The 228,153-nt window shown below is 67.4% G+C and carries 204 protein-coding genes and 4 pseudogenes (1 of these 208 only partly in view); 110 read left to right on the top strand and 98 right to left on the bottom strand.

The window, feature by feature from the left end:
- Together ACFWAY_RS06535 and ACFWAY_RS06530 are read left to right on the top strand one after the other, a co-directional pair.
- A protein-coding gene (locus ACFWAY_RS06535; RefSeq protein ID WP_378510187.1) for a thiolase family protein crosses the window boundary here: on the top strand, positions 1 to 1,013 show its 3' portion. The gene continues 169 nt to the left of window position 1, outside the view; only the last 1,013 of its 1,182 coding nucleotides appear in the window; its start codon lies beyond the left edge, outside the window; its stop codon occupies positions 1,011 to 1,013.
- Between the two features lie 15 nt (positions 1,014 to 1,028).
- Positions 1,029 to 2,174, top strand: coding sequence for an acyl-CoA dehydrogenase family protein (locus ACFWAY_RS06530; protein WP_378510186.1), 1,146 nt, complete (start codon positions 1,029 to 1,031; stop codon positions 2,172 to 2,174).
- On the opposite strand, the gene ACFWAY_RS06525 is transcribed toward ACFWAY_RS06530, so the two are convergent.
- Together ACFWAY_RS06525 and ACFWAY_RS06520 are read right to left on the bottom strand one after the other, a co-directional pair.
- Positions 2,155 to 3,636, bottom strand: a complete 1,482-nt coding sequence (locus ACFWAY_RS06525; protein WP_378510185.1) for a flavin-containing monooxygenase — start codon at positions 3,634 to 3,636, stop codon at positions 2,155 to 2,157. The genes ACFWAY_RS06530 and ACFWAY_RS06525 overlap by 20 nt on opposite strands.
- Positions 3,633 to 4,568: a patatin-like phospholipase family protein gene (locus ACFWAY_RS06520; protein WP_378510184.1), complete on the bottom strand. Its 936-nt coding sequence runs from the start codon at positions 4,566 to 4,568 to the stop codon at positions 3,633 to 3,635. Before ACFWAY_RS06520 ends, ACFWAY_RS06525 begins: the two co-directional genes overlap by 4 nt.
- A gap of 82 nt (positions 4,569 to 4,650) precedes the next feature.
- Here ACFWAY_RS06520 and ACFWAY_RS06515 point away from each other — a divergent pair, with 82 nt between their 5' ends.
- Positions 4,651 to 5,256, top strand: coding sequence for a TetR/AcrR family transcriptional regulator (locus ACFWAY_RS06515; RefSeq protein ID WP_378510226.1), 606 nt, complete (start codon positions 4,651 to 4,653; stop codon positions 5,254 to 5,256).
- A gap of 5 nt (positions 5,257 to 5,261) precedes the next feature.
- On the opposite strand, the gene ACFWAY_RS06510 is transcribed toward ACFWAY_RS06515, so the two are convergent.
- The 3 genes from ACFWAY_RS06510 to ACFWAY_RS06500 all read right to left on the bottom strand — a co-directional run bounded on the left by ACFWAY_RS06510 (position 5,262) and on the right by ACFWAY_RS06500 (position 8,820).
- Entirely contained in the window at positions 5,262 to 6,284 is a 1,023-nt protein-coding gene (locus ACFWAY_RS06510) for a magnesium transporter CorA family protein (RefSeq protein WP_378458918.1), read from the bottom strand.
- Positions 6,285 to 6,322: 38 nt separating this feature from the next.
- Positions 6,323 to 7,522, bottom strand: a complete 1,200-nt coding sequence (locus ACFWAY_RS06505) for an FAD-dependent monooxygenase (RefSeq protein WP_378510183.1) — start codon at positions 7,520 to 7,522, stop codon at positions 6,323 to 6,325.
- A gap of 68 nt (positions 7,523 to 7,590) precedes the next feature.
- Positions 7,591 to 8,820, bottom strand: coding sequence for an MFS transporter (locus tag ACFWAY_RS06500; RefSeq protein ID WP_378510182.1), 1,230 nt, complete (start codon positions 8,818 to 8,820; stop codon positions 7,591 to 7,593).
- Between the two features lie 48 nt (positions 8,821 to 8,868).
- Here ACFWAY_RS06500 and ACFWAY_RS06495 point away from each other — a divergent pair, with 48 nt between their 5' ends.
- The 4 genes from ACFWAY_RS06495 (at position 8,869) to ACFWAY_RS06480 (ending at position 12,378) form a co-directional block, all read left to right on the top strand.
- Positions 8,869 to 9,675: an IclR family transcriptional regulator gene (locus ACFWAY_RS06495; RefSeq protein ID WP_378510181.1), complete on the top strand. Its 807-nt coding sequence runs from the start codon at positions 8,869 to 8,871 to the stop codon at positions 9,673 to 9,675.
- A 63-nt stretch (positions 9,676 to 9,738) separates the two neighbouring features.
- Entirely contained in the window at positions 9,739 to 10,818 is a 1,080-nt protein-coding gene (locus ACFWAY_RS06490) for a cupin domain-containing protein (protein ID WP_378510180.1), read from the top strand.
- A gap of 7 nt (positions 10,819 to 10,825) precedes the next feature.
- Entirely contained in the window at positions 10,826 to 11,653 is an 828-nt protein-coding gene (locus ACFWAY_RS06485; RefSeq protein WP_378510179.1) for a fumarylacetoacetate hydrolase family protein, read from the top strand.
- A gap of 5 nt (positions 11,654 to 11,658) precedes the next feature.
- Entirely contained in the window at positions 11,659 to 12,378 is a 720-nt protein-coding gene (locus tag ACFWAY_RS06480) for a maleylpyruvate isomerase family mycothiol-dependent enzyme (protein ID WP_378510178.1), read from the top strand.
- Positions 12,379 to 12,390: 12 nt separating this feature from the next.
- Here ACFWAY_RS06480 and ACFWAY_RS06475 read toward each other — a convergent pair whose 3' ends face one another.
- Positions 12,391 to 13,083, bottom strand: a complete 693-nt coding sequence (locus ACFWAY_RS06475) for an SDR family NAD(P)-dependent oxidoreductase (RefSeq protein ID WP_378510177.1) — start codon at positions 13,081 to 13,083, stop codon at positions 12,391 to 12,393.
- Positions 13,084 to 13,217: 134 nt separating this feature from the next.
- Between ACFWAY_RS06475 and ACFWAY_RS06470 the strand changes: the two genes are divergently transcribed.
- From ACFWAY_RS06470 to ACFWAY_RS06410, 13 genes and pseudogenes are all read left to right on the top strand, one after another.
- Complete coding sequence (locus tag ACFWAY_RS06470) at positions 13,218 to 14,111, top strand: LysR family transcriptional regulator (RefSeq protein ID WP_378458511.1); 894 nt, start codon at positions 13,218 to 13,220, stop codon at positions 14,109 to 14,111.
- Between the two features lie 153 nt (positions 14,112 to 14,264).
- Positions 14,265 to 16,481 carry a shikimate dehydrogenase gene (locus ACFWAY_RS06465; RefSeq protein WP_378510176.1) on the top strand — a complete coding sequence of 739 codons (2,217 nt, stop codon included), beginning with the start codon at positions 14,265 to 14,267 and terminating at the stop codon, positions 16,479 to 16,481.
- Positions 16,478 to 18,427 (top strand): FAD-dependent oxidoreductase, encoded by a 1,950-nt coding sequence (locus ACFWAY_RS06460; protein ID WP_378510175.1) that lies wholly within the window; start codon positions 16,478 to 16,480, stop codon positions 18,425 to 18,427. Before ACFWAY_RS06465 ends, ACFWAY_RS06460 begins: the two co-directional genes overlap by 4 nt.
- A complete protein-coding gene (locus ACFWAY_RS06455; protein WP_378510174.1) occupies positions 18,427 to 19,221 on the top strand; it encodes an aldo/keto reductase in 795 nt (264 codons plus the stop codon). Before ACFWAY_RS06460 ends, ACFWAY_RS06455 begins: the two co-directional genes overlap by 1 nt.
- Positions 19,221 to 20,312: a Gfo/Idh/MocA family protein gene (locus ACFWAY_RS06450; protein WP_378510173.1), complete on the top strand. Its 1,092-nt coding sequence runs from the start codon at positions 19,221 to 19,223 to the stop codon at positions 20,310 to 20,312. Before ACFWAY_RS06455 ends, ACFWAY_RS06450 begins: the two co-directional genes overlap by 1 nt.
- Complete coding sequence (locus ACFWAY_RS06445; RefSeq protein WP_378458506.1) at positions 20,309 to 22,033, top strand: FAD-dependent oxidoreductase; 1,725 nt, start codon at positions 20,309 to 20,311, stop codon at positions 22,031 to 22,033. The genes ACFWAY_RS06450 and ACFWAY_RS06445 overlap by 4 nt, the downstream gene beginning before the upstream one ends.
- Positions 22,030 to 22,857: a sugar phosphate isomerase/epimerase family protein gene (locus tag ACFWAY_RS06440; RefSeq protein WP_378458505.1), complete on the top strand. Its 828-nt coding sequence runs from the start codon at positions 22,030 to 22,032 to the stop codon at positions 22,855 to 22,857. Before ACFWAY_RS06445 ends, ACFWAY_RS06440 begins: the two co-directional genes overlap by 4 nt.
- 23 nt (positions 22,858 to 22,880) lie before the next feature.
- Positions 22,881 to 23,792: a LysR substrate-binding domain-containing protein gene (locus ACFWAY_RS06435; RefSeq protein ID WP_378458504.1), complete on the top strand. Its 912-nt coding sequence runs from the start codon at positions 22,881 to 22,883 to the stop codon at positions 23,790 to 23,792.
- A 135-nt stretch (positions 23,793 to 23,927) separates the two neighbouring features.
- Positions 23,928 to 25,241, top strand: a complete 1,314-nt coding sequence (locus ACFWAY_RS06430) for an MFS transporter (protein WP_378458503.1) — start codon at positions 23,928 to 23,930, stop codon at positions 25,239 to 25,241.
- Position 25,242: 1 nt separating this feature from the next.
- Positions 25,243 to 27,189, top strand: coding sequence for an FAD-dependent monooxygenase (locus ACFWAY_RS06425; protein ID WP_378510172.1), 1,947 nt, complete (start codon positions 25,243 to 25,245; stop codon positions 27,187 to 27,189).
- Between the two features lie 9 nt (positions 27,190 to 27,198).
- Positions 27,199 to 28,932: a dihydroxyacetone kinase subunit DhaL gene (gene dhaL / locus ACFWAY_RS06420; RefSeq protein WP_378510171.1), complete on the top strand. Its 1,734-nt coding sequence runs from the start codon at positions 27,199 to 27,201 to the stop codon at positions 28,930 to 28,932.
- Between the two features lie 124 nt (positions 28,933 to 29,056).
- On the top strand, positions 29,057 to 29,854 hold the full coding sequence (locus ACFWAY_RS06415) for a hypothetical protein (RefSeq protein ID WP_378458500.1): 798 nt from the start codon (positions 29,057 to 29,059) through the stop codon (positions 29,852 to 29,854).
- Between the two features lie 107 nt (positions 29,855 to 29,961).
- Positions 29,962 to 34,326, top strand: a pseudogene (locus tag ACFWAY_RS06410) (HAD-IC family P-type ATPase); the annotation flags it as partial.
- A gap of 53 nt (positions 34,327 to 34,379) precedes the next feature.
- Here the strand turns inward: ACFWAY_RS06410 and ACFWAY_RS06405 are convergent.
- Positions 34,380 to 34,529 carry an Rv1535 domain-containing protein gene (locus ACFWAY_RS06405; protein WP_378458514.1) on the bottom strand — a complete coding sequence of 50 codons (150 nt, stop codon included), beginning with the start codon at positions 34,527 to 34,529 and terminating at the stop codon, positions 34,380 to 34,382.
- A gap of 63 nt (positions 34,530 to 34,592) precedes the next feature.
- On the opposite strand from ACFWAY_RS06405, the gene ACFWAY_RS06400 reads away from it, so the two are divergent.
- Positions 34,593 to 34,865 (top strand): hypothetical protein, encoded by a 273-nt coding sequence (locus ACFWAY_RS06400; RefSeq protein ID WP_378458499.1) that lies wholly within the window; start codon positions 34,593 to 34,595, stop codon positions 34,863 to 34,865.
- Between the two features lie 14 nt (positions 34,866 to 34,879).
- Here ACFWAY_RS06400 and ACFWAY_RS06395 read toward each other — a convergent pair whose 3' ends face one another.
- Together ACFWAY_RS06395 and ACFWAY_RS06390 are read right to left on the bottom strand one after the other, a co-directional pair.
- Positions 34,880 to 35,383 carry a hypothetical protein gene (locus ACFWAY_RS06395; RefSeq protein WP_378458498.1) on the bottom strand — a complete coding sequence of 168 codons (504 nt, stop codon included), beginning with the start codon at positions 35,381 to 35,383 and terminating at the stop codon, positions 34,880 to 34,882.
- Between the two features lie 113 nt (positions 35,384 to 35,496).
- Complete coding sequence (locus ACFWAY_RS06390; RefSeq protein ID WP_005563493.1) at positions 35,497 to 35,766, bottom strand: ANTAR domain-containing protein; 270 nt, start codon at positions 35,764 to 35,766, stop codon at positions 35,497 to 35,499.
- Between the two features lie 135 nt (positions 35,767 to 35,901).
- On the opposite strand from ACFWAY_RS06390, the gene ACFWAY_RS06385 reads away from it, so the two are divergent.
- Entirely contained in the window at positions 35,902 to 36,999 is a 1,098-nt protein-coding gene (locus tag ACFWAY_RS06385) for a GIY-YIG nuclease family protein (RefSeq protein WP_378458497.1), read from the top strand.
- Positions 37,000 to 37,036: 37 nt separating this feature from the next.
- Here the strand turns inward: ACFWAY_RS06385 and ACFWAY_RS06380 are convergent, their stop codons facing one another.
- Complete coding sequence (locus ACFWAY_RS06380) at positions 37,037 to 37,939, bottom strand: MSMEG_6728 family protein (RefSeq protein WP_378510170.1); 903 nt, start codon at positions 37,937 to 37,939, stop codon at positions 37,037 to 37,039.
- Between the two features lie 163 nt (positions 37,940 to 38,102).
- Here ACFWAY_RS06380 and recC point away from each other — a divergent pair, with 163 nt between their 5' ends.
- The 3 genes from recC to recD are packed head-to-tail and all read left to right on the top strand — an operon-like array spanning position 38,103 to position 46,536.
- The gene (gene recC, locus ACFWAY_RS06375; RefSeq protein WP_378510169.1) at positions 38,103 to 41,363 is read left to right on the top strand and encodes an exodeoxyribonuclease V subunit gamma; all 3,261 of its coding nucleotides are present in this window, start codon (positions 38,103 to 38,105) and stop codon (positions 41,361 to 41,363) included.
- Positions 41,321 to 44,671, top strand: a complete 3,351-nt coding sequence (locus tag ACFWAY_RS06370) for a UvrD-helicase domain-containing protein (RefSeq protein ID WP_378510168.1) — start codon at positions 41,321 to 41,323, stop codon at positions 44,669 to 44,671. Before recC ends, ACFWAY_RS06370 begins: the two co-directional genes overlap by 43 nt.
- Positions 44,668 to 46,536, top strand: coding sequence for an exodeoxyribonuclease V subunit alpha (gene recD, locus ACFWAY_RS06365; protein WP_378510167.1), 1,869 nt, complete (start codon positions 44,668 to 44,670; stop codon positions 46,534 to 46,536). The genes ACFWAY_RS06370 and recD overlap by 4 nt, the downstream gene beginning before the upstream one ends.
- Here the strand turns inward: recD and ACFWAY_RS06360 are convergent.
- The 14 genes from ACFWAY_RS06360 to glyA all read right to left on the bottom strand — a co-directional run bounded on the left by ACFWAY_RS06360 (position 46,454) and on the right by glyA (position 59,666).
- Positions 46,454 to 46,984 (bottom strand): hypothetical protein, encoded by a 531-nt coding sequence (locus ACFWAY_RS06360; RefSeq protein ID WP_378510166.1) that lies wholly within the window; start codon positions 46,982 to 46,984, stop codon positions 46,454 to 46,456. The two genes, recD and ACFWAY_RS06360, sit on opposite strands and share 83 nt — an antisense overlap.
- A gap of 19 nt (positions 46,985 to 47,003) precedes the next feature.
- Positions 47,004 to 47,495, bottom strand: coding sequence for a DUF4188 domain-containing protein (locus ACFWAY_RS06355; protein WP_378510165.1), 492 nt, complete (start codon positions 47,493 to 47,495; stop codon positions 47,004 to 47,006).
- A gap of 130 nt (positions 47,496 to 47,625) precedes the next feature.
- A complete protein-coding gene (locus ACFWAY_RS06350; protein ID WP_378453726.1) occupies positions 47,626 to 48,120 on the bottom strand; it encodes a pentapeptide repeat-containing protein in 495 nt (164 codons plus the stop codon).
- 213 nt (positions 48,121 to 48,333) lie between these two features.
- Positions 48,334 to 48,726, bottom strand: coding sequence for an excalibur calcium-binding domain-containing protein (locus tag ACFWAY_RS06345; protein WP_378453725.1), 393 nt, complete (start codon positions 48,724 to 48,726; stop codon positions 48,334 to 48,336).
- A gap of 289 nt (positions 48,727 to 49,015) precedes the next feature.
- Positions 49,016 to 49,744, bottom strand: coding sequence for a hypothetical protein (locus ACFWAY_RS06340; protein ID WP_378453724.1), 729 nt, complete (start codon positions 49,742 to 49,744; stop codon positions 49,016 to 49,018).
- A gap of 1 nt (position 49,745) precedes the next feature.
- Positions 49,746 to 51,128, bottom strand: coding sequence for an L-serine ammonia-lyase (locus tag ACFWAY_RS06335; RefSeq protein WP_378510164.1), 1,383 nt, complete (start codon positions 51,126 to 51,128; stop codon positions 49,746 to 49,748).
- Positions 51,129 to 51,132: 4 nt separating this feature from the next.
- Positions 51,133 to 51,546: a glycine cleavage system protein H gene (locus ACFWAY_RS06330; protein ID WP_378510163.1), complete on the bottom strand. Its 414-nt coding sequence runs from the start codon at positions 51,544 to 51,546 to the stop codon at positions 51,133 to 51,135.
- Between the two features lie 152 nt (positions 51,547 to 51,698).
- Positions 51,699 to 52,376 (bottom strand): aminotransferase class IV, encoded by a 678-nt coding sequence (locus ACFWAY_RS06325; protein ID WP_378510162.1) that lies wholly within the window; start codon positions 52,374 to 52,376, stop codon positions 51,699 to 51,701.
- A gap of 29 nt (positions 52,377 to 52,405) precedes the next feature.
- Positions 52,406 to 53,272, bottom strand: coding sequence for a dihydropteroate synthase (gene folP / locus ACFWAY_RS06320; protein ID WP_378510161.1), 867 nt, complete (start codon positions 53,270 to 53,272; stop codon positions 52,406 to 52,408).
- Between the two features lie 74 nt (positions 53,273 to 53,346).
- Positions 53,347 to 53,940: a sarcosine oxidase subunit gamma gene (locus ACFWAY_RS06315; protein ID WP_378510160.1), complete on the bottom strand. Its 594-nt coding sequence runs from the start codon at positions 53,938 to 53,940 to the stop codon at positions 53,347 to 53,349.
- Positions 53,933 to 56,797, bottom strand: coding sequence for a 2Fe-2S iron-sulfur cluster-binding protein (locus ACFWAY_RS06310; protein ID WP_378510159.1), 2,865 nt, complete (start codon positions 56,795 to 56,797; stop codon positions 53,933 to 53,935). Before ACFWAY_RS06310 ends, ACFWAY_RS06315 begins: the two co-directional genes overlap by 8 nt.
- Positions 56,794 to 57,072 (bottom strand): sarcosine oxidase subunit delta, encoded by a 279-nt coding sequence (locus ACFWAY_RS06305; RefSeq protein ID WP_005252386.1) that lies wholly within the window; start codon positions 57,070 to 57,072, stop codon positions 56,794 to 56,796. The genes ACFWAY_RS06310 and ACFWAY_RS06305 overlap by 4 nt, the downstream gene beginning before the upstream one ends.
- 33 nt (positions 57,073 to 57,105) lie before the next feature.
- A complete protein-coding gene (locus tag ACFWAY_RS06300) occupies positions 57,106 to 58,341 on the bottom strand; it encodes a sarcosine oxidase subunit beta family protein (RefSeq protein ID WP_378453717.1) in 1,236 nt (411 codons plus the stop codon).
- A complete protein-coding gene (glyA, locus tag ACFWAY_RS06295; protein ID WP_378453716.1) occupies positions 58,341 to 59,666 on the bottom strand; it encodes a serine hydroxymethyltransferase in 1,326 nt (441 codons plus the stop codon). The genes ACFWAY_RS06300 and glyA overlap by 1 nt, the downstream gene beginning before the upstream one ends.
- A gap of 114 nt (positions 59,667 to 59,780) precedes the next feature.
- On the opposite strand from glyA, the gene ACFWAY_RS06290 reads away from it, so the two are divergent.
- Positions 59,781 to 60,452, top strand: coding sequence for a GntR family transcriptional regulator (locus tag ACFWAY_RS06290; protein ID WP_378510158.1), 672 nt, complete (start codon positions 59,781 to 59,783; stop codon positions 60,450 to 60,452).
- 69 nt (positions 60,453 to 60,521) lie between these two features.
- On the opposite strand, the gene purU is transcribed toward ACFWAY_RS06290, so the two are convergent.
- From purU to ACFWAY_RS06270, 4 genes are all read right to left on the bottom strand, one after another.
- The gene (gene purU, locus ACFWAY_RS06285) at positions 60,522 to 61,370 is read right to left on the bottom strand and encodes a formyltetrahydrofolate deformylase (protein ID WP_378510157.1); all 849 of its coding nucleotides are present in this window, start codon (positions 61,368 to 61,370) and stop codon (positions 60,522 to 60,524) included.
- Positions 61,371 to 61,482: 112 nt separating this feature from the next.
- Positions 61,483 to 62,376, bottom strand: coding sequence for a bifunctional 5,10-methylenetetrahydrofolate dehydrogenase/5,10-methenyltetrahydrofolate cyclohydrolase (locus ACFWAY_RS06280; RefSeq protein ID WP_378510156.1), 894 nt, complete (start codon positions 62,374 to 62,376; stop codon positions 61,483 to 61,485).
- Positions 62,373 to 62,999: a cyclodeaminase/cyclohydrolase family protein gene (locus ACFWAY_RS06275; protein WP_378510155.1), complete on the bottom strand. Its 627-nt coding sequence runs from the start codon at positions 62,997 to 62,999 to the stop codon at positions 62,373 to 62,375. The genes ACFWAY_RS06280 and ACFWAY_RS06275 overlap by 4 nt, the downstream gene beginning before the upstream one ends.
- Entirely contained in the window at positions 62,996 to 65,458 is a 2,463-nt protein-coding gene (locus tag ACFWAY_RS06270; protein ID WP_378510154.1) for an FAD-dependent oxidoreductase, read from the bottom strand. Before ACFWAY_RS06270 ends, ACFWAY_RS06275 begins: the two co-directional genes overlap by 4 nt.
- A 339-nt stretch (positions 65,459 to 65,797) precedes the next feature.
- Here ACFWAY_RS06270 and ACFWAY_RS06265 point away from each other — a divergent pair, with 339 nt between their 5' ends.
- On the top strand, positions 65,798 to 66,598 hold the full coding sequence (locus ACFWAY_RS06265) for an IclR family transcriptional regulator (RefSeq protein WP_105413452.1): 801 nt from the start codon (positions 65,798 to 65,800) through the stop codon (positions 66,596 to 66,598).
- Positions 66,599 to 66,606: 8 nt separating this feature from the next.
- On the opposite strand, the gene ACFWAY_RS06260 is transcribed toward ACFWAY_RS06265, so the two are convergent.
- Together ACFWAY_RS06260 and ACFWAY_RS06255 are read right to left on the bottom strand one after the other, a co-directional pair.
- Positions 66,607 to 67,785: an NAD(P)/FAD-dependent oxidoreductase gene (locus ACFWAY_RS06260; RefSeq protein WP_378510153.1), complete on the bottom strand. Its 1,179-nt coding sequence runs from the start codon at positions 67,783 to 67,785 to the stop codon at positions 66,607 to 66,609.
- Positions 67,782 to 68,126, bottom strand: coding sequence for a bifunctional 3-phenylpropionate/cinnamic acid dioxygenase ferredoxin subunit (locus tag ACFWAY_RS06255; RefSeq protein WP_378453709.1), 345 nt, complete (start codon positions 68,124 to 68,126; stop codon positions 67,782 to 67,784). Before ACFWAY_RS06255 ends, ACFWAY_RS06260 begins: the two co-directional genes overlap by 4 nt.
- 198 nt (positions 68,127 to 68,324) lie before the next feature.
- Here ACFWAY_RS06255 and ACFWAY_RS06250 point away from each other — a divergent pair, with 198 nt between their 5' ends.
- From ACFWAY_RS06250 to ACFWAY_RS06225, 6 genes are all read left to right on the top strand, one after another.
- Positions 68,325 to 69,137, top strand: coding sequence for an IclR family transcriptional regulator (locus ACFWAY_RS06250; protein WP_378453708.1), 813 nt, complete (start codon positions 68,325 to 68,327; stop codon positions 69,135 to 69,137).
- 383 nt (positions 69,138 to 69,520) lie between these two features.
- Positions 69,521 to 70,687, top strand: a complete 1,167-nt coding sequence (locus ACFWAY_RS06245) for an aromatic ring-hydroxylating dioxygenase subunit alpha (protein WP_378510152.1) — start codon at positions 69,521 to 69,523, stop codon at positions 70,685 to 70,687.
- Positions 70,684 to 72,336: a BCCT family transporter gene (locus ACFWAY_RS06240; protein ID WP_378453706.1), complete on the top strand. Its 1,653-nt coding sequence runs from the start codon at positions 70,684 to 70,686 to the stop codon at positions 72,334 to 72,336. The genes ACFWAY_RS06245 and ACFWAY_RS06240 overlap by 4 nt, the downstream gene beginning before the upstream one ends.
- The gene (locus ACFWAY_RS06235) at positions 72,333 to 73,853 is read left to right on the top strand and encodes an aldehyde dehydrogenase family protein (RefSeq protein WP_378453705.1); all 1,521 of its coding nucleotides are present in this window, start codon (positions 72,333 to 72,335) and stop codon (positions 73,851 to 73,853) included. The genes ACFWAY_RS06240 and ACFWAY_RS06235 overlap by 4 nt, the downstream gene beginning before the upstream one ends.
- 57 nt (positions 73,854 to 73,910) lie before the next feature.
- Positions 73,911 to 75,479, top strand: a complete 1,569-nt coding sequence (locus ACFWAY_RS06230; protein ID WP_378510151.1) for an APC family permease — start codon at positions 73,911 to 73,913, stop codon at positions 75,477 to 75,479.
- Positions 75,476 to 77,098, top strand: coding sequence for a GMC family oxidoreductase (locus ACFWAY_RS06225; protein ID WP_378510150.1), 1,623 nt, complete (start codon positions 75,476 to 75,478; stop codon positions 77,096 to 77,098). The genes ACFWAY_RS06230 and ACFWAY_RS06225 overlap by 4 nt, the downstream gene beginning before the upstream one ends.
- Here the strand turns inward: ACFWAY_RS06225 and ACFWAY_RS06220 are convergent.
- The 4 genes from ACFWAY_RS06220 to ACFWAY_RS06205 all read right to left on the bottom strand — a co-directional run bounded on the left by ACFWAY_RS06220 (position 77,007) and on the right by ACFWAY_RS06205 (position 80,895).
- Positions 77,007 to 78,182, bottom strand: a complete 1,176-nt coding sequence (locus tag ACFWAY_RS06220; protein ID WP_378510149.1) for an alpha/beta hydrolase family protein — start codon at positions 78,180 to 78,182, stop codon at positions 77,007 to 77,009. The genes ACFWAY_RS06225 and ACFWAY_RS06220 overlap by 92 nt on opposite strands.
- Positions 78,183 to 78,561: 379 nt before the next feature.
- On the bottom strand, positions 78,562 to 79,185 hold the full coding sequence (locus ACFWAY_RS06215; RefSeq protein WP_378510225.1) for a 3-oxoacid CoA-transferase subunit B: 624 nt from the start codon (positions 79,183 to 79,185) through the stop codon (positions 78,562 to 78,564).
- Complete coding sequence (locus ACFWAY_RS06210) at positions 79,182 to 79,970, bottom strand: CoA transferase subunit A (protein WP_378510148.1); 789 nt, start codon at positions 79,968 to 79,970, stop codon at positions 79,182 to 79,184. The genes ACFWAY_RS06215 and ACFWAY_RS06210 overlap by 4 nt, the downstream gene beginning before the upstream one ends.
- Positions 79,963 to 80,895, bottom strand: coding sequence for a LysR family transcriptional regulator (locus ACFWAY_RS06205; RefSeq protein ID WP_378510147.1), 933 nt, complete (start codon positions 80,893 to 80,895; stop codon positions 79,963 to 79,965). The genes ACFWAY_RS06210 and ACFWAY_RS06205 overlap by 8 nt, the downstream gene beginning before the upstream one ends.
- 304 nt (positions 80,896 to 81,199) lie before the next feature.
- Here ACFWAY_RS06205 and ACFWAY_RS06200 point away from each other — a divergent pair, with 304 nt between their 5' ends.
- The 11 genes from ACFWAY_RS06200 to ACFWAY_RS06150 all read left to right on the top strand — a co-directional run bounded on the left by ACFWAY_RS06200 (position 81,200) and on the right by ACFWAY_RS06150 (position 92,336).
- Positions 81,200 to 82,243, top strand: a complete 1,044-nt coding sequence (locus ACFWAY_RS06200; RefSeq protein ID WP_378510146.1) for a hypothetical protein — start codon at positions 81,200 to 81,202, stop codon at positions 82,241 to 82,243.
- A gap of 14 nt (positions 82,244 to 82,257) precedes the next feature.
- Positions 82,258 to 82,860, top strand: coding sequence for a hypothetical protein (locus ACFWAY_RS06195; protein WP_378510145.1), 603 nt, complete (start codon positions 82,258 to 82,260; stop codon positions 82,858 to 82,860).
- Positions 82,857 to 83,111, top strand: coding sequence for a NifU family protein (locus tag ACFWAY_RS06190; RefSeq protein ID WP_378510144.1), 255 nt, complete (start codon positions 82,857 to 82,859; stop codon positions 83,109 to 83,111). The genes ACFWAY_RS06195 and ACFWAY_RS06190 overlap by 4 nt, the downstream gene beginning before the upstream one ends.
- Before the next feature lie 141 nt (positions 83,112 to 83,252).
- Positions 83,253 to 84,464 (top strand): acyl-CoA dehydrogenase family protein, encoded by a 1,212-nt coding sequence (locus ACFWAY_RS06185; protein ID WP_378510143.1) that lies wholly within the window; start codon positions 83,253 to 83,255, stop codon positions 84,462 to 84,464.
- Positions 84,465 to 84,477: 13 nt separating this feature from the next.
- Positions 84,478 to 85,428: a thioredoxin-disulfide reductase gene (trxB, locus tag ACFWAY_RS06180; RefSeq protein WP_378510142.1), complete on the top strand. Its 951-nt coding sequence runs from the start codon at positions 84,478 to 84,480 to the stop codon at positions 85,426 to 85,428.
- Positions 85,429 to 85,578: 150 nt separating this feature from the next.
- On the top strand, positions 85,579 to 85,935 hold the full coding sequence (gene trxA, locus ACFWAY_RS06175; protein ID WP_378510141.1) for a thioredoxin: 357 nt from the start codon (positions 85,579 to 85,581) through the stop codon (positions 85,933 to 85,935).
- Between the two features lie 807 nt (positions 85,936 to 86,742).
- On the top strand, positions 86,743 to 88,251 hold the full coding sequence (locus ACFWAY_RS06170; RefSeq protein WP_378510140.1) for a cation:dicarboxylate symporter family transporter: 1,509 nt from the start codon (positions 86,743 to 86,745) through the stop codon (positions 88,249 to 88,251).
- A gap of 151 nt (positions 88,252 to 88,402) precedes the next feature.
- A complete protein-coding gene (locus ACFWAY_RS06165) occupies positions 88,403 to 89,236 on the top strand; it encodes an NmrA/HSCARG family protein (RefSeq protein WP_378510139.1) in 834 nt (277 codons plus the stop codon).
- Between the two features lie 166 nt (positions 89,237 to 89,402).
- Positions 89,403 to 90,257 (top strand): tryptophan 2,3-dioxygenase, encoded by an 855-nt coding sequence (locus ACFWAY_RS06160; protein WP_378510138.1) that lies wholly within the window; start codon positions 89,403 to 89,405, stop codon positions 90,255 to 90,257.
- Positions 90,254 to 91,489 carry a kynureninase gene (locus ACFWAY_RS06155; protein WP_378510137.1) on the top strand — a complete coding sequence of 412 codons (1,236 nt, stop codon included), beginning with the start codon at positions 90,254 to 90,256 and terminating at the stop codon, positions 91,487 to 91,489. The genes ACFWAY_RS06160 and ACFWAY_RS06155 overlap by 4 nt, the downstream gene beginning before the upstream one ends.
- Positions 91,473 to 92,336 carry a PaaX family transcriptional regulator C-terminal domain-containing protein gene (locus tag ACFWAY_RS06150; protein WP_378510136.1) on the top strand — a complete coding sequence of 288 codons (864 nt, stop codon included), beginning with the start codon at positions 91,473 to 91,475 and terminating at the stop codon, positions 92,334 to 92,336. Before ACFWAY_RS06155 ends, ACFWAY_RS06150 begins: the two co-directional genes overlap by 17 nt.
- A gap of 4 nt (positions 92,337 to 92,340) precedes the next feature.
- Here ACFWAY_RS06150 and ACFWAY_RS06145 read toward each other — a convergent pair whose 3' ends face one another.
- The 10 genes from ACFWAY_RS06145 to ACFWAY_RS06100 all read right to left on the bottom strand — a co-directional run bounded on the left by ACFWAY_RS06145 (position 92,341) and on the right by ACFWAY_RS06100 (position 108,215).
- Positions 92,341 to 92,790 (bottom strand): flavodoxin domain-containing protein, encoded by a 450-nt coding sequence (locus tag ACFWAY_RS06145; RefSeq protein ID WP_378510135.1) that lies wholly within the window; start codon positions 92,788 to 92,790, stop codon positions 92,341 to 92,343.
- A 34-nt stretch (positions 92,791 to 92,824) separates the two neighbouring features.
- The gene (locus ACFWAY_RS06140; protein ID WP_378510134.1) at positions 92,825 to 94,594 is read right to left on the bottom strand and encodes a sulfite reductase subunit alpha; all 1,770 of its coding nucleotides are present in this window, start codon (positions 94,592 to 94,594) and stop codon (positions 92,825 to 92,827) included.
- Positions 94,591 to 100,083 (bottom strand): glutamate synthase-related protein, encoded by a 5,493-nt coding sequence (locus tag ACFWAY_RS06135; RefSeq protein ID WP_378510133.1) that lies wholly within the window; start codon positions 100,081 to 100,083, stop codon positions 94,591 to 94,593. Before ACFWAY_RS06135 ends, ACFWAY_RS06140 begins: the two co-directional genes overlap by 4 nt.
- A gap of 378 nt (positions 100,084 to 100,461) precedes the next feature.
- Positions 100,462 to 100,857 carry a nitroreductase/quinone reductase family protein gene (locus ACFWAY_RS06130; RefSeq protein WP_378453683.1) on the bottom strand — a complete coding sequence of 132 codons (396 nt, stop codon included), beginning with the start codon at positions 100,855 to 100,857 and terminating at the stop codon, positions 100,462 to 100,464.
- A 44-nt stretch (positions 100,858 to 100,901) separates the two neighbouring features.
- Positions 100,902 to 102,281 (bottom strand): dicarboxylate/amino acid:cation symporter, encoded by a 1,380-nt coding sequence (locus ACFWAY_RS06125; RefSeq protein WP_378453682.1) that lies wholly within the window; start codon positions 102,279 to 102,281, stop codon positions 100,902 to 100,904.
- Positions 102,282 to 102,472: 191 nt separating this feature from the next.
- Entirely contained in the window at positions 102,473 to 103,459 is a 987-nt protein-coding gene (locus tag ACFWAY_RS06120; RefSeq protein WP_378510132.1) for an isopenicillin N synthase family dioxygenase, read from the bottom strand.
- A 31-nt stretch (positions 103,460 to 103,490) separates the two neighbouring features.
- A complete protein-coding gene (locus tag ACFWAY_RS06115) occupies positions 103,491 to 103,979 on the bottom strand; it encodes a GNAT family N-acetyltransferase (protein ID WP_378510131.1) in 489 nt (162 codons plus the stop codon).
- Positions 103,980 to 104,188: 209 nt separating this feature from the next.
- Positions 104,189 to 105,685 carry an aldehyde dehydrogenase gene (locus tag ACFWAY_RS06110; RefSeq protein WP_378510130.1) on the bottom strand — a complete coding sequence of 499 codons (1,497 nt, stop codon included), beginning with the start codon at positions 105,683 to 105,685 and terminating at the stop codon, positions 104,189 to 104,191.
- 35 nt (positions 105,686 to 105,720) lie between these two features.
- Positions 105,721 to 106,086, bottom strand: a complete 366-nt coding sequence (locus ACFWAY_RS06105) for a cupin domain-containing protein (protein WP_378453678.1) — start codon at positions 106,084 to 106,086, stop codon at positions 105,721 to 105,723.
- An 11-nt stretch (positions 106,087 to 106,097) separates the two neighbouring features.
- On the bottom strand, positions 106,098 to 108,215 hold the full coding sequence (locus ACFWAY_RS06100; RefSeq protein WP_378453677.1) for an FAD-dependent oxidoreductase: 2,118 nt from the start codon (positions 108,213 to 108,215) through the stop codon (positions 106,098 to 106,100).
- Positions 108,216 to 108,445: 230 nt separating this feature from the next.
- Here ACFWAY_RS06100 and ACFWAY_RS06095 point away from each other — a divergent pair, with 230 nt between their 5' ends.
- Together ACFWAY_RS06095 and ACFWAY_RS06090 are read left to right on the top strand one after the other, a co-directional pair.
- A complete protein-coding gene (locus tag ACFWAY_RS06095; protein ID WP_378453676.1) occupies positions 108,446 to 109,987 on the top strand; it encodes an APC family permease in 1,542 nt (513 codons plus the stop codon).
- A gap of 86 nt (positions 109,988 to 110,073) precedes the next feature.
- Positions 110,074 to 111,000: a LysR family transcriptional regulator gene (locus ACFWAY_RS06090; RefSeq protein WP_061044390.1), complete on the top strand. Its 927-nt coding sequence runs from the start codon at positions 110,074 to 110,076 to the stop codon at positions 110,998 to 111,000.
- Here the strand turns inward: ACFWAY_RS06090 and ACFWAY_RS06085 are convergent.
- On the bottom strand, positions 110,997 to 112,205 hold the full coding sequence (locus ACFWAY_RS06085) for an enhanced intracellular survival protein Eis (protein ID WP_378453675.1): 1,209 nt from the start codon (positions 112,203 to 112,205) through the stop codon (positions 110,997 to 110,999). The genes ACFWAY_RS06090 and ACFWAY_RS06085 overlap by 4 nt on opposite strands.
- 119 nt (positions 112,206 to 112,324) lie before the next feature.
- On the opposite strand from ACFWAY_RS06085, the gene ACFWAY_RS06080 reads away from it, so the two are divergent.
- Positions 112,325 to 113,002 (top strand): hypothetical protein, encoded by a 678-nt coding sequence (locus ACFWAY_RS06080; RefSeq protein ID WP_378510129.1) that lies wholly within the window; start codon positions 112,325 to 112,327, stop codon positions 113,000 to 113,002.
- Here the strand turns inward: ACFWAY_RS06080 and ACFWAY_RS06075 are convergent.
- Entirely contained in the window at positions 112,960 to 113,865 is a 906-nt protein-coding gene (locus tag ACFWAY_RS06075; RefSeq protein WP_378453673.1) for a dienelactone hydrolase family protein, read from the bottom strand. The genes ACFWAY_RS06080 and ACFWAY_RS06075 overlap by 43 nt on opposite strands.
- Positions 113,866 to 114,058: 193 nt before the next feature.
- Here ACFWAY_RS06075 and ACFWAY_RS06070 point away from each other — a divergent pair, with 193 nt between their 5' ends.
- Genes ACFWAY_RS06070 through ACFWAY_RS06050 form a run of 5 tightly spaced genes read left to right on the top strand, consistent with a single transcriptional unit; the run spans position 114,059 to position 118,365 of the window.
- Positions 114,059 to 114,679 (top strand): flavin reductase family protein, encoded by a 621-nt coding sequence (locus ACFWAY_RS06070; RefSeq protein WP_378453672.1) that lies wholly within the window; start codon positions 114,059 to 114,061, stop codon positions 114,677 to 114,679.
- Positions 114,676 to 116,136, top strand: coding sequence for a 4-hydroxyphenylacetate 3-hydroxylase family protein (locus tag ACFWAY_RS06065; protein ID WP_378510128.1), 1,461 nt, complete (start codon positions 114,676 to 114,678; stop codon positions 116,134 to 116,136). The genes ACFWAY_RS06070 and ACFWAY_RS06065 overlap by 4 nt, the downstream gene beginning before the upstream one ends.
- Entirely contained in the window at positions 116,133 to 116,546 is a 414-nt protein-coding gene (locus ACFWAY_RS06060; RefSeq protein WP_005254012.1) for a RidA family protein, read from the top strand. The genes ACFWAY_RS06065 and ACFWAY_RS06060 overlap by 4 nt, the downstream gene beginning before the upstream one ends.
- Positions 116,543 to 117,214 carry a DUF1028 domain-containing protein gene (locus ACFWAY_RS06055; RefSeq protein WP_378453670.1) on the top strand — a complete coding sequence of 224 codons (672 nt, stop codon included), beginning with the start codon at positions 116,543 to 116,545 and terminating at the stop codon, positions 117,212 to 117,214. The genes ACFWAY_RS06060 and ACFWAY_RS06055 overlap by 4 nt, the downstream gene beginning before the upstream one ends.
- On the top strand, positions 117,211 to 118,365 hold the full coding sequence (locus tag ACFWAY_RS06050; protein WP_378453669.1) for a M20 family metallopeptidase: 1,155 nt from the start codon (positions 117,211 to 117,213) through the stop codon (positions 118,363 to 118,365). The genes ACFWAY_RS06055 and ACFWAY_RS06050 overlap by 4 nt, the downstream gene beginning before the upstream one ends.
- Here the strand turns inward: ACFWAY_RS06050 and ACFWAY_RS06045 are convergent.
- Together ACFWAY_RS06045 and ACFWAY_RS06040 are read right to left on the bottom strand one after the other, a co-directional pair.
- Positions 118,362 to 118,769, bottom strand: coding sequence for a VOC family protein (locus tag ACFWAY_RS06045; RefSeq protein ID WP_378510127.1), 408 nt, complete (start codon positions 118,767 to 118,769; stop codon positions 118,362 to 118,364). The genes ACFWAY_RS06050 and ACFWAY_RS06045 overlap by 4 nt on opposite strands.
- Positions 118,770 to 118,969: 200 nt before the next feature.
- Positions 118,970 to 120,259 (bottom strand): purine-cytosine permease family protein, encoded by a 1,290-nt coding sequence (locus ACFWAY_RS06040; RefSeq protein ID WP_378510224.1) that lies wholly within the window; start codon positions 120,257 to 120,259, stop codon positions 118,970 to 118,972.
- A gap of 275 nt (positions 120,260 to 120,534) precedes the next feature.
- Between ACFWAY_RS06040 and ACFWAY_RS06035 the strand changes: the two genes are divergently transcribed.
- Positions 120,535 to 121,278, top strand: a complete 744-nt coding sequence (locus ACFWAY_RS06035) for a DUF429 domain-containing protein (protein ID WP_378510126.1) — start codon at positions 120,535 to 120,537, stop codon at positions 121,276 to 121,278.
- Positions 121,279 to 121,390: 112 nt separating this feature from the next.
- Positions 121,391 to 121,846, top strand: a complete 456-nt coding sequence (locus tag ACFWAY_RS06030; protein ID WP_005254018.1) for a tellurite resistance TerB family protein — start codon at positions 121,391 to 121,393, stop codon at positions 121,844 to 121,846.
- Between the two features lie 42 nt (positions 121,847 to 121,888).
- Here the strand turns inward: ACFWAY_RS06030 and ACFWAY_RS06025 are convergent, their stop codons facing one another.
- On the bottom strand, positions 121,889 to 125,161 hold the full coding sequence (locus ACFWAY_RS06025; RefSeq protein WP_378510223.1) for an arabinosyltransferase domain-containing protein: 3,273 nt from the start codon (positions 125,159 to 125,161) through the stop codon (positions 121,889 to 121,891).
- A gap of 392 nt (positions 125,162 to 125,553) precedes the next feature.
- Positions 125,554 to 126,201 carry a DUF4232 domain-containing protein gene (locus ACFWAY_RS06020; protein WP_378510125.1) on the bottom strand — a complete coding sequence of 216 codons (648 nt, stop codon included), beginning with the start codon at positions 126,199 to 126,201 and terminating at the stop codon, positions 125,554 to 125,556.
- Between the two features lie 165 nt (positions 126,202 to 126,366).
- On the opposite strand from ACFWAY_RS06020, the gene ACFWAY_RS06015 reads away from it, so the two are divergent.
- Both ACFWAY_RS06015 and ACFWAY_RS06010 read left to right on the top strand, forming a co-directional pair.
- The gene (locus ACFWAY_RS06015; protein WP_378510124.1) at positions 126,367 to 127,791 is read left to right on the top strand and encodes an aldehyde dehydrogenase family protein; all 1,425 of its coding nucleotides are present in this window, start codon (positions 126,367 to 126,369) and stop codon (positions 127,789 to 127,791) included.
- Positions 127,792 to 127,958: 167 nt separating this feature from the next.
- Complete coding sequence (locus ACFWAY_RS06010; RefSeq protein ID WP_378510123.1) at positions 127,959 to 128,756, top strand: SDR family NAD(P)-dependent oxidoreductase; 798 nt, start codon at positions 127,959 to 127,961, stop codon at positions 128,754 to 128,756.
- Here ACFWAY_RS06010 and ACFWAY_RS06005 read toward each other — a convergent pair.
- The 3 genes from ACFWAY_RS06005 to ACFWAY_RS05995 all read right to left on the bottom strand — a co-directional run bounded on the left by ACFWAY_RS06005 (position 128,750) and on the right by ACFWAY_RS05995 (position 132,680).
- Positions 128,750 to 130,132 carry a flavin monoamine oxidase family protein gene (locus ACFWAY_RS06005; protein WP_378510122.1) on the bottom strand — a complete coding sequence of 461 codons (1,383 nt, stop codon included), beginning with the start codon at positions 130,130 to 130,132 and terminating at the stop codon, positions 128,750 to 128,752. The genes ACFWAY_RS06010 and ACFWAY_RS06005 overlap by 7 nt on opposite strands.
- 177 nt (positions 130,133 to 130,309) lie before the next feature.
- The gene (locus tag ACFWAY_RS06000; RefSeq protein ID WP_378510121.1) at positions 130,310 to 131,380 is read right to left on the bottom strand and encodes an LLM class flavin-dependent oxidoreductase; all 1,071 of its coding nucleotides are present in this window, start codon (positions 131,378 to 131,380) and stop codon (positions 130,310 to 130,312) included.
- A 1-nt stretch (position 131,381) separates the two neighbouring features.
- Positions 131,382 to 132,680: an O-acetylhomoserine aminocarboxypropyltransferase/cysteine synthase family protein gene (locus tag ACFWAY_RS05995; RefSeq protein ID WP_378453660.1), complete on the bottom strand. Its 1,299-nt coding sequence runs from the start codon at positions 132,678 to 132,680 to the stop codon at positions 131,382 to 131,384.
- A 191-nt stretch (positions 132,681 to 132,871) separates the two neighbouring features.
- Between ACFWAY_RS05995 and ACFWAY_RS05990 the strand changes: the two genes are divergently transcribed.
- The 8 genes from ACFWAY_RS05990 (at position 132,872) to ACFWAY_RS05955 (ending at position 141,650) form a co-directional block, all read left to right on the top strand.
- A complete protein-coding gene (locus tag ACFWAY_RS05990) occupies positions 132,872 to 133,570 on the top strand; it encodes an alpha/beta hydrolase (RefSeq protein ID WP_378453659.1) in 699 nt (232 codons plus the stop codon).
- 53 nt (positions 133,571 to 133,623) lie between these two features.
- Positions 133,624 to 134,988 carry an aminotransferase class I/II-fold pyridoxal phosphate-dependent enzyme gene (locus ACFWAY_RS05985; protein WP_378510120.1) on the top strand — a complete coding sequence of 455 codons (1,365 nt, stop codon included), beginning with the start codon at positions 133,624 to 133,626 and terminating at the stop codon, positions 134,986 to 134,988.
- A gap of 150 nt (positions 134,989 to 135,138) precedes the next feature.
- Entirely contained in the window at positions 135,139 to 136,530 is a 1,392-nt protein-coding gene (locus tag ACFWAY_RS05980; RefSeq protein ID WP_378510119.1) for an LLM class flavin-dependent oxidoreductase, read from the top strand.
- Positions 136,531 to 136,564: 34 nt separating this feature from the next.
- Positions 136,565 to 138,088, top strand: coding sequence for an ABC transporter substrate-binding protein (locus tag ACFWAY_RS05975; protein ID WP_378510118.1), 1,524 nt, complete (start codon positions 136,565 to 136,567; stop codon positions 138,086 to 138,088).
- On the top strand, positions 138,085 to 139,110 hold the full coding sequence (locus ACFWAY_RS05970) for an ABC transporter permease (RefSeq protein WP_378510117.1): 1,026 nt from the start codon (positions 138,085 to 138,087) through the stop codon (positions 139,108 to 139,110). The genes ACFWAY_RS05975 and ACFWAY_RS05970 overlap by 4 nt, the downstream gene beginning before the upstream one ends.
- 6 nt (positions 139,111 to 139,116) lie before the next feature.
- A complete protein-coding gene (locus ACFWAY_RS05965) occupies positions 139,117 to 139,974 on the top strand; it encodes an ABC transporter permease (RefSeq protein WP_378510116.1) in 858 nt (285 codons plus the stop codon).
- The gene (locus ACFWAY_RS05960; protein ID WP_378510115.1) at positions 139,964 to 140,830 is read left to right on the top strand and encodes an ABC transporter ATP-binding protein; all 867 of its coding nucleotides are present in this window, start codon (positions 139,964 to 139,966) and stop codon (positions 140,828 to 140,830) included. Before ACFWAY_RS05965 ends, ACFWAY_RS05960 begins: the two co-directional genes overlap by 11 nt.
- The gene (locus tag ACFWAY_RS05955; RefSeq protein WP_378510114.1) at positions 140,823 to 141,650 is read left to right on the top strand and encodes an ABC transporter ATP-binding protein; all 828 of its coding nucleotides are present in this window, start codon (positions 140,823 to 140,825) and stop codon (positions 141,648 to 141,650) included. Before ACFWAY_RS05960 ends, ACFWAY_RS05955 begins: the two co-directional genes overlap by 8 nt.
- Positions 141,651 to 141,689: 39 nt before the next feature.
- Here ACFWAY_RS05955 and ACFWAY_RS05950 read toward each other — a convergent pair whose 3' ends face one another.
- The 3 genes from ACFWAY_RS05950 to ACFWAY_RS05940 are packed head-to-tail and all read right to left on the bottom strand — an operon-like array spanning position 141,690 to position 144,244.
- Positions 141,690 to 142,352 carry a methionine ABC transporter permease gene (locus ACFWAY_RS05950; RefSeq protein ID WP_095870357.1) on the bottom strand — a complete coding sequence of 221 codons (663 nt, stop codon included), beginning with the start codon at positions 142,350 to 142,352 and terminating at the stop codon, positions 141,690 to 141,692.
- Positions 142,349 to 143,371, bottom strand: coding sequence for a methionine ABC transporter ATP-binding protein (locus ACFWAY_RS05945; protein WP_378510113.1), 1,023 nt, complete (start codon positions 143,369 to 143,371; stop codon positions 142,349 to 142,351). The genes ACFWAY_RS05950 and ACFWAY_RS05945 overlap by 4 nt, the downstream gene beginning before the upstream one ends.
- A complete protein-coding gene (locus tag ACFWAY_RS05940; protein ID WP_378510112.1) occupies positions 143,372 to 144,244 on the bottom strand; it encodes a MetQ/NlpA family ABC transporter substrate-binding protein in 873 nt (290 codons plus the stop codon).
- 199 nt (positions 144,245 to 144,443) lie between these two features.
- Between ACFWAY_RS05940 and ACFWAY_RS05935 the strand changes: the two genes are divergently transcribed.
- From ACFWAY_RS05935 to ACFWAY_RS05920, 4 genes are all read left to right on the top strand, one after another.
- The gene (locus ACFWAY_RS05935) at positions 144,444 to 144,953 is read left to right on the top strand and encodes an NADPH-dependent FMN reductase (RefSeq protein WP_378510111.1); all 510 of its coding nucleotides are present in this window, start codon (positions 144,444 to 144,446) and stop codon (positions 144,951 to 144,953) included.
- Positions 144,950 to 145,450 (top strand): flavin reductase family protein, encoded by a 501-nt coding sequence (locus ACFWAY_RS05930; RefSeq protein ID WP_378510110.1) that lies wholly within the window; start codon positions 144,950 to 144,952, stop codon positions 145,448 to 145,450. Before ACFWAY_RS05935 ends, ACFWAY_RS05930 begins: the two co-directional genes overlap by 4 nt.
- A gap of 11 nt (positions 145,451 to 145,461) precedes the next feature.
- Complete coding sequence (locus ACFWAY_RS05925; protein WP_378510109.1) at positions 145,462 to 146,199, top strand: GNAT family N-acetyltransferase; 738 nt, start codon at positions 145,462 to 145,464, stop codon at positions 146,197 to 146,199.
- A gap of 138 nt (positions 146,200 to 146,337) precedes the next feature.
- Positions 146,338 to 146,847, top strand: coding sequence for an SRPBCC domain-containing protein (locus tag ACFWAY_RS05920; RefSeq protein ID WP_378510108.1), 510 nt, complete (start codon positions 146,338 to 146,340; stop codon positions 146,845 to 146,847).
- Between the two features lie 2 nt (positions 146,848 to 146,849).
- Here the strand turns inward: ACFWAY_RS05920 and ACFWAY_RS05915 are convergent, their stop codons facing one another.
- On the bottom strand, positions 146,850 to 147,767 hold the full coding sequence (locus ACFWAY_RS05915; protein WP_378453646.1) for an alpha/beta hydrolase: 918 nt from the start codon (positions 147,765 to 147,767) through the stop codon (positions 146,850 to 146,852).
- 369 nt (positions 147,768 to 148,136) lie between these two features.
- Between ACFWAY_RS05915 and ACFWAY_RS05910 the strand changes: the two genes are divergently transcribed.
- Positions 148,137 to 148,340, top strand: a complete 204-nt coding sequence (locus ACFWAY_RS05910; RefSeq protein ID WP_009476254.1) for a cold-shock protein — start codon at positions 148,137 to 148,139, stop codon at positions 148,338 to 148,340.
- Positions 148,341 to 148,475: 135 nt separating this feature from the next.
- Here ACFWAY_RS05910 and ACFWAY_RS05905 read toward each other — a convergent pair whose 3' ends face one another.
- On the bottom strand, positions 148,476 to 149,000 hold the full coding sequence (locus ACFWAY_RS05905) for a YceI family protein (protein WP_378510107.1): 525 nt from the start codon (positions 148,998 to 149,000) through the stop codon (positions 148,476 to 148,478).
- Positions 149,001 to 149,280: 280 nt separating this feature from the next.
- Between ACFWAY_RS05905 and ACFWAY_RS05900 the strand changes: the two genes are divergently transcribed.
- From ACFWAY_RS05900 to ACFWAY_RS05885, 4 genes are all read left to right on the top strand, one after another.
- The gene (locus tag ACFWAY_RS05900) at positions 149,281 to 149,907 is read left to right on the top strand and encodes a class I SAM-dependent methyltransferase (RefSeq protein WP_378510106.1); all 627 of its coding nucleotides are present in this window, start codon (positions 149,281 to 149,283) and stop codon (positions 149,905 to 149,907) included.
- A gap of 144 nt (positions 149,908 to 150,051) precedes the next feature.
- Complete coding sequence (locus ACFWAY_RS05895; protein ID WP_378453643.1) at positions 150,052 to 150,387, top strand: YciI family protein; 336 nt, start codon at positions 150,052 to 150,054, stop codon at positions 150,385 to 150,387.
- Positions 150,384 to 151,604, top strand: a complete 1,221-nt coding sequence (locus tag ACFWAY_RS05890; protein WP_378510105.1) for an RNA polymerase sigma factor — start codon at positions 150,384 to 150,386, stop codon at positions 151,602 to 151,604. Before ACFWAY_RS05895 ends, ACFWAY_RS05890 begins: the two co-directional genes overlap by 4 nt.
- Before the next feature lie 94 nt (positions 151,605 to 151,698).
- Positions 151,699 to 152,445 (top strand): DUF899 family protein, encoded by a 747-nt coding sequence (locus tag ACFWAY_RS05885; protein WP_378510104.1) that lies wholly within the window; start codon positions 151,699 to 151,701, stop codon positions 152,443 to 152,445.
- Between the two features lie 43 nt (positions 152,446 to 152,488).
- On the opposite strand, the gene map is transcribed toward ACFWAY_RS05885, so the two are convergent.
- Positions 152,489 to 153,277 carry a type I methionyl aminopeptidase gene (map, locus tag ACFWAY_RS05880; protein ID WP_378510103.1) on the bottom strand — a complete coding sequence of 263 codons (789 nt, stop codon included), beginning with the start codon at positions 153,275 to 153,277 and terminating at the stop codon, positions 152,489 to 152,491.
- A gap of 96 nt (positions 153,278 to 153,373) precedes the next feature.
- Between map and ACFWAY_RS05875 the strand changes: the two genes are divergently transcribed.
- The gene (locus ACFWAY_RS05875) at positions 153,374 to 153,640 is read left to right on the top strand and encodes a helix-turn-helix domain-containing protein (RefSeq protein ID WP_378510102.1); all 267 of its coding nucleotides are present in this window, start codon (positions 153,374 to 153,376) and stop codon (positions 153,638 to 153,640) included.
- 72 nt (positions 153,641 to 153,712) lie between these two features.
- Here ACFWAY_RS05875 and ACFWAY_RS05870 read toward each other — a convergent pair whose 3' ends face one another.
- Entirely contained in the window at positions 153,713 to 154,627 is a 915-nt protein-coding gene (locus tag ACFWAY_RS05870) for an NADP-dependent oxidoreductase (RefSeq protein ID WP_378510101.1), read from the bottom strand.
- A gap of 114 nt (positions 154,628 to 154,741) precedes the next feature.
- Here ACFWAY_RS05870 and ACFWAY_RS05865 point away from each other — a divergent pair, with 114 nt between their 5' ends.
- Positions 154,742 to 155,182 (top strand): winged helix-turn-helix transcriptional regulator, encoded by a 441-nt coding sequence (locus ACFWAY_RS05865; protein WP_378510100.1) that lies wholly within the window; start codon positions 154,742 to 154,744, stop codon positions 155,180 to 155,182.
- Between the two features lie 10 nt (positions 155,183 to 155,192).
- Here the strand turns inward: ACFWAY_RS05865 and ACFWAY_RS05860 are convergent, their stop codons facing one another.
- The 6 genes from ACFWAY_RS05860 to ACFWAY_RS05835 all read right to left on the bottom strand — a co-directional run bounded on the left by ACFWAY_RS05860 (position 155,193) and on the right by ACFWAY_RS05835 (position 160,647).
- Positions 155,193 to 156,467 (bottom strand): LLM class flavin-dependent oxidoreductase, encoded by a 1,275-nt coding sequence (locus ACFWAY_RS05860; RefSeq protein WP_378510099.1) that lies wholly within the window; start codon positions 156,465 to 156,467, stop codon positions 155,193 to 155,195.
- Positions 156,467 to 157,393 carry a MetQ/NlpA family ABC transporter substrate-binding protein gene (locus ACFWAY_RS05855; protein ID WP_378453635.1) on the bottom strand — a complete coding sequence of 309 codons (927 nt, stop codon included), beginning with the start codon at positions 157,391 to 157,393 and terminating at the stop codon, positions 156,467 to 156,469. Before ACFWAY_RS05855 ends, ACFWAY_RS05860 begins: the two co-directional genes overlap by 1 nt.
- Before the next feature lie 39 nt (positions 157,394 to 157,432).
- A complete protein-coding gene (locus tag ACFWAY_RS05850; RefSeq protein WP_378510098.1) occupies positions 157,433 to 158,125 on the bottom strand; it encodes a methionine ABC transporter permease in 693 nt (230 codons plus the stop codon).
- Positions 158,122 to 159,138 (bottom strand): methionine ABC transporter ATP-binding protein, encoded by a 1,017-nt coding sequence (locus tag ACFWAY_RS05845; RefSeq protein ID WP_378453633.1) that lies wholly within the window; start codon positions 159,136 to 159,138, stop codon positions 158,122 to 158,124. The genes ACFWAY_RS05850 and ACFWAY_RS05845 overlap by 4 nt, the downstream gene beginning before the upstream one ends.
- Before the next feature lie 146 nt (positions 159,139 to 159,284).
- Positions 159,285 to 160,211 carry an LLM class flavin-dependent oxidoreductase gene (locus ACFWAY_RS05840; RefSeq protein ID WP_378453632.1) on the bottom strand — a complete coding sequence of 309 codons (927 nt, stop codon included), beginning with the start codon at positions 160,209 to 160,211 and terminating at the stop codon, positions 159,285 to 159,287.
- 43 nt (positions 160,212 to 160,254) lie between these two features.
- Positions 160,255 to 160,647: a DUF3592 domain-containing protein gene (locus tag ACFWAY_RS05835; RefSeq protein ID WP_378453631.1), complete on the bottom strand. Its 393-nt coding sequence runs from the start codon at positions 160,645 to 160,647 to the stop codon at positions 160,255 to 160,257.
- Positions 160,648 to 160,851: 204 nt separating this feature from the next.
- Here ACFWAY_RS05835 and ACFWAY_RS05830 point away from each other — a divergent pair, with 204 nt between their 5' ends.
- The 8 genes from ACFWAY_RS05830 to ACFWAY_RS05795 all read left to right on the top strand — a co-directional run bounded on the left by ACFWAY_RS05830 (position 160,852) and on the right by ACFWAY_RS05795 (position 169,623).
- Complete coding sequence (locus tag ACFWAY_RS05830) at positions 160,852 to 162,039, top strand: ABC transporter substrate-binding protein (protein WP_378510097.1); 1,188 nt, start codon at positions 160,852 to 160,854, stop codon at positions 162,037 to 162,039.
- Positions 162,040 to 162,159: 120 nt separating this feature from the next.
- Positions 162,160 to 163,092 (top strand): LLM class flavin-dependent oxidoreductase, encoded by a 933-nt coding sequence (locus ACFWAY_RS05825; protein WP_378453628.1) that lies wholly within the window; start codon positions 162,160 to 162,162, stop codon positions 163,090 to 163,092.
- A 28-nt stretch (positions 163,093 to 163,120) separates the two neighbouring features.
- A complete protein-coding gene (locus ACFWAY_RS05820; protein WP_378453627.1) occupies positions 163,121 to 164,350 on the top strand; it encodes an acyl-CoA dehydrogenase family protein in 1,230 nt (409 codons plus the stop codon).
- Positions 164,351 to 164,366: 16 nt separating this feature from the next.
- Complete coding sequence (locus ACFWAY_RS05815; RefSeq protein WP_378510096.1) at positions 164,367 to 165,662, top strand: LLM class flavin-dependent oxidoreductase; 1,296 nt, start codon at positions 164,367 to 164,369, stop codon at positions 165,660 to 165,662.
- Positions 165,663 to 165,689: 27 nt separating this feature from the next.
- Complete coding sequence (locus ACFWAY_RS05810) at positions 165,690 to 166,421, top strand: IclR family transcriptional regulator (RefSeq protein ID WP_378510095.1); 732 nt, start codon at positions 165,690 to 165,692, stop codon at positions 166,419 to 166,421.
- A 113-nt stretch (positions 166,422 to 166,534) separates the two neighbouring features.
- The gene (locus ACFWAY_RS05805; RefSeq protein WP_378510094.1) at positions 166,535 to 167,491 is read left to right on the top strand and encodes a TauD/TfdA dioxygenase family protein; all 957 of its coding nucleotides are present in this window, start codon (positions 166,535 to 166,537) and stop codon (positions 167,489 to 167,491) included.
- A gap of 80 nt (positions 167,492 to 167,571) precedes the next feature.
- Entirely contained in the window at positions 167,572 to 168,513 is a 942-nt protein-coding gene (locus ACFWAY_RS05800) for a TauD/TfdA dioxygenase family protein (RefSeq protein ID WP_378510093.1), read from the top strand.
- A gap of 15 nt (positions 168,514 to 168,528) precedes the next feature.
- The gene (locus tag ACFWAY_RS05795) at positions 168,529 to 169,623 is read left to right on the top strand and encodes an ABC transporter substrate-binding protein (RefSeq protein ID WP_378510092.1); all 1,095 of its coding nucleotides are present in this window, start codon (positions 168,529 to 168,531) and stop codon (positions 169,621 to 169,623) included.
- 48 nt (positions 169,624 to 169,671) lie between these two features.
- Here ACFWAY_RS05795 and ACFWAY_RS05790 read toward each other — a convergent pair whose 3' ends face one another.
- Positions 169,672 to 170,493 (bottom strand): alpha/beta fold hydrolase, encoded by an 822-nt coding sequence (locus ACFWAY_RS05790; RefSeq protein ID WP_378510091.1) that lies wholly within the window; start codon positions 170,491 to 170,493, stop codon positions 169,672 to 169,674.
- Positions 170,494 to 170,744: 251 nt separating this feature from the next.
- On the opposite strand from ACFWAY_RS05790, the gene ACFWAY_RS05785 reads away from it, so the two are divergent.
- A complete protein-coding gene (locus ACFWAY_RS05785; protein ID WP_378453620.1) occupies positions 170,745 to 171,341 on the top strand; it encodes a C40 family peptidase in 597 nt (198 codons plus the stop codon).
- A gap of 70 nt (positions 171,342 to 171,411) precedes the next feature.
- Here the strand turns inward: ACFWAY_RS05785 and ACFWAY_RS05780 are convergent, their stop codons facing one another.
- Together ACFWAY_RS05780 and ACFWAY_RS05775 are read right to left on the bottom strand one after the other, a co-directional pair.
- Complete coding sequence (locus ACFWAY_RS05780; RefSeq protein WP_378510090.1) at positions 171,412 to 173,001, bottom strand: GMC family oxidoreductase; 1,590 nt, start codon at positions 172,999 to 173,001, stop codon at positions 171,412 to 171,414.
- 47 nt (positions 173,002 to 173,048) lie between these two features.
- Positions 173,049 to 174,794: an aldehyde dehydrogenase family protein gene (locus ACFWAY_RS05775; RefSeq protein ID WP_378510089.1), complete on the bottom strand. Its 1,746-nt coding sequence runs from the start codon at positions 174,792 to 174,794 to the stop codon at positions 173,049 to 173,051.
- A gap of 197 nt (positions 174,795 to 174,991) precedes the next feature.
- On the opposite strand from ACFWAY_RS05775, the gene ACFWAY_RS05770 reads away from it, so the two are divergent.
- The gene (locus ACFWAY_RS05770; RefSeq protein ID WP_378453617.1) at positions 174,992 to 176,173 is read left to right on the top strand and encodes a PucR family transcriptional regulator; all 1,182 of its coding nucleotides are present in this window, start codon (positions 174,992 to 174,994) and stop codon (positions 176,171 to 176,173) included.
- 15 nt (positions 176,174 to 176,188) lie between these two features.
- Here ACFWAY_RS05770 and ACFWAY_RS05765 read toward each other — a convergent pair whose 3' ends face one another.
- Genes ACFWAY_RS05765 through ACFWAY_RS05750 form a run of 4 tightly spaced genes read right to left on the bottom strand, consistent with a single transcriptional unit; the run spans position 176,189 to position 181,750 of the window.
- The gene (locus ACFWAY_RS05765; protein WP_378510088.1) at positions 176,189 to 177,385 is read right to left on the bottom strand and encodes an acetyl-CoA C-acetyltransferase; all 1,197 of its coding nucleotides are present in this window, start codon (positions 177,383 to 177,385) and stop codon (positions 176,189 to 176,191) included.
- Positions 177,382 to 178,176 (bottom strand): enoyl-CoA hydratase/isomerase family protein, encoded by a 795-nt coding sequence (locus ACFWAY_RS05760; protein WP_378510087.1) that lies wholly within the window; start codon positions 178,174 to 178,176, stop codon positions 177,382 to 177,384. The genes ACFWAY_RS05765 and ACFWAY_RS05760 overlap by 4 nt, the downstream gene beginning before the upstream one ends.
- Positions 178,169 to 179,560: an MFS transporter gene (locus ACFWAY_RS05755; protein WP_378453615.1), complete on the bottom strand. Its 1,392-nt coding sequence runs from the start codon at positions 179,558 to 179,560 to the stop codon at positions 178,169 to 178,171. Before ACFWAY_RS05755 ends, ACFWAY_RS05760 begins: the two co-directional genes overlap by 8 nt.
- Before the next feature lie 57 nt (positions 179,561 to 179,617).
- Positions 179,618 to 181,750, bottom strand: coding sequence for an acetate--CoA ligase family protein (locus tag ACFWAY_RS05750; protein WP_378510086.1), 2,133 nt, complete (start codon positions 181,748 to 181,750; stop codon positions 179,618 to 179,620).
- Between the two features lie 131 nt (positions 181,751 to 181,881).
- Here ACFWAY_RS05750 and ACFWAY_RS05745 point away from each other — a divergent pair, with 131 nt between their 5' ends.
- The 3 genes from ACFWAY_RS05745 to ACFWAY_RS05735 all read left to right on the top strand — a co-directional run bounded on the left by ACFWAY_RS05745 (position 181,882) and on the right by ACFWAY_RS05735 (position 186,123).
- The gene (locus tag ACFWAY_RS05745) at positions 181,882 to 182,772 is read left to right on the top strand and encodes a LysR substrate-binding domain-containing protein (RefSeq protein ID WP_378453613.1); all 891 of its coding nucleotides are present in this window, start codon (positions 181,882 to 181,884) and stop codon (positions 182,770 to 182,772) included.
- A gap of 106 nt (positions 182,773 to 182,878) precedes the next feature.
- A complete protein-coding gene (locus ACFWAY_RS05740; RefSeq protein ID WP_378510085.1) occupies positions 182,879 to 184,822 on the top strand; it encodes an acyl-CoA thioesterase/BAAT N-terminal domain-containing protein in 1,944 nt (647 codons plus the stop codon).
- Entirely contained in the window at positions 184,822 to 186,123 is a 1,302-nt protein-coding gene (locus ACFWAY_RS05735) for a glutamine synthetase (RefSeq protein WP_378510084.1), read from the top strand. Before ACFWAY_RS05740 ends, ACFWAY_RS05735 begins: the two co-directional genes overlap by 1 nt.
- On the opposite strand, the gene ACFWAY_RS05730 is transcribed toward ACFWAY_RS05735, so the two are convergent.
- Entirely contained in the window at positions 186,124 to 187,344 is a 1,221-nt protein-coding gene (locus ACFWAY_RS05730) for a fatty acid desaturase family protein (RefSeq protein ID WP_378453610.1), read from the bottom strand.
- 173 nt (positions 187,345 to 187,517) lie between these two features.
- On the opposite strand from ACFWAY_RS05730, the gene ACFWAY_RS05725 reads away from it, so the two are divergent.
- The 6 genes from ACFWAY_RS05725 (at position 187,518) to ACFWAY_RS05700 (ending at position 192,362) form a co-directional block, all read left to right on the top strand.
- Entirely contained in the window at positions 187,518 to 187,943 is a 426-nt protein-coding gene (locus tag ACFWAY_RS05725) for a hypothetical protein (RefSeq protein WP_378510083.1), read from the top strand.
- Positions 187,940 to 190,288 carry a WXG100 family type VII secretion target gene (locus ACFWAY_RS05720; protein ID WP_378510082.1) on the top strand — a complete coding sequence of 783 codons (2,349 nt, stop codon included), beginning with the start codon at positions 187,940 to 187,942 and terminating at the stop codon, positions 190,286 to 190,288. The genes ACFWAY_RS05725 and ACFWAY_RS05720 overlap by 4 nt, the downstream gene beginning before the upstream one ends.
- A gap of 239 nt (positions 190,289 to 190,527) precedes the next feature.
- The gene (locus tag ACFWAY_RS05715) at positions 190,528 to 191,043 is read left to right on the top strand and encodes a hypothetical protein (RefSeq protein WP_378510081.1); all 516 of its coding nucleotides are present in this window, start codon (positions 190,528 to 190,530) and stop codon (positions 191,041 to 191,043) included.
- Between the two features lie 100 nt (positions 191,044 to 191,143).
- Positions 191,144 to 191,623 (top strand): MaoC/PaaZ C-terminal domain-containing protein, encoded by a 480-nt coding sequence (locus ACFWAY_RS05710; RefSeq protein ID WP_378510080.1) that lies wholly within the window; start codon positions 191,144 to 191,146, stop codon positions 191,621 to 191,623.
- Positions 191,624 to 191,709: 86 nt separating this feature from the next.
- Complete coding sequence (locus ACFWAY_RS05705; protein WP_378510079.1) at positions 191,710 to 192,033, top strand: hypothetical protein; 324 nt, start codon at positions 191,710 to 191,712, stop codon at positions 192,031 to 192,033.
- A gap of 92 nt (positions 192,034 to 192,125) precedes the next feature.
- Positions 192,126 to 192,362: a hypothetical protein gene (locus ACFWAY_RS05700; RefSeq protein ID WP_378510078.1), complete on the top strand. Its 237-nt coding sequence runs from the start codon at positions 192,126 to 192,128 to the stop codon at positions 192,360 to 192,362.
- Positions 192,363 to 192,415: 53 nt separating this feature from the next.
- On the opposite strand, the gene ACFWAY_RS05695 is transcribed toward ACFWAY_RS05700, so the two are convergent.
- Both ACFWAY_RS05695 and tnpA read right to left on the bottom strand, forming a co-directional pair.
- Positions 192,416 to 192,778 carry a VOC family protein gene (locus ACFWAY_RS05695; RefSeq protein ID WP_378510077.1) on the bottom strand — a complete coding sequence of 121 codons (363 nt, stop codon included), beginning with the start codon at positions 192,776 to 192,778 and terminating at the stop codon, positions 192,416 to 192,418.
- Positions 192,779 to 192,850: 72 nt separating this feature from the next.
- Complete coding sequence (gene tnpA / locus ACFWAY_RS05690) at positions 192,851 to 193,297, bottom strand: IS200/IS605 family transposase (RefSeq protein ID WP_378510076.1); 447 nt, start codon at positions 193,295 to 193,297, stop codon at positions 192,851 to 192,853.
- A 22-nt stretch (positions 193,298 to 193,319) separates the two neighbouring features.
- On the opposite strand from tnpA, the gene ACFWAY_RS05685 reads away from it, so the two are divergent.
- The 4 genes from ACFWAY_RS05685 to ACFWAY_RS05670 all read left to right on the top strand — a co-directional run bounded on the left by ACFWAY_RS05685 (position 193,320) and on the right by ACFWAY_RS05670 (position 197,354).
- Positions 193,320 to 194,468: an RNA-guided endonuclease InsQ/TnpB family protein gene (locus ACFWAY_RS05685; protein ID WP_378510075.1), complete on the top strand. Its 1,149-nt coding sequence runs from the start codon at positions 193,320 to 193,322 to the stop codon at positions 194,466 to 194,468.
- A gap of 321 nt (positions 194,469 to 194,789) precedes the next feature.
- Positions 194,790 to 195,722, top strand: coding sequence for an arabinofuranosidase (locus ACFWAY_RS05680; protein ID WP_378510222.1), 933 nt, complete (start codon positions 194,790 to 194,792; stop codon positions 195,720 to 195,722).
- A 455-nt stretch (positions 195,723 to 196,177) separates the two neighbouring features.
- Positions 196,178 to 196,879: an alpha/beta fold hydrolase gene (locus ACFWAY_RS05675; RefSeq protein WP_378510074.1), complete on the top strand. Its 702-nt coding sequence runs from the start codon at positions 196,178 to 196,180 to the stop codon at positions 196,877 to 196,879.
- A 34-nt stretch (positions 196,880 to 196,913) separates the two neighbouring features.
- Positions 196,914 to 197,354, top strand: coding sequence for an SRPBCC family protein (locus tag ACFWAY_RS05670; protein WP_378458561.1), 441 nt, complete (start codon positions 196,914 to 196,916; stop codon positions 197,352 to 197,354).
- A 30-nt stretch (positions 197,355 to 197,384) separates the two neighbouring features.
- Here ACFWAY_RS05670 and ACFWAY_RS05665 read toward each other — a convergent pair whose 3' ends face one another.
- The gene (locus ACFWAY_RS05665; RefSeq protein WP_378510073.1) at positions 197,385 to 199,061 is read right to left on the bottom strand and encodes a plasmid pRiA4b ORF-3 family protein; all 1,677 of its coding nucleotides are present in this window, start codon (positions 199,059 to 199,061) and stop codon (positions 197,385 to 197,387) included.
- A 208-nt stretch (positions 199,062 to 199,269) separates the two neighbouring features.
- On the opposite strand from ACFWAY_RS05665, the gene nhaA reads away from it, so the two are divergent.
- Positions 199,270 to 201,138, top strand: coding sequence for a Na+/H+ antiporter NhaA (gene nhaA, locus ACFWAY_RS05660; RefSeq protein ID WP_378510072.1), 1,869 nt, complete (start codon positions 199,270 to 199,272; stop codon positions 201,136 to 201,138).
- Here the strand turns inward: nhaA and ACFWAY_RS05655 are convergent, their stop codons facing one another.
- Positions 201,139 to 201,486 carry a GNAT family N-acetyltransferase gene (locus ACFWAY_RS05655; RefSeq protein WP_378510071.1) on the bottom strand — a complete coding sequence of 116 codons (348 nt, stop codon included), beginning with the start codon at positions 201,484 to 201,486 and terminating at the stop codon, positions 201,139 to 201,141.
- A gap of 110 nt (positions 201,487 to 201,596) precedes the next feature.
- Between ACFWAY_RS05655 and ACFWAY_RS05650 the strand changes: the two genes are divergently transcribed.
- Both ACFWAY_RS05650 and ACFWAY_RS05645 read left to right on the top strand, forming a co-directional pair.
- Positions 201,597 to 202,505, top strand: a complete 909-nt coding sequence (locus ACFWAY_RS05650; RefSeq protein ID WP_378510070.1) for an LLM class flavin-dependent oxidoreductase — start codon at positions 201,597 to 201,599, stop codon at positions 202,503 to 202,505.
- The gene (locus ACFWAY_RS05645) at positions 202,502 to 202,855 is read left to right on the top strand and encodes a hypothetical protein (protein ID WP_378510069.1); all 354 of its coding nucleotides are present in this window, start codon (positions 202,502 to 202,504) and stop codon (positions 202,853 to 202,855) included. The genes ACFWAY_RS05650 and ACFWAY_RS05645 overlap by 4 nt, the downstream gene beginning before the upstream one ends.
- Position 202,856: 1 nt before the next feature.
- Here ACFWAY_RS05645 and ACFWAY_RS05640 read toward each other — a convergent pair whose 3' ends face one another.
- Positions 202,857 to 204,029, bottom strand: coding sequence for a serine/threonine-protein kinase (locus ACFWAY_RS05640; RefSeq protein WP_378510068.1), 1,173 nt, complete (start codon positions 204,027 to 204,029; stop codon positions 202,857 to 202,859).
- Between the two features lie 61 nt (positions 204,030 to 204,090).
- Between ACFWAY_RS05640 and ACFWAY_RS05635 the strand changes: the two genes are divergently transcribed.
- From ACFWAY_RS05635 to ACFWAY_RS05625, 3 genes are all read left to right on the top strand, one after another.
- Entirely contained in the window at positions 204,091 to 205,488 is a 1,398-nt protein-coding gene (locus tag ACFWAY_RS05635) for a plasmid pRiA4b ORF-3 family protein (RefSeq protein WP_378510067.1), read from the top strand.
- 303 nt (positions 205,489 to 205,791) lie between these two features.
- Positions 205,792 to 206,244 carry a hypothetical protein gene (locus ACFWAY_RS05630; RefSeq protein ID WP_378458553.1) on the top strand — a complete coding sequence of 151 codons (453 nt, stop codon included), beginning with the start codon at positions 205,792 to 205,794 and terminating at the stop codon, positions 206,242 to 206,244.
- Positions 206,245 to 206,309: 65 nt separating this feature from the next.
- A complete protein-coding gene (locus ACFWAY_RS05625; RefSeq protein WP_378510066.1) occupies positions 206,310 to 207,353 on the top strand; it encodes a DNA polymerase IV in 1,044 nt (347 codons plus the stop codon).
- Between the two features lie 42 nt (positions 207,354 to 207,395).
- On the opposite strand, the gene ACFWAY_RS05620 is transcribed toward ACFWAY_RS05625, so the two are convergent.
- Positions 207,396 to 207,770 carry a type VII secretion target gene (locus ACFWAY_RS05620; protein ID WP_378510065.1) on the bottom strand — a complete coding sequence of 125 codons (375 nt, stop codon included), beginning with the start codon at positions 207,768 to 207,770 and terminating at the stop codon, positions 207,396 to 207,398.
- 53 nt (positions 207,771 to 207,823) lie between these two features.
- On the opposite strand from ACFWAY_RS05620, the gene ACFWAY_RS05615 reads away from it, so the two are divergent.
- On the top strand, positions 207,824 to 208,366 hold the full coding sequence (locus ACFWAY_RS05615; protein WP_378510064.1) for a hypothetical protein: 543 nt from the start codon (positions 207,824 to 207,826) through the stop codon (positions 208,364 to 208,366).
- A 57-nt stretch (positions 208,367 to 208,423) separates the two neighbouring features.
- Here ACFWAY_RS05615 and ACFWAY_RS05610 read toward each other — a convergent pair whose 3' ends face one another.
- Complete coding sequence (locus ACFWAY_RS05610) at positions 208,424 to 209,422, bottom strand: MBL fold metallo-hydrolase (RefSeq protein WP_378510063.1); 999 nt, start codon at positions 209,420 to 209,422, stop codon at positions 208,424 to 208,426.
- 298 nt (positions 209,423 to 209,720) lie between these two features.
- Here ACFWAY_RS05610 and ACFWAY_RS05605 point away from each other — a divergent pair, with 298 nt between their 5' ends.
- Positions 209,721 to 210,536: a glycine-rich protein gene (locus tag ACFWAY_RS05605; RefSeq protein WP_378510062.1), complete on the top strand. Its 816-nt coding sequence runs from the start codon at positions 209,721 to 209,723 to the stop codon at positions 210,534 to 210,536.
- A 98-nt stretch (positions 210,537 to 210,634) separates the two neighbouring features.
- Here the strand turns inward: ACFWAY_RS05605 and ACFWAY_RS05600 are convergent, their stop codons facing one another.
- The gene (locus ACFWAY_RS05600) at positions 210,635 to 211,096 is read right to left on the bottom strand and encodes a CarD family transcriptional regulator (protein ID WP_378458548.1); all 462 of its coding nucleotides are present in this window, start codon (positions 211,094 to 211,096) and stop codon (positions 210,635 to 210,637) included.
- 157 nt (positions 211,097 to 211,253) lie between these two features.
- Here ACFWAY_RS05600 and ACFWAY_RS05595 point away from each other — a divergent pair, with 157 nt between their 5' ends.
- Positions 211,254 to 211,886, top strand: coding sequence for a TetR family transcriptional regulator (locus tag ACFWAY_RS05595; protein ID WP_378510061.1), 633 nt, complete (start codon positions 211,254 to 211,256; stop codon positions 211,884 to 211,886).
- Between the two features lie 7 nt (positions 211,887 to 211,893).
- Here ACFWAY_RS05595 and ACFWAY_RS05590 read toward each other — a convergent pair whose 3' ends face one another.
- The 14 genes and pseudogenes from ACFWAY_RS05590 to ACFWAY_RS05525 form a co-directional block, all read right to left on the bottom strand.
- Positions 211,894 to 212,316, bottom strand: coding sequence for a secondary thiamine-phosphate synthase enzyme YjbQ (locus tag ACFWAY_RS05590; protein WP_378510060.1), 423 nt, complete (start codon positions 212,314 to 212,316; stop codon positions 211,894 to 211,896).
- A 128-nt stretch (positions 212,317 to 212,444) separates the two neighbouring features.
- Positions 212,445 to 212,768: pseudogene (locus tag ACFWAY_RS05585) on the bottom strand (transposase); the annotation flags it as partial.
- A 249-nt stretch (positions 212,769 to 213,017) separates the two neighbouring features.
- Positions 213,018 to 215,420 carry a hypothetical protein gene (locus ACFWAY_RS05580; protein WP_378510059.1) on the bottom strand — a complete coding sequence of 801 codons (2,403 nt, stop codon included), beginning with the start codon at positions 215,418 to 215,420 and terminating at the stop codon, positions 213,018 to 213,020.
- Entirely contained in the window at positions 215,417 to 215,752 is a 336-nt protein-coding gene (locus ACFWAY_RS05575) for a helix-turn-helix transcriptional regulator (RefSeq protein ID WP_181450437.1), read from the bottom strand. The genes ACFWAY_RS05580 and ACFWAY_RS05575 overlap by 4 nt, the downstream gene beginning before the upstream one ends.
- Positions 215,752 to 216,768: a tyrosine-type recombinase/integrase gene (locus tag ACFWAY_RS05570; RefSeq protein WP_378510221.1), complete on the bottom strand. Its 1,017-nt coding sequence runs from the start codon at positions 216,766 to 216,768 to the stop codon at positions 215,752 to 215,754. The genes ACFWAY_RS05575 and ACFWAY_RS05570 overlap by 1 nt, the downstream gene beginning before the upstream one ends.
- A gap of 212 nt (positions 216,769 to 216,980) precedes the next feature.
- A complete protein-coding gene (locus tag ACFWAY_RS05565; RefSeq protein WP_378510058.1) occupies positions 216,981 to 217,952 on the bottom strand; it encodes a tyrosine-type recombinase/integrase in 972 nt (323 codons plus the stop codon).
- Positions 217,949 to 218,905, bottom strand: coding sequence for a tyrosine-type recombinase/integrase (locus tag ACFWAY_RS05560; RefSeq protein WP_378510057.1), 957 nt, complete (start codon positions 218,903 to 218,905; stop codon positions 217,949 to 217,951). Before ACFWAY_RS05560 ends, ACFWAY_RS05565 begins: the two co-directional genes overlap by 4 nt.
- Complete coding sequence (locus tag ACFWAY_RS05555; RefSeq protein ID WP_378510056.1) at positions 218,902 to 220,110, bottom strand: tyrosine-type recombinase/integrase; 1,209 nt, start codon at positions 220,108 to 220,110, stop codon at positions 218,902 to 218,904. Before ACFWAY_RS05555 ends, ACFWAY_RS05560 begins: the two co-directional genes overlap by 4 nt.
- Before the next feature lie 138 nt (positions 220,111 to 220,248).
- Positions 220,249 to 221,183, bottom strand: a pseudogene (locus tag ACFWAY_RS05550) (IS3 family transposase); the annotation flags it as partial.
- Between the two features lie 73 nt (positions 221,184 to 221,256).
- Positions 221,257 to 221,553 (bottom strand): hypothetical protein, encoded by a 297-nt coding sequence (locus ACFWAY_RS05545; RefSeq protein WP_378510055.1) that lies wholly within the window; start codon positions 221,551 to 221,553, stop codon positions 221,257 to 221,259.
- The gene (locus ACFWAY_RS05540) at positions 221,550 to 221,894 is read right to left on the bottom strand and encodes a hypothetical protein (protein ID WP_378510054.1); all 345 of its coding nucleotides are present in this window, start codon (positions 221,892 to 221,894) and stop codon (positions 221,550 to 221,552) included. The genes ACFWAY_RS05545 and ACFWAY_RS05540 overlap by 4 nt, the downstream gene beginning before the upstream one ends.
- A 22-nt stretch (positions 221,895 to 221,916) precedes the next feature.
- Positions 221,917 to 223,272: a hypothetical protein gene (locus ACFWAY_RS05535; RefSeq protein ID WP_378510053.1), complete on the bottom strand. Its 1,356-nt coding sequence runs from the start codon at positions 223,270 to 223,272 to the stop codon at positions 221,917 to 221,919.
- 484 nt (positions 223,273 to 223,756) lie between these two features.
- Positions 223,757 to 224,446 carry a tellurium resistance protein gene (locus ACFWAY_RS05530; RefSeq protein WP_378510052.1) on the bottom strand — a complete coding sequence of 230 codons (690 nt, stop codon included), beginning with the start codon at positions 224,444 to 224,446 and terminating at the stop codon, positions 223,757 to 223,759.
- 114 nt (positions 224,447 to 224,560) lie between these two features.
- Complete coding sequence (locus ACFWAY_RS05525) at positions 224,561 to 224,980, bottom strand: CoA-binding protein (protein ID WP_378510051.1); 420 nt, start codon at positions 224,978 to 224,980, stop codon at positions 224,561 to 224,563.
- A gap of 588 nt (positions 224,981 to 225,568) precedes the next feature.
- Here ACFWAY_RS05525 and ACFWAY_RS05520 point away from each other — a divergent pair.
- Together ACFWAY_RS05520 and ACFWAY_RS05515 are read left to right on the top strand one after the other, a co-directional pair.
- Positions 225,569 to 225,850: a type II toxin-antitoxin system RelE/ParE family toxin gene (locus ACFWAY_RS05520; protein WP_378458540.1), complete on the top strand. Its 282-nt coding sequence runs from the start codon at positions 225,569 to 225,571 to the stop codon at positions 225,848 to 225,850.
- Between the two features lie 57 nt (positions 225,851 to 225,907).
- Complete coding sequence (locus ACFWAY_RS05515; protein ID WP_378510050.1) at positions 225,908 to 226,201, top strand: HigA family addiction module antitoxin; 294 nt, start codon at positions 225,908 to 225,910, stop codon at positions 226,199 to 226,201.
- Between the two features lie 556 nt (positions 226,202 to 226,757).
- Here ACFWAY_RS05515 and ACFWAY_RS05510 read toward each other — a convergent pair.
- Positions 226,758 to 227,063: a hypothetical protein gene (locus ACFWAY_RS05510; protein ID WP_378510049.1), complete on the bottom strand. Its 306-nt coding sequence runs from the start codon at positions 227,061 to 227,063 to the stop codon at positions 226,758 to 226,760.
- Here ACFWAY_RS05510 and ACFWAY_RS05505 point away from each other — a divergent pair.
- Complete coding sequence (locus ACFWAY_RS05505) at positions 227,062 to 227,265, top strand: calcium-binding protein (protein WP_378510048.1); 204 nt, start codon at positions 227,062 to 227,064, stop codon at positions 227,263 to 227,265. The two genes, ACFWAY_RS05510 and ACFWAY_RS05505, sit on opposite strands and share 2 nt — an antisense overlap.
- Before the next feature lie 504 nt (positions 227,266 to 227,769).
- Here the strand turns inward: ACFWAY_RS05505 and ACFWAY_RS05500 are convergent.
- Positions 227,770 to 228,153, bottom strand: a pseudogene (locus tag ACFWAY_RS05500) (ISAzo13 family transposase); the annotation flags it as partial.

The following is a 228,153-nucleotide window of genomic DNA, read 5'->3' as shown; positions in this document are numbered from 1 at the left end:
GCTGCATCGGTCAGGTCGGACCGGACGCCTACAACGCCCGCCGCGTCGCCCTCGCCGCCGGACTTCCCGAGAAGACCCCGGCGTACACCGTCAACCGGCTGTGCGGGTCCGGTCTGCAGGCGGTGTGGTCGGCGGCGCAGCAGATGCGCTGGAGTGGGGTGAACTTCGCCCTCGCCGGCGGCGACGAGAGCATGTCGCGGATGCCGTTCTACGACTTCTCCGCCCGCTCCGGCTACAAGCTCGGCGACCGCACGCTCGTGGACGGCACGGTCGCGATCCTGACCGACCCGTTCGGCGGGGTGCACATGGGCCGCACCGCCGAGGCCGTCGCCCGCAAGTACGACGTGAGCCGCAGGCAGCAGGACGAGTTCGCCGTCGAATCCCAGCGCCGCGCCGCCTCCGAGGCCGCGCGGGCGGCGTTCGCCGAGGAGATCACCCCGGTGCAGATCGAGGGCCGCCGCCCGAAGACGATCGAGGTCGACGAGCACCCCAAGCCCGACACCACCCTCGAGACCCTGGCGAAGCTGCGGCCGGCGTTCGAGGAGGGCGGGTCGGTGACCGCGGGCAACGCGTCCGGGATCAACGACGGCGCCGCGGCCCTGGTCCTGGCCACCGAGTCCGCCGCGCAGGAGAGGGGCCTGACCGGGCTGGTCACGCTCGAGGCGGTCGCGACGGCGGCGATGGACCCGGCCCTGATGGGGTACGCCCCCGTGCTGGCGTTGGCGAACCTGTTCGAGCAGACCGGCACCACCCCCGGCGACATCGACGTGATCGAGCTGAACGAGGCGTTCGCGTCGCAGGCGGTTGCGGTGATCCGGGACGCGAAGCTGAACCCGGACAAGACCAACCCGTACGGCGGTGCGATCGCGCTGGGTCACCCGGTCGGGGCGACCGGTGCGATCCTGAGCCTGCGCCTGGCGAAGGACCTCGTGCGCCGCGACCTCGAACTCGGCATCGTCACCATGTGCATCGGCGGCGGCCAGGCCCTCGCCGCCCTCTTCCGGCGCATCTAGAAACCAGGGCAGACGATGAAGAAGCACATCCCGTCGTGGCACGACGACGAGGTGAAGGCCCTGTCGGAGCTTGCGGTCGGGTTCTTCGAACGCGAGGTGGTCGCGCACAACGAGAAGTGGGACGCCCAGCACCGCATCGACCGTGCGGTGTGGCTCGCGGCGGGCAAGCTGGGGTTGCTGTGCTGCTCGATCCCGGAGGAGTACGGCGGCGGTGGGGGCACGTTCGCGCACGACCTCGCCGTGTTCGAGGCCCAGGGCTACGCCGGTGATCTCGCGTTCGGCATCTCGGTGCACTCCGGCATCGTCGCGCACTACGTCCTCGAGTACGGTACCGAGGAGCAGAAGAAGACTTGGCTGCCGGGAATGGCGAGCGGGGAGATCCTGGGCGCCATCGGCATGACCGAGCCCGGCGCCGGGTCGGATCTCAAGGCGATCAAGACGACCGCGATCCGGGACGGTGACGATTACATCGTCAACGGGTCGAAGACGTTCATCACCAACGGTGCGTCGGCGGATGTGATCGTGCTGGCGGTGAAGACCGACCCGAAGGCCGGTGCCAAGGGGGTGGCGCTGCTGATCGTCGATCTGCGGGACTGCCCGGGGTTCGTCGTCGGGCGGGTGTTGGACAAGGTCGGTCAGCACGGCGCCGACACGTCGGAGTTGTCGTTCACGGACGTGCGGGTGCCGGTGTCGAATCTGCTGGGGGCGGAGGGGCAGGGTTTCGGGCAGCTGATGGCGCAGTTGGTGCAGGAGCGGCTGATCATCGGTGCGCAGGCGTCCGGGGCGATGACTCGTGCGGTCGAGGACACGGTCGCGTACACGAGGTCGCGGCAGGCGTTCGGGCACAGTCTGTTCGAGTTCCAGAACACGGCGTTCGAGCTCGCCGAGTGTCAGACCATCGCCCGCACGTGTGCGGTGTTCCTGGATCATTGCATCGAGGCGCATCTGCGCGGTGAACTGGACCCGTCCGAGGCGGCGATGGTCAAGTACTGGCTCACCGAGCAGCAGTGCGCGGTGATCGACCGGTGTGTGCAGTTGCACGGTGGGTACGGGTACATGCGTGAGTACCTGATCGCCCGGATGTACGAGGACGCCCGCGTCCAGAAGATCTACGCGGGCGCCAACGAGGTGATGAAGGGAATCATCGCGAAGTCGCTGTAGCCGACGCCGGCTCGTGCGACACGTCGTACGCCGATTCGTCGAACCGGCCGAGTCGTTGCCGCATGCGGTCGGTCGACCACGGCCAGTTGAAGCTGTTGCGGCCGTTGACGTCGAGGAAGTAGCTCTGGCAGCCACCAGCGTTGTAGACGGTGGTGGCCAGAGCTTCCTGGACCTGAGCGTTGAACGCGTCCTGCACTTCCCGGCGTGGTTCCATCCTGGTCCACCCGTTGCTCCGGGCCGAGGTGACGGCCTGGATCAGGTATTCGAGTTGCGCCTCGAGGATCATGAAGGCCGACGTGTGGCCGGTGCCCAGCGCGGGTCCGAGGAGGACGAACGCGTTGGGGAATCCCGCGACGGTGGTGCCGAGGTAGGCCTGCGGGCTGCCCTTCCAGTGATCGTCGAGGCTGCGGCCGTCGCCGTCGAACACCTTGGAACCGATGGGCATGTCGAGAATGTGGAAGCCGGTGCCGAAGATGATGGCGTCCACTTCCCGTTCGGCGCCGTCGCTGCCGACGACGACGTTTCCGCGCACCGACTGCACGGCGTTGGCGTGCACCTCGACGTTGGGGCGGGTGAGCGCGGGGTAGTAGGTGTTGGACAGCAGCAGTCGCTTGCAGCCGAGCGTGTAGTCGGGGGTCAATGCCGTGCGCAGCCTCGGATCCCGTACCTGCGCCCGGAGTTGTGCCTTGCCGACTTGCTGGATCACCCGCAGGATCCACGGGTGCCGGAAACCGAGTCCGAGCGACTCCATGATCGCGTACTCGGCGCGGCGCAGTGCGCGGATCGCGCCCGGTATGCGGCGCAGGATCGCGCGCTCGACACCGGGCAGGGCGTGATCCGGTTTCGGCAGCACCCACTGCGCGGTGCGCTGGTAGAGATGCAGCGTCTCGACCTTCGGCTGGATCGCTGGGACGAATTGCACCGCGGATGCACCGGTTCCGACGACGGCGACGCGTTTGCCGGTGAGGTCGTAGGTGTGATTCCAGCGGGAGGAATGGAACACCTCGCCGGTGAAGGTGTCGAGGCCGGGTATGTCGGGAACGAGGGGTTCGTGCCACGGTCCGGCGGCGGCGATGACGGCGTTTGCGGTGAACGTGCCGGCAGTCGTGTCCACCGTCCACCGCCTGCTCTGCTCGCCCCACTGGGCGCGCTGCATCTCGGTGCCGAACTTCACGTGTCCGGGCACCCCGTGTTCGGTGGCGGTGCGCTCGATGTACCGGCGGATCTCCTCCTGTCCGGCGAACAACCGCGACCACTCCCGGTTGGGTGCGAACGAGTAGGAGTACAGGGCCGAGGGGACGTCGCACGCGCAGCCCGGGTAGGTGTTGTCGCGCCAGGTCCCGCCCAGCGCGTCGCCCTTCTCGAGAACCGCGAAGTTGTCGATTCCGCTCTGCTTCAGTCGAATTGCGGCTCCGATGCCGGAGATCCCGGCACCGACGATCAGAATGTCGTAATGCTTCATGCGCGTACTCCGTTCGCAAGCTGAGCGCGGGTGGTGACGAGGGAATGTTCGAGTGTGGCGAGCCGGCGCCGGCCGTCCATGAAGTTCGGACCCATGACGGCGAGGTCCTCGGCGGTCGCGTCGAGCCGTATCACCCGGGTGCCGGCCGCCTCCAGCTTCGCGATCTCGGCGTCCAGCCCGGAACTCATCCAGTTCCGCAGCATCAGACGTTCGACGCGGGCCGCCCCACGGCCGGCGATGCGGCCCGTCGACGCCATCGGTGCCAGCACGACCACCTCGTCGAGTTCGAGGGGCAGCACCAGGTCGGCGGATGCTGTGGACGCCGCGCCGCCGTCGACGAACCGGCGGCCGCCGACGCGGACCGGCGGGAACCAGCCGGGGATCGCCCACGACGCCCGCAGCGCTTCGGACAAGGTGGCGGTCGGTGCACCGGGTGAGCCGAACGCGACGCGCTCTCCCGTGTCGTAGTCCATGCCGACCAGCCACGTCGCCGGGTGGCGGACCCAGCCGGAGTCGCAGGTGAACTGCCCTGCGAGCCGGTCGAGCCAGGCCGCATCGCCGCGGCCGTGGGGGAGGAGTCCGCTCGCGGCGGTCACGGGTGGGAGCCCCCGGCGCAACAAGCCGGGCGAACCGAGGCCCGGCCTGGGGAGCGGCGGGAACCGTCCCGGTGCGGCGGCGAGGTGTCCGTCGAGCGCCGGATGGGTGGGCCCACCGAGCTGCATCGCGAGCAGTTCGTCGACGCCCGCCCCGCCACCCAGCATGGTGACGATTTCGGCGCCCGCGGACGTGCCCACGAGCACGTCGGCGTCGCGTGGGTCCCAGCCCAGGGCGTCGCTCACGGCGATCATGGCCGCCACGGTCCAGGCCGCGCCGAGCGTGCCGCCGCAACCGATCACCAGTCCGCGGCTGAGTTGTATGTCACTCGAAGTCATATCTAGAAGCTAGCAGAAACCAGATACCGGCGGTATATGAAAAGTAGAATATTCTCGCAGGGGCTTCGGAGAAAGGGTGAGCATGGCGCGATTGACCAGGTCGGAGAGTCAGGCGCGCACGAGGGCGCATCTCGTCGCGACTGCACGCGACCTCTTCCTGGCCGACGGGTACGCGGCCACGTCGCTCGAGAAAGTGGCCGACGAGGCCGGCTATTCCAAGGGTGCGGTGTACTCCAATTTCAAGAACAAGAAGGAACTGTGCCTCGAGGTGCTGGGGCTCATCCACGCCACCAAGGGGCAGGAGATCGCCGAGGCGCTCGGCGGCGGCGACACGATGGAGGAGCGACTCGAGGCGTTCCAGGCCTGGGCGGAGAAGACGCTCGGCGACGTCGGGTGGACCATGCTCGAGTTCGAACTGATCGTGCTGTCCCGTCACGATCCCGAACTCCGCGACGCACTCACAGCCACTCTCGGGGTCGCGCGGGAGATCACTGTGACACTGCTGAAGTCGTTCACCGACTCACTCGGGGTCGTCCTGCCGGTGCCCGCGGAGGATGCGGCGAGCAGCATCCTCAGTCTCGGTGTCGGCCTGGGTATTCAGCGCGCCATCGATCCCACCATTTCCGCTCGGGTGGTCACCGACAATCTGCGGGTGCTGCTTGCGGTGTCGCAGCCGAGTGAACTCTAGATCCGTCAGAGCCAGTCGCGTCGGCGGAACAAGATGTAGAGCAGGCTGGCCGACGTCACGATCACGATGGTGCTGACGATCATCCCCGACAGCTGCCCGACTCCGGGAAACAAGACGTTCTGACCGAACCACCCGGTCACCGCGGTGGGAACGGCGATGATGGCCGCCCATCCGGTGAGTTTCTTCATGACGGTGTTGAGCCGGGCATCCTGGAGCGACAGATTCGTCTCGAAGACGGTTACCACCATGTCGCGCAACGACTCCGTCCACTCGGCGGCGCGCGTCACGTGGTCGTAGAGATCGGTGTACAAGCTGTCGAGAACCGGCGACTTGTCGCGTTCGGATTCGGCCCGCCCGCGCATGACGGCGCCCACCACCTCCCGCATCGGCAACACGACGCGACGCAGTTGCACCAGTTCCTTCCGCAGCCGGTACGTGCGCTGCTGAATCTCCCGGGTCCGCGCGGACTCGTCGAACAAGCCCTCCTCGAGCGCTTCGATCGCGTCGTCGATCGTCTCGATCGTCTCGAATTGCCCGTCCACGATGGCGTCGAGCAGTCCGTGCAGGAGCGCGAGTGCACCGGATCCCGGTGTGAGCAGTGCAGGGTCCTCCTCCCAGCGCTCCACCACCTGGGACATGTCGAAACGATCGTCCCGCCGCACCGTGATGATCCCGTTCGGCAGCACGAACGCGGAGACGCGGCTGAGCCGAAGCCGTGAATCGAGGACGCCGAGAGTGCTGACGTCGTCGTTCTCGAACCAGGTGGCGTACGCGGTCACGAACGCGTGGCCTGCATAGCGCGTCGCCTTCGGCCGCTCACCGCGGGCGACGGCATCCTCGATGGCGTTCGGATCGAGCGACCACTCGGCCGCCAGCTCCGTCAGGCACTCGTGGTCGGGGTCGCACAGGTCGACCCACACGAGCGCGTTCTCGTCCTTCACCTGTTCGGACACGTCGGCAATCGGAAAATCCTTGCCCACGCATTGTCCGTCGCGCCACACACGGGTCTGCACCAGGTTGAGGGTCACGCTCCCAGTCTGCCGAACCCTTCCGGCAGGGGAAGCGGTTATGACGCGCGATCGGACGAATACCCCCACAGCCAGTCGGTGTACTTGTAGCTCGACGTGTCGCGGGTGCGGAACAGTTCGTTGCGCGCGATGCGGGCGGTGCCGTCGAGGTGCCACAGCTCGCCCCACATGCGGCCGGTGGTGAGGATGCGGTTGCAGCGCGGTGCGCGTTCGGTGTTGACCTCCTTCAGGATCTGCGGCCACGCGGAGTTCCCGCCCGCGGAGAAGTCTTCGGCGGCATAGTCGGCGAGGCACTTCGCGTCCTCGATCGCCATCACGGCTCCCGACGCCAGGTACTGCAGCGGCGGGTGCGCTGCGTCTCCGAGCAGGATCATCCGGCCGTCCACCCAGTTCTCGATCGGCTCGCGGTCGTACATCGGCCACCAGCGGTCCTTCCACAGGTAGTCGATCCCGCGGCGGACGTTCTCGTGGCAGTGCGCGTAGGCCTGCTCGAGTTCTTCGGGCCCACCCCAGTTCTCGATCCCATTCTTGAAACCGGGCGATTCGAACACCGCGACCTGGTTGAGCATTTCGCCGCCGCGCAGCGGGTACTGGATGAAGTGGCACTGCGGTCCGATGTAGCCGACCACGTCCTCGATGTCCTCGTCGAGTTCCACGTCCTGGTACGCGGTGGTGCCCCGGTAGGCGGCGTAGCCGGAGGACACGGGTTCGTCGTCCGAGATCTTCCCCCGCAGACGCGATTTGAGGCCGTCCATGCCCAGCGCGATGTCCGCCTCGTGGGTGCGGCCGTCGTCGGTGGTGACGATCACCTTGTCACCGTCGGTGATCACGTCGGTGACGGTGATACCTGTGTGCAGTTCGGCGCCCGCAGCCCGTGCGGCATCGACGAGTGTCGCGTGCAGGTCGCTGCGATGGGTCACGAAGTACGGTCCGCCGTACCGGGCCCGGAACTCGGAGCCGAGGTCGATCTTCGTGAGCACCTCCGCGGTGATCGCGTCGCGGAACACGATGTTCTTCGGCAGGAAGGCCCGGGAGAGAACGTCGTCGAGCACGCCCCAGGAGTCGAGGATGCGGGCGCCGTGCGGCCCGACCTGCAGTCCGGCGCCGACCTCACCGAATTCGGAGGCGCGTTCGAACAAGGTGACGTGCGCGCCCTTCCGCGCGAGGGCGAGGGCGTTGGCTGCGCCGCCGATCCCGCCTCCGGCGATGATGATGCGTGCGTCCTGCAGGTTCGACATGACAGTTCCTTTGTTTCGAGCGTTCGGGCCACGTGAGTGGCATTGCGTGGCGGGGCACACGGCGGCACTCACGTGGTGGAGGGGAAGCGTCGCCAGATCACGGTGAGCAGCAGTGCGGCGACGAGTGCGCTGACGCCGAAGAGGATGAAGTTGGAATCCGCGCCGAGTCCGGCGGCCAGGAGCCAGCCGCCGATCTGCGGTGCCGCGACGGCTCCGACACGGCCCACGCCGAGCGCCCAGCCGAGGGCTGTGCCCCGCAGATAATCGGGGTAGTAGGACGCGACCGCCGCGATGATGAGGCACTGGGTTCCGTGTGTCCCGACGCCGGCGAGCACGAAGATGACGTAGACCAGCCCCACCGGTGGGGCGGTGAGCAACGTCAGCAGCGCGAGACCTGCGAGGAGCGCGGCGACGATGCTCGTGGGGATCGTGCCGAACCGGACGCCGCCCCACGCGGTGACGAACGAGCCCGCGACGGCGCCGAGGTTGAGCGCGAGGGCGAACGTGAGCGCGCTGCCGAGATCGGTGCCCTCGCCCTGCATGAGTTTGGGCAGCCACGTGCCGAGGCCGTACCAGGCGAGCAGGGTGACCACCGTGGCGAGCGCGAACATGATGCTGACGGACCGGAGCCGGGTACCGAGCAGTGCGCTGAAGCCCGTTGCCGGCCGCACCTCCGTCGACGTCACGGCGGCGGTCTGGTCGGGCAGCGTCTTCCACGCGATCGGCACCAGCAGGATCAGCGGGACGAGCGCGAAGGCGAACATCGGCTGCCAACCCCAGTTCGGGATGACGGGGATGCCGAGCAGCGCCGCGATCGAACCACCGATGGGAACTCCGGACATCATCATCGTGGCCACCGCGGCGCGCCACTTCGCGGGGATCAGTTCTGCGGCAAGCGCATTGGAGGTGGGAACGAGGCCGCCCAGGCCGAGTCCCGCGATCAGGCGCAACGCGCCGAACATGACGGGTCCGGTCGCCAGTGCACAGAGCGCGGTGAACACGGACAGGATGATGGCGCATCCGATCACCGCACGCTTGCGTCCCACGATGTCGGAGAGGCGTCCCGCGAGCACGGCGCCGATCATCATTCCCAGAAACGCGAGGCTGCCGAGAGTGCCGGCGGTCGCGGCGCTGATGCCCCACTCCTTCTGCAAGCTCGGGATGACGTTGCCGTAGACGATGAGGTCGTAGCCGTCGAAGACTACGAATAGCCAGCAGACGACGACGGCGATCGTGGCGTTGCGGTCCAGTCCGACGCGGTTCATCGGCGGCGCCGCAGTGGTGGCAGTGAGGGGCATGAATCGAGGGTGATGCGGCGCACAGCTCGCGTGCAATAAAGTTCTGCTGTGCAGAAGAAGCGAACGATCGAAAAGCCGGCGTACATGTTGGAGTCCGTCGACAACGCGTTGCGCCTGCTGCAGATGCTGCGCGACGTGGGCGGACTGAGACTCAAGGACGCTGCTGTGGAACTCGGCATCGCGCCGTCCACGGCGCACCGGCTGCTGGCGATGCTGGTGTACCGGGGGTTCGCCGTTCAGGACGAGAGACGCATGTACCACCCCGGGTCGGCGATGGGCGCAGGCCCGGCCCAGCGCGGGTGGACGCGTGAGTTCAACGACCTGTGCCGGCCTCACATGGAAGCCCTCGCGATCCTGTGCGGCGAGACCGTCAACCTCGTGATCCGCGTCGGCACCCAGGCGCGCTTCCTGTCGTCTGCCGAGTCGACGGGAATGTTGCGCGTCGGTGACCGTCAGGGGCAGGTGCTCGACGCGGAATTGACTGCGGGAGGACGCATTCTGCTGGCTGAGCTGCCGAGGGAGACTCTCGAACAGCTGTACCTGCGGCCCGCGGATCTGGCCGACGACGAACGAGAGTGGGGCGACCGCCGCCTGTCGCCCGACGACTTCGAGCGGTTCCGGCGGGAACTGTCCGCCGCCCGCGCCGTCGGGTTCGCCCTCAACGTGCAGCAGACCGAGGAGGGTGTCGCGGCGTTCGGCGTCGCGATCCGGAACCGGGCCCGCACGGCGGTCGGGGCGCTGACGGTGGCCGTGCCGATCACGCGGTTCCGTCAGCACTCGCAGGGACCGCTGGTGTCGCAGATCAAGAACGCGATCCGCGAACTCGAGGTGGATATCGCCGACCTCGAGTCCTGACACTAATTCTGCACAGAAGAATTCTGTATCGGCCGCGGCGTCGACTCTCTTAGCGTCGACGCCATGACCGCTACCGAACCGCACGTCGACGACGATCCGGAGCTGAAGCAGCTCTACCAAGATTTCGAGGGCGAACACCTGAATCCGTTGTGGACCCAGCTCGGTGATCTGATGCCGATGACGCCGACGTCGCGGGCGGTGCCGTTCGTGTGGAAGTGGTCGACGCTGTATCCGCTGGCGCAGCGGGCCGGGGACCTGGTGCCGGTCGGCCGGGGCGGGGAGCGGCGGGCGATCGCCCTGGCCAACCCCGGGTTGGGTGGGGTGCCGTATGTGACGCCGACGCTGTGGGCGGCCATCCAGTATCTGGGCCCGAAGGAGGTGGCCCCCGAGCACCGGCACGCGCAGAACGCCTTCCGGTTCGTCGTCGAGGGGGAGGGGGTGTGGACGGTCGTCAACGGGGATCCGGTGGCGATGCGGCGCGGCGACTTCCTGTTGACCCCGGGCTGGCATTTCCACGGTCACCACAACGAAACCGATCAGCCGATGGCCTGGATCGACGGCCTGGACATCCCGTTCGTGCACTACACCGACACCGGGTTCTTCGAATTCGGGTCCGAGAACGTCACCGACGACTCCACCCCGGAGGTGTCCCGGTCGGAACGGTTGTGGGCGCATCCGGGGCTGCGACCGCTGGTCGGGTTGGACGCGAAAACCAGTTCGCCGATCGCCGCGTACCGGTGGGAGCACACCGACGCCGCGCTGCGCGAGCAGCTGCAACTCGAGGACGAGGGTTACGCGGCGACCACCGAACCCGGTCATGCCGCGGTCCGCTACACCAACCCGACCACCGGCGGCGACGTGATGCCCACCATCCGGGCCGAGTTCCACCGCCTCCGCGCCGGTGCCCGCACCCGGCCCCGCCGCGACGTCGGGTCCACCGTCTACCAGGTGTTCGACGGTTCCGGCCGGTTCGTCCTCGGCGGCCGGCCCCGTGAGGTCGGTAAGGGCGACATGATCGTCGTCCCGTCCTGGACGGAGTGGTCGATCGAGGCAGACACCGAGTTCGACCTGTTCGCGTTCTCCGACGCCCCGATCGTCGAGCGCCTGCACTTTGATCGCACGTACATCTCCGAAGGAGCCTGACAATCCCATGAAGCTTGCCACCCTGCGCCGCAACGGTGCCACCGTCGCCGTCCGCGTCGACTCCGACACCACCGCCACCGTCATCGACGGGTACCCGGACCTGTCCGCGCTATTGAACAACCCGGACTGGAAGACGGTCGCGGCGAACGCGTCCGGCGCCATAATTGATCTCGACGGGGTGGATTACGCCCCGGTGGTCCCGAACCCGGGGAAGATCATCTGCGTCGGCCTGAACTACGCCAACCACATTCAGGAGATGGGCCGGGACCTGCCGGAGTACCCGACCCTGTTCGCGAAATTCAAGGAGGCCCTGACCGGCCCGTACGACGACGTGATCGTCCCGTCGTATGCCGCGGCGCAGCTGGATTGGGAGGGGGAGTTGGCGTTCGTCGTCGGCAGGCAGGCGTACCAGGTGCCGGAGGCCGACGCCGAGCAGTACATCGCCGGGTATTCGGTGATGAACGATTACACGATGCGCGATTACCAGTACCGGACGCTGCAGTGGGATCAGGGCAAGACGTTCGAGAAGACCAGCGGCTTCGGGCCGTTCCTGACCACCACCGACTCGTACACCTTCGGCGGCACCCTGGTCACCACACTCGAGGGGCAGGTGGTGCAGTCCACCACCACCGACGATCTGGTGTTCACCCCGGCCAGGCTGGTGGAGTACATCTCGCACATCGTGACGCTGCAGCCCGGTGACGTGGTGATCACCGGCACCCCGGGCGGGGTGGGGCACGCCCGCAAGCCCGGTCTCTACATTCAGGACGGGCAGACCGTCGAGGTCACCATCGAGGGCCTGGGCACCGTCCGCAACAAGACGATCATCAAGTAGGAGCCGTGAGTTTCCACGATCTTCCCCTGTCCGAGCGGTTGCTGATCGCGCGCCGCGGCACCTCGTACTTCGCGCAGCGCCTGGCCGAGTTGACCGACGAGCAGCTGGCTGAGCCGACCGGGTTGGTGGGGTGGTCGCGGGCGCATCTGCTCGCGCACGTCGGCTACAACGCGGCCGCGTTGTGTCGGCTGCTGGACTGGGCGGCGTCGGGCGTGGAGACCCCGATGTATGCGTCGGCGGAGCAGCGGGGCCGGGAGATCGCCGAGGGCGCCACCCTGTCGGCGGCGGCGCTGCGGAACCTGTTCGATCACACCGTGGCTAGGCTCGACGAGAAGTGGCGTAACCTGCCCGCCTCGGCGTGGGACGCGCAGGTGCGGACCGCGCAGGGCCGCACCGTGCCGGTGTCGGAGACAGCGTGGATGCGCACCCGGGAGGTGTGGATCCATGCCGTCGACCTCGGCAACGGCGGCCGGTTCGGCGACTTCCCCGACGTGGTCCTCGGGTCGCTGCTCACCGACATCGTCGGGATGTGGCGGCGCAAGGACCTCGGCGCCGGACTGATACTGGCGGTCGACGGATGTGAACCGGTTGCGGTGCAGCCGGATTCACCGCCTGCCGAGAAGGTGTCCGGGCCCCTCGCCGCGGTCGTGCGGTGGGCCGCCGGCCGCGGCGCCGTCGGACTCGGCGCCGGCGGAGAAATCCCGGAGCCCCCGCACTGGTTGTGAGCGAGAGGCGAGCTAGTACGACGCCCGGCCACCGCTGGCGTCGTAGACGGCGCCGGTCGAGAAGCTGAGCGCCTCCGAGCACAGCCATGCGACGAGTTCGGCGATCTCCTCGGGCCGTCCCATCCGGGCCATCGGGGTCAGGCTCTGCGACCGCGCGAGGATCGCCGGGTCGGTGCCGGCATTCATCGGGCTCTCCACCGCGGCGGGTGCCACCACGTTGGCGAGGACACCGGTTTGCGCGACCTCCTTGCCGAGCGATTTCGTCAGCGCGATCACGGCCGCCTTCGACGCCGAGTAGGCGCTCTGGTTGGGATTACCGTCCTTCGCCGCGATGCTCGCCAGATTCACCACCCGCCCCCAGCCGTCGTCGACCATGGCCGGCACGAACGCGCGGCAGAGGAGGAACGTTCCGTCGACATTGATCCGGAACGTGCGACGCCAGTCCTCGAGGTCGACGTCCACCAACGGAGCGGACGGTCCCACGACACCGGCGCAGTTGACGAGGATGTCGACGCGGCCGAGCCGGGCGGCGAGCTTCTCGACGGCGTCGGCGTCGGTGACGTCGAGGTGCTCGTCGGCCCCGGCGGCGACGTCGGCGGCGACGACGCGGACCCCGGCGCCGGCGAGGCGTTTCGCACACGCCGCACCGATTCCGCTCGCTCCGCCGGTGACGAGAGCGGTCGCGCCCTCGGGATACGTGGCCATGGTGGTTTCTCCTCGCGACTGTGTGCGCATTAGTCTTGTTCTATGTGCGAAATCAGTATGATCGGTTTCACACTGTGTATGAATTGGAATATATGGGCTGAGCCACATTCGTCAAACTCCCCGAAGGGAATCCGATGGAGATTCGCTGGCTGCAAGCGTTCGTCGCCGTTGCCGAAGAACTGCATTTCGGCAGGGCAGCCGCGCGACTCCAGATGGCCCAGTCGCCGCTGAGCCAGACCGTGCGCAAACTCGAGAAGGACATCGGCGTGCCGCTGTTCGAGCGGAGCACCCGCAGCGTCGCCCTGACGTCGGCGGGCCACACGTTTCTGCCGCACGCCTACCGGATTCTCGAGAGTGTCGACATCGCGCGGCAGGCCACCCGCGCGTCCGCCGGAGGCGTGTACGGCCGCATCAAGATCGGCTTCACGGGCGTGCTCAATCACCTGTCCCTGCCCCCGCTCACCCGCGCGCTCCGGCAGCGCTACCCCGACATCGAACTCACCCTCGTCGGGCGCATCATGACCCGTGACGCCATCACTCAGCTGGACAGTGGCGCACTCGATCTCGCATTCGTCGGCCTTCCTGTCGAGACGGCCTCGGTGTCCACCCGGCTGATCCGCCGCGAGCCGTTCGGAGCCGTCCTCCCGGCGGACCACCCCCTCGCATCCGAGCCGAAGATCGACCTGCGCGACCTGGCCGAGGACGGGTTCGTCACGACACCGCTGTCGGCCGGTTCGGCATTGCAGGAGGTCGCGATGCGGGCCTGTGTCGATGCGGGCTTCCGTCCGCGTGTGGTGCAGGAGATCACCGACCCGTACATGATCCTGATGCTGGTGGCGACGGGTGTCGGCGTGGCGCTGATGACGTCGGGCATTGCCGCGATCACGCCCCCGGGCACGGTGTTCGTGCCGCTCACCGGCGAGCCGATCTACATGAACCACGGACTCGCCTGGTCGCCCCGCCGCGTCTCCGACGCACTCCGGGTGGCGTTGACCGTGTCGGAGGAAATCCTCCCGACTCCCGATTAGGACGTTTTCGGTCTATATCTAAGACTTTTTTTGCGCTGGACTGCGCATAGTTCGCCATGACACGCTCGTCACGGTCCGGAACTTCGTGTGAGGTGAGTCACCTCCGAAGAAAGCCCTCGCGGCGTGCCGGATCCCAGGGACGAAAGGAACACCATGGCAAGCACGTCTACTCGCGACACCGGGGGACAACCGAACGAGAACGCCCGCCGGGCCGCCGTCTCGGGATTCCTCGGCAGCACACTCGAGTACTACGACTTCTTCATCTACGGGTCCGCGGCCGCGCTGGTCTTCCCGCGGATCTTCTTCCCGGGCGGAGGGGCCACGGCGACCCTGCTGTCGATCGGCACGCTCGGTGTGGCGTACATCGCGCGTCCACTCGGCGCAGTGCTGTGGGGACATCTCGGGGATCGGTACGGGCGCAAGAATTCGCTGCTGGCCTGCCTCCTGCTCATGGGTATCGCGACCGTGGTCGTCGGCTGCCTGCCCACCTACGACCAGATCGGTATCGCCGCGCCCATCATCCTGGTGCTCCTGCGATTGCTGCAGGGCCTGTCCGCCGGCGGCGAATCGCCGGGATCCTCCGCGTTGACCCTCGAGCACGCTCCGGACAACCGTCGTTCGTTCTACACCTCGTTCACCATGAGCGGCATCATGTTCGGCATCGTCATCTCGAGCCTGGTGTTCATTCCCGTGGCCGCGCTGCCGGACGACGCGCTCTACTCGTGGGGCTGGCGGGTGCCCTTCCTGCTCAGCATCTTCGTGACGGGCGTTGCCGTCTGGCTGCGCCGCAAGCTCGACGAGCCGGAGGTCTTCCTGGAGCTCGAGGAGCAGGACGACACGGCCGGTATCCCCGTCGTCGAGATGTTCCGCTCGCACTGGCGCACCGTGATCCGTATCAGCCTCAGCGCGACGTTCGCCATGATCAACACCATCGTCAATGTCTTCGCGCTGGCGTATGCCGTGCAGGTCGCCGGATTCGAACGGTCTACCATGCTGTGGGCCATCGCCGTCGCCAACTTCGTCGCGGTGCTCACCCAACCGCTGTTCGGCATCCTCGCCGACCGGATCGGCCGCAAACCGGTGTTCGTGACGGGCGCCGTCGGGTCCGCCGCGATGGTGTTCGTGTTCTTCCACGCGATCGGAACCGGAAGCGCCCCGATGGTGTTCGCGGCCGGCATCGTCCTGATCGGCCTGTTCTACGCGATGCCCAACGGTGTGTACCCGGCGTACTTCCCCGAGCAGTTCCCCGCCAAGGTCCGGTACACCGGAATGGCCGTGAGTCTCATGCTGGGACTTCTGGTGGCCGGCTTCACCCCGGCCATCGCACAGGTGCTGTCGGCGGGAGACACCGCGAACTGGACCCCGGTCGCGTGGATGTGTCTGGGCTTCGCACTGCTGTCGTCGGCTGCCGCACTCACCGGTCCCGAGACGTACCGCACCGCCACCGAGCAGCTCGGCGAACCCGGCACGAGGACGGTCACCGCCCGGCACCGGATCCGCCTCGTCGGGTCAGGGATCGCCACGTCCCTGTCGCCGGCGCTGCACGAACGCGAGGCCGCCGCCCTCGGCCTGACCGACTACCGCTACGACCTGATCGACGTCGCGGCGGAGGGCATCCCCGTCGACAGTTCCGGCGACATGCTGCGGCAGGCCGTCGCAGCGGGTTGCACCGGACTCAACATCACCCATCCGTGCAAGCAGGTGGTCGTAGACGCCCTCGACGAATTGTCCGACGACGCGCGACTTCTCGGTGCCGTCAACACCGTCGTCGTCCGCGACGGCCGCCTGATCGGTCACAACACCGACCACAGCGGATTCCTCGCGGCGCTGCGCCGGGGACTGCCCGATGCCGCGCTCGGCCGTGTCGTCCTCGCCGGTGCAGGCGGTGCCGGTTCGGCCGTCGCCTACGCGCTCGCGGCCGCCGGGGTGACGGACCTGCGGGTCGCCGACGTCGACCCGGCCCGTGCCTCGGACGTCTGCGTGCGCCTCGCGGCGGCCTTCCCGCAGACGCGGGTCACGGCCATCCCCCTCGACGCGATCGAAGCGAACCTGGAGCACTGCGACGGTGTCGTCAACGCCTCCCCGATCGGCATGGTCGGACATCCGGGAACACCGTTCGACACCGACGCGCTCCATCCGGGACTGTGGGTCGCCGACATCGTCTACCGCCCCCTGCGGACCGAACTCGTCGCAGCAGCAACCGCTCTCGGCTGTGAAGTGCTCGACGGCGGTCAGATGCTCGTCGCCCAGGCGGCCGACACGTTCGCCCTCCTCACCGGGGTCACGCCCGACCCCGACCGCATGCGCCGTCACCTCGGCGAACTGCTCGCCGATCAGTGCGCCCCGACCGTTCTCGAGGAGTCGCGATGACCGCACGTCCGTTCGCCGCACCGCTCGACGTGGGTAACGTGCGGCTGCGCAACCGCTTCGTGTCGGCGCCGATGGAGCGCAACTACTGCGAGGTCGACGGCACGATGACCGACGAGTACATCGCGTACCTCGAGCGCCGTGCGGCGGGCGGCGCCGCTCTCGTCTTCACCGAGGCCAGCTACGTGCGGGCCGACGGCAAGGGCCGCATCCGGCAGATGGGCGTGGACGTCGACGAACGCATCCCGGGCGTCGCGAAGATGGCCGAGGCGATCCATGCGCAGGGTGCGCTCGTCGGCGTCGAACTCAATCACGGCGGCCGCACCGCGCAGGGTTCCGTCAGCGGATTCGTCCCCGTCGCACCGTCACCGATCCCGTGTGCGGTGGTCGGCGGCGAGATGCCCGAGCAACTCGACGGCGACGACATCGAACACATCATCGAATGCTTCGGCGAGGCCGCCGCGCGCTGTCAGCAGGCCGGGGTCGACGTGATCTCGCTGCACGGCGGTCACGGCTACCTCATCCACCAGTTCCTCTCGCCGGCGTACAACCACCGCGACGACGAGTGGGCCGATCCGGCGCTGTTCGTCAACAAGGTGATCGACGCCGTGCGCGCAATGGCTCCGGGTATCGCTCTCGGACTGCGGTTCTCGGCGTTCGAGGCCGTCGCCGGCGGTCTCGACGCCGAGACGACCCGCGCCCGCATCGACGCGATCGACACCGACCGGCTCGACTTCCTCGACGTCTCCGCCGGCAATTACGAATCCGGGCAGTGGATCATCCAACCCGGCGAGTGGCCGCGCGGACTCCTCGCCCCGTTCTCCGAGCAGTACACGCGGGACTTCGACCTCCCGGTCGGAGTCGCAGGCCGGATCAGCTCCCCCGAGGTCGCTGCGCGGATCATCGAATCCGGGCAAGCCGACTTCGTCAGCATGGCGCGCACCCTGCACGCGGACCCGGACTTCCCGAATCGCGCTCTGGACGGCGGCCGGTACCGGCCCTGCATCGCCTGCAACTACTGCATCGACAGCCTCGCCGCCGGACCCGTTCCGTGCTCGGTCAATCCGTGGGTGGGCCGCGAACTCGAGCAGCCGTCGAAGCCGGCGGACGTGGCGGTGCGCGTTGCCGTCGTCGGCGGCGGGCCGTCGGGCATGGCGGCCGCCCGCGACCTCGCGCTCGCCGGGCACCGCGTCGACCTGTACGACAAACGCGACAGCCTCGGTGGCGATTTCGCGCTGGCCTCCCGACTGCACGAGTACCCCGAGTACGCGCGGATCGTCGACTGGTACCTCGCCGAGATCGCCGACCTCGACATCACCTGCCACACCGGCACGCGGGTTGACGCCGCCACGCTGGCCGCCCTGGACTTCGACGCCGTCGTGCTCGCGACGGGCGGCCGCGGACCCCAGGTCGAGCTCCCGGGGGCCGACACCCGCAGGGTCCGCGACGTCCGCGAGTTCCTGGAATCCGGAGACCCCGCACCCGCGGCGATCACGATCTTCGGCGCCGATCGGGAAGCGGCCGCGGTCGCCGACGACCTGCTCCAACACGGCACGAAGGTGGTCATGATCGGCCCGCAGGAGACGATCGCCCACGATGTCGGCCGACGCGGAAAGATTGTGCTGCTGCCGCGGCTCGCGGCGAGTGCGAACCTCACCACCCACCTGTCGTCGATCGTGACGCGGGTCGAGGCCGACCGGGTCGCAATCTCCACTGGAGGCGCCGAACGGATCGTCGATGCCCCCGGCGAACTGCTGATCTCACACGGCGTCGAATCGCGTACCGACCTGCTCGCCGCACTGCGGTCGCCGGCACCGCGACTCGGCGTCCACACGGTCGGCGACGCGAGTGGTGACGGCGGCTCGATCCACGCCGCTCTCGTCACCGCAGCCGACGTCGCCGCGAAGATCACCGCGGCCGCCGATGCCCGCGAGGTGGTCAGCGCGTGATGGACATCCCGCCCCTGGGTCTCGGGACCTGGCCGCTGACCGGTCCGGACGCCACCCGGGCCGTGCTGTCCGGAATCGAAGCCGGCTACCGGCTTATCGACACCGCCACGATCTACGACAACGAGGACGCCGTGGGTGTGGCGCTCGCGGAGTGCGGACTGCCCCGCGAGGAACTGTTCGTCACCACGAAACTGCGTGGGAGCGATCACGTGTCGGGTGACATTCGCGGCGCGGTCGAGCGCAGCCTGAAGCGCCTGGGACTCGATCGGCTCGACCTGTTCCTGATCCACTGGCCGCTGCCACGCCACGACAGGTACGTGGCGGCGTTCGCGGCCATGCTCTCGTGCCGCGACGCCGGCCTCGTCCGCTACGTCGGCGTCTCCAACTTCCTGGAGAAGCACCTGCGTCGCGTCGTCGCCGAGACCGGAGAACCGCCCGCGGTCAACCAGATCCAGATGGACCCGTCGCTCGCACGGCTGCCCGTCCGGCGCGCGAACGACGAGCTCGGAGTGTTCACGCAGTCGTGGAGCCCACTGGGCCGCGGCGAGGTGCTCGGCTCACCCGCGGTCACCGACATCGCCCGCCGCCTCGACCGCACCCCCGCGCAGGTGGTCCTGGCCTGGCACTTCGCGCAGCGTGTCGTGCCGGTCGCGAGATCGGCGAATCCCGCCCGCCAGGCCGAGAACCTGGCCGCCCTCGACGTGCGGCTCACCGCTGCGGACGTCGACGCCCTGAACCGTCTCGACCGCGGCGAGTCCGCGGCCCGGGACGTCGAAACCGAGGAGCACTACTGATGGCACTACGTATCGGCATCGTCGGCTGCGGAAAGATCGCCGGCAATCACGCCCGGGCCCTGCAGCAGGTTCCCGGCGTCGAGGTGGTCGGCTGCTGCGACCCCGACGTCGACCGGGCCCAGGCATTCGCGGCCGCGCACGGCATCGCCCGTGCCGTCGGTTCGGTGGAGGAGTTGATCGCCCTCGGTCTCGATGCGTGCACCGTCTGCACGCCGCACCCGGTGCACGAGCAGGTGGTCGTCGCGGCCGCCGAGGCCGGGATCCACGTGCTGTGCGAGAAGCCGATCGCGGTCGACGTCGCCGCCGCAGACCGGATGATCGCGGTCGCCGACCGCGCGGGCATCACGTTCGGTGTGTTGTTCCAGCGCCGGTTCTGGCCGGCCGCGAGACGAATCAGGACGGCCATCGACGACGGCCGGATCGGCGTTCCGGCGCTCGGTGAGGCGTCGGTGCTTCTCCACCGCCCGTCGTCCTACTATTCCGCCGACGAGTGGCGCGGACGGTGGGACACCGACGGCGGCGGAGTCCTGATGACGCAGGCCGTCCACCAGATCGACATGCTCCAATGGTTCATGGGTGAGGCCGTCTCGGTGAGCGGCTTCATCCGCACCCATACCCACGGCGACCACATCGAGACCGAGGACAGCGCGTCCGCCGTCGTCTCGTTCGCGTCGGGCGGCACGGCTACCGTCACCGCGACCACCGGCGCCAACCACAACCTCGGCAACCGGGTCACCGTGATCGGGCAGACCGGTGCGATTGCGAGTGTCCTCGAGTTCCCCGAGGGCCGGGAGGGCGTCAACGAGATCTGGACGGTTCCCGGCGAAGTCGAGTTCCGCGCCCCGTTCACCGCCGACGTCCGCGCCAATCTCGACGTCACAGAAGTCAACGCCGGACTCGCCGACTTCCACACACTCCAGGTGCAGGACTTCGCGGACGCCGTCCTGACCGGTCGCGACCCTGCCGTCACCGGACGCGACGCACGCGCCTCGCTGGCGATCATCGCGGCGATCTACGAGTCTTCGCGCACCGGCCGGGTGGTCGACCTAACGCCCGCACCGGCCCCCGCCACCACCAAGGAGAACGCATGACCCCCGACCCTTCCACCCCGACCTATGACGTCGTCGTCATCGGCTCCGGAGCGGGCGGTCTGTCCGCCGCCGTCGCCGCAGCCGACGGGGGAGCGTCCGTCCTCGTCGTCGAGAAGGCGGACACGTGCGGCGGCGCGACGGCATGGTCCGGCGGTTGGATGTGGACGCCGCGGAACCTGTTCGCGCAGGCGGACGGCGTGAACGAGGACCGCTCGCTGCCGCGCACGTATCTCGAGCACCGACTCGGCGAGAACTTCGACGCTGCCAAGGTCGACGCCCTGCTCGACGGCGCACCCGAGATGGTGGAGTTCTTCGAGAAGAAGACGGCGCTGCAGTTCGTTCCGGGCGCGAAGATCGCCGACATCCACGGCGACACACCGGGTGCGGGCACGGGGCACCGCTCCGTCGGACCGAAGCCGGTGAGCCTCCGGAAACTCGGCCCCGACGTCGCGGCGCTGCTCCGGCGCCAGCTCTACGAGACGTCGTTCCTCGGTATGGGCATCATGGCCGGCCCGGACCTGCAGGCTTTCCTGCACTCGACGCGTTCGGCGAAGGCGTTCGCACACTGCGCCCGCAGGGTGTCCACGCACCTGCTCGACCTCGCCACCACACGCCGCGGCCAGCAGCTCGTCAACGGCACCGCACTCGTCGGCCGGCTGCTGCGGTCGGCGCTCGACGCCGGCGTCGAGATTCGCGTGAGCACGGCGGCCACCGCGCTGACCACCGACTCCGCGGGCACCATCACCGGTGCCCGGCTGGAGGGCCCGGACGGGGCCTACACCGTGCAGGCGCGCCGCGGAGTCGTCCTCGCGACGGGTGGCTTCAGTCGCGACGTCGACCGGATTCGCGAACTCTTCCCCCGCACACCCACGGGCCGGGAACACTGGACCCTCACCCCGTCCACGACCACCGGCGACGGCATCACCCTCGGGGAGTCGGTCGGCGGGCGACTCGACCGCTCAGTCGCGTCGCCGGTGGCGTACTGCCCGGTGTCGATCATCCGGTACCGCAACGGCAGGGAGGGCGTGTTCCCGCACATCCTCGACCGCGGAAAGCCCGGCGCCATCGGCGTTCTCGCCGACGGCCGCCGATTCGTCAACGAGGCCCTCGGCTACCACGACTACACCCTCGCGATGGTCGAACAGATCCCCGACGGCGAAGAGGTCTGCTCGTGGTTGATCGCCGACCAGCGGTACCTGCGGTACTTCCCGCTCGGCATGGCCAAGCCACTGCCGATCCCCACGTGGCCGTACCTGAAGTCGGGCTACCTCACCCGCGGCCGCACGGTGCGCGAGCTCGCCGAGAAGATCGGTGTCGACCCCGACGGCCTGGAGAAGACGGTCGCGGCGTTCAACGAGGGTGCCCGCGACGGCGTCGACCCCGAGTTCGGTCGTGGCACCACGCCGTTCACCGTCGCGTCCGGCGACGCCGACAATCCGTGGCCCAACGCCTCCCTCGCACCGCTCGCGGAGGGCCCGTTCTACGCGGTCAAGGTGGTGCCCGGCAGCTTCGGCACGTTCGCCGGTCTGGTCACCGACAGGGCGTCCCGGGTGCTGAACGACGACGACCAGCCGATCGACGGACTGTTCGCCGTCGGGGTCGACCAGTCCAGCGTCATGGGCGGCCACTACCCGTCCGGCGGCATCAACCTCGGCCCGGCCATGACCTTCGGCTACCTGACCGGTCGCCGCCTCGCCTCGACGACAGGAGATCTGCGATGACCGCCCCACTCGGCCTTGCCGCACTCACCGTGCTCGACACCGCACCGCCGCAACAGGTGGACCTCGCCGAGAAGCACGGCTTCGACACCATCGGCATCCGGCTGCTGCCCGCCGCGCGCGGCACCACCGCCTACCCGCTGCACGAGGACGACGCCGCCCTCGACGCGCTGATCCGTCGTCTCGACGATTCGCCGATCGAGGTGTTCGACCTCGAAATCATCCGGCTGGGAGCCGATTTCGATCCGAGGTCGTACGTTCCTCTGCTCGAGGCGGGCGCACGGCTCGGCGCGAAGGCCGTGCTCGTCGGCGGCGACGACCGCGACCGCTCCCGGCTCACCGACTCCTACGCCCGGCTGGCGGAGCTGTGCGCGCAGTACGGCATCGTCGCGAGCCTCGAGTTCATGCCGTGGACGGCCGTGCCCGACGCAACCACCGCGGTCGAGATCGTGTCGCAGGCCGACGGGCCGGCGCGCAGCGTGCTGGTGGACGGGCTGCACGTCGGACGGTCGAGCACCACGCTCGACGACCTGGCGGCGATCCCGCGGGAGTGGCTGCACTACGCCCAGATGTGCGACGGCTCGGTGCCTGCGCCCACGGACGACACCGAACTGATCCGTCAGGCGCGCGAGGAGCGACTGGTGCCGGGGTCGGGCGGCATCCCGCTCGCCGACATCTGGGCGACGTTGCCGGCGGGCCTGCCGGTGAGTATCGAACTCCCCAACGAGCCGCTCCGGCGGGCCGTCGGCACGGACGCGTGGCTCGCGCGGCTGGTCGCCGCCACCCGGGAGGTGCTCGCGCAGGTTCCGGCGGCCACCGGACGCTGACTTGTCCGCGCTACCGTTCTTGCATGCCCCGCCCCGACAACGTCCCCGTGTACACGATGCGCCAGCTGGCGGCGTTCGTGGCGGTGGCGGAGACCGGGACGATCAGTGGTGCGGCCGAGCGGATGCACTTGTCGCAGTCGGCGTTGTCCGCTGCGGTGACGGATTTGGAGAAGGCACTGAGGGCGCAATTGTGTGTGCGCCGGCGCGCCCGCGGAGTGCAGCTGACCCCGACGGGGGAGGCGGTGCTGTCGCGGGCGCGTGCCCTGTTGCAGCAGGCGGGGGAGTTGCAGGCCGACGCGTGCGGAGAGGGCGGTGTCGTCGCGGGGCCGATCGCCGTCGGCTGCTACCCGGCGCTCGGCCCGACGATCCTGCCGTCGATGTTGTACGCGTTCACCGCCGAGTACCCGCGCGCGTCGGTGGAGTTCCGGGAAGACACGCAGAACCGGTTGCGGACGGAACTCGAGGGCGGCGAACTGGACGTCGCCATCGTCTACGACCTCGACCTGTCCCCGGAGTGGCAGACCGTGCCGCTGATGACCCGGGAGCCGATGGTGGTGCTCGGGGCGGAGCATCCGCTGGCGGGCGTCGACGGGCCGGTGCGTCTCGCGGATCTGGCCGAGCATCCGATGGTGCTGCTGGACGCGCCACCGAGCACCAACCATGCGATGGAGGTCTGCCGGGAGGCCGGTTTCGCGCCCCGGGTGGCGTATCGGACCGCGAACTTCGAGACGGCGCGGGCCTTCGTCGGACGCGGGCTGGGATGGACGTTGCTGCTGCAACGACCCCGGGTGGACGTCACGTACGAGGGTCTGCCCGTCGTCGTGAAACCGATCGCCGAACCGAAACCGGCGTCGGTGGCCGTGGTCGTGGCGTGGCATCAGGAGGCGACGCTGAGCCGGGTCGCGCGTGCGTTCATCCGGTTCGTCACGGCCTGAACTGCGTATTCACGACTTCCACGGATTTTCTGCAATTCATGCGGGGATAGTCCCGCTTTTCAGATGTATGTGAGTCGGGTCATTGTTTTCCGGTAGCGCGATGAGTGTGCGCGCAGCAGAACGGGAAGGCAGACGATGACGGCAATCACCGAGGCGACACCGCCGGTGTCTCACAAGGAAGCGCGCAGGGCAGTCCTGTCGAGCTTCGTCGGTACCGCGATCGAGTGGTACGACTTCTTCATCTACGGCACCGCCGCAGCCCTGGTGATCGGACCGCAGTTCTTCCCCGGCGCGTCGACGTTCGCAGGAACCCTCGCCGCATTCGCCACGTTCGCGGTCGGCTTCATCGCCCGCCCGATCGGCGGTGTCGTCATGGGCCACTTCGGTGACCGCATCGGACGCAAGTCGATGCTGGTGCTGTCGCTGACGATGATGGGCGCCGCGACCGTCGGCATCGGACTGCTCCCGAACTTCGAGGCCATCGGGGTGGCCGCACCCATCCTGCTGGTGGCGTTGCGGTTCGTTCAGGGCATCGGCGTCGGCGGCGAGTGGGGCGGCGCGGTGCTCATGGCCACCGAGCACGCCCCGGAAGGCAAGCGCGGACTGTACGGCGCGGCGCCGCAGATGGGCGTTCCGGCCGGAGTGATCATGGCGAACGTCGTGTTCCTCGCCGTCACCCAGCTGCTGTCCGACGACGCGTTCCAGACGTGGGGCTGGCGGGTGCCGTTCCTGATGAGCGCCGTGCTCGTCGGCGTCGCGATGTGGATTCGGCTCGGCGTCTTCGAGTCCCCGGCGTTCGCGGAGGCCAAGGAGAGCGACACGATCGTGAAGATGCCGATCGTCGAGGTGCTGACGAAGAACTGGCGGACGGTCCTGCTCGCGGCGGGCACGTTCATCGCGACCAACGGCATCGCCTACGTGTTCATGGTGTACGTCCTGACGTACGGCACCACGGAACTCGGATACAGCCGCGCCACGATGCTCACACTGCTGATCGTCGCGTGCCCGGTCTGGATGGCGGGCATGGCCGTGTCGGCCTGGAAGTCGGACGTGCTCGGCCGGCGCCGCGTCTACACGTGGAGTTCGATCACGCTCGTGATCGTGGCCGCAGTGTTCTTCCCCCTCATCGACACGGCGTCGATCCCCGTCATGCTGCTCGCGATGATCGCGATGGCGGCGGTGCTCGGCACCACCGCGGGCCCGCAGTCGGCACTGTTCGCGGAACTCTTCCCCGCCCACATCCGCTACAGCGGTGCATCACTCGGCTATCAGATCGGCGCCATACTCGGCGGCGGGCTCGCACCGTTCATGGCGACTTGGCTGTTCGGGGCCTTCGGTAGTTCGACGGCCGTCACTGCCTATTTCGTGGTGATCGCCGTGATCAGTCTCGTCGCGATCCTGCTGCTGCCGGAAACGAACAAGATCGCAAAGAAAGCGGAGGCCGTCTGACATGTCCACCTACTTTCAGCCTCAGAAATACTCGGCGACGGAGTTCGCGTCGACGAGTGCAACCGACGAGGCCCTGCCCGTCGTCGTCGTGGGCGCCGGACCGGTCGGCATGGGCGTCGCGCTCGGCCTCGCGCAGCGGGGCATCCCCGTAACCGTGCTCGAGGCCGCCGACCAGGTGTCGTTCGGCAGCCGCGCCATTTGTATCTCCCGGCACAGCCTCGAGGTGGCGGCCCGGCTCGGCTTCGGACCGGAACTCGAGAAGATCGTGCTCCCCTGGGTGGGTGGGCGCAGCTTCTACCGCGACGAGCAGGTGCTGCATTTCGAGATGGCGCACGGCGAGCACGACGTCCGCGGGCCGATGGTCAACGTGTCGCAGTCCGAGATCGAGCAGATCATGACGGACACGCTGCTCGCGCACCCCCTGATCACGTTCCACTGGTCGTCGAGCGTCGCCGGGGTGCTGCGGTCGGACGAGGACGTGACGCTCGACGTCGACACCGCGTTCGGTGCGCGCCGACTCCGCGCGCGCTGGGTGGTGGCCGCCGACGGCGGTCGCAGCCGGATGCGTGAACTGGCGGGAATCCGGTTGCAGGGAAACAGCTATCAGGGCAATTACGTGATCGCCGACATCCACTGGGAATCGACGCTGCCCGCCGAGCGGATGGTCTGGTTCGACCCGCCGAGCAACCCCGGCTCGACGATCATCATGCATCAGCAGCCCCGCGACATCTGGCGCATCGACTACCAACTCGACGGTTCCGACGACGCCGAGCTCGAGACGCAGGAGGACCGCATCCGCGACCGGATCACGCGGCACCTGGACTGGCTCGAGAACGACGTGCCGTGGACCCTCGAGTGGCACGGCTTCTACCGCGCGCACGCGCTCGCACTGGACGACTTCACGCACGATCGCATCCTGTTCGCCGGCGACGCCGCCCACCTGGTGCCGATCTTCGGTGTCCGCGGGCTGAACTCCGGCATGGAGGACGCGGAGACGCTGGCCTGGACACTGGCCGCCGTCGTCCACGGGACAGCGGACGAGGCACTCCTGCAGGCATATTCGGCCGAACGGCGTGCCGCCTGGCAGCAGAACGTCGACAACGCGGGCAAGTCGACCCTCATCATGTCGCCCGGCAGCCACGGCTACCGCACCACCCGTGACGCCGTGCTGGCGCTGGCCACGACCCGTCCGGAGTTCGGTCACCTCATCAATCCGCGGCAGTCGAGTGCGACGCACGCGCACCTGTCGCCGCTCACGTGGCCGGTCGCGGAGGGGACGACCGGGGTACTGCCCGGGGATCCGATGGAGGACCGGCGCGTCCGCGTCGCCACCGCCGACGGATCGGTGGAGTCGTCGCTGAACCGCGTCCGGGGAACGGGTTTCGCGGTGCTGGGTGTCGGGGTCGACCCGGCCGGTGCCCGGATGATCGCCGCGCACGCGTCCGCGCTCGCGATGGCGCTGACGCCCGAATCGGTGCGGGCGGTCGTCGTCCCGGCACCGGGCAGGGTGGTGGACGCGGCGGCCGACCTGACGGTCCTCGACGACGCCGACGGTGCGCTGACGACGGCTCTCGGCGCGTCCGCGGGTGAGTGCTTCGTGATCCGCCCGGACGGACTCGTCCTGTGCCGGGTCCGCGACCTGTCGCTGCTCGGTGATATCCACGACCACCTGAAGTTCGCGACCGCCCCCACGCTGGGCGTCGTCCCCGCGCACACGGAGACGACTGCGACGCCGGACGAACTGCTGCGCGAGAACGCGTGGATGGGACTGTCGGAGGCGCTCGACCAGGCCGACGAGTCGGACCGCGAGGGATTCCTGACCCGGCTCGCGCTGCTGCAAGGATCGCAATCGGGCCTGCGGGAGTTTCAGGAAGCGCTGGCCGCCGCCTCCCAGGTGAGTGGCAAAGTGTGCTCCGGCACTCCGCGGCACTCACATGCGGACGCCTAGCCTGGGGACATGGCGCACCCACAGTTCCTGAACTCGCCCAAGTCCTTCGTCGTCGATGCGCTCCGCGGGGCCGTCGCCACCACCGACGACCTCGAATGGCATCCGGAACCGGGATATCTCACACGGCGGGAACCGTTGCGGTCCGGGCAGGTCGCGTTGCTGTCGGGCGGCGGCTCCGGGCACGAACCGCTGCACGCCGGGTTCGTCGGCCGGGGCATGCTCACCGGAGCCTGCCCCGGCCTGATCTTCAGTTCGCCCAACGCGCTGCAGGTGCGGGCCGCCACCCGGGCCGTGGACGCGGGCGGCGGCGTCGTGCACATCGTGAAGAACTACACCGGCGACGTCCTCAACTTCCGCATCGCCGGCGACCTGGCGGCAGAGGACGGCATCACGGTCGAGCACGTGCTCGTCGATGACGACGTCGCCTCCGAACGGGAGGACGGGCCCGGACGTCGCGGCACCGCGGCCACGATCGCGGTCGAGAAGATCTGCGGCGCTTCGGCCGAACGCGGAGACGACCTCGCCACCGTCGCGGAATTCGGGCGACGCACGGCCCGGAATTCCCGCAGCATGGCGGTCGCGCTGAGAGCGTGCACGGTACCAGGAGCGGACTCGCCGTCGTTCGACCTCCCGGAGGGGCAGATCGAACTCGGGATCGGCATCCACGGCGAACGCGGAACCGAACGGGTCGACGCGATGGCGGCCGCCGAATTGGTCCGCCGGCTCACCGACCCAGTGCTCGCCTCACTCGGCGTGGAGCGGGGGGATCCGGTGATCGCGATCGTCAACGGGCTCGGCGCGGCCCATCCGCTGGAACTGCAACTGCTGTTCGGCGAGCTCGCCGACCACCTCGCGGACCGGGGTGTGGTGATCCGGCGCTCGCTGGTCGGCAGCTTCGTCACCGCCCTCGACATGGACGGCGCGTCCATCACACTGGTGCGCTGCGACGACCAGCTCCTCGAACTGTGGGACGCGCCGACCGCCGCACCGGGATGGCCCAACGCCCCGGCCGGTGAATTCCGCGGCATCGCAGACGAATCCGAGGTGCGGTTCCGGTCGAACGTCGCGTCCCGCGAGGACGAGCCGGAGGTGCCCGGCACCGCCGACGCGCTGGGCCGGGCGACGGTGGGCGCGTGGATCGGCGCGTTCGTGGAGAAGGTGCTCGCCGAGGAGCCGAACCTCACCGACCTCGACCGGAGGGCAGGCGACGGGGACTTCGGCACCAACATGGTGGCCGCACTCGATCACGTCGACGTTCCCAGGATCCGCGACAGCTACTCCCCGGCGACGGTGTTCGAGTCACTGTCCGACGCCTACCTCGGTCACGCGGGTGGCACGTCGGGCGCGCTGTTCGGCGTCTGGTTCCGGCAGTTCTACCGGGTGGCCGCCGACGCCCCGCAGGGTCTGGACACGAAGGCGATCGCCGCCGCGGCACGGGCCGGCCTCGACACGATCCAGGAACTCGGCGGGGCGCAACCCGGAGACAAGACGATGATCGACGCCATCGCCCCCGCCGTCGCCGCCCTCGAATCGGCCGCCGAGGCCGGGAAGAATCCGGCCGACGGTCTGACGGAGGCCGAGGACGCCGCTGCCCGCGGTGCCGAGGCGACCGCGGACATCACCGCGCGGCGCGGCCGGGCCAGCTACATCGGTGAGGCGGCGCGCGGTGTCGTGGACCCCGGTGCCCTGGTCCTGTCGTGGTTCTTCGCCGAGGCAGCGGAAGCGGCCCGCGCGGTCGGGTAGTCACCGAAACCGGGCTCGGCACGTAAGGTGAGGAGAAGAACGCCGAGTCGTGCTGCGCAAACCCGTCGCCACACCTCTCTCCACCTGCGTACGGGACGCAGAATCACGGACGGACACGTAGACAGTGGAAGACACCGCCAGCCGGGGAATCCAGGCTTTCATCGCCGATGTCGTGGAACGGGGTGGCAAGGCAGTCCGGCTCACCCACTCGCGACGTAACCCCGTCCAGGTCTGGGGCGACGACGGCACGAGCTGCATCGTGCGGGTGCGTTCCAAGCTCAGCGGCGACTGGCAGGCCCGAAAACAGGACGAATCGCTCGACGACGACGACACCGGCTCGCAGTTCTGGGTGTTCGTGGATCTCGCGAGTTCCCCGGAGGAATTCTTCGTCGTGCCCTCGTCCGAGGTTGCCGACGACATCCGGGCCGAGGTGGACCTGTGGATGATGGACACCCCCGGCCGCACGCGGACCGGGCATCACGCGATTCCGCTGAGCCGGGTCGCGCACGGTCGCGGACGCTGGGACCTGCTCGGGCTGGCGGGGGAGAAGGATCCCAGCCGCTACAGCGACGCGCAACGCGCGACGACGGCGGCCACGTTGCGCGCCGACGCCGTCGCCCGCGCATCCGCCAGGAAGAAGCCGGCCAAAGCGACGGCGGCGTTGGAGGAACTGGTTGATACCCGACTCGAGGTCGTGGCCGACTTCGAGGGGTATCGGTTGGTCGGACGGTTCGACCCCGACACGCAGTCTCTGGAGATCATGCGCGGTCCGATGCAGGGTCGCCGATTCCCCGACCCCACGGCCGCGGCGACCGCCGTTGCCAGCCATATCAGTGGGGACGTCGAAATCCACGACGGCTGGGAATTCTGGCGCACCGAACAGGGTGAGCGAATTTCCATGGGGCAGAACAGTATCCGATAGTCGCTGAGAGTTCCCTGAAACTGTTCCCGCACGTGACGGTTGGGAATACCCTGAGGTGGGTACCGAAGACATGATCCGCTGTGCATCGGCGGTAGTGGCCACGGCCGATGGGAGCTCATCATGCGAATCGTCGACGGCGAAGTGCAGTTCGACCGCGAAGTGCTGTACGGCGCGGGGTCCGGGCAGTAGCTGCCGTGGGACTCGGTCGATACCTCCTCGCCGCCGCATCCCTGCCGGTGCGCGGCGCCGGTGTCGGACTCGGGGTGGCGTCCTACGGGGGCACCGTCGCTGCCGATCTGATGGCGACCACCGCCCGGACCGCGACACAGATCGCCACCGAGGTGCTCGGGGGAACCCCGGCCCGCCGCACGAGTTCCGGACACGGCCGTGCCTGGATCGAGGTCCGCGGACTCGACGGACCTCGCGGCGACGACGTGGCCGCGACTGTTCTCGGCGCGGTCCGGGAGACCTCAGGCGTGGTGGGAGCGGAACTCAACCGCGCGCTGTCCCGGCTGGTGGTGACGGTCGACGAGCACGGACCGTCGGTGGCCGGGCTGTGCGCGGTGGTCGCGGGCGCGGAGGATGTCGCCCGACCGCTTGCCCGCGGCGCCGTCCGTGACCGACCCGGAGAACTTCCCGGCGACGACGTCGCCCTCGCCGAACGTGCCCTCGCACTGGCCGCCGTCACGACGGGCCTCGTCGCGGCCGCCGGCATTCGCCTGCTCCCGATGCCCGCCCTGCCGGCGGCGGTGCCTGCCGCCGCCGTCACCTTCGTCAACTATCAGCCGCGTTTGCGCAGCATGGTCGAGAACCGGCTCGGGCCGGACGCCGCCGAACTGCTGCTCGCCACCGCCCAGGCCGTCGGCGACGTGCTGCGGCGGGCGCCCGCGTCACTCGCCGTGGACGTGGCACTGCGGTCGGCGATCACGGCGGAGGCGTGGTCGGGTCGGCGGGTGTGGCATCGCCGCGAACCCGAACTGGCCCGGGACCCCGCGGATCACACCGGCCGCCCCGCCCGCGACCGCGGCACGTCGGGACCGGTGGAGCGGGACGTGGACCGGGCGGCGATTGCGCAGTGGGTGGGCGCGACCGCGGTGGGGGCGGCGACCCGGAGTGTCGCAGGCGCCGCGGACGCGGCCCTGGTCGCCGCGCCGAAGGCGGCGCGCACCGCGCGCGAGGCCTTCGCCGCGACACTGGGCCGTGGACTGGCCGATCACCACGCCGTGCTGGCTCTGCGTCCCGGCGCGCTGCGCTGCCTCGACCGGGTCGACGCGGTGGTCGTGGACCCGTCGGTGCTGCACACGGCCGAGCTCCGGGTCAGCGGCATCCGCGCGGTTCGGGACGCCGACCGGACGAGAGTGTGGGAGGCCGCTCGATCTGCCGTGGAGGCCGGCGCTCTCGGGGTGGGCTGGCACGCGCTCGCCGACCTTCCGGACGATGTCGCCGCGGCAGCCGTGGACGAAGATTCCGCCGTTCTCGTGACGCCCGCCCACCACGCGAGCGCGGCGGCCGTGCTCGCGCAGGCGCGCACGTCGGGCGCCCAGGTGGTGTCGGTGAACGTGGACACGCTCGGCGGACTCCGCTCGGCTTTCGACGATCTGCTCCCCTCGAGCGGATCGCTGGACGCCGACCTTCGTGACGCCGTCGCGCAGTTGCAGGCGAACGGCGCGACGGTCACGGTGGTCGCCGGCCGGGCACCGCACGCGCTGTCGTCCGCCGACGTCGGTATCGGTGTCCTCGTCGACGACGCCCCGCCGCCGTGGTGTGCGGACCTGCTGGTCGACGACCTCGTCGGAGTCTGGCGGGTGCTGCGGTCCCTGCCGGACGCTCGGACGGCGAGCCGGCGCGGCGTCGAGATCGCAACGGCGGCGTCGATGCTCGGTGCGCTCGTCATGCTGCCGGGAGTGCGTGGCCGCGGACCCGGACCGGTCACGGTGGGCGCGGCGGCAGGATTGTGGACGGGTCATTCCCTCGCGCGCGGTGTGTTGCGGGCCGAGGTTCCACCCGCCGCCCCGATTCACGCCTGGCACGAGATGCCGGTGACGGACGTGCGCCGTCTGCTGCCCGCGCGCGGCGACGAGGAGGCCGCGGCGTCCCGGCGTCGCTCGGTGAATCTGGTGCTGACCCCGGTCGAGGCGATCGGGCGGCTCACAGCGTGGCCGGTTGGGCTGGCCTGGGATTTCGGCCGGGCGATGCGCACGGAACTGTCGGATCCGCTGACCCCCGTCCTCGCCACCGGATCGGCGGCGAGCGCTCTGCTGGGGTCACCGATCGACGCGGTGCTCGTGGGGTCGGTGCTGGCGGGCAACGCTGCGCTGTCGGCCGTGCAACGCCTGCACGCGGAACGTCTGCTGAACCGGTTGCTGGCGGCGGGCGATCCGCCCGCGCACCGCGTCGCCGGGTCCCCGGAGCGCCGGGTGACCGAGCAGGTGGAGGCCTCGCGGTTGCGGCCGGGCGACGTGATCGAGATCGGTCCCGGCGAGGTGGTTCCCGCAGACGGCCGGCTGGTCGAGGCGTCAGGCGTCGAAGTCGACGAGTCTTCGCTCACCGGGGAGTCGCTGCCGGTGGGCAAGCAGACGTCGCCGACTCCGGGCGCACCGCTCAGCGAACGCGCCTGCATGGTGTTCGCGGGAACCACGATCCTCACCGGCACGGCGGCGGCGATCGTCACCGCGGTGGGCGACGCAACGGAAGCGGGACGCGCGGGCGCGCTCACCCCCGCGAGTGCGTCGCACGTGGGTCTGCAGGCGCAGCTCAGAAGCCTCACCGACCGGGTGCTGCCCGTCAGCGTGGGAGGTGGTGCCCTGGTCACCGCCGTCGGGTTCCTGCGCGGCACCGGACTGCGACAGGCCGTCACGAGCGGTGTCGCGGTCGCGGTGGCGGCGGTTCCCGAGGGTCTGCCGCTCGTCGCCACCCTGGCCCAGCAGGCCGCCGCACGCAGACTGACGAGGTCGGGCGCGCTGGTGCGGGCGCCGCGGTCCGTGGAGGCGCTCGGCCGCGTCGACGTGGTGTGTTTCGACAAGACGGGCACCCTGAGCGAGAACCGCCTGCGGGTCGTCACCGCCGTCCCCGAACCGGGATTCGCACGCGAGGACGTCCTCGCGTGCGCCGGCCGGAGCGCCGTGACCCCCGACGGCGGTCCGGCCGCGCACGCCACCGACGTCGCGATCGCCGACGCGGCAGCGGGCCTGCTTCCGCACGAGGACGACCGGAGTAGCTTTCTACCGTTCCGCTCCGGACGGCCCTACTCGGCCTCGCTGTCGGGAACGCACCTGTCGTTGAAGGGTGCACCGGAGGTCGTGGTGGCGGCATGCACCGGAATCGACGCGGACGCGGTCCACGACACCGTTCTCGGTATGGCCGCCGACGGGTTGCGCGTCATCGCCGTCGCCCGCCGGACCGTCACGCCCTTCCAGGCGCGGCGCGCGGCCGACGACGCCGCGGTACTCGACGATCTGTGCGGCAGCGAGCTGCACCTCGTTGGACTGCTCGGGCTGGCCGACACCCCGCGCCCCGAAGCGGCCGGACTGCTGCCGGAGCTGGAACGGCTACAGGTCGGGGTCCGGCTGATCACCGGCGACCATCCCGTCACGGCCACCGCCATCACGCGAGAGCTGGGACTGGCCGTGTCGTCCGAGCAGGTGATCAGCGGGATCGACTGGGACACCCTGTCGCACCGGGGGCAGGAGAACGCCGTCGAGAAGTGCGTCGTCTTCGCCCGGATGTCGCCCGAGAACAAAGTACAGATCGTGCAGACCCTCGAACGCGTGGGTCACGTCTGCGCGATGGTCGGCGACGGTGCCAACGACGCGGCCGCGATCCGGGCGGCCAGCGTGGGGATCGGGGTCAGCTCGCGTGGCAGCGACCCGGCCCGCAGCGCCGCGGACGTGGTGCTCCTCGACGGCCGCGTCGACGCGTTGCTCGACGCCCTCGACGAGGGCCGGCAGCTGTGGCGGCGGGTGCAGGCGGGAGTGTCGGTGCTGCTCGGCGGGAACGCCGGGGAGGTGGCATTCGCCCTGATCGGCAGCGCGATCGCCGGACGGTCGCCGCTCACCGCGCGTCAGCTCCTGCTGGTGAACGTGCTCACGGACGCCCTGCCCGCGGCCGCGCTCGCCGTGAGTCCGCCCAACGAACAGGCCCGGGGAGAGGGCCGCGGCCCGGACAGTGCGGCGCTGTGGCGGACCGTCGCGATCCGCGGCGCCGCCACCGCGGCAGGCGCGACAACGGCATGGGCGCTGGCGAGCGTGACGGGCCGGCAACGCCGGGCATCGACGGTGGGGCTGGTGGCACTGGTCGGCACGCAGCTGGGTCAGACGCTGATCGATTCACGGAGCCCGCTCGTGGTGCTCACCGCTGGCGGTTCACTGGCCGCACTCACCGTGATGGTCAGTACTCCCGGGATCAGTCAGCTCCTCGGTTGCACCCCGCTGGGACCGGTCGGGTGGGCCCAGGCGCTGGGATGCGCGGGTGCGGCGACCGCGGCAGCCGCGTTCGCACCGGGGCTGCTCGAAAAGTTTGCGGGCGATCAGTCGACGATCTCGATCACGCCCGCGCGCAGCAGCACGGCGTACACCTCCCGCAGCGGTGGAGTGAGGACGCGAGTGACCGCCCCGGTCAACGGGTCCCCGGCGGCGGAGAAGACACCGGCAGCGGTCTGGGCGACAGAACTCAGCACGACTCACACGGTCCGCGATCAAGGTGGCTGACCGGGAAACGGCACGGACAAGGGAGACGAACTATGGCCCAACGAACGTCGGAGGCGGAGTCGCAGAGCGACGCCGTCCAGCGGGTGCGGGAGGCCCACAGCTTCGCGGTGCAGCTACCGATCCTCGGCAAGGTGCCGCTGCCGCGTCCCGAGCAACTGGCATTCTTCGCGGCGATCGGACTGCTCGCCGCAGTCGAGATCATCGAATGGCCGGTCGCCCTGACCATCGCGGCAGGACACATCCTGATCACCGATCAGCACAACCGCGCCGTCCAGGAGATCGGGGAGGCACTGGAAGGCGCGTGACGCGGAAGTCCGGATCAGGCGGGCGGGCAGGCCGGTGACGTCAACTGCGCGATCGCCACGATGGAACACGCCGTCGCCTTCGACAATTTCCACGTCCCGTTCTCGCCGGGTACGAAGATGGCGGGCAGGGTGTTCTGCTGCACCTGGCCGTTGATCGTCAACTGCAACTGCGCGCTGGCGCTGCCGTCGCCGTTGTCGATCACCGGGTCCAGAACCTGGACCTGCGCACCCGCCTGCTGCGAGGCGGCAGCGACCTGATTGAACAGGTTCGGATCCTGCTCGGAACCCTCCACCATCGCGATCTTCTCCTCGAGAGGAGTGGCCGGGTCGAGGCCCTTTGCCAGCAGGGCGTTGAGTTCGGCCGCGGTCGGCAGTACGAGGTCGGCGGTGGTTTCGGTCGCGGCGGTCGTGGTCGTGGTGGTCGCGCTCGGCCCGGCAGGCTCGTCGGAACCACATGCGGACATCGTGAGGGCTGCGGCGATCGCTACCGCGGCAACCGTGATTTTGCGGATCGTCAACTCAGTTACCTCTTCGTATCTCGGTGCGCTGGTCGTTCGGTCTCACATCGAGTCTGAAGGTTTGGGCAGCGTCGCGCCGTCGAAGCCAGAGAATTCTCAGACTTCGACCGAATTCAGGCCGCCGTACCGAACGCGCCACGGTACGGAGTGGCGTGGCTCCACTGCAGAGCCGCAGCGGTGACATCGGACGCGGGAAGGTCGTGGTGATGGGTCTGGATGAACGCGATCAGTGCGCGGGCGGTGCGCGCGAGGGCGACCTTGTGGCGGCGGGAGGTCTCCGCAAGTTCGGTGAACGCATCGTTCTCGGAGCATCCGCGATAGGCGATGAGGATGCCGACCGCGATGTCGACGGCCGTGCGGGTGGAGTAGCTGGGCGCTGTCATGAATGTTCTCCCAACCTGCGTCGGAATGGGTACCACTCCATCCTCCCGCACTCGGTAGGACGTCGAAAGGGTTCGAATCGCCTCGAGCCTTCCTCGTGCGAGTTCTTCACCCAGGTTTTCCCTTACGGTAGGGACATGGCTACCGTCTGGACGATCCCGATCGACATCACTTCTCGCTGGCTCGACAATTCCGAGGTCCAGACTTTCCTCGCGTCCAACGACCTGGACAACGCGGCACCCGACCCCCGGGTGCGGTTCGCGCAGTTCGCGGACGTCACGAAGTCGCTGGAACGGCACATCGGGCACACCTTCTCCTCGGTGCAGGGCGCGGCCACCGCACTCTTCGACGGCATCGACGGCGGTGTCCCCGTCGCGTTGAAACTGGCGGCGCTGCGACTGATTCTGAGAGAGGTGTACCAGACCCGCCACGCGCCGCAGCCGTTCCCGAAGCGGGTGGGTGAGGAACTCGGCACCTACGTCTACGCGCTTCTCGATCCCCGCAACAGGTCGGTGTTCTACGTCGGCGCCGGGCGCGGCACCCGGGTGTACGGCTACGTGTGGGAGGCGTTGGCCGAGAACGAGCACCGGCAGACGCTCGAGGATCCGGAAACCGACAGCGCCGAGGTGAAGGCCGCGACGATCGCTCGCATCCGCGAGATCTACGACTCCGGCCACGAGGTCGAGCACTACATCGTGGCGCATCGGATCGCCGACAGCGGTGGCGTCGCCGACGCGGTGCGCAACGGCGTCGTGGGTGCGCTGGGGCTGAACGAGGGTGCGGTGCTCAGCAATCTCGCCGGTGGCGCGGGCGAACATCGCGTGGTGCGCGTCGACGACCTCGTGTTGCAGTACGCAGCGGAACCTGTCCCGAACCTGCCGACTCCCTGCGTCGTCCTCGAGGTGCCCGCCGCGTCCCGGCGTGGCGTGACGTCGGAGGAGGTGTACGAACTGTCCCGTGGCGCGTGGGCGGCAGGTGCTGCTGTGCGCAACACAGACGACATTCCGGTGATCGTGTTCGCGGACAACATCGTTCGTGCCGCATACCGTGCCAAGTCCTGGTCGTCGGTGGCACGGCCCGGTGACGCAGCGCTGTGGCGGTTCACCGCCGAGTCCGACACCGAACTGGAGAGCCAATTCGTGAACAAGCGAATCGTTCCCGCCCAGGTCGGCCTGAAGAAGTGGCCCACCCACGGCTGGGTCCCGCACCTCACGCAGGCGCGCCCCGGCCGCTAACGTGAGTGGCAAAGCGTGCCCCGGCACACTTTGCCACTCACGTGGGGGTGTGTAGTCGCAGAACGGGTAGCGAGTCGAATCCCCGCGGCGGAGCGCTCGACGACGTGACAACCAGTCCGTACCGTTCGGGGTTCGGAACCGACTGGCCGCGGCGAAAGAAGCGGATGCGGCCTGGGTCGCCCGCTTCGCTGTTCATCGCCTCCAGGTCTTCCGGAGTCGGTTGCCGGGCGATGGACGGGGTTGCGGCCTTGGTGTCGCCCGCCGTCACCGTGGGTGCCTCGTCGTCGTCGGGAACGGGATCGGCGTCGAGGATCACGGCGGTCAGTCCGGGGCGCACCAGGCTCGCCGCGACGACTGTCGCCGGATCGGGCGCCTCCGCCGACGCGGACCGACCGAGGTTCAGGCTGCGCAGCAGATCCCAGCTGTCCGAGGCACCGGCCGCGGTCTCCGCTTCTGCCGGCGTCAGTACCTCGCGCGGGTCGGCGCTGCGCAACGGCCATCGGGGATACACGGGCGTTGGCCAGACGTACCCGCCCTCCCCGCGCCACCCGGGCGGGTACGCATCGGGAGCCTTCTCGGCGAGAACCCGGCGATGACTGGTGTGGACGGCGTCGTCCCCGAGCCACGGTGGTAGCAGGCCGTGATCGCGGAGTTGCTCGTAACTGTCGGTGCGCCCAGCGGTGTACTCGAGCAGTTGGGGTGCGAGAGCGTCGGCATGACCGCGTGCCGACCACTCGCGACACATCGCGACGCCGTACGAGACGAGCGCGGGGGTGAAGCCGCGCCACATCGCGGTCGCGGGATGACGCTTCCATCCGTACGACGGCCAGACGAGGGCGCGCAGGATCTGGAAAGTCTCCACCCGCTGCTTGCCCAGTCGCCGGTCGTCGAGCAGTTTCGCGCTGCGGGCGAATCCCGGATCGGGGACGAACGTCTGCATCCTGCCTCCAGGGCCGGGAACCAGTTCAACCAGGCTAACCGCATGTGAGTGCTGATGCGTGCCCCGGCACGCTTCGCCACTCACGTGCGCTGGGTGGCCCTCACACGTCGGTGGGTTGTGGTAAGTCTGAGCCGACCGGAGTTGGGGAGCGAAGGGAGGCCACGTGCTCGTACTGCATCGCGCCGAGCGTTCCGCCACTCTCGCGTCGGCACTCGGCGACGTGCTCGCGACCCCGCTGTCCGATCCGTTCGCCCGGGAGGTCGTCGCGGTCCCGGCGAAGGGTGTGGAGCGCTGGCTCACGCAGCGACTCTCGACCGCGCTGGGTGCCCGGCCCGACGTCGGCGACGGCGTCGCCGCGAACATCGACTTCCCGTCACCGACCCGGCTCGTCGACGAGTGCCTCGCCGCTGCCACGGGGGTGTCCGCGGACGACGACCCGTGGAATTCGTCCCGGGTGCTGTGGGCGCTGCTCGGCGTCGTCGACGACTGCCTCGGTGAGCCCTGGTGTGCCGTCCTCGCGAAACACCTCGGGCACGGTCTCCCGGACTGCGACCCGGACGATCACCGGCCGGGCCGGCGCTACGCCACCGCGTCACACCTCACCGACCTGTTACGGAGTTACGCCGCACAGCGGCCGGCGATGCTGGTCGACTGGGCCGGAGGTCGCGACACCGACGGTGCGGGCGGTTTACTCGACGACGACCTTCTCTGGCAGGCCGAACTGTGGCGACGGTTGCGTGAGCGTGTCGGTAGTCCTGCCCCCGCCGAGCGGCTCGACTCCGCCTGCGCCCGGCTGCGCGAGGAACCGTACCTCGTCGAACTCCCCGCCAGGCTGTCGCTGTTCGGCCCGACACGTCTCGCGACCGATCAGATCGCCGTCCTCGCCGCCCTTGCCGCCAATCGTGATGTGCACCTGTGGCTTCCGCATCCGAGTCCCGCCATGTGGTCGTCGTTGTCGACGGTGAACAGTGTTCTCGCCCGCGCCGACGATCACACCGCGCTGTCCGTCTCCCACCCGCTGTTGTCGAGCCTGGCTCGGGACGTTCGCGAACTCGAGTCGAGGCTGACCCGCCTCGACGTCGACGACATCCACCACGAGGGGCCTGCACCCCGAGATTCCCTGCTGGGGTGCCTGCAAGCGGACGTCAGGGACGACCGGGCACCCGCGCTCGCCGAGTGCACGGCAGACGCCTCCGTCCAGGTCCACGCGTGCCACGGGCCGGCCCGTCAGGTGGAGGTCCTGCGCGAATGTCTCCTCCATCTCTTCGAGGACGATCCGACTCTCGAGCCGCGCGACGTGCTCGTCATGTGCCCCGACGTCGAGTCCTACGCCCCGCTGATCCGGGCCGCGTTCGGGCAGGACGTGCTCGGCCATCCCGGCCATCGGCTGCGGGTCCGGCTCGCCGATCGTGCCCTGCACCAGACCAATCCGGTTCTTGCCGTCGTGTCGACGCTCCTCGAACTCGCCGACGCGAGGGTGACGGCGAGTCAGGTCCTGGACCTGTCGGCGGCCGCGCCGGTGCGCAGGCGGTTCCGGTTCGGCGACGACGACCTCGAACGGATCCGGGAATGGGCGACCGCGACGGGCGCCCGCTGGGGAATCGGGCCACGGCAGCGCGCGGCGTTCGGACTCGGCGACTTCCCGCAGAACACGTTCACCACCGCGCTCGACCGCATTCTGCTGGGCGCCGCGGCCGACGAGTCGGAAGGCGAATGGCTCGCCCTGGCGCTACCGCTGGACGACGTCGACAGCAACGACATCGACCTCACCGGGCGGCTGGCCGAATTCGTCGACCGGCTCGACGTCGCGCTGCGCGGGCTCGGCGGGCCGCAGTCGGTCGCGGACTGGTCGAGCGCGCTCACCCGGGCGCTCGACCTCCTCGTCGACGTCAGCGCCGCCGACACGTGGCAACTCGCGCAGGCGCGAAGAGAACTCGGGGCGGCGATGGAACACGGCGGCGACGCGGTTCTGCGACTGTCGGACGTGCGCGCCATGCTGGCCACCCGGCTCGCGGGCCGTCCCACCCGCGCGAACTTCCGCACGGGCGAGCTGACGGTATGCACCATGGTGCCGATGCGGTCGGTGCCGCACCGCGTCGTCGTTCTCCTCGGCCTCGACGACGAAGTCTTCCCGCGGGGCGTCAGCGTGGACGGCGACGACGTGCTGGCTCGTAATCCCCTTCTCGGCGAACGTGACCCGCGCAGCGAGGATCGGCAGCTGCTGCTCGACGCCGTGATGTCGGCGAGTGAGAAACTCCTGCTGTTCTACACGGGCGCCGACCCCGTCACCGGCATGTCCCGGCCGCCGGCGATCCCGCTGTCCGAGCTGCTCGACGCGGTGGCGGCCACCGTCGGGAGCGATGCCCTGCCCGGGATCGTGACCCGGCATCCGTTGCAGCCGTTCGATGCACGCAACTTCCGGCCTGAGCACCCGTTCAGTTTCGACCGGGCGGCGCTGGCCGGTGCCCGTGCCGCGCAGCACCCGCCCGAACCAGAGCCGGCGTTCCTGCCGGCGCCGTTGGTGCCGCTGCAGCGGGAGGACGTCGATCTCGCCGACCTCATCGCGTTCCTGGTGCACCCGACGCAGGCGTTTCTGCGGCAACGGCTCGGGTTGCGGGTCCCCGACGTGGACGAGGACCTCGCCGACGCACTGGACGTGTCGCCCGATCCGCTGGCCCGATGGGATCTCGGGCAGAGGATGCTCGTCGCGAGGCTGGCGGGAGTCGAACTGGCAGACTTCCGCGCCGCGGAGTGGCGCCGAGGGACGTTGCCGCCGTTCAAGTTGGGGGAGTCGGTGCTCGGCGGAATCGAGCACGCGGTCGAGTCGCTCGTCGCCGTCAGCGGGTCCGTGCACGTCGGGCGCGCGGAGACCGTGGACATCGATGTCGATCTCGGGTCCGGACGGCGCCTCACCGGGACCGTCGGCGGTGTGCACGGATCGGTGATCGCGAGCACCACGTATTCGAGGTTGGGACCGAAACACCGCCTCGCGGCATGGGCGCAGTTGCTGGCAGTCGCGGCGTCCGGCAACGAGACCGAGTGGACTGCGGTCACGACCGGCCGCGGCGCGTACAGCCGTCCGGCGTGGCGCTCGACCCTCGCAGCACCCGAGAACGCAGTGGAGGAGTTGGTGCGACTCGTCGAACTGCGCGATCTCGGGCTGCACGGGCCGCTGCCGATCGCCACGGGCGCGTCGGCGGCGTATGCCGAACGACGCCACGGCGGCAGCAGCATGGAGGACGCGGTCGAGGCGGCCCGCAAGGAATGGAGCAGTGATTTCGGTGACTCACGCGACCGGCACATCACGTACGTGTACGGGTCGTCACCGGGCATCGACGTCCTCGGCGACACGGTGACCATCGAGCATTACGCCCGGCAATTGTGGGCGCCGCTGCTCGCCGCGGAGACGTTGGCGCAGCCGTGACCGGCGCGCGAGGCTTCGACCTGCTCGGTCCGCTGCCGGAGGGTACGACGGTGCTCGAGGCGAGCGCCGGTACCGGCAAGACGTACGCGATCGTCGGCCTGGCCGCCCGCTTCGTCGCCGAGGGCGGCGTGGACCTGTCCCAGCTGTTGCTGGTGACGTTCAGCCGGGCGGCGACGCAGGAGCTGCGGGAACGCACCCGTGAACGATTCGGTTCCGCCGCAGCCGCATTGGTCGATCCCGCAGCGGCGCGGCTGAGCGCGGATCAGTTGATCCGGCACCTCGCCGAGGGCGACACCGACGCGGTGGCGTTACGGCGCCGGCGCCTGCTGCAGGCGCTGTCGGACTTCGACGCCGCCACCATCGTCACCACCCACAGCTTCTGTCAGCGCATGCTCGACGGGCTCGGCATCGCGGGCGAACGCGACCCCGACACGGTGCTGGTCGAGGCGGCCGACGACCTCACGACCGAGGTGATCGCCGACCTGTACCTGCGGGCCTACAGTCGCGTCGAGGTCGCGCCGTTCACTCCGGCGGAGGCCACGGCCGCCGCGCGGGCCGCGATCTTCGACCCGCAGGCCGTGCTCGCCCCGGAAGATGCGCGGGGCACCCCGGCCGGGGATCGGGTGGCGTTCGCGGAGGCGGTGCGCGCAGAAGTCGAGCGGCGCAAACGCGCGGTGGGTCTGCGTGACTTCGACGATCTCCCGATGCTCCTCCATCGCGTCCTCAGCGATCCTGAGCACGGTGCGGCGGCCTGCAGGCGTGTCCGCGAACGCTACGGCGTCGTGCTCGTCGACGAGTTCCAGGACACCGACCCGCTGCAGTGGGACATTCTGCGCCGGACGTTCCACGGCAGCGGAACGCTGGTGCTCGTCGGCGATCCGAAGCAGGCCATCTACGCGTTCCGTGGGGCGGAGGTGCTCAGCTATCTGGACGCGGTGCGGTCGGCCGACCGTCATCAGGAGTTGACCACCAACTGGCGCAGCGATCAGGAACTCCTCGACGGCCTCGAATTTCTGCACGGCGGCGCCGCGCTGGGGCATCCCGAGATCGTGGTGCACCGCGTCGACGGCGCGAGACCGAAGTCGCGTCTGACGGGTGCCGCGCCACTACGGCTGCGGTATCTGCCGCGGACGGGCGCCGGGCCGATCAACAAGTCGGGATACCCGGCGGTGGGGCCGCTCCGGAAGCGGATCGCGGCAGATCTCGCCGCCGACATCGTCGCCCTCCTCGACGGTGGCGCGACACTCGACGTCGGGGGGAGCGTCCGACCCGTCGAACCCGGCGACATCGCCGTCCTGGTGCGCACCAACGCGCAGATCACACTGGTCCACGACGCCCTAGACCGGGCGGGTGTGCCGTCCGTGCTCGCCGGCGGGGCCAGCGTCTTCACGACTCCGGCTGCGCAGCACTGGCTCTGGATTCTGCAGGCCATCGAGCAACCGCACCGTTCCGACCGGGTGCGGCTGGCCGCGCTCACCCCGCTGCTGGGACACACGGCCGAGGAACTCGATGCCCGCGGCGACGACATCGTCGCGGAGGTCGGCGGGCAGCTCCGCGAACTCGGTGCGGTGTTCGCGCAGTCCGGCTTCGCGGCCCTGTTCGAACGACTGTCCGCGGTCGGCGCGCTGGAGGCGAGACTGCTTCGGGTGGCAGCGGGCGAGCGGGCGCTGACCGATCTCCGGCACGTCGCGCAGTTGCTCAACAGTGCCGCCGTCGAGCAGTCGCTCGGTCTGACGGCCGTCACCCGCTGGCTCACCGAACGCATGAAGGATCCGTCCTCCGGTGGGGTGGACCGCAGCCGACGGCTCGACAGTGATGCGGCAGCGGTGCAGATCGCGACCGTCCACGCCAGCAAGGGTCTCGAATTCCCGCTCGTCTACCTGCCCTACGCCTGGGACGCCGCCAAGATTTCGAAGCCGAGCAAACTGCTGCTGCACGACGACGACGGGCGACGCATCCTCGACGTCGGTGGCCCGGGCAGCCCCGGCTACGCGGAACGCAAAAACCGGCACGACGCCGAAGAGGCAGGGGAGGAGCTGCGGCTGCTGTATGTCGCGGTCACCCGGGCGATGTGCGGGCTCGTGGTGTGGTGGGCGCCGGCGTTCACGACCGCAGGCGCACCGCTGCACCGGATGATCCTGGGGCGGCCGCCCGGACAGCGGGAGGTCCCGCCGAAGGTCACCGTTCCCGAGGATCCGGTTGTCGCGAAACGGTTGTCCGCGTGGGGTGCGGCAGCTCCGGAGACGGTGACCGTCGAGGCGGTGGGTTCCGACCCGATCGGGCCGGTCGGATGGACACCAGAGCGTGAGCCCAGCGGAGACCTGGAAGCTGCTCGCTTCCGGCGGCTGCTCGACACGCGCTGGCGTCGCACGTCGTATTCGGCGTTGACCGCGTCCGCTCACGACGCGCCCGCGGTGGGCAGTGAGGCCGAGGTCGAGGAGAAGACGGACGAACCGGCCGAACCCCCGTTGCAGGCGCCGGCCGACGTCACCGCGGGTGTGCCGTCGACGATGAACGCACTGCCCGGAGGCGCGACGTTCGGCACGCTCGTCCACGCCGTCTTCGAGATCGTCGACACCGCGGCACCCGATCTGGACGCAGAAGTCCTGCGGTGCTGCCGCGACGTGATCGTTTCGACCCTGTCGGACATCGACCCCGCCCAGCTGGCAATGGCGCTGGTGCCCGTGCTGCGGACTCCCCTCGGCGCGGGGACCGAACCGACACTCGCCGACATCGCACCCGCAGACCTGCTGGCGGAGCTCGACTTCGAACTGCCGCTCGCCGGCGGCGACACACCCTCGCTCACCGTGATGCTCGACGGCGTCGGCAGGCTGCTGCACACCCACCTTGCCGTCGGCGATCCGCTGCGGTCGTACGCCGACGCCGTGCAGACGCTTGAGCCGACCCCGCTGCGCGGGTACCTCACCGGCAGCATCGACGCCGTGCTGCGATTGCCCGGACCGCGGTACGTCGTGGTCGACTACAAGACCAACCGCCTCGCGCAGGGCGACCTGACGACCGCGCACTACACCCGAGAGAGCATGGCCGCCGAAATGTTGCGGGCGCACTATCCGCTGCAGGCATTGCTGTATTCTGTTGCGTTGCACCGCTACCTGCGCTGGCGGCAACCGAACTACGATCCGGCGGTGCACCTCGGTGGCGTCCAGTATCTGTTCGTGCGCGGAATGGTCGGCCCCGACACCCCGCCGGGCTGTGGTGTCTTCGACTGGGCGCCGCCCGCCGCGCTGATCACCGAGCTGTCCGATCTGCTGTCCGGGTCGGCCTCAGAGCACGAGGGGACGCGATGACCGAGGTGCAGATGGCGCAGCGCGGCAAGGGGATGCTGCGGGTCTTCAACGAGGCCGGTGTGCTGGCCGCCGCGGACGTGCACGTCGCGTTGCGGTTGTCCGCGCTCGGAGGCGAATCGTCGGAAGACGTCGTACTGGCGACGGCGCTGGCGGTGCGCGCGGTGCGGTCCGGCTCGGTGTGCCTGGACCTGACGCGGATCCGTGAGGTGACCGTCGACGAGGAGTCCGAAGTCGATCTCGACGCACTGCCCTGGCCGGACGACGGCACCGTCGTCGAGGCACTGCGGCGGAGTCCGCTGGTCACGGGTGGTTCGGCGGGACCGCTGCGACCGCTGCGGCTCGTCGACACGGCCGAGGGTGGGCTGCTCTACCTCGACCGGTACTTCCGGCAGGAAGCGACCATCCGGCGGGTACTCGACCAGCGCGCCGTCGGGCATCCCCTCGTCGACGAGCAGTCGCTGCGGGAGGGCTTGGCCGCGTTGTTCCGCGACCAGCACGACGTCGACGCTCCGGCTCCGTCTCCGGATCGGCAGCGGATCGCCGCCGCGGTGGCCGCCACGCAGTGGACGTCGGTGGTGGTCGGCGGACCCGGAACGGGCAAGACGCACACCGTCGCCCGGGTGCTGGCGTTGCTGACCAGGCAGCCCGGGCCGGGGCTCCGTATCGCGCTCGCCGCACCCACCGGGAAGGCCGCGGCGCGGTTGCAGGAGTCGGTATCCGAACAGTCCGACGCACTCGGGTTGCCGTCCGACCTGACCGCGATGACGCTGCATCGGCTGCTGGGTTGGCAGCGCGGACGCGGCAGCCGGTTCCGCTACAACGCGAACAATCACCTGCCGTACGACGCGATCGTGGTCGACGAGACGTCGATGGTGTCGCTGACGATGATGTGCCGGCTCCTCGAGGCGGTCCGCCCGGACACTCGGTTGGTGCTAGTAGGCGACCCGGATCAGCTGACGTCCGTCGACGCGGGCGCGGTCCTGGCCGATCTCGTGGCCCGGCCGGTGACGGGAACCGAGTACCCGGTGCTTGCCAGGATCGTCGGCGACGACCTGGAGGCAGCCGACGACCCGCTCGAAGCCGCCTTGAGTGCGGGCGAACGGGACAGATTGCGTGGCGGAGTGGTCCGGCTCAGCCGCGGGCGGCGATTCGGCGGCGGCATCGCTCAGCTGGCCGTTGCGGTGCGGAAGGGCGAACCGGACGAGGTCATGGAGATCCTGTCGAGCGGTGCCCCCGAGGTGTCGTTTCACGGTCCCGACGACCTGGAGGCACTGCGAGCGGATGTGGTGGGGACGGCCGCCGCGGTCACCGGGTCCGCGGAATCCGGCGATGCCTTTGCTGCGCTGCGGCATTCGGAGGAGCACCGGCTGTTGTGCGCGCACCGGGAAGGTCCGTACGGTGTGCAGTGGTGGGCGCGGCAGGCGATGGAGTGGATAGGGGCGGCGACGGGGCAGCGACTGAACCCGGATCGCTGGTACCCGGGCCAGCCGCTGATGGTGACTGCCAATGATCACGAAACGAAGATCTACAACGGCGACACCGGCGTGATCGTGCGCCGCGACGACGACGAACTCGTCGCCGCGTTCGTGCGCGGCAACGAACCGTTCCTGTTGCATCCGACGCATCTGTCCGCCGTGCAGACGGTGTACGCGATGACGATTCACCGCAGTCAGGGCAGTCAGTACGACACTGTGTCCGTGGTTCTTCCCGGCGAGGCGTCGTCGCTGCTGACTCGCGAATTGCTGTACACCGCGATCACCCGTGCACGAAAGCACGTGCGGATCATCGGGTCCGAGGATGCAGTGCGGGCGGGAGTACAACGCCGGGTGCTGAGGGCGAGTGGGCTTCGGAGGGCGATTCTGTAGCACGGCTCCGCAGGGAGGAGATCACGACGGCGAGAGTTGCCGACAAGAACACGATCTGCAGGAGTGTGCGGGGGATCAGCGCTTCGAACGGTCCCGTCGAAAGTCCCTCCACGGCGGCGTACACGTTCGCCGGGAACATCAGAATCAGCAGGGCGGTGAGGCAGCCTGCCGCCCACGGCGCGGTGCGTCGTATCAGCAGGCCCGCGGCGCCGGCCAGTTCGAGCAGACCGGTGACGGTCACCAGTAGCGCGGGATTCGGCAGCGACGGCGGGACCATGTCGACGAGTTCCGCACGCATCCCGACGAAGTGGGCCATGCCGGTCAGCGTGAACATGGCCGCGAGTCCGCCCCGCAGGGCGACAGGCCACGGCCGGAACCGGCGCACACCCGCCGCCCCTGCGACGAGGAGTGCCAGAGTGACGGCAACGAGGGCGATCAAGGGTTCCATGGTCCTTCTCCTGAATCGATCACTGTTCGTGGGTGTTGTTACTGCGGGACAGCCGGTCTCGGGCGCGGCTGAACTTCTGTGCGACGGGCACGCGTGCAGTGGCGCGAGCCAGGCCCATCGCCGGCGTGCCGACGTAGATCGACTCGGCGCGGTCCACCGGATAGGTCTCGTGCCAGACGCCGACCGCACCGGGTGCCTTGCGGGCCCGCCGGTTGAATGCGGCCCAGGCCGGACGGTGCTTCGCCTGGCTGTCACTGGCGTAGGCGTAAAGCTTGTCGACGGAGTGCCAGTACTGGATCACTGTCGGGCCACGCCCCTCGAACGTCAGGCGGTAGCCCATCAGGCCCGAATCCGGGTCCTCGGACAGCTCGCGCAGCATCTTCGGCATCGCGAGCAAGGTGGGCAGCCACAGGTCCGGTCGCCAGGGTCGGTTGATGGTCATCCCGATCAGGAAGACCACCAGTTCGCCGTCGTAGTGGTGCGTCGAACGGGTGGGTTCGATCGTCGTCATCGGATGCCTCCCAAGCTTGGATACCAGTACTATCTAATAATGGATAGTGCGAGTATCCAATGTCAAGGGGTGTGGGCATGCAAAACCCGGACCGCGCAGTGCGCGGCCCGGGTGAAGGGTCAGGAGTGGACTACGGCGCCGGAGCCGGCGGCGTCACCGGGACGACCGAGGCGAGTGCGCGCTGGTGGGCGTCGGTGGACCATTCGGGCTCGGTCGTGATGTTCATGTCCCCGACGATCGTGCCGAAGATGTCGATGTCCGTGCTGTACAGGATCACCGCGTTGCGCTGCGAATCCGTGAAGTTCGTACCGGTGATGTTCGCATCGCTCAGATCGGCGTACGACAGATTCGCGGCAGCGAAGTTGGTGCCGGTGAGGTTCGCTCGTTTCATGTTCGCACCCGACAGGTCGGCGAAGCTCAGGTTCAGACCCGCCAGATTCGCGGAACTCAGATCGGCGCCGGGGCAGGTCGTGCGATCGTCGGGGTTCGGATTCGCCACAATCTTGCAGCCGTTGATCTCGGTGAGGACGTCCGCCGCGGCCGTTCCGGTGCCCGCAGTGATTGCGGCACCCCCGGCCAGCGCGACCGCGCCCAGTGTCAGAACCCTGAAATGTGTCCTGCTCATGCCGGACTGCCCCCTCGCGTAGAACCTCAACCGTCATCGCCGAACTTAGTGCCGAGCGCCCTGCGCCGCACGGGGAATGGCGACACCTGCACGTCGGAGGCGTTGTGAGACACAAACGCACCCCTTCTCGGTGGACGCACCCGTTCTAGGGCTGGAAAAGGGGTGCGTGGGCGCAGAAGGGGTGCGTCTGTCGGATGGCGCGCCGGCGATGGACTACTCGCAGGCGATGCCGTCGTTGTCGCGGTCGAGGTGCGGCGCGTAGCCGTCCTGGCCGCGGTAGATGGGCGTCACGCCGGCATTGCGGGCCTCGGTGCAGTTCTTGTAGCCCGCGCGAGGTGCGGGAGCCTGCGGTGCCGGCGGCGCGACCTGCGGTGCGGGGGCTGCCTGCGGGGCCGGCGCGACCTGCGGTGCGGGTGCCGGTGCTGCCGGAGCGGCGGGCGAGGGCGGCAGGAGGGGGTTCACGGCGTCGGCCGAACCGCTCGGAATCAGGGACGCAATATCCGGGGGAAGGAAGTCGAAGATCGTCGCCGCCTGTGCGGAGGGCGCGGCTGCCATCGAAATGGCGGCACAACCGAGGACGCTGAGAACTAACCGTCGAGCCTTCATATTTACCTCGTTCGGGGGGTGGGGTGGGGCCTCGACAGGACCACCGGCACATGCACCTCGCGACAGTGCTTCGTGATTTCGATCCCGTCTGCCGATGATGGTAGCCGCGACCGAAAGATCCTGTGACACAGGCGGCTCCGCTGTCGGTCATGCGAATGACAGCGGTAGTCGCGCGGCCCGCTGGATCTGAAACGCACCCTTTCTCGGTCGAGGCACCCCTTCTGGTGCCCGAATAGGGGTGCGTCTGCTCAGAAGGGGTGCATACGCTGTCAGCGCTGCGGGAGAACGGTCACCCGGACCTGCCGCGGACATTCGTCGACACTGTGCTCGCGGCCGCGCAGTAATCGACCCGCGGGAGCAGATGCGCGGCGGCCGTCCGCCACGGGTCGAGCAGGGTCTCGAAGTGTGCGCTGGTGAAATCGTGCCGCCCGACGAGATCCGACACCGTGTGCGCTGCCGCCGCGTCGCGCACCGCGGTCGCGATATCCGCGCACAGTCGCTCGTCCTCGCGCAATGTCGCCTCGTCCATGAAGTGCCGTTCCCAGGCGGCGTCCTGGGCGCGGTACCAGGACTTGATCCGGCCCGCCTCCCAGGCCGCATCGCGTGCGCAGATCCAGGCGCCGAGCCGTCGGCGGCTGTCGACGACGCTCCTCGTCCGCGTCAATGCTCCGAAGTGCCCGTGCAGGAGGGCTGCCGCTTCCACGGCATGTCGCACGACGTCCGGCCAGTTCGGGCCGAAGCTCTGCTCGCACTCGTACTCCGTGACGGCGAACGTGTCGAGGGCGGACAGCGCGTCGTCCACGACGTCGAGGTGGAGAAGGTCCGAGCCCGGCAGCTCGCGTCGGCTCAGCAGTTGGAAGGCCACGAACGCGTCCCCGCGGACCGGTGCACAGTGCACGAGAACGTCGAGCACCGAGAGCCGGGTCTCGGGCGCGTAGTCGCCGCGCTCCCGTACCGGGTGCCGGCGGATGAACTGCGCGGCGCGGGCAGGGAGAAGGCGGAGTTCGTCGGTGATCATGTCAGCACTCGACGAAGTTGACCGGGACGTTGACGGCCAGACCGCCGGTCGACGTTTCCTTGTACTTCGACAGCATGTCTGCGCCGGTCGAGCGCATCGTCTCGATCACCTGGTCGAGGCTGACCCGGTGGGTGCCGTCGCCGCGCAGTGCCATGCGAGCAGCGTTGATGGCCTTGCCCGCCGAGATCGCGTTGCGTTCGATGCACGGAATCTGCACCAGCCCTTCGATGGGATCGCAGGTGAGACCGAGGCTGTGCTCCATCGCGATCTCCGCGGCATTCTCCACCTGTTCGATCGTGCCGCCCAGGATCTCCGCAAGCCCGGCAGCGGCCATGGACGCCGCCGATCCCACCTCACCCTGGCAGCCGACCTCGGCGCCGGAGATCGACGCGCGTTCCTTGTACAGCGATCCGACGGCGCCGGCGGCGAGGAGGAAGCGGATCGCGGTGTCGTCGGGATCCGACTTCCCGGCCGGGGTGTAGTGAACGGCGTAGTGCAGCACCGCGGGGATGATGCCCGCGGCCCCGTTGGTCGGCGCGGTGACGATCCGGCCGCCGGATGCGTTCTCCTCGTTGACGGCCAGAGCGACGAGGTTGACCCAGTCCTCGGCGAAGGCGGGATCACGGTGCGGGTCTTCCTGATTCAGACGGAGGTACCAGTCGCGTGCGCGCCGGCGCACGCGCAGGGCGCCGGGAAGAATTCCGTCGCGCGCGATCCCGCGCTTCTCGCATTCCACCATGACGTCGCGGATATGGAGGAGCCGTTCGTAGATCTCCACGGTCGACCGCGTTTCGCGTTCGAACTGGAGCATCACGTCACTGATGGCGTAGCCGTGGCGTGCCGCGACGTCGAGGAGTTCCTTGGCGGACCCGAACGACAGTCCGCCGGTGGCCGTGGCCGGCGGCTGCGCGCTCTCCGCTTCGGTGACGACGAAGCCGCCGCCGACGGAAAAGTAGATTTCGCTGTGGATCTCGACGCCGCCGGCGGTGGACGCGGTGATTCTCATCCCGTTCGGGTGCAGCGGCAGAATGGTCAGCGGATGGAGGACGATTTCGTCTTCGGCGAGCGCGACCTCGTGCGATCCGCCGACCCTGATGCGCCGGGTGCTGCGCATCTCCTCGAGTCGTCGTTCCATCTCCTCGGTCTCGATCTTCTCGGGAAAGTACCCCTCGAGTCCGAGCAGCACCGCGGACATCGTTCCGTGGCCCGCTCCCGTTGCTGCGAGCGACCCGTACAGGTCGACGCGGATGTCCGCTACTGCGGGCAGGGCGTCGAGGGCGCGGAGGTCGGAGACGAACCGCGCGGCGGCGCGCATCGGTCCGACGGTGTGCGAACTCGAGGGGCCGACGCCGACGGAGAACAGGTCGAACACGCTGATGGTCATGGGATTACACCGCCTCACTGAGTTCGTTCGCGTATTGCGCGGGGGTGAGGAGTCCGTAGGCGGACGACGTCGGCGAGGGGAGGACGGCGAACAGCCAGCCACGGTGGAACGGGTCGTCGGCGACGAGTTGCGGATCCGCGAGGGCGTCGGTATTCGTCATCGTGACGAGTCCGCTGATCGGCGCGTACACCGTGACGACGGTCCGCACGGACGTCCACACGAGCGCGCAGGGGGCGCCGGCCTCGATCGTGCTGCGCACCGCCGGAAGTTCCAGCCCGACCACCTCGATCTCGTCGAGTGCCGTGTCCGTGACCCCGGCCCGGAGCGGATAGTCGGAGAAGCTCTGTCCCGGTGCGAGGGCCAACCAGCTGTGCGTTGCCGTGAACCGTCGATCCGAGGGAATCTTTCCAGCTCTCATGCCTTTTCCTTTGACAGTCGGGCGTTGTGGTCGCGGAGTCGCGCGTGTGATCCAACAGGTTCGATATTGATATATCAGTCTGTGTCATAACAGTAGGTCAGGTGCGGGGGTGGGTCAAGAGGTGGTCTGGAAAACGTCCGGAAGCGAAGCGGCTACGGCCGGAGCGTCGCGGGCAGCATGCCTTTCAGTGAGCTCGTCACGGCGAGCGCCTCGGCGGCCAGGAGATCGCCCGGCGTGAGAATGCGTTCGCGCATCAGCCCGCGGTCGAGCTGCCAGGACCGCTCGACACCCGGCAGACACCCCGACGACAATGGTGGCGTCCACCAGACGCCGTCGATCCGGGCGGCGAGATTCGCGATCGTGGTCTCGGTGACGTGCCCGAGTTCGTTGACCAGCACGACGTCGTCGGCCCCGGGATGGCGGTGTCGTCTGCGGTCGTATCGCTCGCGCAACGTCGTCTTGTGTCCGAGGAGGACGTCCCGGGAGTCGACGGGCTCGTCGTCGAGCACGAGAGACACCGAGGCGGGTGCGACCGGCGGCTCGCAGACATCGACGTCCACACCGCCGTCGCGGTGCAGGCGCACGCGGACCCGGGCCGGGCCGACGCCCGACAGTCGCTGCGCGAGGCGGCGCCGGACGTCTCGTTCCCGGAACTCGTACCCGAGCACGGCCGCGGAACGGGCCAGACGTCGCAGGTGACGCTCTCCGTGCCGCAAGCCGGTCCGCGGATCGTGATACATCGTCTCCATCAGCTGGGCACCGGCATCGATCAGCTGTGCCTCGGCTGTATCGATCGTCGCGAGACCGGCGGCGGACACGGAGGTGTTCACAGTGCGGAGACTCGATTCGACGCGTGACGTTAGCTGGCGGGACCACGATATACGAGTGCGCGGAGCACGGACACCGCGTCCACGGTGGCGGCGACGTCGTGCACCCGGAGCACGGCTGCCCCGTTCTGTGCGGCGATCAGGGCAGCGGCCACCGAGGCGGCCTGACGGTGCTCGACGCCGCGTCCGGTGATCGTGCCCAGCATGCCCTTCCTGGACAGTCCGGCCATCACGGGAACACCGAGATCGGCGATCTGGCGAAGCTCGGACAACAGCGCAAGGTTGTGGGTGAGGGTCTTGCCGAAGCCGAAGCCCGGGTCGATCATGATGTGCTCGAGGGGAATTCCCACGCCCCGGCAGGCGTCGACACGGTCGACGAGGAACTGGCGCACCTCGGACACGACGTCGCCGTATTCCGGCGACTTCTGCATCGTGTCGGGTTCGCCGCGCATGTGCATCAGGCACACGGGCACGTTCAGATCGGCGGCTGCCCGCAGTGCACCCGGAAGTCGCAGGGCACGAACATCGTTGATCATCGAAGCCCCTGCTGCGACCGCCTCCCGCATGACGTCCGGCCTCGAGGTGTCAACCGAGATCGGGATCGACGTCGACACCGCGAGAGCCGCGACTACCGGCACCACGCGGTCGATCTCGTCCGCGACGGACGGCGGGCGTGACCCGGGGCGGGTCGACTCGCCGCCGACGTCGAGAAGGTCGGCGCCCTCCGCGACCAGAGACAGGGCGTGCTCGACCGCGGCGGCGGTGTCGAGGTATCGGCCGCCGTCGGAGAACGAATCCGGGGTCACGTTGACGATGCCGCAGACCAGGGGAACGTGGCGTGTGAGAGCGTCGAGCAGTCGGTCGGGGCCGGCGGCGATGAGCGTCGGGGACGTCACCATCCGGGCACCTCCTTCCAGAAGGGGAATCGGTCCGGTGGACGGCGCCATGGCGTCCACCGGACCGACGCCGTCGCTTACACGGGGTCGACGCCGAACTCCTCGGCGGCGTCGATCAGCCACTCCGCGAGATACCGGGCGAACGACGACCGCACCAGGATCCGGTAATCGGTCCCCTCGTCGTCGAGCGCGATCAGGATCACGCCCGCGAGGCCGAGCATGGTTTGGACCGCGGCGCCGGGCCCGAAGGCCTTGGAGTGCAGATCCAGTGAGCAACCCTTCTCGAGAACGTCGCGGGCGTGGGTGCCGCGCAGCCGCAGGGTGGTTCGCTGTCCGGAGACGTCGATCGCGGCTCCGCCGTGCGGGGTCACCGCCGCCCGCAGGTCCGACTCGAGGGCGGGCGCCGACTGTGACCGCGTGGTGATCAGCCATTCCTCGGGACCGAGCCAGACGGCGGTGGTGGCGTCGGTGCCGGCGGACGTCGACGCGGCGGTGGGGAGGTCGAACCCGAGGACCGTCGCGGCGGCCGTAGCACCCGGTCCGGCCGGGTCGACCCACAGGTCGACCGTCGCGACGAACGGTTCCTCGGCGATGCCCACCGACTCGGGCAGCTCGGAGAATTTCTGGTCCCAGCCGTGCAGGGGGCTGAGGGGGACGAGGGTGTCAGCCATCGCGACGTGCTCCTTCGGGATCGACGAGGACGGAACTGGTGACCTCGACGGCGACCAGGTTTCCGTCGACCGGGACGTGCAGGGTGTCGCCGAGCCGGGCCCGGCCGCCCTTGACGAGGGCGAGCCCGAACGGGCGGCCGAGTTCGGCGCTGAGGTAGCTCGACGTGACGTGCCCGAGCATCGGCACCGGCGCGGGCGGCAGGATTCCGTCCAAGGCCTCTTCGATGATCTGCGCGCCTTCGGGTAGCACGGTCTGCTTGTCGAGGGGCAGCAGTCCGACGAACTGCTTGCGCAGCGGGTTCTGGTTCTCCGCCCGGGTGAAGGAGCGTTTTCCGATGAAGTCGCGCTTCTTCTTCGACACGGCCCAGCTCATCCCGAGGTCCTGCGGGGTGACAGTGCCGTCGGTGTCCTGACCGATGATCGGGTAACCCTTTTCGGCGCGCAGGACGTGCATCGTCTCGGTGCCGTACGGGGTGATGTCGAACTTCTCGCCCGCGGCGATCAGGCGCGCCCAGACCGCGGGTGCGTGCCAGCCGTCGACGTTGACCTCGAACGCGAGTTCGCCGGAGAAGCTGATCCGCGCGATTCGTACGTGGACGCCGCCGAGGGAGGTGTCGCGCCACGCCATGAACCCGAACGCGTCGTTGGTGACGTCGAGGTCGGGGAAGACCTCACCGATCACGTCGCGCGAGCGCGGTCCGACGACGGGGAACGTGGCCCACTGTTCGGTGACGGAGGTGAGCCGCACTTTCAGGTAGGGCCATTCGGTCTGCAGCCATTCCTCCATCCAGTCGAGGATCTTGGCGGCGCCGCCGGTGGTGGTGAAGACCTGGAACCGGTCCTCGGCCAGGCGCATCACGGTGCCGTCGTCGATGACCATGCCGTCGACCCCGCACATGACGCCGTAGCGGACCATGCCGACCTTCAGGGTGCTCATCATGTTCGTGTAGATCATGTCGAGCAGCACTCCGGCGTCGGGACCCTGGACATCGATCTTGCCGAGGGTGGAACCGTCGAGGATACCGATGCTGCGGCGCACGGCAGCGCATTCGCGTAGCACCGCAGCGTCCATGTCCTCCCCGGGGATGGGGTAGAAGCGGGGACGCTTCCACTGGCCGACGTCCTCGAACACCGCGCCGCGGCCGACGTGCCAATCGTGCAGTGCCGTCACCCGTTCGGGGTCGAAGAGGGCGCCGCGGCTGCGGCCGGCGAGGGCGGCGAACGCGACCGGGGTGTAGGGCGGCCGGAACGTGGTGGTGCCCAGTGTCTCTATCGGGCGGCCGAGCAGTTCGGCGGTGATGCCGGAGGAGATGACACCGGACGTCTTGCCCTGGTCGTGCGCGGTGCCGATGGTGGTGTAGCGCTTGATGTGCTCCATCGACGTCATGCCTGCGCCGACCGCGCGGGCGAGGTCGGCGACCGTGGCGTCGCGCTGCACGTCGACGAACTGGGTGTCCTCACCGGCGACGTCGCGCACCCGCCAGAGCACCAGCGGAGTGGACTGTTCGATCGCGGGTGCAGGTTCGGGGTCGATCGTGCGGGCGGGAACGGTGAAGCCGAGGTCGCGCATGATCGACTGACCGGCGGTCTGTCCGTCGCGCACGCACCCGTCCAGGTCGAACACACCGTTCGCGGACCCGGCGACGGAGACTCCCTCGAGGTTCTCGCCGGGTACGAAGGCACCGAGGTTCTCGTCGTAGCGGAGCTTGCCGCGGGCCTGGGAGAACAGGTGCACGGCCGGGTTCCAGCCGCCGCTGACGAGCAGGACGTCGCAGGCGAGGGGCACGCCGGCCCGGGAGTCGATCGCGCCGCGCGGGGCGACGACGGCGTGGCTGACCCGGCCGTCGCCGCGGGTGCCGCAGACAACGGATCCGGTGCGGACGGTGATGCCTCGCGTGTCGCATTCACGCTGCCAGCGGGCGGGTGCCTCGTCGCGTGCCTCGACGATCGCGTTGATCCGGACGCCCGCGTCGTGCAGGTCGATCGCGGCTTCGTACGCGCTGTCGTTGGTGGTGAACACGACGGCCTGCTCGCCCACCTTGACACCGTAGCGGTGCAGGAAGGTGCGGGCGCCGTGCGCGAGCATGATGCCCGGGCGATCGTTGTCGGTGAAGACGACGGGACGCTCGTGCGCTCCGGCGGCGACGAGGATGTGCCGGGCGCGGATCCGCCAGACGCGTTGGCGGCTCAGTGCAGCGGGGGCCTCGACACCGAGATGGTCGGTGCGACGCTGCAGCGCGAGGACGAAGCCGTCGTCGTAGTTGCCGAACGCGGTGGTGCGCTGCAGGTGCAGCACATCCGGGTAGGTGGCGAGTTCGGCGACCGCGGCCGCGACCCAGTCCAGGGCCGGGGCGCCGTCGACGAGGTCCGTGCTGCCGAGGAGGTCGCCGCCGGCTTCGCTCTGCTCGTCGACGAGCACCACCCGCGCACCCGCCCGGGCCGCGGTGAGAGCGGCAGCGAGACCGGCCGGTCCGGCGCCGGCGACGAGGAGTTCGGTGTGGACGTGCTTGGCGTCGTACTTCGCCGAATCGGCGATCTCGGCGAGCCGTCCCTGACCGGGAATGCCGCGGGCGACGAGGCCGTCGAACAACTCGATGGTGGTGGCGAGCAGCATCGGCTCGGGGAACGGCTCCTCGATCTGCACGAGACCACCGGTGTCCTCTGCCCACGCCGCGGTGATGCCTCGGGGCCGGCCGAGCTTGATGCTGGTGGTGATCTGGTGGACGCCGTTCGCGAGCAGGGCCGAGCCGAGCGTGTCACCGGGGTGACCGGTCAGTTCCCGGCCGTCGAACGTGAAGGTGTAGGAGGTGTCGCGGTCGAGTCGACCGCCCTGGCGGGTGCGGAAGGGTGCGTTCACGATATCGTCGGCTTCTGCTCGTCCAAGCGGTAGACGCTGTGGAATCGGTATGTGGCGGTGTCGCGTACGGCGTTGAACCAGCGTCGGCAGCCGGCGCTGTGGTTCCACCGTTCCGCGAAAAGACCTTTCGGGTTCGCGCGGAAGAACACGAAGTGTGCCCATTGCTCGTCGGTCAGCGATTCGGGGTCTTCCGGATACACGACGTGGGCTTCGCCGCCGTAGTGGAACTCGGTTTCCTCACGGGACCCGCACCACGGGCATTCGATGAGTTGCATTGTGGCTCCTGAATTTCAGTGCGCGACGGGGGATCAGTGCGCGACGGCCGCGGCGCCGTGCTCGTCGACGAGGGCGCCGGTGACGAACCGGTCGAGGCTGAACGGCGCGATGAACTCGTGCGGTTCGTCGTTCGCGATGGTGTCCGCCAGACACCAGCCCAACCCCGGGGTGGCCTTGAATCCGCCGGTGCCCCAACCGCAGTTGAGATACACGTTGTCGTACGGGGTGCGTCCGACGATCGGGGAGGCGTCGGGGCACACGTCGACGATGCCGCCCCAGGTGCGCAACAGATGTGCGCGGGCGAACACCGGGAACAGTTCGACCGCGGCCGCCATCTGGCGTTCGATGATGTGGAACGCGCCGCGCTGGCCGTACCCATTGTAGGAGTCGACACCGGCGCCCATCACCAATTCACCCTTGTGCGCCTGCGAGACGTACACGTGGATGGCGTTGGACATCACGATGGTCGGATGCACGGGCTCGAGCAGTTCCGAGACCAGCGCCTGCAGCGGGTGGCTCTGCACCGGGGTGCGGATGCCGAGCATGTCGGTGAGCGTCGACGTGTGCCCGGCCGCGCACAGTGCGACCTGACCGGTCGCGATGTCGCCGCGGGTGGTGCGCACCCCGGTGACCTTGTTGTCGTCGGTGACGAACCCGGTGACCTCGCAGTTCTGAATGATGTCGATGCCCGCCTCGTCGGCGCGGCGCGCGAATCCCCAGGCCACGTAGTCGTGTTTGGCGATGCCGGCACGCGGCTGATACGTCGCGCCGAGCACCGGGTAGCGGATGTCGCTCGAGATGTTCACCAGCGGACACAGCTTCTTGACCTCGTCGGGTCCGACCCACTCGGCGTCGATTCCGTTGAGCTTGTTCGCCTCCACCCGGCGGACGCTGTCGCGGACGTCCTGCAGGCTGTGCGCGAGATTGAGGACGCCGCGCTGGCTGAACAGGATCGGGTAGTCGAGGTCGTCCTCGAGACCCTCCCACAGTTTCAGGGCGTGCTCGTAGATCTTGGTGCTCTCGTCCCACAGGTAGTTCGACCGGATCAGCGTGGTGTTGCGGGCCATGTTGCCGCCCGCGAGCCAGCCCTTCTCCAGCACCGCGACGTTGGTGATGCCGTGGTTCTTGGCGAGGTAGTGCGCGGTGGCGAGGCCGTGTCCGCCGCCGCCGACGATGACGACGTCGTACGACTTCTTCGGTTCCGGGTTGCGCCACAGGAAGTCGGGGTGGTCGGGCAGGTGGGCGCCGGGGGGCTGGGTGGCACTCATCAGTTCGCCTCCGTGAGGTCGGGGTAGAGCGGGAAACGCAGCGCGAGGGCATCGACGCGGGCGCGGAGGTCGTCGAGTCCGGCCTCGTCGGTGGCAGGCCGGAGCGCGTAGCTGATGATGTCGGCGACCTCGGTGAACGCGTCCAGGTCGAAACCGCGGGTGGCGAGCGCCGGGGTGCCGATCCGCACACCGGAGCTGACCATCGGCGGGCGCGGGTCGAACGGTACGGCGTTGCGGTTCACCGTGATTCCCACACGGTGCAGCCGGTCCTCGGCCTGCTTGCCGTCGAGCTCGGACTCGCGCAGGTCCACCAGCACCAGGTGCACGTCGGTGCCGCCGGACACGACGTTGATGCCAGCCTGCCGGGAGTCGTCTTGCAGGAGGCGGTCGGCGAGGATCTTCGCGCCGGCGAGCGTGCGTTCCTGGCGCTCCCGGAATTCGGGCTCGGCGGCGAGCTTGAACGAGACGGCCTTGCCGGCGATCACGTGCTCGAGCGGGCCGCCCTGCTGTCCGGGGAACACCGAGGAGTTGAACTTTTTCGCCAGTGCCTCGTCGTTGGTGAGGATGACGCCGCCGCGGGGGCCGCCGAGGGTCTTGTGCGTCGTCGACGTGACCACGTGGGCGTGCGGGACGGGGGACGGGTGCAGTCCGGCGGCGACGAGTCCGGCGAAGTGCGCCATGTCGACCATGAGGTATGCGCCGACCTCGTCGGCGATCGCGCGGAACCGGGCGAAGTCGAGCTGGCGGGTGTAAGCGGACCAGCCGGCCAGGATCAGCTTCGGGCGGTGCTCACGCGCGAGACGCTCCACCTCGTCCATGTCGACGAGATGATCGTCCTCGCGGACGTGGTACGCGGCGACGTCGTACAGCTTGCCAGAGAAGTTCAGTTTCATCCCGTGCGTGAGGTGACCGCCGTGCGCGAGGTCCAGGCCGAGGATGGCGTCGCCGGGCTTCAGCAGCGCCGACATCGCGGCGGCGTTGGCCTGCGCCCCGGAGTGCGGTTGCACGTTGGCGAATTTCGCACCGAACAGCGCGGTGAGGCGGTCGATGGCGAGCTGCTCGATGACGTCGACGTGCTCGCAACCGCCGTAGTAGCGGCGCCCGGGGTAGCCCTCGGCGTACTTGTTCGTCAGCACCGACCCCTGCGCCTGCATCACCGCGAGCGGGGCGAAGTTCTCACTGGCAATCATTTCCAGGGTGCCCTGCTGTCGCTCGAGCTCGGCCGCGATCGCCTGGTGCACGGCGGGGTCGAGATCGGCGAGCGAATGGGTCAGTGTCGGGTTCGCTGCTGCCGTCTCGGTGAGGTGTGCGGTGTCCACGGTCATGGTTCGCCTTTCTGGAAGGTCAGTTGACTTTGAACTGATATATCAACTGGAAAGTAGAGTAAGGTCAGCATCGGACAAAGGTCAATAGCTCCGGAAATATCAGGGAGACGGAACATGAGCCTGGCGCATTCATCGGTCGCGGACACGGCATCGAACGGCGGCACCAATGCCGACCGCGCGTACGAGATCGTGCGCGAACGCCTGGTCATGCTGGACATCCGGCCCGGCGAGCCGATCAACGACGACCGTCTCGCCGAGGAACTCGGATTCGGCCGGACACCGGTGCGGGAAGCGCTCAAGCGCCTCGAGCGGGAACGTCTCGTCGTTGCCTACCCACGCCGCGGCACGTTCGCCACCGCCGTCGACATGACCGATCTCGCCGACATCTCCGAGATTCGCAAGCAACTCGAACCGACCGCGGCGGCCAGGGCGGCGCGGACGGCGTCCCAGGACGCGCGGGCCCGGCTGTCCGCGCTCGCCGACGAGATCGCCGAGATCGACGACAGCGAAGACCCACGCGACGTCCTGCGCAAGGACGTGCGGGTCCACCGTGAGATCTACCGAGCGTCCGGGAACCCTCACCTCGAGGACATCCTTGTCAGCCTCGACGCGCACGCCACCCGCATCTGGTGCCTCTTCCTCGACCGGCTGCCCGACGTCGCCAGCCACGTCCGCGAGCACGAGGCCCTGCTGCGGGCCATCGTCGACGGCGACGAAAGCACCGCCTCGTCCCTCACCCTCGCCCACGTCGCCGGTTTCGAGAAGGCCATCCGCGCCCTGCTCTAGGCGCTTCGCGCCCGTGCGCCTTTCTGGTAGCTCCCACTACCAAAAAGGCGCACGGGCGGCGGAGCCGCCTCAGCTGAAGACGACCGTCCGATGACCGTGCAGCAGGACACGGTTCTCGCAGTGCCAGCGCACGGCCCGCGACAGCGCGAGGGCCTCGGCGTCCTGCCCGACCGTGGCGAGTCGCGCCGGGTCGAAGGAGTGGTCGATGCGGATGACTTCCTGCTCGATGATGGGGCCCTCGTCCAGATCGGGTGTCACGTAGTGGGCGGTGGCCCCGACCTGCTTGACGCCGCGATCGAACGCCTGGTGGTAGGGCTTGGCGCCCTTGAAACCGGGCAGGAACGAGTGGTGGATGTTGATGGCCCGGCCGCGTAGTGCCCGGCACGCGTCGTCCGACAGCACCTGCATGTACCGGGCGAGGACCACGAGATCCGCGTCGAACTCCTCGACGAGTTCGAGCAGCCGGGCCTCCGCCTGCGGCTTGGTGGCCGGCGTGACCGGGACGTGGACGAACGGCAGCCCGGCGGCCTCGGCCATCGGGCGCAGCACCTCGTGATTGGAGACGACGGCGACGAGTTCGGCGCCGAGGTTTCCTGCTCGCCAGCGGAAGATGAGGTCGTTGAGGCAGTGACCCATCTTGGAGACCATGACGATCACCCGGGGCCGGTCGCTGCCGTTGAAATTGAACGTCATGCCGAATTTCGCGGCGACGCTCCCGAATTCCGCCGTGAGGCGCTCGATGTCGACATCTTCTGCCGACACGAACGACGTGCGGAGGAAGAACGCGTCGCTCCGGGTGTCGTCGAACTGCTGATGCTCGGCGATATCGCAGTTCTGCTCGAAGAGGAAGGAGCTGACTGCGTGAACGATCCCGGGACGCTGAGCGCAGCTGAGCGTCAGGGTGAAGGTCTGGGTCATGTGGGTCTCCTCGATGCCGGACCAATTGAGGTGTCAGTCCGAGCGAACTGATATATCAGAATGGGCAAATGCTATTTCAGGCTGGACGAGCGGGTCAAGGGGTGGAGACGAGTCAGACGCTGCTTCGGAACCCGGCGAGCAGCGAGTCCGATCGCGTCTGGGCGTACTGGGTCGCGGCGGCGTCGACCGTGTGATTGAGCAGCAACGCCGTGGTCACCGGTCCCACCCCTCCGGGAACCGGGGTCAGTGCGCCCGCCCGGCCGTCGACGGCCGCGGCGTCGACGTCACCGAGCAGTTGGCCGTCCGCGGTCGCCGTGGTCCCGACGTCGATGACGACGGCGCCGGCGGCGACGTGGTCGGCCGTGATCAGTCCGGGAATGCCGACCGCGACGACGAGGATGTCGGCGTCACGGGTGCCGGCGGTCAGGTCGGTGGTGTGTCGGTGGCAGACGGTCACCGTCGCGTTGCGCTGCACGAGCAGATGCGCGACGGGACTTCCGACCACCGTCGATCTGCCGACCACCGCGGCCGTCCTGCCGTGCGGGGAGATTCCGTGGTGGTCGAGGAGCGCGATCACGGCCTGTGCGGTGGCGGGCGCGAACGCGGGCAGACGCGCAACGAGGCGGCCGAGGCTGACCGGGTTCGCGCCGTCGACGTCCTTCGCGGGGTTGATCGCCTCCCGCAGCGCGTCGAGGTCGGTTCCGTCCGGCAGGGGTGTCTGCAGGATGATTCCGTGGACGTCCGGGTCGTGGCCGAGTTCGACGAGTGTGCTGCGGATCTGCTCGGTCGATGCCGCGGCGCCGAGATCGACGACGTCGCACAGGATTCCGGTGCGCTTCGCGGCCGACGCGATGGAACGCACGTACCAGGCGGTCGATTCGTCGTCGGTGGCCTGCACGACCGCCAGCTTGGGCCGGACCCCGATTTCGGCGAGTGCCGCGGCGGCGACGGACGCGTCGTTGCGGATGGAGGTGGCGAGTTCGGCGCCACCGAGGCTTCTGGTCATGAACTCAGCTGCTTTCGTACTCGTGTCGTGACGGCGTCGGCACGCTCGACGATCGCGTCGACGCCGGACAGGCACTCGGTGAGGGCCCGGCGGGTGTCCGCATCGGTGATACCCGGCAGGTTCACCTCGATGTTGACCCGGGCGGTGGTGGCGGCTGAGCGGGCAGCCTCGGCGGCGGCCGCGACGTCGCTGACGACGGTGCGGTTCGCTACCGGCAGCAGGACGTCGGCGAGTGCGACGACGTCGCCTGCCGCGACCACCACCTCGGCGGGGACCGCGGCCGCGCCGGCGAGGGCGGTCGCGATCGCCGACGTGCGGGCGCCGGTTTCGTCGGCCGTGTCCTGGGGGAGCCGGTAGGCGTCGATGACGGCCGTGAATGCTGCCATGTCGTCCTCGGCGAACTGCAGTGCCTTCTCGCGGAACGCATCTGCGGAGGCGCAGATGCGTTCGACGAGCATCCCGTGGTCGGCGTACCTCTTGCCGGTGGTGTAGCGGGCGACCATCGAGACCAGCGCGGCTGCCTGGCCGAGGTGGAGCGCGCCGGTCGCGCCGCCGCCGGGTGCGGGAGTTCGATCGGCGAGCGAGTCCAGGAATCCGGCGATCGTGTCGTCTCGGAGGGTCATGACCGGATCTTCTTCATCTCGGGGTCGACGAGCGGCTCGGCGACGACGGTGGCCGGGATGCGGCGTCCGAAGTACTCGATCTCCACCGCAGTGTCGACGGTCGCGTTCGCCGGAAGCCAGGCGTAGGCGATCGGCGCCCCGACCGTGTGACCGAACGCGGCGCTCGTGACGTACCCGGCGGGCTGTCCGTCGACGAACACCGGCTCGTGGCCGAGGACCACCGACGTGCGGTCGTCGATCATGAGGCACGCCAGCCGCCGCTCCACCGTCTCGTCGGAGACGCCGTCGAGCGCGTTACGCCCACGGAAGTCGCCCTTCTGCAGTCGGACCGCGAAACCGAGACCGGCCTCGTAGGGGTTGTGCTCGGTGGTCATGTCGCTGCCCCACGAGCGGTAGCCCTTCTCCATCCGCAGGCTGTTGAATGCGGCGCGGCCGGCGGCGATGACGTCGTACTTCTGCCCCTCCGCCCACAGCAGATCCCACAGTCGCAGACCGTTGTCGGCGGACGTGTACAGCTCCCAGCCGAGTTCGCCGACGTACGACAGACGCATCGCCGTGACGGGAACACCGCCGATGCGGACCTGCTTGGCGCGGAAGTACTTGAAGTTCTCGTTCGTGAAGTCGTCGGAGCTCAGTGCCTGCACCAGATCCCGGGCGCGGGGACCCCACAACCCGATCCCGCACGTGCCGCCGGTGATGTCCCGGATCTGCACACCGCCGTCGTCCGGGGACTGGCGGCGGAAGTAGTCGAGATCGAGGTTGCCGTTGGCACCGACCTGGAAGACGTTGTCGGACAGGCGCGTGACGGTGAGGTCGCTGCGGACGCCACCGGTCTCGTCGAGCGCGAGCGTGTAGGTCACCGACCCGACGGACTTGTCCATCTTGCCGGTCGTCAGCCGATCGAGCAGGGCCAGCGCGCCGGGGCCGCTGATCTCGAGCCGCTTCAGCGGTGTCATGTCGTACATCGCCACCGACGTACGGGTGCGCCAGGCCTCGGCCGCGGCGATGGGGGAGTGGAACATCGCCGCCCACGGCTCCCGGGCCGGCGGCTGCCACTCGGCCGGAAGGTCCTGCACCAGATGGGCGTTGGCCTCGAACCAGTGCGGGCGCTCCCAGCCGGAGCTCTCCAGGAACACGGCGCCGAGTTCCTTCTGACGAGTATGAAAGGGACTGACCCGCAGGTCGCGGGGAGACTCCTTGGGCTGCAGCGGGTGCAGCACGTCGTAGATCTCGACGAAGTTCTGCTGCGACGTCTCGCTGACGTAGTCGGGCGCGAGCTGGATCTCCTCGAAGCGGTGCACGTCGCAACCGTGCAGTTCGACGTCGGAGCGGCCGTCGACGAGCAGTTGCGCGACCGCTCGGCCGACACCGGCGGAGTGCGTCACCCACACTGCCTCGGCGATCCAGAACCCGGCGACGTCCGGGGACTCGCCGATGAGCGGTCCGCCGTCCGGGGTGAACGAGAAGACCCCGTTGAAACCGGCTTCCAGTTTCGCGGATTCGAGGCACGGCAGCAGCAACTTGCTCTGCTCCCACGACGGCGCGAAGTCCTCTTCCGTGAACGGCAGCATCGACGGCATGTCGGATGCGGACACGTCGTCGCTCTCGTCCAGGTCGCGCAGGTTCACCGGCATCGGGCGGTGGGCGTACGTTCCGATGCCGAGACGATCGACGTGCTCACGGAAGTACAGATCCTGGTCCTGGTGGCGCAGGATCGGGAAGCCGGCCTCGGCGAGTTCGGTGTTCCGTCCGACGAGTTCGGGGATCTGCTCAGTCTTCGCGTACTGGTGCGCCAGGGGCAGCAGCGGCACGTCCATGCCCACCATCGCGCCGATGTCGGGACCCCAGAAGCCCGCGCAGGACACCACGATGTCGGCGGGGATCACACCGTCCGCGGTGGCGACACCGGTCACCTTGCCGCCGCTCTGTTCGATGCCGATCACCTTCGTCGAACCCTGGAACACGGCGCCGCGGGCCTCGGCGCGCCGGGCCAGCGCGACGACGACACGGGACGCCTTCGCGAGGCCGTCCGTCTCCACGTACAGCCCGCCGAGAACCCGCTTCTCGTCCAGCAGCGGGTGCAGCTTCGCGCACTCGGCCGGGTCGAGGACGGCGCCTTCGATGCCCCAGGACGTGGCCCAGCCCTGCTTGCGGTGCAGATCGGCGAGACGCTCGGGGGTGGTGGCCACCTCGAGCCCGCCGAGCTGGTTGAAGCACCATTCGCCGTCCACGTCGAGTCCGACGAACTTCTCGACCGTGTACCGGGCGAACTCGGTCATCGTCTTGGACGCGTTCGTCTGGAACACCAGGCCCGGTGCGTGTGACGTGGAGCCTCCGGTGAGCGGCAACGGTCCCTGATCGAGAACCGTGATCCGATCCCAGCCGCGAGCGGTGAGCTCGTCGGCCAGATTCGCGCCGACGATGCCGGCTCCGATGATCACTACGCGCGGTGACCCCATGATGGTCCTCCTGATTGGGTGGGTGCCTGTGTGTGGCGAAGTAGCGGGAGATTCGGTGTTCGGTGTGGGCTCGAACGGCGCCGGGAAGAACTGTGAATTGCGAAACGGATCGGACTGATCCGAACCATTATCGACAACTGATATATCAACACATTAGGTCCGGAAGAGTAAGGGGGTCAACCCCGAATTGCGGGTAATTCCACGATGATTGGTTGGGGGAATAGCAGCAATTCCGCGATCCACCGTGGAAATGCGCACCGTCCCGGACTGTGATGACGCGGAACCGGGTGTGGATGGAGGTAACCGTCGCACGGTGATGTCGCCTATCCTGAAGTCGCGATGACTGAATTGGACGATAACTCGAATGGAGATCGGAGCCGGCCGTCCGGCGCTGTGCAGTCAGTGGACCGCGCTCTGGCGGTACTCGAAATCCTGGCGAGGCTCGGTACCGCCGGCGTCACGGAAATCGCCGACGAGTTGGGTGTTCACAAGTCGACCGCGTCGCGCCTCGTTGCCGTTCTGGATTCGCGAGGTTACGTCGCGCAATTGAAGAGCCGGGGAAAATTCCAGCTCGGCAATTCCATCGTCCGTCTGGCCCGCACCGCGTCGCCGGACGGCGATCTGGTGCGGCAGAGTCAGGAATTGTGCGCCGAACTGGCGGAAACTGTCGGTGAGAGCGTCAATGTGTCGATACTCGACGGCAATCGATCGGTGAGCATCGTCAAAGCGGACGGTCCGTCCGGCGTCGGTACCAATACCTGGGTGGGGCAGAGCAGCCCGGCACATGCGACGGCGAGTGGAAAATTGTTGCTGACGGAATTGTCCGACAGTGAACTCGCCGAGCGCGTGGGAGAAACTCCGATAGCTCTCACGGCCAAAACTCTCACCGATGTGCCTGCGCTCGTGGAATCGTTGAAAACCATTCGCGAGCGGGGCTGGGCGGAGTCCGAGGAGGAACTCGAACTCGGGCTGAATGCGGTATCCGTCCCGATCCGCGACTACACGTCGAAAATGATTGCTGCTCTGAGCGTGTCCGGCCCCGCCTACCGACTGCTGCCGGAACGGTTCGAGGACGTCGCGCGCGCCGCACTCGACACGTCCCAGCAGATCAGCAGCCGATTGGGCTATGCCGTCACGTAGCGCCGGCATCAGGCCCGCGACCTGGCGAGTTGCTTCTTGTACCGGGTGAACAGCCGGGGACTGTTCATCGCGAACACGCCGACGGTGTCGCCGTCCCGGTCGTAGGTGGCCACGAACGTACCGGTTCCGGGGTCGCCGTCGACGAACCGGACCTCGTCGGTGCTGTGTCTCGTTCCGGCGAACTGCAGCATCTTGCCGTACTGGTTAGACCAGAAGTACGGGATCGCGGCGGGCCCGGACGGTGTGGCCATGATCGTGTCGGCGACGGTGGCGGCCTGGGCGACGGCGTTGCTCCAGTGCTCGCTTCTGTGGTGCACCTGGTAGGCGTCGTCGAAAGTCCGTGCGCAGTCGCCGATCGCGTAGACGCCGGGCACGTTCGTGCAGCACGACGAGTCGGTGACGAAACCGTCTTCGATCATCAGTTCCGAATCGCTTGCCCATTCGACATTGGGGACGGCCCCGATTCCGACCACCACGGCGTCCGCGGGAAGGATCGTTCCGTCACTGAGCTGGACGGCTTCGACCGCGTCGTCACCGAGTAATGCGGCGACGACTGCCCCGGTGAGGAGCCGGACGCCGTGTGCGGCGTGCTGTCCTGCGCAGATTGCCCCGAGTTCGATGCCGAGCGGGCCTGCCAGGGGTGTCGGTGACGCCTCGACGACCGTCACGTGCAGGCTCATGCCGGCCGCGCTGGAGGCCACCTCCGCTCCGATGAAACCGGCTCCCACGATCACGAGGTTCTGCGCACGTGACAGCGAATACCGCAGTGCGCGTGCGTCGTCGACCGATCTGAGCGTGTGCACGCCGGCGAGACCGGGGTGTCCGGGCAGGTTCCGGGCACGCGCGCCCGTCGCGACGACGACGGCGTCGGCGTCGAAGTGGGACCCGTCGTCGAACGTGACGCGGTGGAGCCCGTTCGGGGAGCGAACCAGACCGGTGGCCGTTCTGCTCATGTGCCATTCGACGTCGAGTGTGTCGTCATCGCTGGTCATCAACAGCAGGTCCTCGTCGGACAGGTCGCCGGTGAGGAACTCCTTCGAGAGGGGCGGCCGGTCGTAGGGCAGGGACTGCTCGCTGCCGGCCACGACGAGCCGGCCTGCATATCCCTTCTCGCGCAGTGCGCGCACCGCCGACAGTCCGGCGAGGGAAGCGCCCAGTACCACAATGGAATTCGGGACAGTGTTCATCGGGCGTCGCCCTTCTGGTCGAGATGTAGCAGCACGGTGCCGTCGACGATCGACACGTCGTGTGTGCGGACCGCGATCTTGGCCGGCGGGCCCGAAGGCACTCCGGTGCGGAGATCGAAGCACGCTTCGTGGAGCGGGCACTCGACGGTGCAGTCCTCGACCCAGCCGTCGGCGAGGGAGGCGTCCTGATGGGTGCAGGTGTCGTCGATGGCATACAGACCGTCGGAGGTGTGGAAGACGGAGACGGGGGCCATGCCCGGCGGGGTCACGGTGACGACTTCGCCCAAGGGCAGGGTCGCGAGTTCGCACACGGGGAAGGCCGTGGCGCCGGGGTGGGTCACAACTGGGGAATCGTTATCGAGAATCACTCGATACCTCCGAAAGCGTCGGGGAGGAGGGACAAGTTGTGGAGCGGTTGTTGCGCTATGCGCGACGACTTGCAAGGTGTGCAACACAATGCTCTCCGGTGCTGCCCCGTGGTGTCAAGCATTCGCGTGTAAAAACTGCGTTCCGGAAGTCGGTGGGCATAACCTCGGGGCATGAGTGAATCCGAGGCGACGGCGCCCGCGGCCCAGGGCGGAGAAGGAAAGGCGAAGACCGTGCACGCGGTGGAACGTGCCATCGACGTGCTCGAGATTGTCGCGGCAGAAGGCCGTGTCGGCGCCTCGGAGATCGCCGTGCGTCTCGGCGTGCACAAATCGACCGTGTCACGCCTGATCGCATCGCTGCAGCAACGCGGATTCGTGGAGGAAGCTGGCGTCCGCGGCAAATATCAGCTCGGATTCGCGGTAGTGCGATTGGCCGAGGCCACGGTCGCGCAGAGTGGGCTCGTCGAGGTTGCGCAGCCGGAGTGTGACCGCCTGGCCGACGCGTTCGGGGAGACGGTCAACCTCGCCGTGCTGGACGGTGCGGCGACCCTCAACGTGCTCGAGGCCCGCAGTGATCGCCACGTCGCGCTGCGTACGTGGGTGGGTCAGGTGACTCCGGCGCACGCGACCGCGACCGGCAAGGTCCTGGTCTCGGAATTGACGTCCGGCCAGCTCCGAAGCCGGTTGGGGTCGCAATTGGGCGCGCTCACTCCCAACACGATCACCGACTTCCGGGCGTTCGACGTCGAACTCGAGCACGTGCGGTCGCGTGGGTGGGCGTCGACGGCCGAGGAGCTCGAGGCGGGGCTCAATTCCATCGCCGTACCGGTGCGGAGCAAGGTCACCAACCGGATCGTCGCGTCGATCTGTGTGTCCGGGCCGGAGTACCGGCTGGCGCCCGAGCGGTTCGAGGCGGTGGCGCTCGAACTCGCCGACGCGGTCGTCCGGATCGAGGCGCAGCAATCCGCCGGCGCGGGTGACTGAGCGCCCGGAAGTGCTTCTCTCTCAAGGCGGGACGAACGGATAGTCCCGTTTGCCCGGGTTTCGGCTGTCCGCGGTTAACGCGGTGTTTCGGCCATGTCGTGTCCGCGAAAGAAGTGTCGAATGTGATGTTTGACACGTCTGCTGGCGACAGTCTAAGTTGTGTAAATCGCATAGCGTTGCTGATGACGCAACAATGCTGACGTCGCGATGACTCGGCGGGAACAGCTGTCCGCTGTTCGAACGGTCGCCGCGGATCGGGCACGCATGTCGTCACATTCGGCAACGACGCCCCCTGCGATCTGCGCCCCCCTACGCACACAGACATCAGGTCACAGCTCGACCGACACGCATCTTTCCCGGCAACGAAAGAAACGGTGACATCTATGTCCGCTCCGGACGTCCAAGCCCCCGCCCCCGCGCCCGCACCGGCACTGATCCCCACCCTCGGTGGCCGGTACTACACCGACGCCGACATCTTCACGGACGAACAGGAGAACCTGTTCGAGGCGATGTGGTTCTGCGCCGTCCGCGCCGCCGATCTCGCCGACCCCGGAGCCTTCCGGAAGATCACGGTGGGCCGGGAGAGCGTGCTCCTCGTCCGCGGCCGCGACGGAGAACTGCGCGCCTTCCTCAACATCTGCCGGCACCGCGGCGCCATGCTGTGTACCGAGGACGAAGGCCAGATCCGCAGAAACCTCCAGTGCCCCTACCACGCGTGGACGTACGGACTCGACGGCAAACTGGTGGCCGCCCCCAACATGGCCGCGCTGCGGGACGAGACCGGAGCCGACATCGACCGGGTGCGGTACGGACTGGTGCCGGTCGCGCTTCGCGAATGGCTCGGCTACGCATGGGTGTGCCTGGCCGACGAACCGCCGTCGTTCGAGGACGAGGTCGTCGGCGCCGTCACCGAACGACTCGGTGATCCGGCCGACATCGACCGGTACCAGATCGGAACCCTCGAACTCGGCCGCCGGATCGTCTACGACGTCGCGGCCAACTGGAAGCTGATCATCGAGAACTTCATGGAGTGCTACCACTGCGCGACCATTCACCCCGAGCTCACCGAGGTACTTCCCGAGTTCGCGGACGGCCTTGCCGCACAGTACTTCGTGGGGCACGGTGCCGCCTTCGGTGACGACGTCGAGGGATTCACCATCGACGGAAGCGGCGGATTCGAGTCGCTGTCCGGCATCAGCCCCGACCAGGACCGCAAGTACTACGCCATCACGATCCGGCCGCAGGTCTTCGTCAACCTCGTGCCCGACCACGTCATCTTCCACCGCATGTACCCCGTGTCCGCGGATCGCACCATCGTCGAATGCGATTGGCTGTACTCGCCGGAGGTCACCGCATCGGGTCGCGACCTCTCCCGTTCGGTGGAGCTGTTCCACCGAGTCAACCAGCAGGACTTCGACGCCTGCGAGCGGACTCAGCCCACGATGGCGTCGAAGGCGTACCGGAACGGGGGTGTGCTGGTGCCCGCGGAACACCACATCGGCGAATTCCACGACTGGTTACTCGAAAGGCTGAGCGGGGATCCCCGATGACCTACGCCGGCGAACAACCGAGGGTGACCGACCCTCCCAGGGTGAATGGTGTCGATCCGAAAGCCCGACAGCAGGCGCAGGCGCCGGAGCCGGCAGAGTCCTCCGACGGCGAGGGGCGGCGGGGCGTCGACAAGGTGGTGTTCGGCACGGCCGCGGCGCTCGGTGTCGGACTCATCCTGTGGGGACTGCTGGCACCGGAGAACCTCGCGGTCGTGTCGACCGCGGCGCTGGACTGGCTGGTGGCCGACCTCGGTTGGCTGTTCATCGCCGCGTCGTCGGCGTTCGTCGTCTTCTCGCTCTTCCTCGCGTTCTCCCGGTACGGCCGGATTCCGCTCGGCCGCGACGGCGAGAAACCGGAGTTCCGCACGGTGAGCTGGATCGCGATGATGTTCAGCGCCGGCATGGGAATCGGATTGATGTTCTACGGCGTCGCCGAACCGCTCGCCCATCTCGTGAGCCCGCCGCCGGGAACGGACGGCTCCGTCGGGTCGGCGATGGCCACGACGATGTTCCACTGGGGGCTGCATCCGTGGGCGATCTACGCGGTCGTCGGGTTGTCGATTGCGTACGGCTCCTATCGGCGTGGCCGCAAGCAACTCATCAGCGCCGCATTCTTCCCTCTCCTCGGTCGCCGCTCGGAAGGAGCCGCGGGGAAGGTCATCGACATCCTCGCGATCATCGCGACGATGTTCGGCACCGCCGCGTCGCTCGGACTCGGCGCACTGCAGATCGGTTCCGGTCTCGAGATCATCGGCTGGATGGGCCACGTCGGCACGTTCGCGCTCGTCGCCCTCGTCGGGCTGCTGACGTTCGCGTTCGTCGGTTCGGCGGTGTCCGGAGTGGCGCGGGGCATCCACTGGCTGTCCAACATCAACATGGTGCTGGCGGTGATTCTCGCGCTGTTCGTATTCGTGCTCGGTCCGACCGTCCTCATCCTCAATCTGCTCCCCACCGCGATCGCGGACTATGCGGCGCAGCTCGCCACCATGTCGGGACGGACGGCCGCGAGTTCCGGCGACGACACGGCGACCTGGCTGTCGTCGTGGACGATCTTCTACTGGGCGTGGTGGGTGTCGTGGACTCCGTTCGTCGGAATGTTCCTCGCCCGGATCAGCCGCGGCCGCACCATCCGGCAGTTCGTGATCGGCGTGATCGTCATTCCCACCTCGGTCAGCCTCGTGTGGTTCGCGGTGTTCGGCGGCGCCGGAATCGGACAGCAGCAGGACGGAGTCGACCTGGCGGCGCGCTCGTCGACCGAGGGCCAGTTGTTCGGGATGCTCGACCATCTGCCGTTGACGGGGTTCGCCACCGTGCTGGTCATGGTGTTGGTTGCGATCTTCTTCGTGTCCGGCGCCGACGCCGCGTCGCTGGTAATGGGCACGCTGTCGCAGCGGGGTGCACGAGAACCGAGCACGTGGGTCGTCATCTTCTGGGGAACCCTCACCGGGGGCACGGCGGCACTCATTCTCTGGACCGGCGGCTCGGACGCGCTGCAGGGTCTGCAGACGATGACGATCATCGCGGCCGCGCCGTTCCTCCTGGTGATGATCGGATTGTGCTTCTCGCTGTACCGGGACCTCTCCCGTGATCCGCTCATCGTCGGTTCATCGAAAAAGTATGCACACGAGAGGGTTTCGGACACAGTATGAAGATGACGGCACTATCCGAGGATCTCGACGCCGCGAGGTTGTTCGGGAAGGTGAATTTCGTCGCGGGGGAGTGGGTCGCGGCGACGTCGGGCCGCACCCGCGACTGCATCGACCCGGCAACCGGGAACGTGATCGCCACGGTCGACGAGGCGTCGCCCGAAGACGCCGGGCGAGCCGTGCAGGCGGCCCGGTCGGCCTTCGACGCCGGGGACTGGCCGGAGACGGCGGTCGCCGTGCGATCGGCGCTCCTGTCGCGTATCGCGGATCTCCTCGAGCGCGACAAGGAGGAACTGGCGCGTATCGAGACGCTGGACACCGGTAAGACGTTGGTGGAGAGCCGAATCGACATCGACGACGTCGTCTCCGTATTCCGGTACTACGCCCGGCTGGCCCTCGTCTCCAGCGACCGGGTGGTCGACGTGGGTGACCCCGCCGTCGTATCCCGGGTCGTTCGCGAACCGATCGGGGTGTGCGTCCTCATCGCGCCGTGGAACTATCCGCTGCTCCAGATTTCCTGGAAGGTGGCACCTGCGCTGGCCGCCGGTTGCACGATGGTGCTCAAGCCCAGCGAAGTCACGCCGCTGAGCACGATCGCGTTCGCCCGGCTGATCGAGGAGGCGGGTGTGCCCGCCGGTGTCGTCAACCTGGTGCAGGGGAGCGGCGCCGACCTCGGACCCGCGCTGACCGACACCGGTGACGTCGACTTCATCTCGTTCACCGGTGGACTCGCGACCGGCACCACCATTCTGGAGACGGCCGCGAAGCACGTCACGAAGGTCGCCGTGGAACTCGGCGGGAAGAACCCGCACATCGTGTTCGCGGACGCCGAGTGGGAGTCGTCGGTCGACCAGGTGCTCACCGGCGTCTTCCTGCATTCGGGGCAGGTGTGCTCGGCCGGGACGCGGTTGATCGTCGAGGAGTCGATCGCCGACGACTTCGTCGCCGCCCTCGTCTCGCGCGCCGAGGCCATCCGCGTCGGCCCGGGGCTCGATCCCGGCAGTGAGACCGGGCCGCTCGTGTCGACGGCGCAGCGCGACAAGATCGAAGCCTATGTGGCACTGGGTATCTCCGAAGGAGCGGCACTCCGGACGGGTGGCTCCCGGCCCGCCGATTCCGCGCTCGACGCCGGCAGCTACTACCTGCCCACCATCTTCGACCACTGCGACCGGTCCATGCGCATCGTGCAGGAAGAAACGTTCGGGCCCATTCTCACGGTCGAGAGGTTCACCACCGAGGAGGACGCGGTCCGGCTCGGCAACGACACCGAGTACGGCCTCGCCGCCGGAGTCCGGACGTCGGACGCCGCCCGCGGCGAACGGGTGGTGCGCCGCCTGCGCCACGGGACGGTGTGGCTCAACGACTTCGGCTACTACACCGCGGCGGCGGAATGGGGCGGATTCAAGAAGTCCGGCAACGGGCGCGAACTCGGACCCGCCGGGCTCTCGGAATACCAGGAAGTCAAACACATCTGGAACAACACGACCTCGCCTCTCGCGGGTTGGTTCACCGCGACCTGACGTGCTCCCGGCAGGGGCGCGCGAGCAGGCCTACTCACCTTCTCAGGAAGTGATCGAATGACCAGTACCGACAATACGACCGGCGATCACGACAGTGGACTCGAGGAGTTCGGCTACAAGGAGTCCCTCGATCGCAGTATCGGCAAGTTCGCGAGCTTCGCCGCGGGCGTCAGCTACATTTCCATCCTGACCGGCACTTTCCAGTTGTTCTACTTCGGATTCGGCACCGCCGGCCCCGCCTATCTGTGGTCGTGGCCGCTGGTGTTCGTCGGCCAGCTCGCCGTGGCATTGTGCTTCATGGAGCTGGCCGCCAAGTATCCGATCGCCGGCTCCGTGTACAACTGGGCGAAGACGCTCGGCAGCAGAATAGTGGGGTGGTCCGCGGGCTGGCTGATGCTCACCGCGTCGATCGTCACCCTGTCGGCCGTTGTGCTGGCGCTGCAGCTCAACCTGCCGCGGCTGTGGAGCGGCTTCCAGATCGTCGGTGACGGCACCGGGGAACACGACTTCGCCACCAACGCCGTCATTCTCGGGACCGTGATGATCGGCTTCACCACCGTCGTCAACGCGCTCGGTGTCCGTCTCATGGCGATGATCAACAGCGCCGGCGTGTTCATCGAAATCATCGCGGCGGTGCTGATCGCGATCATCCTCGCCGCCAACATGACTCGCGGCCCGCAGGTGTTCTTCTCCGCCCACGGGTACGGCGCCGGTGAAAGCGGTGGATACCTCGGGGCGTTCCTGGTGGCGACGCTCGCGTCGGGCTACGTGATGTACGGCTTCGACACCGCGAGTTCGCTGGGCGAGGAGACGGTGGAGCCCCGACGTACCGCCCCCAAGGCGATCTTCCGTGCGATCCTCGCGTCGTTCGTGATCGGCGGCGCGATCCTCGTGTTCGCCGTGATGGCGGCACCCGACCTCGACGATCCGAAGATCGGCGCGTCGGACGGCAGCCTGCAGTACATCGTGGAGCAGGTGATGTGGGGTCCGCTGGGCACGATCTTCCTGGTGTGCATCGTGATCGCGGTGACCGTCTGCTCGCTGGCGGTGCACACCGCCGCGATCCGGCTGACCTTCGCCATGGCCCGCGACAACGCACTCCCGTTCGGTGAGCGGCTCGCCCGCGTCCACCCGCGAACGCGGACACCCGTCGTGCCTGCGGTGACGATCGGGGTGGTGGCCGCGCTGATCCTGGTGGTCAACATCGGTCAACCGCACATCTTCACCGTGCTGACCTCGATCGCGATCATCATGATCTACCTGGCCTATCTGATGGTCACCGGACCGATGCTGAAGAAGAGGCTGCGGGGTGAGTGGCCGCCGCGGGACCTGAAGGAGGGCGGCTACTTCACGATGGGCAAGTGGGGATTGCCCGTCAACATCGTCGCACTCGTGTGGGGAATCGGGATGGCCCTCAACCTTGCCTGGCCGCGCGAGGCCGTGTACGGGGAACCTTGGTACAACACGTGGGGTGCCTTCGTCTACATCGGCGTCATCCTCGGGTTCGGACTGTTGTGGTACCTCACCACCGGCCGGCACCACATCGGAACGTTGACGTCACACTGCGCGGCGGTGGTAACGCCCGCGCCGGAATCCGAACCGAACGACAAGGAGCTCGCTCGATGACCGACGGCGAATCGAAGAGCACTGCAGGGGAATTCGACTACGTGATCGCGGGTGGTGGCAGCGCGGGCTGCGCCCTCGCGGCACGTCTCAGCGAAGACCCGTCGGTGACGGTGTGCCTGCTCGAGGCGGGCCCGTCCGACGTCGGGGACCGGGCGATCCTCGAGCTGTCGCAGTGGATGCATCTGCTCGACTCCGGGTACGACTGGGACTACCCCGTCGAGCCGCAGGAGAAGGGCAACAGCTTCATGCGGCACGCCCGGGCCAAGGTCCTCGGTGGCTGCTCGTCCCACAACTCGTGTATCGCATTCTGGCCGCCGGCCGAAGCACTCGACGACTGGGAGGCGATGGGCGCCTCGGGATGGGGTGCGCGTGACATCCTCCCGTACGTCAGCCGGCTGGAGAGCAACGACGCCCCCGGCGAGGGGCATGGCCGCAGCGGGCCCGTGCGGCTGCGCGACGTCCCGCCGAACGACCCGTGCGGACACGCGGTTCTCGACGCCGCCGCCGCGGTGGGGATGCCTACTGTCGCATTCAACCGCGGCGGAACGGTGCTCAACGGCGCAGGCTGGTTCCAGATCAACGCGTCCGAGGACGGCACCCGGATGTCGTCGTCGCACGCCTACCTGCACCCGATCCTCGGAACCCGGCCCAACCTGGAGGTCCGGACCGGCTGCTGGGTGAGCGAGATCCTGTTCGACGAACAACAGACGGCGACGGGCGTCCGGTACCAGCGTCCCGACCTCACCGGCTACGACACGGTGTCGGCGCGGCGGGAGGTGGTGGTGACGGCCGGGGCGATCGACACCCCGAAGTTGCTGATGCTGTCGGGTATCGGTCCGGCGGAGCATCTCGCGGAGTTCGGGATCCCCGTGCGCGTCGACTCGCCCGGTGTCGGATCGAACCTCGACGATCACGTCGAGGGGCTCGTGTTCTGGGAGGCGTCCCGGCCGATGGTCACCGAATCGACGCAGTGGTGGGAGATCGGACTGTTCGCGACCACCCGGGAGGGCCTGAACCATCCCGACCTGATGATGCACTACGGCAGTGTCCCGTTCGACATGAACACCCTGCGGTGGGGTTACCCGACCACCGACAACGGATTCTGCCTGACACCCAACGTCACTCAGGGCCGCTCCCGCGGAACGGTCCGGTTGCGGTCGCGGGACTTCCGGGACCGTGCGGCTGTCGACCCCCGGTACTTCACCGACAGCGAGGGCCACGACGACCGGGTGATGCTGTCCGGGGTGAAGCTGGCCCGCACGATCGCCGAGCAGAAGGCGCTACGCGGGTGGATTGCCCGCGAACTGGCGCCGGGACCCGATGCGGTGACGGACGCCGAGATCCTCGACTACATCCACAAGACCCACAACACGGTGTATCACCCCGCGGGCACGGCCCGCATGGGCGGCGTCGACGATCCGATGGCGGTGCTCGACCCGGAACTGCGGGTCAAGGGGGTTCGAGGACTGCGGGTGGTCGACGCGTCGGCGATGCCGAAGCTGCCGCACGTCAACCCGAACATCACGGTCATGACGATGGCCGAGAGGTGCGCGGATCTGCTCCGCGGCCGGGCTTGGTCCGGGCTGCGGGCGGCGGAGTCGACGTTGTCCGAGGTCTGATCCGGGCGTCGATCGCCTCGGCGGTCCTTCGCCAGATCTCGCTCTCCGGATCGATGACGGTGAAGTGATCGCCGGGACCCTCGATCCGGACGACGTCGTCGGGTGTCGCCGCGGCGGTTTCGTGGTACTCCCTGCTCATTTCCAGCATGTCCGGCTCGTCGTCGGCGGCGCACACCACCAGCTGAGCGGTGCCCAGCGGCAGTCGCTCGATCGGCGACGACCGTTCGTACGTCGCACGGTCGCCGGCCCAGGTGCTGCCGACGGCGTCCGCCACCGCGCCCTCGCCGAGGTGGCGTTCGCCGGCGAGTCTCAGATTCAGCACCCCGGCGAGGCTGACGGCCAGCGCCGGACGAACCGCTGCGTCCTCGGCCGCGGCGTCGGCGGCGGCGCGGAGCGCGAGCTGAGCACCGGCCGAGTGGCCGAGGATCACGACACGGTCCGGGTCCGCCTCCGGGACGGTCGTGACGGCCTGTAGGGCGTCGGCGACATCGGACATCATTGCGGCCCAGCGGTTGTCCGCACCCCGCCGGTACTCGACATTCCAGGTGACGTACCCGCGGGCCGTCAGGTCGATCGCCAGCGCGTCCATCAGGTCGAACTCCCAGCGAGGACGCCAGAATCCGCCGTGGATCAGCACGGCGACGGGAAAGGGGCCGTAGCCGTCCGGGATCCGCAGTTCGGCGCGCTGATCGGGGTGGTCGCCGTAGCGGACGATCCGTGCGGGGTGGAAGCGGTGGTGATACCAGCTGTCGACGGCGTAGCGGAGTCCGTCGAGTCCGCGCCCCCGGATGTGGACCCGGGTGCCGGGCGAGCGGTCGGCCTCGCACTCCCCGAGATCGACGCGGACCGCCCCGCCGGCCGGGGCGGTGAAGGAGGCCCCGGTACCGGGCACGGCGATGAACTCGCCTCGCCCCGCCGCCGACCGCACTGCCCGCTCCAGCCCGGCGGTATCCACGGCGAACGTCAACTCGCCGGTCAGGCCGCGCGCATCCAGCGCCCGGCGCACGAGGTTCTCCGTGGTTCCGCGGTGCGCCACCACGCCGGGGGCGAGGACGATGTCGACTCTGCGCGTTGGTTCGCTCACCGGGTCACCGTACGTACCCGTGACGACATCTGGCCAGGACACGCGAGATCCGTGCGAGGACGGCCAATTGGTAGCGATTGTCTGAGGTCGTGGCACAGATTCAGACAGAATTTTTTTCAACCGCGATGTCATCCATTTATGAAAGTCACGATGCTGCTGATAATCGGAAGGATTCACCGGCTCCCGATCGGTCGATGTGGCGTCGGTTGAAACAACAGATCAAAAGTAATCCACAAACGAATACCGCGATACAAATTTGCATCGCGGTATTCGACAGACAGTCGGGCAGTGAGGAGCCTGCATGATAAAGATTCGCGGTGGATTCCGTAGGGCAGGGAAGATGTGCGCGCCGTTTCCGATCCCCCCGAGCGGCAGAACGTCAGGCAGGATGCAGCAGGCTTGCCAGCTGTTCGTGGTCGATCGACACGCCCGGCGCCCACTCGCGCACGCTGAAGTGGTCGCCGCGGACGTCCAGCACGCCGATGTCGGTGATGACGGTGCTGATGCAGCGTTCTGCGGTGAGGGGGAGACTGCAGCGGCGGACCAGTTTCAGGCTGCCGTCGCGGGCGCGGTGGGTCATTACGACGATAACCTTCTTGGCACCGTTGGCCAAATCCATCGCCCCACCAATGCCTTTGACAACCGATCCGCCGTCGGACCAATTGGCCAGATCGCCGGTGACCGAGACCTGCATCGCGCCCAGCACGGCGACATCGATATGACCGCCGCGGATCATCCCGAAGGAGTCCGCGGAGTCGAAGAACGATGAGCCCGCGATGGTCGTGACTGTCTCCTTGCCCGCGTTGATGAGGTCGGGATCCACCTGTCCGGGGGCCGGATAGCCGCCCAATCCCATGATCCCGTTCTCCGAATGCAGCATGATCGGTCGATCACGCAGATGATTGGCAATCAGAGTGGGGATGCCGATGCCCAGGTTGACATGCTCCCCGTCACGCAGTTCCGCAGCTGCTCGGGCAGCGATCTGCTCTCGTGACCAACTCATGCCACACCGCTCTTTACGACCGCACGGGAAACCGGTGGACACACAGTGCGCAGACGTTCGATCGGCTTGTGTATCTCGCCTTTCAATTCCACGACGCCGGAGACGAACACCTCCGGCAAGTGAATATCGTCGGCGGCGATCAGGCCCGCGTCGACTACGTGCACGACCTCGGCGACGGCGACGCGAGCCGCCATGGCGCACAGAGGGTTGAAGTTGCGCGCCGAGGCGTGAAACCGGAGATTGCCCAACGTGTCCGCGATCTCGGCGCGGATCAGCGCGATGTCGGCGGTGAGACTGTGCTCGAGCAGACACGGGCGCCCATCGACGGTGTCGACCTGACGTGCAGCCGAATACTCGGCCACTTCCCCCTCGCGGGTGTATCGCACCGGAATCCCACCGTTGGCTACCGCGGTGCCGACCCCGGTCGGGGTGTAGAAGGCGGGAATCCCCGCCCCGCCGGCACGCAGTTTCTCGGCGAGGGTGCCCTGGGGGACAAGGTCCACGCGCAGCGATCCCTGCAGGTACTGCGCCAGGAACACCGGGTTGTCCCCGATATACGATGCGGTCACTTGGGCGACACGCCTGGCGCGCAGCAACGCGGTGACGGCGGAATTGGCCGGACCGCAGTTGTTGGTGATGATGTGCAGATCGGTAGCCCCCGAGTCGAGCAGCGCCTCGAGCAGCGCTGCAGGCATGCCGCACAATCCGAACCCGCCGACAGCGATGGTTTGCCCGTCGGTGACCGCGGCCACCGCGGTTTCGGGTGTGTCGAGAACCTTATTCATCCTGATCTCCTCTGGTGGTGATGATGTTCCATATGCCGGAGTTGGTGCCGTGGTCCTCGTCGTCGACGACGGTGCTGAACTGGTCGATGGCGAACTGCCGGAATGTCTGCGCAGGCTCGGCCAGATCGACACCCGCGCGCCAGGCCAACCCGATCTCTCGGTAGGCGCCGGTGTCGGTAAGCGGTACCTCGATCAGGCCTGCAACCGGTGCCGGGGCGGCGGGCACGATGGCGACCCCGAGTCCGGCTGCGACCAATCCTCGCAGGGTGCTGACGCCGGCCGCCTCGAACGCGATTCGCGGTTCGAATCCGGCTGCGTGGCAAAGCTCGTCGGCCATGTGACGCATGTAGTTGCCCGACTTCAGGGTCACGAAGTCGTCGCTGGCCGCCGCCGCCAGCGGCGTGTCGGATTCACTGGCGAGGTAGTGCTGCCCCGGGACCGCCAGCACCACTCGCTGCACGCCGAGCCGGGCGATCCCGATATCGGGCCGTGTCGGCAGCGGCGATGTCACGCACAGCTCGACCTGGCCTTCCTGCAACAGGCGCAACAGTTGATCGGCACTGTCTTGCATCAGCGAGAACTTGATTTCCGGCGATTGCTCGCTGAACCGGCGCAACAACGAAGGTACGGCTTGCTCTCCCAGAGTGTGCAGAAAGCCCAGCGTGACTTGTCGACGAGCCGCGCCGACCTGCAACTCGTCGATGGCCGCCACCAAGATTGCCAGTGCCTGCCGCACGGGTTCCACCAGCTTCTCGCCCTCCGCCGTGAGTGTGATGCCGCTGGGCACGCGGGCGCACAACCGGGTCTCGAGGACATTCTCGAACCGGGCCAGGTGCCGAGTAAGCGTTGGCTGCGGCACACCCAATGCCGCAGCGGCCTTGGTGATCTGCCCTTCCTGGGCTACCGCGGCAAATTGCACCAGCATCGGACACAACGTATTCAGAACGTCATGCGAAAATGATTTATTTGGCTCATTCATTTCCGTATATCCTCAATTCAAAATTGACTTTTCCCCAAGTGTCGAATCATCGTTGACCCTTGTTTCGAACACCTGCTAACGTCGAATTTAGAGCACCGACATGCGGCAGGGCAATAGCTCCTCATCGAGCAATTACTACCGACCCGCATCCGGCGGGCTCCGATTTCGAATAATCAACAATGGCAACCGAATGCGGATTGCCGGAAGCCATCTAATCCCAAAATTGATGGTTCATGCGAAGGGAAAAGGGATGATAACCGAAGAAATAGCCGCCGACGCGCTGGATATGTTCGAGACATTTGTCAGCGCGGGGTGGACCGACGGTCTGCCCGTCATTCCGCCGACCGCACGCCGGGTCGCGGAATTCGTCGAACGCGCCGGACACGGCGCCGATGAGGTCATCGCCGAGGTCGCTCCTCTCGGCGGCGCGGCGACGACCGAGAAGATCGCCGCCAACGCCATCATGGCAGGGTGCACGCCGGACCACATGCCGGTGTTGATTGCCGCCCTGCAGGCTGCCACCGATCCGGCGATGAACATCGGCGGCATGCAGTGCTCGACGCACATGGCATCGCCGTTGCTGATCGTGCACGGGCCGATTCGCGACGAGCTGGGTATCAACTCCGGTGCCAACAGCTTCGGGCAGGGTGTGCGGGCCAACGCGACCCTGGGGCGCGCCCTGAAGCTCGCGCTGGTCAATATCGGCGGATCGCACCCCGGCGAGGCGGACAAGGCCACCCTGGGCCAGCCCGGCAAGTTCACGTTCTGCATCGGCGAGAACGAAGCGGACTCGCCCTGGCCGGCCCTGCACGTCGACCGGGGGCTGTCCAAGGCCGACAGCGCGGTCACTCTCTACGGTGCCGAGGGCCCGCAGAACATCAACAACCAGGCCGCCGACAACCCATACGACATCCTCACCACCGTCGCGGGCATGATGACGAACCTCGGGTCGAACCACATCTTCATCCAGGGTGAGAGCTTCGTGGTGCTATGCCCCGAGCACGCCCAGATCATTGCCAAGGCCGGTTGGACGAAGGCCGACATCAAGCACTTCTTGTTCCAGAACGCCACACGCAGCGTTCGCGAGATCGGGGCAGGCGGTATCCACGGCCGCAAGGTGCGCAACTACCCGACCTGGCCGCGCTTCGTCGACGCCGACGATCTCGACGCCCGCGTCCCGGTCACCCGTCGCGTCGATGACATCACCGTCATCGTCACGGGCGGCCCCGGCCGACACTCGGCATACCTGCCCGGCTGGGGCACCCGGTCGGTTACCCGCAAGATCGAAGCATGAAAGGTCAGCAGCACATGTCTACTGCGATCGATGACAATAAAAAAGAGTGGGCAACACAGTATTTGGTCGACAAGCTCGGTCTGGTTGATCCGACCGTGAACGCCGCCGACGCTGCCAAGTCCAAGCCCAACGGTGCTGCCGCACCGCGCCTGGCCGCGCTCGCCGGCGCTCGCGGCGTGCTGCTGGACAACACCAAGGGCAACGCCGGACCGCTACTGCGCCACGTGGGCGATCTACTCGAGAAGAAGTACGGTGTCCGGCCACTGACGATGGAGCGCAAGATCGTCTACTCCCGCCCGGCCGACCCAGCACAGCTCGACGAGCTCGCCCGTGACTACGAGTTCGTCGTGACCGGCGTCGGTGCGTGCGGCTCGTGCACCTCCGGCTGTGTGCGCGACGCTGTCGACCTCGAGGCCCGCGGCATTCCGACCGTCGCGATCCACACGACGGTCTTCATGAACTCTGCGATCGCCCACCGTGGTGCGTTCGGTCGTCCCGACCTGCAGTTCGTGCCGGTTGAGCACCCCATCGCCGCGGTCAGCGACGCCGAGCTCGAGCGGCGCGCCATCGCGCTGGTGGACGATGTCGCGACGATTCTGATTGGTAGCAAGGCATGAGCAGCATTCGAGAAGACGTCGAGAACGCCCTCGATGGGCTGAGGCAGGGCTTCCAGGCCGACGGTGCGGACCTGACCGTCGAAGAGGCGACGGAGTCCCAGGTGACACTTCGGCTGGTGGGCAGCGACGAGACCTGCTGGGAATGCATCGTGGCCCCCGACCAGCTGCGTGACGTGGTGGGTTCGGTGCTGCACGACAGCATCGGCTCGCAACCCTCGGTCGAGGTGATCGACCCACGCAGCGACCAATGAGCGATCGGTGGCCGGGATTCCGTCAGAGCCGGCCCGAGCAGGCACGGGTCCGCCCCCGTGACCCGTTGCGCGGGCATCTCACCCGGCCACCGATGCCCTCACCCTCATCCCTGCATCGAAACGACCCGAACCGAGAAACCAATGACTTCGACCGCACACTCTGGAGCCCATGCCGACACCGGACAGAGGCGCCCACTGAACCCCCACGACTTCTTGAATATCGACTTCTGCTTGTCGGAGGAGGAGCGGCTCATCCGCGACACGGTCCGTGACTACGTTCGCCGTGACCTGTTGGGCCGGATCCCGGACGCCTACGACAACGCGTACCTTCCGGAGGACTTCCCCAGGGCTGCAGGCCGGTTGGGGTTGTTGGGTATGCACCTGCAGGGATACGACTGCCCCGGCACCAGTGCGGTCGCCTACGGGCTGGCGTGCCTGGAACTCGAAGCCGGAGACAGCGGCCTGCGGAGCTTCGTCTCGGTCCAGGGTTCGTTGGCGATGTTCGCGATCTGGCGATACGGGAGCGAGACACAGAAGCAGACCTGGCTGCCGGCGATGGCAGTGGGAAAGGCGATCGGATGCTTCGGCCTCACCGAGCCAGACGCCGGTAGCGATCCCTCCGCGATGCGCACCACCGCCCGCCTCGAAGACGGCCAATGGGTTCTCAACGGCAGCAAGATGTGGATCACCAACGGCAGCATGGCGGCCGTCGCCGTGGTGTGGGCGAAGACCCCCGACGGGGTCCGCGGATTCCTCGTACCCCGACACACCCCTGGCTTCTCCACACGCGACATCACCCACAAGATGTCCCTGCGCGCCTCCACCACCTCGGAACTGGTCTTCGAGGACTGCACACTCCCGAGCGAGGCAATCCTTCCCGAGGCGCACGGGTTGAGCGCACCGCTGTCCTGCCTGACCGAGGCACGATTCGGAATCATCTGGGGAGCGGTCGGCGCCGCGCGTGCCTGCTACGAGGCGGCGCTCGACTACGCGAGCACCCGAACGCAGTTCGGGCGGCCCATCGCCGGATTCCAGCTCACCCAGAGCAAACTCGTCGAAATGCTGACCCACCTCAACACCTCCTTGATGCTCGCCCTGCACCTCGGCGAACTCAAGGACGCCGGGCAACTGCACCCGCAGCAGGTCAGCTTCGGCAAGCTCCACAACGTGCAGAGCGCACTCGACGTGGCGCGCAGCGCCCGCACCATCCTCGGCGCCAATGGCATCACCCTCGAGTATCCGGTGATGCGGCACATGACCAATCTCGAATCCGTCCTCACCTACGAAGGCACCGGCGAGATCCACACCCTCATCGTCGGTCAGGCCATTACCGGTCTGCCCGCGTTTCACTGACATTGGAGCAGCCATGGATTCCCCACGCAACGTCATCATCATCGGCGGCGGCCCGGCCGGGTACACCGCCGCCATCTACACCGGCCGCGCCGACCTGAACCCCCTGGTCGTCGAGGGCACCCAGTACGGCGGCGCTCTCATGCAAACCACCGAGGTCGAGAACTTCCCCGGGTTCGTCGAAGGAATCCAGGGCCCCGAACTCATGGACACCCTGCGCAAACAGGCCGCATGCTACGGAGCGGACCTACTCACCACCGACGTCTCCGCCGTCGATCTGACCGGTGAGATCAAGACAGTCACCATCGGCGACAACACCTTCGAAGCACGGACGGTGATCCTGGCGATGGGATCGGCCTACCGCACCCTAGGTATGCCCAACGAACAACGCCTGTCCGGGCACGGCGTGTCCTGGTGCGCGACCTGTGACGGGTTCTTCTTCCGCGATCAGCACATCGCGGTTGTCGGCGGCGGCGACTCCGCCCTCGAGGAAGCGATGTTCCTGACCCGCTTCGCTGCCAGTGTCACCGTGGTGCACCGGCGCGACACACTGAGGGCATCGAAGATCATGCAGGAACGCGCGTTCGCGAACCCCAAGATCCGGTTCCTCTGGAACAGCGTCCCCGAAGACGTTGTCGGCGATCAACAGGTGACCGGCCTGCTCGTGCGCAACACCGGCACCGACGAACAGTCGACGGTACCGGTCACGGGTGTGTTCGTCGCGGTCGGTCACGACCCACGACACGAACTCGTACACGGTCAAATCCCACTCGACGACGAAGGCTACGTATTGACCGAAGGCCGCTCCTCACGCACCACAGTGACCGGAGTGTTCGCATGCGGCGACCTCGTCGACCACACGTACCGGCAAGCCATCACCGCCGCCGGCAGCGGCTGTACCGCCGCACTCGACGTCGAACGCTACCTCGCCGACACCGCCGCCGGTGGCGCCGTCGCGAGTGGATAGGGATCGACGAACACCGACTCGGTCCCGGACCTGCGGTCCTTTCCCGGTCGGCATAACGCCCGATCCCCGGCTCGACAGCCGCTGACCAGCAGCGCCCACCAAACCCGAATCAACCGATTCCGGTCCGACACACAGGCAAGGGAACTGATCATGTCCGATCATGCACTAACAGTCACCGATGATTCCTTCGACGAACGCGTTCTGAAGAGCACCCGACCGATCCTCGTCGACTTCTGGGCACCATGGTGCGTGCCGTGCAAGAAGCTGTCGCCGATTCTCGACGAAATCGCGGCAGAGAGTAGCGACAAAATCGTAATCGCGAAGCTGGACATCGACGCAAACCCGAACTCCGCCAAAAGCTACCGCGTCATGTCCCTTCCGACCATGGTCGTCTTCCGCGACGGCGAAGTCGTCGGCAGAATTACGGGCGCCAAGGACAAGGCCACATTGCTGAAAGACATCGACGCTGCCCTCTCCGTGAGCGAAGACACCGCCAACTCGATGTGAAGTGGAATCTCGTCGGCACCGTGAATCGATTGACGATCTGAACCAACCCGGGGCACGGAACGGCGTGACGTTGGCGATGCGCCCGCCGTGTATAGCCCGGCCGTTCGTCTCGGCGAGGGCATCATCGTCCGCGACCGACCCGAACGCCGGCAGCCTCGACGCCAAGCGCGGAAGATCGGTGCGACCCCGAACCAGGCTCGGCGCTCTTTCGCCGTGACGACCGCAGGTGAAGCAGGAAATCTGGGGTCACCCTATTCCGCCACTTCGCATCAACACTTTGATGCGCGATGCCGCAGCTGCCGGCAGTCACGGTCCGAACCTGTCCGCCGGCCAATTCTCGGCCATCCGCGCCAGCCGGTAGACTCCAACACCCGACGCACCGTCGAGGCATGCTGGCCAAGTAGTTATGCCCTTCGTGGGTCTCACGGGTGCACACCCGGCACCTCCACTTATGCGACGCGCAGCGTGCGGGCACGAATGCGGACGGTTGCTACTCCGCACACTCAAACCATTTATTCTTGAATACCAACATTCAATTTCGAATCCCGGTTCAAGGGTTATTTTCGAAGCCCGCCAGAGGTAGTGTGGTCCCTATCACTGCAGCAGATGGTGCTTCAGTCCCGGAAGGTACCACGCAATTTTGAAACGTCGGGTCTATTTCCGAGGTCGAAATTGGCAGAATGCCCACAACAATACTTGGTTTTCCTTCGACGCGAATTCCTATGTGGACTCGTGCGTCGCGGGGGGCTGAATCCGAGTCCAGCTTTGCCCGCGAGTTCTCGCAGAGAAACGAAAGAAAGGACATCGATGTCCACCTCCACGCCTTCACCAGCGGCCTTGTCGCCGCCCACTATCGTCCGTCGACGTCGGTACTACGCTCAGCTGTGGTTCTGGGTTCTGGTCGCCTTGGTCGCCGGTATCATCGTCGGACTCGTCGCCCCAGGATTCGGGGAGAATCTCCGCTTTCTGGCGGATAGCTTCATCCAGCTCATCAAGGTAGTCGCACCGCCGATAGTATTTTGCACCATCGTGATTGGGGTAGCCTCAATCGGCAACATGCTCAAGGCTGGAAGGCTCGCTGCGACCGCTCTCGGCTACTTCCTGGCCATGACGATCGTCGCGCTCTCGCTGGGTCTGGTCGTGGTCAACGTCATTCGCCCCGGCGCTGACTTCCCCACACAGGTAGCTGATCCCAGCGCACTCCAGACTGCCCAAACGGATGTCACGGAAGCGAACGGGAAGACCGGGATTCTCGGCTTCATTCAGGACGAGCTATTGCCGAAGAGTCTTTTCGGTCCATTCGTAGAAAATGACATGCTCCGTGTGATCGTGTTAGCAATTCTGTTCGCCCTCGCTGCATCGATGCTTGCTACTCCGTTACGTATGCGAGTCGTAGCCGCAGTCGAACTGATGTCGAAGGTTGTCTTCGGAGTTATCCGAATACTGATGCTGCTGGCACCGATTGCGGCATTCGGCGGTATGGCCTATACCGTGTCTCAATTCGGCGGTAAGACGCTGGCCAACCTGGGTCTGTTGATGGTCGCCTTCTGGCTGACATGCTTCTTTTTCGTGTTCGTTGTACTTGGTGCGGTCTGTGCGTGGAGCGGATTCAGTATCTTCAAGTTTCTTCGCATGATCAAGGATGAGCTGCTGATTATCGTCGGAACATCGACATCTGAGACTGTCCTGCCGCGCCTCTTGGGCAAACTCCAGGCGGCGGGTGCAAGCCGCTCGGTTGTCAGCATGGTTTTACCGACAGGTTATGCGTTCAATTTGGATGGCAGCTGCATCTACTTGACAATGGGAGCGCTATTCATCGCGCAGGCCGGCGGTGTGGACCTTCCCATCGGAGCGCAACTCGCCCTTGTGGCGCTGATGATACTCACGTCGAAGGGCGCGGCCGGAGTAACCGGCGCAGGCCTTGTCACGCTCGCTGCGTCCCTACAGGCATTCGGTCCAGACTTCTTTCCTCCTTCCGTACTTACCATCGGCCTCGCTCTGCTCGTCGGCATCGATCGGATCATGAGTGAGGGCCGCTCGCTGACCAATGCGATAGGCAACGCGGTTGCTGTGATGGTCATTGCGCGTTGGCTGGGTGAGCGTGACGAGACACGCTTCCGTGCGGCGCTCAAAGACCCCGGACTCGTGCGAGATCAGATCGAACAGGAGCCGGATACGGTCCAACTGGGAGCCGGTGCATACGAAATGCCCGAGGCGATCCGGCCCCACAGACAGATGGCAGCTCGAGGTGACGACGAGTCGCCGACTTGTGAGTATGCGCCGGCCATCACGTCCAAGATGGAGCCGCGGGATTAACGTGTCTGAGGGGCCTGTCGCACAGGCGAGCGTATTCGAGTTGCCGAGCCAACTGCACGCCTGACGACGGCGAACGGGGGGCACACGTCACGGTGAGCGGACGGAGCCTGCGAGTACGCTGGCGCGGTCGAGAAGGAGAGGTGTTGTGCCCATGAGTGAGCCGTATGCAGTCGTCGGAGCGACGGGTGGTCAAGGAGGCGCCGTCGTCGACGCGCTGCTCGAACGGGGACGTGAGGTCCGCGCCCTTGTCCGTCGAAGCTCTTCTCGCTCAGAGGCGTTGCGCCTGCGAGGCGTCGACATTGCCGTGGCCGATATCACCGATCGGGCGGCAATCGCATCTGCTGTCGACGGGTGCGCGGGCGTGTTCGCGATGACAACGCCGTTCGAAGACGGCCCGGAGGCGGAGATCGCTCAGGGTGCCGCGCTTGTCGACGCGTTCAGTGATTCCGGTGTTCCCCACGTGGTGTTTTCTTCGGTGGCCGATGCGGACAAGAGCACCGGGGTACCGCATTTCGACACGAAGGCCACGACCGAGTCGTTGCTGCGAGAATCGTCGGTCTCGTACACGATCGTCGGGCCGACCTACTTCTATGACAACCTGCTCGGCGGACTCGACGACATCCGCCGAGGCCGGCTCGACCTGCCTCTGCCGGTCGATACCCCGCTGCAGCAGTTGTCGCGCCGAGACCTCGGTCGGTTCGTCGCCCTCGTGTTCGACGATCCGGACCGCTTTGCCCGGACCCGAATCGACCTGGCGTCGGATGATCCGACGCCGCGTCGGATGGCCGAGGTGCTCAATAAGGTACTGGGCAGGCCCGTGCATGCCCATGCGTCCGACGCGGACGCCATCGCATCGCCGGACATGCGCGCGATGTTCCGCTTCCTCACCGACACCGGGTACGACGCGAACATCGGCGAACTGCGCCGGCTCTACCCCGAGGTGGGCTGGCAGAGCTTCGCCGATTGGGCAGCCGAGTTGGCGTGAGGTCTGCTGAGGGCACCAGCGGTTCGGGCAGGGACCGGTGTGTGGTGTGGGTGCTGACGGCGAGTCGAGTCCGCGAAGCGCGTATTCGACAACTGTAGCGGTCGCCACGATTATGTAATATGGAGGTCGGGAGCCCGGTACTCGAACACCAGTAGTGAGGACGGTCATGGGCGTGCAGGCCAACACCAGAGCCATCGAGAAAGACATCGTCACCGACTTCAGCGAGCGGATGAGCTATGGGTCGTACCTGGACCTCGACACCCTGCTGAGCGCGCAGAAACCGGTGAGCCGCCCGGAGCATCACGACGAACTGCTGTTCATCATCCAGCACCAGACCACCGAACTCTGGCTGAAGCTCGTCCTGCACGAAACACTCGCGGCCCGGGCCGCTTTCGACGAGGACGAGATCGGGCGGGCGCTCAAGTGCGTGGCGCGCGTCAAGCACATCCAGAAGACGCTGACCGAACAGTGGTCGGTTCTGGCCACGCTGACCCCCACCGAGTACTCGGAGTTCCGCCAGTTCCTCGGCAATTCGTCCGGGTTCCAGTCCTACCAGTACCGCGCCGTCGAGTTCGTGCTCGGCAACAAGAACGCCGGAATGCTGAAGGTGTTCGACGCCGATCCCGCCGCCCACGATCTGCTCGAACGGCTCCTCGCCGAGCCGAGTTTGTACGACGCGTTCTGGCGGTGCCTGTCCCGGCTCGGGTACGACGTGCCGGCCTCCGCGCTGGACCGCGACGTGACCACGGCCTACACGCTGAACGAGGACTTGCTGCCCCTGATCAAGTTCGTCTACGAGAACCACGACGAACACTGGGCCGTCTACGAAGCCTTCGAGGAGTTCGTCGACCTCGAGGAGAACTTTCAGCTGTGGCGCTTCCGCCACATGCGCACGGTGCTGCGGACCATCGGCATGAAGTCCGGAACGGGAGGATCCAGTGGAGTGGGATTCCTGCAGAAAGCACTGGACCTGACGTTCTTCCCGGAACTACTGGCCGTGCGCACCGAGATCGGACGATGATGACCACGTCGACCGATGTGCCGGCGGCCCGCGCCGCCGAACTCGACGCCGCGGACCCGCTGCGCCCGTATCGCGACCTGTTCATCGGCGCCGACAACCCCTCGGTGCCTGCCTACCTCGACGGAAACTCGCTCGGACGGCCCACCAAGGCGAGCGCCGAGCGAATCAACGCCTTCGTCACGCAGTCGTGGGGCGGCCGGCTCATCCGCGGGTGGGACGAGGAATGGTACGACCTGCCGATCACGATCGGCGACACCCTCGCGAGGGTGACGCTCGGCGCGGCCGCCGGGCAGACCACCATCGGCGACTCGACGACGGTCCTCCTGTACAAGCTGGCACGCGGCGCGCTCGCGTTGCGGCCGGACCGCACCGAGATCGTCGTGGACCGCGACAACTTTCCGACGGACCGGTACGTGCTCGAGGCCGTCGCCGGAGAACTCGGGCTCACGCTCCGGTGGATCGAGTCCGATACCCGGGGCGGCGTCACCGTCGGCGACCTCGAGTCCGTGGTCTCCGAACACACCGCGCTCGTCGTCCTCAGCCACGTCGCCTACCGCTCGGGCTACCTGGTCGACGCCGCCGGCGCCGCCCGCGTGACACACGACGCCGGTGCGCTCCTGCTGCTCGACCTGTGCCACTCCGTCGGCTCGGTTCCCCTCGAACTCGACACGTGGGGTGTCGATCTGGCGGTCGGGTGCACGTACAAGTATCTGAATGGGGGTCCGGGCTCACCGGCGTTCGCCTACGTTCGCGCCGACCATCAGCAGGACTTCGTGCAGCCGATCTGGGGCTGGATGGGCCGCGACAACCCGTTCGCGATGGCGCAGGGCTACCGACCGGCGCCCGGGATCCGGCGCGTGATCAGCGGAACGCCGTCGGTCCTCGGCATGATCGCGCTGCAGGACACCCTCGCACTCCTCGACGAGGTCGGGATGGACGCCGTGCGCGCCAAGTCGATCGCGCTCACCGAGTACGCACTCGACCTCGTGCGCGAGTTGCTGGTTCCGTTGGCCGTGGAGATCGGATCGCCGGAGGATTCCGCCGAGCGGGGTGGCCACGTCATCATCGACCACCCGCGGTTCGAGACCGTCGTCGAGCGACTGTGGACGAAGGGCGTCATCCCCGACTTCCGGGCGCCGCAGGGGCTGCGGCTCGGGCTGAGCCCGCTGAGCACGAGCTTCGGTGAGGTGTGCGCCGGGATACTCGCGATCCGTGATGAACTCACCGACTGAACCCGCGAGCGCGATCCTCGACGACTTCGATTCGAGGCCCGGCAGCGCGACGTCGCTGATCCGAACCGTCCTCGGCGCGTACGTGCGCGACCTCGGCGGTTGGGTGGCGATCGCCGACTTCGTGGAACTGATGCACGCCGTGGGTATCCCGTCCGAATCGACGCGCATCGCGGTGGCCCGCCTCAAGAAGAAGGGGGTGCTGCGGCCGCTGACCCGCGACGGGCGGAGCGGGTACGAGATCACCGAGCAGGCCGAGGCGATGTTCAGACGCGGCGATCCGCGGATCTTCGGCTTCCGTCAGATGTCGGACACCGATCTCTGGCGGCTGATCTCGTTCACCATCCCCGAATCGCAACGAGCGGTGCGCCACCAGTTGCGCAGGCGGCTCGGCTGGATCGGTTGCGGAACCGTGTCGCCCGGCTTGTGGATCGCCCCCGAGTACCTCGCACGCGAGGTCGAAGACATCGTCGACGCGCTGGGCCTGTCCGAGTACGTGACCACCTTTGTGTCCACGGCGGTATTCGTCCCCGATTCGATGGGGGACGCGGCGACGCGGTGGTGGGACCTGGACGGCATCGCCGCGCGTCACCGCGACTTCCTGGACCGCCACCGGGTCGCTCTGTCTGCCGCAGAAGAGGTGTCGCCGCGCGAGGCGTTCGTCCGCTTCGTCCCGCTGCTCGACGAATGGCGCATCATCCCGTACGTCGACCCGGGCCTGCCGGAAGGCATGCTGCCCGAGGACTGGCCCGGCGCAGACAGTGTCCGCCTGTTCGCGTCGGCGCGGGACCGCTACCTCGCCTGGAGCCGCGACTGGGTGCGGAGCGTGCAGTCGCGACTCCCGGTGTGAGGTGCTATCCCAGGAATTCCTCGCCGATGTTCTTGGCCCACTCCTCGGCCTGATCCTTCGGGCGGATCGAGCTGGACCCGTCGTGCCTGCCGTGTTCACCGACCTGGACCGCGCCGAGGGAGACGAGCTTCGCCGCGATGATCTCGCCGCCGCGGTTGTAGGTCTCCTCGTACACCTTGTCGCCGAGGCCGAACAGCGCGAACTGCATCCCGGTGAGGTCGGGTTCGTCCTCCTCGAGGCCCTCGAAGAAGGGTTCCGCGCCGGAGGGCAGCTCGCCCTCACCGTAGGTGGAGCACACGATGACGTGGAAGTTCTCGGGGTCGAGATCGCCCGCGTCGAATTCCATCATGTCGTACAGGGACGTGTCGCCGTAGTCGCCGAGCACGTCGGCGATGTTGTCGGCCACCAGTTCGGAGGTTCCGCCCTCGCTGCCGTACAGAATCACCACTGCCATTGTTCGTGCTCCTCGTGAGTTGCTGCCGACGTGGTCAGTACACGTCGCGCAGGTAGCGCTTTTCCTTCTTGAGCGTGGTCACGTAGTCGGCGGCCTGCTCGGTGGAAAGGGTGCCATGAGTGGCGATGACCTCGTGCAGGGCCCGGTCGACATCCTTCGCCATCCGGGTGGCGTCGCCGCAGACGTAGAAGTGGCCGCCGTCCTCGAGCCAGGCGAACAACTCCGCGCCGTTCTCGACCATCCGGTTCTGCACGTAGATCTTCTCCGCCTGGTCGCGGGAGAAGGCGAGGTCGAGGCGGGTGAGGAGACCGCTGTCGCTCATCGCGCCGATCTCCTCCTCGTAGATGTAGTCCGACGCGCGGTGCTGGTCGCCGAAGAACAGCCAGTTGCGTCCCGACGCGCCGCGCGCCTGCCGTTCCTGCAGGAACGCGCGGAACGGCGCGATGCCGGTACCGGGGCCCACCATGATCATCGGTGCGTCGTCGTTCGCGGGGACGCGGAACGACTTGTTCTTCGACACGAAGATCCCGCCGCTGCCGCCGTCGCCGATCCGGTCGGCGAGGAACGTGGAGCACACGCCGCCGCGGTCGCGTCCGGCCGAGCTGTGGCGGACGCTGGCGACGGTCAGGTGCACGCTGCCGGGGTTCGCGAGCGCGCTGGACGAGATCGAATACGCCCTGTGCTGCAACGGCTTCAGCAGCCCGACGAACTCGTCGGCGGTAAACGTCACCGACGGCTCGAGGAGCAGCAGGTCGAGCACGTCCTTGCCCCACAACCAGGCGTCGAGGGCTTCCTTGTCGCCGTGCCGCAGCACGTGGCTCAGTTCTTCGTCGCCCGCCCGCTTCTCGATCTCGTCGATGAATTCGTGGCTCGGCGTGGAGATCTCGTACGCGTGCAGGAGGAGATCGCTGAACGGCCGCTCCTTGCCGGTGACGGCGGCATCGGCAGGGATGCCCAGCCGGGACACCAGGGCGTCGACGAGGGCGGGATCGTTGATCGGCATCACACCGAGCGCGTCACCGGCCTCGTACTCGAGGCCGCTGTCGGCGAGCGCGAACTCGTAGTGCCGGATCTCCTTCGCCGACGTGTCGCTCGACAGCCGCCGGTTCACGGAGAGCGTGGACGCATAGGGGTTCTTGCGGTTCCACTGCGAGCGGTTGCGGGCCGGTTTCGTCTCGGGCTCGGCGATATCGGCGACGGGGGACTCGCCGCGAATGCCCTCGACGGCCGCAAACAGGGGGAGGGTGTCGGCGACCCACGCGGCGGCGGTGTCCTCGTAGTCGACGTCGCAGTCGACGCGCGGAGTGACGCGGCGGGCACCGAGCTGCTCGAGCCTGGTGTCGATCATCTTGCCGGCCTGGCAGTACCCGTCGTAGCCGGTGTCGCCGAGTGCGAGCACGGCGAAGTCGGTGGTTTCCAATCGCGGCGCGGTCTCCGCGGACAGCGCCTGCCAGAACAGTTCGGCGTTGTCGGGCATCTCACCCTCACCGTAGGTGGAGGTGACGACGAGGACGCGTTGCATGGCGGCGAGGGCGTCCGTGTCGACGTCGTCGAGGGCGCTCACGACCGGTGCGAAGCCCTGCGAACGTGCTGCGGCCGCAGCGTCTTCCGCGACGCCCTCGGCGTTCCCGGTCTGGCTGCCGTACAGCACGTGCATCGCGGGCAACTGCCCAGCGCCCGCCGCCGCGGGCGCGTCGGAGCCACCGACGACCAGGCGTGAGCTCATGCCGGCGAGGAAGCCGGTGAGCCAGACGCGCTGGTCCTCGCTGAACGGGGCGTCCTGAGGGATGTACGGCATCTTCATGAGGGGACCACGTCTCTCGTGGGGATCAGATCGGGGAGAGCGTGCTGCGCGAACAGCTCCTCGAAACCGGGCAGCCGGCCGATCTTGTCGACGTTCTTGGCATCCTGGTGCAGGATCCAGCCGTACGTGCCGGGGGCGTCGATGGACCGCACGTTGCGGCGGCGCAGCGCATCCTTGTAGTCGGCGAGACGCTTGGCCGCCACCATCACGGCCAGGTCCTCGTCGCTGTAGTCCTTCAACGCTTCCCGCGCGTACCGCTGCAGCCGCTGCATGAGGAAGAAGTCCTCGGTGAGCAGCAGGTTGCGGACGGCCTTGTCGACCGCCGGATCGGACGGATCCGCGACACCCGGCAGCTTGGACAGCGCCATCTCCTGCGCCGCGTTCAGCACCGTGTAGTTGTTCAGCAGCGCGAACATCGCCTCGGTGTCGGCCTCGCCGTAGCCGGGCACGGCGCCGTCCAGCACCGCGTGACCGTCCCGGTAGTCCAGCTTGAACTTGCGCACCTGGTGTGCGACCAGTGCGGCGGCGAGTTCGTCGGCGAGCTCCTTGCGGGGCTTGGCCTTCAGGATCTCGTCGCTGTCCTGGTACTGCAGCAGTGCGCGCGGCATGCCATACACGAAGTGGTGCTGTTCGGTCTCCCAGTTCTCGAGCAACCATGCCGCCTTGGCGGAGCCGGTGGCCTCGAGGTGCCACCCGAGCAGCACGTGCACGGCCTGACGGTGCAGCGCCGCGTGCTCGTCGTCGCCGGTGATGGAGCCGAGCAGGATCGAATCCGCGCTGGCCTTGCCGGGCAGCTTGCCCTCGGGGTCGTACTGGTAGACGAAGCCACCGCTCATGCCGTTGCCGACACCCTTGCCGAAGCCGCCGAGGTTGAGGACGGCGCCGTTGGTCATGTACTCGCAGGCGAAGTCGCCGACGCCCTCGACCACCGCGGTGGCACCCGAATTGCGCACGGCGAAACGGTCACCGGCCTGGCCCTCGACGAACGTGCGCCCACCGGTGGCGCCGAACAGTGCGAAGTTGCCGATCAGCACGTTGCCGCCGTGCAGGTCGGAGCCGCCACCGGGCGAACGCACGACGATGCTGCCGCCGTTGGCGCCCTTGCCGACGCCGTCGTTGGCGGTGCCGGTGTGGACGAGGGTCATGCCGTCGTTGCAGAACGCACCGTACGACAGGCCCGCGGACCCGGACGTGGCGATCCGGACGCTGCCCTCACGCAGATAACCGCGGCCGCGCTCGTCGCGGAGCACGGCGGGCAGCTCGACATCGGTGAGTTCGTGATTCAGCATCCGCTCGATGTCGACCGCCAGCTGGGCGCCGACGCTCTTGTTGCGGTTGCTCAGGTGCACCCCGTCGCCGAGCTCCACCGTGGCCTCGCCCTGCTCGACCAGCGCCGCGCGCAGCTGCACGAGCCAGCCGTCGTCGAGGGTGTAGTCCTTCTCCAGGTACACCGGATCGCCGATCGACACTTCCTCGACCACGGCGAGCATCGCGCGCAGGTCGAGCTGGCCGACGCTCGACGGGTGGTCGAGGAGCTGCAGCAGATCCGACCGTCCCCGGGCCTCGCGCAGCGAGGACATCCCCAGCTCGGCCAGCACCTCGCGGGTCTCGTGCGCGATGTTCAACAGGTACTGCGCCATCGCCCGCGGATCACCGTCGAACAGTTCGGGATTGGTGGTCAGACCGGAGGGGCACTTGATGTTGCAGTTCTTGGCCATGACGCACTTGAGCATCATCAGCGCGGTGGTGCCGAACTCGAAGCTGTCGGCGCCGAGCAGCGCCGACTTCACCACGTCGCTCGCCGTCTGGTGCGCGCCGGAACACCGGAGCAGCACCTTCTGCCGCAACCCGTTGGCGCACAACGCCTGATGGACCTCGGCGACGCCGATCTCCGCCGAACGTCCGGCGTACTTGAGGCTCGTCACCGCGGCGGCACCGGTGCCGCCGGTGTTGCCCGCCACGTTGATGACGTCGGCGCCGGCCTTCGCGACACCCACCGCGATGGTGCCGATGCCCTCCGAGGACACGAGCTTGACGATGACGCGGACCCGCGCCGCCTTGCAGTCGTGGATCAGCTGCGCGAGGTCCTCGATGGAGTACGTGTCGTGATGCGGTGGGGGAGAGACGAGTTCGACACCGGGGGTGCCGCCGCGAGCGGCCGCGATCTCGACGGTCACCTTGGGTGCGGGCAACTGCCCGCCTTCGCCGGGCTTGGCGCCCTGCGCGATCTTGATTTCGAGTTCCTCGAGCATCGGGTCGGCCAGGTAGCCGGCCCACACGCCGAAGCGGCCGGACGCGAACTGCTTGATCCGGGAACCGCGGATGGTGCCGTAGCGGGAGATGTGCTCGCCGCCCTCACCGCTGTTCGACATGCCGCCGACCATGTTGGTGCCGTGCGCGACGGCCTCGTGCGCGTTGGAGTTCAACGCACCGTGGCTCATGGCGCCGGACGTGAGGAACGGTGTGATGTCGCTGGCCTTCTGCACCTGCGCGATCGGCAGGCTCGCCGGAGCGGTGCGCAGCAGCGACAGACATCGCAACGCCTCACCGGACGTGCGCACGAGAAGAGCATCACCGTCCACGCTGTGCTCGCGGAGGTCGTCGCCGAACCGTATCGCCAGCGATTCGCCGAGCGCCGCCAGCACACGGGCCTCGCCCGCGTGGGGGCCGGTGAGCCGGAGCCGGAACCGGTCCTCGCCGATGGCCTCGGATTCGAGTCCGCGCACCGCGAAGCTGTTGTTGCCCTTGCGGGAGAAACGGCCCATCTGCTTGCGGAACTCGGCTGCCGTGGTGAGGAACGTGACGTCGGCGGGCAGATCCAGCACGTCGCGCAGCGCTGCGGGGCGGCGGGTGCGCTCGTCGGCCATCGTCCGGGCGAAGGCGCGGTAGCCGGGGGTGATCTCGAAGCGGTCGATCGACTCGGGGGTCAGCTTCTGGAAGCCGGCGTTGCGGTAGGCGTCGTCGTCGAGACCGAACGCGTCCTCGAGCCGGTTCAGTGGCAGCAATCGCAGCGATTCCGTGTGGTCCTGCGTGCCCGCCGTGTCGAATGCGATGGGTTCCTCGGTGAGGTCGACGAAGCCGCGCACGGCCGCCGTGCCGTACGAGTGACCGGCGCCTTCCGCGCGCTCCTTGAACAGGCCGAGCAGCGGGACGTCCTTCTCCCCGGTGACGGCCAGGGCGCGCTGGTGCCAGTCGGCGACGGCCTGCGCGATGACGGCGAACCCGACACCGCCCACCGGCGTCTTCACGTTCGCGAAGTAGCGGCGCAGTACCCGGTCGTCGGTGTCGAGGTAGTTGGGTTCGAAGAACTCGCCGCCGATGTAGCTTTCGGCGGTGCACAGGCCGACCCGGCCCATCGTCTTCATCAGCGACTTCTCGGCGGCCTTCGCGAACCGCTTGAACGCCACATCCGCCTCGTCGGCGAACTTCTCCTCTGCGCGCAGACGGACGGCGAGCGGGTAGATCGCGGCGGCGCCGAATCCGAGGGCGGCCGCCACATGGTGCGAGGACGAGATCTGACCGCTCTCGGCGACGACGGACACCCGCAGGCGCAGACCCTCTTCGATCAGCCGCTGGTTGACAGCGGAGATCGCCACGATCATCGGCAGCGCGGCGCGGTCGGTGGCCACGTGACGGTCGGTGACGATCGCGATGCCGCCCTGCTCGCGGGCGAACGCCTCCACCTCGTCGCAGAGCCCGTCGACCGCGGCCTCGAGTGCGGCTGCGTTGGCGGCGAAGTCACCGTGGACGGGGGTGTACAGCATCGGGAATCGCTGCACCGGCGTCTCGGACTGCTTGCGGATCCGCAGCATGTCCATGTGTGTGAGGATCGGCGACGGCACCACGATCTGCGGCGCCGACTGCGCCCCGCTGTTCGGCTTGGCGCCCAGCGCGACGCGCAGCGTCATGCCGTCGGCCTCACGGATGCTGTCCAGCGAAGGGTTGGTGACCTGAGCGAAACGCTGCGAGAAGTACTTGGCCACCCCGCCTTCCTGATCGGAGAGCGCGTTGATGGCGTTGCCGTAGCCCATCGCGGAGATCTTCTCCTGACCCGACGCGAGCATCGGGTCCATCATGAACTTGAAGCTTTCCTGGTTGTGCGAGTACGCGACGTAGCGCTGGGTGCGCTCGAGGTCGCCGTTGTACCGCAACGGTCCCGGCTCGGCCTCGACCTCGGGCAGCGCCTCGATGGTCCGGCGGGCCTCGGCGACGAGCGTCGGGTAGTCGTTCCGGGAGGCGAGCAGCTCGAGTGCCTCGTCGGTGGAGTACGAGCGGCCCTCGCGGTGGTCGAAGTACAGCATGCCGCCGGCCTCGATGCGTCCGCGGTGCAGGACGGTCTCGGGGTCGAAGTCGATCTGCCCGGCCTCGGACGTGACGCACAGGTACTCGTTCGTCTCCACCGAGCGCAGCGGTCGCAGTCCGAGCCGGTCGAGCCGCGCGCCGACGACGGTGCCGTCACCGAAGATCAGCGCGGCCGGGCCGTCGTTCTTCTCCTCGTACAGCGAGAAGTACTCGAGCATCGACCGGACCTCGGGCGACAGGGTGGAATCGTTCTCCCACGCCGGCGGCATCATCGACACCACCGCGGTCACCAGGTCGAGACCGTCCTCCACGACCCGGCTCTGCAGCGTCTGGTCGAGGCGGCAACTGTCCGACTGGCCGTGCGGGCGGACGATCTCCCGGTTGCGGGAACGAGCGAGAGCCGTCTCGGACAGGCGGTTCTTCTTGTCCGTGTTGAGCTCACCGTTGTGCGCCATCAGACGGAACGGCTGCGCCATCGTCGGATGCGGATCGGTGTTCGTCGAGAACCGGGTGTGGAAGTACAGGGTGTGGATGGCGTGGGCCGGGTCGACGAGGTCCCGGAAGTAGGGCATCACCTCGTTCGAGTTGAGGCGGCCCTTGAGCACCTGGGTGCGGGCGCTGAGCGACAGCGGGTACAGCCCGGCCAGATCGGGCTGGGTGTACGCGACGGCCTCGATCGCGAGCAGGGCGTCGTGGATGCGACGGTCGAACTCGGTCTCGTCGGTGCAAGCGTCGGGCGCGGTGAACACCCACTGCCGGATCGGCAGCTGGTACCGGATTGCGGCGGGCCGGAGCACGGTGGCGTCGACGGGCACGTCACGCTCGACCAGCACCCGGAATCCCTGATCGGCGAGAGCCCGCTCGATGACGGCCTCCGCGTCGCCGTGGAATGCCACGTCGGTGGGGAGGAAGAAGTTGCCGACACCGAAGCGGCCGGCCTCGAGATCGTCCTGACCGGTCAGGGAGCGGAAGAACGACACCGACAGGTCGACGCACACACCGGCACCATCGCCGACACCCTCGGCCGACATGCCACCGCGGTGAGGAACCGCACACAGGGCCTCATGGCCCCGGGTGAGGACGTCATGGGACTGAATGCCGTCCTTGCGGGTGATGAAGCCCACGCCACAGCTGCTCTTGTCGAGCGTCCTGTCGTACAGGCCGGACTCGGTGGCGCTCGTGTTCAACCGACTGTCTCCTCGCGATACTCGCCGAATAAGGGTCCGTGCTGGGCGCACGGGTGGCGTCGGCGAGAGGATCACGGCAGAGAACCGACCCCGAACCGATACGCCGGTGAGGCAGACGTCGTTGTCTGAGGTGCGGAACGTGGCATGTCCGCGCGAAATCGCAGATTAGCCGAGGCTAAGTCTTTACTGCAAGCTGCTCGATCCGCAGCCGCCGAGCGGTACCAAATCCGCGCCGGGCGTGCAGCCGAACGCCGAGTTGCGAACATCACACCTGGCCAGACGGCTGGGCCCCGCTCGTAGGTGCGCGGGCAGTTGGTCAGACGCCGGCGCCATTGCGGGTGCGGATGACTATCCGGCGGGCGTGTGCGGGGGCTGACCTCAGTCGGTGAGGTCGATGCGGACGGTCAGGAGGTCGGTGCCGACGACCCGGACGGCGACGCTGTTCATCCGGGGAAGCTGCGCCAGCCGGGTGCGGGCGTCGTCGTCGGGGAGCAGCGTCGCGGTGCCCGTGTGCCACCTGCCGTGGATCCGCAGCCGAACGGCATTGTTCGCGCGGATGTTGCGGATGTAATTCGACCGCTCACCGAACTCGGACACCAGCCAGAACTCGGTGCCCGTTCGCCGGCCCCCGATGGGCGTGACGCGGGGCTGCCCGCTCACGCGGCCGGTGGTCTCGAGGAGCGTCTGGCTCGACAGTCGCGTGGAGAGCGGGTTGGCGACGTGCCGCTGGAATTGCATGACGATCCGTCGTTTGATCGCGTCGAGGTCGGCCATGACGAGAGCCTTCCACGTGGGGAAGGCTCTCGTCGAGCGTTTCGCTACGCCGCTGCGACCGTCTCGTCGTCCTCGAACGGGTCGCCGGTCCGTTCGGCGTTGTAGCGGGCTTCGTCGAGGATGCCTTCCCGCTTCGCGACGATCGTCGGGACGAGAGCCTGGCCGGTGACGTTGACCGCGGTGCGGCCCATGTCGACGATCGGTTCGACCGCGAGCAGCAGGCCCACACCGGCGAGGGGCAGTCCCAGCGTCGACAACGTGAGCGTCAACATGACGGTGGCGCCAGTGGTGCCCGCGGTGGCCGCGGACCCGATCACGGAGACGACGATGATCAGCAGGTAGTCGGTGAACGACAAAGGAACACCGTAGAACTCGGCGACGAAGATCGCGGCGATCGCGGGATAGATGGCAGCGCAGCCGTCCATCTTGGTGGTCGCCCCGAGCGGCACCGCGAACGACGCGTACTCGCGGGGGACACCCAGATTGCGTTCGGTGACCCGTTCGGTGAGTGGCAGGGTGCCGATCGACGAACGGGACACGAAGCCGAGCTGCGTGGCGGGCCAGACGCCGGAGTAGAAGGCGCGCACCGACAGTCCGTGCGCGCGGATCAGGACGGGGTAGACGACGAGGAAGACGATGGCCAGTCCGATGTAGACGGCGGCGGTGAACCAGCCGAGCGAGCCGATGGCGTCCCAGCCGTAGGTGGCGACCGCGTTCGCGATCAGCGCGGCGGTCCCGATCGGTGCGAGGCGGATGATCCACCACAGCACCTTCTGCACGATCGCGAGCAGCGACGCGTTGAACTGCAGGAACGGTTCGGCCTTGGCCCCGACCTTCAGTGCGGCGATGCCGATCGCGGCCGCGACGACGAGCAACTGCAGCACGTTGAAACTCAGCGACGTGCTGGCGGCGCCCTCGGTGAGGGTGGTCTTCGCGTTCAGGCCGAGGAAGTTACTGGGCACCAGGCCGGTGACGAACGCCCACCACGACCCGGTGGTGGCCGGTTCCTTGCCGGCGCCGGTGACGGTCGTGTGCGATCCGGGCTGGGTGACGAGTCCGATGACGATTCCGATGACGACGGCGATGAACGCGGTGATCGCGAACCACAGCAGCGTCTGGACGGCGAGGCGCGCGGCGTTGGCCACCTCACGCAGGTTGGCGATCGAACTGACGATGGCCGTGAACACCAGCGGGATCACCGCGACGGTAAGCAGTTTCACGTAACTGGACCCGATGGTGTGGACGGTTCCGACGAGCCAGTTCTCGTTGCCGTCGGCGGCGACGGGCATGGCGCGGGCGACGAGTCCGAGGATGACGCCGACAACGAGTCCGGTGACGATCTGGGGGCCGAACGAGGTGGCCCACTGGGGTAGACGGCGTCGAGAGGTGGTCTCGGCGCGCGTGGACAGCGCGGAACTGGGCATGGGTGTGCCTTTCGCATGGGGCCGTGGAACGTCGCCCGGTGGGGCGGATACGACGAGAGAGAGTCCTGAGTGAAGCGGTGCGTCAGCGCGAGCGCGGACAGATTGCGCTCGCCTGCAGGCGGAGGTCGACGTAGCGCCGAGAGGTCAGGAACAACACTGCCGGAACAATACTCCCGGTGGCGGAGGGCGTATTACTCCGGTTCCGCCTCGCCCGGATACCAGCGCGCGTAGACGTCGGGGTGCGCGCGGGTGCGGCTCTTCCATGCGTTCTCGCCGTACGTGCGATAGAGCGGATTCGCCGGATCGAGTTCGATGCCGCGCGCCCGTTCGGCCAGGTGCGGCGGCAGTTCGATGGCCGGGACCGTGGCGTCGAGAGCGGGATTGAGGAAGTACGGCACGGACAGTCGCTCGGGCGCACCGGCGGGGGTGAGCACCCGGTGCTGGGTGGCCCGCAGGTAGCCGCCGGTCGCGACCTCGAGCAGTTCGCCGATGTTCACCACGAACGAGCCGGCGCGGGCCGGTGCGTCGATCCAGTCGCCGGTCTCGGTTTCCACCTGGAGTCCCGACGACCCGGGTTCGAGGAGCAGGATGGTCAGCACGCCGGAATCCTTGTGGGCGCCGACGCCCTGCTCGCCGGTGTGGTCGGCGCTCGGCCGTTCCGGATAGCGGACGACCTTGATCAGCGTGGCGGGGGCGTGCGCGAAAGCGTCGTCGAAGATCGCCGGATCGGCGTCGAGCGACGCGGCCCAGTTCCGCAACAGTCGCATCCCGACGTCGGCGAGCGCGGCGTCCAGGGCCTCGATCGTCTTCTCGAGGTCGGGGAGATCCGTGGGCCACTGATTGGGGCCCTGCAGTCGCAGGTAGCCGGCGGCACCGGGGATCGGCTGCCGTTCGGGGCCGATGTCGATCTGTTCCCGCCAGTCGGTCTCACCGTTGGTCAGTTCGCCGCCCACTCGGTTGTAGCCGCGGAAATGGGGACTGTTCAGCATCGCGATCGACTGCTTGGAGTCGTCGGACAGGGCGAAGAACTCCCGCGCGACGGTGAACACCCGATCGAGCAGTTCCCGGTCCACGCCGTGCCCGTCGAGGTAGAAGAACCCCACGTGGTGGGTGATCTCCCGCAGCCGTTCCCGCCCGGCCGGAGTGTCCAGTTCGGCGAAATCGATGACGGGGAGCATCCCTCCACGGTATCTCCGGGTGGTCGCGGTGTCAGGTCTCCCGGCGGCGCTCGAGCAGCACGCTGTCGTGCCAGACGCCGTCGATCTGCGCGAGTCGTTGCCGCACCCCGACCGTCCGGTAGCCGACCGCGTGGTGCAGTGCGATGGACCCGGTGTTCACCGCCAGCACCGAGGCCTGCAGCGTCCAGATGCCCGAGAAGTCCGCTTCGTCGATGAGCCGCCGCATCAGCGCGGTCCCGATGCCCGCACCGCGGAACTCCCTGGCCGTGTACACGGAGTTCTCGGCGACTCCGCGGAAGCAGCGCCGCGCGGAGACAGGAGACAGGGCCGCCCACCCGGCGACCGTCCCGTCCACCTCGGCCACCCATCGGTGCCCGCCCAGCCAGCGCGAGTCCAGTTCCGACCGTGTCGGGGTCTCCGTGTCGAATGTGGCCAGCCCGCCGACGATGCCCTCCGAATAGATCCGGAGCACCGACCCCCAGTCCCTCGCATCGAGCCTGCGTACGGCGATCGGCGGCATCGTGGAGGTGTGGCCATGAAGTGCTGTGGCACAACGCAATCGGGGATCGGATTCCGAAGATACGAGGGCAAACATGGCGCCAGCTTAGCGGCTCGACGTGCCCGCGTGGGGTGCCACGTTTCGGGGCGAATGTACCTTCGGGCGCCTCGGCAGCGCCGAAGGGTACATTCGCCCGGCGAGTTCGGGAGATGAACCCGGTGCCGTGACGGCTACTGCCGCAGCCGGATCCACGTCGTCTTCAGTCCGGTGTACTTGTCCATTGCGTGCAGGGAGAGGTCGCGGCCGAACCCGGACTGTTTGAACCCGCCGAACGGGGTCTGCGCGCTGATGGCGTCGACGGTGTTGACGGAGACGGTTCCCGCGCGCAGTGCCGCGGAGACGCGGTGCGCCCGGTTCAGGTTCTCGGTCCATACCGAGGCGGCCAGACCGTAGATGCTGTCGTTACCCATCCGGACGGCGTCGGCCTCGTCGGTGAACGTCTGGACGGTGAGGACGGGTCCGAACACCTCCCGGGTCACCACCTCGGCGGTGGGTGCGACGTCCGCGAAGATCGTCGGTTCGACGAAGGATCCCCGGCCGCCGACGGTGGTCCTGTTGCCGCCCAGCAGCACCCGGCCCTCGGACCGGGCGCGGTCGATGAAACCCGCGACGGTGCTAGCGTGGTTCTCGTCGACGATCGCGCCCAGTGTGGAGGCGGGATCGAGCGGATTGCCGGGGCGGATCGACGACGCCCGGCGGACGAGGGCCTCGGTCACTTGTTCGGCCACCGACTCCTCGACCAGCAACCGGGAGTTGGCCGAGCACACCGCGCCCTGGTTGTAGAACGCGCCGAAGACCGCTTTCTCCACTGCCTCGTCCAGATCGGCGTCCGCGAACACCAGGTTGGGACTCTTGCCTCCGCATTCGAGCCAGACCTGCTTCAGATTCGAGTCCGCCGCATACCGGAGGAACCGCTTCCCGGTCGCGGTCGAGCCGGTGAAGGCGACGACATCGACGTCGGGATGCAGGCCCAGGGCCGCCCCGGCCGTGGCGCCGAACCCCGGGACGACACCCAGGACGCCGTCGGGCAGCCCCGCCTCCGCGGCGAGTTCGGCCAGCCGCAGCACCGACAGCGGGGCCTGCTCGGCGGGCTTGAGGACGACGCTGTTGCCTGCTGCGAGGGCCGGCGCCAGCTTCCACACCGCGAGGTCGAGTGGGAAGTTCCACGGGACCACCGCCCCGACGACGCCGAGGGGTTCGCGGGAGACGAGCGCGAGACTCCCGGGATCGGTGGGCGCGATCTCGCCGCCGATCTTGTCGAGGGCCTCCGCGTAGAACCTGAAAAGCTCTGCTGCCGATGGGACGTCGACGGTCAGCGCCTCCACCACGAGCTTGCCCATGTCGAGGGAGTCGAGCAGGGCGAGCTCGTGACGGTGTTCGAGGATCAGCTCGGCGAGCCGGAGCAGGACCCGCTTGCGGTGGGATGCCGGACTCCGCGACCAGACGCCGGAGTCGAACGCCTCGCGCGCAGACCGCACCGCGGCATCGACGTCCGGGGCGTCCGCGGCTGCCACCCGTGCCAGCAGCTCACCGGTCGCCGGGTTGATCGAGTCGAACGTCTCGTCCGACTTGGCGGGACGGAACGCGCCGTCGATGAAGAGCTCCCGGCGCGGCGTGATCGTCGCGGCGAGCCGGGTCCAGTCGGCGAGTGTGGTCGGATCAGGCATCGTCATCCCTCGTGCTCGAAAGTGGTGGTGTGCGATCAGGGAACATAGATGGCGAACTGTTTGAGCAGGGGTTCGTCGACGCGGTACTCGCCGCGCCACCCCCTGGTCAGGGTGAACGCGTCGCCGGGTCCGAAGGTGTGCGAGACGCCGTCGTCCGCCGTCAACGTCACGGAACCCTCCAGCACCCGGGTGTATTCGTCGCCCGGGTAAGACTCGATGTACTCGCGATATGGCTCCGCACGCCACGAGCCGATGGTGAACTTCTCGTCCCCGCTGCTCAGGTGGACCATTTCGTGTTCCTTCGGATCGCCTTGCTGGAGCGTGTCCGCGGTGACGTAGGCGCTGGGTGTCATCGCCGCGATGTTCCGGGCGTCGGTCGGGATCGGGTGCACTGCGGTCATGGTGGTGTTCCTCAGTTCTGTGCGTCGGCGAGTGGGGGGACGGAGAATGTCTCGACGGGTTCGATGGACAGTCCGGTGACTTCTCGTCGGAAGGCGACCGGGCCCGGGGCGGGTGGTTCGTCCAGCTCCTCGGCGTACCGGTGCCCGGACCAGACCGCGGCCGCGATCGTGGACGGCGCCCAGGCGTCGCCGATGCCGCGGACACTGCGCAGGTCGGCGTCGGCCCATTCGGATTCGCGCGACCGCAGTTCGTGGAACAACCCGTCCTTCGGGAGTCGCGCGGTGACGAGGACGACGCTGTCCGCGTCGACGAACTGCTCGTCGCCGGTGAACGCGCACACCGTGCGGACGCCGTCCGCGGTGACCGCGGTGACGGCGCGATTCACCTGAACGTGCACACCGGCCTTGATGATTCGCTTGCGGATGCGGACCACCTCCATGGTGTTCGTCGTCCACTGCGACACGTGCGCGGCCGGCGTGATCAGGGTGACGTCGAAACCCTCCTTGGCGAGGAGTTCGGCGACGACCGCACCGAGGTAGTAGTGGTCGTCGTCGAAGAGGACGACCTTGTTGCCCCGGGGGCGGAGGCCTGCCATCACGTCGTCGGGGGTCAGGACGTCGGCGTGCTCGTCGACGGGAACGGCGTGGGTGTGCCACCGGCCGACGCCGTCGCGCCGCCAGTGCGAGCCCGTCGCCACGACCACGTGATGGAAGTCGTTCTCGATGACGTCGTCGGCGGTCATCTCGCTCTCCATGAACACGTCCACGTTGGGGAGCTTGCGGAGTTGCTGTTCGCGGTAGTCGACCACGCGGATCCACGCGGACAGTCCGGGGAGCTTGGACTCGCGGGTCACACGGCCGCCGAGTTGCCTGCTCGCCTCGGCGAGGCTGACGTTGTAGCCGCGTTGCCCGAGCGCGCGCGCCGCCTCGAGTCCGGCGGGGCCGGCGCCGACCACGAGGACGTTCGAGTCGGTCGAGTGGACCTTGATCCGCTCCGGGTGCCAGCCGCGGCGGAACTCCTCGCCCATCGTCGGGTTCTGGGTGCAGCGGATCGGGGACATCGTGAAGTCGCCGGACACGCAGATATTGCAACCGATGCATTCCCGGATGTCCTCGAGGTTCCCCTCCTCGATCTTGCGGGGAAGATACGGGTCGGCGATCGAGGGGCGGGCCGCGCCGATGAAGTCGAGGATGCCGCTCTTGACCTGATGCAGCATCGTGTCGGGGGAGGTGAAGCGGCCGACGCCGACGACGGGTTTCGTGGTGAGCTGCTTCAGCCCGCGGACATACGGTTCCTGCTCCGCCTCGGGGCCGAACCGCGAGGTGACGGAGTCGTCCTCCCAACTGCCCAGCACGAAGTCCCACAGATCGGGGGTCTCGCCGAGCAGGCCGATCACGTCTTCGATCTCGCTGCGGGTGATCCCCTCGTCGCCGAGGAGTTCGTCGACCGAGATGCGGCACGCCACAGCGGCCTTTCCGTCGGCGACCTCTCGTGAATCCTCGAGGATCTCGCGGAGCAGGCGAACCCGATTGGTCAGGCTGCCGCCGTACTCGTCCGTCCGGTTGTTGTAGCGGCGGGACAGGAAGTGGTGCAGGCCTCCGATCGCGTGCCCGGCGTACACGTAGACGATGTCGTATTCGGCCTTCAGCGACCGGCGCACCGCCTCTCTGTGCCAGTGCCGGAGGTCGGCGATGTCCGACTTGGTCATCGCCCTGGCCTGGACGGGGTCGTAGTTCCAGGAGACGACGGGCAGATTCTGCGGGCCGAGCGGGGTCTCGCGGCTGATCAGGTTGGGACTGTTCAGGCCGTTGTGGGCGAGCTCGATGCCGGCGAGGGAGCCGCCCTCGTGAATCTTCTCGGAGATCCGGGTCAGGGCCGGCAGGTCCTGGTCGTCCCACAGGCGCAGTTCGATGAACGGGCCGATGTCCGAGGTCGGATGGATCTCGACCTGCTCGGTGCAGACCACCGCCCAGCCGCCCTCGGCCTTGACGCGCCGCATGTAGGCCTCCCCGGAGGGGTCGCGGTAGCCCATGCCGTTGCAGTGCGGGACTTGGAAGAATCTGTTGCGGGCGGTGACCGGTCCGATCTGGACCGGTTCGAAAAGGATGTCGTATCGCGGATCACGCACGGTGGGTTCCTCACGCTGTTCGGTTCGTGCAGTGCCAGAATCGTCGGCCCGCGCGACCACAACAGTCAACAGGATCTTTCCGTGCCACTGCATCAGTTATTCAGATGCCAACTCGCCGGTCTCGGCATCTGGAGAACTGATGCAGTACCCCGGAACTTTGTGCTGTACAGATTTGCCGGGTGCGGACGAGAGTAGTGACCGGCATCACTGCAACGTGAGAGGCATGATCGATGAGCGACAACACCCCCACCGCCCTGGCGGACGAACAGACACAACATCTGAAGAAGTCCCTCGGCCGTTTCGACATCGTCTTCCTCATCGTCGCGGCGGTGGTGTCGGTCGAGGTTCTCGGTCAGGTCTCCACCTTCGGCGCGGAGACGTTCACCTGGGCACTGGTTCTCGCGGTGTTCTTCCTGCTGCCGTACGGCCTGATCTTCGCCGAGATCGGCAGCACGTTCACCGGCGAGGGCGGTGTGTACGTGTGGGTCCGGAGAGCGTTCGGCCGGCCACTCGCCGCCCTCGCGTCGTTGCTGACGTGGGTGACCCAGCCCGTGTGGGTCGGCGGGTCCATGGCGTTCATCGCCGCGGAGACCTGGAACCACTACGTCAGCGCGTTCGAGGAAGGATCGGTGACGGACTACCTGTTCAAACTGGTCTTCATCTGGCTGACGGTGCTCGCGGCCGTCGTGAGTCTCGCACGCGGCAAATGGATTCCGACGGTCGGCGCGTTCCTCAAGATCGTCTTCCTGCTGTTCTTCCTCGTCACCACCGGCATCTACGCCGCGAAGCACGGTTTCGCCGGCATCTCGGCGGGCGACTTCAGCCCCACCCTGGCCGGGCTCCTCGGCGTGACGCCGCTGCTGCTGTTCTCCTACCTCGGATTCGAATCCGGGAACAGCGCCGCCGGGGAGATGAAGAACCCCGCCCGCGACGTCCCGATCTCGATCGCCCGCGCCTGCGCCATCGCCGCCGCGTCCTACCTGCTGCCGATCTTCGCCATCCTGCTCGTCGTGCCCGCGGACGACATCACCGGTGTCGGCGGGCTTCTCGAGGCGGTCGCGACCGTGTACAGCGTCTACGGTCCCGCCGCGCCCGCCATGCTGACCGTGACCGGGGTGATCTTCGCGGTGATCCTGATGACCCAGGGCGCGGCGTGGATGATCATCAGTGACCGCATGCAGGCGATGGCCGCAGCCGACGGCGCGTTCTTCGGCGGATTCTTCGGTCGCTTCCATCCGCGTCTCGGAACGCCGGTGCGCGTCAACTTCCTCTCCGGACTAGTCGCCACCGTCTTCATGATCGCGGCCATGCAGATCACCGGCTCCGGCGGTTCGATTTTCGCTGTCGTGCTCACCATCTCGATCTCGACGTTCCTGCTCAGCTACCTGATCGTCATCCCGTCGGCGGTCCGCCTGCGCACGCGTTTCCCGGACGTCGTGCGGCCCTTCCGGGTTCCCACCGGAAACGCCGGCTTCCGCGTCCTCGGCATCCTCTGCTTCTCCTGGGTACTGCTCGGTTCCTGGGTGGCCGTCTTCCCCGGCACGCTGGAATCGGTGTTCGGCCTGGACTACGACTTCGAGGAGATCTGGGGCGTGAGCCAGGGGACGTTCGAACTGTTCACCCTCGGGACTCTGGCGGTGCTCACGCTCCTCGGCGCGGTTGGTTACGTGCGAGGCACATCCGTGCGGTCGGCGAGTGGCCCGCGCCCCGCCCGGGAGGACCGCCCCGGAACGGAGCCGGATCCCGACCTCGTGAAGGCCGACATCCGCTGATGGCGTCGCGGCCGCCGAGTGTGTCGCGGGTGGCTCCCCGGTCGGAGACCTGCAATCCTGGTCACCTCAGATCCCGAGGAGAGCGCATGCAACGACGACCCGACGTGACGTTCACCCAACTCAGGTATTTCGTCGAGGCCGCGAACTTCTCCAGCATGACGAAGGCCGCCGACGAACTGATGGTCGCGCAGTCGGCGGTGTCCTCGGCGATCTCCCAACTCGAGCACCAGATCGGCACCCAGCTCTTCATCCGGCAACGGTCCCGCGGACTTGTCCTCACCGCGGCGGGGGAGGAGATGCTCCGCGACACCCGCAGCGTCCTCGCCCACCTCGGTGAGGTTCTCGACGCGGCGCGCGGCCACGAGGACAACGTTCGGGGAACCGTCCGCCTGGCCTGCTTCGTCACCCTCACCCCGTTCATCCTCCCGACACTGATCTCGGACCTGCGCGATCAGCACCCCGACCTGGAGGTCGAGGTCGTCGAGACGCAGGCGGAGGCGGTGCGGGCGGCGCTGCGGAACGGCACCGCGGAACTGGCCCTGACCTACGACCTCGCGCTCGGCGACGACATGGAGACGGAGACACTCGGGGTTGCCAGACCGCACGTCATCCTTCCGCCGGACCACCGGCTGGCCGGCCACGACGCGATCACGCTCGCCGACCTCGAGGGCGAACCCATGGTGTTGCTGGACCTGCCGAGCAGCCGCGACTACTTCCTGGCGATGCTGTCCGCGGCGGGTGTCACACCGGTGGTCCGGTACCGGTCCGCGAGCTACGAGACGGTGCGCGGACTCGTCGCCCGCGGCCACGGCTTCTCGATCCTCAACCAGCGGCCCGCCGAGGGGCGGACCTACGACGGCGGGCGGGTCGCAACGCTGCCCATCGCCGACGATGTTCCCGGCCTCCCCGTGGTGCTCGCCCGGCTGAAGGGTGTGCGGAGCACGGCGCGGGCCCGGGCCGTCGCCGAACGGGCGCGCGCCGTGTTCGCGAAACAGGCGGGTTCGGCGCGCTAGAACGGCCACCCCATCTGGGCGTCGCGGTCGGCGCCGAAGGCGTGATCGACACGGTCGAGGACGTCGGGGTCCGCGGCCCGCAGCCGGTTCGCGGCGGCGAAGGTGCGTGCCCGGTGGGCGCCGAGATACAGGCTGCCCAGCACGTCCAGGTCGAGCACCACCTGCGGGGCGGAGTCGGTCGGGGTGCACATCGCGGTGCCGTCCCGCACGGTCAGCGCGAACCGCCCACCGGCGTCCAGGAACCCGTCGTCGACCTGGATCACGACGTCGAAGTCTGTTCGGTACCTGCGGGCCTCGAGTGCGGCCGGCACGTCCATGATCCGGACCCACAGCTCGTCATGGCGGGAGGTGGTGCGCACCAGCCGGCCGTCGGCCAACAGATATGGCAGGGGGTCCTCGGGGGTGAGGTGCGCTTCGATGCGGCGCACGAGGTCCAGCCCGAGGAGCGCCCGCCACAGCGCGGCATGCGCGTCTCGCGTGACCGTGCGGATCTCCTCCACCCGGGCGACGGTTCCGTTGTCGCCGGACACGCGACGGTAGAGCACGTAGCCGTCGTCGTGGACGAGCCCGAACAGGCTTGTGCCGCCGCCCCGTTCGCTCTCACGGTCGGCGAAGATCCGATTCCACACGATCTCGGGCCGCACCTGCGCCCCTGGTGTCACCCGTTGCCAGCGGTCGTAGACGTCCGTGAACGCCGGCCGTGCCTCCGCCGGATGGACCATCCGCACACCGCCCGGATCCGGCGCCTTCGGATGCGGGACGGCGAACCGACGGTCGATGCTCGACGTGGTCTCGACGGTCGCCGGACCGTACCCGAACCGGCCGTAGATGCCGCCTTCGCTGGCGGTCAGAATCGACAGCGGCACGCCCGACTGCCGGATACGCGCGTGATGCTCGGTGTAGAGCGCGCGGAGAATCCCCCGCCTGCGGTGCGTGGGCGCAACGGTCACAGCGGTGACCCCGGCCGCCGCGACGCTGCCGCCACCGGGCACGGTGACAGTCATGGGGATGTCCATGGTGGCGCCGACCACCGCGTCCTCGTCGAGCGCGATGATCGGCGGCGCGCCGCTGACGAGTTGCTTCCAGTGGGCGGTGAATTCCTCGGTCTGCGGTGTCACGAAGCAGATCTCGTTGAGCAGGGTGATCTTCGGCCAGTCCTGCTCGGTCGCGGTCCTGATCGTGATGCCGGCGGTGGTCGTCGTCATCCCCCGACACTGGCACACGCCAAGTGGACTCGCAGCCGAATTTCGGCGTCCGACCTTGACCTGGTGCGCGTCTTCGGAGAGTCTGAGATCTTGCCGACCCGTGAGGGGGTGACGTCACGGTGTCGAGTGACCGCCCCTCGTCTGCACCTCGCCGAACGCTCCGGCTACGCCGGGAGTCCTGGGGATTCGTGATCGGCTCCTTCCTGTTCGGGATGGCGGCCACGCGGGTGTACGGGGACGCGGTCGGCGCCGAGATCGACAACATCACCTACTTCCTCGGATCGCTGTTCTTCACCACCGCCGGATTCATCCAGTTGCGGCTCAGCGGCAGGCCGGTGCCCGGGGAGGAATCAGCGACGGTCGAACGCTACGACTGGTGGGCGGCGCTGGTCCAGTTCGTCGGCACCCTGCTGTTCAACGTGAGTACCGGGGTCGCGCTGATCCAGGGTCTCACCGTCGAACAGGACCGGGTGTGGGGGTGGCGTCCCGACCTCTTCGGATCGACGGCGTTCCTCGTCGCCAGCGGTCTTGCGGTGGTGGCCACCACCGAAACCGACAAGCTGTGGGATCCGCATGCCCGCAACTGGCGCAGCACTTGGCTGAACATGATCGGGTCGGTGGCGTTCGGGGTATCCGCGGTCGCCGCGTTCATCGTGCCCGGCACGGACGCGCTGGAGAACGCGACGATCGCCGATCTGGGCACATTCGTGGGCGCGGTCTGCTTCCTCGTGGCCGCACTGCTGATGCGCCCGCCTCACCCCAGATATTCGCCGAACCAGGCGAGGACACGTTCGTAGGCCTCGGCTGCCGCGGTCGCGTTGTAGCGGGGCCCGGTGTCGTTGAAGAACGCGTGATCGGCACCCGGAACCGTGACGATCTCGTGCGGTAGCCCCGCCTTCGCGAGTGCGGCAGCCGCGGCGTCGCGGGACGCGTTCACCCGGGCGTCCAATTCCGCGTAGATGGCGAGGACCGCGGCCCTCGACCCGGAGAAGTCGGCGCCGTCGGGCAGTGGACCGTAGAAGGGGACCGCCGCCGCCAGGCGTGGCTCGCCGGACGCGAGGAGTTGCCACACCATCCCGCCGCCGAAACAGAACCCGACCGCCGCGATCTTCTCGTCCGGCTCCCGTCGCCCGAGTTCGTCGACCCCGGCCTTCATATCTGCGACGAAGCGCGCCGGCGGCACGGTCGCCAGCGCGGCGGTCGCCTGCGCCTGATCGGTGAACGTCGCGGTCCCACCCTCTTCCGAGAGCAGGTCGAGGGCAAGTGCGGAGTAGCCGGCACCTGCGAATCGTCCCGCCACCGAACGGATGTGGTCGGTCAGGCCCTTGTTCTCGTGTATGACGAGGACCGTTCCGCGGGGTGTGGCGGCGTCGGCCCACGCACCCTGCAGGACGCGGCCGTCCGGGCCGGGGAACGACACCGCTTCGGTTGCGACGGCCTCGGCCGCTCCCGGCGGCGGGGGCGTCGCTCCGCCCGGCGTCACCGGAGCCGAGGTCGGCGACTCGTCGCTGCCGGTGGAGCAAGCGGCGAGCAGCGAGGACGCCGCCGCCACGCCGAGACCGATGAGGCCGAGTCTTCGTAACGCCTCGCGGCGGGACAGCAGCCCGTCGGCATGATCGATCGCGATCTCTTCGGCGATATAGCGCTGCAGTGGCGTCATGATCGTCCCCGTCCGCATCGGCTGATGTAGGGAATTATCCCTGGTCGAACCTGTGATCGGTATTGATTCCCAGTTCATCACTTTTCCTTATGCAGTGCGCCACTTATCTGTGTTGTACAGATTTCACCGGGGACCTCAAGATTGGTGCAACGGCACGAACTCCTCGCTCACCGCACACAGAAAGGAGCCCGTCATGCCGATCGCTGACCGTCACCCAGCCGTCGAAACGACGGCCCGAACATCGGTGGCCCCACCGATGCCGGACAACTCGACCGCGAACTTCGTCATGGCCATGAGCGCCGTCGCGACCGGAGTCACCGTCGTCGCGACGGACGGTCCCGGCGGGCGCGCCGCACAGACCGTGAGTGCGATGTGCTCCGTCTCGGCGGACCCGGCGCTGGTGCTCGTCTGCCTGCACGGGCGAAGCCCGGTCAACGACGCGATCTCCGAGAACGGTGTCTTCTGCGTCAATGTGCTTGCCACCCAGCACGATCACGTCGCCGACACGTTCGCCGGCCGCCCCTGGCCCGGCAAGCAGCGGTGGGACTTCACCTGCGGGCACTGGACCGTGGCCGAATCCGGCTCCCCCCGCGTCCACGACGCGATCGCGTCGTTCGACTGCACCGTCCACGACGTCATCGAGGCCGGCACCCACCGCATCTACATCGGACGCGTCGCCGCCGTGGAGGCGCACCCCGGCGAACCGCTCGTGTACGCCGCCCACACCTACAGCAAGCCCGCAGCGTTCGAACCCTCCACCTTCCCCGACTACCCGGACGCACACCCCGCGCCGAGGACCAGGAGCACGAAATGATCCGCACCGGAGATCAATACAGGGAGTCCATCAGGGACGGCCGTGAGGTCTGGGTCGACGGGGAACGCGTCAAGGACGTGGCCGACCACCCCATGTTCAAGCCGATCGTCGACGTGCGGGCCCGCATCTACGACCTTGCACACGACGAGGCCACGCAGGACGCGATGACCTACGTCGATCTCGAATCCGGCGAACGCAACGCCATCGCCAACAAGCTTCCCCGCACGCAGCAGGACTGGCTCGACAAGCGCGCCGCCGTCGACCTGGTCCTCGAGGACACCCGAGGCGTGGTCACCCGCGTCGGTGACGAGACCATCGGCGAGATGTGGTCGCTGTTCGACGGTCAGGACGTCCTCAACGAGGTCGACCCGCGCTTCTCGGAGAACATCCGCCGCCACCTGGAGCGGTCGGTCCGGGAGGACCCGTTCCACGTGTCGGCGAACACCGACCCCAAGGGCGACCGGTCCAAGGCGCCGCAGGATCAGGACCCCGACATGCTCCTGCACGTCGTGAAGGAGACCGACAACGGCATCGTCGTGCGCGGCGCGAAGTACGAGACCGCCGCCGCCTACTCCAACCAGGCGTTCACCAAACCCACCATCGCCAACTGGGGCAACAGCGAACTGTCCGACTACGCTGTCGGATTCGTGCTCGACATGGGTGCGCCGGGGCTGAAGTACATCTCCCGCAACGGGTTCGCCGGCCGCGCACCGGCCGCCGACTACCCGCTCGCCAACCGGGTCGACGAGGTCGAGTCCCTCGTCGTGTTCGACAACGTCGAGATCCCCTGGGAAGACGTCCTGTTCTACCGGCACACCCGGGCGGCCTGGTTCATCCGCTCCACCCTGCACCGCTACAGCGCGTTCCCGTTCGTCCAACGCACCCTGCACCTCGCCGATCTGATGATCGGATCCGCACTGTGGAACGTCAAGCAGAGCGGCCTCGAGAAGCAGCAGGCGGTGCAGGAGAAGCTCGCTCAGCTCGCCTGCTACCGGGAGACGATCAACGCCCATCTCACCGCGGCCATCTCGCTCGCCGAGCCCAGCCCCGGTGGCCTGCTGATGCCGAACCAGTCCCTGCTCTACACCGGGCGGGTGATGGCGCTCAGCCAGCTGCCCGCGATGATGCACATCGCCCGCGAACTGTGCGGCGGCCAGATCTGCATCACCCCGGACGCCGCCACGTTCGCCGACACCGACGTCGCGCCATGGCTGGAGAAGTTCTACTCCATCAACGACAACTGGGTGGCCGACGACCGCCGCAAGCTCCTCGCGTTCGCCCGCGACCTGCTCAACAGCGACTACGCGGGACATCGCCTGACGTTCCAGCTCTTCGCCCAGTCACCGCCCTTCGCGCAGCTCGCCGCCGTGTACCGCAACTTCGACTTCGACGGGCCGCTCGGGCTGGTCAAGGCCGCGGCGGGGCTGTCGGACAACGTCGACGGAGGTGTGGCATGACCACCCACACCCGCATCCGCCCGTTCAACACCCGCGACACGTACCCGGAACAGAACCTCGACAACGACCTCGCGCAGGCCGTCGTCGCCGGCGGAGTCGTGTATCTCCGCGGGCAGATCGGACAGGACCTCGACACCCGGGAGTCTGTGGGTATCGGCGACGTCGAGGCCCAGGCCGAGAAGGCGATGGCGAACATCGCGATGCTGCTGAAGGAATCGGGCAGCCGGCTGGAGGACGTCGTCAAGGTCACCATCTACCTGGTGGACGTCCGGTACCGAGAGACCGTCTACCGGGTGGTCGGACGCTGGCTGAAAGGTGTGCACCCCGTGTCCACCGGCATCGTCGTCGACGCCCTCGCCCGGCCCGAATGGCTCGTCGAGATCGACGCGACGGCAGTGATCAGCTCATGACGTTCTCACTCGTCGCCCGTGATTCCGCAGGCGCGTTCGGGATGGTCGTCTGCTCCTCCAGCCCCGCCGTAGCCGCACGCTGCCTGCACGTGCGGTCCGGGGTCGGCGTCGTCGCCTCCCAGAACGTGACCAATCCGCAGCTGGGGCCGATCGGCCTCGACGCGCTCGCGTCGGGTGAGGATGCGGAGACCGCGCTGAAAACCGCGCTCGCGCAGGAGAAGTTCCCGGACTGCCGGCAGGTCGTCGTCGTCGATGCGGACGGCGGCACCGCGGTGCACTCGGGCGCGCAGACGCTGGGCATCCACAGCAGCGCGCAGGGCGGCGGCGTCGCAGTCGCCGGCAACATGCTCCGCGACGAAGGCGTCATCCGGTCGCTGCTGTTCGGCTACGTGTCGAGCGCGGCCCCGACGTTCGAGGGCAGACTGCTCGACGGTCTCACCGCGGCCGTCACCGCCGGCGGCGAGGCGGGGCCCGTGCACTCGGCGGGAATCCAGGTGGTCGAGGACGTGCAATGGCCCGTCACCGATCTGCGCGTCGACTGGCACGACGACCCGGTCGGCGAACTGCGCCGGCTGTGGACGGTGTGGGAACCGCAGAAGCGGGACTACCGGGTGCGCGGAGTCGACCCGACCGCCGCCCCGTCCTACGGCGTACCGGGTGACCTGTGAGCGCCGACGCCGCGGTGCGCGACGGAGCCAGGCGGGCGGAAGACCGCATCCTGGCTCTGTCGCACGACCTCCACGCCCACCCGGAGGTCGCGTGGGAGGAGGAACGCTCGTGTGCCCGGGTCGCCGGGGTGCTGTCGGATGCCGGGTTCACGGTGGAGCAGCAGTACGTCGGACTGCCCACCGCATTCCGCGCGCACCTCGGCTCCGGACCGCTGCACCTCGCGGTCTGCGCCGAATACGACGCGCTCCCCGGGCTCGGGCACGCGTGCGGGCACAACGTCATCTCCGCCATCTCGGTGGGGACGGCGCTGGCCCTCGCCCCGCTCGTCGACGACCTCGGCATCACCCTGTCGGTGCTCGGCACCCCCGCCGAGGAAGGCGGGGGCGGCAAGATCGACATGCTGAAACGCGGAGCGTTCGAGGGCGTCCACGCCGCCGTCATGGCGCACCCCGGCCCGGTCGACGTCGCGCGGGCCGAGCCGTACGCGGTGTCCCACAGTCACATCCGGTACGACGGCAAGGCGGCACACGCCGCCGCGTACCCGGAACGGGGCGTCAACGCAGCGGATGCGTTCACGGTAGCGCAGGTCGCCATCGGGCTTCTCCGGCAACAGCTTCCGTCGAGCACACGAGTGCACGGGATGATGACCCGCGGGGGAGAGGCCCCCAACGCCATTCCGCAGCGAACCGAAGGCCGCTGGTACGTGCGCGCGGAGACGCTGGAGGAACTGGCCCGCATCGAGCCCCGCGTCGCCCGCTGCTTCGAGGCCGGCGCCGTCGCAACCGGCTGCGAACTCACCATCGCCCCCGAAAGCGAACCGTATTCGGAGTTCCGCACCGACGAAGCGCTGCTCGCGTCGTACGTCCGGCATGCGGAGGGACTGGGTCGCGTGTTTCGCACCGGCCCGGACTCGCTGATGAACCGGGCCTCCACCGACATGGGCAACGTCTCGCAGGTGATTCCCGCGATCCACCCCTACATCGGAATCGACTCCGCGCCCGCCGTCAACCATCAGGCCGAGTTCGCCGCGGCCAGCGCCGCGCCCGCGGCAGACCGGGCCGCCGTGGACGGCGCGCTGGCCCTCGCCCTGACCTTGCTCGACGCCTGCGCCTCCGGCACCCGTGAGTACTTATTAACCGCCCGACGTTAATAAGTACTCACGGGTGGAGCAAAGAATTCGAGCGCGATGTTGTCGGGGTCGCGGAACGAGATGCCGGAACCGTAGTGCGCGGTCTTGATGCCCCCGTGCTCGATGCCGAGTGCGTCGAGCCGCTCCATCCACCCGGTGAGTGCGTCGGGGGAACACTGGAACGCGATGTGGTCGAGTCCGACCTGCCGTTCGTCGAACGTCGCGGGAGCGCCGCTGTCGGGGTGCGTGTGCAGACCGAAGAGCATGCCGCCGTCGAGCGCGAACACCGTGTGGTGGAAGGTCCCCGATTCCTCGTCCTCGTCGAGCACGGGGTCCGACCCGAACAGTGTGGTGTACCAGGCGGTGCTGGCCGGTAGGTCGGACACGGTGATCGCGACGTGGGTGAGGCCCGGGAAACTGGACATCTGCGACAACTCTCTTCTCCGGTGGAACACGGTGGACGAGGTACTTGCACGGTCTCTTTTCGACCCTAGCGAGCCGGCGCCGCCGGGTGGTGGACAACGGCGAAACCTGCCCGAGCGGACAGGAGTTGGTCACCACGCAGGGCCGCACACGCAGAACCGCCCGAGCCTGTAACAGGCTCGGGCGGTGCGGTGTTCGGGGACTACAGCCGGGCAGGCACAGGTGTGGCGGACGTGGCCTTCGCTCCGGTGGAGCGACCGGAACCGCGCCGCGCCAGGAGCAGGTAGATGGGTCCGGTCACCACCAGCCCGGCCACCCAGGACAGGTCGGCGCCGCCGAGGAACGCGGACACCGGCCCCGTGTAGAGGGACGTGGCCATGAACGGAATCTGGACGATGATGCCGAGCAGGTAAGCGGTGATGGCCGTCCAGTTGAACCGGCCGTAGATGCCGCCGTCGAATCGGAAGATCGACTCGAGGTCGTAGACGCCCTTGTGGATGATGTAGAAGTCGATGAGGTTGATCGCCGTCCACGGCACCAAGACCACCAGGAGCACGACCACCAGATCGACGAAGTGCGAGACGAAGTCGGCCGACAGTGCGATGGCGACGACGGACGCCGCGACGAGGATGATCGTCGAGAGGATCACCCGGGCGCGGGCGGTCGGAATCCAGCGGGCGCGGAACGTCTGGACCGACGTGATGATGGCGAGGACGGCGCCGTAGAGGTTCAGCGCGTTGTGGCTGATGACGCTGAGCAGGAACAGCACCAGCATGATGCTGCCGAGGCTTCCCGTCGTTGCCTTGACGCCGTCCATCGTGCCCATGCCGACAGGTGCGGCGAGCGTGACGACCGCGCCGAACGCGAACGCGAGGAACGAGCCGAGGGTGCAGCCGAGGTAGGTCGCCCAGAATGTCGACGGCACGCGCACGTCCTTGGGGAGGTACCGCGAGTAGTCGGAGATGTAGGGCGCGAACGCGATCTGCCAGAGCGCGCCGAGCGAGACGGTCGCCAGCCAGCCGGCGAAGTCGAAGTCGCCCCGCGTGAGGAAGTCCGACGGCAGGTCGCCGGTGAGGATGGCGACGAAGCCCACCAGGATTCCGATTCCGAGAACCCACGTTCCGATGCGGTTGAGGATGTGGATCAACCGGTAGCCGATGATGCAGATGACGGCGGAGCCGAGGGCGCCGGCCACGATCCCCACGTTCACGGGTATGCCGTTCACGATCCCGTGCATCGACTGCCCGGCCAGGACGATGTTCGACGAGAAGAAGCCGAGATACATGACGGCGGCGATCACCACGATGATGAGCGCCCCGAACGTGCCGAACTGTCCGCGGCTCTGGATCAACTGGGGGATCCCCATCTGGGGTCCCTGCGCCGAATGCAACGCCATCAGGGCGCCCCCGGCGAGATGTCCGACGACGAACGCGACGAGACTCCACCACAGAGAGAGTCCGAACAAGCTGGGCCCGAGGGTGCCGGTCACGATCGGCAGCGGGGCGAGGTTGCTGCCGAACCACAGCGTGAACAGATCACGGAACCTTCCCGTGGCGATCGGATTCCGGGACGAACCCGATGGTGTGCTTCTCCAGCATCGGGGCGACGTGGTTGTCGGGCATCAATCCTCCGAACGGAGCGCTGGCGCGCCACTTCTAGTCGAGTAGTGGAGACCACAATGGTCGGAGGCGGTGAATCTGTACAGCACAACTAACTGATGCGTTGCATCACTTCTTCTGATTCACCAGGTCGGACTAGCCTGAGTCGATGCGCACCGTGGGAGTCGACCTGGCGGCCGAGCCGAAGAAGACCGCCCTGGCCGTCATCGACTGGTCCGGCGGTGTGGCCCGCGTCGAGTCCGTCCGGCTGGGAGCCGGGAACGACGCCGTCACCGAGGCCGTGCTCGCGTGCGACAGGGCCGGTATCGATGCACCGTTCGGCTGGCCCGACGCGTTCGTCCGCATGGTGTCCGAGCATCACACCGGCCGACTGTCCGCGACCAACGGTCTCGCCAACCGCGACGGGCGTCGACCGTTGACGAAGCGGCGCACCGACCTCGTGGTGCAGGCCGCGACGGGGATATCCCCGCTCAGTGTGTCGGCGGATCTCATTGCGCACGTCGCGTTGCGCTGCGCCGGAATTCTTGCGGAACTCGGCGACCTCGGCGTCGACGTCGGACGCGTCGACGGCCGCGTGGTCGAGGCGTATCCGGCGGCCGCGCTGCGCACCTGGGGGCTGGTGTCGCGCGGATACAAGAGCGCGCAGAACCGGGTGACGCTGGGGGAGTTGGTCGACGCGCTCCTGACGGCCGCGGACTGGTTGGAACTCGGTGCATTCCAGACGATCTGCCACGAATCGGACGACGCCCTCGACGCCGTGCTGGCCGCCGTCGTCGCGCGGGCCGCTGCCGTTGGCTGCACGGCACTACCCGTGGGCGACGACCGCGCCATCGCCGAGCGGGAGGGGTGGATCCACGTGCCGACGGGAGACTTGCAGTCGCTACGACCCTAACGGCGGATTCCTGCGACTGCGCTGGTAGACCGTCCGCGGCGACGCCCTCGGGCGAAACCTGGCAAATTGGACACCACACGCACCGTGCGTGGGCACACGAAGAAGGAGTCCAATGGCTTTCTGGGATCAGCTGAAGGCAAAGGCGTTCGAGATGAACGGCCAGCTCAAGACCAAGACGGCACAGTTCCAGAACAAGGAGTTCGCCAACGCCAGCATGGCCATGTGCGCCCTCATCGCCGCGGCGGACGGGACCATCGACCCGTCCGAGCGTCAGAAGACCGCGGCGCTGATCACCAGCAACGAGGCGCTGAGTGTGTTCCCGTCGGACGAGCTGAGCCAGAAGTTCGACTGGTACTGCAGCAAGCTGCAGTCCGATTTCGAGTTCGGCAAGATCGAGGCGACCGCCACCATCGCGAAGCTGAAGTCCAAGCAGGATCAGGCACGTGCCGTCATCCAGATCGGCATCGTCATCGGTGGCGCCGACGGCAACTTCGACCAGCACGAGCGAAATGTGGTGCGCGACGCCTGTTTCGCCGTCGGCATCGCTCCGGCGGAATTCGAACTCTGAGGTGATCGGTGACGCGCCCGGCGCAGGGCGCGTCACCGACGCTCAGTAGGCCGTGATGATCGGCGCCGGGTTCCACATGCCCGGACGCTGAATCCGGGTGGTGTCGATCTCCGCGGTCTTCGCGTCGGAGTCGAGCGGGGAGTACTGCTCCACTCCGCCCCAGTCACGGTCCCAGTCGTCCCTCAGATACGACGGTATGGTTCGGCTCGCCCGGGTCATCTCGATCCAGCCCAGAGGGCCTCCGCCGTACCGGTCCTGCCACAGGCTCGTCATGATCGCGCCGGGACGGTCGGGGAGGATCCGGTACTCGGGCGCCTCCGCGACACCCGTGCGGTGGTCGAACGGTCGCTGACACGGAAATGCAAGTCCCACAGCCCAGTCGATCATCACGGGTGCGTCGGATCCGATCACGTCGTTCAGTGTCTGCGTCCGCGGAACACGCGGCGGCGTCACCGCCAGCCACTGCTGTGTATCACTGTCCGTGTCCGATGCCACGAGTCGGATGACATCCGTATTGTCCGGCAGGGAATCGAGCGGAACGCGCAGATTCCGCCAGGACGGTGCCGGCCCGATGTCGATCGGCGTCACGCGTCCCGATACCGCGACAGCGCCGTCCGGCTGCGCGGTGCCGTACTCCACCTCGAGGTTCTGGCCGTACGTGACGACGCCGTCCGCGTCGACGGAGTGGATGCGGCCCGCCGCGGCGATGGAGACGATATCCCCCGCCCCGGCGTCCGAGTCGGGGTTCGGCAACCGGTACCAGCCCGTGGTCAGTGACGCGTCGCCGTCGCTGCCGTCGCTGCCGAGGACCGGCGTGCGGTCGGGGTCGAGGCCGAACGGCAAGGCCACCGCGCTGCCGTTGACACCCACCGCGCCGGCGCCGCCGCCGGTGCCCGCGGCGTTGCTCGACGCCGTCTGCTCGGTGTTGTCGGTCTTGACGGAGTTGGCGACGCCCGCATCCGACGATTCCTCGTCGGCACTCAGGTCGCCGGCGACGCCGTTCGGTGTGAAGCCGACGGTGCCGGTGCCCGCGAGGGCGGTCGCGGCGTCACCCGACAGTGGTTGCAGCAGCGACGCGTTGGGATCGGTTTCGAGTAGGACGTCGTTGGCCAGACCGCACGGTGCGCCGGTGACGGCGTCGACGTTGGAGCGGGCGAGGGAGTACGCGGGGTATTGCGCGACCGCGCCCTTCGCCATCGACAGCACCTCGAACAGCACCATCGCGGCGGCCGCCACCGTCAACGGCGGGATCGCCCACAATCGGCGTCGCCGCACGGATTCGGTCCGGGTGTAGGGCTCGCGGAAGTAGCACCACGCCGCCATCAGCAGCATCACCAGGGTGGCGCCGAGCAGGATCGTGCCGGCACCCAGGCCGGCGATCGACACCGGCTTGTCCCACCACGGGACGCTGTAGCTGGACACGTACCACCACCCGTTGGTGCTGGTGAAACACATCGCGAGCAGGAACAGCACGGCGGCCGCGAACAGGGCGCGGTTGCGTGGCGAGCGCACCACGGCCGTGCTCACCGCCACGGACGCCAGGACGGCGAGTGACCCCGCGAGGCCCGCGTAGATGCCGAAGTGGTGCGTCCACTTGGTGGGCGTGAACATCATCAGCCCCATCGCGGCGAGCGTGATGCCGATGAGCCGCCGCGACGGTCCGGCCGCGGTCCCGGGGATCCGGCCGCCCTTGCGCAGCATCACGAGGACCGTCACGGCCAGGCTCAGCACCATCACGAACACGCCGAACCGACGCGACAGCGAACCGTCGACGGAGATGTTCAGCAGGTACTGGTAGCGGAGGTATTCGTCGAACCAGGGAACGTTGGGGCCGATCGCATGAACGTGCTGCATCTCCATGACGGCGGCGAGGGTCTGATCGGCGAACACCGCCACCAGGATCACGGTTCCCGACGCGACGAGCGGCGCCAGCAACGCGACGTATCCCACCGTCTTGGCCCGGGCGATCACGATCTGCAGGATCGGCCGGGCACCCGCGACCAGGGCGCCGAAACAGATCAGCCCGGACGGGCCCGCGGTCAGCGTGGCCGCACCGACCAGGATCGCCACCGCGGCGGGCAGCAGTCGCCGGGTCGCGACGGCGCGTTCCACCGAGCACCACGTGAGCAGCACGCCCACCGCGACGATCGGCTCGGGCCGCAGACCGTTGTTGTACGGGAGCCAGAACGCGAGGAACACCAGTCCGCCGGTCCACAGCGCGAGCCGGTTGCCCCGGACCGCGGCGCCGAGTCGCGGTGCGACTTCACGGCTGATCACCAGCCACGCGACGATGCCGGCGAGCAGCGCGGGCAGACGCACGAACGGGCTCGCCGGGGTGATGTTCGCCAGCACCGCGAGGACGTCGTAGTACGGAGACCCGAACGGCGCTTCCGGGACGCCGTACCAGCGGAAGTAGTTGGCCATGTAGCCCGCGGCCTCGGACGTGCGGGCCATGTTGAACTGATAGCCGTCGTCGGAGGTGGAGGCGCCGATGAAGTGCCAGAGCACCAGCGTGCCGATGACGACGGCGTCGACGGCCCCGAACGACCACCAGCGGATGGGCTGGAATCGTCGCGCCCGGCGCCCGTCGACGTTGTCGAGACGGTGCAGAGCCACCAGCGCCAGGATCGTCGCGAGCGCACCGACCACCATGGCGACGAACTTGATGGTCGACGGCGTCGACGAGAAGCGGCTGTCGATCTGAGCCGTCACCTGTAGTCCGTCGGGCGCCGCGCCGTCGAGGTCGCTGAAGATGCCCACCATCTGCGGGCGGAGGTCGCCGTCGACGACAGTCGGTGCGTCCTGGCCCGCCGCGACGAATCCCGCGGTGGTCCGCGTGGAATCCGACGACACCACGAGCGCGCAGTCGGCGGGTAGCTGGTCCACCGGCGACGACAGGAGCACCTTGTTCCGCAACAGCACCTCGACGCCGGCGGGACCGTCCGGGGTCGCGGGATTCACCCTCGCGACCAGTCCGTACTTCCCGGCGTCGGCGGCGCCCGCGGGGGCGGTGGAGGTCAGGATCCCGCCGCGGTCGGCGAGTTCACCGACCGCCGAACAGGGGATCCGGACGTCGAGGCTCAGCGGCGCGTAGGTGACGAGCGGTGCCTCGACGCTTCCGGTGCTGCCGTTCTGCGGCCAGGTGAGGGTCGCGCTGTCCTGCTCGACCGGAAGGAACGGGAGCGACAACGTGAGCAGCACTCCGAAGACGGAGGCGATGATCGCGAGAAGGCGGGCGGAGCGGATCGACTGACCGACGGGGGACGACTGGGGCGGGGTCCCGATCGGCGACTCGTCCGAGTCGTCTCTGGACACATTCGCCGATTCCAGCCTGCTGTCAGTCACGACGTCGGATAGTACCCATCCGCGCCAATGGTTAGCGAAGGCAAGGAACAGGCCTGGTCGGAGGGCCGGCCGCCCCGACTGATCACATGTGGAAGTGCTTCAGAATCCGCGACCGGCGCTCCGCTCGGGTGGAGAGATGGTGGTGATGCCGGGGACCGCGGCGGTGCTGAACTTCGGAATGCACTTCGCGGATGATCTCGAACATGCCTCCGCCTTCCTTCTACGCGAGTCGGTAGCCCGACGGTAGGTCGGCACAGGGGTGAGCCGATTCACCCGGGGCGGGTGAACCAGGTCACCGCTCGCGTACTTTCGTCGTACCCGCCCCCGGGGTGTCCCTACCCCTCTGCGCGACAGAAGAACGATCATCCCGTGACGGGCTGCACCGACAGCTGCTTCACGCCGGTCTGCGAACAGCCGGTCGTGGCGTAGGGGACGAACACCGACCCGGTGTCGTTGGGTGGGTACACCCGGAATCCCGCGACCGGAGTCGGGCCACACGTCTCGGCCGGATAGTTCTGCACCACCGTCGCGCGCACCGCTGCGGTGGCCCGTGCGCCCGGGGCAACCGTCACCGGAGTCTCGGTTCCGCCGTCCCGCTCGGCCGCGGCACCCACCTGCGGACCGTCCGGGCCCGCGACGTAGGACACCCCGGGGTATCCGTGGAGGACGCAGTCGCGGGTGCCGGTGTTGGTGAAGACGAGCGGGATCTCCTGAGATCCGGCGGCCCCACTCGCCTCTCCGAGCGTCACCTGCAGCTCGCCGATCAGGCAGCGGTCGGGATGGGGTGCGGTCGTCTCGGTCGTCTCGGTCGTCTCGGTCGTCTCGGTCGGCGCGGACGGGGTGGTGGTGGTGGTTGCAGTGGTGGTCGCCTCCGAAGTCGTCGAGGTGACGCCGCCGGGCGAGGGTTCGGCGGTTCCCGTCTCGTCCGTCGAGCCACACGCCGAGGCGGTGAGCACGGCGGCGATTCCGAGTACGCCGAGAAGGGTGCGTGCCGGTGACTGCGTGCGCATCTGATCGCTCCTCCTGCTGGGTGTGCTGCCGTACGTCGATGGTCCGCGATCGGTGGCATCCTGGTGTGTGGTTCGGGGAGATCGCATTCGCCCCTCGCCGGAGGATTCCGGTCGTAGGCTGCGGGGCGCAGGGGGAACCGCGACACTTTCACTGGAGGCTGATCAATGAGCGAAGTTCTGGACCGGACCATGATCTACATCGACGGATCCTGGGTCGATTCGCAGGGGACCGGCCGGATCGACGTGGTGAATCCGGCCACCGAGGACGTCATCGCGGTGGTCGCCGAGGGCACCGCCGACGACGTCGATCGCGCCGCGAAGGCCGCGCGAGCAGCCTTCCCCGCATGGTCCGCGCTCAGCGGCAAGGAACGTGGCGAGTACCTCCAGAAGGCGGCTGCCCTGATCAAGGAGCGACTCGACGACTTCACCGCCCTGGTGTCCCGCGACATGGGCATGCCGCTGGGATTCGCGAAGCCCATCCAGATCGGCATGCCGCTCGCGAACCTCGCCGCCTTCGCCGAACTGGCCGCCACCTACGACTTCGACGCCCACGAGGTGGGCAACTCGCTGATCGTGCGCGAGCCGATCGGTGTCGTCGGGGCGATCACCCCGTGGAACTTCCCGCTGCACCAGGTGGTGCTCAAGGTCGGCGGTGCTCTGGCCGCGGGATGCACCGTGGTGCTCAAGCCGACCGAGGTGGCGCCGCTCGCCACCTACGCGCTCGCCGACATCTTCGACGAAATCGGTCTGCCGGCAGGCGTGTTCAACCTCGTCAGCGGATTCGGGCCCGTCGTGGGCGAGGCGATCGCCGGCCACCCCGAGGTGGACATGGTCTCCTTCACCGGCTCCACCCGCGCGGGCAAGAGGGTCGCGGTGGTCGCGGCCGAGACGGTGAAGAAGGTGGCACTCGAGCTCGGCGGCAAGTCGGCCAACGTCATCCTCGACGACGCCGACCTGACGAAGGCTGTCACCGACGGAGTGGCCAAGTGTTTCCTCAACTCCGGTCAGACGTGCTCGGCGCTGACCCGGATGCTGGTCCCCGCGGACAAGGTGGACGAGGCCGCCGCCATCGCGGCACAGGTCGCGCAGAATTACTCCGTCGGCGATCCGACGGCCGCCTCCTCGGTGCTGGGGCCGCTGGTGAACTCGAACCAGCTGAAGCGGGTCCGCGGGTACATCGAACAGGGCATCGCGGAAGGCGCGCGCGCCGTACTCGACGGTCGGGAGACCGGCCAGGAATCCGGCTACTTCGTCGGCCCCACCGTGTTCTCCGGCGTCACCGAGGACATGACCATCGCCAAGGAGGAGATCTTCGGCCCCGTCCTGTCGATCATCGGGTACCAGGACGAGGACGACGCCGTGCGGATCGCCAACGCGACGGAATACGGACTCGCCGCCGGCGTCTGGTCCGGTGACCAGGACCGCGCCGACCGCGTCGCGCGGCAGCTGCGCGCCGGCCAGGTCGAGGTGAACGGCGGGGCGTTCAACACCAACGCCCCGTTCGGCGGATACAAGCAGTCGGGCATCGGCCGCGAGGCCGGCGTCCTCGGCTTCGAGGAGTTCCTCGAGATCAAGTCGATCCAGCGGTAGGCGGCAGGCGGCTTCGCCGCCCGTGCGCCTTTCTGGTAGTGGCTGCTACCAGAGAGGCGCACGGGTGCGGAGCGCAATTGGCCTCACGCTGAACCGAATCCGTGACTCCCGACCGTCGCGGTCCTACCCTCGAATCGAGGGGTGGACAGCAGAAATGAGGGAATGACATGGATCTCGGTCTAGGCGGCAAGCGGGCGATCGTCACCGGCGGCAGCCGCGGAATCGGTCTCGCGATCGCGCGCAGCCTCGCGTCGGAGGGGGTCGATGTGGTGCTCGCGGCAAGGGGCGTCGAGGCGCTCGAACTGGCGGCGAAGACGCTGTCGCAGGAGACCGGGCGCCGGGTGATCGGGGTACCCACCGACACCGGCGACGACAATTCGGTGCACGCCCTCGTGCAGCGAACGGTGGACGAACTCGGCGGCGTCGACATTCTCGTGAACGCCGCGGCCACACCGTGGAGCGCGGGCAAGCCGAGCGACTTCGCGTCCACCACCGACGACGTGGTGCGCGGCGAACTCGAGATCAAGGTGCTGGGCTATCTGCGGACGGCCCGCGCGGTGGCACCGCACCTCATCGAGCAGGGGTGGGGCCGGATCATCAACATCAGCGGGCTCGGTGCACGCCAGGCCAATTCCATCGCGCAGACCGTGCGGAACGTCGGTGTGTCGGCGCTGACGAAGAATCTCGCCGACGAACTCGGCCCGCACGGAATCAACGTCACCGTGGTGCATCCGGGACTGACGCGGACGGAACGACTCGTCGACCGCCTGGCCGAGCAATCCGAGGACGAGGGTGTGCCGGTGGCCGAGCTGGAGTCGCGGCTGGCCACCAACTCGATCCACCGGCTGATCGATGCGAGCGAGGTCGCGGACGTCGTCACTTTCCTGGCCTCACCGCGCAGTGTCGGGATCACCGGTGACGCGGTGGCCGTCGGCGGGGGTGCTCCGGGCGCCGTCTACTACTGAGTCCGGGCGGGTGACAGCACGCCGTCGTGTTCGGTGACTTCCCGGGCGGCGCGCTCACCGGACCGGATGGCTCCGTCGACCCAGCCGCACATCACGGACGAACTTTCCGTGCCGGCCCAGTGAATGCGACCGCAGGGCTCGCGGAGGGCGTGGCCGAACTGGGTGAGCACTCCCGTCGGTGCATGACTGAGCATGCCGCCGCCGGAGTAGCGTTCGACGCTCCAGTTCTGCTCGATGTAGTCGATCGGGGAGGCCGCCTTGCTTCCGAACCTCGCGGTCAACTCCCCGAGCACCGCCTTCTTCCGCTCCGCTTCCGACAGCGTCCCCAGTTTGCGGGCGATCGGTCCCTCGACGATCACACACAGAACACCGGGACGTCCCGTGTCCGTGCTCGCGTCGATGGTGATCGTCGCGGGGGAGTCGGGTGCCGCTGACTGCCCCGACAGTCCGTCGGCGCGCCAGAAGGGTTCGTCGTAGAGGACGGCGATCTTCATGACCGCACCGCTCGGCATTCTCTGGTGCAGGAAGGACCGATCCATCGGGAGCATGGGCTCGTAGAGGATCTGGCTCGCGATCGCGAGGGGTACCGCCACGATCGCCCTCCGGGCCCGCACGGTCATGTCCGCGGATCGGACGGTCACGCCGTCGCCGTCCTGCGCGATGTGCCGGACGGGTTGCGACAGGTGGAGTGCGTCGCCGATCTCGGCTGCCATCGGACGGTAGATGGCGCCCATTCCGCCGACCGGTCGCGCGTCCTCGGCGGCGTCCTTCACACCGAGAACGAAACTCGGACCACCGCCCGATGCCATCTGGTACAGGACGAACAGCATCGACACCTCGGACGCCGCGGATGTGTAGCAGCCGGCGATGGCGGTCTCGAGTAGGTCGTGGGCGGGCTTCGACAACGTGTTGTCACCGAGCCACTTCGCGAGACTGATCGAGTCCCACTTCGCCGCCTTCTTCGCCTCCCACGGCGCCTCGAGCGGGATCGTCTTACACATCTCGCCGAGTTCGACGAACACGGCGCCGAGATTCGCAGCCGCCCAGGGACTCATCGTCAGGGGAATCGTGCCCTTGTACCGGTACTGCTTGCCGTCGACGACCATCATCGCCTCGCCGTCGGTGTACTGCTTGTAGCTCTTGACGCCGAATTCGTCCATGAGGGCGTAGATCCGGTCCTGTCCCGGCCCGATCCACGCACCGCCGCGATCGATCCACGAACCGTCCTCGCGGACCTCGGTGAACGTGCGCCCGCCGATCCGGTCACGCGCCTCCAAGAGCGCGACCGATTGTCCGGCCTGTTTCACGCGCAGTGCCGCCGTCAGTCCGGCGAATCCAGCGCCTACGACGCAATAGTCGACCTCGATGTCTGCCATGACAAATCCCCTCGCGCTCGCCCCGGTGGCCTCGTGCGGCCGTATGCAATGGATGCGTCGCGATTCGTCCTGGGGGTGTGAATTCCTCTCTCCGGGAATGAAACCGCCGCGCACAGAACGTATTCATCCTTACTCGCGGCGAGTCGTGCGGTCAAGGCTTGCGCGCGTGAGTAATTGTCAACCGCCCGCGGTTAACAAGTACTCACGGGCGGGGACGAGCGGGAAGACCTGCGCGGCGATGCGCTCGAGTTCCTCGTGCGCGGGGGAGCACTGGATGAGCAGCAGGGTGAGACCGGCGTCCTGGTAGGCGCGGATCTTCTCGGCGACCTGTTCCGGTGTGCCGACGAGGTCGGGGCGCAGTCCACGCGTGCCGACGGAGTATTCGCGCTTGGACAGTTCGACGTCGAGTTCGGAGTTCTTCACGAACTCCTCGAACGACGCATACCCGGGCGAATGCGGATCGACGGTGGTGATGCGTTCGAGTTCGGCACGGGCTTCGGCTTCGGTGTCGCGCACGATGATGTACGTCGACATGCCGAATTCGGCTATGTCCCGCTGGTGGATTCGCTGCGACCTGGCGTTCATGTCCGCGATCTTCGTGCGCACCTCGTCGACGGTGCCGCCGTGCAGCACGTACGAGTCGGCGAAGGTCGCGATCGATTCACGGCCGCTCTCGCTCTCACCGCCGGCGAAGACCGGGGGATGGATGCCGGGTTTCGGCGACAGGATCGAGTCGCGCACGCTGAAGTGCTCGCCCTGGTAGGTGAATGGTGTGTGTTCCCACAGTCCACGGAGAACGTCGACGAATTCGGTGGCCTGCCGGTATCGGTCGTCGTGCCGGGTGAAGGCCCCGCCGTACTGCCGGGCTTCCTCCTCCCACCACGCGGCGACGACGTTGAGCGCGAACCGCGCCGCGCCGGCATCGGTTGTTCCGGCGATGTCGGTGATCGTCGCCGATTCCTTCGCGGTGACCGCCGGCAGGTGGAATCCGGGTCGCACCGCCGTCATCACTCGGAGCTGTTCGGTGACCGCGAGGATCGCCGACGACAGCGACCACGCCTCGAGGCTGGGCGCGTCGACGCCCTTGCGGTCGTTGAGATAGAGCTCGGGCACGAGGGTGGTGTGGTATCCGAGCCGATCGGCGAGCTGTGAGAGCTTCTTGACGTAGTCCCAGGTGGCGGGCATCCCTTCATCGCCGAGGTTGCGCAGGAAGCCGCCGTAGATGGGCGTCCAGTAGCCGAAGTGCATGTCATTCCTCCGTGATGGCGTCGAGCGAAGCACGCAGATCGTCGACGAGGTCTTCCAGGTTTTCCAGTCCGATCGACAATCGGACGGTGCGGTAGCCGAATCCGGCGTCGCGGAGTTGCGTGTCGCCGAGATGGCTGTGCGTGGTGGTGGCGGGGTGCACTACCAGCGAACGGGCGTCGCCGATGTTGGCGACGATCGAGAACAGTTGCAGCGAGTCGATGAACTTCGCCACCTTCGAGTCGTCGACGGCGAGATCGAACGAGAAGACCGAGCCGGCGCCTCGCGGCAGGTACCGCTGGGCGGCGTCGTGCCACCGGTTGTCCGGCAGTCCGGGGTAGTTGACCTTGGCGACCGCGGGATGACCGTCGAGAAATTGTGCGATCGCCAGTGCCGAGCCGACTTGCCGTTCCAGTCGCAGGTCCAGCGTCTCCAATCCCTGAAGCAGCTGGAACGAATTGAACGGGGACAGTGCGGGACCGAGATCGTGGACGATCTTCGTCTTCGCGTAGACGAGGTAGGCGCTCCGTTCGCGGCCGAACTCCTCCCACAGCACGAGGTCGCCGATGCGCGGGTAGGGCTCGGTGAACTGGGTCCACCGCTGCGGTTCCGCGCCGAAGTCGAACGTGCCGAGGTCCACGATCACACCACCCAGCGACGTCCCGTGCCCACCGATGAACTTGGTGGCCGAGTACACGGTGATGTCGGCTCCGAAGTCCTTCGGGCGGAGCAGATACGAGGTGGCGATCGTGTTGTCGACGATCAGCGGGACCCCCACCTGGTGCGCGATGTCGGCCACGGCCCGGACGTCGAGCACGGAGGCGACGGGGTTGCCGATCGTCTCGGCGAAGAAGGCCCGGGTCTCGGGACGCGCGGCCGCACGCCAGGCGTCGAGGTCGTCCTGATCGACGAGCGTGACCTCGATCCCGAAGTCCGCGAAGGTGTCCGTGAGGAGATCGACGGTTCCCCCGTACAGCTGCCGAGCCGCGACGATGTGCTGTCCGGACTTGGCGAGGGTGAGCAGGGCGACCGCGACGGCGGACTGTCCGGATCCCGTGGCCAGGGCGGCGACACCGCCGTCGAGATCGGCGAGACGCTGCTCGAACACGGCCTGGGTGGGGTTCCCGGTGCGGCTGTACAGGTTTCCCTTCCGGCGGAGTGCGAAGATGTCCCGCGCCTGTTCGAAGCTGCCGAAGTCGTAGGCAACCGATTGGTAGATCGGGGGGATCGCGGTGTTCTGCGTCGTTCCGGGTTGATAGCCGGTGCGGACCTGCCGGGTCGCGAACCCTGTGGTCTCGGGCATCGGTGTGCCTGTCCCTTCGTCGGTATTTCTGAACGGGTGAATCACAAACGAATATGTTCGGAACAAAACACGAAGCGAGGCGAGAAGGCACGTGTTTTGTTCTGCTCGAGCTTTAGTCTTGTTCGACCTCGCGCGTGTGGGTCAGGGTGACGCAGTCAATCCTGCGAACAACACCCCGAATGAGGTAATCAGTGGACATCGACTGGCTGGAACCCGAAGCGACTGTGCGTGGCTCGGTGATCGTCGTCGCCGGCCGCGGTGAGCGTGCTCACGTGTATCGCCGGTTCGCCCGCCGGATCGCCTTCGATGGTTACCGTGTCGCGGTGGTGGAGAACGATCCCGCGGCGACCGCTCGGGTGATCGCAGATGCCGAGACCGCTCTCCCTCTCACCGTCGTCGGATCGGACAGTGGCGCCCTGACCGCCCTCGACCTCGCCTCGACGCATCCGGCCGTGTCCGGGGTCGTGGCAGCGGGACTACTCGTCGCCGGCGCCGACGCCTTCACCGGAGAGTGGGACGGCGAACTCGAGGTCCGTTCCGCGTGTCCCGTGCATCGGGGGGTCCTGTCCTCGGCCGACGCTCTCGAGCGGGGAACGCTCGGTGCGGAGACACCGGTGGCCACGGCGGATTCGCTGACTCACGTGCAGGTTCCCGTCCTCGTCGTGCACGGAGGCGCCGACGTCCTGAGCCCGGCAGCGGACGTCCTGGCCGTCACGTCCGCGTTGCCCGACGCCCGGGTCGTCGTCGTCCACGAGGGACTGCACGACATCCTCAACGACGTGTCCCACCGGTCGGTCGCCGCCGAGATCGTGCAGTTCCTCGAGCGCCTCCGCCTGCCCGGTACGCCCGACATCATCCTCCGCGAACCGGCAAGGGCACTCACGCAGTGACCCGGACGCGCGGGGCGCGGGGGCGGTAGTGGTTGTCGATCGAAGGGGTGTGGATGTCAGCGGTGCTGGAGACGGAGGCGATTGCCCCGGAGTGGTTGCTCGAGCGGATCGACGGCCGCACCGCGGAACTGGCCGATGCCGTCGCCGACCTCATCAGGTCGGGTGAGCTCAGCCCCGGCGATCGCCTGCCGACCGTCCGCGCACTCGCGAAATCGACCGACCTCAGTGTCGGTGCGATCGTCAGTGCCTGGGGCCGGCTGCAGGAACAAGGGTTCGTGCAGACCCGCCGTCGCGGCGGCACCGTCGTTCTCCCGCCGCTCGACAGCGTGCCCGAGCGCGGCATACCCGACTGGCGTGGCGTCGACCTGGCGCAGAATGCACCCGACCTGGCGCTGCAGCCGTCCCTGTCCGACGCTTTGTTGTCCAGCCTGGACGCCGAGACGCTGAATGTGTTCGGCCGCGAACTGATGACCGAGCGGTTGAGGAACGCCGTCGCCCCGGGGTGGCCGTTCGAACCGGAGGCCTGGGCTACGGCGGGCGGTGGAACCGAGGCGTTGTTGCTGGCCGTCGAGGCGGCAGCCCCACCCGGCTCCATGGTGGCCGTTGACGAGCCCCTGGGCCCCGGCGTTCTCGACACCCTCCGCGACCTGGGGTTGGATGCCGTCGGCGTCGGCGCAGATCGCGACGGCCCCCGGCCGGACGCTCTCGACGCGGCACTCTCGGCCGGTGCGGTGGCCTTCGTGTTCCAGCCCGGTGCGCCGTTCGCGGTCGACCATGCGGTCAGTGCGAGGCGCACGAGGGAACTCGCCGAGGTGCTGCGACGGCATCCGGCGGCGTGGGTCGTCGAGGACGACTCGATCGGACCGCTCGAACCGCAGCAGCCTCCCTCTCTGGGATCTGAACTGCCACAGCGGGTCGTCCGGATCCGCAGTTATTGCAAGGCATATGGGATAGACGTGCGGACCTCCGTTCTCGGCGGGTCCCGCGAGCTGGTCGAGAAGGCCATGAAGGTGCGCAGTCACGGCGTGGGCTCGAACAGCAGAATCCTGCAGAACACTCTCGCCCACCTGATCGGCAGCGCCGATGCCGAGCAGGCGGTCACCGCAGCGCACGAGCGCTACGTCGCCAGGCGCACATCGCTGCTGGAGGCCCTGATCGACCGCGGCATCGAGGCCTCCGCGGGCCCGCACAGTCTGGTCGTGTGGGTCACGGTGTCGGACGAGACCGCGGCCCTCGTCGCGCTGGCGCGGCAGGGCATCTCCGTGGGGGCCGGTTCCCGCTCGTTCGTGCAGGCACCCGCGCGGCAACTCCTGCGCTTGTCGGCCACCCAATTGCCCGACGATCCGGACCTGATCGGGCAACTCGCCGACGTCGTCGCGGTGGCCGTCGCGGAGTCGTCGCGCGAGTTCTTCGACTGATCGTGCTTTGTTCGGCAGCCCTGCGGGACATACGAAATATGTTTTGAAACATCGAGAATTTAATACTCTGCACGCGCCTGTTTGCTCCATACACTTCAACGCGGCGTGCCGAGGCAGGTGCCTGACGGCGGACGACGAAGGAGCGAGAACATGACGAGACGGCAACTGAAATTGGGAGCTGTCCTCACCCCCACGGGTGGGCCCGGGCACCCGTACACCTGGCTGGACCCGGAAATTCCCGCCGACGCGAGCGTCGACATCGACTGGTACATCCGCTACGCGCGGCTGGCCGAGCAGGCGCGGTTCGACCTCGTGTTCATCGTCGACAGCCAGTTCATCACCCCCGACTCGCCCCCGCACTACCTGAACCGGCTCGAGCCGCTGACGTTGCTGTCGGCGCTCGCGGTGGCCACCGAACATATAGGGCTCGTCGGGACGCTGACCACGTCGTTCAATCAGCCGTTCAACCTCGCGCGACGGTTCGCGTCTCTCGACCTGATCAGCCGCGGCCGTGCCGGCTGGAACGTGGTCACCAGTGGCGACTCGGGTACCGCCGGAAACTACGGCCTCGAGGAGCATTACGACTACGCCACCCGCTACGGCCGGGCACTCGAACACGTCGAGGTCGTCAAGGCGCTGTGGGACTCGTACGAGGACGACGCGTTTCCGCGCGACCGGGAGGCCCGCCGCTTCCTCGACCCGGACAGGCTGCACACCCTGGACCACCGTGGTGAGCACTTCTCGGTGGTGGGCCCGCTCAACATCGAACGCTCGCGGCAGGGGCAGCCGGTGATCTTCCAGGCCGGTGACTCCGACCAGGGCCGCGACCTCGGAGCTCGTATCGCCGACGGGATCTTCACGCACGCGCCGAGTTTCGAAGCGGGAGCGGCGTTCTACGCCGACATCAAGACCCGCGCCGCGGCCTACGGGCGCGCTCCCGAGGACATCGTGATCCTGCCAGGCGTCACCGTCACCGTGGGCGACACCGACGCCGACGCGCGCGAGATCGAGCGCGCAACCCAGCTGGCGGACAACGACTTCGGAAAGTCCCTCCGGGAACTTGGCCGGCCCTTCGGCTGGCACGACTTCCGGCAGTACGACCTCGACGCACCGTTCCCCACCGAGGCACTGCAGCACGCCGAGCGCAGCTTCTACACGCAGGCCAAGAAGATCGCCGACCTCGCCGCCGACCGCGGGCTGACACTGCGGCAGACGGTCGAGGCCCTCAGCGCGCCGAAGACGTCGCCGTTCACGGGTAGCGCCGAGACCGTCGCGAACGAACTGCAGCGCTGGCTGGACGGCCACGCCCTCGACGGCATCAACATCCACATCGGCCACCCGGCGCAGTTCCAGCGCTTCGTCGACGAGGTGCTGCCGATCCTGCGTGAGCGTGGCGTCGTCCGGGAGGACTACGAGCAGAACACGTTGCGCGGCAACCTCGGCCTGCCCTTCGCGGAGAACCGCTACACCCGGGCGCGGCGTGAGGGAATCGACCCCGCCCCGCTGCCCGGCACCACCGCATCGCTGTCCGCGAGCGTCTGAATCACCACCCCCTTTGCATGGTCAGGAGCACCCAGTGAGCAAGAAGAGCCGGCGGATCGCCGGCGCCGTAATACTCGGAGTGATCGTCGGGCTCGTTGCCACCGCGTGCGGCGGTGGCAGCAGCTCGGACGGCGCCGAGGTCAAGTGGGCGTTCAGCCTCCCCACCTCCTGGGATCCGGTGACGAGCCGGACAGGGAACGACATCAACACGATCAGCCTCGCGTACGCGTCGCTGACCCGGCTCGACGCCGAGGGCAACGTCGAGCCGTCGCTCGCCGAGAGCTGGAAGTACAACGCCGACGGCACCGCCGTGACGTTCACTCTGCGTGACGGTCTGACGTTCTCCGACGGGACCACCCTCGACGCCCAGGCGGTGAAGGCGTTCTTCGACCGCGGCAAGACCCAGGACGACTCGTTCCTCCGCGATCAGCTCGCCGGGGTCACCGAGGTCACGGCCGACAGCGCCACCGACGTCACGCTGCACCTGGCCGACGCCGACTACCAGATCCCCTACCTGGTCGCCGGGCGTACCGGGGCCATCGCCAGCCCGACCGCGGCCGCCGACCCGCAGAAGCTCAGTGTGTGGCCGGTCGGTGCCGGTCCCTTCACGATCACCGACTTCGTCGCCGAGGACCACGCGTACTTCGAGAAGAACCCGAACTACTGGGACGCCGACAACATCCACATCGACCACTTCGAACTCAGCGTTGCCCCGGACCCGGCCACACTCGTCGCCGGTGTCCAGTCCGGCTCCATCGACTTCGCGACACTGCCGGCCCTGCAGTCCAAGGAAGCCGAGGCCGCCGGTCTCGATGTCACCGTGAAGCCGTCGCTGGCCGCGAACGACATCTCCATCAACCTGAACAAGGCCCCGTTCGACAATCCGAAGGTCGTCGAGGCGTTCCGGTACGCATTCGACCGCCAGGCGTTCGTCGACGTCATCACGAACGGGTTGGGTAGCACGACGAGCCAGCCGTTCCCCGACGGGTATCTCGCCTTCAACCCGGAGGTCGAGAAGCTCTGGAACTACGACCCCGACAAGGCATCTCGACTCCTCACCGAGGCGGGATACGGACCCGGGCAGTTGTCGATCGAGGTCACCGCCCAATCGGCGGCCACCAACCGGGCGGAGCTCGTGCAGGCGCAGCTGAAGAAGGTCGGCGTCGAGTCCACCATCAAGGTGGTCCCGCCGGGATCGTCGACGTGGCAGAGCGAGGTCTACATCGCGAAGAACCCGCAGCTGGCGACGGACGGCACCATCGGGCGTGAATCCCCGGTGCAGAACCTGCTCGCCGTCTACGGTCCGGAAGGCATCATGAACCTCAGCGGACCGCACGCGTCGCCGGAGTTCTCCGCCGCGCTCGATGTCGTGCGTCGCACGCCCCTCGAGGACCCTGAGTACAAGCCGCGGCTGTGGCAGGCCGTCAAGGTCGGTGTCGAGCAGTCACCGACGAACTACCTCTTCAGCAATCCGTGGATCATCGTGTCCAACCCGGACCTGAAGAACCTGAACATCCTGCCGTCCCAGGTTCGGTGGGAAGGCGTCACTGTCTCGTGACCACCGCAGAGGTCCAGGCCGCCGGCACCGGGAGAACATTCGCTCTCCCGGTGCCGGCGGGTGCGCTCGGCACGGCGCTGCGGGTCGTGCTGAGCACCGTGCTGATCGTGGTCCCGGTCTTCCTGTTCTCCACCCTGATCACCTTCCTGCTCGGGGCGGCCAGCGGGCTGAATCCGGCCGCCGGGATCGCCGGCGACGCCGCGACCCCGGAGACGATCGCCCGCATCAACGCCGAATTCGGGCTGGACAAGCCGGTCTGGCAGCAGTACATCGACTGGATGTCGAGCATGCTGAGCGGCGACCTCGGTGTCTCGTGGTTCAGCAAGATCCCGGTCAGCGAGTTGATCGGCGAGCGGCTCGCCGTCAGCGCCTCGATCGCGGGTGTCGCTCTGCTCATCGGACTCGTCCTCGGCGTCGGACTCGGGGTGTTCGCCGCCGTCTACAAGGGCAGCCTGCTCGACCGGCTGATCACCGCCTACACGTCGGTGGCCTCGACGCTGCCGCCGTTCGTCATCTCGATCGGACTGATCCTCGTCCTCAGCGTCGGGTTGCACTGGCTGCCGTCGGCCGGGTACGTCCCGCCGGACGAGGACTTCGGCCGCTGGCTGTCGCTGATCATCATGCCGGCGATCGCGTTGAGCATGGACGTCGTCGCCGACATCGCGCGACAACTCCGCACCGGACTGGTCGCGGAGCTGGATCAGAACTACGTCACCGGCGCGGTGGTCCGGGGCATCAGTCCGACCCGGATCCTGTTCGTGCACACGCTGCGTAACGGCAGCGGTCCCGCGCTGTCCATCCTGGGTATGAAGATCCCCACGCTCATCGGCGGCGCCGTCGTGATGGAGACCATGTTCTCCATGCCCGGCTTCGGTCGCCTCGCCGCCGACTCCGCGCTGCGCGGAGACGTTCCCATCGTCCAGGGAACGCTCGTCGTGGCGATCGTGTTCGTGCTGTTCTGCAACATCGTCGTCAACATCGCCCAGAGCGCCTTGCAGCCGGCAACCAAGCGGAGAGACTGAAATTCCATGTTCACAGCAATCCTGCGCTATCACTCCGCTCGCGCCGCGGTGGTCGTTCTCGGGCTGATCGTGGTGCTCGCGGTGTTCGGGCCCGCCCTCGCGCCGTTCGACCCGCTCGAGCAGGACACGTCGGAAATCCTGCAGGGCCCGAGTGGAACTCACTGGCTCGGGACGGACAACGTCGGACGGGACGTGTTCAGCCGGCTGCTGGCGGGTTCGACCGTGTCGGTGCTGTCCGCCCTGCAATGCGTCGTGGTCGGATTCCTCCTCGGCGTGATCCCGGGCTTCCTGTCGGTGTACCTCGGGCGCGGCGTGGAATGGTTCACCCTCCGGTTGATGGATGCACTCATCACGCTGCCGTTCCTGGTGTTCGCCGTCGCGATGACCGCGCTGCTCGGAAACGGGCTGGCGCAGGCCATGTTCGCGGTCGGCATCCTCATCGCACCCGCGTTCTACCGGGTCACTCGTGCCGCGGCACTGACCGTGGCCAACTCCCAGTACGTCGAGGCCGCCGAACTGATGGGGGCCGACACGTCCTGGATCATCCGTCGTCACGCGGTGCGCAAGGTGCTGCCGGCGGTGGGGGTGACGTTCGCGGCGATGACCGGAGCCAGCCTCGTCATCGTGTCTTCGCTGACGTTCCTCGGGATCGGCGTCGTTCCGCCGGACCCGACCTGGGGCGGGCTCCTCGCCAGCGGATTGCAGTACCTGTACCAGGTTCCGTTCGGCCCCGTCGTGCCCGCCCTGTTGATCGTGGCCACAGTATGGGCACTCAACGCCATCGCCGACGCGCTGCGGGATGCGACCGGTCAACCCCATCGACGCGCCCGCAGGAAACAGGAGGTCACCTCGGATGTCCACTGACACATTGGATGCCACGTCGGCACCCGCAACCACGCCCCCCGGCAGGCCGGTGCTCACCGTGAGCGATCTGCGCATCGCACTCGACGACGGAACCGAACTGGTCCACGGCGTCGACTTCTCCCTCGCGCGCGGCGAAGCCCTCGGGATCGTCGGCGAATCGGGAAGCGGCAAGTCGCTGACCTGCCGCGCCATCCTCGGAATCCTGCCCGGCGGAATCGACGTCACCGCCGGCTCGATCGACTTCGACAGCATCGAACTCACCGACCTCGGTCGCAAACACTGGCGGCCACTGCGGGGAACCCGTATCTCCGCGGTGTTCCAGGACCCCGCCTCCTATCTCAACCCGTCCATCCGGGTCGGTGAACAACTGGCCGAGGCACTCCGGTCGACCCTCGGGCTGTCCCGCGCGGACGCGCGGCGGCGCGGCGTCGAACTGTTCCGGAAGATGGGGCTGAACGACGCCGACACCGTGTACCGCCAATACCCGCACGAACTGTCCGGGGGAATGCTCCAGCGGGTGCTCATCGCGATCGCAGTGTCCGCGGAACCGGAACTCCTCATCGCGGACGAGGCGACGACCGCCCTCGACGTCACCGTTCAGGCCGAGGTGCTCGACCTCCTCGAGGACCTGCGCGACGAACTGGGCCTCGCACTCGTCCTCGTCTCGCACGACCTCGCCGTGGTGGCCCAGATCTGCGACAGCGTGATCGTGATGCGGGACGGCGCCGTCGTCGAGTCCGGGCGTGCGGAGGACCTGCTCACCGCACCCCGGCACGAGTACACCCGCCTGCTCGTCGAGAACCATCGGGAGTACGGGCTCGAGTCGTTCATCGGGAAGGAGGCGACTCGTGTCTGAACCGTTGCTGCGCATGACCGACGTCCGGGTGGAGCGTGGGCCCCGTGGGGCCCGCAAGCAGATCCTGCACGGCGTCGACCTGACCATCGATGCCGGCGAGAAGGTGGGACTCATCGGTGAAAGCGGTTCCGGGAAAACGACACTCGCCCGCACGATTCTCGGCCTGATCCCTCCCACGTCCGGATCGATCGAGATCCGCGGGCAGCGCGTCGACGACCTGTCCACGGCGCACCGCAGGGCGCACCGCCGCACGGGGACCGTGCAATACGTGTTCCAGGATCCGCTGCTGAGCCTCGATCCGGACATTCCGGTGGGCGAGTCGATCGCCGAGGGGCTGCTCGTGCGGGGCGGACTCGACCGCGATGTCGTGCGGTCGCGGGTCGCAGACGTACTGAGCAGTGTCGGACTCGACGCCGACATCGCGGCGCGGATTCCCGCCGAATTGTCCGGTGGGCAGCGCCAGCGGATCGCGATCGCGAGGGCCCTCATCCTGGATCCGGCGCTGTTGCTGCTCGACGAACCGGTCAGCGCCCTCGACTCGGTCAACCGCATCCAGATCCTGAAACTGCTCACCGAACTCGGGCACTCACGGCAACTCGCTCAGCTGTTCATCTCGCACGACCTGGGGGCGGTGGCGGCGCTGGTCGACCGGATCGTCGTGCTGTACCGCGGCAACATCGTCGAGGACGGGCCCACCCACCAGGTGATCTCCGATCCTCAGCACCCCTACACCGCGCTCCTCGTCGGATCGGCTCCCACGTTGAGCGGCGGCGCCGTGACGCGGGAACGTCGCCGCGAACTGAGGCTCCGCCTCCCGTGAGTACTTGTTAACCGCGGGCGGTTAACAAGTACTCACGGCTCAGCGGCGCAGCGCCTTTCGCGCCAGCCAGTTGCCGAAGAACTGGGAGGCCTGGACGAGCAGGATGATGACGAGGGTGGCGACGAGGGTCACCTGCCAGTTGAAGCGCTGGTAGCCGTAGACGATGGCGAAGTCGCCGAGGCCGCCGCCGCCGATAGTTCCCGCCATCGCGGACATGTCGACGATGCCGATGAGGACGAAGGTGTAACCGAGAATCAACGGACCCAGGGCTTCCGGGATCAGCAGGGTGACGATGATCCGCAGGGGTCCCACGCCCATCGCGCGGGCAGCCTCGATCACGCCGGGATCGACGGTCACGAGATTCTGTTCCACGATGCGCGCGATGGCGAACGACGACGCGATGATCATCACGAAGATCGCGGCCTCGGTTCCGATGGTCCGGCCCACCACGGCAAGGGTTACGGGCCCCAGTGCGGCGAGCAGGATGATGAACGGAATCGGCCGCACGATGTTCACCAGGATGTTCAGCACCGTGTAGGCGGCCGTGTTCTGGAGAATCCCGCCCTTCCTCGTGGCGTACAGCAGCGTCCCCACCACGAGCCCGATCAGTCCACCGACCACCAGTGTGATGACCACCATGTAGATGGTGGTGCCGATGGATTCGAACAATACGGGGCGCAGTTTGTCCCAGTTCGTGGTCATGCCGGTACTTCCTCGACGTCGGTGACGGTCCGCAACCGGCGGATCACGTCGTCGACGCCGTCGTCCGGACCGACGAGTTCGAGCGTGAGGCTGCCGAACGAGCGGTCCTGCAGGGTGGTGATGCCGCCGTAGACGATCTCGAACCGGACGCCGTGCCCTCCCGCGTCGGAGAGAACGTCGCCGATCCGGCTGCCGTCCCGCACGTCGGCGGTGACGATCCGGCCCCCGAAACGCGCCCGCAGCCGTTCCAGGTCGGCGGGCTCCGGGCGGTTGCGCAGGATCGTGCTCACGAAACTCTTCGACGCCGGCGCCTGTGGTTCCGAGAAGACGTCGAACACCGTGCCCAGTTCCACGACACGACCCTCCGCGAGCACGGCGACACGATCCGCGACGGCCCGGACGACGTCCATCTCGTGCGTGATCACCACGATCGTGACCCCGAGTTCCCGGTTCACCTTGCGGAGCAGACGGAGTACGTCCTGGGTGGTCTCCGGGTCAAGGGCGCTGGTGGACTCGTCGGCGAGCAGCAGGCCCGGCGACGTCGCGAGCGCGCGGGCGATCCCGACCCTCTGCTTCTGCCCGCCGGACAGCTGGTCGGGGTAGGACCGCGCCTTGTCGGAGAGGCCCACGAACGCGAGCAGTTCGGCGACGCGTTCGCGGCGCTTCTGCCGTGGCCACCCGGCCACGACGAGGGGGTAGGCCACGTTCCCGGCGACGGTCCGGGAGCGGAACAGGTTGAACTGCTGGAAGATCATCCCGATCTTCGCGCGCACGTGCCGGAGTTTCGATTCCGACAGCGCGGTGATGTCGACGTCGTCGACCACAATGCGCCCACTCGTCGGGCGTTCCAGGCCGTTGATAAGACGAACAAGCGTGCTCTTCCCGGCCCCCGAGTAGCCGATGACCCCGAAGATCTCACCTCTCTCGATGGTGAGATCGACGGTGTCGACGGCGGTGAGTGTCTTCTTTCCGGACTGGAAGGTTTTCGTGACGGATTCGAATCGGACGATCGGTGTCATCTACTCGGCCGAACGAATTCCCTCTTCGACCCGCGACAGGATCTGCTGCAGTTGGGCGCCGTCCCGTTCCACCTCGACCGACGTTCCCTTCGACTCCTCGCGCACGGCGGCCTGGATCTCGGGGTCGTGCCAGATCTTCACGAGTTCGAGGTACGTCGCGTTGTCCTTGTCCTCGGCGCGGGTGACGAACACGTTGATGTACGGCTCGGCGGCGGGGCTCGACGGGTCGTCCTTGTAGAGAGCGGATTCGGGGTCGATGCCCGAACGCTCGAGGAAGGTGTTGTTGACGATCGCACCGTCGACGGATGCGAGCGACAACGCCGTCTGGGCGGCGTCGACCGGGGTCACCTTCACCTTGGACGCACCCGTGTCGATGTCGGCGGGCGTGGGGGACGGGGTGTCGCCGGTCAGCGTGAGCAGGCCGGCGCCCTTCAGCACGAACAGGGCACGAGCCTGGTTGCTGGGGTCGTTGGGGATCGCGATCTCGCCGCCCTGCGGTATGTCGGCCAGGCTCTGGTGCTTCTGCGAGTACAGGCCGAGCGGCACGATCTGGGTGGCGCCGATCGGGGTGAGGTCGTCGTCGGCGCCGGTGTTGTACTCGCCGAGGAACTGCAGGTGCTGGAAGAGGTTCGCGTCGATCTGCCCCTGCGACAGGGCGGTGTTCGGCTGCGAGTAGTCGGAGAAGTTCACGACGTCGAGCGTGATACCCGCGTCCTTTGCCTTGTCCTCGAAGATCTCCCACGAGCGGTCGCTGGCCTCGGTGGTTCCGATCCGGACCGTGTCGCCGTCGGCGCCGCCGGATCCACCGGAGCACGCTGTCAGTGCCGCCAGGAGAGGAACGGCAGCAAGGGCGAGAGAACGGCTGAACTTCACGGAAAATCCCCACGATCGATCGGATGACCACGGAGTGTGGCCACCGGTAAGGTAGCCCGTCCGGGCTCGGTGCGGAAGGGTTTGGATCACCCTGATTCGAAGGGCATTGTCTCGACTTCCGTTCCTGCCCTGCAGTATTCGACCGGAACCACCGAGTGCTCTAGGGTGGCGGGGTAAGCATGCGAGAGGTGATGAAGCAATGAAGGTAACGGTAGTGGCGGGCAATCCCAAGCCCGGTTCACGGACGCTGGACGCAGCCGGTCTGGTCGCGACCGCGGTCACGGGTGCCGCCGCGGATTCGACGGTCGACGTGATCGAGCTCGGTACGGGACTGCTCGGATGGGGTGACGAGAAGGTCGCGGCAGCCGTGGAGACGGTGGCGTCGTCGGACCTCGTCGTGTTTGCGAGCCCGACGTTCAAGGCGTCGTACACGGGCGTGTTGAAGCTGTTCCTCGACCAGTTCGCAACCGGAGACGGACTGAAGGACGTCGTGGTGGTGCCTCTGATGCTCGGGGCCGGGCCCGCGCACGCCATGGCGCCGGACCTGCTGCTCAAGCCGGTGCTCGTGGAATTGGGCGCGACGGCCCCTGCGCCCGGCCTCTATCTCATCGACACCGCGTACACCACCGACACACGCATCGCCGACTACGCCGAGCGGTGGGGTTCGATCCTCACCGCGGCGGCCCAGACCCGGACGGACCTCTCATGACGCAGGCAGACGGCACACTCGACAAGACTTCGCTCCGGGAGGCGTTCGGACATTTCCCGAGCGGTGTCGTCGCCGTCTGCGCCGAAGTCGACGGTGAGCGCGTCGGGATGGCGGCGAGCACATTCGTGCCCGTGTCGCTGGAGCCGGCGCTGGTCGCGTTCTGCGTGCAGAACACGTCCACGACGTGGCCGAAACTCGCGGACCTCGCCCACGTCGGGATCAGCGTGCTCGGTGAGGCGCACGACGCCGCCGCGCGTGTGCTGGCCGCGAAGACCGGCGACCGGTTCGCGGGCCTCGACACCGAAACCACCGACGGCGGGGCGCTGTTCATCGAAGGAGCGTCGGTGTGGCTGGACACCACCGTCACCCAGCAGGTTCCTGCGGGGGATCACGCGATCGTGGTCCTGCGGATCAACGAGCTGAGGGTGCAGTCCGAGATCGAACCGATCGTGTTTCACCGCAGCCGGTTCCGCTGGTTGCGCACCGTCGCGTCCTGACCGGGGGTGAAATGACCACGGAACTGACGGTTCCAGGGAAGACGGACGTTCATCCCCTGGACGACGCCATCCGGGAATCTCTTCGCGGGGAACACGCGCATTTCGCCAGGTGGTCGGGCCGGGTGGCGCGGTACAACCCGGACGTCGCGCCGCACGTCGGCCACCCGGCGACGCTGGGGGACGAGGACTGGGCGGATCTCGCGGCCTTGCTCGGGCCGTCGGCGACGCCCGCGCTACGCGGATTCGGGCACACCCCGCCGCAGGGCTGGGAGGTTGTGGACTCGTTCGGCCTGGTGCAGATGGACGGCACCGCGCTGGACGTCGCACCGGACCCGGACGCCGAAGTTCTCGGCGCGGCGGACGTCCCCGAGATCCTGGACCTGATCGGCCGCACCCGACCCGGACCGTATCTCCCACGAACCATCGAGATGGGGACGTATCTCGGTTTTCGTGTCGACGGCGAACTGGTGGCAATGGCGGGCGAGCGGTTGCATCCACCCGGGTGGACGGAGATCAGCGCAGTCTGCACCGACGAGCGTTTCCGGGGACGCGGATTCGGTGCCCGCCTCGTGCGCGCCGTCGGAGCAGGCATCCGCGCTCGCGGTGAAAGACCGTTCCTGCACGCCGCGCAGGCGAACACGACGGCGATCCGCCTGTACGAAAGCCTCGGCTTCACCCTCCGTCAGCAGTCCGCGCTCACCGTCGTCCGGACACCGGCGGTGGCGGCTCCGTCGGCCGTGCGGGGTTGACGAGCAACCGCTTCTCCGGGCGTCTTCGACTGCGACTTTCTCCGCCGTCCGATCTGACATGCGCACAACCGATGAATTCCGCGTCGCCACGCAGTCTGTATGTAGTGAATGTCGGCCTGAGATGAGGTGACGAGGAGAGTGCACGCCGTGGACCAAGAGAACGTGAGCGCCACCCTGACTGTCGCCGTGCCCGCCGCCAGGGTGTTCGCGGTGCTGGCCGACCCGGCGACCCATTCTGCGATCGACGGCACCGGCTGGGTGCAGAAAGCCGCCGACCAGGCGCCGCTGACCGAGGTGGGGCAGATCTTCCGGATGGACATGTATCACCCCAACCATCCACAGGGTGACTACCAGGTGGCCAACCGGGTCCAGGTGCTCGACCCGCCGCGCGCCATCGGCTGGCTGACGGGGCAGGAGAAGGACGACGGTCGCCTGGAGTTCGGCGGCTGGACCTGGCGTTACGACCTGGTACCGCGTGGTACGTCCGAGACTGAGGTCACGCTCACCTACGACTGGTCGGCGGTGCCGCAATTCATCCGGGAGTACCTCCAGTTCCCGCCGTTCGGTCCTGAGCATCTCATCAACTCGCTGCACCACCTGGCCGAGCTTGCCGCACCGACATCCCGGGCCTGGACGCCCCTCGCGTAGTCCTACGGTTGGGCGATCCGCTCGATCAGCCATGAATCGACGCCGCTGAGCGCCGTCCTGGCCATTGCCGTGGGGTGGCCAGTGAACCCGTGGGGCGACTCGGGATAGATCCGGAGCTGGACGTCATTGCCGGCGGCGGAGAGCCTGCTTGCCATCGCGAGGTTGTCTTCCAACAACACATCGTTGCTCCCGACGACCAGTAGCGCCGGGGGAAGGCCGTGGAGATCGCCGTAGACAGGAGAGATGTCCGGAGCAGTGCGGTCCTCCACGTGGCCGACGTAGGCCTGGATAAAATATTCGTCGGCGATCCGACGTCCGGCCGGCGTCTGCGCGCTCACGTCATAGGTGCCGAATTGGAGTGCGGCGCCGGTGAACCTGTCGACGTCTCCTCTGTCCCTCAGCCGGAGCAGGGTTGTCAGCGCGAGTGTCGCTCCCGCCGATTGCCCCCCGATCGCCAGTCGGGATGATCCGAAGCGGGCATCAGCATGTTCGACGAGCCAGAGCGCAGCCGCTTCGCAGTCGTCGGGTGCGGCCGGCCACGGGTGCTCGGGTGCCAGCCGGTAGTCGACGCTGACGACGGCGATGTGGAGAGCGTCCGCGAGCTCACGGTTGCGCACGTCGTCTCGCGCTGCGGAGTCCATGTAGAAGCCGCCGCCGTGTATGTCCAGATAGACGCCCCGCGCTCGGCCGTTTGTGGGAGTGAAGGTCCTCACCGGGACACGCCCTCCCGCGGCCTCGACCATTTCTTCGATCGCCGGTGGAGCGGTGGGAGCAGGAGCGGACCTTCTCGCCCGTATTTCCTTCAACTCCTCGGGAGTGCTGGGGCCACGGCCGGCTGCCCTCGAGTTGTAGAAGCGCCGTGCTTCTTCGACCTGCTCCGCAGGCACGTCAGCCATCAAGTACTCCAGCGCGAACCGCACGCGCCCTCCTCACACTCGGGGGTCTCATCACGACGCTATTGCCGCTCTGGATCGCCCGGTACGTCCGCGACGACTTCGGCCGAGCGACGCGGTCACATCATGCCCGACTTGCTCGAGACAAGTACTCACAAAGGCTTGAGGTGAAGCCGTCGAGTGGAAGTGCAGCATCCGAGAAATGGGCCTCGGCTGGTGCTCCGAATTGAGCGATGACGGGCGGCGGAGTCGGGAGTCGCAATAGGCGTCGAGCGGGTGTCCGCTTCCTCAGATCAGGTGCGGTCATCCCGATCCGTCGTCGAGGTGGCAGGATCAGTGGTATCGAGATCGGGAATTCGATGTGAGTGCCCGGATCGACATTTAGGGAGTATCGGCATGGCGCAGGGCATTGTGAAGTGGTTCAACGGCGAGAAGGGCTTCGGTTTCATCGCACCCGACGACGGAACTCCGGACGTCTTCGTGCACTACTCGGAAATCTCGGGCAGCGGTTTCAAGTCGCTCGATGAGAACCAGCGTGTGGAGTTCGAGGTGGGCCAGGGACAGAAGGGCCCGCAGGCCACGAATGTGCGGCCTGTCTAACTAGTCTGCGGGGACCGCACCCGGTGGGTGCGGTCCCCATCCGACAGCCGGATGAGGATCCGCTCGCGGAACCGGTCGAGGCCTGTCACGGTTTCTGTTCCGGCGCGTGTCTCGAATAGCCACGCTGCCGGTTGGTCAGGATTTGATGAAGTGCGCCTTGATCACGACATGGGTGGCGAGGCGGGAGCCCTTCTTCGTGTAGGTCAGGCCCCAGTTGCTGCGGTCGACGTGCACTTCGGCGGTGACCGCCGCGGTGTCCTCCGTGGCAACAACATGGGCGGGGACGGTGAGCGGTCGAGTCTGGCCGTGAACGGTCAGATCGCCGTCGAGATGTAGGTGTCCCGGATCGGCGGGTCGCGCCTCTGCCGCGGTGAAAATAATGGTGGGGTACTTCTGGACGTCGAAGAAGTCGGCGGAGCGCAGGTGCTCGTCGCGTTTGCTGTTCTCGGTGTTCACGGAGGTCGCGTCGACGACCAGCGTTCCGGTGATACTTCCGTCGTCGCTGACCGTTGCGGCGCCCTCGACGGCGTGGAAAGTCCCGGTGACCGGGAGTAGCCACAACGCCTTGGTGTGAAAAGTGACCGAGGTGCGAGCAGGGTCCAGAGTCCAGGGCCCGGCGAGCGCGGACAGATGGGGGACGGACTCCATCGGCGATGTCATCGTGTACCTCCGGTTGATGGCCATCCGTAGCCAGAGAAGGTCTCGGGTCGAGGAGCGGACAGCCTGATCGGGTGTCACCGACCATCGGCCTCGGCGGACTCAGCCCAGAGATGGACACCCTCCGGCAAGTATCGTAGCGACGGGGCTGAGCGCCTCATAGAAGCTCGCGCGGGCCCGACGGCGGATCCGCTTGCGGGACGGGTCGGAGTCTCGACGTTCGGACGATTCGTCCCGGTCCTGGTTCGGCATACGGGGCAACCCATCGACGATCATCGACGGCATGGAGAACACGAGCGCCCAACCAGGCGACACCGTCCGAGAGTCATACTCGGCCAGATCCCAGGAGTACACGGATCTCTTTGGCTCCCTGACTTCGACGCACCCATCCGATCGGACCCTGGTGAGCAGCTGGGCCGCCAACCTGGACGGGCCCGTGCTCGACGCCGGGTGTGGTCCGGGGCAGTGGACTGACTTCTTGGCCGAGTGCGGAGTAGCCGTGAGCGGGATCGATCTGGTTCCTGAATTCGTTGAACGAGCTCGTATCCAGTATCCAGAGCTTTCCTTCGAAGTCGGCGGCTTCGAGGCATTGGACGCCGCGACAGAATCGCTGGGTGGTGTGCTTTCGTGGTACTCGCTCATTCACCACAGTCCGCAGGATATCCAGACTCCGCTCGCCGAGTTCGCGCGCGTGATTCGGCCGGGCGGAGGGTTGCTGGTGGGTTTCTTCGAAGGACCAACCGTAGGCACTTTCGACCATGCCGTGACCACTGCCTATCGATGGCCGGTGGCTGAACTCGGCCAGAAGTTGTTCACGGCCGGCTTCGAGGTGATCGAGACACACACACGAACGGGGAGCGGCACCAGACCTCACGGCGCAATCACCGCACGCCGGCAGAGCAGCCGGTGAGGGATCCGCCAACGGGACGGGTGCCGACGGAGGACAGACACGGACGCTGGTCGAGGTCCTCCGGGAGACTTATGCTGTGCCGGACCTACGACAGCCCGCCGATCCGGCGACCGTTGTGACACCGGGTCGGGCAAGATCGCAGGTATGAAGTACGTGCTGCTGATCTGCGACGATGAGTCCGTATCGCCGACGAACGAGGAACTCGCTGCCGATCCGGTGCATCAGGCATGGTGGGAGGATGTGCAACGACGCGGCGGTCTGCTCGTCGGCCAGCGGCTGCGGCCGGTGGTGGATGCCACGACGGTCCGGGTCCGCGAAGGTGAGACTCTGGTCTCGGATGGGCCGTTCGTCGAGACCAAGGACTTCGTCGGCGGCTTCGTGATGGTCGAGTGCGCGAACCTGGATGAGGCGATCGAGATCGCTGCCGGCCATCCCTACGCGCGTTGGGGCGGCGTCGAAATCCGCCCTGTCTGGGAATGACGGCGCCCGATGACCGAGTCCGTGCGGCGGTCGATGCGGCGTTCCGGGACGAATGGGGCCAGGTGGTTGCGACCCTGATCGGGTTGACGGGCGATTGGGATCTGGCCGAGGACTGTGCGCAGGACGCGTTCGCGTTCGCATTGACGAACTGGCCACGCGACGGCGTTCCGCGCCGCCCCGGCGCCTGGCTCACCACGACGGCTCGCAACCGCGCGATCGATCGGCTCCGCCGCGACGCGGCAGGTGCAGGCAAGGTGCGCCAGCTCGCCGTGCTGGCCCGCGACCCGGACGAGCTGCCGCACGACGAGATCCCCGACGAGCGGCTGCGGCTGATCTTCACCTGTTGCCATCCGGCGCTGCCGTTCCCGGCCCGGGTTGCGCTCACCCTGCGTACGTTGGCCGGTTTGAGCACTGCCGAGATCGCCCGGGCCTTCCTGACCGCCGAGTCCACGATGGCGCAGCGCCTGGTCCGCGCCAAGCGCAAGATCCACGAGGCCGGAATCCCGTACCGGGTCCCGCCCGTCGAGCTGCTCTCCCAGCGACTGGCCGCGGTACTGGCGGTGCTCTACCTGATCTTCAACCAGGGCTACGACGAGGAGGACGAACGCCGGGCCCTCACGTCCGAGGCCATCCGCCTGGCCCGGCTCCTGGTCCGGCTGATGCCTCGGGAACCCGAGCCGCGCGGCCTACTCGCGCTGATGCTGCTGCACGAGTCCCGGCGCGCGACGCGCACCGACGACGGAGTGTTGGTCACCCTGGAGAACCAGGACCGGTCTCGGTGGGACCAGGCGCTGATCTCCGAAGGCGTGGCAACCCTCGACCAGGCGCTGGCCACGGGGCGCATCGGTGGCTATCAGGTGCAGGCCGCTATCGCCGCCTGCCATGTCACCGCGCCCGACGCGGTGAGCACGGATTGGCCGCGGATTGCGGCCCTGTACACCGAGTTGGCGCGGCTGGCGCCGTCCCCGGTCGTCGATCTCAACCACGCCGTGGCGGTCGCGATGGCCGACGGCATTCCGGCCGGCCTGGCCCTGGTCGACGAGATCACGGCATCCGGCCGACTCGACCGGTACCACCTGCTGCCCGCGACCCGGGCCGATCTGCTCCGCCGGGACGGCCGTACCGCCGAGGCCAAGGCAGCGTACGAGCAAGCACTGAAGCTGGCCCCGACGGAGGCCGAGCGCCGCTACCTGGCCGGTCGCCTCCGCGAGCTCTGAAGAAATCTCGAGATTTCTTTCGCGGACGTTGTCGATCTCGGACGGCATCCTTCGTCGGTTGGTTGAAAGCACACCAAGAGGAAGGGAGAGTCTTGTGAACACCGACACGACCCCGCCGGCACCGTCCGTCATCGGCCGCGCGACCTACCAGGCCGAACTGGATGCGCTGCGGGTCCGGGAGAAGGCGCACACCCACGAAGGCGACGCGATCGCTGCGGCCCGCCGGCGACTGCCGATGGTCGAGGTAGACCCCGCCGTCACCCTGGTCGGCCCGCACGGGACGGTCCCGCTGCTGGACGTGTTCGAGGGCCGCCGCCAGTTGATCGCGTACTTCCACATGTGGCACGCCGGCCACCCCGCGGCCGAACAATGTGAGGGCTGCACGTTCTTCAACGGCCAGGTGCGCGAGCTGTCATACCTGCACTCCCGCGACGTCACGTACGCCACGCTGTGCCAAGGCCCGTACGACGTGAGCGTCCGCTACCGCGACTTCATGGGTTGGGACGTGCCCTGGTACTCCGCGCAGCATGCGGCGGATGTGCTGCTCGGCGATCGCCAACGGTCCCCGGCGCCGCTGGTCTGTTATCTGCGACAGGAGGACAGGGTGTTCGAGACGTTCTGGACCAGCGGTCGTGGCCTGGAACCGATGGCTCCGACGTACGGGTTGCTCGACATGACCGCGTACGGCCGTCAGGAAACGTGGGAGGACTCGCCGAGCGGTTGGCCTCAGCGTTGGGAGCGCCGCACGCGGGAAATCATGCGCACCGACGGACGGCCCACCGCGCAGTGGTCCCGCCTGGACGCCGGACGCTCTGACGACCTCGGCACCATCGAGCGCTGATGCCGCCGATGGACGGCAGAGTGCGGTGACTCGCGATACCGGATCACCGTGCAGATGCGGCGACGTGTTCGCGGCGCGTCAGCACGAGCGGCGGGCCGTCGGTGATCGCGATGGTGTGTTCGCTGTGCGAGGTACGCGATCCATCCGCCGAGCGGATGGTCCACCCGTCGGGGTCGTAGACGATCTTGTCCGTGCCGGCTGCGAACCACGGTTCGAGGGCGAGGGTCAGCCCCGGGCGCAGGGTGAGTCCTCGGCCCGCACGTCCTGTGTTCGATACGTGCGGATCTTCGTGCATGGTTCGCCCGAGCCCGTGACCACCGAACTCGGTGTTGACCGGGTACCCGTACTCGGCGGCTACCGCGCCGATCGCCGCAGAGACATCACCCAGACGGTTGCCGGGTAACGCGGCGGCGATTCCCGCTGTCAGGGCGTTTTCGGTGGCTGCGATGAGGCGCTCGTCCTCGGGTCGTGGATCACCGACGATGATGCTGCGGGCACAATCGGCGACCCACCCGTCGATGGACACTGCGATGTCCATGGTCAGCAGGTCCCCGTCCTGCAGCACGTAGTCGTGCGGGAGGCCGTGTAGTACCGCGTCGTTGACCGACAGGCAGATGACGTTGCGGAACGGTCCGCGCCCGAATGACGGCGCATAGTCCCAGTAGCACGACGTCGCGCCGCGCTGGGCGATCAACTGGCGGGCTCGGTCTTCGAGCTCGAGCAGATTCACACCCGGGCCGGCGCGGTGTTCGAGATCGTCGAGCAATTCGGCGATGAATGTGCCGGTGACGTCCATCGCAGCGATCTCCCGTGGTGTTTTCAGTTCCAGCACCAGCTACTCCTCCTCATAGGGTCAAAATCGGTATTAAAATACCACCCTTGACCGCGGATGGGTATTTTCATACCGCTGCGGAGTTAGACTGCTCGCATGGTGCGTCTCCCTCTGACTCCGGAACAGCTGGCCGCAGGCAAGCGCCTCGGTCGTCAGCTACGGCAGGCGCGAGGTGATCGCACCCTCGCCGAGGTTGCGGAGGCGGCCGGGATCTCTCCGGAGACTCTTCGAAAGATCGAGACCGGGCGAATGGCGACACCCGCATTCACGACCGTCGCGGCCCTCGCCCGCGTGCTTCCCCTGTCGCTCGACGAGCTTGCCGACATCTGCCTTGCCAGCACCGGCCTCCGGCAAACCGGGTAGCAATTGTCCAGCCCGACCCGGTGTCGCCTGGTTGGGGCCATTCCCGGAAGGTTGTGGCCGGGGTGGCGGAGATCAGGGCTGAAGGACGTACTTCCCGCGGACGCCGCCCTGCGCGACCGCGCGGTGGGCGTCGGCGACCTGGTCGAGCGGTACGACGGCGTGTACCCGCGCCGGCAGGTGGCCGCTGGCGGTGGAGTCGAGGAGCTGGGCGAGCCGGGCACCGTCGGGATGTGCCACCAGCACGCGGACGGTGACGCCGCGTTCCGCTGCCGGCGCCGCGCCCGGTTGCACGCCGACGAAGAGGCCGCCGTCGCGGACCAGCGTGAGGCACTGTTCCTGGAGTGCGGCGCCGTCGGCTACCGCGTCCCAGGCGCGCGCCGCCTCTGCGGTGAAGTCGGCGCCGAGGCCGCGCACGAATTTCTCGTCTTCGTCCCGGGCCAGTCCAGTGACCCGCCAGCCGCGGTCCTGGGCGAGCGTCACGACGTACGCCCCGACCGCTCCGGCGGCTCCGGTCACCAGCAGGCTCCGGCCTCCACCGTCGCCGAGCACCTCGACCAGCTGGTCTGCGGCCAGGCCGTTGAGTGGGACCGTGGCTGCGGTGGCCAGGTCGAGACCGTCCGGCACGAGGGCGGTGTCGCTCGCCGGGACGATCAGCTGCTCGGCGTACGTGCCGAAGTCGCGGTCGAACCCGGCGACCAGCCCTGCGACGCGGCTGCCGACCGGGATGTCGACGTCCGGACCAGCCGCGGTGACGGTGCCGGCAAAGTCCCAGCCCAGGCCGGTGTGGTCGGGCTGGTCGATCAGCCCGAGCCGGTGGAACACCCCGGCGGCAAGCGCCAGGTCCACGGGGTTGACCGCGGCCCCGGCGATCTCGACCCGGACCTGGCCCGGCCCGGGCTCGACGACGGGTACGTCGATGATCTCGATGGAGTCGGGACCGCCCGGGGTGCGGACGATTGCGGTGCGGAAGGTGGTGGTGGTGGACATGTTCGCCTCCTGTGAGCCGGTATTTGTGCTGCACCACCACGATGGAGGGGTTACTCTCCAAAGGGAAGTAGGCACTTCAGGGTGCGTATGTCACCGCGGAGGAAGGAGCGGTCGATGCCGACAACGACGGCGGCCCAGGAGCGGGCGCAGGCGAAGGTGGAGTACGAGGCGTTCCTGGCGACGTGTCCCAGCCGTCAGCTCCTCGACCGGATCTCCGACAAGTGGGTGACGCTGGTCCTGGCCGCGCTGGGCAGCGATGGACCGCACCCGGGCGAAGACTGCGTCGACGAGCCTCGGCGGATGCGCTACTCGGAGCTGTCCCGTCGGCTGGCCGGAGTCAGCCAGAAGATGCTCACGCAGACGCTGCGCTCCCTCGAACGCGACGGCCTGCTCACCCGCACGGTGACGCCGACCGTGCCCGTCACGGTCACCTACGAGCTGACCGACCTCGGACTCTCGCTCCACGCCGTCATGCGCGGTGTCAAGGCGTGGGCGGAGGCGCATATGGACGAGGTGCTCGCCAACAGAAACACGTACGACACCCGCGCCGGCTAGCGCTCTGAACCTAACCACTCACGGGGAGCGGGGCGCCCTCGAAGCGTTCGCGGAGGGTGGATTCGGCGTACTCGTGCCGGAAGATCCCCTTCTCGCGGAGGAGCGGCACGACGTGATCGACGAAATCGGTGAGCCCGGAGGGGAATCCGTCCGGCATCAGGTTGAAGCCGTCCGCCGCGCCCGCCAGGAACCATTCCTCGATGGTGTCGGCGATCTGTTCGGGTGAGCCGACGACGAGCCGGTGGCCGAAGCCGCCGGCCTGGCGGAGCAGTTCGGACACCGAGTACCGGCTTTCGAGTGCCAGTCGCACAACGGCTTCCCGGAATCCGAGGGAACCGGCGAACGACGGATCGACGGGAGCGAGGAGCAACTCCTCGGGGATCGGCCGGTCCGGGTCGAGCGAGCTCAGGTCGACGCCGAGCATGCCGCCGAGACGTTCGGCGGAGAAGCCGTCGGCGGCCTTGGATTCCCAGTCCTCGTACCGGGCGATCGCCTCGGCCTCGGTGCTGCCCACCACGGTGACGAGGCCGGGAAGGATCTTCACCGCCTGGGGATCGCGACCGGCTACGCGCGCGACGTCTTTCACTTCCCGGTAGTGCTGTTGCCCGGCAGCAAGGGTGAGCTCCGCCGAGAACACCGCGTCGGCGCTGCGTCCTGCCAGTGCGCGGCCCTGCGGGGAGCCGCCGGCCTGCACGAGCAGGGGGTGGCCCTGCGGCGACGGCGGCACGGGCAGTACGCCGTGAACGTGGAAGTACTCCCCGTCGTGGTGCACGGGCACCCGGGTGGTCGCCGATTCCCACAGCGCCGTGACGACGTCCACGAACTCCGTGGCCCGGCGATACCGCGACTCGCGGTCGGGAATCCGGGAGAGGCCGAAATTGTGGGCGGTCCCGGCGTGGAACGTGGTCACCACATTCCACGCCACCCGTCCGCCGGACACGACGTCGAGGGAGAGGAACCGGTCCGCCAGGTCGAATGGATCGTTGAACGTCGTCGACGCCGTGCCGATCAGCCCGAGGTGTTCCGTCGCGCTCGCCACCACCCCGAGCACGGTGGTGGGTTCGAGGGCCCGTGTCGGTTTGACGGCGGGATCCTCGCGGAGCGCAGGACCGTCCGCGAGGAATAGCGCGTCGAGTGTGCCGCGCTCGGCGATCTTCGCGACCTCGGTGTAGTAATCGGGGTCTATGAACGACCTCGGGTGCAGGTCCGGAGCCCGCCACGCGGACGGGTGGAAACCCACGTCCAGCACGTTGACGTTGAGGATGACCTCTCGTTGCGCGGGCATCAGCCGGCAGGCTTCGCGGCCGCGCCGTCGACGTTGGTCTGGCTGCGGTCGGTGGCTCGCGCCGATTCGATGCTCTGCGCCACCCGGGAGAAGAACGGGTCGCTGTCGATGAGCTGGCCGATCCGCGGGTCGTGGTAGGTGTCGAGCAGCGGCGCGAAGTCGGGGTTGTCCTTGTTCTTCTCGTTGATGACGACCTCGATCCAGTACAACTCGTACGCGGGGGCGTTGAAGACGATTTTGTCGTCGGGGACGTCGGCGAGGTCGAAGTTGGAACGCCAGCCCAGTGCCAGGTCGACGTCGGGGAGCGTGCGCGGCAACTGCGCCAGCGCGGCCTCGGTGAACTCGAACGACTTCGGGTTGTCCTTCACGTCGCGGATGGTCACGCGCGACGGGTCGACACCGTCCTTCAGGGTCAGCTGGCCGAGGTCCTGCAGGGTCTGCAGTGCCTGCGCCTGATTCGACGGGTCGTCGGGGATGGCGACCTTCGCGCCCTTGGGGAGATCCTCGAGCTTGTCGTACTTCTCGGAATAGCCCGAGAACTTGAGGACGTACCAGTCTCCGGCCGCATACAGTCCGAGGTTGCCGTCCTCGTTCTGCACGCGCATCCACTCCTGATGCTGGCTGTGGTTGGCGTCGATGTCGCCCTGGGAGACCGCAAGATTCTTGAGTTTCGAATCCTCGATCTGCACCGGTTCGACGGTGATGCCGTGGTCGGGAGCGAGTTTCGCGACTTCCTTGGCGAGCTTCTCGTCCAGGATCGATCCGGCGGTGTATCCGATCTTGAACGTGGTCTGCGGGCCGTCGCCCTCGGTTCGGTCGTTGCCCCCGACCGCGCCGCACGCGGTGAGGAGGAGAAGCAGCGTGGCCGTCAGTCCGCCTGCCGCCACAGCGCGGGCGCGCGTCACCGAGCGGGGTCGAGTCGTCATGGGTGTTGTCCTCTGATCTGGGTGAATGTGAAGGAAGGCTCAGCGCCGGTTGGTGAGGCGGGCGGCCAGATCGCCGACGAGCTGGATGACCTGGACCAGTACCACGAGCGCGATGACCGTCGTGATCATCACGGTGTCGTCGAATCGGTTGTAGCCGTAGGCGATGGCGAGGTTGCCGATGCCGCCTGCGCCCACCGCTCCCGCGATCGCCGACATGTCGAGGATTCCGATCAGCGCGATGGTCAGCGCGCCGATGATGGTCGGGACCGCTTCGTGGAGTTGCACTTTGCGGATGATCTGGAAGTTCGACCCGGCCGAGGCGCGGCCCACTTCCACCACTTCGGGGGGAACGTCCCGCAGCGAGTTCTCGATCAGTCGCGCGACATACGGTGTGGCGGCCAGCGTCATCGGAACGGCCGCCGCCTGCACCCCGAGCGAGGTGCCGACGACGAATCGGGTGAAGGGGATGATGGCGGCCATCAGCACCAGGAACGGAAGCGATCGTCCGAGATTGACCACCCAGCCCGCCACCGCGTTGATCGCCGGGTTGGGGAACAGCCCGCGGGGAGCGGTGTTGTGCAGGATGACCGCCAGCGGAGTGCCCAGCAGGATCGCCAGGATCACCGTGATCCCGACCATCTGCACGGTCTGCTGCAGGGCGGGGAGGAACAGCTCGGGAAGTTCCTCGACCGGAGTCGAGATGGCCAGAACGACACTGCCCGGGGCGCTCATGCCGCGGCCTCCTCGGTGGCCCGGGCGGATGCGTCGTCGTCGACCCGGGTTCCGTGCAGGCCCCACGACGACAGCAGCTCGCCGACGGACGGATGCTCACCGGCCACCGAGATGGTGACCCGCCCCGCCGGGCGTCCGCCGACCGATTCCACGGTCCCGGACAGCACCCCGATCGACCGGCCGGTGGCCTTGCCGAGAAGCTCGATCCAGTTGGTGGGGACGGTGTCGGAGCCGTAGGTGACGTGCCAGAGCACGTCCCGGTCCTCGGCGGTGATGTGTGAACGGTCGGGGAGGAGGCCGACGCCGAGTTCGGAGTGGGGATTCCGGAGGAGTTCGATCACCGGGCCCGATTCCACTACCCGCCCCGCGTCGAGGACGGTGACGACGTCCGCGACCTGCCGGACGACATCCATTTCGTGGGTGATCAGCACGATCGTGAGCCCGAGGTCGTCGCGCAGTTCGCGCAGCAACGCGAGGATGGATCGCGTGGTGCTGGGATCGAGCCCGGACGTCGCCTCGTCCGACACCAGGACCCTGGGAGCGAGTGCCAGCGAGCGGGCGATCCCGACGCGTTGCCGCTGCCCGCCGGACAGCTGCCGGGGGTAGAGGTCGGCCTTGTCGGACAATCCCACCCGCTCGAGCAGTTCCGCCACCCGTGCCCGCCGCTCGGAGCGGCCCACACCGGCGAATTCCAGTGGCAGCGACACATTCTCGGCCGCCGTGCGACGGGCGAGGAGGCTCGATGCCTGGAAGATCGTGCCGATCGCGCGACGCTGATCGCGGAGCCGGTGTTCGGACAGTCCCGAGACGTCGGTGCCGTCGAGCAGTATGCGGCCCTCGGACGGGCGCTCCAGCAGGCTGATGATGCGCGACAGCGTGGTCTTGCCCGCACCGCTCTGGCCGATCACCGCCGCGATCTGGCCGGTGCCGACGGAGAAGTCGATGTCGTGGAGCACTTCGACGGAACGGGACTTCTTCCCGAATCGTTTCGTGACGGAACGGACTTCGATCATGCTGAACCACCTGTGTCGGATGACGGCACCTCGGGTCGGCCGTCGGGACGGAATTCCGGCCCGTGGACGGGCCGGTGGATTCCCGAAACGATAGGCGCGGGTAAACGGAAAGTCATGCCTAAGAATCGACTTGATCAGAAAGGACGCTAGTTTTGCGCGCCCGGATAGACCGGACGGCGGTGGGCTGGTGCCGGCGCCGGATCGGGCAGCCGCAGCGTCGCCCGGAGCGAGCGCTGCCGGTACCCACGGGGTCGAGTCGGCCTCGGCCACGCGGCGAAGCCGGCGTCGAGGTCGGTGACGGTCGCGATGTGACCGTCGACCTCCGTGGCGTCGGGATCGTCGGCGACGAACAGCAAGGCGTGCTCACGCACAGCCTGCCCGTGACGGTCGACCTGGCTGCGGTCCAGCACGACGATGTCGGAAACCTCGGCGGCGGAGACGATGTCGTCGCCGTCCTGCGCCCACCACGCGACGGGAATCGTCTGCTGCGGCGGGGTGGGGACGTTGAGGGGGCCGGCGATGTCGAAGACCCCGCGGTGGTCGGCGTAGACGATCCGGTCGGAATCCGCGAAACGCACGTCGTGTGGGCGTCCACGGATCGTGTCGGCCGGCCAGCTCTCCCACAGCGTGCGCGAAGCGTGGATCGCGTCGGTCGTGGCTGCGGGACTCGGTCCGGCATCGATCCAGACCCCCGCCGAGGCCAGGTTGCCCGGCGCCGATCGGTCTTCCACGCCGGTGAGCCAGCCGACCCGGCCGCGGCTGGTGTGATCGAGCGATGCGAGCCGGCGAGCCAGGTTGTACGGGTGGTCGAGGTGGGGGACCGCGGTGACGAACACACCGACGTCGTCGGTGGCGGCGATCAGGGCTGCGGCGGACACGCTGGGGGACAGCGCCGCGGTGGGCCGGGGAGCGGTCCGCGACACCCGCTCGACACCGAGCAGGACGAAGTCCGCGCCCGTGCGGGTGATGAATGCGGCGAGTTCGTCGACGCGGCCGCGGCGAATGGCGTCGACGAGCAGATGCTCACCGAGTGCGAGGCCGTAGAAGGTCCTGCTGCGCTGGATCACACTCATCGGAGGTCTCCCGGTGTCGGTTCGAGGGTCTGCTGTCGTGATGTCAAGGGGCATCTCCTGAGAAGAGGCTGGATGTCGCGAGCGCGAGGGACGTCAGGCCCAGGACGACCAGCAACATCGATACGGACGCACTGCGCCGGAGGACGCTGGACCGCGGATTCTGCGGGTCGTACCACAGCCAGAGAACCTGTCCGACACGGAATTCGCCCCTACCCGCATCGGACAGGGAGGCGCCGAGCGTCGGTCCGGGATCGAATGTCCGCCGCTGACCGACGAACTCGTCGCGTCCGATCCGATACGAATAGCTGATCGACGGCCGTACGTCGACGACCGAGCATTCGGACCCGGTCCACGACCGGGATCTCCACAGCGCGAGGACGCCCGGAACCCCACGGAACAGGAGGAACGCACCCGCGATGATCCAGACGATGATCACACGGGCGACGTTACGGCCCGCGTCGGTGTGTCGTACAGCCTTCTCCGCAGCGTGAGCGGAACACGAACCCTGTGCGTTTTGTTTCGAATCCCCGTAGTCGAAGGTGACTCGAATAGCTTTGGCTGGCAAACATTTAGGAAGGTCGTTGAAATCAGGACGAGCGGAAGACTCGGAGAACGGGCGGTCGGCGGCCTACGGTTGAAGGTGACGGCGGTCGACACCGATGCGGCCGCACGCACGGTCACCGTGCATCTGGCGGAACCGAACGCCCTGTTCCTGGCGGCGTTGTCGATGAACACGGCCGGGCTCGTCGCGGACGCAACCATCGATGCCAGCAAGGAAGATCAGTCGGTGGTGACCAATCTGATCGGCAGCGGACCGTTCGTCGCGGAGTCGGAGATTCCGAACAAGGAGATTAGACTCGTCAAGCGCCACGGGTACGACTGGGCGCCCGCCACCGCGAAGCACCAGGGCGAGGCGTACCTCGATTCGGTGACGGTCGTGCCGATCGAGGAGGACAGCATCCGCGTGGGTGCGTTGCGCTCCGGGGAGGGCGACGCCCTCCGGTACACCCAGCCGCCGGACGAGGCGCTGCTCCAGAAGGAGGGTTTCACCGTTCTGGGCCTGCGCACTCCCGGTCTGGCCAACGTCCTCGACGTGCGGCAGACCGCCGATTTCGTCGACGACGTCAACGTTCGCAAGGCGGTGATGTACGGGATCGACCGGGACCAGATCGTGTCCACGCTGTATTCCGACAATTGGAAGCCCGCGAACAGCATCATCACCGAGGGCGCGCTGGGGTGGAAGGACCGTTCCGACGAGGTGCGATTCGACCCGGACGAGGCGAATCGCCGGCTCGACGCGTCGGGTTGGACCACGCGAGATGCGGATGGCATCCGGCAGAAGGACGGCCGGCCACTCGAACTCGGTCTGTACATCGACGTCTACGACCACACGTCGAAACCGTTGTACGAACTCGTCCAGCGTCAACTCCGTGCGGTGGGAATCTCGCTGCAGCTGAAGCAGACCGACTTCGCGAACTATCCGAAGGCGACCGCGGATCCGAAACTCAGCCTGCGTCGCAACGGGTGGCCCACCGCGGACACCTTCCGGCTGACCCAGAACTACGACAGCGACCAGGGTGATCTGTTCCAGCTCGAAGGCAACGACCCGTATCTCGACGGCCTGCTCCGTTCGCAGGTCACCGAGACGGACCGGACCAAGCGGATCGCGTTGATCGAACAAATTCAGGATCACGTGATCGACAACGCGTACACGATCCCCCTTCTGCTGGATACCCAGATCTTCGCCGTCGCCCCGCACATCCACGACTTCCGCAACGCGGCCAACTCCGTGCCCTGGTTCTACGACACCTGGACGGAGCGCAAGTGAGTGCTGATGGGGGACAGAGCAGTTCATGTCACGACGCGTCCAGAATCAGACTGAGCGCAACGCTCGTCCCGTGAGCGATGCTCTGGGAAGGTAACGACTATCGCGGAAAGGGGAACCGTCATGAGCCGTCATTCCGTCGTCGGACTGCACGTCGACGCCGCACTCGTCACCGAGCTGCTCGACCCGAGGGAGCCGGCGCGACGAGAAGAGTTCGGGCGCAGCATCGACGAGTCGGGAATCGACTTCGTCGTTCTCGGCGGTGACCGCCTGGACGCGGGGGAATCGAGTTCCGCGACGATCGATGCGACCGTGGCCGCCACCGTCCTGGCTCGTCACACGACGTCGGCCGGACTGGTGGTGGCCGGTGCTCCCGTCCGCGATCACCCCTTCAATCTCGCGCGTCGGCTCGGCTCGCTCGATCACGGATCCCGCGGCAGGGTCGGATGGCTGATCGGGTCGGGCGACGGCGCGGTGGGGAGCTGGACGAGCGCGGACCCGGTGGACGCTGCGGTCGAAGCCGTGTCGGTCGTCCGGAAGTTGTGGGAGAGCTGGCCGGGCGACAGCATCGTCGACGACGCCGAGCGCGGCATCTTCGCGGAATCCGAGCGGATCGTCTACATCGATCATGCGGGTACGTTCTCCGTGTCGGGCCCACTCAACGTTCCCGAGCCACCGCAACGCAAGCCGCCCGTGTTCTGGCGTCCCGCGAACGCGGCCGAATTGGTGGCGGCGCGGCGCACGGCCGACGCCGTGATCCTCGCGGACGAGGATGCGGTGCGACGCTACCGGGCGCACTTCGACCCCGATGCCGCCCGTGACCAGGTGTTGCTGCTCGACCGGCACTGGGCCCCGGACGGCGTTTTCCCTCTGGCGACGGAGGCCGACGGTGTGGTCTTCCGAGGGGCCACCACGGCTACCTTGCCCGTCCTGCTCGACGCGGTGCGGCGGGAGCCGATCTTCCAGGACCCGCGGCGCACCCTGCGTGACCGTCTGGGGTTGCAGACGGCGGAGACCGTACTGTCCGGCGGCCGCAGCGCGTTCCCGGTCACCTGAGCATTCCACCGAAGACAGGAGATTCACCATGACAGCGGTATCCGAGGCCCCCGCGCCGGAGGCGGTGCGTCCGCCGGCACGCGGCTCCGCCGAACTGGCGGCCGTGATCGCCGTGATCGCCGAGGACGCCGCGCGGCGGCGCGCCCGTGGCGGGACCGAAGGCCCACAGCGGGCCGTCGAGTTGATCCGCGAACACCGGCTCGGGGCCGTGCGTGTGCCGCGGGAACACGGCGGCGGTGGCTATACCTTGCAGGATCTCTTCGATCTGGTGATCGACCTCGCCGAGGCCGATCCCGATGTGCCACACATTGTCCGGGTCCACTACGCGTTCGTCGAGGAAGTGCTGCGGGCCCCGCGCACCGAACGCAAGGACGCATGGCTGCCGGAGATCCTGTCGGGTAAACTGTTCGGCGGCGCATCCTCGGAGCTGAGCACCCGCGCCGTCGGCTCCTACAGCTTCGAATCCACCCTGACACCGCATCCCGGCGGGTACCGCCTCGACGGGGTCAAGTTCTACAGCACCGGGTCGCTGTACTCCGATTTCATCCGGGTTTCCGCCAACCTTCCGGACGGCAAGGCGCTCAGCGCAATCGTTCCCGCCGACCGGGCGGGGATCGTCCACAAGGACGACTGGGACGGAATCGGCCAGCGCCACACCGGCAGCGGGACGACGGTATTCGAGAACGTTGCCGTCGACGAGTCCGAGACGCTGCCGTTCCGCGGTGGCGACGAGGAGACCCGGCCGCGGCAGGCCCTTCCCCAGTTGTATCTGCACGCGATCGCGGCGGGCATCCTCCGCACCGTCACGGCCGAGTCCGCCGAGCTGATCCGCGGTCGCAAGCGCAGTTTCGTGTTCGCTGTCGCCGAGGAACCACGTCACGATCCGCAGTTGCTCGAGATCGTCGGAACGCTGTCCGCGGCGGCCTTCGCAGCGGAGTCCGTGGTCCGGGCGGCTGCGGCAGCACAGGATGTGGCCGCGGACGTCGCGCGCACGTCCGGCGTCGACGCCCGGCTCGAGCAGGAGGCCGCGGTACTGGCCGCGAAGGTGAAGGTCTCCATCGAGGACATCGCGCTCCGGGCAGCCACCCGGTTGTTCGAGGTCGGCGGCGCCTCGGCCACCCGGGAGTCGGCGCACCTGGACAGGCACTGGCGCAATCTGCGAACCCTGTTCTCCCACAACCCGACGGTGTACAAGGCGCGGGTGATCGGCGACCTCGTGGTCAACGAGACTCCGCTTCCCGACACCGGATTCTTCTGATTCGGAAGGCATCGCCGTGAGTAGATCCCGACGCCAACTGGTGCTCAACGTGAACGTGCTGGACGTGGGAATTGCCCCGGGGGCGTGGACCCTCGACGACGTGCATGCGCGCTCGTTCGTCGATCTCGACCACTTCACCAGGATCGCCCGGATCGCCGAGCGTGGCACCCTCGACGCGTTCTTCCTCGCCGATGGCCCCGGCTTCTGGGAGAACCCCCGGGTGAAGCCGACCCGGGCGCTGGAACCGTCGGTGATCCCGGCGGCCGTGGCGACGGCCACCGAGAACCTGGGCCTGATCGGGACCGCCTCCACCACGTTCAACGACCCGCTCGATCTCGCCGAACGCTTCCTCTCCCTCGACTACCTCAGCGGCGGCCGGGTGGCGTGGAACGTGGTCACCACCTATTCGCCGACGGCCGCAGCCAATTTCGGATTCGAACAGATTCCGGACCGCGACTACCGCTATCGCCGCGCCGAGGCGTTCGTCGGCGTGGTGACCGCGCTGTGGGAGAGCGCTCGGAGCGGTGTCCCGGTGTCGCATCGCAGCGAGTTCTTCGACGTCGACGGCGTGCTGCGGGTGCCGCCGTCGGATCAGGGGCAGCCGCCCCTCATCCAGGCAGGCGGGTCGCCCGCCGGGCGTGACCTCGCCGGCCGCACCGCACACGGCGTCTTTTCCGCGGAGCTCACGCTGGACGCCGGGCGCAGGCACTACAAGCACGTCAAGGACGTGGCCCGTGCGGCCGGCCGCAATCCCGACGATGTGAAGATCCTGCCCGGGCTGATCACGGTCATCGGCTCGACCGAAGCGGAGGCCGTCGCTCGACACGAACAACTCCGCACGCACGTGCCCGCGAAGTTCGGCTGGGACCGGCTGAGTCTGACCCTCGGTGTCCCGCTCGCGGAACTCGACCTCGACCAGCCGATCCCGGCGTCGCTCCTGGACGGACCGCCCGACCCGGCGACGTTTGCGGGTTCCCTCGGGTTCCGTGAATCAGTGGTCGGTCTGGCGCGTGAGCGGAATCTGACCGTGGCCCAGCTCCTTCGCGAGTTGGACGGGGGTGGCGGGCACCGCGCCGTGATCGGCACACCGGAACAGGTGGCCGACACCATCGAGGCGTGGTTCCGCGCCGAGGCGGCCGACGGATTCAACCTGATGCCCGACGCGTTCCCGTCCGGACTCGACACCTTCGTGGACGAGGTGGTGCCCCTGCTCCGCAAGCGGGGGCTCTTCCGTTACGAATACGCGGAGAAGACCCTGCGTGAGCGCTTCGCGGTGCCGGTTCCCGAGTACGGCGCCGCGCGGTCGGCGTGAGTTCGTTCAGACGGTGAGGGGGAGCTCGTGACGTCACCGCGTTCGGGGTCGCAGGCGGTGGAACGGGCGATCGCAGTACTCGCCTGCTTCGAGGGCGGGCCCACCGACCTGACCGTCAGCGCGCTCGCTGCCCGCACCGGATTGGCGGTCAGCACGACGTATCGTATCGTGCAGGCCCTCGTCCGCGGCGGCTTGCTCGAGCGCGACGAGCGAACCGACTGCTATCGGGTGGGGCCGAGCCTGATCTCGCTGGCCGTTCCGTCGCTGGGGCGTCTCGACGCCGAATCGTTCGCCCCGCACCTGTATTCGCTCGCCGCACGTGTGAAGCTGACGACCAGTCTCGGGGTCGCGAAGGACGATGTCGCGGTCACCGTCTTCTCGGCGCGCCCACCCGAACGGTTTTGCATGCACCAACTGCCCGGTGCACGTCAACCGCTGCAGAGCAGCGCGATGGGCATGGCGATTCTGGCGTTCGGTACGGCGTCCGCACGGCGCAGCGGTTCGGTGGCGGCGTCCTCCGACCTCGAACGGGTCCGACGGCTGGGCTACGCCGCGGCCTTCTCCTCGGAGAACCGGGACGTGCTCGCCGTTGCGGTTCCCGTTCTCGACCCGGAGGGACGGCCCCGCGGCGCGTTGGGGGTGCAGGCGCTCCGCCGGCGACTCACCGACGATCTGGTGCGGGAGATCGTGCCGCCGATGCGGGGCGTCGCGGCGCGGATCGGTGCGGGTGCCGGAACTGCATTTCCCGCGTTCCGGTAGGGAAAAACTCAGGGTGAACCTTTTTCGCATTGTGAAAATACCGTTGTAGCACCGTGGTTCGGGATTCGATGATGATCGCGACGTATCGATTCAGCCCGAAACCAGGAGTACTCATGACACTCACCACCGCCGCGCCCGCCGAATCGGATCGGACCGCCGGCACCGCGCTCGAGGTTCGTCCGGTCGCCGGGCACATCGGCGCCGAGATCTCCGGAATCGACCTCCGGAAAGAACTGGCCGACAACGAGGTAGCCCAGGTCCGCGACGCGCTGCACCGCTACAAGGTCCTGTTCTTCCGCGACCAGGAGATCGGGCACGCCGAACAGATCGCGTTCTCGCGGAAGTTCGGTGACGTGACGCCGTCGCACCCGTACGACGACGAAGCCCCCGAGGGTTTCCCGCAGATCCTCGCCGTCGACAGCCGCAAGTACGAGAAGCGCTTCGGCCGCAAGAAGTACAGCTACGACAACAAGTGGCACACCGATGTCACCGCGCTGATCAACCCGCCTGCCGGCACGATCCTGCGCGCGCACATCGTCCCGGAACAGGGCGGCGACACCCAGTGGACCAACCTCGTCGCCGCGTACGAGGGTCTGCCGGACTCGCTGAAGGGCCTCGTCGACGGTCTCCGCGCCGAGCACCGGTTCGGCGGCAGGCACCCGCAGTGGGCCGACGACAGCAGCTACGCCCAGAAGACGCGGGAGAACCCGCTCGTCACCGAACACCCGGTGGTCCGCGTGCACCCGGTGACGGGGGAGCGGGCACTGTTCGTCACACCCGGTTTCACCGCCCGGATCGTCGGGGTCTCGCCGGCGCAGAGCGACCGCCTGCTGGATCTGCTGTTCGCCGAGGTGACCAATCCGGCGTACACGGTGCGCTTCCGCTGGGCGCCGGGCAGCCTCGCGTTCTGGGACAACCGTGCCACCGCGCACCTCGCGCCCACCGACCTCGACCACCTCGACGTCACCCGGGTCCTGTACCGCACGACCCTCGAGGGCGACGTTCCCGTCGGCCCCGACGGCAAGGAGTCCACGTCCATCGCCGGTGCGGCGTTCCGCGGCGAGAAGTAGGCGGCTTCGCCACCCGTGCGCCTTTCTGGTAGCCAGCGCTACCAGAAAGGCGCACGAGTCCATAAAGGAGACAGACGAAAATGACAGTTATCGACGACCGTCCCGGTGTCGCCACCGAGCTCCGGATCGCTCCCATCGCCGGCTATATCGGCGCCGAGGTCAGCGGTGTGGATCTTGCGGGTGAACTGGACGAGGCCACCGCTGCACGACTGCGGCAGGCATTGCTCGACCACAAGGTGCTGTTCTTCCGCGACCAGCCCCTCGACCACGCGGCGCAGATCCGGTTCTCCCGCCACTTCGGGAAGGTGACGCCCGCACATCCGTACGACTACAACGCCCCCGAGGGCTACCCGGAAATCCTGGAGGTGGACAGCCGCAAATACGCGGCCCGCGGCGGTGCCCGCAAGTACAGCTACGCGAACTTCTGGCACACCGACGTCTCTGCGCTGGTGAATCCGCCGGCGATCACGTTCTTGCGATCGGAGCTGGTACCCGACGTCGGGGGCGACACCACCTGGACCAATCTCGCTGCGGCGTACGCCAACCTGCCGGAATCGTTGAAGACATTCGTGGACGGCCTGCGCGCCGAGCACCGCTTCGGGGGACGACAGAAGCGCTGGGAGGCGGGCAGTGATGCCGAGCAGAACGTCACCACCAAGCCGATCGTGACGGAGCACCCGGTGGTCAGGGTGCATCCCGAAACCCGTGAGCGCGGGCTCTTCGTCACCCCCGGTTTCACGAGTCGCATCCTCGGTGTCTCCCCGGCGCAGAGCGACCGGATTCTCGACCTGCTGTTCGAGGAGGTCACGAACCCGGCCTACACCGTCCGTGTTCGCTGGCAGAACAACAGCATCGGAGTGTGGGACAACCGCATCACTGCGCACCTCGCACCGGCGGATCTCGACCATCTCGACGTCGTGCGGGTGCTGTACCGCACGACCGTCGAAGGTGATGTTCCGGTCGGCGTCGACGGTCAGCCGTCGCGGTCGGTGGTCGGCAGCGCGTTCCACGGCGCCGACTGAGCCCGGGGCGACGACATGAGGGCTGAGTCGCGGATCGGGTTGCGCCGCAACAGGTCGATCGTTGCGGCGGTGTTGGTCACCGGTATGGCGCTGGTGGTCGCCGCGTGTGGTGGGTCCTCCTCCGGGGGCGGCACGACGGCGGACGGCAAGACGGTGCTGCGGTACGAGGGCAGCCCGGCCAGTGTCACCTTCCCGGAACTCGCGGAGGACCTCGGCTTCTTCGAGAAGGTGCAGCTGGCGTGGCTGGGTGACACGACGAGTGGACCGCAGAGCATTCAGTCGGCGGCCACGGGGGACACCGATTTCGGGTCCGCGTTCAACGGTGCCATCGCGAAACTCGTCGACGCCGGGGCGCCGCTGACCGGAGTCGTGTCGGTATACGGGTCGGACGGCGACACCGAGACCGACAGCTTCAACGGCTACTACGTCCTCGAGGGCAGCCCCATCCGGACGGCTCGTGATCTGATCGGCAAGAAGGTGGGGATCAACACCCTCGGCGCCTACCACGAGTACGTCATCAAGGAATGGCTGTTTCGCGCCGGACTGACCAACGACGAGATCAACCAGGTCGAGCTGACCGTCGTGCCACCGAACAACACGGAACAGGCACTGCGGTCGGGGCAGATCGACGTGGGGAATCTCGGTGGGATCGTGAAGGATGCCGCGCTCGGCCGGGGCGGGTTGACGCCGCTGTTCACGGATGTCGATCTCACCGGACCGTTGGGGATCGGGGCGGTGGTGTTCCGGAACGACTTCATCGCGAAGAACGAGGACGCCACCCGCGACTTCGTGCAGGGGGTCGCGCGTGCCGTGCGGTGGACGCAGACTGTGCCGAAGGAGGAGGTGGTCGACCGATTCGTGAAGATCATCGAGGATCGTGGGCGGAACGAGTCCACGGAGTTCGTCCGGCAGTGGAAGAGTGCCGGCGTGCCCGCGCCCGGGGGAGTGATCGACCCCGGGGAGTTCCAGATCTGGATCGACCAGGGCGTGCGGTTGGGGGTGCTGAAACCGGGGGGTGCGGCGGCGGAGGACCTCTTCACCAACGAGTACAACCCGTACGCGAACGGCACCTATCCGCCCCACAGCGACGCCGACGGAAACGCGGTGTAGGCGGCTCCGCCGCCCGTGCGTGGTCAGCGAGTCTCACTCGTCAACCACTCACGGGCTGTGGAGTGCCCGGCGGACGGCGTCGGCGAAGGACGTGGGGTCGTGAATCAGCCAACCGTGGTTGCCTGTCACAGTGATGACGGGCGGATTGCGCAGCGCCTTCCGCATCGACTCGAAGCTGGCGAGAGGAATTGTCCGGTCCCCGCGACCCCAGACGAGCGACACCGGTAGGCCCCGGTCGGCGAGCACGCCGAGTTCGTGGCGCAGGTCCGCCCGTCTGGCCAGGTGTGCCGTTCGCCAGACCGCACCCGGATCCCGCAGCGCGTTGGGCAGAAAACCGTTGACGAGCGACGCCGTCGTGTGCGCGATGGTCCGGATCGACAGCGCCTCACCCAGCGCCGAAGCGCCCCAGTCCCACAGCGGCCTCTCGCCGATGGGCCGGATTCCCCAGCCGTCGGACGACCAGGCGCCACCACCGACCGAGTTGACGAGCACCAGGCGCGCGACCCGCTCCGGAAGGTCGTGCGCAGCCTGAATGGCGACGCCCCCGCCGAAGGAGTGGCCGACCAGTGTGACCGGCTCGCTGATTCCCGCCTCGTCGAGGAACCGTCCGAGCCAGGCCGCATAACCGGCGAAGGTCCGGGCCTCGGGTGGATGGTCGGGGGTTCCGCCGAAGCCGGGGAGCGTCGGAGTGACGACGCGATGCCCCTGCTGGGCGAGCATCGACAGGCTGCGGCCGTACACCCGCGGGGTGAGCCCCCATCCGTGCAGGAAGACGACGGGCGAACCTCGCCCCACGACAGTGAGGGTCGCGGCGTCCGCACCTGCGGGTTCCCCGAAGATCTCGGGTTCTGAGTTCTGGATCAGTGACACGCTCCACAGCGTGGATGACGCGCATGCCGTCGGTAACGGGCCGAATTGCCTGAAGGCATACCTATTTTTGGGGTTTCGTGACGGACCGGTCGGTTCGATATCTAATCGTTATATACCTGGACTGCGAAAACAGGTATCTGTATGGGCCATTCGGCCGTTGTCCGCTGAGTCCGTGACCGGGATGTTATCTAATGTCTCGTCCGAACGGCACTCGTGTCGACGGGCACCAATGAATTGAAGGACTCAGCTCAATGGCCAAGCATAGATTGCGTCGGGGCAATCGTCTGCAGTTTTCGACCGGCGGTCTTCTGATCGCCGCCGGTGTGGGAGTGGGAGCGTTTCTGCTTCCCGTTGCTCCCGCTGCAGCGGAGCCGATCACCATCCCAGGGATTGGGACATTCGAGATACCCGGTGTTCCGCCGGTGCCGTCGGCTCCGAACCCTGGGCCCCTCCCGGGACCGCTGCCCGCCCCGCCGGCACTGCCCGCCCCGCCGGCGTTGCCGTCTACCCACGGCGCTCAGGCTCTCGCGGCCGCCCAGTCGAAGATCGGATCGCCGTACGTCTGGGGTGCCACCGGCCCGAACTCCTTCGATTGCTCGGGTCTGGTGCAGTGGGCATACAAGCAGGCCGGCATCTCGGTGCCCCGCACCACCTACGACCAGATGGGCGGTGGATCGCCCGTCGACAAGGGCAGCCTGCAGCCGGGTGATCTCGTCCTGTTCAACGGGGCCGAACATGTCGGGCTCTACGCCGGGAACGGCACGGTCGTCCACGCGCCCACCGCCGGGCAGCCCGTGAAGCAGGCGCCCCTCGATTCGATGCCGTTCTACGCGGCGCGCCGGTACTAGGCGGCTCCGCCGCCCGTGCGCCTTTCTGGTTGCCAGCGCTACCAAAAGGGCGCACGGGGCGCGAAGCGCCCTACGAGTTGCGGATCAGATCCGACGCCCGCTCACCGATGAGGACGGAGGGTGCGTGGGTGTGCCCGCGGATGATGGCGGGCATGATCGACGCGTCGGCGACGCGCAGTTTGTCGACCCCACGGACCCGCAGTTCGGGTGTGACGACACTCGCGTCGTCGTTGCCCATGCGGCACGTCCCGACCGGGTGGTAGAGCGTGTGGGCGTTCTCCTGCAGCGCCCGCGCGAGAATCTCGCCGAGTGGAGTTCTCGGCTCCACCGCCGGGCGAATCATGTTGCCGAGCAGCGACTTCAGCGCCGGGGCCGATGCGAGGGCGTCGCACAGGCGCAGTCCTTCGAGCATCGCCCGCCGGTCGACTCCGCCGCTGTCGCTGAGGTAGCGGGGATCGATGATCGGCTTCGCGAGGGGATCCGCCGACTGCAGCGAGATCTCGCCTCGACTCTCGGGTTTCACGAGGATGGTGCCGATCACCGCGGCGTGACCGGTCGCCGGGATGAGGCCCTCGTCGAAGAACGGCGCCGGCCCGAAGATCATCTCGAGGTCGGGCAGCGTCAGATCGTCCCGACTGCGCGTGAAGCCGTACGCCTCGGCCACATTCGAGGTGAGCATGCCCCGGCGACGGGTCAGGTAGTTGAGCAGCTCGGGGATCTTCTCGGCGGCGAACAGTGAGTCCGAGTCGACGCTGTAGCCGAGGAACGACACCAGGTGATCGAGGAGATTCTTCCCGACCTCCGGCAGGTGCTGCTGCACCGCGATTCCGTGCTCACGTAACTGCGCCTCGTCGCCGATGCCCGACAGCATGAGGAGTTGCGGGGAGTTGATCGCCCCGCCTGCGAGGATCACTTCCTTCGCGGCCCGGACGGTGCGCCGCACCCCGTGCTTCTCGTACTCGACGCCGACGGCCGCGGAACCCTCGAACACAACCCGGGTGGCCTGGGCGCCGGTGAGGACGGTCAGATTCTTCCGTTTCAGCGCCGGCCGGAGGTAGGCGTCGGCGGTACTCCACCGGGCGCCCCGCTTCTGCGTGACCATGGTCTGTGAGAAGCCCTCGGGCCGAGTGGTGTTCGCCCGCTCGACGGGGTAACCGGTCTCCTCGGCCGCCGCGAGGAACGACCCGGTGAGGGCGCGGGGGCTCCGCTGGTGCGAGACGACGATCGGCCCGCCGGTTCCGCTGTCGGCGTCCGACGCGCCCTGCACGTCCTCGATGCGGCGGAAGTACTTGACCACTTCCTTGAACGACCAGGAGTCGTCGGTGAGGTCGGCCCACTCGTCGTAGTCGGCGGCGAACCCGCGCACCCACATCATCGCGTTCATCGACGACGAGCCGCCGAGCATCTTGCCGCGCGGCCAGTAGATCGTCCGCCCACCGAGTCCGGGTTGCGGCTCCGTCAGGTAGTCCCAATCCATCTCGCTGCGAAACAGTTTCGAGAACGCGGCGGGGATGTGCGCGAACTTGTCCTTGTCCTCACCACCGGCCTCGAGGACCACGACCTCGCTGCCGGAGTCGGCGCTGAGCCGGCCGGCCAGCACGGCACCTGCCGAACCCGACCCCACGATCACGTAGTCGGCCACAGACAGTTCCTGATTCATCGTTCATCTCCACTTCGACGGGGGTGAGGGGTCGGGGGCACGCGCCCTCATCCACGCAGCGCGGACGCGAAGATCGCCGGCAGCCGGGTCCATGAGGGTGCACCGGCAAATCCTGTCAGCAATCGGCCCGTCGTGGCGGCGGTTCGGTTGGTGACGAACCACGGGGGCTTGGGCGAGATGGACATCTCACGGTTCAGGATCGACCGCGGCGACGGGCGGAACGGGCCGCGGACGACGGTGCGCTCCGGCCGGTCGATGAGCAGGGCGTTGTGCACCACGCCGATGCCGCTCTGGACGTCGTTCAGGGTGTGGCCGGGGAAGGCTCCCCAGGTCGCGGTGGCGGTGAGGTACCCGACGCCGGTCCACGCGTTCACGGCGATGGTCCCGTAGCGGAGGCTCTCGAGCAGCGAGTCGAACTCCGCCCCCATCTCGCGGATGGTCTGCGGGGCAGCGACGATGTTGACCCCGAGGGTGCCGATGAAGTCCTCGTTCACGAGGTCGGCGGCGTGTGCCGCGAACTCGGCGCCTCCGTGGGGTAGGTCGATCACGCCGAGCACCGGAGCGAAGTACTCGGTCTGCAGGAGCGGGGCGTAGGCGCCGGGCTCGAGATCGGTGACCAGGACGCGTCCGCCGTTCTCGCCCAGGCGTGCGGCGGTGGGGAACGACGCGGTGGCCGCGGCGACCCGGGAGTCGCTACCGGGGTAGTACGCGGTGCGGTCCGGTGCCTTGTCGAGGGCCTCTTTCAGGGCTGCCACGAACTCGTCGCGCTGCTTCCACTCGGACGACACGACCACGGCCTGCGCCGCGATGCAGTTGTAGCCGCCGTTGTGAAGTCGCTGCGTCGCAATGTGTTCGGCCTGGAACTTGATGTCGGCGCGGCTCCAGTCGCCGGGCAGCACGATGGTGGGTGACACGCCGCCGAGTTCACTGGAGATGGCCTTGCCGAGGATGGGCTCGTTCGCAGCCTTGCGCCGCGCACCCTCCTCGCCGGTGCCGAACACGATCGCGTCGTGGGTGAGCGCGCTGCCCGTCATGTGCACGTGGTCGACGAGGTCGTGGTGCACCAGATACGTCCCGACCTCCGCGCCGCCGGTCAGCAGTCGGACCGCGCCGATGGAGATGAGCGGTTCGAGGACACGCGTCAGCACGGGCAGCAGGCGGTCGGTGATGGGGTTGAGCTTGAGTGCGACGACGCGATTGTGCGCGATCAGTTCGTACAGGGTGTCGAGCGGGGCGATCGAGGTGATGTTGCCGGCGCCCAGGACCACGCCGACGCCCTGTGTCCGCGACGGGTCGCGCTGGGCGAGGCCGGCGTCGCGCTGTGCCGTCGCACGATCGATTCCCGGCTGCAGCCACACGTCCGCGCTGAATCCGCTGAGCAGCAGCTTGTCGAAGATGTTCAGCGGCAGCGCCTTGACGGTGGTGCGGCCGCCGGGGGCCGTGCCGAACGTGGCGCCGTCCAGCGGGCTGGTTCCGGCCTCGAGTTTCGCCAGGCTCGCGGACAGTGCCGCGGTGCCGGTGGCCAGCGGGTACGGTCCCGACATCCATTCCTCGCCGACCAGCGGCGACTTCGGGTCCAGCCCCTTGATCGCGACCGCGGCGTCCACCCAGTCGGCGGCGTGCTGCACGGTGAGGTCGTGCACCTTGTCGAGGAGTTTCCTGCGATCGGCGAGGGAGAGGTCGGCCCAGGTCTTCTCGCCCTCGGCGAGGTCGGCGAGGGCGGCGTCGACGTCCGGATGTGGGGAGGCCGCGTCGGGGGTGTTGGAGGTGGCCTCGGGTTCTGAAGTGCTCACTGTGGACAGCTCCGCTCGGGTCGACTACATGAAGGACCGCGCCGCAGAAACGAAAAACTACTGTGGCGTAGAACACTGATTCTCGTCCCAGTTGCCGGCGTCGCGCCATAGGCAGCGGCTGTCAATGTGAACATGCGGGCTATGCCGTCGCACAAAAGGGTATGGCGCGGACCACGTCCGGTCGATAGTCTTGCCGGATGACTGTCAGCTCGGATGTCGCGCCGTCGCCCACCGATCTTCTGGGATCGATGCTTGAGTCCGTGGACCAGTTGTCCGAGGAACTCGTATCGCGCATCCTGTCGGCCGAGCACGGCTACGTGGAGGCGACCCTCCTCACTCCCGAGCAGTTGTACGCGGCGTGCGTCGACAATCTGACGGCAATGCTGGGCAACCTCGCGGGCAGTGCGCCGATCCGGCTCGAGGCGGCGCGGGCGGCCGGACAGTTGAAGGCCGAACAGGGTGTGCCGCTCGCGGCGCTACTCCACGCGTTCCGGCTCGGCGGCCGCCTGATCTGGGACGAACTGATGAACCGCTCGGAGGGCCGGGCCACCAACGCGCTGCTCGACATGGCCGCCCAGGTGTGGGCGCTCGTGGACGTCTACTCGGACAGCGCCGCGGAGGCATATCGGGAGACCGCCGACCTGCGCGCCCGCGAGGACGCCGAGTCGCGGGGCCGGCTGATCAGGACCCTGTTCGGCGACCACGCCGCCAACCCCGCCGGCGCCGCCGACGCGCTCCGCACGTTCCGGATTCCGGAGAACAGCACCTTCCTCGTCGTGTCCGTCGAAGCGGCGGCGTCTCCGTCCGCCGCGGACGTCGTGCAGTCGGACCTTCGCGGTGTGGGTGTCGACTCGGTGTGGGACACGGAGGTCGACGGGCGGATCGGACTGCTGTGGGCCGCCACCGCCGAGGTGCTCGATTCCGCGCTGGACCTCCTCGGCCGCTCCGGTCACGGCCGGATCGGGGTCAGCTCGGTGTTCGGACGTCCCGGCGGGACGAGCCGGGCCGTCGAGCAGGCACGGATCGCCCGTCGCTGCGCGGGACACGGTGGATGCACCGTCACCCGCTACGAGTCGGTGCCGGTGTCGTTGCTGCTGGTCAGTGTGCCCGACGCCGGCAAGCTCGCGTCGAACCAGATCCTCGGACCGGTGCTGGGCCTGCCCGCCGAGGAACAGGAGAGCCTGCTCGCCACCCTCGATGCGTGGTTCTCCTGTCGCGGCTCCACCACCGCGGCGGCCACCCAGCTGCACTACCACCGCAACACCGTCCTGTACCGGCTGCGCAGAATTCACACCCTCACGGGACGCGACTTCTCCGACCCCATCGACGCCGCCGAACTGTACGTCGGCCTGCGGGCGCACCAGCTGCTCGGTGCGTGATCGGAGCACACCTGCTCACGCGGATTCGAAGACGGCTGCTATGCCCTGCCCGCCGCCGATGCACATCGTTTCCAGGCCGTAGCGTCCCCCGCGGCGCTTCAGTTCGTGGAGCAGTGTCGTCATGATTCGGGAACCGGTGGCGCCGACGGGATGGCCGAGGGAGATTCCGGAACCGTTGACGTTCACCTTCGATTGGTCCTCGTAGCCGAAGCCCTGAAGAACCGCGAGTACCTGGACCGCGAAGGCCTCGTTGACCTCGACGAGGTCCATGTCGTCGACGCCCAGGCCGAGCTTGCGGAACAGTTTGCGAACCGCGGGAACGGGACCGATGCCCATTTCGGCGGGCTCGCATCCGACGGCAGCCCAGCCGTGCAGGAAGCCCAGCGGTTCGAGACCGAGCCGGTCGAGTTGGTCCTCGGCGACCACGAGACACGCCGCGGCGGCATCGTTCTGCTGGCAGGCGTTGCCTGCGGTGACGGTGCCGTTCGGCATGACGGTGCGCAGCTTCGCGAGCTTCTCGACGCTCGAATCGGCGCGGATTCCCTCGTCCCGGTCGAAGATCACCGGCTCCGCTGTGCGCTGCTGCACCTTGATCGGCACGACCTCGTCGGTGAAGCGTCCCGCCTCCCAGGCGGCCGCGGCCCGGTGTTGGCTCTGGGCGGCGAACGCGTCGGCAGCGTCGCGGGAGATGCCGTATCTCGAAGCGAGGTTCTCCGCGGTTTCGATCATCCCGGAGATGTAGCCGAATCGTTCGACGGGCTGGGAACGTTCGCGGCCACGATCGAGCCGATCGTGCAGTTTCACCGTTCCCTGACGCGAACCCCAGCGCATGTCGGTGGTATAGAACTCGACGTTGCTCATGCTTTCGACGCCGCCGGCCATCACGACGTCCGCGGCGCCGCTCTGCACCATCATCGCCGCGGTGGCGATCGACTGCAGGCCGCCGCCGCACCGGCGGTCCAGTTGCATGCCGGCCACGTCGAGGGGGAAACCTGCCTGCAGCGCGATCCACCTTCCGACGCAGGGGGTCTCGCTGTTGGCGTACGACTGGGCGAACACCATGTCCTCGATGAGGGCGGGGTCGATGCCGCTGCGTTCGACGACGGCGGTGGCGACCGCGGCACCGAGATCCTCGACCGCCACGTTCTTCAGTGCGCCGCCGAAGGCCCCGATGGCGGTGCGGGACGGGGCGACGATGGCTGCTCTCCTCATGAGTGCTCCTGAACTCGAAAATCGGGGTTTTCCTTGGCGAAGAAGGCGCGCACGCCTTCGCGGCATTCGGGTGAACTGAACGCACGGTCGCTTGCGGTCAGGGACTTCTGCACCAGCTGCTCCTCGTCCAGATCGTCGGCCGCGTTGATCACCGACTTACACAACTCCAGGGCGAAAGCGGGTCGACGGGTGAGGATCCCGGCCCAGCGCCGCGCCTCGGCCAGTGCGGTGCCCTGGGGAACCACCGCGTCGACCAGACCCCAGTCGAGCGCGGTCCGGGCATCGATCGGGTCACCGAAGAACATCATCTGTTTGGCACGGCCGATCCCGATCCGCCGTGTGGTGCGAAACGTTCCGCCGCTGCTGGGGAAGACTCCGAGTTTGATCTCCGGCAACGCCAGCGAGACCTGTTCTTCCGCGATCAGTAGGTCACAGCAGCAGGCAATTTCGAGTCCACCGCCGAGAGTGAGCCCGCCGAGGGCGGCCACCGTGGGCTTCGGGAAGTGCGCGAGGAACTGGAAGATCTCGTTCTGCCGTCGAAGCTTCTTCTCCACCACCTGGCCCGGTTCCATCATCTCGTGGAACTCGGAGATGTCGGACCCGGCGCAGAACGCCCGGCTTCCGGCACCGGTCACCACAATGGCGCGTACCGTGTCGTCGATCGCGAGGGCGTCGAGGCGGTCGGCGAGCTGCCGCGTCAAGTCGCGGGTCACCACATTGAGCGGTGGATTGTCCAGTGTCAGTATCGCGACACCGTTCTCGATCGTGAGATGCACGTGCACATCAGGCATGGCCGACTCCGTTCCGATCCGGCGTCAACTCGACGCGGGTGATCTTGCCCATGAACAAGAAGCTGCAGACCGCCAGTGCGGCGCTGACACCGACGAAGATCAGTGCTCCGTCGTAGGAACCGGTGGCGTCGACGATGTAGCCGATGGCGATGGGGGTGGTGATGCCCGCGGCGTTCGCGAACGTGTTGAACAGGCCGCCCGACAACCCGGCCGCTTCCTTGGGGGAGGTGTCCGAGACGATGGTCCACCCGAGGCTGCCGAGGCCCTTGCCGAAGAACGCCAGCACCATGAACAGGATGACGACGGTCTGCGAGGTGGTGAAGTTGCAGAGGACGATGACGGTCGCCAACGTGAGTCCGATGATGATCGGAATCTTGCGGGCCCAGGTGAGCGGCACGCCTCGTGTGAGCAGACGGTCCGATACGACTCCGCCGAGGATCCCGCCGAGGAAGCCGAAGATCGCGGGGATGGACGCGGCGAGACCGGCGTCGAGCAGCGGCATTCCGAGTTCCTCGATGAGGTAGATCGGGAACCACGTGAGGAAGAAGTACACGATGGTGGTGATGAAGAACTGGCCTGCGTACAGTCCGAGCATCATTCGGCTGCCGACGAGCTGTCGAATGGCGTTCCAGGTGTTGATCTTCGGGGCGTCCGGTGCGGAGCTCTCCTCCTCGATGTCGATCAGCGCACCGCCCTCGGCGATGTACTCGATCTCGGCGTCGTTGGCCATTCTGTGCTCGCGGGGCTGGTCGTAGAACCTCAGCCACAGCGCGCTCAGCGCCATGCCGATTCCGCCCATGGCGAGGTAGGCGGAGTGCCAGCCGTGTGCGTGCGTCAGCCACGCCATGAACGGGGTGAACACGACCGCCGCCGCGTACTGGGACGAGTTGAAAATGGCGGAGGCGGTGGCACGTTCGGACGACGGGAACCACGTGGCCACTACCCGGCCGTTCGACGGGTAGGCAGGCCCCTCGGCGATGCCGACGCCGATCCGCAGGGCGAACAGTGCCACAACCGCGGCACCGAGTCCCATGAGCGGAACGAAGCCCTGCAACAGGGTGAAGAGCGACCAGACGAAGATGCTGATGGCATACATGCGCTTGGCGCCGAAGCGGTCGACGAGCCGTCCGCCGGGGATCTGGGCGAGCATGTACGCCCAGGCGAACGCGGAGAACAGGTAGCCGAGAGTGATGGCGCTGATGCCCAGGTCGGCTTTGATCTCGGTGCCGGTGATCGACAGGATCGCGCGGTCGGCGTTGTTGAGCGTCGACACGATGAAGAGCAGTGCCACGATCAGGAAGCGGATCCTGGTGCGGCGGGGCGGAGGTGCGTCCGCGGGGCGCGTGCGACCCGATGAACTGGAATGGGTATCCGAGAGTGACATGGTTTCTCCGGAGTCGAAGGGGGAAATGGGCGAGGGACGACGCGGAACAGCCGATCGTCAGTGCTCGCGGGGGTCGGGCCGGAGTGTGATCAGCGCGTCGAGCGCGAGTACGCCGTGGCCTTCCTCGAGTACCACCACCGGGTTGAGTTCGAGGGAGTCGAGTCCGTCCGCGTGGGTGACGGCGAACCGCGATGCCGCGACGAGGACGTCGGCGAGACCGTGGATATCGGCGGCGGACGCGCCACGAAACCCGGTGAGCAGGGGATAACCCCGGATCTCGCGGATCAGTTTCAGGGCCTCGTCGCGGTCGAGTTCGCCGACGCGGAAGGCGACGTCGCGGAACAGTTCGGCCTGTACGCCACCGAGGCCGAACATGACGGTGGGTCCGAAGACGGGATCGTTGGTGACACCGACGATGGTTTCGACACCCTTCGGGCACATCACGCCGAGGAGCACACCCTCGATGCGGGCGGACGGCGCTGCGGCGGTCGCCCGTTCGAGTAGCGTCGCGTACGCGGCTGTGGCCTGGGCTTCGTCCTCGACGGCGAGAATGACACCGCCGATCTCCGTCTTGTGCGCGATGTCGGGTGAGACGATCTTCATGACCAAGGGAAATCCGAGGTCCGCCGCGGCTTTCGCGACGTCGTCGGGGTGGGTGACCAGTGTCGAGGCTGGGAAGGGGATGCCCGCCTCGGTCAGGAGCTGCTGGGCGGCGTGTTCCGACAGCGGATCGGCACCGAGAGGGGCTCGCGTGGTTCGTTTTCGGTCACGGCGGACGATCTCGCTGTCGAAATGCTCGGCGAAGTACGCGAGCGCGCTCAACGCGGTGACGGCCCGTTCGGAGTCGTCGAAGACGAGGAAGCCGTCGCGCTCGTACGCCCGGACCACCTCGGTGCGCGCCTCCATGCACAGTGCCGTCGGCCGGTCGAGGAATTCGCTCGTCCCGGCGCCGATGGCCTTGCGGATCTCCTCGCCGTAGGTGGGGGAGTCGGGGAGCATGGTGAACGATCCGATGATGCTGTCGTAGCCGCCGTCGGAGTACATGACGTCGAACGTCTTGGTGATGAGACTCATGTCGTTGAGCCAGCCGGCGGTGGTGTCGCAGGGATTGTTGTCGCTACCCATCGGATTGAGCTCGCGGAGCTTCGCCCGCCCCGATTCCGCGAGAGGAGTGACATCGAGCCCGCCGCGTTCGGCGGCATCGCACAACTGCACGCCGAAACCACCGGACACGGTGATGATCCCGAGGCTGCGCCCCGTCGGGAAGCGTCCGCGGTCGGCGGCGTACGCGACATCCACCTGCTCCTGCGTGGTGTGCGCCCGGTACACCCCGTACTGCCTGCAGAGGGCGTCGAATACCGCGTCGGCTCCCGCGAGGCTCGCGGTGTGGGACTGTGCGGCGGTTGCGCCGGCGGCGGACTGGCCGACCTTCATGAACACGACCGGCTTGCGGTGATCGTGTGCGGCCTGCAGGGCGGCACGAAAGGACTCGCCGTCACGGACGCCCTCCGCGTACGCCAGAATCACGCTGACGTCGTCCTGCAGGGCGAGCCAGTGGATGCAGTCGGCGACGTCGGTGCCCGCCTCGTTGCCGGTGGACACCCAATAGCCGACGCCGATTCCGCGCTTCTCGCACAGGTAGGCGAGATGCCCGCCGTAGGCACCGCTCTGGCTGACGATGGCCGCGCCGCCGGGGGTCGGCATAGCCGTGTCGAAGGCGCTGCTGAATGTGCCCGCGAATCCACTGTCTGTGTGGAGCAGGCCGAGACAGTTGGGGCCGAACAGCCGGATGTCGCCCGCCGCCGCGATCGCGGCGAGCCGGTCCTGGAGCGCAGCGCCGTCGGACCCGGTCTCGGCGAACCCCGCGGCGTAGACGACTGCCGCGCCGACGCCCTGTTCCACACACTCGGTGAGGGCGCCCTCGAGCAGCCGGGACGGAAGGGCGATCAATGCGATGTCCGGTGTCTGGGGGACGTCGGCGAGTGCGGCGTACGCGCGGAGGCCCTGCACTGTCCCGCGGCGGTTGTTGACCGGATAGATGGCGTCGCGGTATCCCGCGCGGATCAGGTAGTGCAGCGCGCGTCCGGAGATGCGGGTCGCATCGTCGGACGCGCCGATGACCGCGACGGATCGGGGGCGGAACGCCTTCTCGAAATTGGCGAGTTCGGGCACTGGTTTCTCAGGTGGCATGGATGGCCTCCGTGGTGATGGTGGGCATGATTGCTCGAAGACTGTTGTCTGAGTCACAGTGCTTCCCGGCGCCTGTTTAATACAAGCGAAGCGTGCTCATCGGCATCACTTGATTCGAACGGGGTATCACCATGGAGTTACGTCAGCTGACTCAATTCGTCGCCGTCGCCGACACCCTGAACTTCCGGGCGGCGGCGGAACGCCTGCACATGACGCAGCCGCCCCTGTCCGTGTCGATCCGAAAGCTGGAAGAAGAGATCGGGGCCGAACTGTTCGTCCGGTCCACTCATCAGGTGCGGCTCACGAAGGCCGGCGAGGCGGCGCTGACCGATGCGCGCGCGGCACTCTTCCACGCCGAGGAAGTGGCCAGGGTCGCGCGGTCCACGGCGCACGGATTCAGCGGCGGGCTGCGCGTGGGCTTCGTCGGTTCCGCCAAGAACATCCTGCTCCCGCGGCTGCTGCCGGCATTCCAGAAGCAGTATCCGGACATCGTGTTGAAGTTCTCGGAGCTCACCAACGCCGAGCTGATCGACTCGCTCGAACAAAATCACCTCGACGTCGGGATAGTGCGCGTGCCACTGTCGCGGCGAAGCGATATTCGCTACATCACCGTGGAGCGCGACCACTTCGTCGTCGCCCTACCCACGCGACACCGGCTGGCAGCGAAGGACGGGGTCTCGCTCGACGACCTGCGGGACGAGCCGTTCATCGACTACACCACCTCGGACCTGCCCGGCCTGCACGCGCTGACGTCGATTCTGTTCGAGGAAGCGAAGTTCTCACCCCGGGTCACCCAGGAGGCGGTGCAAGTGCAGACGGTGTTGTTTCTGGTCGAGAGCGGGTTCGGCTGGGCACTCGTTCCGTCGAGCTCGTCGCGGCGAGCGGGTACCGGTGTGCGGTTCCGGCAGCTCGTCCCCGCCGCGTCCCGTCCCGCAATCGGGTTGGCGGTGGCCTACAACCCGACGTTCGCGGGCGTCACGGTTCAGCGTTTCTGTGAACTGGCGGAGACTCTCGCGCGGTGACGCGCGCTCGGCTCGGTGAATCCTGCCCCCGCGCCCGCTCGAGGGCCGACAATATGTGTGGGTCGGCCGTCGTCCGCTCGGGTGTGCCGGGCAGTGGGGCAGTGCAATGGGGTTCATCATCGGATTCGCGCCGTGGATCGTCTACTGGATCCTGGTGGGCAACACCGGATTCGTCGCTGCCGTCGCGATTGCGTTCGGCATCGCGGCGGTAGGTCAGGTGCTGCAACGGTTGCGGGGCCAGCCCTGGCGGACCCTCGAGGTCGGCACCGTCGCCGTCTTCGCGCTGCTGCTGATCGCGGCGCTCACACTGGACGACGCCGTCCTCGAACGCTGGCTGCAGCCGCTGAGCAACTTCGGGTTGTTCGCGATCGCGGCGGTGGGCGTTCTGATCGGGAGGCCGTTCGTGCGCGAATACGCGGCGGCCACCGTGGACGCCCGGACGGCGGCGAGCGGCGGTTTCCGATACATCACCACGGCGATGACGTGGATGTGGGTGGCCGCGTTCGGACTGATGACCGTGTTCTCGCTGATCCCGCCGATCGTCGACGGCGACGCCACCATGCGCGACGCCGGCGACACCCTGTCCGTTGTCTGCTACTGGGTGCTGCCGTTCACCCTCATGGGCGTCGCGGGCCTCGTGTCCGCGGTGTTCCCCGGATGGTTCGAGAAGCGGTCGCAGCTGCTGGAGACCCAGACTTCGGCGGATCCGGAGGTCACCGAGCAGCCCGCGCCGGCCGCGGACGTGTCGGCAGGGTCGCTGGAACTCGACGTTCCGGCGTCGTCGCGTCACGACGAGGCGTTCTCGCTGATCGTCCGTGGCGCCCGGCGCGGATCGTCGGTGACCGTCCGCACCACCGGGACCGACCTGTTCGGTGGGCAGTGGCGGTCGGAGGCCACGTTCGCCGTCCCGGCCGACGGGATCGTGGACGTCGCCGGACAGGTTCCGGACCACGGTGATTGGGATGTGGCGGACGCCGACGCGCCGCTGTGGGCCATGCGGTTCGTGTCCGAAGGCCGGGTTCCCGACCTCTTCGTGCCGCCGCCCGACGCCTGGCTGGTCACCGTCGAGGCGATGACTCCGGAGGGAACGTCGCGGCGGACGGTGACGCGTCATGCGAGCGCCTCCGGCGTGTCCGTTCGTTCACTCGACGTCGGCGACCGGCCCGCCCTGCTCGCACTGCCCGCCGGCGACGCCCCGAGCGGCGGTTGGCCGGGCGTCGCCTGCTTCGGCGGCTCGGAGGGCGGCGTCGACTCCCAACGTTCCACCATCGGGATGCTTGCTGCCAACGGGTATGCCGCACTGGCCTATACGTGGGTGGACGAATCGAACACCGACGCGACGCTGGTGAGCATTCCGCTCGAGCGATTCGCGTCCGCGGTCCGAATGCTGGGTGCACAGCCGTCGGTGGACGCGAACCGCCTGACCGCGATGGCCATTTCGCGCGGTGCGGAGGGCCTGTTGGCCTCCGCCTGCGTCGACGAACTCCCCGTCGCCGGGCTGATCCTGATCAGCCCGAGTTCGGTGTCGTGGCAGGCGATCGGCCCCGACGGCGAGATCGCCGACACCCCGTCGTGGACGTGGAACGGCGGGGCCGTGCCGTGGGCGCCGCTGCCGGGCGGGGCGCTGATGCCGCAGCTGATCCGCAACGCGTGGCGGGCGCACCACGACGTCACCGCGCACCGGCCGAGCCTGCTGCGCCTGGGTGCGGCCTACCGGGCCGGTCTCGCGGGCGCACCCGCCGACGCGACACTGCGGTCCGAGGAGGCGACGCCGCCCTTGCTGTGCCTGACCGGCGCGGACGACGAGCTGTGGCCCTCGGACGCGATGGCCACGACACTTCTCGGGCGTCGATCCGACGCCCGCGACGAACACCGGACGTTCGACGGCGCCGGACACCTCCTCCGCCTCGGAATGTTCCCCGCCGACGCACAGTGGACCGGCGGCATCGCGTTCGGTGGTGTGGGCGCAGGTCAGGGCCGGGCGCAACGCGAATCGGTGGACAGCGTGCTCGGCTTCCTCGCGCGGACCACCGCAGTGGCGCGGGCCTGATGCGCGGTGCAGAGAACGGCTTCGGCCACCCGGACCGCATCGTCGGTTCGATCGTCGACATGGCCGGGATCTCCCGGGCGAAGGTGCTGCCGATCTCGAGGCTGGATTCCTTCGTCGACTCCGGGGCAGGCGCATCGCCGAGCTGGAATGTGTTCTGCGTCGACGATCATCTCGCGTTCACACCGTCCTTCTCCGTCGTGGGCGATCTCCGTCTGCGGATCGACGGCGACGAGGTGAGAGACCTGGGCAACGGCACGTACTGGGCGCCGGCGAGCCTGACCGAGCAGGACGGGACGCCGTCGCTCGCCTGCACCCGGGGTGCGCTACGCCGGGTGACGACGCGGTTGGCGGAATCCGGGCTGAGCGCACGAGCCGGCCACGAGATCGAGTTCACCCTCTTCGACGCGGCGGCCACCGAAGAATGGTCCGCCTACGGGCTGAATGCCGTTCTCGCGCACGAAGAATTCTTCGAGCTCTTCCTCGCGGCGGCGTCGACGGCGGAGCTGCCGATCGAACAGTTCCATGCCGAGGCGGGGCTGAACCAATTCGAGGTGTCGCTCACCCCCGCGGATCCCGTCAGGGCGGCCGACAATGCGGTGCTGGCGCGCGCCCTGATCAGCCGGGTCGCGCGCGCCCAGCGACTCCGCGCGTCGTTCTCACCCATGCCCGTCGCGGGCGGGGCGGGTAACGGCGCCCATCAGCACGTGTCGATCTCCGAGGACGGCAGGCCGATCCTGTCGGGAGGCCCCGGCCCGCACGGGTTGACTCGTGCCGGTGGCGCCGCGGTCGCCGGGATTCTGCGGGCGCTCCCCGAGTTCACGGCGGTTCTCGCCGGGTCGGCGCTGTCGCACCTGCGGTTGCGCCCGGGTATGTGGTCGGGGGTGTTCCGCTGCTGGGGCCTGGAGAACCGCGAATCGGCCGTCCGTCTCTGCGCGGAGACCGCCGGAAACCCGCACGGCGCGAACCTCGAGATCAAACCCATCGACCCGTCCGCGAACCCGTATCTGAGCAGCGCCGCCATCCTCGGCGCCGCCCACGCCGGCATCACCGGTGCGCTGCCCCTCCCTGACGAGGTGTCGGTCGACCCCGCGGAACTGACCGGCGCCCACGCCGTCGATCTCCTCCCTACTCTGCCGTCCGACGTGCTCGGAACGTTCGAGTCGTCGGCGCTCGCGCGCCACCTGTTCGGGCCGCTGATCATCGAAGCGCTCGCGGCGGTCAAGGGTTACGAGCTCGCCGAATACCGGGACAAACCGGTCGACGAGGTCGCGGAACGCTTCCGGTACGCGTGGACATCCTAATCAGTTGCGGATCATCGCCAGCGCCGTGCGCAGTCCGCGCCGCTTCCCGGTCGCAGGATCGATCCCGAACACTTCCTTCATCCCGCCCCGGATCCGGAATCGCAGTTCCGATGCCGTCTCCGGAGCGTCGTCCGCGGATGCCGACAGGAAGCGGTTGGGCAGGGCGAGCTTGAAGATGGTGCGGAGGGTGAGTCCGTACTGGTGGGGGAGCGAACCCGTCGTGTAGGGGAGGTCGTATTTGTCGCACAGTTCCCGCATCTTCACACCGATCTCGGCGTAGCGGTTGCTGGGCAGGTCGGGGAACGCGTGGTGCTCGATCTGGTAGCAGAGGTTGCCGCTCATGAACGCCAGCACCGGGCCGGCGTTGAAGTTGGCGGAGCCCAGCATCTGGCGCAGGTACCACTCGGCCTTCGTCTCCTTGTCGAACTCCTCCTTGGTGAACTTCTCGGCACCGTCCGGGAAGTGGCCGCAGAAGATGACGCCGTAGGCCCACAGGTTGCGGATCACGTTGGCGGTGATGTTCGCCGTCAGCGTGCTCTTCCACGCCGGGCCGGTGAGCGCCGGAAACACCACGTAGTCCTTCCCGACCTGCCGCGCGATCTTGCGTCCCACCTCCTTCGCGTTGCGGAGGGTTTCGGCGCGGTCGTAGTCGCCGCGCCGGATGCTCTCCACGTCCAGGTGGTGCAGCGCGACACCCCACTCGAACAGCAACGCCAGCAGCATGTTGTAGAACGGCTGCGCCAGGTACACCGGCGACCACTTCTGGTCGCGGGTCATGCGCAGGATTCCGTAACCGACGTCGCTGTCGAGACCCACGATGTTGGTGAACTTGTGATGGACGTAGTTGTGCGAGTGCTTCCACCCCGACGACGGGCACGTGTTGTCCCACTCCCAGTTCGACGAGTGGATCTCGGGATCGTTCATCCAATCCCATTGGCCGTGAATGACATTGTGGCCGAGTTCCATGTTCTCGATGATCTTCGCCGCACCCATCAACGCGGTGCCCAGGATCCACGCCGGTCTCTTCCGGCTACCGAACAGGACGACCCTGCCCGCGATCGCCAGCGACCGCTGCAGTTTGATCGCCCGGTCGATGTACCGCGCGTCGCGGGCGCCGCGGGACTCTTCGATGTCTGCCCGGATCGCATCGAGTTCCGCGCCCAGCGCCTCCACATCCGCATCGGTGAGGTGGCTGTACTCCTTGATATCGGTGATGGCCATCTGGTCTCGATACCCGGTTCACCCGATTCTCAATCTGCGAATCCGGACAACTGTTGCGCAACCGTGTTGTGGTCACACGTCCGTGTGAGGGAGTCCGCTATTCTCTCCACGGTCGCCGAGCGTGTCGGTGACCGGGGTCCGGGGGTGGATCTCGATGCGGATATCAGGGGGAGATGTCGATGTCAGAGGGCGATATGACGTGGCCGGACAGTGTCCTTGCGTCGCTGGACGGGACCGGTGCGACGCAGCCTCCGCTGGCCGGCGTCCCCGGGCTGCCGCCGGTGCTCGGTGGACCGGACGTCGCGGTCGTCAAGGTCGACCCCGACATGCTGCGTGCGATGTCCACCGCGCTCGGTGCCATTGCGCGCGAGGTCGAGGCGCTGGCCGGACGGCGTAGCTTCGAGCACGCGGTCCGGGCCGTCGAGGGGTCCGACACCGCTGCGGCGTGCCAGGACGCCGGCGACATCCTCGCGTCCGCGCTGGGGGTTGCCGCGAGTCGCATCGACGAGATGGCGTTCATCGCGGGAGACGGCGCCGAGAACTACGAGGTCACCGACACGTCGTTCGCGTCGCAGCTGTCGGCGATGGGGGAGATGTGATTCCGCGTAGGTCGCAACTGCACGTCTGGAATCCGCGGGACCTGACACTGGCGGGCGAGGAGATCGGACGGACCGCCGAGGACGCGCGGGGCCGGGCGGACGACGTCCAGCGTGCTGTCTCGGATCTGGGCCGGCACGACGACTGGCGCGGTCCCGCTCAAGCGGCCGCTGAGCAGCGGGCGAACAGTGAGCGCGCGGAAATCCGCCGGCTCGCAGATGATCTGGAGGATCTGTCGAACGCGCTCGTGGGCGGAGCCGATCGCCTCGGTCACGCGCGGGACTACGTCGCCACCGTGATCGACAAGGTGGCAACCGACGGCTTCACCGTCTCCGACGACTGGCAGATCGTCAGCCCGCCGAAGACGATGAGTGAGGCCGAAGCCGCCGAGCATGCCGACCTGATGGAGTACTGGCGCAGTCAACTCGGTGGAGCGCTGACGGAACTCGACACTGCCGACCGGGACATGGCGACGGCGATCCGCGACGCGCTCGGGGCCGTCGCGGCAACTGCCCCGGCGTCCGCCGGCCTCTCGGGGCACGAGGGCACCGCGCTGGGCGAGCAGGTCGCCCGGGGCGGTTCCGACATTCCACAGGACGTCCGTGACCGTGTTGCCCGGGAGATCGCGGCCGCAGGGCTCACGCCCGAACAAGTGAAGACGCTGGCCGACGGTGGCAAGGTCACCGATCTTCCGCAGGGAACGATCGACTTCCTGCAGCAGTTCTATACGGCGGCCGGCAAGGACGGCTTCCTCGCCCTCTCCGAGCAGTACAGCGAGAACGGCCGCACCGAGGCCGCGAGCGCGCTGTCCAACGGCCTCGCCATGGTGTCGAACTACAACGTCGGCAGTGCCAGCGGCGACGTCGGCGGTCAGAGCCACATCCCGGAAAGCCTTCGTGGGCTGTTCGAGGGACCGGTGACGTCGACCGGCAACCTCACCAAGGGTGCGCACGACGCCCCGCAACCGTCTTTGGTCGTCAACAACGGCGAGGACCTGGCACGATTCACCAAGGCGTTCGGTCTCGCGGACCCGGGCGTTCAGCAGGGCAGTGAGCTGAGCGAGAGCCTCCTCTCCCGTGCCGGCGAGATCGCCTCGGCCACCAACGACAAGAGTCTGCTGATCGGGGACTCGTTCGACCACAACGCTCTGGGTCGCGACAGCGTCGACACCCTCCTGCAGGACATGGTCGGCGTCGGTGGTCGCGACCATGTCGCCGTCCACAGCATCCTGTCCGGCGAGGGAATACCGGCCGACTACAGCCGCGACGACGTCATCATGCCCCTGCTCCAACGTGATTGGGCCGACGGGGGCGAACAGAAGGTCGCCGGGATGTTCGACTGGATCGCCGACGACGCCAGGCCCTCCGATCCGTCCGATCCCGGAGAAATGTTCCGGTCGACACAAGCCGGCGAATCGGCATTCGGGCTCGCGCAGATCCTTGCAGCGAAAGACGCAGAACTACTCGACATCCCTGGGATGAAGGGGCAGGCAATCGGTGAGGTGAACCCCGAAATTACGCAGGCGTTGGGCACAACGCTCGCACCCTACATCGGCAACATGGTGGGGGTGCCCGGCGACTTCGCAGGCACTTCGGGTTTCGCCAGCCCGACAGGCGGAGAATTCGGGCTCGAGAACGCGCCCCGCCTCTTCTCGGTCATCGATTCCAATGCCGATGCGGCAAGCTACTTCAACGCGCAGGCGTTCGGAATGTCGGCTCAGCTTGAGCAGGCGTGGGCTTTGGAAGGTCTCACTCCACAGGTGCCGCACTACGAGTACGGTTCTTGGGCAGGAAGTATCCAGGGTGTGGTCGACAAGGGGCTCGATCTCGAATTCGCGGACCGTGTCGGCGACGAATCATCCAACAATTCAGCAAGTTTCGAGAGCAAGGGCGTCGCGTACGACACGATCAGAACCGTGGTCAGCAAGGGCGCCGAGTTTATTCCCGGCGCTGGACCGATCATCTCGAGCGGAATCGATCTCGCGGATTCTGCATTCAAGAGCGCGGTCATCGGCGTGGTACCCGACAGCACCGTCCAGCCGAACACTCAGTTCGCGGAGGATTCCCTTCTCGCAAAGCAGTATTACCAGATTGCTCTCGGTCTTCAGGCGGCAAATGGCGGCTCGCTCGACCCATATGTCGGTCTTGAGGATTTTCGAGAGGGTGTGAACGGCCCCCTGCTGCCGTATGACGAGATCGTCTCTGATCGTCCCAGTTTTACAACCCCGCTGCTTTCATCGAGCTTGGCCGGGTACATCACCGAAGCGGGCTTTACCGGAGTTGGTGAGTTTGTCGATGCCATGAACGCTGGTCGCGAGCAGGTGCAGAACATGGAGTTCGGGCGATGAGGGCTCAGATGTCGACCGTCCTTGCTGCAGTTGTCGTGTCGGTAAGTGGCTGTGGCACCGATGATGCGAAAACTCCGATTGATACTTCGGAAAGCGTTGTCGCCGATTACAGCATCCCCGAGAACGTCGACTACAACGTTCGGTGGTCAGCGGAATCCGGTATCGATCTGCTCAGCAGGCCTGCGATAGCGGTCCGGGCGTACATCGAGTCGTACTACGTCGCGATTCATGCTCACGCGTTGTCGGCGGGCTACCCGGGTTTCGCTGACGCGACGTCACGGCAGCGCGACCGGGTCGACTTCGACCATTCGAACGATCCGGAACTGGAACACCTTGTCGGAACCCAGTTCGAACACCTCTCGGCACTGACGCCGACGGGGGACGGGTGGGTCGCCACGGTGTGTTCGGGTAACTACACCGTAATGGCGGAGAAGAACGGTCGGTTCTTCAATTTGACAGGTCCGTCCCCGCAGGCGGAAACGGTAAGAATGGTGGCGCCCGAGCAGACGCATTCTGTCCCTTCTGAACAGTTTGTTGCGGAGGGTGCAGAGCGTGCTCCATCAGCGGATGTATTCGCTGGTTGGACGATCAGTGAGCATGTGCCGGCTGCGCGCGATCAGAACGCTTACGCGGAGTGCGACTCGCGCATGCCCGATGCCAGGGATGTGAGACCGCAGAAGGCGAACCTCCCACACGACACCCCCTACCCGACGCTCGCCCCGTATCCGGGCTGGCCGCGCTACGACGAGAACTGACGGCCACTTTCCTACCGCCGGCGGAAGGGCACTGTCACCGCCGCGCTCGTCCGGTCATATCCTCGACGTCAGCCTTCGTGTTCGGTGGAGGCTCGAGCAGATGATCGGACGGTTGGTAGTGGACAGCAGATGTGACGTCGTTTATGCGGACGACCTCCGGGTGGGCGAGAAGTTCGAGCTGGGCTCGTACACGGTGACGGAGGAGGAACTGGTCGAGTTCGCGGGGCAGTGGGATCCGCAGTCGTTCCACATCGACCGCGAATCTGCAGATGGCGGCTATTTCGGCGGGCTCATCGCGAGTGGTGTGCACACGATCGCAGTGTGTCAGCGACTGTCCGCGACGACTCTTTATGCAGGGTGGAGCGTCATTGCGGGGACACGGATGCGCGACGTCAACTTTCTCCGGCCGGTGAAGCCGGGTGACGTGCTCACCGGAAAACTGGTTGTCGAGGATGTGACGCCTGACGATCGCGGACGGGCTCTGGTGACGGTCGCGGCGGAGATTCTCAACGGGTCGGGCAGGCAGGTCCTGACGTCGGTGACCGAGATGTACATGCGCTGCCGCCCGGAAACCGACTGATCGTCGAATTTCTTGGACTCTTCGAGGATTGTTTTCCGGGTTTCTGGGTATCGCCCCGAGAGGCCAGGTAACCAACGGAGGCAGTCATGAGAATGGGCAGGAGAGTGGCCGCGGTGGCAGTATTCGCGGCGTCGATCGGTTTGGGAGCATCAGGTGTCGCCTGGGGCGGCACTCTCGACTCGGCGGTGCCGGTGCGCAGGCCGGACGTCATTCAGCCGATGCCGCCCGGGTTCCCGCAGAACGGTCCGATCGGGTGCGACGACTGGGCGGAACCCTACGAGAACAACGTCCCCGCGTGGGGCACCGATCCGTACAACCAGTTCGACAATTGGTGCGACGGTCCCGAGGACGGCCTTTCCGCGCAGCAGCCGCCGGTCAATGACGAGCAGGGCCGGATCGTCAATCCCTGATTCGACGTCGATCATCACGCGAGGCAATTGGCCGACGTGTGGGTCCGTGGTGGTCTGAAACCGACCGTCCGTCCGTAAAGGTCGGCTCGAGATTGGCTGCGCTCGCTGTGTTCGCGGCGTTGATCGGTTTGGGAACATCCGGTGTCGCATGGGGTGACGCGCTCGACCCGGCAGTCGTGCCGGTGCGCGCACCGGACACGGTTGCACCACTGCCTCCTGGTGTTCCGCCGACCGGCCCGGCGGGCAGCGACGGCTCCGAGGACGATATGCCGCAACCGGTCACCTTCAGCGGTGACGAGGGCGGAGGCGACTCGCCGACCGAGCCGTAACCGACCGATCCGAATCAGTGCGCCCCGGGAGTCTCCGTTCCGGGCGCGCTGATTCAGTTGCCGGAGGGCGGTTCGTGCAGTCCGAAGGCGGAACCCTGATCGTCGTGGCACAGCTTGAACCGCCCGAATTTCGCCACCGACTCCGGGTCGTCGCCCAGGTCGACGGCGTCGACGGTCCCGCCCAGCGCCAGCACCTGCTCGACGGCGGCGTCGAGATCCGGCACCCGGAAGAAGACGTACGGGCTGGCGCCCTCGTCGCCGCCGTGGATCCCGCCCGGGACGTTCGGTGTGTTGATGGAGTAACCCGACCCGCCGGGCCCGGATTCGAATTCCCAGCCGAACAACGCCGAGTAGAACTTTCGGCCCTGCTCGGTATTGGCCACACCCAATTCGAAGAATGACAGTTCGCCCGACATGAGCACTCCTCCGTCGACAGTGTCCCCGTGACCTCGTAGCGTAGCGCGCAAGCCCGGTCCTTCAGGGCCGGGTTAGCGCATCGACTTCGGCCTACCGGGAGCACGGGGCGGTCGCCGCTGCTGCTCGATGTACTGCCGGATGATCGAGATAGGTGCCCCGCCACACGATGCGGCGAAGTAGCTCGGGGACCAGAGGTGTCCGTTCATCGAGTGCCGGTTCACCCATCCGCGGTACTGGTCGCGCAGGCGGCGTGCGGAGACGCCTTTGAGGCTGTTCACCAGCTTCGAGATTTGGATGGTCGGAGGGTAGTCGATCAGCAGGTGCACGTGGTCGCCCTCCCCGTTGAACTCAACCAGCCGAGAACCGAAGTCGTCGCACACGCTGCGCATCACCTGTTCGCAGGTGGTCAGCATCTCGTTGGTGAGGGCTCCGCGCCGATACTTGGTAACAAAGACCAAGTGGACGTGCAGGGCAGAAACAACGGTGCGGCCACGTCTGTATTCAGGTTCAGAAACCATAGATCAATGGTGGTCTCGTGGTGTGCAGTTGCGATACCAGTACCGCGTCCGTCCGACGCCCGGTCAGCAGGACATGCTGGCCCGGTCGTTCGGGTGTGCACGGGTGGTGTTCAACGACTGCCTGCGCATCCACCAGGACGCGTACGCGTCCAGGGTTAAGCTGTCGGATACCGCAGTACAGAAGCAGGTAGTCACCGCAGCGAAGAAGACTTCGGAGCGGGCCTGGTTGGGCGAGGTCGCATCGGTGGTGCTGGTGCAGGCGTGTCAGGACGCGCGGCGGGCGTACCGAAACTGGTTCGACTCGCTCTCCGGGAAACGGAAGGGCCGCAAGGTCGGCGCGCCACGGTTCCGGTCCCGCAGGGACAATCGGCAGGCGATCCGGCTGACCCGCAACGGGTTCTCGATTCGCCCGAACGGGAAGCTGTACGTGGCGAAGGTCGGCGAGTTGGAGGTCGCCTGGTCCCGCGATCTGCCCTCGGAACCGTCCTCGGTGACGATCATCAAGGATGCAGCGGGCCGGTACTTCGCGTCGTTCGTGGTCGAGACCACCGACGAACCTCTGCCGCCGGTCGATGCGGAGGTCGGTATCGACCTCGGGTTGGCAACGTTCGCGGTCCTGTCGAACGGCAAGACGATCAGCTCGCCGAAGTTCCTGCGCCGTGCCGAACGCAAGCTCCGCACGGCGCAGCAAGTTCTGTCGCGCAAGGAGAAAGGCAGCAACAACCGGGTCAAGGCACGTATTCGCGTCGCGAAGGCCCACGCCAGAGTGTCCGACGCTCGCAAGGACTGGGCGCACAAGCACTCCACGGCGATCATCCGCGAGAACCAAGCGGTGTTCGTCGAGGATCTGTGCGTCCGGGGGCTGGCGCGGACACGGTTGGCGAAATCGGTCCACGACGCCGGGTGGGGAATGTTCACCCGCATGGTGGAGGAGAAAGCCGCCCGCTACGGGCGCACCCTCGTCAAGGTGGACCGGTTCTATCCGTCGTCGCAGATCTGCTCCCAATGTGGGGTCCTCGACGGCCCGAAACCGCTCTCGATCCGGGAGTGGGCATGCACGGCGTGCGGAGCGGTTCACGACCGCGACGTCAACGCCGCGAAGAACATCCACGACGCAGGACGTGCGGAGTGGCTAAACGCCTGCGGAGGGGCCGTCAGCCTTTCCTCCTAGAGGGAAGCGAGCCCCAGTGAAACAGGAACCCACCCAAGCGGCGCGCAGCGGCGCAGAAGGAATCCCGGTCGTTCAGGGCCGGGTGGACGTCAAGCTACGCCGAGATGCCGTCACGCATAAGGCTCGCGCGTAGACCGACCGCGCCGCACGAGTATTGATCGCCGCTGCTGCGGGTGGCGCCCTCGGGTTCGTCTACGGCGTCACCGCACCGCCGTCGGCAACGATCCGCTGCCTGCGGCTAAAGTTACGCATGGTGCGCCTGCTGTGATAGATACTGCACCGGTGAAGCTGACCAAACGAACCTGCTTTTCCGCCATGTCGATGGTGATGCTCGCTGTCGCGGGCTTGCTGGTCGCGGCCCCGGGGAGCGGCGGCGCCGCACCGCTCGCCTGGCGAACCACGATGGTGGCGTTCAGCAACGTCAGCGACCGCGACCTGGATGTGTACGAGTCTGAGGACGCCACTCACTTCCAGCCCCTCCGACTGTCTGCGTATCGGCCTCCGTCAGGTGTGGTGCGCGATCCGAGCATCTTCCGGCACACGGACGGGTTGTATTACCTCACCTACACGACGGTCGACGGGGCGAACATCGGCTTCGCACGCAGCAGTGACCGCATGGACTGGAAGTTCCTTGGGGCCTGGCCGGTCCCGTTCTGCTGCGCCTTCGTGCCGGGCACGGGAGACGGAACGGGCTCTGCGAGCCCGCCTGGTTCCTCGGGGTCGGCCGGGTTCAGCGACGGACCGTCGCTGTCGCCGTTCACCACCAAGGCCTGGGCACCCGAATGGTTCGTGGACGGCGACCGGGTCAACGTCATCCTGTCGCTGTCGACCGGTGGAGGATTCGTGCCGTATCTGATGACGGCGCTGGAACCATCGCTCAGGTTGTGGAGCCCGCCTGTTCCGCTCGCCGGGATCGGTGCGGACCACATCGACACCACCGTGGTCAAGGTGGGATCGACCTATCATGCGTTTACCAAGAACGAGACGAAGAAGGTTGTCGAGCATGCGGTCGCGCCGTCGGTGACGGGACCCTATTCATTCGTCCCGCCCGGAAATTGGGGCACGCTGGTGGAGGGCCCAGCCGTGGTTCAGTTGCCGAACGACGCCTGGCGGATATATCTCGACGCCTATACCGAAGGAAAGTATCTATACTCCGACAGCACGGATGGGCTGCAAACCTGGTCGCCCGTGCAAGAGCTTCCAGGCCTTTCCGGGACTGTGCGCCACCTCGGCGTGATGAGAGAGCCGGCATGACGACGGCTTCCGCGGCTCGCCGCCGTTGACGACGGCAACCTCGAAGCGCATCGACACCGATTCCCTGTGCGGAGGGGTGCACCGGCCGACCGGTGCAGAGCGTGAACGCAATTCGCAGGTGAGTGGCGCAGCGTGCCGGGGTGCACATCGCCACTCACGTGCGGGACCTGCGTCAGGCCGCCAGCTCGTCGGCGATCTCGATGTCGATTTCCTGTTCGGTCATTCCGCCGAAGAGATGGTTGGTGAACATGTCAGCTCAGTTCTCGAAAGTCGTGGTCGATCCCGGCACGGCCGGACCTTCCTTGTCCGACCTACTGGGTGTATCGCCCTCGGCGGCGCTTCCGTTTCATGCCCCGTAGGTGAGTGGCAAAGTGTGTTCGGGTGCGCACTCCCGCGCACGTAGCGCTTAGGCTCGACTCGACCGTTCGTGTCCCGGAAACAGGAGATGAGTCGAGATGCCCGCAACCTTCGTTCTGCTGCCCGGCGCCGGCTCGGACTCGTGGTACTGGCACCGCGTCGCACCTATCTTGCAGGAAAGCGGGCACTCGGTGATCGCCGTCGACCTTCCGTACGGCGACGACGATGCGGGGCAGTACGAATTCGCCGACGTCGTCGTCGATGCGGTCGAGGACGTCGAGGGGGCGATCGTGCTGGTCGCGCAGTCCATGTCCGCGTTCACCGCGGCGATCGTCTGTCAGCGCGGCGAGGTCGACGTCGACCTGCTGGTGCTCCTGGCACCGATGCTGCCCGCGCCGGGGGAAGCACCCGGGCAGTGGTGGGAGACCACCGGTCAGCCGGAGGCGAAACGGGCGTTCGACGTGCTGGAGGGTCGCGACCCGGACGCGCCCGACGACCTGCGGGCACTGTTCTTCCACGACGTGCCCGACGACGTCACCGAGCAGGCGTTCAGCCAGGCGGAACCCGTCATGTCGAATACCCCGTTCGAGACGGTGTGGCAGGCGGACGCCTGGCCGCACGTGAAGACGCGGGTCGTCGCCGGCAGCCGTGATCGGCTCTTCCCGCTCGACTTCATGCAGCGGATCGTCCGGGAGCGACTGGGCATCGCACCGGAGGTCATCGACGCGGGCCATCTGGCGGCACTCGCGCGCCCCGGCGAACTTGCTGCCATGCTGGAGCGCTACGCGTCCGAACTGTAGGGACGTGTACATCCGACGAGAAGGAGAGCAAACGATGGCGTTGTCGGTATCAGGCGAGTTCGAGATCGAGGCGCCCCAGGAACAGGTGATGGCTGCGCTGGCGGACGTCGAACGCATCCCCGAGTGGTCGGTGGTGCACAAGAAGGTGGTCGTCGAGTCCCGATTCGACGACGGACGCCCCCGCACCGTGCGGATGACGCTCGCCGTCCTCGGCGTCGCGGACACGCAGCTGGCCGAGCACAAGTGGCTCGGCGACGAGCAGATGTCGTGGACGCTCCTCGAGAGCGACAAACAGAAGTGCCAGGAGGGGGAGTACCGGCTGACCCCCACCCCACGCGGGACGTCGGTTCACCTCACGATGTCGGTCGAGCCGAAGGTGTGGGTGCCGAAGTCCGTGCTGCGTCAGGGACAGAAGCAGGCCGTGCGGTTGATCCGCAAGGGATTCACCAAGTTCGTTCTCGAGAACTACGTGTGAGTCGGGTTCCGCGCATGCTGCGCCGACGTTCTACCCGAACAACGACTCGAAGGCATCGTTGACCCGGTCTCGATCGAACGATGTCTGGTCGAGTTGCTGATCGGGCCGCAGGTCCAGCCATTCCCGGATCTCCGAGTGTTCCTGGTGACGCGGATCGGCGCTGGCTTCGATCTTGTTCGCCCAGCCCCACGGTCCACCGGAATCTTCGTACGGCGCCATATTGCGTCCGTCGAGGCAGAGTGCGGCAGGGGAGTCGGGGTCGGGGTCGCCGACCGATTCGACGACGATGTGATGGATCCAGTCGTCGCCGAAGTCGTACAGGTAGGTGAGCTGGTCGCCGGCCGAGCTGAGCAATGAACCGACGAGGACCTCTTCCTCCGCCACGGCGGGGCCTGTGAGGTCGCGGTGCGCGATGGTTTCGGCGGGAATGAATACTCTGCCACCCGAGTACGCGGGTCCGGCGGAGAACTCGTGGAGATGACTGTCGTCCCAGCCGAACGCGCATTGAATGATGTCGTGGAGAGCGGCGAGCGGGAGCGTGGCGTCGAGTCGAATTCGACGCCAGATGGGAATGTGGGTGCCTTCCAATGAGATCCGCACAGTAACTTGCGAATCTACGCACTCGGATGGTGCGTACTCGGTTTCTGCACTCGCGAGTTGGACGGCACGGAGGACGGCAGGCTGCAGTGCGGCCGGAACTCGGTAGGCATCACCCTTGATGAGCCACTTCTGTTCCGCCAACGTGTCCAATCGGTCGTAGATGAAGGCTTCCACGAACGATTGCTCGTCGTCGAACGGCGCATCGCCCGAGACGACCGACGGTTCCGGTGTCATCGCCGCCAAGATCACCTGGGTCACAACGATATCGGTCAGGTGGGTGGGATCGAGGGGATGGCGTTGCGTCGATACGAGTTGGCTGCGGACGTATTCGGTGACAGCCGCGCGAATCAACGGCAACGCCCGGGTCGTCCGGTTGCCGATCAGGTCGGCGTTCGGCCCGCGGACCGCCCGCGTGGAGTTGACGGCAATGAGACCGATCTCTTCCGCGGTTTCCCAGTACTCCAACATTTCGGGCATGTCGCGCATCGAGCGGATACGCCTCGCCCGCGGGAACCCCTCTATGTCGACGTCGAGATCGATACCCAACGCATGAGCGAGACCGGGAAGAGAGGCGGGTTTGGGCACCCTGGTCGAGGTGACGGCCGCACCCTTACCGACCCAGTCCACGAGTGCGACGAGGGACGTGATCACCGGGAGGGCAGTGAGTGCGCGTAGTTCGTCTTTCTCGTCCACGGCGGGTAGTGCGATGTCGTCGGGAAGGATGACGGCCGGTTGCGGCTCGACGAAACGGAGGAGGTCCTCGATGCAATGTATGAGGTTCTCTTCGGTGCCGGTCCACAGCCGGTTTTCGTCGAGAAAGTTGAGGAACGTCAGTGCCGAGGCGACGACCGTCACTGCGACGTCATCCATGTCCTCGGACGTTTCTGCGGCCAGTTCGTCGGCGGCGTCGAGCAGGGTGTGCGCGTCGACGGGGAGCCAGCCGGTGGCACGGAAACCGGGGCGGGCGTGTGCGAGGTTCGCGAGTGTCGACTCGGTGAGGTGCGCGAAGAGTTCCGCGTCGTGGGTGAGATCGCCCGTGCGCAACCACTGAGCGAAGTCGTCGATCAGCGCCGGGTCCACGGGGGTAGTGGGGAACAGTGACACCACTCGGGACTGGTTCCTTCGTTGGCGTGCCTGCTGTTTTGCTGCACGCTTCTGGCCCGGGTTCCGACTCCGTTTCGATCCCATGGCGAGATGTTATCGCGGCCGAGTTGGGTGGCAGGACGTCGCGGGATCGAGTTGATCGGCCAGCAGGACGTCTCAGGCGTAGCGGCGTTAGGCTGACCTGCGGCAGAAACTGTGAGTGAGGGGACAGATGACGGTCGAGCAGAGCAGCCCCACCACACTCCGGCGACTGTCGGCGCGGTTGGCCCTGATCCGCGACGACACCGACGACGACAAGCTGTCTGCCGGTTTCCTCCTCGTCGCCACGATCCTGGCGTTGGTGTGGGCGAACATCGGAGATTCGTACGAGTCGTTCTGGCACACCCCGGTGACTATCCAGATCAGCGACTACAGCATCGGCCTCGACCTGAAGCACTGGGTCAACGACGGGTTGATGACGCTGTTCTTCTTCGTCGTCGGGCTCGAGGTGAAACGTGAGCTGACGATCGGCGAACTCACCGACCGCGCCCGCGCCGCCGTCCCACTTCTCGCCGCGATCGCTGGTCTGGCGCTGCCCGCCGTCCTGTTCCTGATCCTCAATCCCACCGGGGCGGAGGCCAGCGCGTGGGGCGTCGTCGTCTCCACGGACACCGCGTTCGTGCTGGGGGCACTGGCACTCGTCGGACCCCGATGCTCCGCCCGGTTGCGTGTGTTCATCATGACCCTGGCGGTCGCCGACGACATCGGTGCCCTTGCCATCATCGCCTTCTTCTACACCGACAACCTGCGGTTCGGACCGCTGCTCCTCGGGTGCGTCGGGCTGCTGCTGATCCTCCAGTTGCGCAAGCTCGAGGTGTGGCGTGGTGTCGCGTACTTCATCGTCGCGGCGGGCACGTGGGTCGCGTTCTACGAGTCCGGCGTCCACCCGACCCTCGTCGGCGTGCTGATCGCGCTGATCCTGCCCGTGTATCCGCCGCGGCGCAGCGAGGTGGAGCGGGCAGGTGAACTCACGCGCGCGTTCCGGCAGTCACCCAACTCCGACTACGCCCGCGCCGCCCAGCTCGGCGTGCTGCGCGCGGTGTCCGTCAACGAGCGGCTCCTGCGCTTCTACCAGCCCTACACGGCGTTCCTCGTCGTCCCGATCTTCGCGCTCGCCAATGCCGGTGTGGTCATCACAGGGCAGACGCTCGCCGACGCGGCGCGGTCTCCGCTGGCTTGGGGCATCGTGCTCGGCCTGGTGGTCGGCAAGCTCGTCGGTATCACGGCGGCCACGGCCCTGTTCTCGAAGCTGCGGCCCGGCAGCCTGCCGCCCGGGCTGAAGCTGTCACAGATCGCCGGCGGCAGCGCGCTGGCCGGCATCGGCTTCACGATCTCGCTGTTCATCGTCGACCTGGCCATCGACTCACCCGAACTCGCCAACGACGCCCGGGTGGGCGTCCTGACGGCGGCCGTCATCGCCACCGTCCTCGGTTGGGCGCTGTTCCGGCTGTCGGACTGGGTGCACCCTCCGACGGAGGTCGCCGGACTCACCCTGCTCCGGCCCGTCGCTACCGGCCGCGATCACCTGCGCGGGCCGGTGGATGCGCCGCTCACCCTCGTCGAGTACGGCGACTTCGAGTGCCCGTTCTGCAGCAAGGCCACCGGCAGCATCCGGGACGTGCGAGCGCATTTCGGGGACGAGCTCCGCTACGTCTTCCGGCATCTCCCCCTCGACGCCGTGCACCCGCACGCGCGTTTCGCCGCGCAGGCGAGTGAAGCGGCGGCCGCGCAGGGCCGGTTCTGGGAGATGCACGACCACCTGTTCGCCAACAGCGACGCCCTCGCCGAGGACGAGATCTTCGGTTACGCCGCCGAGCTGGGACTCGACCTGGACCGGTTCGAGGAAGACATCCGCAGGGGCACATACGTTCACCGCATCGACGACGACGAACTCGACGCCGAGTCGAGCGATTTCCGGGTGACCCCCACGTTCTATCTCGGCGCGACGGGCACCGAACTCGCCCGGCACAGCGGCCCCTACGACGCCGCCACCCTCATCCGGCAGCTCGAAGAGGCGCGCGGCGCCGACGGCGCACCCTGATCAACCCTGCGAACGCTGTACCGCCTGGATCGCGGCCGGAGTGACCGGGTCGACGTCGTCGGCGAAGTCGTCGTGCTTCTTCAGGTAACCGGCGACGAACGGGCAGATCGGCACGATCCGCTTGCCGTCCCGGACGGTCTCGGTGAGCGCGCTGCGGATCAGGGTGCTGGCCAAACCACGCCCCGCGAACTGATCGCCGATCTCGGTGTGGAAGAAGATCCGTTGCTTCTCCTGGTCGAGGTACTCGGTGAACCCGGCCAGTTCACCGTCCACACGGACCTCGAATCGGTGATGTTCGGGGGCGTTCCGGACGTCGGGTGCGGGGCCGTCTTTCGTGTCGTCTGTCATGAACCCACTATGCCGCCCGGCGGCGTCCGCACTGTGCGGCGGGTGTTCCCGGACGTCGCGGAGGTGGATGATCGAAGGAGTCCAGCGATCCGAGAGAGGACGCGACCGCCATGACCGATTACGGCAGGGCCATCCAGTTCGGGGCGTTCGTCACCCCGTCGGTGGAGTTGCTGGCCAACACGTTCGAACTCGCCGCCCTCGCCGACGAGACCGGCCTCGACCTGATCGGCGTGCAGGACCACCCGTACCAGGCGAAATTCCTCGACTGCTGGTCGCTGATGGGCACGCTGCTGGCCCGGACCGAGCGGGTGCGCGTGTTTCCCGACGTCGCGTGCCTGCCGCTTCGCCCGCCGGCGACGATGGCGAAGGCCGCGGCGAGCCTCGACGTGCTGTCGGGAGGCAGGTTCGAACTGGCGTTGGGTGCGGGCGCGTTCTGGGAGGCGATCGGGGCGATGGGCGGTGACGTGCGCACGCCCGGGCATGCCGCGACGGCGTTGGAGGAAGCGGTCGAGGTTATCCGCCTCATGTGGTCCGGAGAGCGTGCCGTGTATTCCGAGGGTGAGCACTATCGCCTCGAGGGCGTGCATCCCGGACCGGTCCCGGCACACGGGATCGGGATCTGGCTGGGCGTCGGCGGCCCCCGGCTGCTGCGTGCGCTGGGACGCTCTGCGGACGGGTGGATCCCGTCGAGCTCGTATTTTCCGCCCGAGGTCCTGCCCGGCATGCACGCGCGGATCGACGCGGGTGCGGCGGTTGCGGGCCGGGATCCGAGCTCGATCGTCCGCGCCTACAACGTGTTCGGCCAGGTGAGCGACACACCGTCGGACACGTTTTTCCACGGAACCGTCGAGCAATGGGTGAGCCAATTGACGGAACTCGCGGTGGAAACGGGCATCGACACGTTCGTTTTCGGCACCGACGGCGACGACCTCACCCAGGTCCGTAGATTCGCGACCGACGTCGCGCCCGCGGTGCGTGCCGCGGTGGATCAGCACCGCGGCACGGGTGCACGGGCGTGACCGAACCGCGGCTCCTCCTGATCGGCAGGCGCCAGTCCACACTCGACGCGTTGAAGGAAGAGCTGAGCCGGTTCGGACGGGACGTCGTGGCATCCAACGACCGCGAGCTGATCCGGCTGGCACTCCTGGAAGGAAACGTGGACCTCGTCGTGATCGGCGGCGGCCTCGACGACCCCGCCCGGGATGCCATGCGGCACTTCGTGCTCGATGTCAGGGCGGACGTCCCCGTGCACCTGCTTCCGCGCGCCGCCGGAGCGAGCCCGGCCTCGGTCATCCCGTTCGCCAACGAACAGATTGTGCTGTTCAAGGTCCACGCAGCGGCAGGCGACGACGACGGGCAGTCCGACTAGGTCAGTTGCCGTCCTTCTCCTTGTCCTTGGTCTTGTTCCCGTTCCCGTTCCCGTTGCCGTTGTTGCCGTTGTTGTTTCCCGGTCCGGTCTTCGGTGGGGGAGGCGCAACCGGGTTGACCTCGACAGCACTACTCGGGACGGAGACGGGTGCCGGGGCGGGGACGACGGCGGTGGTGCTCGGTCCGGGACCGACCGTGCCGCCCTCGTCCTGAGACGCGATGGCCAGCGCCGCTACGACCACGGCCACCAGCACGGCGGCGATGGCGGCGATGATCAGGCCGGTCCGCCGTGGCCGCCGAGGCTCGGGCGGTACCTCATGGACGGAGGTGGCGGGTGTGAATGCTCTCGTCGGCGGGGGATGCGCGCCGGGCGCTCCGAGGACGGCGTCCCGCATCGCCTGGGCGTCGGCGTAACGCTGCTGCGGGTCGCGGGCCATCGCCCGTTCGATCGTGTGGACGAGGTTCGGATCGGCGTCCGGACGGGCTTCGCGCAGCGGTCGGGCGGCCCCGTCGGTGATGGCCCGGGCGAGCGACAGGATGTTGTCGCCGGCGAACGGCCGGTGCCCGGTGAGGGCTTCGTAGCCGACGACGCCGACGGCATAGAGGTCGTCGGCGGTCGTGGCGGGTGTGCCCAGGATGCGGTCCGGGCTGAGGTAGGCCACGGTGCCCAGCACCTGTCCCGTCGCGGTGTGGTCGGACGCGGCGCTCTTCGCGATGCCGAAGTCGGCGACCTTCACCGTGCCCGCGGCGGTGAACAGCACGTTTCCCGGTTTGATGTCGCGGTGCAGGATCCCGGCTCGGTGGGCGGCACCGAGGGCGGCGAGCACGCCGGCGAGGATCGACCGCACCCGCGCGTCCGGTACGGGACCGGCGGCGATCTCGTCGGCGAGGGTCCGCCCGGGCAGGCGCTCCATCACGATGTACGCCATTCCGGCGTCCTCGCCGCAGTCGTGCACCGCGACGACGTTCGGGTGATTCAACGTGGCGGCGAGCCGGGCCTCCGCCTCGAATCGGCGGCGTGTGTCGGGGACGGAGGTAAGCTCCGGGCGCAGCACCTTGATCGCGACGGGTCGTTGCAGGCGCAGGTCCCATCCGTCGTGGACATCGGCCATTCCGCCGCGTCCCAGCACTCCCCGCAACTCGTACCGACCTGCGAGAACTGCGGACACCGACATGCGCTCACGCTATCGTCAGCACTTGTGCCGGACACCGCTGCCTCCCACCTACCATGACGCCATGACCGCTTCAGGTAAACGCCGACACCTGTCCGTCGTTCCCGACGCGCCGGTGATCGTCCGGCCGTCCGAGCGGCCGGGTCGCCGCGACGTCGCGAGTTTCCACCTGCGGATCGAGCTCGACGACGTGTCGCCGACCATCTGGCGGCAGTTCGTCGTGCCGTCGAACCTGCGGCTGAACGAGCTGCATCCGATCGTGCAGACGGTCATGGGCTGGCAGGACAGCCACCTGCATTCGTGGGTCGGCGGTGAGCCGCCCGCCTCCGAGCGGTACGAGATGCGCGAGAGCATCGACGAGGGCTTCGCCGACGAGGACGACGAGTTGTGCGAGGACGCGGTCCGGCTCGATCAGGTTCTGGCCGAGCCCGGCGAGCTGCTGTCCTATCAATACGACTTCGGCGACGGCTGGGACCATACGATCGTCCTCGAACGGATCGAGGCCGACGGGCCCCCGCCGACGGTGACCTGCCTCGCCGGTGCCCGCGCCTGCCCGCCCGAGGATTGCGGCGGACCGGGCGGATATGCCGACCTGCTGACGGTCCTGGCCACCCCGTCACACCCCGGACATCACGACGCCGGAGCGTGGGTCGGGCCCGGTTTCGCGCCCGAATCGTTCGGCGCCGACGCCGTGAACCGTAACCTTCGGATCGAAGTCGTGATCCGTGATCACGGGCCGGTGACGGATTCGAAGTTCGCGGACCTGCTGCGCCGGATTCCCCATCAGGCTGCCCCGCACGTCTTTTCGCTTCTCGAGCACGCCGGGCTCACCGTGCGGAAGGGTGACATTCCTGCGGCTCAGGAAGCGGCGACGTTTCATCTGCGGTGGTTCCTGCAGCGCATCGGACCCGACGGCATCACGCTGACTCAGGCGGGCTACCTGCCCCCGGCCGTAGTTGCGGAGATGCGGCAGGCACTACCAGGATTCGACGACTGGCCCGCCACCAGCAACCGCGAGACCGACCAACGGCCGGTCCACCTGCTGCGGGAGTACGCCAAGACACTCGGACTGGTGCGCAAATACAAGGGAAAACTCGTTCGAACCAATCTCGGAACGGCGATGGCGGACAACGCGAACCAGATGTGGCGTCATCTGCTCGATCGCCTGCCGCTGGGGTCCGAGCAGATCGAGCGGGAAGCCGGATACCTCGTGCTTTTCACGCTCGCCGCGGGCACGTCGTCGGACGAACGCAGGGACGTGATCGCCGAAGGACTCGCCGCCCTCGGCTGGCAGACGAGCGACGGCACGATCGTCGGCCGGGAAGAAGTCTTCTGGACCGCTCGCCCCACGATCTCGTTCCTCGAACTGATCGGCGCAATGGTCGAGGGCTGGGTGCAGCGCGACCAGCCCATGGATCCCGAATGGGGTCGACTCTTCGCGCAGATGGTGCTGTCGATGTAGGTCGGTACCGCCGCAGCAGCACAGGATTACGCCCGAACACGCTCGGGCGCAGCTGCATTCGAACCGAACGCGGCGCGGATGCCTCCAGGCCGGGGCGGACGGCGTGGTACACCCGGTCTACGTCACGTGGTGGTGGGAGAAGGCAACTGGCTAGACATCATTGACGTCATTCACGCGAACGACACTTTCGATGCAGAACGATTTCGGGCCACATGTGTCGGAATCTTCTGCTTTGATACGACTCACGGGGATGTGTTCGAAGACCCCGGAGTAGTAGGTCCCGAGCAAGGGAGGTTGATTGCGATGGTCGATTCCACCGAGGTGCCCGAGGTTTCGTGGGCGGGGATGGTCGAGTGGTTGACAGGTTCGCTGGTCGATCAACCGGTCGCGCTCATCGTCGAGATCGGCCCGAACAGTTACGTCAGTGAGGACGACGACGAAGAAGTCGTCTGCGCGCAGATTCAGGTACTGGATGACGGTGTGTTGATGCTCCGTCGATCACGCGTCGAACTCGGACATTTGCTGCTCGCCGACTATTCCGCCGAGCACCTGACCCTCGACAGGTGGCATTTCGACGGCCATTTCGAAGACTGCACGGACGGCTATCTCTTCAGTCGCGACGTGAACCTCATCGCGAACACCTGCGTGGCCTGGTTCCGGGATAATTGGGGCACGCGGTCCACCAGTGAACTCGGATGCTCGTATCGGTTCCCCGACGAGTTGATACCGTCTGTCGACGCCGACGATGTGTTCTGACCTCGACCGCGGCGGAACTCGAGGATTCGAGGGTCCCGGTTCGTCGATTCCGGCACACTGGTCTCATGAGCACTCCGCCGCGTCGCCGGTGGGTGTTGCATGTCGATCTCGACCAGTTCATCGCCGCCGTCGAGGTGCTGCGGCGCCCTGAGCTGCGGGGACGTCCTGTCGTCGTGGGCGGTCGCGGTGATCCCACCGAGCGCGCGGTGGTGTCGACGGCGTCGTATGAGGCGCGTAAGTTCGGTGTCGGTTCCGGAATGCCGATGCGGATCGCGGCGCGGAAGATCCCCGACGCGGTGTTCCTGCCCGTCGACGCCGAGGCCTACACCGAGGTGTCGGGTGTCGTGATGGACACCTTGCGCAAGCTGGACGTCGTCGTCGAGGTGATGGGCTGGGACGAGGCGTTTCTGGGTGTCGAGACCGACGACCCGGAGGCCTTCGCGCGAACCATCCACGACGCCGTCCTCGACGCGACCGGGCTGCACTGCTCAGTCGGCATCGGCGACAACAAGTTACGAGCCAAGATCGCGACGGACTTCGGTAAACCGCAGGGCATCTACCGCCTCACCGAGGAGAACTGGTTCGCCGTCATGGGGGAGCGCCCTACCGACGCGCTGTGGGGGATCGGCAAGAAGACAGCGAAGAAGCTTGCCGCGCTGGGCATCAGCACCGTGCGGGAACTCGCCGACGCCTCCGATCACGAGTTGGCCGCGACCCTCGGTCCGAACATGGGTCCGTGGTACGCCAGGATCGGTCGCGGCATCGACCTTTCCCCGGTCTCGGCGGAGCCCTGGGTGGCCCGGTCGCACAGTCGAGAGACGACGTTCCAGCGGAACCTCGCCGGCCGGGAGGCCGTTACCGAGGAGATCCGACGTCTCGCCGCCCGGGTCAGGGAGGACATCCTCGCGGAGAACCGCCAGGCGGTGCGAGTGGCGTTGAAGGTGCGCTACGCCCCGTTCGACACCCACACGACGAGCACGCCGCTGCCGGAACCGACATTCGATCCGGACGTGATTTCCGACGCGGCAGCAGCATTGGTCGACAGGCTCGACCACGAGCGGGAAGTGCGACTCCTCGGCGTGCGGCTCGAGATGACCCCGCCGACGTGAGCGGCAAAGCGTGCTCGGGCACGCATTGCCACTCACGTGGGGTCACCAGTCGGAACTCAGAATGCCACCCTTGCGATCGAGCTCGGCCGCGTATGCGTGATCGGTCGTCCTGTACATACTCGCGGCCGACTCCAGCTCCGTCGCGGAGCGATCGGATAGGCTCCCCAGCGCCGCATAGTTCGCATCGAGTCGGTCACGAACCTCTGCAATGGACTTCGTGACCTCGAAGAACGCCCGACCGCTTGCTGTCGATAAACCCAACCACCTGTTGAGGTACGACCTGGCCGGTTCAGTCTGCGCCGACAGTTCTCTCAAGTTGCGCGCAAGCCCGTCAAGAGCGGCCGGATCGACCTGTAATTTCCCAGACAATTGTTCCCCCCGAACGATTCTTCGATGTGCGCCAGAACTACCACACACGTTCCGTCCACGCCGGCCCGTCGGGTGAATCGGCAGACTGCGATAATCCGCGCATGAACAATTCGGGGAGGGTTGACGTGCTGCTCGGCGTGCGGGCGGGCGAAATCGATATCGACAGCGCCGGGCCGGTCACAGCGAACTGGGCCGACCACCTGCTTCAGTTGGAGCGACCCGTTCCGCATGTGTGTGCCGTGCACGGTGAGCCGGAGGTAGATCGCAAGGAAACGACTCTATTGTCCGGCAAGAAGTCGCGATCGCTGACAGGCGGGGATATCGCCTCGGCGGGAAGATACACAGTCTCCATGGACTGGCCCGTCTGCGCGCAGTGCATCGAGCGGCAGAGGCGATGGCGCAGGGCGGCACTGGCAACCCTCGTGGGGTTTCTTGTTGCGGTCGTCGTCCTCTTCATCGCGGCCCAATCTTCCGAGAAGAACGAAGCTGTGCTGTCTCTCACCTTTTTCGTCGCATTCGGACTGCTCTTCGGTGCGGCCAAACTCAACCAGCGTGCGACTCTCTTCACCGGTGCCACGCTGAACGCTGACGGGACGGCGGTCGTAGTGGCACAGGCGCATCCAGAGTTCGCACGTCAGGTGTAGCCGGGCGCACTTACGTGAGTGGCAAAGCGTGCTCGGGCACGCTTTGCCGCTCACGTGTCAGCGGCGGGCGAAGACGGCGGGTTCGCTGTCGGGGACCTGGGCGACGAGGTCGCGGGCGACGAGGTGCCGAAGGTGGGCTGCTGCCTCGGACAGCGCCATTCCCTTGCCCATGGGGGAGATGTCGGCCCACGGCTTGTACCACTTCATGCGCTCGGCGACCTGCCATACGGTGATCTGGTCGTCGCCGAAAGCCTTGTACAGGTGGTCGAGTCGCTCTTCGTGGTGCTCGATGAGTTCCCCGGCCCGGCCTGCGACGTTGTCGATCGGGATGCCGTGGGCGCCGAGGCCGCGGGTGATGTTCATGGTCTGGACGCGGCGCAGTGAGTCCATGAACTCGGCCAGGGCGTCGCGTTCCTCGAGCGGGTACACGAAGTTCCCGACGTGCGGTGTCGTCTTCTGTAGGACGTGGTCGCCGGTGAACATCACGTCGGCGTCTTCCAGGTAGAAGCAGACGTGGCCGGGGGTGTGGCCCGGGGTGTAGACCGCGCGCAGGCCGCGGCCGGTGAGGGCGATGAGTTCGTCGTCGACGAGGACACGGTCGGGGGCCGAGTCGGGACCGGCAGGCGGTTTCCCGGACGCGGATTTCTCGAATGCCTCGAGGTCTGTCGGGGCGGCGCCGGCCCGCGTCATGTTCTCCTTCTGGAAGTCCATCCACTCGGGGCCGTGACCGGTCGACATGTGCTCGAACATCCCGTGATCGGATTCGTGCATCGCAATCCACGCCCCGGAGACCTCCCGGACGCGACCGCACAGACCTGTGTGGTCGGGGTGGAAGTGGGTGAGTACGACGCCTTCCACATCCTTGACCGAGTGCCCGATGGCCTCGAGTCCGGTGGTGAGGCCGTTCCAGGCGTTGTCGTCGTCCCAGCCGGCGTCGACGAGGATCAGACCGTTCGGGGATTCCATCGCGTACACGAGCGTGTGACCGAGGGGATTGTCTGTGATCGGGACCGGAATCTGGAAGATCCCGTCACCGATGGGCGCCGCGTCGTTCATATGCATACCTCGTTGCCTAGAGGAACAAATTAGTTCTACTTACCTTCATACTGACCTTTCGGCGCGAATTGCGATACCGCGGGTCCCGGTTAGCGGACCGCCATGACCCGTGACCAGGTGTTTTTGTGTGAAAGCCGACCGTGAGACCGGAACACCCACTGGAACCCGGACGCTGTGGAATGCTCCACTCGGACCAGCTTTCACAATGCTCGCGTTGCGACAGGAGACTGCTTTGACCGCAAACCTCGTTCGATCACGCCGCCGGTGGTATACGACCGGAATGTGTGGCCTTGCCGTAGTGGGTGCCTCGGGACTCCTTGCCCCCAGCGTGGCGGTTGCAGCGCCGGCGGCGTTGCCTGCCGGCTGTGTGCAGGGCGCCGGCACCCAGGTGACCTGCACGTTCACATTCACCGGCAGTGCGCAGTCGTTCACGGTTCCCGAGGGCATTACCAGCTTGGCGGTGACGGCAACGGGCGGACGTGGTGGAAACAGTAAAGAGATCCTGGGCGGCCCCGCGGCCGTCGCAACCGGACAGTTGACGGTCGCCGCGGGTGACGCGCTCTACATTCAGGTCGGCGGCAACGGCGGTGACGGCAGCGGCGTCGCCGGATACAACGGCGGCGGAGCCGGCGGCACCGGCGCGAGTGGTGGAGGCGGCGCGTCCGACGTTCGCACCGGGTCGGGTGAGCTGGCGGATCGTCAGATCGTTGCCGCGGGCGGGGGCGGTGCGGGCGACACCTACATCGGTGGCGCAGGCAACCTGACCCCGACCGGACCTGCCGGTCAAGCCGGCGGCGGGGGTGGAGGCGGTGGCGGTGGCACGGACGTCGCTGGTGGTCTCGGAGGCAACGGTGGCACCGACCCGCATGGTTCGCCGGGTGAGGCCGGCGTCGGTGGTGCCGGTGCAGGCACGGGCGGCGGCGGAGGCGGCGGATGGTTCGGCGGCGGAGGCGGCGCGGAGAACTACGGCGGGGGCGGAGGCGGCGGCGGATCGTCGTACGCACCGGGCGGGACCTTCGCGGCTGCTGCGGCGGACGCGGCACCCACCGTGATCATCACGTACGGGGCCGGTTCGGGAACAGGGTCGCTCGGAAACCTCTTCGGCAGCAGCTGATCTCGACTCCCGCGCTGGAGTCGTGACACGCAGCAAAGTGACACACGAAATCGGCAGCGGCCCCGGACTTTCGTTCGGGGCTGCTGCCGATCGGGTCGTCAGACTGCGGCGACGGCCGCGGTGGAGGCGGTTTCGTAGATCGCTTCGATACGCCGCCGAGTCTCGTCGGGGTCGGACTTCATCGCGAGGACGAGTTCGGAAATGACGAGCTGCATCGCGTGCTCGAGCTGCCGCTTCTCGCCGGCCGACAGCGGCTTGACCTGCGAACGCGTCATCAGATCGCGGATGACTTCACTCACCGTGAAGATTCCGCCCACGGTCAGCTTTTCCTGGTTGGCCTTGAACCGCCGGGACCAGTTCGACGGATCGTCGACCGTCGGACCACGCAAGATGTCGAAGACGCGACCGACTTCGTCGTTGTTGATCGCGTTCCGCACGCCGATGGCTTCGGCTTTCGCTACCGGGATCTCGATGGACAGCCCGTTCTGGGCGACTTCGAACTGCACGTATTCGGTGGGCAAATCGTTGAACATCCGGGTCGTGAGCTTTGTGACCGTCACCGACCCATGGTGTGGGTACAGGAAAATATCACCGATATTGAGATTCATAGATTACCTACCCTTCACATACATTATGGCACACGCTGCCATATTGACAACCGCTGACCAGGTGAGGACCATCACGGGTGTGTGCTCCTACCGATAACGAAGGCCGTTGATGACCAGACTCGAAACGCTCCGCGTGTCACCGAACCCGACCGTCATGCCGGGGTTGCGGGAACGGCGACGTGAGCAGACGAATGTGGAAATCAGCGAGACGGCGCTCACCCTGTTCGAGCGCAGCGGTGTCGAGGCCACGACCGTTGGCGCGATCGCGCAGGAAGCGGGCCTATCGCAGCGAACCTTCTTCCGATACTTCGCTACCAAGGAAGAGGCCGCGCTTCGGGATCACTGGGCGTTCGAGGCGGTCCTGGCTGGAGGGCTCGATCAACTCGACTCGGAGGTCTCGCCGAGGCTCGCGTTGGAAACGGCCTTCGCTGCTGCTCTGACGATGTACTCGGACAGTTCGTCGATCGCCTGCCGGCGATTGCTGCGGGTGAACAGGCTCATCAAGAAGGAGCCGGCGCTGCGGGCCGAGCTGGCGCGCGAGAGTGTGCGGCGGACCGCGGCTCTTGTCGATGTGGTGTCGAAGAGGTTCGACTGCGCCGACTTGCAGATTCGACTGGCGGTCGACGTGTCGACCGCCGTGCTCCGGGCGGCGTTGGAAACGTGGGTGGACCAATCGTCCACCGACGAGACGGCGAGTCTGACCGAAATCTATTCCTTGGCAAGGGGACTCGCGCGGGTGTGATCGTCCCTCAGGCGCCGGCTCGCCCGGCGAGGAAGCTGAATCGGACGTGTCGCACCGGGTTGTCGACATTGGTGTCGACGAGGCACACGGATTGCCAGGTGCCCGTCGCGAGTGCTCCGTCGAAGACGGGCACGGACGCGTAGGGCGGTAAGAACGCCGGGAGTACGTGGTCGCGGCCGTGCCCGTGGCTGCCGTGGCGGTGGATCCACCGGTCGTCGCGGGGAAGCACTTCGTCGATCGCCCGCAGAAGGTCGTCGTCGCTTCCCGCGCCGGTCTCGATGACGACGAGTCCCGCAGTGGCGTGTGGCACCCACACGTGCAGGAGGCCATCGCGAGCGCCGGCCGAGGCGAGGAACTTCTCGATCTCACGTGTCAGGTCGTGCACCACCGGCTCAGCGCCGGTGCGCACCTCGATCTCGGTACTGAACATAGTTCCGACGGTAGCGCCATGCCCCGTGACAGTCGATCGGAACGTGTGCGGCCTTCGCAGACGCGGCTGTGTCAGTCGCTGACATGTGCCGGTGGCGGGCGTTCCCCCCGAGATGTGGACACCAATTCCTATGCAGCGGTGGCCAGCGTAGCCGATCGCTGCTCGAACTTGATCGGACAGATCTGACCGAGGGTGGAATGCCTCCTTCTGGTGTTGTAGCGCGTGATCCAACGGAAGACTTCGGCGCGAGCCTCACCTGCCCCGTTCCAGCGCTTCCGCCCCTGCAGCGTCTCCCGTTTCAACGTCGCGTTCAGCGACTCGGCAGCCGCATTGTCCGCCGACGTTCCGACCGCACCCCGCGATCTGGTCACTCCGAGCTCGCGGCAGAGGTCAGCGAACTTGGCCGATGCGTACTGGGATCCGTTGTCGGAGTTAAACCGAACTCCGTTTAACTCGGATTATGCCGAGGTTTTCGTTAAGCCGAGGAATCAGGGGCGAGTCTGGTCAGTTGCCTGTTTCTGTCGGACTTCGGCTTAACGATTCAGGTTCATCGCAGACTGTAGAGGGCTTGCAGTGTGTCTTCGGTGAGGTGGTGTTCGGCGGGGTCGCCGGGTGTTGGGGTGGCGGCGTCGATGGCGGCGCGCATCATGTCGATGGTGGCGAATAACGGTGACGTCGGATATTCGAACTGTCCGAATGCCTCATGCTCTCGATGATCGTCGGCTGATCTCGGCGGCGTAGTTGGTCCAGTCCCCGGCGGACAGTCGCTGCCATGTGACGGCGACATCGGTGTGAATGCCGAGGGTGCGGGCCAGGATCGCAGCGGGGATCTCGGTGGCGAGCTGAAACAGGGCGGTGCTGCGGTCGGCGCCGGGCCGGATGCCGAGCTTGTTCAGTCGCTGGACGAGGTGACCGGTGCTGATGGGCCGGCCGGGCTGCCCGCCCGGGAACAGCCAGAGCGATGGTGTCAACGCACCGATTGTCGCGTGACCCTTGCGTTTTGCGGCAACCGCTTGTGCAAGCTCGTCAACGGGGTGGGGAAGATAGATGGGTGAGGAGCCCAAATGCAGCCGGACGGCGCCATTGCTGTCCTCGAGGTCGACGATGGTCATCCGCGAGATTGCTGCCGAGGTTTGGGCGTAGAGAAGCACGAGCAGGCCCGCGAGCCGGTCTTCGGCCTTGATGGTGTCGTCGTGCAGCAGCCGCCGCGCGATGTCCCATCGGTGTTGGTCATCGAGCGGCCGGGTGGGGCCCATCCAGCGGCGGGCGGGGATGCGGACGCTGATCAGCTTGTTCTTGTGGGCCCAGCGTATGAAGTGCCCGGCGGAGCCGCGGTTGACCGCGGTGTTGTCGGTGAGCCATTGGTCGAGGTCGGCTTGCCGACAGGTGTCGAGGGCGAGCTGGTGATCGGTCAGCCAGTCGAGGAAGGCGACGGCTCCGTAGGTGCGTTGCCGGACCGAGTTGAACTGCTGGATCGTGGTGACGGCGCCGTTGTTGCGTTGCCGCAATCGGCGGACGAGCTGCCAGGTTGTGTAGCGGTGCAGAACGCTGCGCTGTTCGGGATCCGACTGGGCGGCCACCACGCGGCCGACCAGCCGCTCAGCGCGGATCATGTGCTCGTCACGTTCGGACAGGGCGCCGACACCGACGAGGACCTGCCGCAGGTGAGCGAGAGCCTGGCTGTCGGGCAGTTCGTCCAGCGCTTCGTGCGTCAGCGCCCGCCGACCGGCGGCGAGGTCGGCTAGGACGGGCGCAACGGACTTCTTCCTCAGCCATCGCATCGCGGTGATCGGGTGCTCGGCTGTCGCGATGTTGTTCCGCAGCGCTTGCAGCCCGGGATGCAGAGACGCCGAAGGCGGGCCCAGGATTTCGTTGAGGCCCTGGTTGATCACGCATCGGACGCATTGCCCGGGATGCGGGTGGGCGGGGTCGCTGCAGGTCGGGCAGTCATGCCAGACGGCGAGGGCGGTGCAGTCCTCGCAGCGCGGCTGGTCCAGGGTGCCTGAGACGATGGCCGCGGTCCGGCCGCAGGAACGACACCGTGCCGTGCGACTCTGGCAGGCAGGGCACCACGGTCGTCCGGTGGTTCGGGAGGTGCCGCAGGGCTTTTCGTCGCCGCAGATCGAACACACAGCGGTCGGGAGGGGCGGGCAGGTTACGCAGATGGGGCCGTCCGGCGTGCGGGTGCTGACTGGCCGGCGGCGCCCGCAGTTGAGGCAGACTTCGAGGTTGTCGGGGTCGGCGACCAGGCAGTTCGGGCAGAGTGGCCGGCCCTGTCCGTCTCGTGTCGCGGGCTCGCGGTTCGCGCCGCAGCGCGCGCATTCTTCGACACGGCTGTGGGCGATGCAGGTGCGGCAGACACGTTGTCCGTCGAGGGGTTTGTCGATCCGGACGACCCGATGGCAGCGGGGGCATGCCGGTCGGACGATCCCGGCGACGTCCGCGGCGTGAAGGGCCTCGATCAACGGAACGATCGCCCGAACGGGAGCGAGATAGCCAGCGCCGGTGAGCAGTTCGGGTTGAGCTTCCAGTGCCCAGCCGATCCTGCGCTGATGGGACGGCCGGGAGGCGAGCTTGCCGACCGCGGCGGCGATGAGGTCCCGGTCGACGTCCGGGTCCAGCCGAGTGATCACGCTGTGTATGACGCCGATCGGGTCGCGGTCGTCGCGGTCGGGGCATCGGGCGCAGCGGGGCTGCCCGGCGCGGTCCCGGGTCGCGGCATGACGCTGCCGGCCGCAGGCCGCGCAGGTCAGTGGCCGGATGCCGCAGGACCCGCAATACCAGTCCTGACCGCGACGCTGCAGGGTCCGCAGCGGTTTGCCGCAGCCAGCGCAGACCGGCGGAGAAACCTCCGCGCCCGCCTCCCGCAGAGCGATCAGCAGATCCCCGATCGCCCGGGGCGCCGGGGAACGACCGTCGGTCAAGGTCGCCGAGCGCTCGGCGAGAAAGGCCGCCAGCCGCCGCGACTTCGCCCGCCCGCCAGCGACTCCGGTGACGACGGTCCGGACCTGGTCCGCTGTCAGCCGACCATCGACCGCCAGCACCAGGTCCGTGACGAACCCGACGGGGTCCGAGATCGCGCGACCGTGGTCAGCTGCGGTCACGACGGGCCGGCGCCGCGGATCCGCGCCCGCCGGGGGCGTAGGTCTCCGATGCCGGCCTCGGCGCCGACAGCCCTCTTGCCGCGCGTGGTGGCTTCGGCGGCAACGGCCGGTTCGATCAGGTCGTCCATGGTGCAGTCGAGGATGTCCAGTAGCGCCATCAAGATTTTCAGGCTCATCCGTTCGGGCCGTTCGACCACGAGCCGATAGACCTGGCTCGAGGACAAGGTGATGCCGCGTTTGTCCAGCGGTTCGATCAGGTCGGTGGTTTGGAACATGCCGCGGTCGGCCATGACCTTGCGCAGGTGCCAGTGGTAATCGAGTTTGGCGGGCATCATCGATCCTTTCCTGCCGGGGCCAGGACGGGCGCCAGCGCCTTCTGCAGCATGGTGTTCATGTAGTCGGTGCTGACGTGGGTATAGATAGCCGTGGAACTGTCGCTTTCATGCCCGACCTGCGATTGGATGAATCGACGGTCGGCTCCATCCTCGGTGAGGTGGGTGACGTAGGAGTGCCGGGCGCTGTGCACGACCAGCGCCTTCGGGAGCTTGAGCGCATCCCGGTAGGCGACGAAGCGGGCGTTGATCTCCGCGGGCTTGATCCGCCCGCCGCGCTCGGTGACCCAGAGCGCCGGATGATCGGGGCAGCCGAACCGGGGCCGGACGTTCTCGACGTAATCGACCACGGCTTCCACCGCCCAATCCATCACCGACAGCACGTTCCGCCGCCGCGGCGGCTGGCCGCGTTTCGCCTTCCCGTAGCGGACGTTGAGTGTGCCGAAGCGGCCGAACTGCGGCGCCGCCGGGTTGCGACCGAAGTCCACCAAGTCCAATTTGGCCGCTTCGGAGCGGCGTAGGCCCCATCCGTATATGACCTTGAAGATCGTCGCATCGCGGTAAGCGGCAAGGGCCCCTTTGCGTTTCGCGCGCACCGCGCGCTCGACCTGATCGTCGGCGTAGTCGAGGAACCGTTGCATCTCCTCCCGGGTGAACGGGCGCGCCTCCGGTCGGCCCTCGTAGTCGTTGAGATGGGCGATCGTGTTCCACTCGTGGCAGATCGCCACCGGATGGGTGCCGAACGCTTCCTCGCACGCGACAGCCCACCCATATCGGCCGTCGACCAGGTACTCACTGAACAACCGCAACCCGCACTGGTAGCCCCGGATGGTCGACGGCGCCAGGTGCTTTTCGCTGGTCAGCCAGAGCGACCATTCATCGATATGCGTCGGGGTCCACTGCCACGGATAGTCGTTGACGAACTCCATGAACCGCCGAACCAGCTTCTCCCGGGCCGTGATCGTTTCCTCTCGCAGCCCGCGGGCAGCCTGCTGGGCGCGCCAACCACGAAACATCGCTTCCGCCGTCGCATCCTGCGGGCGCAACTGCGCCACCCCGGATACCAGCTCCAGATGAGCCGCCCCAGCGAGGTCGACCTGCCGCAACACACACTCCTCACGCCACCGAACAGTGCGAGAATCATGCATCAGGCGGGATAGTTGGGGCAAACCGGCTGGCCAACAGGCGTTCTCTCGTCACCGCTGCGGTATTCTCACCCTGCTTCCCATCAGGCCACCAGCAGATTTTCGCCCGTCTGATGCAATTCCCGAGAGTTTGCGTAGAAGGCGGCGGTTGTCGAGCCGTTTTCGTGGCCGAGAAGTCGCATGATGATCGGCAGTGGGATGCCGTGCTGGTAGAGGTCCATGGCCTTCGTTTTGCGCAGCATGTGGCAGTGGATCCTGGCCGGCATTGTGGGGCAGGTTGTTCGGGCGGTCGCCGCGGCCTGTTTGACTACGGCCGCGATGGTGTCGGCCGACAGGGCGACGGGATGGCCGTCGCGGAGGCTGTAGAACAGCGGATGGGTAGCGGGCTGGCTCACGGTGTTCGGGTGGAATTCTTTCAGGTAGACGCGTAGGTGCTCGATCGTCTTGTCGGTCAGGGGCACGATTCGGGTCTTGTCGCGTTTCCCGGTGAGCGTGAGGTGCCCTGGTTTGGTCAGCGACAGGTCGGCCAGTGTGAGGGCGGTGATTTCGCTGACCCGGGCGGCGGTGTCGTAGAGCAGGATCAGGAGCATTCGGTTGCGGCGTGATTTTGCGGTGCGCCCGGTGAATGCGGCCAGGATAGCTCGCGTCTGGTCTTCGGTGAGATATTCGATCGGTGTTTTCGGGGCGGCAGGTGCCTTGAGGGTTCGTGCCGCCTGGCTCAGTGCCATGAGGCTGACGTCCTCGGCGGCGGCGTAGGCGAGAAAAGCTTTGAGGGCGCTGATCCGCAGGGTGATGGTTCGCGCTGAATATTGTTTGTCGTCGGCGAGCCAGATCATCCATGCTTTCAGATGTGTTCGGTCGAAGTGGTCGAAGCTCACCTGTGCGCGGTCGATGTGCTCGTGGTTGGTGAGGAAGGTGAGGAAGCATTCCAAGCTGATCCGGTAGGCCTCGACCGTTTTCGGTGAGAGTCTGCGGATTGTGGGCATGTAGGTGTGCAGGAAGCCGCGCGCGAATGTGTAGAAGTCCGGCGCGCCGGTTGTGGTGTTGCGTTTCATTCGAATCCGACCTCCGGGAGCAGCGAGCCGGCACCGGCGGTGATGTGCCCGTAGGCGTCCATGAAGCCGGGCGAGGTGTGTATGTAGTAGTAGGTCGACTCGACCGTTGCGTGACCCATGTAGGTCGACAGATACGGCAACATCGCGCCGACGTCGATGCCGTCGGCCATCCATCGTTCGATGTTGGCGTAGGCGAAATGGTGACGGAAATCGTAGGGCCGGGGACGCTGTCCGCTCGCTGGTCGCGCCAAGCCGGCGGCGTCCCAGATCCGGTTGAACATCACCCCGACCGTAGCGGCGGTGACCGGCTGGCCGGTCGAGGAGGTGAAGAACGTTTCCCGCCCGGCACCGATAGTCGATCTCGAGGTGTCGTCGCACGCTGCCAGCACGTCGGCGACATCACTGGTGATCGGCAGTCTGCGGCTGCGTCTGCCTTTGGACCAGATCACGTCGATGTGCCGGCCCGGAAGGTCGACATGCTCGACCAGCAAGTGGCGGACCTCGCAGGTGCGGAGGCCCGACGAGTGCATCAGAGTGAAGAATGCGCTCGCCTGCCACCGCCACGGCGATGCCGTGTTCAGCTGTGCCGCGGCGGCGAAGAACGCGTCGATCTCCTTGGCAGTGAGCAGGTAGGGACGGGCGGGCACGACCGCGGCCTTCCACCTGTCGGAGAGCACGTAGGCGTCTGTGTGCCCAGTGGCACGCAGAAAGCGGCCGAGGTCGCGGATGTATGACATCCACGACCGGTACCGGCCGGAGGTGGCCAATTGCGCTGTCACCCAGGCTTCGACGGTCTCCTGATCGAAAACGGTCCGCTCGTGCTCGGTGCAATAGGAGTCGAACTTCTTCAGATACCAGATCCGCGAGGCACCGTCGAAACCCATCGCCCTTTTGAACTCGACGTACTCAGCCAACTGCGTCGCGAACGCGCTGGTGAATCCGTGGCCGTTCATGGCCGTGCGCTTTGCGGCACCGGCAGCACGCACCGGAGCAGCCGTTCGTCATCGATATTCATGTACTTCTTGGTCGATTCCTCGCTGGCGTGACCGAGCACCGCGGCGATGGTCGGCAACGGGGTCGCGGCCCGCAGCATCCGAGAGGCGGCGTTATGCCGCAGAAGACGGGTTCCGCCCTTGGCATCGGTCACCTCGGCAGCGGTGAACACCGTCGCAGTCACCCGGTGGATCGAGGCGTGATCACGAAGCCGAACATGCGGTGCCACCCGGCGCACGAACAGGTGATCGTCTTCTGTTTCGGGCCGCTCATGCACAACATAGTCGGCGAGCGTCGAGGTGAGAAGGTCGATCAGCGGGACGGTGAGCGGGTTGCCCGTCTTTTGCTGCACGAGCGAGATCGTCTGCCCCTGCCAGTCGATATCGCCCCGTCGCAACGCGATGATGTCGCAGGCCCGAAGCCCGGTCGACAGTGCCAGCAAGGTGATCGCGGCGTCACGAACGCACACGACGCCGGACGTGCACGCGGCGATGATCCGCCGATGATCGTCGTCACCGAGGACCGGCACTAGCGGATGGGGTCGTTTCACTCCCGCCAGATTGACCGCGTCGATCAGATCTGTCCGGCCCATGAAGGTCAGGAATGGGCGGAGGTTCGACACCCCGCAGAACAACGAGGATTTCGCCCACCTCGTCGCCAACGAACCCAGGAACTCCAGAACGGTGCCACCGTCGGCATCATCGAGTTCGACGGTTCCTCTCGATTCGAGAAAACACAGGTAGCCGCGGGCCATCCGGCCATAGGCCTCACGCGTTGCTGCAGCCAAACCGCGTTCGGCCATGTCCGAGTCCCACGAATCATTAAGCACCACGAACTGACCCGATGTCGGCCGCGGACCGCCGCCGCCGCGCCCACACATCGACAGGTCGACCCGTCCGGTGGTCACGTAGGAGTCGAACAGGGCTACCAGTCGTCGGTAGTCGAACCTGCGCTGCGCGCTGAACCGTCCCGTGCGCGGGCTGGTCGTCATCGACGCGAAGCCAGCACCCAACGCTGGCGTATAGACATTTGCACCGCGTCGCTTCGCGTATTCGGTGAGCGCCTTGATGGACTTTCCGTACTGCCCGATCGTCGATTCCATGTAGCCGACCGAACGCAACTCGGCAACAACAACCGCACCGATCGTGGTGATCGTCGTATCCATCGCCGTCTCCTTCCCATAGGGGCATGGACACGACAAACGTAAGCCAGACAACCGATCGTTAAGCCGAAGGAATACTCAGAACGTCTAAGCAGCACAGACAAACTCACAATTCCTCGGCTTAACGAAAACCTCGGCATAATCGCTGTGGAAAATTGACCCATCGATCCCTGCGGCGCCGCGACAGGCAGCGGCCGCCTGTAACGCGTCGGTGACCAACTCGGTACGCATGTGGTCGGCGATCGACCACCCCGCCAACCGTCGGGAACTCAGGTCCAGCACCGTCGCCAGATACAGAAATTCGCCGTCACCGACTGGGAGGTAGGTGATGTCGCCGACGTATCGGGTGTTCGGTGCGCTCGCGGTGAAGTCCCGCCGGATCAGGTCCGGCACCGCGGCCGCGTCTGGATCGGGGACGGTGGTGCGCACCGGTTTGCGCAGGTGCACGCCGACGATCCCGTGCTCGCGCATCACCCGCTCGACCCGCTTGTGGTTCACCTCGATCCCGGCCTCGCGTAGTTCGGCCGTGATGCGCGGGGCACCGTAGGTGCCATCGAAGTCTGCATGGATAGCGCGGATCCGCGCAGCCAGCTCCTCGTCGGCGCGGGCACGGGCCGCCCGGGCCGGCGCAGAGGTCCGCCACCGGTAGAAGCCCGAGCGGGAGACTTCGAGAATCTGGCACAGCCACTTCACCGGAGCGGTGTCGCAGTGGTCGTCAACGAACTGGAAGCGGCTCACCAATTCGTCTCGCCCGCGAAATACTTCGCCGCCTTACGCAGGATCTCCCGCTCGGTTTCGAGTTTCCGGATCTGGGCCTTGAGCTGCTTGTTTTCTTCCTCCAACACGGACTCGGACGATACCTCGCCCGCCCGGGACGCCGACCGCGCCGCCCCGCCGGCCCGGAGCTCGGCCGTGGAAGTGCCGGTGCGTTTGCGTTCGGCCCGCACCCAGTTGCGCAGGGTCTCGCGGCTGACGCCCAGGTCGTTGCCGATGCCGTCGAAGGTGTGGCTCGGATCGGACAGGTACAACGCGACGGCATCGGCCTTGAACTCCGCCGAGTACGCCTTCATCGCCATCAGTGACATCTCTTCCTCTGGGACCTTCACGACCCAGTGTTCACGATGTCCTCACTCAGGGGGGAACCCCCGGCTACCCGAAGACTGCACCCAATACGTGACCTATCCCTGCCACGATCGGAATCGCCAGCAACGCGCAGAGCGGCGTCAGCAGCCCGATGAGTACTCCAAACGCGATGCGTCTATAGATCTGTCCGGCAACAAAGAACGCAATCATGATGACGAGCCCGACAACAAGAGCGGCCCATGCCCAGGCTGGTGTGCCCGAATCGGTCGACGGATTCACGATTCCGACGACAAGGAGCACGAGCGTAGTCGCCATTGACAGATAGGTGGTGGCACCGAACCAGGTGGCAGTATTCTCGGTCACGGAGCCACCGCATACTGTGCATCAATGTTGATCGCGAAGTGAATCGCCGCGAACTCCACGCCGACTATCGCCGCGGTGACAATGCCCAGTGCAAGTCCACGCCGGGCCGCCGATCCGCTCGCGAACAGCGCGACCGCAACCAGAATGCTGATGACGGCTTCGGTGCCGATGGCGGCGAACTCGACGGCAACGTCGGCCGGGTCGCCCGGGAAGAGTGCACCCACGATGGGAGCCACAGCAAAGAATCCTGCGACGACGAGTGCGAGCCACGACGGAGTGCCGAGAGTTGCAGCTCTCCAGTAGCCGGGGCCGGTTGTCGCGGCCCTTCTCAACACATTCATCAACATTCGACCTATCTTCTGGTCACTTCACGCGCGGCGGATTGTCGGTGCTGCCCAGCGCCGTGCTGGGAAGATCGGACACGGTGGGAGGGATGCGCCCAGCCCATTCCTGAACGTGCTGAAACTGTTCCAGCGCACGTTCGCCGCTGCCGATGTCATGGTCGGTCCAGAGGTTGAGCGCCGGCCCCCATGGTTGGCCTGAGGCAGCGGGATCCACGGCTACCGTGTGCGCTGTGCCAGTGGGATCGTCTTGGTACACCTCGAAAGACGGATAGTCGGCGCGCGTTCCATTCACCGTCACACCAGTCGAACTCCCAGGCTGCATCTGTCCTGGCGTGATCACCACATCGCCGTGCACGGTGGGCATTGCATCGCCTGGTGCTTCGAATGGTCCGACTTTCGGATGGAACGGGTTCGCTGCTTCGTACTTCAGGCGGACTGATCCGTCGTCCGCCTGCCACACCTCGGCGTCCGGAGACCCAGCCTTCACTTCACCGTTGGTATCGACCGACGGGTTCTGCCGCATGACGACGATGCCGTTCTCATAGTCGACATATGTGGTTACTCTGCTGTTTTCGGGATCGAAGTCGGGACTGTTCGGTCGATTGTCTCCCAGGTCGTAGTACGGCCGGTTGAACACCGAGTATTGCTCGATGAAGCTACTCGTCCGAACGACCCCTTGGCCCGGTACCGGGTCGATGTGTCCAACCTTGATTTCCGGCTGCACTCCTTGGTACTTCTCTGTGTAGCTGTTCGGATTCAGCACGGTGGCGGTGTGCCAGTCACTTGGCGAGAGCGGGCATCGCCCGAACATGTCATTGAACGCTTCAGCTGAAACTTGATCGCGGGCTTCCTGCGTGCCGACAACATGTTCTGTGCCCGAGGAATCGAGCCCCTCAGGTAGTTGATTTCCGCACGCCCGGATCTCGACGGCGGCGTAGCGAATCTTCTTCGCGGTGTCATCCGCGACCACCATGAGCTCCCGCAACGCGGCAGCGATAGCGGACGAATGTTGCTCAGCCTTAGCGGTATCGCCGGCAACGGACCAGTCATCGGCCACAGTGCACTGGTCGGCCTCGGCCTCAGCTGTTTTGGTGCTGACAACAGTCAGATGAGAAACAAGATTGTTCGCACCCTGATCGAGCACATCTGTGAGCTCAAAGATCTCGCGCGATGTCCGTGCACCGATATCGCAGTCGGTTCCGATCCGGTCGTATGCCGCATCGTACGATTCGCCGTGCCAGTGACTTCCCGCATTCTGGATCCCGCGCATTCGATCGAGCTGACTTGTGTAGTCGGCGTCTCCTGCTCGCAGGCGCGCGGCGAGATCGAGGAGTACGGCCGGCTTCCATCGTTCGATCTCGCTGCGCGTCGGCATCAGGGCTGAGCTCCGATTGCGTTCAGTTGCGATCGGAAGTCGTCCTCCGAAACTCCGAACTCGTGCGCGTTCCCGGTCGCGACTGCCGCGATTCGCCTCGTTCGCTGCGCCATTCGAAGATATGCGCCTTCGATGAACTCGCCGGCCTCATCGAGTGCAGCAGGGACGTCGCAGCCAGGCATGAAGTCGCCTGCCGTGTTGATCGAGTCACGGACCTCGATGTCATCGATCGTTTCGCCTACGTCATACATCGATGAAGCGAGCACGCGCAGCTCTGTTGGATCGACCTTCACGATATCCCCCCGAAGTGTCCCCTCACCTCACGCTATCCGGATCCCCTCGATCCGACTTCGCAAGGCCGCGAGGAGTCTATTCGACGCCCAACCCTGGTGCCGACTGCGGGTGGATGCGGCATGGCCTGGTTACGAGTTCACGTGCGGGCCGACAGTTCGAGGCATCACGTCCGCCGCCACCGCCATCTCTGCTACTTGCGCCCGGCCGCCCATTTCATGCCCCAACCGTAGGTCTTGTCTAGATCGGCCTGGCTGCCCTCGACGTATTTCACTTCGCGGGTGACGGTGATGCCCTGTCCGGTGTTCTGCAGCATCGCGATGGCGCAGATGCGGGCGGAGCTGTTCGACGAGTCCAGGCGCACCTCCACCTCGGGGCCGCTGGTGGGGTAGAGGGTGACGACACCGTCCACGGCTGCCCAGTTGGGTGCACCGTCGTAGATCATCGCGAAGATGAGGATGCGCTTGAACATCTCCGGTCGGTCGAGGTTGATGCGCATGTTCTCGCCGCCGGTCACGGTGCCGGTGCGGTCATCGGCGTCGAGCTGGATGAACGGCGGGCCCTGCAGTGAACCGAAAGTGTTGCCGAGTGCCTGGACCACGCCTTTCGACCCGTCGGTGAGTTCGTAGAGGCAGCCGAGGTCCAGGTCGATGCCGTTGCTGCCGCCCGCGGCGGCCGCAAGCTTCGCGAAGAAGCCGGTCTTCTTCGGTTGCGGCGTTGCGCCCGTCGACCAGTTGAGGTTGACCCGCATCGCACCCTGCCGCTCACCCGACTTCGTGAGGCTGACGGAAGGCGCGGCCTTCGACAAGGTCACCTTGCTCAGGTTGACTCCGCCCTGCGGTGCGGCAGGAGTGGAGGGGCGTCGGGTGTAGTCGATGGCCACAGGTGGGAACCTTCCGATTGGCTGAGCGGCTCGCGTCAGACCGTTGTCCGATTTGCACGATTTCGGTCCAGAGTAGCCGTAGCCGCGCGTGGTCGGACTTCAGCCCGACAACGGTCACGCTGATTCCCGCGCACCCCACTCGATCGCTGGGCAGGTGTCCATCACCATCGCAACGCCCTGTGCGATCGTTCGCTGGAAGGCGGCCTCGTCGATGACGCCCAATTGAAACCAGACGCCTTTCGCGCCCACTTCGACAGCTTGGTCGGCGAACTCGCCGGCGGCCTCCGACTGGCGAAAGACGTCGACGACGTCGATAGCGAACGGAACGTCCGCGAGAGTGGGGTAACCCTGCTCGCCGAGCACCGTCGGAGCATCAGGGTGGATCGGGACGATGCGCTTTCCTCGGCGCTGCAACAGCTCCGCGATCCGGTACGCCGTCCGGTCGGGGTTGCCGGAGAGTCCGACAACAGCCCACGTGTCCCAGTCGTCGAGCATCGACGAGACAGCTTTGGAGTCCTGCCAAGAAGTTCCCATGATCACAAACTACAGAGCCATCACGTGCGGATGCAGAGGCCGCCGATTCCACCGCGGCTGGGCGTCTGAGATGCCGAGGCCTGACTCAACTCGCGTGACGACACAGGCGGATCCGGGCAGGTCGACTTCAGCTCGGCAGAGTTTGCACGGGCTAGTTCGGTCAATCGACCATCCAGGCTCCTCGAAAACCACCCCGCTCGCGCATCGCCGACTGCCGCACAGTGGTTCGGACGACGCGCGACCCAGGCCCAGATCGGCGCGATGAACGGAGTCGGCAGGAAGGTGGCGGGTCGGCTGGCGCGCACCCGGCATCGCGCCGCGCACCGGTCGGGCCCCCGTCGATCCGGCATGGTTCCACGACCAGTGCGTCAACCAGCTGGCCGTAGACGAGTTCTGGGTTCGTAATTCATCCAGGGCCTTCGAGCCAGGTCAGGATCGGTGGGGCAGGTGGTCGAACGCGGTTCAGCCGGGGCGAGTCACTTGCCGCCGCAGTCGTCATCGACGTGGATGCCTCGAGGAACTCGCGTCGGCATTGCTGGGACACGTATAACGTTATGCGTTATTAACGCAATGCGTTATGCTGGTCGGGTGATCGAATCGTTCGCCGATAAGGAGACCGAGCGGGTCTTTCATCGGCAGTTCTCGAAGAAGCTCCCGCAGGATATTCAGCGGATCGCGCGCCGGCGCCTCCTGTTGATCGACGCGGCCACCGACGTCAACGACCTGCGGGTGCCCCCGGGTAACCGCCTGGAGAAGCTCTCCGGGGACCGGGTGGGCCAGTTCAGCGTTCGGATCAATGATCAGTACCGCATCTGTTTCATCTGGCGCGACACTGCCGCGTACGACGTGGAGATCACCGACTATCACTAACCGCCTGAGGGGAGCCGGCGCTCCATCCGACCAAGAACCGACCAAGGAGCATCGACAATGACTGCAGACCTGAGCCCCATTCACCCCGGTGAGATCCTCCGTGAGGATTTCCTCGAGCCTTTCGGAATCACACAGAACCGCCTTGCCACGATCATCGGTGTTCCGCCGCGGCGGATCAACGAGATCGTGCTCGGAAAGCGGTCGATCACCGCAGACACCGCGCTGCGGCTGGGGAAGGCGTTCGGCAACAGTGCACAGTTCTGGCTCAATATCCAGGACCGCTACGAGCTCGACATTGCGGCCGAAAAGCTAGGCGACACCCTAGCCAATATCACGCGTCTCTCGGTATAGCCGGGGGCAAGAAGGAGAAGTCGCGAGCATCGTTGAGGATGCCGCGCGACGTTCGCGGAGGTCTTCGCGGAACCGGTGGTTCTCCGGCCACGTTGATCCAGATATGGTCGAATGCTGACGCTTCGGTGCGCCGTGGGGGCAACCGCGCGCGGGGCCTTGGCGGCTGGATCGCAACAAACGAACGGTTGAACAGGATGCTTGCAAAGCACCCAACCGATTTCGGTGCGACCTTCACTCAGGTGGACGACCACTCCGAGCTTCGACAACAAAGAAGCAATTTTCGCATCCCATCTGTCCGTGTGCATTTCGAGTGGCCGGCGGGTCCTCGGAGCGGCACTGCAGAGAGATCCGCAGGAATCCGTTGCTGAATTGGGTTAATGTCCGGCCCGTCTGGTATTAGTTTCAATCATCGCACTGACGCTGCGTGGATAGGACAACGGTTGCGTCGGTGCAACTCATACGTATTTCCGCCTGCTATTACCGACAGGCGAGAATCAGCAAGTTTCCGGGCAGGTCGCCCGCATTTCTGAAAGGGCACTGCCGTGTCGATTGATGTTCAGCCCGCCGACTCCAACTCGACAACGGGACGCCGGGTGCGCAGGGCACGACGGCCGTTGTTCTCCTCGATCGTCGGATGCGCGGGCATTGTCCTGGCGGCCGCCAGTCTTGCTGGCTGCGGTTCGGGTGAGTCCTCGTCGTCGGCATCGGCGACCACCACGACCACCACGACCGCGCGGCCGACGACGACGGTGCCCATGACCACTCCGGTCGCGGTTGCGCCCGTGGCTCCGGTGCAGCCTGCGCCTGTAGCGCCGACCTCGAGTGCCCCCGTTCTGGTGCCGATGCCTGCCGTGGTCTGCATGAACCTGCAGACCGCGCAGAACACGATCCAGGCGGCGGGGGTCTTCTTTTCGCGCAGCGCCGATGCGACCGGTGCTGGACGGATGCAGGTGCTCGACTCGAACTGGATTGTCGTGGGTCAGCAGCCGTCGCCCGGTGCACTGGTCGGCGAGGGCGACGCGGTGCTGTCGGTTGTGAAGATCGGTGAGCCCAGCAACTGCTGAAGCGCTGACGCCGACACCGCTAGGGCCGAAAGTCCCTATTTGTCCCCGGCGGTGTCGGTTGAACGGTGTATTGACCCGGATTCATTGGGGCGCAGTTTATTAGCTAGCTCACCACTGCGGGCACGGTTATGTGTTACGTCGGGTTTGTCTGGTACTAGTTTCAACTAACGCGCTCGGGGTGGGCGGTCGGCCGAAAGCGGGTGGTGTTGTCATTCGCCTGAATGAATCTCGACCCCTCCGACGCGTTGATCGAGATACGTGTCGGAGGCGGGGTGTAATTTCAGCAGCATAGTTTGACGTTCAAGGAAACGAGGGGGACGGGCGCGCGTGATCGACGCCGCCGATTCGGATGCGGCCGACGTGCCGCCCGCCGGGCGACGCTCGCTGTCGCGGCATGTGCACTCGCTGTGCCGCTTATTGTTTCATTATCACTCGTGTAACGCTCGTCGCCAACGTCGCGATGGAATGTTCGATCACCACACTTAGGGCTTGTGATGAATTAATCTAGCTCGGTTCGGGCGTGTCGTCCGGTGCGGGATGGAGTGTGTAGTTCCACTCGCCGTGGAACTCGTGGCGCGTCAGGATGCCTTCGTTTTCAAGGGCTTTCATCTCCTTATCGGGGATCTTGACACCCTTCGGATACTCGGCCTGGTCGAGTTCGGCGCGGACGGTCAGTCCGGTGCTGGTGGTGGTCGCGGCGATGGTCTCGACGATCACCTCGTGACTGGTCAACGGCCGCCCGCGCCAGTTCATCGAGATATGGGAGAACAACCGGTGTTCGATTTTGTTCCACTTGCTGGTGCCCGGCGGCAGGTGGCACACGGTGATCCTCAGGCCGGTGGCGGCGGCGAACTTGGCGAGTTCGGTCTTCCACAGCCGGGTGCGGTA

The organism is Rhodococcus sp. NPDC059968 (genome assembly GCF_042738615.1).
Lineage (GTDB): Bacteria > Actinomycetota > Actinomycetes > Mycobacteriales > Mycobacteriaceae > Rhodococcus_F.
Note: the sequence above shows the minus strand (reverse complement) of the source record. Positions and strands in the feature narration are given on the sequence as shown.

Bases quoted from the DNA above. Each gene is read 5' to 3' on its own strand.
- ACFWAY_RS06530 (WP_378510186.1), top strand. From the start codon at position 1,029: ATGAAGAAGCACATCCCGTCGTGGCACGACGACGAGGTGAAGGCCCTG.
- ACFWAY_RS06525 (WP_378510185.1), bottom strand. From the start codon at position 3,636: ATGAAGCATTACGACATTCTGATCGTCGGTGCCGGGATCTCCGGCATC.
- ACFWAY_RS06520 (WP_378510184.1), bottom strand. From the start codon at position 4,568: ATGACTTCGAGTGACATACAACTCAGCCGCGGACTGGTGATCGGTTGC.
- ACFWAY_RS06515 (WP_378510226.1), top strand. From the start codon at position 4,651: ATGGCGCGATTGACCAGGTCGGAGAGTCAGGCGCGCACGAGGGCGCAT.
- ACFWAY_RS06505 (WP_378510183.1), bottom strand. From the start codon at position 7,522: ATGTCGAACCTGCAGGACGCACGCATCATCATCGCCGGAGGCGGGATC.
- ACFWAY_RS06500 (WP_378510182.1), bottom strand. From the start codon at position 8,820: ATGCCCCTCACTGCCACCACTGCGGCGCCGCCGATGAACCGCGTCGGA.
- ACFWAY_RS06490 (WP_378510180.1), top strand. From the start codon at position 9,739: ATGACCGCTACCGAACCGCACGTCGACGACGATCCGGAGCTGAAGCAG.
- ACFWAY_RS06485 (WP_378510179.1), top strand. From the start codon at position 10,826: ATGAAGCTTGCCACCCTGCGCCGCAACGGTGCCACCGTCGCCGTCCGC.
- ACFWAY_RS06475 (WP_378510177.1), bottom strand. From the start codon at position 13,083: ATGGCCACGTATCCCGAGGGCGCGACCGCTCTCGTCACCGGCGGAGCG.
- ACFWAY_RS06470 (WP_378458511.1), top strand. From the start codon at position 13,218: ATGGAGATTCGCTGGCTGCAAGCGTTCGTCGCCGTTGCCGAAGAACTG.
- ACFWAY_RS06465 (WP_378510176.1), top strand. From the start codon at position 14,265: ATGGCAAGCACGTCTACTCGCGACACCGGGGGACAACCGAACGAGAAC.
- ACFWAY_RS06460 (WP_378510175.1), top strand. From the start codon at position 16,478: ATGACCGCACGTCCGTTCGCCGCACCGCTCGACGTGGGTAACGTGCGG.
- ACFWAY_RS06455 (WP_378510174.1), top strand. From the start codon at position 18,427: ATGGACATCCCGCCCCTGGGTCTCGGGACCTGGCCGCTGACCGGTCCG.
- ACFWAY_RS06450 (WP_378510173.1), top strand. From the start codon at position 19,221: ATGGCACTACGTATCGGCATCGTCGGCTGCGGAAAGATCGCCGGCAAT.
- ACFWAY_RS06445 (WP_378458506.1), top strand. From the start codon at position 20,309: ATGACCCCCGACCCTTCCACCCCGACCTATGACGTCGTCGTCATCGGC.
- ACFWAY_RS06440 (WP_378458505.1), top strand. From the start codon at position 22,030: ATGACCGCCCCACTCGGCCTTGCCGCACTCACCGTGCTCGACACCGCA.
- ACFWAY_RS06435 (WP_378458504.1), top strand. From the start codon at position 22,881: ATGCCCCGCCCCGACAACGTCCCCGTGTACACGATGCGCCAGCTGGCG.
- ACFWAY_RS06430 (WP_378458503.1), top strand. From the start codon at position 23,928: ATGACGGCAATCACCGAGGCGACACCGCCGGTGTCTCACAAGGAAGCG.
- ACFWAY_RS06425 (WP_378510172.1), top strand. From the start codon at position 25,243: ATGTCCACCTACTTTCAGCCTCAGAAATACTCGGCGACGGAGTTCGCG.
- dhaL (WP_378510171.1), top strand. From the start codon at position 27,199: ATGGCGCACCCACAGTTCCTGAACTCGCCCAAGTCCTTCGTCGTCGAT.
- ACFWAY_RS06400 (WP_378458499.1), top strand. From the start codon at position 34,593: ATGGCCCAACGAACGTCGGAGGCGGAGTCGCAGAGCGACGCCGTCCAG.
- ACFWAY_RS06390 (WP_005563493.1), bottom strand. From the start codon at position 35,766: ATGACAGCGCCCAGCTACTCCACCCGCACGGCCGTCGACATCGCGGTC.
- ACFWAY_RS06385 (WP_378458497.1), top strand. From the start codon at position 35,902: ATGGCTACCGTCTGGACGATCCCGATCGACATCACTTCTCGCTGGCTC.
- ACFWAY_RS06380 (WP_378510170.1), bottom strand. From the start codon at position 37,939: ATGCAGACGTTCGTCCCCGATCCGGGATTCGCCCGCAGCGCGAAACTG.
- recD (WP_378510167.1), top strand. From the start codon at position 44,668: ATGACCGAGGTGCAGATGGCGCAGCGCGGCAAGGGGATGCTGCGGGTC.
- ACFWAY_RS06360 (WP_378510166.1), bottom strand. From the start codon at position 46,984: ATGGAACCCTTGATCGCCCTCGTTGCCGTCACTCTGGCACTCCTCGTC.
- ACFWAY_RS06355 (WP_378510165.1), bottom strand. From the start codon at position 47,495: ATGACGACGATCGAACCCACCCGTTCGACGCACCACTACGACGGCGAA.
- ACFWAY_RS06350 (WP_378453726.1), bottom strand. From the start codon at position 48,120: ATGAGCAGGACACATTTCAGGGTTCTGACACTGGGCGCGGTCGCGCTG.
- ACFWAY_RS06345 (WP_378453725.1), bottom strand. From the start codon at position 48,726: ATGAAGGCTCGACGGTTAGTTCTCAGCGTCCTCGGTTGTGCCGCCATT.
- ACFWAY_RS06340 (WP_378453724.1), bottom strand. From the start codon at position 49,744: ATGATCACCGACGAACTCCGCCTTCTCCCTGCCCGCGCCGCGCAGTTC.
- ACFWAY_RS06335 (WP_378510164.1), bottom strand. From the start codon at position 51,128: ATGACCATCAGCGTGTTCGACCTGTTCTCCGTCGGCGTCGGCCCCTCG.
- ACFWAY_RS06330 (WP_378510163.1), bottom strand. From the start codon at position 51,546: ATGAGAGCTGGAAAGATTCCCTCGGATCGACGGTTCACGGCAACGCAC.
- folP (WP_378510161.1), bottom strand. From the start codon at position 53,272: ATGGTGACGTCCCCGACGCTCATCGCCGCCGGCCCCGACCGACTGCTC.
- ACFWAY_RS06315 (WP_378510160.1), bottom strand. From the start codon at position 53,940: ATGGCTGACACCCTCGTCCCCCTCAGCCCCCTGCACGGCTGGGACCAG.
- ACFWAY_RS06305 (WP_005252386.1), bottom strand. From the start codon at position 57,072: ATGCAACTCATCGAATGCCCGTGGTGCGGGTCCCGTGAGGAAACCGAG.
- ACFWAY_RS06300 (WP_378453717.1), bottom strand. From the start codon at position 58,341: ATGAGTGCCACCCAGCCCCCCGGCGCCCACCTGCCCGACCACCCCGAC.
- glyA (WP_378453716.1), bottom strand. From the start codon at position 59,666: ATGACCGTGGACACCGCACACCTCACCGAGACGGCAGCAGCGAACCCG.
- ACFWAY_RS06290 (WP_378510158.1), top strand. From the start codon at position 59,781: ATGAGCCTGGCGCATTCATCGGTCGCGGACACGGCATCGAACGGCGGC.
- purU (WP_378510157.1), bottom strand. From the start codon at position 61,370: ATGACCCAGACCTTCACCCTGACGCTCAGCTGCGCTCAGCGTCCCGGG.
- ACFWAY_RS06280 (WP_378510156.1), bottom strand. From the start codon at position 62,376: ATGACCAGAAGCCTCGGTGGCGCCGAACTCGCCACCTCCATCCGCAAC.
- ACFWAY_RS06275 (WP_378510155.1), bottom strand. From the start codon at position 62,999: ATGACCCTCCGAGACGACACGATCGCCGGATTCCTGGACTCGCTCGCC.
- ACFWAY_RS06270 (WP_378510154.1), bottom strand. From the start codon at position 65,458: ATGGGGTCACCGCGCGTAGTGATCATCGGAGCCGGCATCGTCGGCGCG.
- ACFWAY_RS06265 (WP_105413452.1), top strand. From the start codon at position 65,798: ATGACTGAATTGGACGATAACTCGAATGGAGATCGGAGCCGGCCGTCC.
- ACFWAY_RS06260 (WP_378510153.1), bottom strand. From the start codon at position 67,785: ATGAACACTGTCCCGAATTCCATTGTGGTACTGGGCGCTTCCCTCGCC.
- ACFWAY_RS06250 (WP_378453708.1), top strand. From the start codon at position 68,325: ATGAGTGAATCCGAGGCGACGGCGCCCGCGGCCCAGGGCGGAGAAGGA.
- ACFWAY_RS06245 (WP_378510152.1), top strand. From the start codon at position 69,521: ATGTCCGCTCCGGACGTCCAAGCCCCCGCCCCCGCGCCCGCACCGGCA.
- ACFWAY_RS06240 (WP_378453706.1), top strand. From the start codon at position 70,684: ATGACCTACGCCGGCGAACAACCGAGGGTGACCGACCCTCCCAGGGTG.
- ACFWAY_RS06235 (WP_378453705.1), top strand. From the start codon at position 72,333: ATGAAGATGACGGCACTATCCGAGGATCTCGACGCCGCGAGGTTGTTC.
- ACFWAY_RS06230 (WP_378510151.1), top strand. From the start codon at position 73,911: ATGACCAGTACCGACAATACGACCGGCGATCACGACAGTGGACTCGAG.
- ACFWAY_RS06225 (WP_378510150.1), top strand. From the start codon at position 75,476: ATGACCGACGGCGAATCGAAGAGCACTGCAGGGGAATTCGACTACGTG.
- ACFWAY_RS06215 (WP_378510225.1), bottom strand. From the start codon at position 79,185: ATGAGTTGGTCACGAGAGCAGATCGCTGCCCGAGCAGCTGCGGAACTG.
- ACFWAY_RS06210 (WP_378510148.1), bottom strand. From the start codon at position 79,970: ATGAATAAGGTTCTCGACACACCCGAAACCGCGGTGGCCGCGGTCACC.
- ACFWAY_RS06205 (WP_378510147.1), bottom strand. From the start codon at position 80,895: ATGCTGGTGCAATTTGCCGCGGTAGCCCAGGAAGGGCAGATCACCAAG.
- ACFWAY_RS06200 (WP_378510146.1), top strand. From the start codon at position 81,200: ATGATAACCGAAGAAATAGCCGCCGACGCGCTGGATATGTTCGAGACA.
- ACFWAY_RS06195 (WP_378510145.1), top strand. From the start codon at position 82,258: ATGTCTACTGCGATCGATGACAATAAAAAAGAGTGGGCAACACAGTAT.
- ACFWAY_RS06190 (WP_378510144.1), top strand. From the start codon at position 82,857: ATGAGCAGCATTCGAGAAGACGTCGAGAACGCCCTCGATGGGCTGAGG.
- ACFWAY_RS06185 (WP_378510143.1), top strand. From the start codon at position 83,253: ATGACTTCGACCGCACACTCTGGAGCCCATGCCGACACCGGACAGAGG.
- trxB (WP_378510142.1), top strand. From the start codon at position 84,478: ATGGATTCCCCACGCAACGTCATCATCATCGGCGGCGGCCCGGCCGGG.
- trxA (WP_378510141.1), top strand. From the start codon at position 85,579: ATGTCCGATCATGCACTAACAGTCACCGATGATTCCTTCGACGAACGC.
- ACFWAY_RS06170 (WP_378510140.1), top strand. From the start codon at position 86,743: ATGTCCACCTCCACGCCTTCACCAGCGGCCTTGTCGCCGCCCACTATC.
- ACFWAY_RS06165 (WP_378510139.1), top strand. From the start codon at position 88,403: ATGAGTGAGCCGTATGCAGTCGTCGGAGCGACGGGTGGTCAAGGAGGC.
- ACFWAY_RS06160 (WP_378510138.1), top strand. From the start codon at position 89,403: ATGGGCGTGCAGGCCAACACCAGAGCCATCGAGAAAGACATCGTCACC.
- ACFWAY_RS06155 (WP_378510137.1), top strand. From the start codon at position 90,254: ATGATGACCACGTCGACCGATGTGCCGGCGGCCCGCGCCGCCGAACTC.
- ACFWAY_RS06150 (WP_378510136.1), top strand. From the start codon at position 91,473: ATGAACTCACCGACTGAACCCGCGAGCGCGATCCTCGACGACTTCGAT.
- ACFWAY_RS06145 (WP_378510135.1), bottom strand. From the start codon at position 92,790: ATGGCAGTGGTGATTCTGTACGGCAGCGAGGGCGGAACCTCCGAACTG.
- ACFWAY_RS06140 (WP_378510134.1), bottom strand. From the start codon at position 94,594: ATGAAGATGCCGTACATCCCTCAGGACGCCCCGTTCAGCGAGGACCAG.
- ACFWAY_RS06130 (WP_378453683.1), bottom strand. From the start codon at position 100,857: ATGGCCGACCTCGACGCGATCAAACGACGGATCGTCATGCAATTCCAG.
- ACFWAY_RS06125 (WP_378453682.1), bottom strand. From the start codon at position 102,281: ATGCCCAGTTCCGCGCTGTCCACGCGCGCCGAGACCACCTCTCGACGC.
- ACFWAY_RS06120 (WP_378510132.1), bottom strand. From the start codon at position 103,459: ATGCTCCCCGTCATCGATTTCGCCGAACTGGACACTCCGGCCGGGCGG.
- ACFWAY_RS06115 (WP_378510131.1), bottom strand. From the start codon at position 103,979: ATGCCGCCGATCGCCGTACGCAGGCTCGATGCGAGGGACTGGGGGTCG.
- ACFWAY_RS06110 (WP_378510130.1), bottom strand. From the start codon at position 105,685: ATGCCTGATCCGACCACACTCGCCGACTGGACCCGGCTCGCCGCGACG.
- ACFWAY_RS06105 (WP_378453678.1), bottom strand. From the start codon at position 106,086: ATGACCGCAGTGCACCCGATCCCGACCGACGCCCGGAACATCGCGGCG.
- ACFWAY_RS06095 (WP_378453676.1), top strand. From the start codon at position 108,446: ATGAGCGACAACACCCCCACCGCCCTGGCGGACGAACAGACACAACAT.
- ACFWAY_RS06090 (WP_061044390.1), top strand. From the start codon at position 110,074: ATGCAACGACGACCCGACGTGACGTTCACCCAACTCAGGTATTTCGTC.
- ACFWAY_RS06085 (WP_378453675.1), bottom strand. From the start codon at position 112,205: ATGACGACGACCACCGCCGGCATCACGATCAGGACCGCGACCGAGCAG.
- ACFWAY_RS06075 (WP_378453673.1), bottom strand. From the start codon at position 113,865: ATGACGCCACTGCAGCGCTATATCGCCGAAGAGATCGCGATCGATCAT.
- ACFWAY_RS06070 (WP_378453672.1), top strand. From the start codon at position 114,059: ATGCCGATCGCTGACCGTCACCCAGCCGTCGAAACGACGGCCCGAACA.
- ACFWAY_RS06065 (WP_378510128.1), top strand. From the start codon at position 114,676: ATGATCCGCACCGGAGATCAATACAGGGAGTCCATCAGGGACGGCCGT.
- ACFWAY_RS06060 (WP_005254012.1), top strand. From the start codon at position 116,133: ATGACCACCCACACCCGCATCCGCCCGTTCAACACCCGCGACACGTAC.
- ACFWAY_RS06055 (WP_378453670.1), top strand. From the start codon at position 116,543: ATGACGTTCTCACTCGTCGCCCGTGATTCCGCAGGCGCGTTCGGGATG.
- ACFWAY_RS06045 (WP_378510127.1), bottom strand. From the start codon at position 118,769: ATGTCCAGTTTCCCGGGCCTCACCCACGTCGCGATCACCGTGTCCGAC.
- ACFWAY_RS06035 (WP_378510126.1), top strand. From the start codon at position 120,535: ATGCGCACCGTGGGAGTCGACCTGGCGGCCGAGCCGAAGAAGACCGCC.
- ACFWAY_RS06030 (WP_005254018.1), top strand. From the start codon at position 121,391: ATGGCTTTCTGGGATCAGCTGAAGGCAAAGGCGTTCGAGATGAACGGC.
- ACFWAY_RS06020 (WP_378510125.1), bottom strand. From the start codon at position 126,201: ATGCGCACGCAGTCACCGGCACGCACCCTTCTCGGCGTACTCGGAATC.
- ACFWAY_RS06015 (WP_378510124.1), top strand. From the start codon at position 126,367: ATGAGCGAAGTTCTGGACCGGACCATGATCTACATCGACGGATCCTGG.
- ACFWAY_RS06010 (WP_378510123.1), top strand. From the start codon at position 127,959: ATGGATCTCGGTCTAGGCGGCAAGCGGGCGATCGTCACCGGCGGCAGC.
- ACFWAY_RS06005 (WP_378510122.1), bottom strand. From the start codon at position 130,132: ATGGCAGACATCGAGGTCGACTATTGCGTCGTAGGCGCTGGATTCGCC.
- ACFWAY_RS06000 (WP_378510121.1), bottom strand. From the start codon at position 131,380: ATGCACTTCGGCTACTGGACGCCCATCTACGGCGGCTTCCTGCGCAAC.
- ACFWAY_RS05995 (WP_378453660.1), bottom strand. From the start codon at position 132,680: ATGCCCGAGACCACAGGGTTCGCGACCCGGCAGGTCCGCACCGGCTAT.
- ACFWAY_RS05985 (WP_378510120.1), top strand. From the start codon at position 133,624: ATGTCAGCGGTGCTGGAGACGGAGGCGATTGCCCCGGAGTGGTTGCTC.
- ACFWAY_RS05980 (WP_378510119.1), top strand. From the start codon at position 135,139: ATGACGAGACGGCAACTGAAATTGGGAGCTGTCCTCACCCCCACGGGT.
- ACFWAY_RS05965 (WP_378510116.1), top strand. From the start codon at position 139,117: ATGTTCACAGCAATCCTGCGCTATCACTCCGCTCGCGCCGCGGTGGTC.
- ACFWAY_RS05960 (WP_378510115.1), top strand. From the start codon at position 139,964: ATGTCCACTGACACATTGGATGCCACGTCGGCACCCGCAACCACGCCC.
- ACFWAY_RS05950 (WP_095870357.1), bottom strand. From the start codon at position 142,352: ATGACCACGAACTGGGACAAACTGCGCCCCGTATTGTTCGAATCCATC.
- ACFWAY_RS05945 (WP_378510113.1), bottom strand. From the start codon at position 143,371: ATGACACCGATCGTCCGATTCGAATCCGTCACGAAAACCTTCCAGTCC.
- ACFWAY_RS05935 (WP_378510111.1), top strand. From the start codon at position 144,444: ATGAAGGTAACGGTAGTGGCGGGCAATCCCAAGCCCGGTTCACGGACG.
- ACFWAY_RS05930 (WP_378510110.1), top strand. From the start codon at position 144,950: ATGACGCAGGCAGACGGCACACTCGACAAGACTTCGCTCCGGGAGGCG.
- ACFWAY_RS05925 (WP_378510109.1), top strand. From the start codon at position 145,462: ATGACCACGGAACTGACGGTTCCAGGGAAGACGGACGTTCATCCCCTG.
- ACFWAY_RS05910 (WP_009476254.1), top strand. From the start codon at position 148,137: ATGGCGCAGGGCATTGTGAAGTGGTTCAACGGCGAGAAGGGCTTCGGT.
- ACFWAY_RS05905 (WP_378510107.1), bottom strand. From the start codon at position 149,000: ATGACATCGCCGATGGAGTCCGTCCCCCATCTGTCCGCGCTCGCCGGG.
- ACFWAY_RS05900 (WP_378510106.1), top strand. From the start codon at position 149,281: ATGGAGAACACGAGCGCCCAACCAGGCGACACCGTCCGAGAGTCATAC.
- ACFWAY_RS05895 (WP_378453643.1), top strand. From the start codon at position 150,052: ATGAAGTACGTGCTGCTGATCTGCGACGATGAGTCCGTATCGCCGACG.
- ACFWAY_RS05890 (WP_378510105.1), top strand. From the start codon at position 150,384: ATGACGGCGCCCGATGACCGAGTCCGTGCGGCGGTCGATGCGGCGTTC.
- ACFWAY_RS05875 (WP_378510102.1), top strand. From the start codon at position 153,374: ATGGTGCGTCTCCCTCTGACTCCGGAACAGCTGGCCGCAGGCAAGCGC.
- ACFWAY_RS05870 (WP_378510101.1), bottom strand. From the start codon at position 154,627: ATGTCCACCACCACCACCTTCCGCACCGCAATCGTCCGCACCCCGGGC.
- ACFWAY_RS05865 (WP_378510100.1), top strand. From the start codon at position 154,742: ATGCCGACAACGACGGCGGCCCAGGAGCGGGCGCAGGCGAAGGTGGAG.
- ACFWAY_RS05860 (WP_378510099.1), bottom strand. From the start codon at position 156,467: ATGCCCGCGCAACGAGAGGTCATCCTCAACGTCAACGTGCTGGACGTG.
- ACFWAY_RS05855 (WP_378453635.1), bottom strand. From the start codon at position 157,393: ATGACGACTCGACCCCGCTCGGTGACGCGCGCCCGCGCTGTGGCGGCA.
- ACFWAY_RS05850 (WP_378510098.1), bottom strand. From the start codon at position 158,125: ATGAGCGCCCCGGGCAGTGTCGTTCTGGCCATCTCGACTCCGGTCGAG.
- ACFWAY_RS05845 (WP_378453633.1), bottom strand. From the start codon at position 159,138: ATGATCGAAGTCCGTTCCGTCACGAAACGATTCGGGAAGAAGTCCCGT.
- ACFWAY_RS05840 (WP_378453632.1), bottom strand. From the start codon at position 160,211: ATGAGTGTGATCCAGCGCAGCAGGACCTTCTACGGCCTCGCACTCGGT.
- ACFWAY_RS05825 (WP_378453628.1), top strand. From the start codon at position 162,160: ATGAGCCGTCATTCCGTCGTCGGACTGCACGTCGACGCCGCACTCGTC.
- ACFWAY_RS05820 (WP_378453627.1), top strand. From the start codon at position 163,121: ATGACAGCGGTATCCGAGGCCCCCGCGCCGGAGGCGGTGCGTCCGCCG.
- ACFWAY_RS05805 (WP_378510094.1), top strand. From the start codon at position 166,535: ATGACACTCACCACCGCCGCGCCCGCCGAATCGGATCGGACCGCCGGC.
- ACFWAY_RS05800 (WP_378510093.1), top strand. From the start codon at position 167,572: ATGACAGTTATCGACGACCGTCCCGGTGTCGCCACCGAGCTCCGGATC.
- ACFWAY_RS05795 (WP_378510092.1), top strand. From the start codon at position 168,529: ATGAGGGCTGAGTCGCGGATCGGGTTGCGCCGCAACAGGTCGATCGTT.
- ACFWAY_RS05785 (WP_378453620.1), top strand. From the start codon at position 170,745: ATGGCCAAGCATAGATTGCGTCGGGGCAATCGTCTGCAGTTTTCGACC.
- ACFWAY_RS05780 (WP_378510090.1), bottom strand. From the start codon at position 173,001: ATGAATCAGGAACTGTCTGTGGCCGACTACGTGATCGTGGGGTCGGGT.
- ACFWAY_RS05770 (WP_378453617.1), top strand. From the start codon at position 174,992: ATGACTGTCAGCTCGGATGTCGCGCCGTCGCCCACCGATCTTCTGGGA.
- ACFWAY_RS05765 (WP_378510088.1), bottom strand. From the start codon at position 177,385: ATGAGGAGAGCAGCCATCGTCGCCCCGTCCCGCACCGCCATCGGGGCC.
- ACFWAY_RS05760 (WP_378510087.1), bottom strand. From the start codon at position 178,176: ATGCCTGATGTGCACGTGCATCTCACGATCGAGAACGGTGTCGCGATA.
- ACFWAY_RS05755 (WP_378453615.1), bottom strand. From the start codon at position 179,560: ATGTCACTCTCGGATACCCATTCCAGTTCATCGGGTCGCACGCGCCCC.
- ACFWAY_RS05750 (WP_378510086.1), bottom strand. From the start codon at position 181,750: ATGCCACCTGAGAAACCAGTGCCCGAACTCGCCAATTTCGAGAAGGCG.
- ACFWAY_RS05745 (WP_378453613.1), top strand. From the start codon at position 181,882: ATGGAGTTACGTCAGCTGACTCAATTCGTCGCCGTCGCCGACACCCTG.
- ACFWAY_RS05740 (WP_378510085.1), top strand. From the start codon at position 182,879: ATGGGGTTCATCATCGGATTCGCGCCGTGGATCGTCTACTGGATCCTG.
- ACFWAY_RS05735 (WP_378510084.1), top strand. From the start codon at position 184,822: ATGCGCGGTGCAGAGAACGGCTTCGGCCACCCGGACCGCATCGTCGGT.
- ACFWAY_RS05730 (WP_378453610.1), bottom strand. From the start codon at position 187,344: ATGGCCATCACCGATATCAAGGAGTACAGCCACCTCACCGATGCGGAT.
- ACFWAY_RS05725 (WP_378510083.1), top strand. From the start codon at position 187,518: ATGTCGATGTCAGAGGGCGATATGACGTGGCCGGACAGTGTCCTTGCG.
- ACFWAY_RS05710 (WP_378510080.1), top strand. From the start codon at position 191,144: ATGATCGGACGGTTGGTAGTGGACAGCAGATGTGACGTCGTTTATGCG.
- ACFWAY_RS05705 (WP_378510079.1), top strand. From the start codon at position 191,710: ATGAGAATGGGCAGGAGAGTGGCCGCGGTGGCAGTATTCGCGGCGTCG.
- ACFWAY_RS05695 (WP_378510077.1), bottom strand. From the start codon at position 192,778: ATGTCGGGCGAACTGTCATTCTTCGAATTGGGTGTGGCCAATACCGAG.
- tnpA (WP_378510076.1), bottom strand. From the start codon at position 193,297: ATGGTTTCTGAACCTGAATACAGACGTGGCCGCACCGTTGTTTCTGCC.
- ACFWAY_RS05680 (WP_378510222.1), top strand. From the start codon at position 194,790: ATGGTGATGCTCGCTGTCGCGGGCTTGCTGGTCGCGGCCCCGGGGAGC.
- ACFWAY_RS05675 (WP_378510074.1), top strand. From the start codon at position 196,178: ATGCCCGCAACCTTCGTTCTGCTGCCCGGCGCCGGCTCGGACTCGTGG.
- ACFWAY_RS05670 (WP_378458561.1), top strand. From the start codon at position 196,914: ATGGCGTTGTCGGTATCAGGCGAGTTCGAGATCGAGGCGCCCCAGGAA.
- nhaA (WP_378510072.1), top strand. From the start codon at position 199,270: ATGACGGTCGAGCAGAGCAGCCCCACCACACTCCGGCGACTGTCGGCG.
- ACFWAY_RS05655 (WP_378510071.1), bottom strand. From the start codon at position 201,486: ATGACAGACGACACGAAAGACGGCCCCGCACCCGACGTCCGGAACGCC.
- ACFWAY_RS05650 (WP_378510070.1), top strand. From the start codon at position 201,597: ATGACCGATTACGGCAGGGCCATCCAGTTCGGGGCGTTCGTCACCCCG.
- ACFWAY_RS05640 (WP_378510068.1), bottom strand. From the start codon at position 204,029: ATGTCGGTGTCCGCAGTTCTCGCAGGTCGGTACGAGTTGCGGGGAGTG.
- ACFWAY_RS05635 (WP_378510067.1), top strand. From the start codon at position 204,091: ATGACCGCTTCAGGTAAACGCCGACACCTGTCCGTCGTTCCCGACGCG.
- ACFWAY_RS05630 (WP_378458553.1), top strand. From the start codon at position 205,792: ATGGTCGATTCCACCGAGGTGCCCGAGGTTTCGTGGGCGGGGATGGTC.
- ACFWAY_RS05625 (WP_378510066.1), top strand. From the start codon at position 206,310: ATGAGCACTCCGCCGCGTCGCCGGTGGGTGTTGCATGTCGATCTCGAC.
- ACFWAY_RS05615 (WP_378510064.1), top strand. From the start codon at position 207,824: ATGAACAATTCGGGGAGGGTTGACGTGCTGCTCGGCGTGCGGGCGGGC.
- ACFWAY_RS05610 (WP_378510063.1), bottom strand. From the start codon at position 209,422: ATGAACGACGCGGCGCCCATCGGTGACGGGATCTTCCAGATTCCGGTC.
- ACFWAY_RS05595 (WP_378510061.1), top strand. From the start codon at position 211,254: ATGACCAGACTCGAAACGCTCCGCGTGTCACCGAACCCGACCGTCATG.
- ACFWAY_RS05590 (WP_378510060.1), bottom strand. From the start codon at position 212,316: ATGTTCAGTACCGAGATCGAGGTGCGCACCGGCGCTGAGCCGGTGGTG.
- ACFWAY_RS05575 (WP_181450437.1), bottom strand. From the start codon at position 215,752: ATGCCCGCCAAACTCGATTACCACTGGCACCTGCGCAAGGTCATGGCC.
- ACFWAY_RS05570 (WP_378510221.1), bottom strand. From the start codon at position 216,768: ATGTTTCGTGGTTGGCGCGCCCAGCAGGCTGCCCGCGGGCTGCGAGAG.
- ACFWAY_RS05565 (WP_378510058.1), bottom strand. From the start codon at position 217,952: ATGAAACGCAACACCACAACCGGCGCGCCGGACTTCTACACATTCGCG.
- ACFWAY_RS05560 (WP_378510057.1), bottom strand. From the start codon at position 218,905: ATGAACGGCCACGGATTCACCAGCGCGTTCGCGACGCAGTTGGCTGAG.
- ACFWAY_RS05555 (WP_378510056.1), bottom strand. From the start codon at position 220,110: ATGGATACGACGATCACCACGATCGGTGCGGTTGTTGTTGCCGAGTTG.
- ACFWAY_RS05540 (WP_378510054.1), bottom strand. From the start codon at position 221,894: ATGAATGTGTTGAGAAGGGCCGCGACAACCGGCCCCGGCTACTGGAGA.
- ACFWAY_RS05535 (WP_378510053.1), bottom strand. From the start codon at position 223,272: ATGCCGACGCGCAGCGAGATCGAACGATGGAAGCCGGCCGTACTCCTC.
- ACFWAY_RS05525 (WP_378510051.1), bottom strand. From the start codon at position 224,980: ATGGGAACTTCTTGGCAGGACTCCAAAGCTGTCTCGTCGATGCTCGAC.
- ACFWAY_RS05515 (WP_378510050.1), top strand. From the start codon at position 225,908: ATGACTGCAGACCTGAGCCCCATTCACCCCGGTGAGATCCTCCGTGAG.
- ACFWAY_RS05505 (WP_378510048.1), top strand. From the start codon at position 227,062: ATGAACCTGCAGACCGCGCAGAACACGATCCAGGCGGCGGGGGTCTTC.
- ACFWAY_RS05510 (WP_378510049.1), bottom strand. From the start codon at position 227,063: ATGCAGACCACGGCAGGCATCGGCACCAGAACGGGGGCACTCGAGGTC.